The sequence below is a fragment of the Pseudomonas fluorescens genome (assembly GCF_902497995.1).
Lineage (GTDB): Bacteria > Pseudomonadota > Gammaproteobacteria > Pseudomonadales > Pseudomonadaceae > Aquipseudomonas > Aquipseudomonas fluorescens_BK.
Window position 1 is genome coordinate 1 of record NZ_CABVII010000012.1, and the last position, 179,378, is coordinate 179,378.

Annotated in this window: 168 protein-coding genes, 2 tRNA genes and 7 pseudogenes; 64 read left to right on the forward strand and 113 right to left on the reverse strand. The window is 61.2% G+C overall.

Annotated features, from left to right (window positions below; all coding sequences use genetic code 11):
- Window positions 1-193: 193 nt before the first annotated feature.
- The 4 genes from F8N80_RS15270 to F8N80_RS15285 form a co-directional block, all read right to left on the reverse strand.
- Complete coding sequence (locus F8N80_RS15270) at window positions 194-1,120, reverse strand: biotin-dependent carboxyltransferase family protein (protein ID WP_150745856.1); 927 nt, start codon at window positions 1,118-1,120, stop codon at window positions 194-196.
- Window positions 1,117-1,821, reverse strand: a complete 705-nt coding sequence (gene pxpB, locus F8N80_RS15275) for a 5-oxoprolinase subunit PxpB (RefSeq protein WP_150784211.1) — start codon at window positions 1,819-1,821, stop codon at window positions 1,117-1,119. The genes F8N80_RS15270 and pxpB overlap by 4 nt, the downstream gene beginning before the upstream one ends.
- The gene (locus F8N80_RS15280; protein ID WP_150784212.1) at window positions 1,818-2,570 is read right to left on the reverse strand and encodes a 5-oxoprolinase subunit PxpA; all 753 of its coding nucleotides are present in this window, start codon (window positions 2,568-2,570) and stop codon (window positions 1,818-1,820) included. Before F8N80_RS15280 ends, pxpB begins: the two co-directional genes overlap by 4 nt.
- A 76-nt stretch (window positions 2,571-2,646) precedes the next feature.
- Window positions 2,647-3,933 (reverse strand): MFS transporter, encoded by a 1,287-nt coding sequence (locus F8N80_RS15285; RefSeq protein WP_150745859.1) that lies wholly within the window; start codon window positions 3,931-3,933, stop codon window positions 2,647-2,649.
- Window positions 3,934-4,093: 160 nt separating this feature from the next.
- Between F8N80_RS15285 and F8N80_RS15290 the strand changes: the two genes are divergently transcribed.
- Complete coding sequence (locus tag F8N80_RS15290) at window positions 4,094-5,020, forward strand: LysR family transcriptional regulator (protein ID WP_150745860.1); 927 nt, start codon at window positions 4,094-4,096, stop codon at window positions 5,018-5,020.
- A 107-nt stretch (window positions 5,021-5,127) separates the two neighbouring features.
- On the opposite strand, the gene F8N80_RS15295 is transcribed toward F8N80_RS15290, so the two are convergent.
- Genes F8N80_RS15295 through F8N80_RS15305 form a run of 3 tightly spaced genes read right to left on the reverse strand, consistent with a single transcriptional unit; the run spans window position 5,128 to window position 6,989 of the window.
- The gene (locus tag F8N80_RS15295) at window positions 5,128-5,670 is read right to left on the reverse strand and encodes a DUF2937 family protein (protein ID WP_150784213.1); all 543 of its coding nucleotides are present in this window, start codon (window positions 5,668-5,670) and stop codon (window positions 5,128-5,130) included.
- A 12-nt stretch (window positions 5,671-5,682) separates the two neighbouring features.
- The gene (locus F8N80_RS15300; RefSeq protein WP_150745862.1) at window positions 5,683-6,459 is read right to left on the reverse strand and encodes a class II glutamine amidotransferase; all 777 of its coding nucleotides are present in this window, start codon (window positions 6,457-6,459) and stop codon (window positions 5,683-5,685) included.
- A 32-nt stretch (window positions 6,460-6,491) separates the two neighbouring features.
- The gene (locus F8N80_RS15305; protein ID WP_150745863.1) at window positions 6,492-6,989 is read right to left on the reverse strand and encodes an MFS transporter; all 498 of its coding nucleotides are present in this window, start codon (window positions 6,987-6,989) and stop codon (window positions 6,492-6,494) included.
- A 212-nt stretch (window positions 6,990-7,201) separates the two neighbouring features.
- On the opposite strand from F8N80_RS15305, the gene F8N80_RS15315 reads away from it, so the two are divergent.
- Window positions 7,202-9,256 carry a S9 family peptidase gene (locus F8N80_RS15315; protein WP_150784214.1) on the forward strand — a complete coding sequence of 685 codons (2,055 nt, stop codon included), beginning with the start codon at window positions 7,202-7,204 and terminating at the stop codon, window positions 9,254-9,256.
- A gap of 58 nt (window positions 9,257-9,314) precedes the next feature.
- On the opposite strand, the gene F8N80_RS15320 is transcribed toward F8N80_RS15315, so the two are convergent.
- Entirely contained in the window at window positions 9,315-9,605 is a 291-nt protein-coding gene (locus tag F8N80_RS15320) for a hypothetical protein (protein ID WP_150784215.1), read from the reverse strand.
- Between the two features lie 97 nt (window positions 9,606-9,702).
- Here F8N80_RS15320 and F8N80_RS15325 point away from each other — a divergent pair, with 97 nt between their 5' ends.
- From F8N80_RS15325 to F8N80_RS15340, 4 genes are all read left to right on the forward strand, one after another.
- Complete coding sequence (locus F8N80_RS15325; protein ID WP_150784216.1) at window positions 9,703-10,389, forward strand: spermidine synthase; 687 nt, start codon at window positions 9,703-9,705, stop codon at window positions 10,387-10,389.
- 49 nt (window positions 10,390-10,438) lie between these two features.
- Window positions 10,439-10,813 (forward strand): YajD family HNH nuclease, encoded by a 375-nt coding sequence (locus F8N80_RS15330; protein ID WP_150745868.1) that lies wholly within the window; start codon window positions 10,439-10,441, stop codon window positions 10,811-10,813.
- 643 nt (window positions 10,814-11,456) lie between these two features.
- Window positions 11,457-11,927: an RNA methyltransferase gene (locus F8N80_RS15335; RefSeq protein WP_150745869.1), complete on the forward strand. Its 471-nt coding sequence runs from the start codon at window positions 11,457-11,459 to the stop codon at window positions 11,925-11,927.
- A gap of 92 nt (window positions 11,928-12,019) precedes the next feature.
- A complete protein-coding gene (locus F8N80_RS15340; RefSeq protein ID WP_150745870.1) occupies window positions 12,020-12,397 on the forward strand; it encodes a YgaP family membrane protein in 378 nt (125 codons plus the stop codon).
- Window positions 12,398-12,527: 130 nt separating this feature from the next.
- On the opposite strand, the gene F8N80_RS15345 is transcribed toward F8N80_RS15340, so the two are convergent.
- Window positions 12,528-13,757, reverse strand: a complete 1,230-nt coding sequence (locus F8N80_RS15345) for a hypothetical protein (RefSeq protein WP_150745871.1) — start codon at window positions 13,755-13,757, stop codon at window positions 12,528-12,530.
- 20 nt (window positions 13,758-13,777) lie between these two features.
- A complete protein-coding gene (locus F8N80_RS15350; protein ID WP_150745872.1) occupies window positions 13,778-14,227 on the reverse strand; it encodes a YcgN family cysteine cluster protein in 450 nt (149 codons plus the stop codon).
- Window positions 14,228-14,505: 278 nt separating this feature from the next.
- Between F8N80_RS15350 and F8N80_RS15355 the strand changes: the two genes are divergently transcribed.
- On the forward strand, window positions 14,506-15,099 hold the full coding sequence (locus tag F8N80_RS15355) for a nitroreductase family protein (RefSeq protein WP_150784217.1): 594 nt from the start codon (window positions 14,506-14,508) through the stop codon (window positions 15,097-15,099).
- A 125-nt stretch (window positions 15,100-15,224) separates the two neighbouring features.
- On the opposite strand, the gene F8N80_RS15360 is transcribed toward F8N80_RS15355, so the two are convergent.
- From F8N80_RS15360 to F8N80_RS15385, 6 genes and pseudogenes are all read right to left on the reverse strand, one after another.
- A complete protein-coding gene (locus tag F8N80_RS15360; protein ID WP_150745874.1) occupies window positions 15,225-16,157 on the reverse strand; it encodes a D-2-hydroxyacid dehydrogenase in 933 nt (310 codons plus the stop codon).
- Window positions 16,158-16,317: 160 nt separating this feature from the next.
- The gene (locus F8N80_RS15365) at window positions 16,318-16,611 is read right to left on the reverse strand and encodes a YcgL domain-containing protein (RefSeq protein ID WP_150745875.1); all 294 of its coding nucleotides are present in this window, start codon (window positions 16,609-16,611) and stop codon (window positions 16,318-16,320) included.
- Window positions 16,608-17,741 carry a ribonuclease D gene (gene rnd, locus F8N80_RS15370; RefSeq protein WP_150745876.1) on the reverse strand — a complete coding sequence of 378 codons (1,134 nt, stop codon included), beginning with the start codon at window positions 17,739-17,741 and terminating at the stop codon, window positions 16,608-16,610. Before rnd ends, F8N80_RS15365 begins: the two co-directional genes overlap by 4 nt.
- 123 nt (window positions 17,742-17,864) lie before the next feature.
- A pseudogene (locus F8N80_RS32185) lies at window positions 17,865-17,987 on the reverse strand (class I SAM-dependent methyltransferase); the annotation flags it as partial.
- 201 nt (window positions 17,988-18,188) lie between these two features.
- Entirely contained in the window at window positions 18,189-19,838 is a 1,650-nt protein-coding gene (locus tag F8N80_RS15380) for a phosphoethanolamine transferase (protein ID WP_150784219.1), read from the reverse strand.
- Window positions 19,839-20,017: 179 nt separating this feature from the next.
- Window positions 20,018-21,400 (reverse strand): glutamine synthetase family protein, encoded by a 1,383-nt coding sequence (locus F8N80_RS15385; RefSeq protein ID WP_150784220.1) that lies wholly within the window; start codon window positions 21,398-21,400, stop codon window positions 20,018-20,020.
- Window positions 21,401-21,910: 510 nt separating this feature from the next.
- Between F8N80_RS15385 and F8N80_RS15395 the strand changes: the two genes are divergently transcribed.
- Window positions 21,911-23,095 (forward strand): cyanate transporter, encoded by a 1,185-nt coding sequence (locus tag F8N80_RS15395; RefSeq protein WP_150784221.1) that lies wholly within the window; start codon window positions 21,911-21,913, stop codon window positions 23,093-23,095.
- A gap of 218 nt (window positions 23,096-23,313) precedes the next feature.
- Entirely contained in the window at window positions 23,314-24,249 is a 936-nt protein-coding gene (locus F8N80_RS15400; protein ID WP_150784222.1) for a LysR family transcriptional regulator, read from the forward strand.
- A gap of 3 nt (window positions 24,250-24,252) precedes the next feature.
- Here F8N80_RS15400 and F8N80_RS15405 read toward each other — a convergent pair whose 3' ends face one another.
- The 5 genes from F8N80_RS15405 to F8N80_RS15425 all read right to left on the reverse strand — a co-directional run bounded on the left by F8N80_RS15405 (window position 24,253) and on the right by F8N80_RS15425 (window position 26,998).
- Window positions 24,253-24,618, reverse strand: coding sequence for a 5-carboxymethyl-2-hydroxymuconate Delta-isomerase (locus tag F8N80_RS15405; protein ID WP_150745882.1), 366 nt, complete (start codon window positions 24,616-24,618; stop codon window positions 24,253-24,255).
- 56 nt (window positions 24,619-24,674) lie between these two features.
- Window positions 24,675-25,601 (reverse strand): LysR substrate-binding domain-containing protein, encoded by a 927-nt coding sequence (locus F8N80_RS15410; protein WP_150745883.1) that lies wholly within the window; start codon window positions 25,599-25,601, stop codon window positions 24,675-24,677.
- A 123-nt stretch (window positions 25,602-25,724) separates the two neighbouring features.
- Window positions 25,725-26,069, reverse strand: coding sequence for a hypothetical protein (locus F8N80_RS15415; RefSeq protein WP_150745884.1), 345 nt, complete (start codon window positions 26,067-26,069; stop codon window positions 25,725-25,727).
- Between the two features lie 100 nt (window positions 26,070-26,169).
- Window positions 26,170-26,721, reverse strand: a complete 552-nt coding sequence (locus F8N80_RS15420) for a GNAT family N-acetyltransferase (protein WP_150745885.1) — start codon at window positions 26,719-26,721, stop codon at window positions 26,170-26,172.
- The gene (locus tag F8N80_RS15425) at window positions 26,693-26,998 is read right to left on the reverse strand and encodes a type II toxin-antitoxin system TacA family antitoxin (RefSeq protein ID WP_150745886.1); all 306 of its coding nucleotides are present in this window, start codon (window positions 26,996-26,998) and stop codon (window positions 26,693-26,695) included. Before F8N80_RS15425 ends, F8N80_RS15420 begins: the two co-directional genes overlap by 29 nt.
- Before the next feature lie 696 nt (window positions 26,999-27,694).
- On the opposite strand from F8N80_RS15425, the gene F8N80_RS15430 reads away from it, so the two are divergent.
- The 3 genes from F8N80_RS15430 to F8N80_RS15440 all read left to right on the forward strand — a co-directional run bounded on the left by F8N80_RS15430 (window position 27,695) and on the right by F8N80_RS15440 (window position 31,552).
- The gene (locus F8N80_RS15430) at window positions 27,695-29,353 is read left to right on the forward strand and encodes an arylsulfatase (RefSeq protein ID WP_150745887.1); all 1,659 of its coding nucleotides are present in this window, start codon (window positions 27,695-27,697) and stop codon (window positions 29,351-29,353) included.
- Between the two features lie 105 nt (window positions 29,354-29,458).
- Window positions 29,459-30,133, forward strand: a complete 675-nt coding sequence (locus tag F8N80_RS15435) for a DUF3313 domain-containing protein (protein WP_150745888.1) — start codon at window positions 29,459-29,461, stop codon at window positions 30,131-30,133.
- A gap of 150 nt (window positions 30,134-30,283) precedes the next feature.
- Complete coding sequence (locus tag F8N80_RS15440) at window positions 30,284-31,552, forward strand: OmpP1/FadL family transporter (RefSeq protein ID WP_150784223.1); 1,269 nt, start codon at window positions 30,284-30,286, stop codon at window positions 31,550-31,552.
- 111 nt (window positions 31,553-31,663) lie between these two features.
- On the opposite strand, the gene F8N80_RS15445 is transcribed toward F8N80_RS15440, so the two are convergent.
- The 4 genes from F8N80_RS15445 to F8N80_RS15460 all read right to left on the reverse strand — a co-directional run bounded on the left by F8N80_RS15445 (window position 31,664) and on the right by F8N80_RS15460 (window position 33,078).
- Window positions 31,664-31,951, reverse strand: a complete 288-nt coding sequence (locus F8N80_RS15445) for a type II toxin-antitoxin system RelE family toxin (protein WP_150784224.1) — start codon at window positions 31,949-31,951, stop codon at window positions 31,664-31,666.
- 12 nt (window positions 31,952-31,963) lie between these two features.
- Window positions 31,964-32,254: a type II toxin-antitoxin system Phd/YefM family antitoxin gene (locus F8N80_RS15450; RefSeq protein WP_150784225.1), complete on the reverse strand. Its 291-nt coding sequence runs from the start codon at window positions 32,252-32,254 to the stop codon at window positions 31,964-31,966.
- Window positions 32,255-32,494: 240 nt separating this feature from the next.
- Window positions 32,495-32,827 carry a type II toxin-antitoxin system HicB family antitoxin gene (locus tag F8N80_RS15455; RefSeq protein WP_150784226.1) on the reverse strand — a complete coding sequence of 111 codons (333 nt, stop codon included), beginning with the start codon at window positions 32,825-32,827 and terminating at the stop codon, window positions 32,495-32,497.
- Window positions 32,824-33,078 (reverse strand): type II toxin-antitoxin system HicA family toxin, encoded by a 255-nt coding sequence (locus F8N80_RS15460; RefSeq protein WP_150784227.1) that lies wholly within the window; start codon window positions 33,076-33,078, stop codon window positions 32,824-32,826. The genes F8N80_RS15455 and F8N80_RS15460 overlap by 4 nt, the downstream gene beginning before the upstream one ends.
- A 456-nt stretch (window positions 33,079-33,534) precedes the next feature.
- On the opposite strand from F8N80_RS15460, the pseudogene F8N80_RS15465 reads away from it, so the two are divergent.
- A pseudogene (locus F8N80_RS15465) lies at window positions 33,535-33,798 on the forward strand (short-chain dehydrogenase); the annotation flags it as partial.
- Window positions 33,799-33,982: 184 nt separating this feature from the next.
- On the opposite strand, the gene F8N80_RS15470 reads toward F8N80_RS15465, so the two are convergent.
- From F8N80_RS15470 to dapA, 5 genes are all read right to left on the reverse strand, one after another.
- Window positions 33,983-34,072 (reverse strand) — tRNA-Ser (locus tag F8N80_RS15470).
- Window positions 34,073-34,155: 83 nt separating this feature from the next.
- Complete coding sequence (purC, locus tag F8N80_RS15475; RefSeq protein ID WP_150745894.1) at window positions 34,156-34,869, reverse strand: phosphoribosylaminoimidazolesuccinocarboxamide synthase; 714 nt, start codon at window positions 34,867-34,869, stop codon at window positions 34,156-34,158.
- 28 nt (window positions 34,870-34,897) lie between these two features.
- On the reverse strand, window positions 34,898-35,656 hold the full coding sequence (locus F8N80_RS15480; RefSeq protein ID WP_128871998.1) for an MBL fold metallo-hydrolase: 759 nt from the start codon (window positions 35,654-35,656) through the stop codon (window positions 34,898-34,900).
- A gap of 4 nt (window positions 35,657-35,660) precedes the next feature.
- Window positions 35,661-36,779 (reverse strand): outer membrane protein assembly factor BamC, encoded by a 1,119-nt coding sequence (gene bamC / locus F8N80_RS15485; protein WP_150784228.1) that lies wholly within the window; start codon window positions 36,777-36,779, stop codon window positions 35,661-35,663.
- Between the two features lie 17 nt (window positions 36,780-36,796).
- The gene (gene dapA, locus F8N80_RS15490; protein WP_150745896.1) at window positions 36,797-37,675 is read right to left on the reverse strand and encodes a 4-hydroxy-tetrahydrodipicolinate synthase; all 879 of its coding nucleotides are present in this window, start codon (window positions 37,673-37,675) and stop codon (window positions 36,797-36,799) included.
- Window positions 37,676-38,003: 328 nt separating this feature from the next.
- Between dapA and F8N80_RS15500 the strand changes: the two genes are divergently transcribed.
- Together F8N80_RS15500 and F8N80_RS15505 are read left to right on the forward strand one after the other, a co-directional pair.
- Window positions 38,004-38,564, forward strand: coding sequence for a glycine cleavage system protein R (locus F8N80_RS15500; protein WP_046055714.1), 561 nt, complete (start codon window positions 38,004-38,006; stop codon window positions 38,562-38,564).
- A gap of 10 nt (window positions 38,565-38,574) precedes the next feature.
- Entirely contained in the window at window positions 38,575-39,048 is a 474-nt protein-coding gene (locus F8N80_RS15505; RefSeq protein WP_150745897.1) for a peroxiredoxin, read from the forward strand.
- A gap of 164 nt (window positions 39,049-39,212) precedes the next feature.
- On the opposite strand, the gene F8N80_RS15510 is transcribed toward F8N80_RS15505, so the two are convergent.
- Both F8N80_RS15510 and F8N80_RS15515 read right to left on the reverse strand, forming a co-directional pair.
- Window positions 39,213-40,283, reverse strand: a complete 1,071-nt coding sequence (locus F8N80_RS15510; protein WP_150744848.1) for an AI-2E family transporter — start codon at window positions 40,281-40,283, stop codon at window positions 39,213-39,215.
- Between the two features lie 32 nt (window positions 40,284-40,315).
- Window positions 40,316-40,555 (reverse strand): sulfurtransferase TusA family protein, encoded by a 240-nt coding sequence (locus F8N80_RS15515; protein ID WP_028621876.1) that lies wholly within the window; start codon window positions 40,553-40,555, stop codon window positions 40,316-40,318.
- Window positions 40,556-40,653: 98 nt separating this feature from the next.
- Between F8N80_RS15515 and F8N80_RS15520 the strand changes: the two genes are divergently transcribed.
- A complete protein-coding gene (locus F8N80_RS15520) occupies window positions 40,654-42,087 on the forward strand; it encodes a M48 family metalloprotease (RefSeq protein ID WP_150744847.1) in 1,434 nt (477 codons plus the stop codon).
- 218 nt (window positions 42,088-42,305) lie between these two features.
- Here F8N80_RS15520 and F8N80_RS15525 read toward each other — a convergent pair whose 3' ends face one another.
- The 4 genes from F8N80_RS15525 to rpoE form a co-directional block, all read right to left on the reverse strand.
- Window positions 42,306-43,733 carry a DegQ family serine endoprotease gene (locus tag F8N80_RS15525; protein ID WP_150744846.1) on the reverse strand — a complete coding sequence of 476 codons (1,428 nt, stop codon included), beginning with the start codon at window positions 43,731-43,733 and terminating at the stop codon, window positions 42,306-42,308.
- A gap of 209 nt (window positions 43,734-43,942) precedes the next feature.
- A complete protein-coding gene (locus F8N80_RS15530; protein WP_150744845.1) occupies window positions 43,943-44,905 on the reverse strand; it encodes a MucB/RseB C-terminal domain-containing protein in 963 nt (320 codons plus the stop codon).
- 8 nt (window positions 44,906-44,913) lie between these two features.
- Window positions 44,914-45,501, reverse strand: coding sequence for a sigma-E factor negative regulatory protein (locus tag F8N80_RS15535; protein WP_150784229.1), 588 nt, complete (start codon window positions 45,499-45,501; stop codon window positions 44,914-44,916).
- A 31-nt stretch (window positions 45,502-45,532) separates the two neighbouring features.
- Window positions 45,533-46,114, reverse strand: a complete 582-nt coding sequence (gene rpoE / locus F8N80_RS15540; RefSeq protein WP_007944079.1) for an RNA polymerase sigma factor RpoE — start codon at window positions 46,112-46,114, stop codon at window positions 45,533-45,535.
- A gap of 558 nt (window positions 46,115-46,672) precedes the next feature.
- Here rpoE and nadB point away from each other — a divergent pair.
- Window positions 46,673-48,289: an L-aspartate oxidase gene (nadB, locus tag F8N80_RS15545; protein WP_150784230.1), complete on the forward strand. Its 1,617-nt coding sequence runs from the start codon at window positions 46,673-46,675 to the stop codon at window positions 48,287-48,289.
- Here nadB and F8N80_RS15550 read toward each other — a convergent pair.
- Window positions 48,258-48,710 (reverse strand): protein YgfX, encoded by a 453-nt coding sequence (locus F8N80_RS15550; RefSeq protein WP_150744842.1) that lies wholly within the window; start codon window positions 48,708-48,710, stop codon window positions 48,258-48,260. The two genes, nadB and F8N80_RS15550, sit on opposite strands and share 32 nt — an antisense overlap.
- The gene (locus tag F8N80_RS15555; RefSeq protein WP_064679258.1) at window positions 48,694-48,948 is read right to left on the reverse strand and encodes an FAD assembly factor SdhE; all 255 of its coding nucleotides are present in this window, start codon (window positions 48,946-48,948) and stop codon (window positions 48,694-48,696) included. Before F8N80_RS15555 ends, F8N80_RS15550 begins: the two co-directional genes overlap by 17 nt.
- Before the next feature lie 148 nt (window positions 48,949-49,096).
- Here F8N80_RS15555 and ygfZ point away from each other — a divergent pair, with 148 nt between their 5' ends.
- On the forward strand, window positions 49,097-50,038 hold the full coding sequence (ygfZ, locus tag F8N80_RS15560; protein ID WP_150744841.1) for a CAF17-like 4Fe-4S cluster assembly/insertion protein YgfZ: 942 nt from the start codon (window positions 49,097-49,099) through the stop codon (window positions 50,036-50,038).
- A 2-nt stretch (window positions 50,039-50,040) separates the two neighbouring features.
- A pseudogene (locus F8N80_RS31605) lies at window positions 50,041-50,196 on the forward strand (HDOD domain-containing protein); the annotation flags it as partial.
- A 126-nt stretch (window positions 50,197-50,322) separates the two neighbouring features.
- On the opposite strand, the gene F8N80_RS15570 reads toward F8N80_RS31605, so the two are convergent.
- Together F8N80_RS15570 and F8N80_RS15575 are read right to left on the reverse strand one after the other, a co-directional pair.
- Complete coding sequence (locus F8N80_RS15570; RefSeq protein ID WP_150744840.1) at window positions 50,323-51,708, reverse strand: sensor histidine kinase; 1,386 nt, start codon at window positions 51,706-51,708, stop codon at window positions 50,323-50,325.
- Window positions 51,701-52,372, reverse strand: coding sequence for a response regulator (locus F8N80_RS15575; RefSeq protein WP_150744839.1), 672 nt, complete (start codon window positions 52,370-52,372; stop codon window positions 51,701-51,703). The genes F8N80_RS15570 and F8N80_RS15575 overlap by 8 nt, the downstream gene beginning before the upstream one ends.
- A gap of 379 nt (window positions 52,373-52,751) precedes the next feature.
- Between F8N80_RS15575 and F8N80_RS15580 the strand changes: the two genes are divergently transcribed.
- The 4 genes from F8N80_RS15580 to F8N80_RS15595 are packed head-to-tail and all read left to right on the forward strand — an operon-like array spanning window position 52,752 to window position 56,796.
- On the forward strand, window positions 52,752-53,729 hold the full coding sequence (locus tag F8N80_RS15580; RefSeq protein WP_150744838.1) for a Bug family tripartite tricarboxylate transporter substrate binding protein: 978 nt from the start codon (window positions 52,752-52,754) through the stop codon (window positions 53,727-53,729).
- A gap of 59 nt (window positions 53,730-53,788) precedes the next feature.
- Complete coding sequence (locus tag F8N80_RS15585) at window positions 53,789-54,247, forward strand: tripartite tricarboxylate transporter TctB family protein (RefSeq protein ID WP_150744837.1); 459 nt, start codon at window positions 53,789-53,791, stop codon at window positions 54,245-54,247.
- A gap of 1 nt (window position 54,248) precedes the next feature.
- Window positions 54,249-55,763, forward strand: a complete 1,515-nt coding sequence (locus F8N80_RS15590) for a tripartite tricarboxylate transporter permease (RefSeq protein WP_150744836.1) — start codon at window positions 54,249-54,251, stop codon at window positions 55,761-55,763.
- Window positions 55,756-56,796 carry an AbrB family transcriptional regulator gene (locus tag F8N80_RS15595; RefSeq protein ID WP_150744835.1) on the forward strand — a complete coding sequence of 347 codons (1,041 nt, stop codon included), beginning with the start codon at window positions 55,756-55,758 and terminating at the stop codon, window positions 56,794-56,796. Before F8N80_RS15590 ends, F8N80_RS15595 begins: the two co-directional genes overlap by 8 nt.
- 122 nt (window positions 56,797-56,918) lie before the next feature.
- Here the strand turns inward: F8N80_RS15595 and ung are convergent, their stop codons facing one another.
- A complete protein-coding gene (gene ung, locus F8N80_RS15600; protein ID WP_150744834.1) occupies window positions 56,919-57,611 on the reverse strand; it encodes a uracil-DNA glycosylase in 693 nt (230 codons plus the stop codon).
- A 132-nt stretch (window positions 57,612-57,743) separates the two neighbouring features.
- On the opposite strand from ung, the gene F8N80_RS15605 reads away from it, so the two are divergent.
- Entirely contained in the window at window positions 57,744-58,847 is a 1,104-nt protein-coding gene (locus tag F8N80_RS15605; protein ID WP_150744833.1) for an enoyl-CoA hydratase/isomerase family protein, read from the forward strand.
- 156 nt (window positions 58,848-59,003) lie between these two features.
- Here F8N80_RS15605 and F8N80_RS15610 read toward each other — a convergent pair whose 3' ends face one another.
- Entirely contained in the window at window positions 59,004-59,477 is a 474-nt protein-coding gene (locus tag F8N80_RS15610) for a hypothetical protein (protein ID WP_150744832.1), read from the reverse strand.
- Window positions 59,478-59,750: 273 nt separating this feature from the next.
- On the opposite strand from F8N80_RS15610, the pseudogene F8N80_RS31610 reads away from it, so the two are divergent.
- The 7 genes and pseudogenes from F8N80_RS31610 to F8N80_RS15640 all read left to right on the forward strand — a co-directional run.
- Window positions 59,751-59,948: pseudogene (locus tag F8N80_RS31610) on the forward strand (GGDEF domain-containing protein); the annotation flags it as partial.
- Window positions 59,949-59,954: 6 nt separating this feature from the next.
- Window positions 59,955-60,149, forward strand: coding sequence for a cysteine-rich CWC family protein (locus F8N80_RS15620; RefSeq protein ID WP_008153014.1), 195 nt, complete (start codon window positions 59,955-59,957; stop codon window positions 60,147-60,149).
- A 58-nt stretch (window positions 60,150-60,207) separates the two neighbouring features.
- Window positions 60,208-60,897 (forward strand): annotated as a pseudogene (locus F8N80_RS15625) (pseudouridine synthase); the annotation flags it as partial.
- 315 nt (window positions 60,898-61,212) lie between these two features.
- Window positions 61,213-62,097 carry an alpha/beta fold hydrolase gene (locus F8N80_RS15630; protein WP_150744830.1) on the forward strand — a complete coding sequence of 295 codons (885 nt, stop codon included), beginning with the start codon at window positions 61,213-61,215 and terminating at the stop codon, window positions 62,095-62,097.
- A gap of 182 nt (window positions 62,098-62,279) precedes the next feature.
- Window positions 62,280-62,353: transfer RNA gene (locus F8N80_RS15635), tRNA-Gly, on the forward strand.
- 482 nt (window positions 62,354-62,835) lie between these two features.
- Window positions 62,836-63,009, forward strand: coding sequence for a hypothetical protein (locus F8N80_RS31205; protein ID WP_191632934.1), 174 nt, complete (start codon window positions 62,836-62,838; stop codon window positions 63,007-63,009).
- Window positions 63,010-63,024: 15 nt separating this feature from the next.
- Window positions 63,025-63,639, forward strand: coding sequence for an N-acetyltransferase (locus F8N80_RS15640; RefSeq protein WP_150744829.1), 615 nt, complete (start codon window positions 63,025-63,027; stop codon window positions 63,637-63,639).
- Between the two features lie 434 nt (window positions 63,640-64,073).
- Here the strand turns inward: F8N80_RS15640 and F8N80_RS15645 are convergent, their stop codons facing one another.
- Complete coding sequence (locus F8N80_RS15645; RefSeq protein WP_150744828.1) at window positions 64,074-64,253, reverse strand: hypothetical protein; 180 nt, start codon at window positions 64,251-64,253, stop codon at window positions 64,074-64,076.
- Window positions 64,250-64,963 (reverse strand): zeta toxin family protein, encoded by a 714-nt coding sequence (locus F8N80_RS15650; RefSeq protein ID WP_224790699.1) that lies wholly within the window; start codon window positions 64,961-64,963, stop codon window positions 64,250-64,252. Before F8N80_RS15650 ends, F8N80_RS15645 begins: the two co-directional genes overlap by 4 nt.
- Between F8N80_RS15650 and F8N80_RS31615 the strand changes: the two are divergent.
- Window positions 64,931-65,017: pseudogene (locus tag F8N80_RS31615) on the forward strand (short-chain dehydrogenase); the annotation flags it as partial. The gene F8N80_RS15650 and the pseudogene F8N80_RS31615 sit on opposite strands and share 33 nt — an antisense overlap.
- Window positions 65,018-65,098: 81 nt before the next feature.
- Here the strand turns inward: F8N80_RS31615 and F8N80_RS15655 are convergent.
- From F8N80_RS15655 to F8N80_RS15670, 4 genes and pseudogenes are all read right to left on the reverse strand, one after another.
- Window positions 65,099-65,215: pseudogene (locus tag F8N80_RS15655) on the reverse strand (trans-aconitate 2-methyltransferase); the annotation flags it as partial.
- Between the two features lie 167 nt (window positions 65,216-65,382).
- Entirely contained in the window at window positions 65,383-66,534 is a 1,152-nt protein-coding gene (locus F8N80_RS15660) for a hypothetical protein (protein ID WP_224790696.1), read from the reverse strand.
- On the reverse strand, window positions 66,521-67,732 hold the full coding sequence (locus F8N80_RS15665) for an LssY C-terminal domain-containing protein (protein WP_224790697.1): 1,212 nt from the start codon (window positions 67,730-67,732) through the stop codon (window positions 66,521-66,523). The genes F8N80_RS15660 and F8N80_RS15665 overlap by 14 nt, the downstream gene beginning before the upstream one ends.
- A gap of 65 nt (window positions 67,733-67,797) precedes the next feature.
- Window positions 67,798-69,090: an LssY C-terminal domain-containing protein gene (locus F8N80_RS15670; RefSeq protein ID WP_150784231.1), complete on the reverse strand. Its 1,293-nt coding sequence runs from the start codon at window positions 69,088-69,090 to the stop codon at window positions 67,798-67,800.
- 367 nt (window positions 69,091-69,457) lie between these two features.
- Here F8N80_RS15670 and F8N80_RS15675 point away from each other — a divergent pair, with 367 nt between their 5' ends.
- Window positions 69,458-69,766 (forward strand): type II toxin-antitoxin system HigB family toxin, encoded by a 309-nt coding sequence (locus F8N80_RS15675; protein WP_150744825.1) that lies wholly within the window; start codon window positions 69,458-69,460, stop codon window positions 69,764-69,766.
- On the forward strand, window positions 69,766-70,125 hold the full coding sequence (locus tag F8N80_RS15680) for a helix-turn-helix domain-containing protein (RefSeq protein WP_128608582.1): 360 nt from the start codon (window positions 69,766-69,768) through the stop codon (window positions 70,123-70,125). The genes F8N80_RS15675 and F8N80_RS15680 overlap by 1 nt, the downstream gene beginning before the upstream one ends.
- A 456-nt stretch (window positions 70,126-70,581) precedes the next feature.
- Here the strand turns inward: F8N80_RS15680 and F8N80_RS15685 are convergent, their stop codons facing one another.
- Together F8N80_RS15685 and F8N80_RS15695 are read right to left on the reverse strand one after the other, a co-directional pair.
- Window positions 70,582-70,764, reverse strand: coding sequence for a hypothetical protein (locus F8N80_RS15685; RefSeq protein WP_150744824.1), 183 nt, complete (start codon window positions 70,762-70,764; stop codon window positions 70,582-70,584).
- 396 nt (window positions 70,765-71,160) lie between these two features.
- Window positions 71,161-72,726: a carbohydrate porin gene (locus F8N80_RS15695; RefSeq protein ID WP_150784232.1), complete on the reverse strand. Its 1,566-nt coding sequence runs from the start codon at window positions 72,724-72,726 to the stop codon at window positions 71,161-71,163.
- A 167-nt stretch (window positions 72,727-72,893) separates the two neighbouring features.
- On the opposite strand from F8N80_RS15695, the gene F8N80_RS15700 reads away from it, so the two are divergent.
- The 6 genes from F8N80_RS15700 to F8N80_RS15725 all read left to right on the forward strand — a co-directional run bounded on the left by F8N80_RS15700 (window position 72,894) and on the right by F8N80_RS15725 (window position 79,748).
- Window positions 72,894-74,168, forward strand: coding sequence for an ABC transporter substrate-binding protein (locus F8N80_RS15700; protein WP_150744822.1), 1,275 nt, complete (start codon window positions 72,894-72,896; stop codon window positions 74,166-74,168).
- 21 nt (window positions 74,169-74,189) lie between these two features.
- Window positions 74,190-75,152: a carbohydrate ABC transporter permease gene (locus tag F8N80_RS15705; RefSeq protein WP_150744821.1), complete on the forward strand. Its 963-nt coding sequence runs from the start codon at window positions 74,190-74,192 to the stop codon at window positions 75,150-75,152.
- Entirely contained in the window at window positions 75,149-75,991 is an 843-nt protein-coding gene (locus F8N80_RS15710; protein WP_150744820.1) for a carbohydrate ABC transporter permease, read from the forward strand. Before F8N80_RS15705 ends, F8N80_RS15710 begins: the two co-directional genes overlap by 4 nt.
- A 27-nt stretch (window positions 75,992-76,018) precedes the next feature.
- The gene (locus F8N80_RS15715; RefSeq protein ID WP_150744819.1) at window positions 76,019-77,164 is read left to right on the forward strand and encodes an ABC transporter ATP-binding protein; all 1,146 of its coding nucleotides are present in this window, start codon (window positions 76,019-76,021) and stop codon (window positions 77,162-77,164) included.
- Window positions 77,161-78,663, forward strand: a complete 1,503-nt coding sequence (locus tag F8N80_RS15720) for a glycoside hydrolase family 32 protein (protein WP_150784233.1) — start codon at window positions 77,161-77,163, stop codon at window positions 78,661-78,663. Before F8N80_RS15715 ends, F8N80_RS15720 begins: the two co-directional genes overlap by 4 nt.
- A 92-nt stretch (window positions 78,664-78,755) precedes the next feature.
- Window positions 78,756-79,748, forward strand: a complete 993-nt coding sequence (locus F8N80_RS15725) for a LacI family DNA-binding transcriptional regulator (protein ID WP_150744817.1) — start codon at window positions 78,756-78,758, stop codon at window positions 79,746-79,748.
- Window positions 79,749-79,821: 73 nt separating this feature from the next.
- On the opposite strand, the gene F8N80_RS31620 is transcribed toward F8N80_RS15725, so the two are convergent.
- Both F8N80_RS31620 and F8N80_RS15735 read right to left on the reverse strand, forming a co-directional pair.
- Entirely contained in the window at window positions 79,822-79,935 is a 114-nt protein-coding gene (locus tag F8N80_RS31620; RefSeq protein WP_224790698.1) for a hypothetical protein, read from the reverse strand.
- A 29-nt stretch (window positions 79,936-79,964) separates the two neighbouring features.
- Window positions 79,965-80,219: an AbrB/MazE/SpoVT family DNA-binding domain-containing protein gene (locus tag F8N80_RS15735; RefSeq protein WP_150744816.1), complete on the reverse strand. Its 255-nt coding sequence runs from the start codon at window positions 80,217-80,219 to the stop codon at window positions 79,965-79,967.
- A gap of 424 nt (window positions 80,220-80,643) precedes the next feature.
- Between F8N80_RS15735 and F8N80_RS15740 the strand changes: the two genes are divergently transcribed.
- Window positions 80,644-80,913 (forward strand): short-chain dehydrogenase, encoded by a 270-nt coding sequence (locus tag F8N80_RS15740; RefSeq protein ID WP_150744815.1) that lies wholly within the window; start codon window positions 80,644-80,646, stop codon window positions 80,911-80,913.
- A 594-nt stretch (window positions 80,914-81,507) separates the two neighbouring features.
- On the opposite strand, the gene tam is transcribed toward F8N80_RS15740, so the two are convergent.
- Window positions 81,508-82,278: a trans-aconitate 2-methyltransferase gene (tam, locus tag F8N80_RS15750; RefSeq protein WP_150744814.1), complete on the reverse strand. Its 771-nt coding sequence runs from the start codon at window positions 82,276-82,278 to the stop codon at window positions 81,508-81,510.
- A gap of 179 nt (window positions 82,279-82,457) precedes the next feature.
- Entirely contained in the window at window positions 82,458-83,222 is a 765-nt protein-coding gene (gene cysQ, locus F8N80_RS15755; protein ID WP_150744813.1) for a 3'(2'),5'-bisphosphate nucleotidase CysQ, read from the reverse strand.
- 1,040 nt (window positions 83,223-84,262) lie between these two features.
- Here cysQ and cysD point away from each other — a divergent pair.
- From cysD to F8N80_RS15795, 8 genes are all read left to right on the forward strand, one after another.
- Window positions 84,263-85,249, forward strand: coding sequence for a sulfate adenylyltransferase subunit CysD (gene cysD, locus F8N80_RS31625; RefSeq protein ID WP_224790700.1), 987 nt, complete (start codon window positions 84,263-84,265; stop codon window positions 85,247-85,249).
- Complete coding sequence (gene cysN, locus F8N80_RS15765) at window positions 85,249-87,162, forward strand: sulfate adenylyltransferase subunit CysN (protein ID WP_150744811.1); 1,914 nt, start codon at window positions 85,249-85,251, stop codon at window positions 87,160-87,162. Before cysD ends, cysN begins: the two co-directional genes overlap by 1 nt.
- Before the next feature lie 74 nt (window positions 87,163-87,236).
- Window positions 87,237-88,349, forward strand: a complete 1,113-nt coding sequence (locus tag F8N80_RS15770; RefSeq protein WP_150784235.1) for a DUF1214 domain-containing protein — start codon at window positions 87,237-87,239, stop codon at window positions 88,347-88,349.
- Window positions 88,346-89,533 carry a sulfotransferase family protein gene (locus tag F8N80_RS15775; RefSeq protein ID WP_150784236.1) on the forward strand — a complete coding sequence of 396 codons (1,188 nt, stop codon included), beginning with the start codon at window positions 88,346-88,348 and terminating at the stop codon, window positions 89,531-89,533. The genes F8N80_RS15770 and F8N80_RS15775 overlap by 4 nt, the downstream gene beginning before the upstream one ends.
- An 18-nt stretch (window positions 89,534-89,551) precedes the next feature.
- Complete coding sequence (locus F8N80_RS15780) at window positions 89,552-90,268, forward strand: EthD domain-containing protein (protein ID WP_150744808.1); 717 nt, start codon at window positions 89,552-89,554, stop codon at window positions 90,266-90,268.
- Window positions 90,269-90,287: 19 nt separating this feature from the next.
- Window positions 90,288-90,743: a nuclear transport factor 2 family protein gene (locus F8N80_RS15785; protein WP_150784237.1), complete on the forward strand. Its 456-nt coding sequence runs from the start codon at window positions 90,288-90,290 to the stop codon at window positions 90,741-90,743.
- A 20-nt stretch (window positions 90,744-90,763) separates the two neighbouring features.
- Window positions 90,764-91,231 carry an SRPBCC domain-containing protein gene (locus F8N80_RS15790; protein WP_150784238.1) on the forward strand — a complete coding sequence of 156 codons (468 nt, stop codon included), beginning with the start codon at window positions 90,764-90,766 and terminating at the stop codon, window positions 91,229-91,231.
- Window positions 91,232-91,271: 40 nt separating this feature from the next.
- Window positions 91,272-92,063, forward strand: coding sequence for an SDR family oxidoreductase (locus F8N80_RS15795; RefSeq protein ID WP_150784239.1), 792 nt, complete (start codon window positions 91,272-91,274; stop codon window positions 92,061-92,063).
- A 724-nt stretch (window positions 92,064-92,787) separates the two neighbouring features.
- Here the strand turns inward: F8N80_RS15795 and F8N80_RS15800 are convergent.
- The 16 genes from F8N80_RS15800 to F8N80_RS15885 form a co-directional block, all read right to left on the reverse strand.
- Window positions 92,788-93,828 (reverse strand): Rieske 2Fe-2S domain-containing protein, encoded by a 1,041-nt coding sequence (locus tag F8N80_RS15800; RefSeq protein WP_150744804.1) that lies wholly within the window; start codon window positions 93,826-93,828, stop codon window positions 92,788-92,790.
- 181 nt (window positions 93,829-94,009) lie between these two features.
- The gene (locus tag F8N80_RS15805; RefSeq protein WP_150744803.1) at window positions 94,010-95,422 is read right to left on the reverse strand and encodes a DUF1329 domain-containing protein; all 1,413 of its coding nucleotides are present in this window, start codon (window positions 95,420-95,422) and stop codon (window positions 94,010-94,012) included.
- A gap of 111 nt (window positions 95,423-95,533) precedes the next feature.
- A complete protein-coding gene (locus tag F8N80_RS15810) occupies window positions 95,534-96,736 on the reverse strand; it encodes a LuxR C-terminal-related transcriptional regulator (protein WP_150744802.1) in 1,203 nt (400 codons plus the stop codon).
- 91 nt (window positions 96,737-96,827) lie between these two features.
- Window positions 96,828-98,036 (reverse strand): acetyl-CoA C-acyltransferase, encoded by a 1,209-nt coding sequence (locus F8N80_RS15815; protein ID WP_150744801.1) that lies wholly within the window; start codon window positions 98,034-98,036, stop codon window positions 96,828-96,830.
- 7 nt (window positions 98,037-98,043) lie between these two features.
- Window positions 98,044-98,514: a MaoC family dehydratase gene (locus tag F8N80_RS15820; RefSeq protein WP_150784240.1), complete on the reverse strand. Its 471-nt coding sequence runs from the start codon at window positions 98,512-98,514 to the stop codon at window positions 98,044-98,046.
- A gap of 10 nt (window positions 98,515-98,524) precedes the next feature.
- On the reverse strand, window positions 98,525-99,310 hold the full coding sequence (locus F8N80_RS15825) for an SDR family oxidoreductase (RefSeq protein ID WP_150744799.1): 786 nt from the start codon (window positions 99,308-99,310) through the stop codon (window positions 98,525-98,527).
- Between the two features lie 371 nt (window positions 99,311-99,681).
- The gene (locus tag F8N80_RS15840) at window positions 99,682-100,560 is read right to left on the reverse strand and encodes an SDR family oxidoreductase (protein WP_150784241.1); all 879 of its coding nucleotides are present in this window, start codon (window positions 100,558-100,560) and stop codon (window positions 99,682-99,684) included.
- A gap of 62 nt (window positions 100,561-100,622) precedes the next feature.
- Window positions 100,623-101,774 carry an acetyl-CoA C-acetyltransferase gene (locus tag F8N80_RS15845; RefSeq protein ID WP_150784242.1) on the reverse strand — a complete coding sequence of 384 codons (1,152 nt, stop codon included), beginning with the start codon at window positions 101,772-101,774 and terminating at the stop codon, window positions 100,623-100,625.
- A gap of 3 nt (window positions 101,775-101,777) precedes the next feature.
- The gene (locus F8N80_RS15850) at window positions 101,778-102,836 is read right to left on the reverse strand and encodes an acyl-CoA dehydrogenase family protein (RefSeq protein ID WP_150744796.1); all 1,059 of its coding nucleotides are present in this window, start codon (window positions 102,834-102,836) and stop codon (window positions 101,778-101,780) included.
- Between the two features lie 10 nt (window positions 102,837-102,846).
- Complete coding sequence (locus F8N80_RS15855; RefSeq protein ID WP_150784243.1) at window positions 102,847-104,004, reverse strand: acyl-CoA dehydrogenase family protein; 1,158 nt, start codon at window positions 104,002-104,004, stop codon at window positions 102,847-102,849.
- Window positions 104,005-104,013: 9 nt separating this feature from the next.
- Entirely contained in the window at window positions 104,014-104,766 is a 753-nt protein-coding gene (locus F8N80_RS15860; protein ID WP_150744794.1) for an enoyl-CoA hydratase family protein, read from the reverse strand.
- On the reverse strand, window positions 104,763-105,875 hold the full coding sequence (locus F8N80_RS15865) for an NAD(P)H-dependent flavin oxidoreductase (protein ID WP_150784244.1): 1,113 nt from the start codon (window positions 105,873-105,875) through the stop codon (window positions 104,763-104,765). The genes F8N80_RS15860 and F8N80_RS15865 overlap by 4 nt, the downstream gene beginning before the upstream one ends.
- The gene (locus F8N80_RS15870; RefSeq protein ID WP_150744792.1) at window positions 105,872-106,780 is read right to left on the reverse strand and encodes an enoyl-CoA hydratase; all 909 of its coding nucleotides are present in this window, start codon (window positions 106,778-106,780) and stop codon (window positions 105,872-105,874) included. Before F8N80_RS15870 ends, F8N80_RS15865 begins: the two co-directional genes overlap by 4 nt.
- A gap of 16 nt (window positions 106,781-106,796) precedes the next feature.
- Complete coding sequence (locus F8N80_RS15875; RefSeq protein ID WP_150784245.1) at window positions 106,797-107,594, reverse strand: CoA-transferase subunit beta; 798 nt, start codon at window positions 107,592-107,594, stop codon at window positions 106,797-106,799.
- Between the two features lie 12 nt (window positions 107,595-107,606).
- Window positions 107,607-108,482: a CoA transferase subunit A gene (locus tag F8N80_RS15880; protein ID WP_150744849.1), complete on the reverse strand. Its 876-nt coding sequence runs from the start codon at window positions 108,480-108,482 to the stop codon at window positions 107,607-107,609.
- A 13-nt stretch (window positions 108,483-108,495) separates the two neighbouring features.
- On the reverse strand, window positions 108,496-109,386 hold the full coding sequence (locus F8N80_RS15885; protein WP_150784246.1) for a VOC family protein: 891 nt from the start codon (window positions 109,384-109,386) through the stop codon (window positions 108,496-108,498).
- A 790-nt stretch (window positions 109,387-110,176) separates the two neighbouring features.
- Between F8N80_RS15885 and F8N80_RS15900 the strand changes: the two genes are divergently transcribed.
- A complete protein-coding gene (locus F8N80_RS15900) occupies window positions 110,177-111,349 on the forward strand; it encodes an acyl-CoA dehydrogenase family protein (RefSeq protein WP_150784247.1) in 1,173 nt (390 codons plus the stop codon).
- On the forward strand, window positions 111,346-112,539 hold the full coding sequence (locus F8N80_RS15905; protein WP_150744788.1) for an acyl-CoA dehydrogenase family protein: 1,194 nt from the start codon (window positions 111,346-111,348) through the stop codon (window positions 112,537-112,539). Before F8N80_RS15900 ends, F8N80_RS15905 begins: the two co-directional genes overlap by 4 nt.
- 163 nt (window positions 112,540-112,702) lie before the next feature.
- Here F8N80_RS15905 and F8N80_RS15915 read toward each other — a convergent pair whose 3' ends face one another.
- From F8N80_RS15915 to F8N80_RS15925, 3 genes are read right to left on the reverse strand one after another with little or no spacing between them, the layout of a single operon-like run.
- A complete protein-coding gene (locus tag F8N80_RS15915) occupies window positions 112,703-113,338 on the reverse strand; it encodes a nuclear transport factor 2 family protein (protein WP_150744787.1) in 636 nt (211 codons plus the stop codon).
- A complete protein-coding gene (locus tag F8N80_RS15920) occupies window positions 113,338-114,111 on the reverse strand; it encodes an SDR family NAD(P)-dependent oxidoreductase (RefSeq protein WP_150744786.1) in 774 nt (257 codons plus the stop codon). Before F8N80_RS15920 ends, F8N80_RS15915 begins: the two co-directional genes overlap by 1 nt.
- Window positions 114,112-114,125: 14 nt before the next feature.
- A complete protein-coding gene (locus F8N80_RS15925) occupies window positions 114,126-114,860 on the reverse strand; it encodes an SDR family NAD(P)-dependent oxidoreductase (RefSeq protein WP_150744785.1) in 735 nt (244 codons plus the stop codon).
- Between the two features lie 261 nt (window positions 114,861-115,121).
- On the opposite strand from F8N80_RS15925, the gene F8N80_RS15930 reads away from it, so the two are divergent.
- Entirely contained in the window at window positions 115,122-115,955 is an 834-nt protein-coding gene (locus F8N80_RS15930; RefSeq protein WP_150744784.1) for an alpha/beta fold hydrolase, read from the forward strand.
- 244 nt (window positions 115,956-116,199) lie between these two features.
- Here F8N80_RS15930 and F8N80_RS15935 read toward each other — a convergent pair whose 3' ends face one another.
- The 5 genes from F8N80_RS15935 to F8N80_RS15955 form a co-directional block, all read right to left on the reverse strand.
- On the reverse strand, window positions 116,200-117,432 hold the full coding sequence (locus F8N80_RS15935; RefSeq protein ID WP_150744783.1) for an NADH:flavin oxidoreductase: 1,233 nt from the start codon (window positions 117,430-117,432) through the stop codon (window positions 116,200-116,202).
- 73 nt (window positions 117,433-117,505) lie between these two features.
- A complete protein-coding gene (locus F8N80_RS15940) occupies window positions 117,506-119,152 on the reverse strand; it encodes a DUF1302 domain-containing protein (protein ID WP_150784248.1) in 1,647 nt (548 codons plus the stop codon).
- 92 nt (window positions 119,153-119,244) lie between these two features.
- Window positions 119,245-120,861 (reverse strand): FadD3 family acyl-CoA ligase, encoded by a 1,617-nt coding sequence (locus F8N80_RS15945; RefSeq protein ID WP_150744781.1) that lies wholly within the window; start codon window positions 120,859-120,861, stop codon window positions 119,245-119,247.
- A 20-nt stretch (window positions 120,862-120,881) separates the two neighbouring features.
- Window positions 120,882-121,904 carry a ferredoxin--NADP reductase gene (locus F8N80_RS15950; protein ID WP_150744780.1) on the reverse strand — a complete coding sequence of 341 codons (1,023 nt, stop codon included), beginning with the start codon at window positions 121,902-121,904 and terminating at the stop codon, window positions 120,882-120,884.
- Between the two features lie 78 nt (window positions 121,905-121,982).
- Complete coding sequence (locus tag F8N80_RS15955) at window positions 121,983-123,170, reverse strand: acyl-CoA dehydrogenase family protein (protein ID WP_150744779.1); 1,188 nt, start codon at window positions 123,168-123,170, stop codon at window positions 121,983-121,985.
- 1,379 nt (window positions 123,171-124,549) lie between these two features.
- Between F8N80_RS15955 and F8N80_RS15960 the strand changes: the two genes are divergently transcribed.
- From F8N80_RS15960 to dmpG, 4 genes are all read left to right on the forward strand, one after another.
- Window positions 124,550-125,323 (forward strand): glucose 1-dehydrogenase, encoded by a 774-nt coding sequence (locus tag F8N80_RS15960; protein ID WP_150784249.1) that lies wholly within the window; start codon window positions 124,550-124,552, stop codon window positions 125,321-125,323.
- Between the two features lie 75 nt (window positions 125,324-125,398).
- Complete coding sequence (locus tag F8N80_RS15965) at window positions 125,399-126,190, forward strand: fumarylacetoacetate hydrolase family protein (protein ID WP_150744777.1); 792 nt, start codon at window positions 125,399-125,401, stop codon at window positions 126,188-126,190.
- A gap of 47 nt (window positions 126,191-126,237) precedes the next feature.
- Window positions 126,238-127,164, forward strand: coding sequence for an acetaldehyde dehydrogenase (acetylating) (locus F8N80_RS15970; RefSeq protein ID WP_150744776.1), 927 nt, complete (start codon window positions 126,238-126,240; stop codon window positions 127,162-127,164).
- Window positions 127,165-127,174: 10 nt separating this feature from the next.
- Window positions 127,175-128,203, forward strand: a complete 1,029-nt coding sequence (gene dmpG, locus F8N80_RS15975) for a 4-hydroxy-2-oxovalerate aldolase (RefSeq protein ID WP_150784250.1) — start codon at window positions 127,175-127,177, stop codon at window positions 128,201-128,203.
- Window positions 128,204-128,376: 173 nt separating this feature from the next.
- Here the strand turns inward: dmpG and F8N80_RS15980 are convergent, their stop codons facing one another.
- The 11 genes from F8N80_RS15980 to F8N80_RS16035 all read right to left on the reverse strand — a co-directional run bounded on the left by F8N80_RS15980 (window position 128,377) and on the right by F8N80_RS16035 (window position 143,539).
- Window positions 128,377-129,210 carry an SDR family NAD(P)-dependent oxidoreductase gene (locus F8N80_RS15980; RefSeq protein ID WP_150784251.1) on the reverse strand — a complete coding sequence of 278 codons (834 nt, stop codon included), beginning with the start codon at window positions 129,208-129,210 and terminating at the stop codon, window positions 128,377-128,379.
- A gap of 11 nt (window positions 129,211-129,221) precedes the next feature.
- Entirely contained in the window at window positions 129,222-129,989 is a 768-nt protein-coding gene (locus F8N80_RS15985; RefSeq protein WP_150784252.1) for an SDR family oxidoreductase, read from the reverse strand.
- A gap of 401 nt (window positions 129,990-130,390) precedes the next feature.
- Complete coding sequence (locus F8N80_RS15995) at window positions 130,391-131,626, reverse strand: helix-turn-helix transcriptional regulator (RefSeq protein WP_150744772.1); 1,236 nt, start codon at window positions 131,624-131,626, stop codon at window positions 130,391-130,393.
- A 153-nt stretch (window positions 131,627-131,779) separates the two neighbouring features.
- Window positions 131,780-134,203 (reverse strand): efflux RND transporter permease subunit, encoded by a 2,424-nt coding sequence (locus tag F8N80_RS16000; protein WP_150784253.1) that lies wholly within the window; start codon window positions 134,201-134,203, stop codon window positions 131,780-131,782.
- A 14-nt stretch (window positions 134,204-134,217) separates the two neighbouring features.
- On the reverse strand, window positions 134,218-135,204 hold the full coding sequence (locus F8N80_RS16005; RefSeq protein ID WP_150784254.1) for a WD40/YVTN/BNR-like repeat-containing protein: 987 nt from the start codon (window positions 135,202-135,204) through the stop codon (window positions 134,218-134,220).
- Between the two features lie 332 nt (window positions 135,205-135,536).
- On the reverse strand, window positions 135,537-136,487 hold the full coding sequence (locus F8N80_RS16010) for a bifunctional OB-fold nucleic acid binding domain-containing protein/MaoC family dehydratase (RefSeq protein WP_150784255.1): 951 nt from the start codon (window positions 136,485-136,487) through the stop codon (window positions 135,537-135,539).
- Between the two features lie 4 nt (window positions 136,488-136,491).
- Window positions 136,492-137,703 carry a thiolase family protein gene (locus F8N80_RS16015; RefSeq protein WP_150744768.1) on the reverse strand — a complete coding sequence of 404 codons (1,212 nt, stop codon included), beginning with the start codon at window positions 137,701-137,703 and terminating at the stop codon, window positions 136,492-136,494.
- Window positions 137,704-137,796: 93 nt separating this feature from the next.
- Window positions 137,797-139,458, reverse strand: a complete 1,662-nt coding sequence (locus tag F8N80_RS16020; protein ID WP_150744767.1) for a DUF1302 domain-containing protein — start codon at window positions 139,456-139,458, stop codon at window positions 137,797-137,799.
- Window positions 139,459-139,525: 67 nt separating this feature from the next.
- Complete coding sequence (locus F8N80_RS16025) at window positions 139,526-140,611, reverse strand: MBL fold metallo-hydrolase (protein ID WP_150784256.1); 1,086 nt, start codon at window positions 140,609-140,611, stop codon at window positions 139,526-139,528.
- The gene (locus F8N80_RS16030) at window positions 140,604-142,457 is read right to left on the reverse strand and encodes a long-chain-acyl-CoA synthetase (RefSeq protein ID WP_150744765.1); all 1,854 of its coding nucleotides are present in this window, start codon (window positions 142,455-142,457) and stop codon (window positions 140,604-140,606) included. Before F8N80_RS16030 ends, F8N80_RS16025 begins: the two co-directional genes overlap by 8 nt.
- Entirely contained in the window at window positions 142,454-143,539 is a 1,086-nt protein-coding gene (locus F8N80_RS16035) for an alkene reductase (protein ID WP_150744764.1), read from the reverse strand. Before F8N80_RS16035 ends, F8N80_RS16030 begins: the two co-directional genes overlap by 4 nt.
- A gap of 442 nt (window positions 143,540-143,981) precedes the next feature.
- Here F8N80_RS16035 and F8N80_RS16040 point away from each other — a divergent pair, with 442 nt between their 5' ends.
- Both F8N80_RS16040 and F8N80_RS16045 read left to right on the forward strand, forming a co-directional pair.
- Window positions 143,982-145,310 carry a spinster family MFS transporter gene (locus F8N80_RS16040; RefSeq protein WP_150784257.1) on the forward strand — a complete coding sequence of 443 codons (1,329 nt, stop codon included), beginning with the start codon at window positions 143,982-143,984 and terminating at the stop codon, window positions 145,308-145,310.
- 69 nt (window positions 145,311-145,379) lie between these two features.
- Window positions 145,380-145,814, forward strand: coding sequence for a nuclear transport factor 2 family protein (locus F8N80_RS16045; protein WP_150744762.1), 435 nt, complete (start codon window positions 145,380-145,382; stop codon window positions 145,812-145,814).
- A gap of 424 nt (window positions 145,815-146,238) precedes the next feature.
- Here the strand turns inward: F8N80_RS16045 and F8N80_RS16060 are convergent, their stop codons facing one another.
- From F8N80_RS16060 to F8N80_RS16115, 11 genes are all read right to left on the reverse strand, one after another.
- A complete protein-coding gene (locus F8N80_RS16060; protein ID WP_150744761.1) occupies window positions 146,239-146,697 on the reverse strand; it encodes an REP-associated tyrosine transposase in 459 nt (152 codons plus the stop codon).
- 452 nt (window positions 146,698-147,149) lie between these two features.
- A complete protein-coding gene (locus F8N80_RS16070) occupies window positions 147,150-148,532 on the reverse strand; it encodes a DUF1329 domain-containing protein (RefSeq protein ID WP_191632935.1) in 1,383 nt (460 codons plus the stop codon).
- Between the two features lie 92 nt (window positions 148,533-148,624).
- A complete protein-coding gene (locus F8N80_RS16075; RefSeq protein ID WP_150744759.1) occupies window positions 148,625-150,307 on the reverse strand; it encodes a class I adenylate-forming enzyme family protein in 1,683 nt (560 codons plus the stop codon).
- Window positions 150,308-150,460: 153 nt separating this feature from the next.
- Complete coding sequence (locus tag F8N80_RS16080; protein WP_150744758.1) at window positions 150,461-151,603, reverse strand: acyl-CoA dehydrogenase family protein; 1,143 nt, start codon at window positions 151,601-151,603, stop codon at window positions 150,461-150,463.
- A complete protein-coding gene (locus tag F8N80_RS16085) occupies window positions 151,600-152,805 on the reverse strand; it encodes an acyl-CoA dehydrogenase family protein (protein WP_150784258.1) in 1,206 nt (401 codons plus the stop codon). Before F8N80_RS16085 ends, F8N80_RS16080 begins: the two co-directional genes overlap by 4 nt.
- Window positions 152,806-152,870: 65 nt before the next feature.
- Window positions 152,871-154,040, reverse strand: coding sequence for an acyl-CoA dehydrogenase family protein (locus tag F8N80_RS16090; RefSeq protein ID WP_150744756.1), 1,170 nt, complete (start codon window positions 154,038-154,040; stop codon window positions 152,871-152,873).
- A gap of 10 nt (window positions 154,041-154,050) precedes the next feature.
- Window positions 154,051-155,229 (reverse strand): lipid-transfer protein, encoded by a 1,179-nt coding sequence (locus F8N80_RS16095; protein WP_150744755.1) that lies wholly within the window; start codon window positions 155,227-155,229, stop codon window positions 154,051-154,053.
- A 17-nt stretch (window positions 155,230-155,246) separates the two neighbouring features.
- Window positions 155,247-155,666: a MaoC family dehydratase gene (locus F8N80_RS16100; protein WP_150784259.1), complete on the reverse strand. Its 420-nt coding sequence runs from the start codon at window positions 155,664-155,666 to the stop codon at window positions 155,247-155,249.
- On the reverse strand, window positions 155,638-156,771 hold the full coding sequence (locus tag F8N80_RS16105) for an acyl-CoA dehydrogenase family protein (protein ID WP_150784260.1): 1,134 nt from the start codon (window positions 156,769-156,771) through the stop codon (window positions 155,638-155,640). Before F8N80_RS16105 ends, F8N80_RS16100 begins: the two co-directional genes overlap by 29 nt.
- A gap of 12 nt (window positions 156,772-156,783) precedes the next feature.
- Window positions 156,784-157,767 carry a bifunctional MaoC family dehydratase N-terminal/OB-fold nucleic acid binding domain-containing protein gene (locus F8N80_RS16110; RefSeq protein ID WP_150744752.1) on the reverse strand — a complete coding sequence of 328 codons (984 nt, stop codon included), beginning with the start codon at window positions 157,765-157,767 and terminating at the stop codon, window positions 156,784-156,786.
- A 56-nt stretch (window positions 157,768-157,823) separates the two neighbouring features.
- Complete coding sequence (locus tag F8N80_RS16115; RefSeq protein WP_150744751.1) at window positions 157,824-158,609, reverse strand: SDR family oxidoreductase; 786 nt, start codon at window positions 158,607-158,609, stop codon at window positions 157,824-157,826.
- Between the two features lie 141 nt (window positions 158,610-158,750).
- Here F8N80_RS16115 and F8N80_RS16120 point away from each other — a divergent pair, with 141 nt between their 5' ends.
- Window positions 158,751-159,536: an enoyl-CoA hydratase gene (locus F8N80_RS16120; protein ID WP_150744750.1), complete on the forward strand. Its 786-nt coding sequence runs from the start codon at window positions 158,751-158,753 to the stop codon at window positions 159,534-159,536.
- A gap of 111 nt (window positions 159,537-159,647) precedes the next feature.
- On the opposite strand, the gene F8N80_RS16125 is transcribed toward F8N80_RS16120, so the two are convergent.
- From F8N80_RS16125 to F8N80_RS16145, 5 genes are all read right to left on the reverse strand, one after another.
- The gene (locus F8N80_RS16125) at window positions 159,648-159,995 is read right to left on the reverse strand and encodes a DUF6124 family protein (RefSeq protein WP_150784261.1); all 348 of its coding nucleotides are present in this window, start codon (window positions 159,993-159,995) and stop codon (window positions 159,648-159,650) included.
- A 517-nt stretch (window positions 159,996-160,512) separates the two neighbouring features.
- Window positions 160,513-161,295 (reverse strand): SDR family oxidoreductase, encoded by a 783-nt coding sequence (locus tag F8N80_RS16130; protein ID WP_150784262.1) that lies wholly within the window; start codon window positions 161,293-161,295, stop codon window positions 160,513-160,515.
- Window positions 161,292-163,040, reverse strand: a complete 1,749-nt coding sequence (locus F8N80_RS16135) for an FAD-dependent oxidoreductase (protein ID WP_150744747.1) — start codon at window positions 163,038-163,040, stop codon at window positions 161,292-161,294. Before F8N80_RS16135 ends, F8N80_RS16130 begins: the two co-directional genes overlap by 4 nt.
- Before the next feature lie 186 nt (window positions 163,041-163,226).
- Complete coding sequence (locus F8N80_RS16140) at window positions 163,227-164,795, reverse strand: amidase (RefSeq protein WP_440131188.1); 1,569 nt, start codon at window positions 164,793-164,795, stop codon at window positions 163,227-163,229.
- Window positions 164,796-164,929: 134 nt separating this feature from the next.
- Window positions 164,930-166,366, reverse strand: coding sequence for a coniferyl aldehyde dehydrogenase (locus tag F8N80_RS16145; RefSeq protein ID WP_150784263.1), 1,437 nt, complete (start codon window positions 166,364-166,366; stop codon window positions 164,930-164,932).
- A gap of 198 nt (window positions 166,367-166,564) precedes the next feature.
- Here F8N80_RS16145 and F8N80_RS16150 point away from each other — a divergent pair, with 198 nt between their 5' ends.
- The 4 genes from F8N80_RS16150 to F8N80_RS16165 all read left to right on the forward strand — a co-directional run bounded on the left by F8N80_RS16150 (window position 166,565) and on the right by F8N80_RS16165 (window position 170,093).
- The gene (locus F8N80_RS16150; protein WP_150748951.1) at window positions 166,565-167,548 is read left to right on the forward strand and encodes a flavin reductase family protein; all 984 of its coding nucleotides are present in this window, start codon (window positions 166,565-166,567) and stop codon (window positions 167,546-167,548) included.
- On the forward strand, window positions 167,545-168,876 hold the full coding sequence (locus F8N80_RS16155; protein ID WP_150748952.1) for a spinster family MFS transporter: 1,332 nt from the start codon (window positions 167,545-167,547) through the stop codon (window positions 168,874-168,876). Before F8N80_RS16150 ends, F8N80_RS16155 begins: the two co-directional genes overlap by 4 nt.
- A 106-nt stretch (window positions 168,877-168,982) precedes the next feature.
- Window positions 168,983-169,615 (forward strand): TetR/AcrR family transcriptional regulator, encoded by a 633-nt coding sequence (locus tag F8N80_RS16160; protein WP_150784264.1) that lies wholly within the window; start codon window positions 168,983-168,985, stop codon window positions 169,613-169,615.
- A gap of 67 nt (window positions 169,616-169,682) precedes the next feature.
- Complete coding sequence (locus F8N80_RS16165; protein WP_150748954.1) at window positions 169,683-170,093, forward strand: low affinity iron permease family protein; 411 nt, start codon at window positions 169,683-169,685, stop codon at window positions 170,091-170,093.
- A gap of 58 nt (window positions 170,094-170,151) precedes the next feature.
- Here F8N80_RS16165 and F8N80_RS16170 read toward each other — a convergent pair whose 3' ends face one another.
- The 8 genes from F8N80_RS16170 to F8N80_RS16205 form a co-directional block, all read right to left on the reverse strand.
- Window positions 170,152-170,655, reverse strand: coding sequence for a DUF4142 domain-containing protein (locus tag F8N80_RS16170; RefSeq protein ID WP_150748955.1), 504 nt, complete (start codon window positions 170,653-170,655; stop codon window positions 170,152-170,154).
- A 74-nt stretch (window positions 170,656-170,729) separates the two neighbouring features.
- The gene (locus F8N80_RS16175; RefSeq protein WP_082930399.1) at window positions 170,730-170,888 is read right to left on the reverse strand and encodes a KGG domain-containing protein; all 159 of its coding nucleotides are present in this window, start codon (window positions 170,886-170,888) and stop codon (window positions 170,730-170,732) included.
- A gap of 115 nt (window positions 170,889-171,003) precedes the next feature.
- Window positions 171,004-172,353: a sensor domain-containing protein gene (locus F8N80_RS16180; RefSeq protein WP_150784265.1), complete on the reverse strand. Its 1,350-nt coding sequence runs from the start codon at window positions 172,351-172,353 to the stop codon at window positions 171,004-171,006.
- A gap of 85 nt (window positions 172,354-172,438) precedes the next feature.
- Complete coding sequence (locus tag F8N80_RS16185) at window positions 172,439-173,077, reverse strand: LysE family translocator (protein WP_150748957.1); 639 nt, start codon at window positions 173,075-173,077, stop codon at window positions 172,439-172,441.
- Between the two features lie 75 nt (window positions 173,078-173,152).
- Window positions 173,153-174,484 (reverse strand): MFS transporter, encoded by a 1,332-nt coding sequence (locus tag F8N80_RS16190; RefSeq protein ID WP_150784266.1) that lies wholly within the window; start codon window positions 174,482-174,484, stop codon window positions 173,153-173,155.
- Between the two features lie 186 nt (window positions 174,485-174,670).
- Window positions 174,671-175,597 carry a hydroxymethylglutaryl-CoA lyase gene (locus tag F8N80_RS16195; protein WP_150784267.1) on the reverse strand — a complete coding sequence of 309 codons (927 nt, stop codon included), beginning with the start codon at window positions 175,595-175,597 and terminating at the stop codon, window positions 174,671-174,673.
- Window positions 175,594-176,787, reverse strand: a complete 1,194-nt coding sequence (locus tag F8N80_RS16200; protein ID WP_150784268.1) for a CaiB/BaiF CoA transferase family protein — start codon at window positions 176,785-176,787, stop codon at window positions 175,594-175,596. The genes F8N80_RS16195 and F8N80_RS16200 overlap by 4 nt, the downstream gene beginning before the upstream one ends.
- 241 nt (window positions 176,788-177,028) lie before the next feature.
- Window positions 177,029-177,937 carry a LysR family transcriptional regulator gene (locus tag F8N80_RS16205; protein ID WP_150784269.1) on the reverse strand — a complete coding sequence of 303 codons (909 nt, stop codon included), beginning with the start codon at window positions 177,935-177,937 and terminating at the stop codon, window positions 177,029-177,031.
- A gap of 279 nt (window positions 177,938-178,216) precedes the next feature.
- Between F8N80_RS16205 and F8N80_RS16210 the strand changes: the two genes are divergently transcribed.
- Window positions 178,217-179,236, forward strand: coding sequence for a DUF4917 family protein (locus F8N80_RS16210; RefSeq protein ID WP_150784270.1), 1,020 nt, complete (start codon window positions 178,217-178,219; stop codon window positions 179,234-179,236).
- Window positions 179,237-179,378 lie beyond the last annotated feature (142 nt).

Sequence of the window (179,378 nt, forward strand, 5' to 3'; positions counted from 1 at the left end):
CAAGCACTGGTGATACTGGCTCGCAAACTCGCTCGAATCGTATTCGCCCTACTGAAAGGGCAGAGCGAATACCAACCGAAAGCAGGTTGAGGCTTCCCCTCAACCATAGAATCTCCCACAGTTGATCTCCAGCGAACACATTATTTGTGTATGACCAGATTCCAATGTGGGAGCGGGCTTGCTCGCGAAGCTTTTAGCGGGTTATGAATCGTCGCAGATACTCGACCTGCTCCCGATGCGCCACCTCCTGCACCACCGGCTTCAATCTCACGGTTGTCCCGGGCAAACACTGCGCCAGCCGCGCCAACGCCAACGGCGTCAACGCTCCCAACCGCGGATACCCGCCGATGGTCTGCCGATCATTGAGCAACACGATCGGCTGCCCGTCCGGCGGCACCTGGACCGCGCCCAGCGGGATGCCTTCGGAAATCATTGGTTTGCCCTGGTACTCCAACGCCGTTCCCAACAAGCGAATGCCCATGCGATCGGCACGGCTGTCGAGGGTCCAGACGCTGTTGAACGCGTCGAACAGACTCTGCCCGCTGAACTCACCGATCTGCGCGCCGAGCACCAGATCCAGCGGTGCCGCGAGATTAAGGTCCGGTCGCTGATCGGCAGGCAACTCCCGCAGCAGCATCAGCGAGTTCCCCGAATAGCGCAACGACTGCCCCTTTGTCAGCGGGCGCCCCATACCATCGAGACCGCCGAGTTCTTCGCGCACCACTGTCGCCCGGCTACCCAGGACCTCGGGCGCTTCGAATCCCCCCGGCGCCGCCAGATAGGCCCGCGCCCCGCGTAACGGCTGGGTGAATTGCAGTCGTTGACCTTTGTGCAGCCTGAAACTGCGCCACGGCGCCAACACCTCGCCATCGATGTGCGCTCCCAGGTCCGCGCCACCCAAGGCCAGTACGCAATCCTCTTCGGCCAACACGCTGAAACCGCCGAGGGTAATCTCGATCACCGGCGCATCCAGCTGGTTACCCAGCAACCAGTTGGCCCACGACATCGATCGCCAATCCAGTGCTCCGCCCTGGGTCACGCCCAGATGCCGAACGCCGAAACGGCCAGCGTCCTGCAACAGGCACAGCGGGGTACTCGCTTCTATGGATAGACGGCTCATGCCAGTGCCTCCAGTGGCGTGTCGTCACCGCCCAGGTTGATGAACTCGGCATGACCGACGGGTTCAAAGCGTACGGTGTCGCCCGGTTGCATCAGGCTGTAGCCGTCGCGTTCGCGGTCGAATAATTTGGCCGGGGTCCGGCCGATCAGGTTCCAGCCACCGGGCGAAACCACGGGGTAAGCCGCCGTCTGGCGTTCGGCGATGCCGACACTGCCGGCAGCGACCTTTTTGCGCGGAGTGTTCATGCGCGGTGCGGCCAGGGCTTCTTCCACCAGACCCATGAAGGCGAACCCCGGCGCAAAACCCAACGCAAACACCTGATACTCGCGTTCGCTATGGCGGCGGATCACTTCATCTACCGCCAATCCGCTGCGCTGCGACAACAGGCTCAACTCAGGACCGACACTCAAGTCGTACCAGACCGGCAGCACATGACAGTTGCCATGGGTGCGGGCGTTGGGCGACAGATCGATCAAGGCTTCGGCAATCAGCTCCCGAGCCTGGGCCGGACTCAGTGAAGTCAGATCATAATGCACCATCAACGTCGTATAGGACGGCACCAGATCGATCAGATGTCCGGCGAACGCAGCGCGCAGACCTTCGCTGGCCGCGTGTATCCACGGCATGTTCGCTTCGCTGATCGCATCGAACAGACGCACCATCAGACAGTCCAGCGCCACCACTTCCACGCGCGGGTTCATGATGCGTTCTGCTGATCGAGTGCTTCGCGGATACGCCGCACGGCCGCCACCGAACTGGCGTTGTCGCCGTGCACGCAGAGGGTGTTGGCCTGCAAATGCAAGGCGCTGCCGTCGCTGGCGGTGAGATGGCCGCCACGGGCGATGGTCAGTGCCTGTTCAATGATTTTCTCCGGATCGTGATGCACCGCCCCGGGCAGTTGCCGCGAGACCAGCCTGCCCGCGGCGTCGTAGGCACGATCGGCGAAAGCTTCGAACCACAGGGTCACACCGTATTCCTCGCCCAACTGCCGGGCCGCGCTATTGTCGCGAGTGGCCATCAGCATCAGCGGCAGGCTGCGGTCATAGGCAGCCACCGCCTGCAGCACCGCGCGCAATTGCGCCGGGTTGGCCATCATGTCGTTGTACATGGCGCCGTGCGGCTTGACGTAACTCACCCGCCCGCCCTGGGCCCGGCAGATGCCATCGAGGGCGCCGATCTGGTAATGCACAATGTCTTGAAGCTCCTGGGCCGTATAGGCCATGGAACGTCGGCCAAATCCCACCAGGTCCTGATAGGCCGGATGGGCGCCTATCTGTACGCCGTTGCTCAGGGCCAGGCTGACAGTCTTGCGCATGATGCTCGGATCGCCGGCGTGGAAGCCGCAGGCGATGTTGGCGCAATCGATGAAGGGCATGATCTCGGCGTCCAGACCCAGGGTCCAGTTGCCGAAACTCTCGCCGATGTCGCAGTTCAATAGCAGGCGGTTCACGATGAACACTCCTGTAGGTTTTATTCTTTTATCTTCAGGGCATTTGCCCGCAGATGATCAGTTGCCGGGCATCAGGTTATTCGGCTTCGAGTTGCTTGCCGCGGGTTTCCGGCAGACTCAAGGCCGCCAGGATCACCACCCCGTAGGACACTGCCGCAAACGCCCCGATGCCTACGCTCAAAGGCACCTTCTGACTCATCAAGCCGATCAACAGCGGGAACAACGCCGCCAGCGCCCGGCCGATGTTGTAGCAAAAGCCCTGGCCCGAGCCGCGAATCCGCGTCGGAAACAGCTCGGTCAGAAACGCGCCCATGCCGCTGAAAATACCCGAGGCAAAGAAACCCAGGGGAAAGCCCAGCCAGAGCATCACACCGTTACTGACAGGCAGTTGGGTATAGAGCAGCACGATGATGAACGAGCCGACCGCGAACAGGATGAAGTTCTTCTTGCGGCCGAGGATGTCAGTCAAATACGCGCTGATGACATAGCCAACGTAGGAACCGACGATCACCATCGCCAGATAACCGCCCGTACCCAGTACGCTCAAGCCACGTTCATTCTTCAGAAAAGTCGGCAGCCAGGAAGTAATCGCGTAGTAACCGCCCAGCGCACCGGTGGTCAGCACCGAAGCGCGAATCGTGGTGAAGAGGATGCCGGGGGCAAAGATCTCGTAGAACTTCGCCGGGTTGCTCGGCTCCTGCTTCGCCTTGGCTTCACGGTAGATTTCCGGGTCCTTGACCAGGCGGCGGACGAAAATCACGAAAATCGCCGGCACGATGCCGAGGAGAAACAATGCGCGCCAGGCGTCTTCCGGTGGCAATACCGAGAACAGCAGCGCATACAGAATCGCCGTCAGCCCCCAACCCAGTGCCCAGCCCGATTGCACCATGCCCACCGCTTTACCGCGGTCCTTGGCGCGAATCACTTCGCCCATCAATACCGCACCGGCGGTCCATTCACCACCGAAACCGAAACCCATCAAGGTGCGACTGATCAGCAGTTGCTCGTAGTTCTGGGCGAAGCCGCAGAGGAACGTGAAGAAGGCGAACCACAATACGGTCAGTTGCAGGGTGCGCACGCGACCGATGCGATCGGAAAGAATCCCCGCCACCCAGCCGCCGATGGCGGAAGCTATCAGGGTACTGGTGTGAATCAACCCGGCTTCACCGGTGGTGATGCCCCACATGGCAATCAGGGTCGGCACCACGAAGCTGAGCATCTGGGTGTCCATGCCATCCAGGCCATAGCCGATCTTGCAGCTCCAGAAGGTGCGGCGTTCCTGCTGATTGATGTTGCGGTACCAGTCGAAAGGTCCCGGCCGTGGCGTTACCTTGGGGATGTCGAGCGTGTCGGGCGCACTCATGGCAAATCTCCGCGCTAGTTTTTATTGGTATTGTTCTGAGCCCCGACGACGCCTATCGTGGGAACCGGACAACCTGATTCTTTGCGCTTGACCCTGCTGCGTCCAACTAATAAAAACCCGCCCTAGACATAAGAAAAACTTTATCCCACGAGCTGACCCCATGAACCTGAAGTTTCTCGAGACCTTTGTCTGGGTCGCCCGACTCAAGAGTTTTCGCCTGACGGCAGACAAGCTCTTCACCACCCAGGCATCGATTTCCAGCCGAATCGCGGTGCTCGAAGGCGAGCTCGGCGTGAAGCTGTTCCTGCGCGATTCCCGCGGCGTGAGCCTGACGCCCGAAGGCCTGAAAGTGCTCGACTATGCCGAGCAGATGATGGACACCATGCAGGCACTCAAGCAGTCGATCGAGACGCGCTCGAGCAAAGTCGGTCGCGTGCGGGTCGGCGTGATGGACACGGTGATTCACACGTGGCTCAGCCCGTTGGTGGCACAGATGATGGATCACTATCCGCTGGTGGAGATCGAACTGGTGGCCGATACAGCGCTCAACCTCTGCGATCAGCTGCAAAAAGGCTTTCTCGATCTGATCCTGCAAACCGACCTGTTGCGCCAGGAAAGTGTGCGCAGCCTGGAGCTGGCCAGTCACCCGATGGGCTGGATCGTTGCCAGTAATTCGATTTACAACCGCGAGTACTCCGGCATCGTCGACCTGGCTCGGGAGCGGATTATCACTTACTCGAAAAATTCACATCCGCATCAGGACATCTTGAGTCTGATGCAGGCCAACGGCGTCATGGCGCCGCGGCTCAACTGCGTGAACTCGGTGTCGGCGATCACCCGGTTGCTGCGGGATGGCTTCGGTATTGGCGCGTTGCCGCCGGTGTTGGTGGCCGAGGAACTGGCGCGAGGGGAACTGACCTTGCTGGCCATCGAGCAACGGCCGCCGAATTTGCAGGTGGTGGTGTCGTGGCGGACCGGGGTGGAGTGGGTCGAGGAGATTGTGGCGTTGTGTCAGCAGGTATTGGACGGGTATGCGCGCAAGATGGGAGAGGGTTACATCGTATTGAGCAAACCTTCGGTTAGCTAAATCAAAAGATCGCAGCCTGCGACAGCGCCTACATTGAAATGCGTTCCCCTGCAGGAACTGCCGAAGGCTGCAATCTTTTGATCTTGATCTTGATCTTGATCTTTTGCTTACAGCCCCCGCACATCCCGATCCTCGATCGGCCGGCTCTGGCGCAGGCGTTTGCCGCCCAGCACCACCCAGTCGATCAGCCGGAACAGGCATTCAACGCCGAATGACAGCAGCAGCGCGCCGCTCATGCCCCAGATCATCGCTGGCGGCGTCAGCAGGATCTGGTAGCTGTAGCCATTCCAGGTTTCCTTGCGAATTTCCGGATCGGCCGCCAGGACCACTTGCAGGAAGCGGATATACCACGGCCCCTGCATGGCCTGGAACTGTTTATCGAGGGCTTGTCGGCGGGTCAGCAGGGTGTTCAGGCTATCGGCATCGCTGCGAAAGATAGGGTCTTCGCTGGCGCGGTAATGGGCTACCAGCGCCTGCATGTCACCCTTAAAAAACTGATTGGCAGTCCCCTGGAAACCGCTCAAACCGGTCTGCGCTTCGATCAGATGGGCCTCGACCCGTTTCGCGTAATCGCCGATGAACCCCGGCACCTGGACACCGATCAACAGGCCCGCCGCAAACAACACCAGCCGTAGATAACTGAGCAACATGGTTGCGTGTCCTTATTCGGTCTGGCCCTGGCTGACGCATTCGCCGCGCCGCCACAGGCTCCATTGGCCCGGTTCGTAGCGGGTCCAGGTTTCGTTTTCGGTCAAGGGTTCGGTGGCAATCACCGTGACCACGTCGTTGGGCGTGGTTTCGGCCTGGAAGTCGACGATCACATCGACATCCTTCAGGCGCGCCGGGCCAAACGGTGCGCGGCGGGTGATCTGCGCCAGTTTGGTCGAGCAATAGCAGAACAGCCAGTCGCCGTCGCTGAGCAGGCAATTGAACACGCCTTTGCTGCGGTATTCGGCGCACGCGGCCACCAGGTCCGGCAGCAGTTCTTCGACTTCCACGGGTTCCGGGAAGGCGGCACGCACCCGATTGAGCACGTCGCAGAACGCCGCTTCGCTATCGGTATCGCCGACGGGGCGGTAAAAACTGGTGAGGGGTTGAAAGTCCGCCAGTTGGCCGTTGTGGGCGAAACACCAGTTGCGCCCCCACAACTCGCGCACGAACGGATGGGTGTTGGACAGGCAGACCTTGCCGACGTTGGCCTGGCGGATGTGCCCGATCACCACTTCGCTCTTGATCGGATAGCGTTGCACCAGGTTCGCGACTTCCGATTCGCTGCTCGCCGCCGGGTCCTGGAACAATCGCAGGCCTCGGCCCTCATAGAAGGCGATGCCCCAACCGTCGCGGTGCGGACCGGTGCGGCCGCCGCGCTGCATCAGCCCGGTGAAGCTGAACACGATATCGGTCGGGACATTGGCGCTCATGCCCAATAACTCACACATGTTCTGACTCTCGATTTAATGCAGGGGCAAGGTTACAAACGCGGTTCGACCCGCGAACGCTGAGGGTTGCTCGGCACTGGCGGGCGTCCGTAACGATCATCGCCGGCACCGCCGAAAGGCTGATCTTCTTCAGGTGCGTCGGCCCTGGCCGCAGCCTGGGCGGCGGCGGCCTGCGCCTTGCGAGCCTTGGAGCCGCGCTCGATCATGAAACGGATCGCCACGAAGATCAGGTAGATGACGAATGCGAGTATGCCGTACATGAACAGGTCGGAAATCGCCCGCCAGGCGTTGTTGCCGACCTTGAACAATAGATCCAGGGCCGTGATGGCGATGGCCGGGGCGACCTTTTCCTTCACCGGGTCGATGATGGTCGGGCTGAACAGCAGCACGACAACCAGCAGCCGCAGCGGCTCACGCAGCCAGCGCCACATCCAGCGGGTCATGCGCATCCACACTAACAGGCAGCCTAAAGCGGCGAAGGCGTAGAGGCCCCAAGCGATCAGATAGTCGTTCTCGGTCATGGTGTCCATGGCAAGGCAGGCAAAGAGGCGCTTATAGTAACGACTTTTCGCCCGTCAGGCTTGCTCCCTGTAGGAGCGAGGCTTGCCCGCGAAGAACGATAACGCAGTGCGACAGATACACCGCAGCGCTCGGTTCGCCGGCAAGCCTGGCTCCTACAGGGGCTGCAGGGCACCAGACATTGCCCGCAAACCCTATTCCGCACATTGCACGAGAGCCCTTCATGCCCCTATCCGCCAACATTACCAACGCCCCGATCGCCCGCAAGGCCGAAGGCGATGACCCGTATGCCTGGCTCCAGGAGCGCGACACCGACGCGGTGCTCGACTACCTGAAAGCGGAAAACCGTTATCAAGAGGCGCAAACCGCCGATCAGGCCGGGCTGCGCGAAACCCTGTTCGAAGAGATCAAAGGCCGGATTCTCGAAACCGACCTGTCGCTGCCCTCCCCCTGGGGGCCGTACCTGTATTACACGCGCACCACGGCGGGTGACGAATACGCCCGTCACTACCGCTGCCCGCGCCCCGCCGACGACAGCCTGCAGCTCGACGAAAGCCAGGAGCAACTGCTGCTGGACCCGAACGAACTGGCCAAGGGCGGCTTCTTTTCCCTGGGCGCGTTCAGCATCAGCCCGGACCACCAACGCCTGGCCTACAGCATCGACTCCACGGGCGATGAGATTTTCACGCTGTTCGTGAAGGAATTGTCCAATGATCGTGTCAGCGAACTGGAATTCCAGGACTGCGACGGCAGCATGACCTGGGCCAACGACAGCCTGACGCTGTTCTTTGGCGAACTGGACGACACCCACCGCCCGCACAAACTGTACCGCTATCGACTGGATGGCACAGCGGCCGAAGAAGTGTTCCATGAAACGGACGGTCGATTCTTCATGCACTGCTACCGGTCCAGTTCCGAGCAACAATTGCTGCTGTCCGTGGGCAGCAAGACGACCAGCGAAGTCTGGGTGCTCGACGCATTCCAGCCGCAGCAAACCTTTGCCTGCGTAGCGCCGCGGGTGGAAGACCATGAATACGACGTCGACCACGGTGTGCTCGACGGTGTATGGACCTGGTTCATTCGCACCAATCGCGACGGCATCAACTTTGCTCTGTACACGGCCGTCGATACCGGCGTCGCGCCGACCCTGGCGCAATGGCAGAACCTGATTCCCCACAGCGACACCACGATGATTGACGGCATGAGCCTGAACGCCGGGGCCATGACCCTGAGCCTGCGGGTCGGTGGCTTGCCGGTGATCGAAGTCCATCCGCAAGACCTGCCGAGCTACCGTGTGCAACTGCCGGATGCGGCCTACAGCCTTCACGTGCAGAACAGCCTGGAATTCGTCAGCGACAGGATTCGCCTGCGCTACGAAGCGTTGAACCGTCCGGCGCAAATCCGCCAGCTGGGACTGGCCACCGGCGAGCAGAAAGTCCTCAAGCAAACCCCGGTGCTGGGCCCGTTCGATGCCGATGCCTACGTCAGCCAGCGTCTGTGGGCCACCGCACCCGACGGTACGAAAGTGCCGATCAGCCTCGTCGTCAAACGCGAAGCCCTGGGCAAGCCGACACCCCTTTATCTGTACGGCTACGGCGCGTATGGCGAAAGTCTCGACCCATGGTTCTCCCATGCACGCCTGAGTCTGCTGGATCGCGGCGTGGCGTTTGCCATCGCTCACGTGCGTGGCGGCGGTGAATTGGGCGAAGCCTGGTATCGAGCCGGCAAGCAGGAACACAAGCACAACACCTTCAGCGACTTCATCGCCTGCGCCGAGCACTTGATCGACAACGGCTTCACTACACCAAGGCAACTGGCAATCAGCGGCGGTAGCGCCGGTGGATTGCTGATCGGCGCCGTACTCAACATGCGCCCGGAGTTGTTCGGTGCAGCGATTGCCGAAGTGCCGTTCGTCGACGTGCTCAACACCATGCTCGACCCGGATCTGCCGTTGACCGTCACCGAGTACGACGAGTGGGGCAATCCGCAAGAGCCGGACGTCTATGAGCGGATCAAGGCTTACGCGCCGTACGAAAACGTCACCGCGCAGGCCTATCCGGCGACCCTGGTGATTGCCGGCTACAACGACAGTCGCGTGCAGTACTGGGAAGCGGCCAAGTGGGTGGCAAAGTTGCGCGCAACCAAAACCGACACCCATCCCCTGTTGCTCAAGACCGAACTGGGCGCCGGGCACGGCGGGATGAGCGGCCGGTACCAGGGCTTGCGTGACGTAGCACTCGAGTATGCATTTGTTTTTAAAGTCTTGGGCATTGCCTGAGAAAACTGGCCCTGTTGCCCGGTCTCGGGACCAGGGCGGACGGCCAATCGTCCTCGCCTTAACCGCCCGGCGACTTGATCTTCGTGCTGTTCTGCTCAAGCCCCGGCAACGTCTGGTCCTTGGGCGGGTTAGGCATTTCGATCGGCGGCAACAGCGGCGGCCCGCCACTGCCGGGTCCGGTCTTGGGCACGCTGATCGGGGTGATCTGCGGGTAGGGCGTCGGCGTCGCGGTTCCGGGTGAACCGGGCAACGGCCCGGGGCTGGTGGGAGTGGTGAGTTGTTCCTGGGCCTGCACTGCAGTTATCGAGAGCGCGGCCAGGGCAATGACCGTTAGAATGGTGCGCTTCATCAATGGCTCCGTTGGCCTTGTAGTCTTTTTGCAGGCTACTCTCAACCGCCGCTGTTTGCCTGCCCCTGATTGCCGATTTCCCCTCAAGAGTGCCCCAATGAAACGTTTCGTTCTGCTCGACACCACTCCGATTCCTGAAAATGGCGGTGCCTTGTGCCTGTTCGAATACGGTGAGGATTTCGTCATCAAGATCCAGGGGGGCGATGGCGGGCAGTTGATGAACACGCGCATGCACGGTTCCGAAGATGCCTTGGCCGAGATCCCGTGCCGCAAGGTGGCCGGCCGAGCGGATTCGCGGGTGTTGATCGGTGGCCTGGGTATGGGCTTCACCCTCGCCTCGGCCCTCAAGCATTTGGGCAAGACGGCTGAAGTGGTGGTCGCCGAACTGGTGCCCGGCGTCGTGGAATGGAACCGCGGACCGCTGGGCGAGAAAGCCGGGAACCCGCTGCTCGACCCGCGCACGGTGATCCGCATGGAAGACGTGGCCAAAGTGCTGCAAGCCGAGCCACAGGGCTTCGATGCGATCATGCTCGACGTCGACAACGGCCCCGAAGGCCTGACCCAGAAGGCTAACAGTTGGCTTTATTCCGCTGGAGGCCTGAGCGCCTGCGCCAAGGCCCTGCGCCCCAAAGGCGTGCTGGCGGTGTGGTCGGCCAGCGCTGACCGGCAGTTTTCCGACAAGCTGAAAAAAGCCGGCTTCAAGGCCGAAGAAGTGCAAGTCTTCGCCCACGGCAACAAAGGCACCCGCCACACCATCTGGGTTGCCGAGAAGCTCAAGGGCTGAGCTAAACTATGTCCATAACCGTCATCAGTCTTTTTACAAAGGTGAACCCATGAGTTCGTCAACACCTGCGACCAACACGTCGAAGCTGGACCGCATCCTCGCCGACAACCAGCGCGACAAGGAAATGGGTTACCGCGACAAGGCCCTGAAGATGTACCCGCACGTGTGCGGCCGCTGCGCCCGCGAGTTCTCCGGCAAGCGCCTGAGCGAACTGACCGTGCACCACCGCGACCACAACCACGACAACAATCCGCAGGACGGCTCGAACTGGGAATTGTTGTGCCTGTATTGCCACGACAATGAACACTCGCGGTATACCGACCAGCAGTATTTTGACGAAGGCTCGCTGAGTTCGCCGAAGATCGCCAAGGCGACGCATAACCCGTTTGCGGCGTTGGCCGGACTGTTGAAGAAAGACGAATAAAATTCAGCGCCCCGACTGGCCCCTTCGCGAGCAAGCTCGCTCCCACAGTAATTGGCGGTCATCACAAATTTGTATACGCCGCAGAACCCTGGGAGCGAGCTTGCTCGCAATAGCAACAGCCCAAGCCCAAGCCCCACAGTGATTGGCGGTCATCACAAATTTGTATACGCCGCAGAACCCTGTGGGAGCGAGCTTGCTCGCGATAGCAACAGCCCAAGCCCCACAGTAATTGGCGGTCATCACAAATTTGTATACGCCGCAGAACCCTGTGGGAGCGAGCTTGCTCGCAATAGCAACAGCCCAAGCCCCACAGTGATTGGCAGTGATCACAATTTTGTATACGCCGCAGAACCCTGTGGGAGCGGGCTTGCTCGCGATAGCAACAGCCCAAGCCCCACAGTGATTGGCAGTGATCACAATTTTGTATACGCCGCAGAACCCTGTGGGAGCGGGCTTGCTCGCGATAGCAATAGCCCAAGCCCCACACTGATTGGCGGTCATCACAAATTTGTATACGCCGCAGAACCCCGTGGGAGCGAGCTTGCTCGCGAAGAGGTCGGTTCAGTCACCGCAAGTCTCCAAACCGGACACCCCTCCCCCAATCCCCGTATAATCGCGCTTTTTCCCCGAAGGCACCCCGCTCGTGGCAGACAAACGGTACAGCTGCATTGGTTTGTATAACCCCAAATCACCGGAAAACGTCGGTTCGGTGATGCGCGCCGCCGGTTGTTATGGCGCCGCGTCCGTGTTCTACACCGGCAAGCGTTATGAACGTGCCGCGGACTTCGTCACCGACACCAAGCGCGTCCATTACGACATTCCGCTGATCGGTATCGACGACCTGAAGAAAATCCTGCCCCTGGGCTGCGTCCCGGTCGCGGTGGAACTGGTCGAAGGCGCCCGTTCTCTGCCGGAATACACTCACCCGGATCGCGCGCTGTACATCTTCGGCCCGGAAGACGGCTCGCTGGATCAAGCGATTCGCGACTGGTGTGAAGACGTGATCTACATCCCGACCACTGGCTGCATGAACCTGGCGGCCACGGTCAACGTCGTGCTGTACGACCGCATGGCCAAGGGCCTCAACACCCGCTCGGGGCCGAAATTCCGCTGAATCATTGCACATCCGATGGAACAAGCCGCCCGCCTCGGCAGTCAGCTTAATTATCTATTCTTGAAGCAGCCAATCCAGCCAGGAGACAGATCATGAGCGAACTCACACGGGTAGAACGCATCGAGTCCACCCCGTTCCAGACTCATTCCGACCAGAACGTTCAAGGCTGGGAGCGCATCGGCTCCGTGGCCGGTGGCGTGGTGATGGTCAGCAAGGGTCTGCGTCGCGGCGGTGTGTTCGGGTTGATTCAAGTGGCGATCGGCGGCGTGGCGCTGGCTCGCGGGATTACCGGGCACAGTTCGGTCAAGAGCCTGCTGGAAAAAAGCCGCCAGGATATGAATAACGTGCGGGCGAAGATCGAACGGGCCGGGGAAGAGTTGGGGCGGTTGAAGGCGAATGCCGACGCGGCGACCAAGACCGCTACCGTGACGGGTAATGATTCTTTGAAGTCGCCTAAGACCGGGGTTTGATCCGGGATTTAGTAGTGGGGCTTATGGCCTCTTCGCGGGCAAGCCCGCTCCCACAGGGTTCCGCGGTGAACACATAATGTGTGAACACCCGAGATCAACTGTGGGAGCGGGCTTGCTCGCGAAGGCGGTATTACTGAAGCAACTCGGTGTCGAGGACCTTGGAGGACTCGCCAATCACGCTCGCGGCGAGCTGAACAAGTTCCTTGGTATCTACACTTTCCAGACGCATCGCCCCGCGCAGCACGTCATCCAGCGAACGCTTGTTGCGGGTCTTCAGGCGAATCTCGCGATCCAGCTCCTGTAGCAACAACACCGACCTGGACACCTGTGCCGGGCTCACTTGCTCACCGCGCAATGTCGTGACCTTCTGGCTGTCCTTGACCAGCTTTCCGTGCAGACTCTCATAGCGCTCATCACTCATGCCGCCCGCTCGGCGCACCAGTTCGATCGCGTAATACTCGGCAAACCCTTCACTGATCCAGTCACTGCGCTGCCGGTCGTTGATCCGGCCGAACATCTGGGCCAGTTCGCGCACCACCGCGCTGGTGCCGCTTTCGCTGACCAGCGGCAGACGTGTGTTCAGGTAAATCGATTCGCGCCCCGCCAGGCTGCCGCGCCACATCGGGTCATTGGCGCCGACGATCAGCAGCTTGGTGGGATGACGCGGGAACACCGCTTGCACTTGCGGCCAGACAAAGGTCAGCAGCGTCAGCACGTCCATGCGACGCATGCCCTGGCCTTGGGGCGAGGCGACGGTAACTTCGGTTTCTCCCAATCGCGTGCGTCGGCTGCCCAGGTGGCCGGCGAGCATCCAGCCCGTGGGCCGGTCGAACAATCGGGAGACGTTATCGATGCGAAACTTGTTCTTGCCGATCCGCGGCCAGGCGGTTTCGACGCTTTTCCAGCCGCTGGGCAATTCGAATTCAAGGCGTGAAACCAGCTCGATGCCGTCCTGCTGATCAAGTCGGGCGGCCGGCACCAGATCGTCGCCGCGCATCAACGCCCAGGTCGGGGTCATGCGAGTGTCGAAGCTGCCGCTCTTGCGACCGTGGCTGACGCGCACGCGGTAGGTCAGGCTGGCCTTGTCGGTGGCAGGCTGCCAGACACCGCGCACCGGCTTGCCCGGCGTGAGTTGCCATTGGCCGTCGGCCTTGAAGTCGCTGTAGAGGCTGCCATCGCCCAGGTCGAAATCCAGACTGCGTACCGCCGAGCCCTGGGCCAGGGTCAGGCGCACTTCGGCCTGATCGTTTTGCGGCAACAGGCGCACGTGATAATCCAGATCGACCTTCTTCGCGGCCCACACGGACGAGCTCAGGGCCAGCAGTCCGACGGCCAACGCCTGGCGCAATCCCACAGCCATACACACTCCTTGGTGAAACGTTAACCCGCCCGAAAAATCAGATGGTCTTCCCAATCCTCTTCGGCCACGCTGCCTTCGGCGAGCATGCGCCCGGATTGTGAAATTCGTTCGTGGTGCACGGCGTCGCGATCACCGCACACCAAGTGATGCCAGAGCGGCAGGTCCTTGCCCTCGCTGACCAGTCGATAACCGCAAGTCGGTGGCAGCCATTTGAACTCGTCGGCCTTGCCTGGCGTGAGCTGGATGCAGTCCGGCACGAAGTCACGACGGTTGGGGTAATCGATGCACTGGCAGGTTTTCAGGTCCAGCAGCTTGCAGGCAATGCGCGTGTAATAGACCGAGTTATCGTCTTCATCTTCGAGCTTTTGCAGGCAGCACAGGCCACAGCCATCGCACAGCGACTCCCATTCCTCTTGATCGAGTTGATCGAGGGTTTTGCGCATCCAGAACGGTTCGACTTTAGCGGCCATGGTTCAACATCGACATCAGGTGGTGAAAAGGCCGCCAGTCTAGTGCCAAGGCCCTTGCGGGCCAAGCATTGGCGACTGCCGGTCGACAGGGCTTGTCAGTTTTTGCGCCGCCAAGTAGCTTTGCCCGTCGCAAGGGGCCAGACCCGCGTGCCATTAACGCTCGACCGCGTCGCATTCAGGTGAGCTGCCCAGGCACTCGACAAACCTCATCGCTCAGCCCAACTGCGCCCGCAGGTTTCAGACGCCCCTCACTTTCAACCGTAGCAAGGAATCTCTCGATGAGCGCTAATCCACGCGTTGCCGATTATGCCATTCACCCTCAGTTTACCGATCGCTGGTCGCCCCGCGCTTTTACCGGCGAAACCATTCCTGTCGAGACCCTGCTGAGCTTCTTCGAAGCCGCACGCTGGGCGCCATCGGCGTACAACTCGCAACCCTGGCGGTTTCTCTACGCGCGTCGCGACACGCCGAACTGGGAGCGTTACCTGGGTCTGTTGAACGAATTCAACCGCAGCTGGGCGCAACACGCCTCGGCGCTGGTGATCGTCGTCTCGAAAACCACCTTCGTGGCGCCTGGCGCCAGCGAAGAAACCCCGGCCTTGTGGCACACCTTCGATACCGGTTCGGCGTGGGGCCATCTGGCGCTGCAAGCGAGCATCAGTGGCTGGCACACCCACGGCATGGCCGGTTTCGATCAGGAGCTGACCCGCAAGGAGCTGAACATTCCTGAAGGCTACGCGCTGCATGCGGCAGTGGCGATCGGCAAGCTGGGCGACAAGGCGACGCTGGCGGAGTATCTGCAAGCGCGTGAAGAGCCGAGCCCGCGTCGTCCATTGAGCGAATTGGCCGCCGAAGGCGATTTCACCCTCTAAGCCACACCGCAAAACAACTGTGGGAGCGGGCTTGCTCGCGAAAGCGGAGTATCAGTCAACATTTGTATCGACTGACACACCGCCTTCGCGAGCAAGCCCGCTCCCACATTTTTATTGCGGTGTCTTTAATACCCGCGACTGAAATCCACTTCCCCGCGCAACGCTTCACCCGCCTGGTACGCTCGCAAATTCTCGACAAACAACTTCACCATGATCGATGGCGAGGTCGGTGCCGAACTATGCCCGGTCAACAGCAAGCCCCAGGCGGTCCAGAACGGATGACGTTGCGGCAGTGGCTCCTGACGACACACATCGATCACCGCTCCCGCCAGATGCCCTTCCTTCAAGGCTTCCACCAGATCCGCATCGACCACCGCCACACCACGTCCGACGTTGATGAACAAGCCTGTCGGCTTGAACTGCTTGAACAGCGCCGCGTCGTACAGGTCGTGAGTGTTCGGCGTATTGGGCAGCAGATTGATCACGTAATCCACTTCACCGACCAGACGCGGCAAATCGGCCAGCGCACCCACTTCGACAAACGGCGCCTGCTCGCGGGCTTCGCTGGCGATGCCATACACCTGGACGCCAAATGGCAGCAGGAACTGCGCCACGGTCTGGCCGATGTCACCGGTGCCGACGATCAACACTTTGCGCCTTGCCAGGCTATGGCCCTGGCGGCTGTCCCACTTGCGCTCGACCTGGCTGACCAGTCGCGGCAGCACTTCGCGCTCGTGGCCGAGCATATAGGTGAGCACGTATTCGGCCATGACCTGGCCAAAAATCCCCACCGCCCGGGTCAGGCGATAGTGTCGTGGCAAGCCCTCAGCCAACAGCGGCGTAATGCCGGCCCAGGTCGATTGCAGCCATTGCGGTTGGTGGCCCTGGCGCAGCAGGGTCGCCAGCAAATCCGGCTGGCCCAGCCAGATCGGACAATCGGCGGCCTGGCTGGCCAGTTCGGCGGAATCGCCGCTGGTCAGCACTTCCAGGTCGGGCGCTGCCTGACGCAGCAGTTGGGCGTACACAGGGTGGTCGTGTTCAGCAATCAGAACGCGCATGGTTCAAACCTTTCGAAAACAGTGCAGACGACCGCCGATGAAGTAACGCTCCATCGGCGCGGCCATCGCCAAATTCAACTCCAGTGATTCAAGAGAAGACTCTTCACAGGAACTCTTCACAGAAACGCTGAACAGAAGCTCTGAACAGAAGCCCTGCCGATCACATCGGGTCGTTGCGTCGCAGCAATTCTTCCGGCAAATGTTCGATGTATTCGTCCTCGGCGGGCGGCATTTGCAGGTGATAGCCCTGCTTGTCGAGGTTTTCCAGGACCAGGGTGATGTCTTCGCGCGACAGTTTGCGCTCGGGGCTCAGCACCAGGTCGAAGGCGTGATGCGGTTTGCCGAAAGCGGCCATCAGGGTTTCCGGGACGCGTTCCAGTGCATCGCTTTTGAGCACGTAGAGGTACATCTCGTTTTTCTTCAGGCTTCGGTAGATGGAGCAAATACGTTTCATGGCTGTTCTCCGGCGGTGGCCAGGCTGTCCAGCAACGCCTGGCCCATCAATTCGCGGCGCCAGCCACGCAACGAATCAGGCAATTGGTAAGGACCATTGGGGAAACCGCTCTTGAGCAGCGCTTCCAGGGTTTTCTTGCGCAGCATCAATTCCGGCGCGATGTTCAAGCGCTCAGCTTCGGCCTGGCCGATCGCCCGCAGCTGTTTGACCAGCGCGGCGGCCTCCACCGGCAACGGTTCCGGCACGGCGGGCGGCCATTGATCTGGCGACACACTGCCAGAGCGCTTGATCAGATCAAGCAGAAATTCGCCGTCCTGACGCACGGTACGCGGGTGCATGTCTTCGATTTTCGCCAGTGCGCCAAGGTTGTCCGGCTGAGTCCGTGCCAGCGGCCACAAGGAGTGCTCACGGACAATGCGATTGCGCGGCAGATCACGGGCGCGGGCCTCGCGCTCACGCCAGGCGCAGAGCTCACGCAACACGGCGAGTTGGGCGCGGGACAGCTTCCAGGCCAGCTTGGCGTCGCGATAGACCTCGTACGGATCGATTTCGCGACGCAGATTGGCCACCAGCTCGGCGCCGTCTGCCAGGACCCAGGCGTATTTGTCGTCGGAAAGCTTCGGACGCAGCTGTACGAAAACTTCCGCCAGGTGCACGGCATCTTCGGCGGCGTAGCTAATCTGAGTGTCGGAAAGCGGACGTTGCAGCCAGTCGGAACGGGTCTCGCCCTTGGGCAGGTCGATGCCGAGCACTTCCTGCACCAGCCGCGAATACCCCATGGAGAAACCCAGGTTCAGGTAAGCGGCTGCCAGCTGGGTATCGAACAGTGGCGCCGGCAGGCTGCCGGTCAGGCGCAGCAGGACTTCCAGGTCTTCGCTGCAGGCATGCAGGACTTTGACCACGGCCGGGTTTTCCAGCAACGCGACCAGCGGCTGCCAGTTGTCGATGGTCAGCGGGTCAATCAGATAAGCGCGTACGCCATCGCCGATCTGCAACAGGCCAGCGATCGGATAAAAGGTGTCGACCCGCATGAATTCGGTGTCGAGGGCAACGAACGGCAGCTGCTGCCACTCGGCGCAAAACTGACCGAGGCTATCGTTGTCGCGAATCCAGTGAATATCGATGGCCACACGGCTCTCCCTTGAAGAATGGCGCGCAGTATATATCGCCGCAGGCGATTTCCACGCATCCACTGAACAAGAGCTTTAGCGAAAATACACGCCAGTTAGCAAGAATTGTCTGACAAAGGGAGGTTATCTGGTCTTACGCAGCACATAGACCCGCATCCGTGCGCAACCGGGCAGGAAATCCTGATGGCTGAGCAAGCGTAATCCCGCCTGCCTGAATTCGCCTTCAACCTCGGCCTTGCCAGGCAACTGCGGGGGCTGTGCATCCTCCGTCAAACGCCGCCCCAGGCCCCGCGGTCGCGACTGACGGCAGACGCGGGCGTGTTCCTGATCGTAGCGCCGGGTAAACTCCAGCTCGATGGCGGATGGGGACTGCGCAGACATGTGCAATGACTCTTGTAGGAATAGGCCGCAGCTTAGCGGCCGGAGCGTGAAAAAAGGTCGAGGCCTTCATTCTTTGGCCAGCACGCCGTCGATCACCGCACCGCGGCAACCGGCAAACAGATCAAGATCCTGCTGGTAGACCTTGCTGTTGACCTCCAGCAGACCGAGCATCGAATGGAACAGGTTGTCCTGGCTCAAGGGCTTTTCACGGCTCAGTTGCAGGCAATGGGTGTCCACCGAGAACGATTTTTGATAGCTGTCGGAGAACCAGGCGAGCATCGCGACATGTTTTTGTTGTTCCGGCGCCAGCAGGTAAGGCGTGCCATGGAGGAACAGATTGTATTCGCCCAGGGATTCGCCGTGATCCGACAGGTACAGCATCGCGGTATCGACTTTGTCCTGATTACTGCGCAACAGATCGATCAGGGTCGACAGCACGTGGTCGGTGTACACCAGGGTGTTGTCGTAACCGTTGACGATACTTTCGCGACTGCAATCGTTCAGCGCATTGCTTTCGCAGACAGGCGTAAAGCGTTCGTACTCTTTCGGGTAGCGCTTGAAGTATTCCGGACCGTGACTGCCCATCTGATGCAGCACCAGGACCGTGTCCTTATCCAGGGTATCGATGAAGTGCTGCAGGCCCTGCAGGAGAATTTCATCGCGGCATTCACTGTTGGCGCACAGCACCGGGTCCTTCAGGTTGCTGACGTCTTCGAGGGTGACCCGATCGCACGTGCCTTTGCAGCCCGATTGGTTATCGCGCCAGATGACGTCGAGGCCCGCGCGCTTGAGCACATCCAGCAAGCCCTCTTCGTTTTTCGCCGTGCTGGCGTTGTAATCCTTGCGGCCCATGTCGGAGAACATGCACGGCACCGATACGGCTGTTTCCGTACCGCAGGAATGCACATTGGTGAAAGCGATCAGGCCGATCTCTTTATCCAGTTTTGGCGTGGTATCCCGGGCGTAACCGAGGATGCCGAAGTTTTCGGCCCGGGCGCTTTCGCCCACCACCAGTACGGTCAGGGATTTACGGCCGCGGGTTTGCCAGGCCGGGTTTCTCTCGGCGTCCTCACCTACTTTGACAAAAGGTTGCTGTGCGGAGACCACTTGTTCACGCAAGTAGCTGGCCGAGGCGCCTATGTAGTTACTCGGCACCACCATCAAGCGCAGCTCATGGTGATTGCGAAACAATGAAGACAAGCCCTGGTAGTTGATCAACGCCACGCCGCCCATTACGGCGACAGAAGCGATACTCACCAGCACTTTACTTAACAGTTCACGGTGCCAGCGACGATAACCAACCGGTGTCATCCACAACAACCAGGACGGCAGAATGCCCAGCAGCAGAATATAAAGAAGCAACTTTATCGAGAGTAAGTCGCGTACTTCCGTCGCATTGGTCTGTGCAAAGTTACGCAGCATGCCGATGTCGATCAGCACACCATATTGACCCATGAAGTAAGCCACGCCGGCACTGACCATGAAGATCAGCGTCAGCACCGGTTTCATCACGGCCCGGAAAGCCAGCAGGGTCAATACGATGTTGAAGGCGGCGAGGATCATCACCCCGAACGCCATGCGCACGACCATGCCTTTGCCGTCAGACGCGGTGATTGCAAACAGGTGTTGCCAGAGCACAAGATTGAAGGCCGTCAATAAAAAGGCGCTGGCAATCAGTGTCACCCACTCGGGGCGCACGGCTTTAATCTTCCACATGATGATCGGCTGTTCCTGAAAAAAAATACCGCCGGCAAATGTGAAAATTTCATTTACCGCGACAGCACTAAATCTAAGCAGCCAACCATCAATTTTTTGTGAAAAAGAAGCCAACGATTAGTTGGCTTCCTGATTCAGGCTATAACTTTAAACTTATTTGAGAATGGTTCAGGTTCTGTTCAGGCCTGATTCAAATACCAGCGCCAGTCCTGCTCCCCGACTTCACCCATGAACTGTCGGTATTCGGCACGCTTCACTGCCAGGTAAACCCCGAGAAACTCAGCGCCGAACGCCTCCCGCGCCCAGCTCGAACCTTCCAGCGCCCGCAAGGTAGTCAGCCAGTCGGTCGGCAACAGTTGCGTGGCCTGGGCATATCCATTGCCTTCCACCGGTGCGCCAGGGTCGAGTTGTCCGCGAATACCGCGATGGATACCGGCCAGGATTGCCGCCGCCGCCAGGTACGGGTTGGCGTCGGCGCCACAGATGCGATGCTCGATATGCCGCGAGAACGCCGGCCCGCCGGGCACACGCAAACTCACCGTGCGATTGTCCACGCCCCAGGTAGCCGCCAGCGGCGCGTAGCTGTTGGTCTGGAAGCGGCGGTAAGAGTTGGCGTTCGGACAGAACAACAGCAACGAATCGAGCAAAGTGCCGAGCATCCCCCCGACTGCCTGTTTCAGCAGCGGCGTGCCCTCCGGCGCTTCGCTGGCGAACAGGTTATTGCCGTCCTTGTCCGCCAGGCTGACGTGCATGTGCATTCCGGTGCCCGCCAGGTCATCGAAGGGTTTGGCCATGAAGCACGCCGCCATCCCGTGTTTGTGCGCCACGCCCTTGACCAGCCTTTTGTAACGCACCGCTTCGTCCATCGCCTGCAAGGCGTCAGTGCGGTGTTCGAGGGTGATTTCCACCTGCCCCGGCGCGTATTCGGAAATCGCCGTGCGCGCCGGAATGCCCTGGAGTTTGCAGGCGCTGTAGAGGTCGGCCAGGAACGGCTCGATCTGCTCCAGTTCACGCAAGCCGTAGACCTGAGTCGCCCGCGGACGGCCGCCATCGACATCCCGCGTCGGCTGCGGCCGTCCGTTGCTGTCACGCTGCCGGTCCAGCAGGTAGAACTCCAGCTCCGCCGCCATGACCGGGTAATAACCGTCGGCCTGCAAGCCTTCGATGACTTTCGCCAGCAGATGCCGTGGATCGGCAATGGTCGCGGGCATGCCCTCTTTCGGGTGCATGCTGACCTGCACCGCCGCCGTCGGAATCAATCGCCACGGCATGCGCGTCAGACTGCCGCTGATCGGGTAGGCCCGGCAATCGATGTCCCCCACGTCCCAGACCAGCCCGGAGTTTTCCACGTCATCGCCGTTGATGGTCAAGCCGAGAATGGTGCTCGGCAGTGGCCGCCCGCTTTCATATACCGCCAACAACTCATCGCGGTGCAGCAACTTGCCCCGGGGTACGCCGTTGTTGTCGAGGATGAACAGCTCGAACATTTCGATATCCGGGTTCTGTTCGAGAAAGGTCAGGGCTTCTTGCTTGGAGGCGAAGGAGGTCGTGGCACTACTCATGGGAATTCTCTTGTAATCGCGTCAGGCAAACGCACAGGCGTCGCCATTTTGCTCCAGCGCACAGCGCGGGGCCTGTAGGAACAGTCAACGGGAAAGGTGAGAATCCGGTGGGCGCGCGTGACGGCAATGCCACAGCGCCCAGAAGGCGAGTTCGGAAGGGAGTGCGACGGGACAACCGTCCATAAAGAAGACCGCAGTAAACAGATGAGCAGCAGCGTCACACGGGTGGTTGAGTCGTTAAATCAGGATTTGAAGAACTTTGGGTGTGGGTTGGCTAAACAATCAACAAATCAACACAGATCCAATGTGGGAGCGGGCTTGCTCGCGAAAGCGGACTGACAGTCAACATCATCGTTGAATGTGAAATCGCTTTCGCGAGCAAGCCCGCTCCCACAGGGGGCTATGTTCCGACAGAGATATTTAATTTCTAAATACTGCCCCAGACTTTCTGATTTGCCGCCTCCGTGCTCCACACGCCTAATCGGCACCTTGTCACTCAAGGTCCGATTGATGGAAAACGTCCGCGCAACGTCCCGCCCTGCCCTCTGGCTGATGGTGAGCATCATCCTCGTCGCCCTGAACCTGCGCCCCTCCATGGCCGCCGTGGGTCCTTTGCTGTCGGGCATTCGCGGCGACATTGCGCTGAGTTTCAGCCTGGCCTCGTTGCTGACCATGCTGCCAGTGATGGCGATGGGGCTGGCGATGTTCTTCGGCCTCAGGGTCAGCCAACGATTCGGCGAACAGCGCACTGTGGTGCTCTCGTTGCTGATTATCGGCGTGGCTACCGTGTCGCGCCTGTTCCTTGATACGGCGGCCGAACTGATCCTCAGCGCCGTGCTGGCGGGAATCGGTATCGCGCTGATCCAGGCCTTGATGCCAGCGCTGATCAAGTCCCGCTTCAGCGATAACGTTTCCGTGTACATGGGCCTTTACGTCACCTCGATCATGGGTGGCGCTGCCATCGCCGCGTCTTTTGCACCTCTGGTGATGACCCGGACCGCCAGTTGGCGCATGGGCCTGGCAATCTGGGCGGCGCTGGCGCTGGTGGCGTTGCTGTTCTGGTGTGGCCGGCGCGCGGGGATGCCGATGCGGGTGGCGGCGTCACCCTGTAACGAATCCTTTTTTGGTAATTCCCGCGCCTGGTTGCTGGCGATCTTCTTCGGCTTGGGTACTGCGTCCTACACCTGTGTGCTGGCCTGGCTGGCGCCGTACTACGTGGAAAAGGGCTGGAGCGAACAAACCGCCGGGTTGCTGCTGGGCTTCCTGACCGCCATGGAAGTGTTGTCCGGCCTGCTGACACCGGCCATCGCCAACCGCAGCCGCGACCGACGCCTGGTGCTGGTGGTGCTGCTGGCACTGATCATGGCCGGGTTCTGCGGGCTGATTCTCGGCCCGCAACACCTGAGCCTGTTGTGGCCGTGCCTGTTGGGCCTGGGCATCGGCGGGCTGTTTCCGATGAGCCTGATCGTGTCGCTGGATCACCTCGACCACCCCCAGCGTGCCGGCGCACTGACCGCCTTCGTGCAAGGCATCGGCTACCTGATCGCCGGTCTCTCGCCGCTGATGGCCGGGATGATCCGCGATCAACTCGGCAGCTTCGAATGGGCGTGGTGGTCACTGACCGGCGTCATGGCGCTGATGATCCTGATGGTCTTGCGCTTCGATCCACGGCACTACGCCAGACACATCCGCTAATCCGGAACTGGCGATGGTGTCATGCATCGGCACGCTGGCGCCGTTGATGTCCAGCCGCCGCGCAGTGCCTGCCACCGTTCAAGGCTGAAGACTTTTGGCAACCACCGCACAATAATCCGCGAAACTTCCCACAAGGCATTCTCCTGGCACCATCGTTCCGTTATCTTTCGCACACGTTTGCGCATGTTCAGCGCAAGGAACACAGCGAGAGGGAATGGATGCTGAACAGCAATTTGCTTAGAAAGCTCGACATGCAGGACCTCATGGTGTTTGTCGCCGTGTACGAGCAAAGCAGCGTCACCGGTGTATCCGAAGCACTCTGCGTCAGCCAGTCCACCGTGAGTTACTGCCTGAAGAAGTTGCGCACCAGTTTTGAAGACGAGCTGTTCATCAATACCCGCGCGGGTATGCGCCCCACCTACAAAGCCAGCACCATGTACACCCACGTGCTGAAAATCCTCGAAAGCATCAACCTGTGTCACGCCGGCGCCCGGATGTTCGACCCAGCCTTGCAGCCGGTCACGTTCAACATCTGCGCACCGGAGTACTTCGAACAACTGATCTTGCCGCGCCTGCTGAAACGCTTCGATTTCGCCAGCCTGCCGGTAGTGGTCAACATGCACAAGTTCGAAACCGACATCCCGGCCGAAGAACTGCGCGATGGCAGCCTGGACCTGGTGATTTGCTTCGGTCCCGACTTCCATCGTAGCCACAGCGATCTCAAATCCCGGAAATTGCTGGAGGATGATCTCGTCTGTGTCGTTGATAAGCGCGTCACACCAATGGAGCCGCGTCTAAGCCTGCAAGCCTTCGTCGAGCGCCGGCATGTGTTCCCGACACCCTGGACCTCCCACACCAACATGGTCGACGGCTGGCTGGCGCAACAGGCGCAAAAACGGCAGATCGTCGCCCGCGCCAACAGCTACAGCGCGGCACTGAAAATGATCACCGGCACCGACTACATCGTGACCTTGCCCCGGCGCATCCAGCAATTGCTGGCCAGCGAGGCGATTTTCAAGCACTGCGAAGTGCCCAACGGCCTGCCAGGGTTCACCCTCGACATGCAGTGGAGTCAAAGCGCCGATCAGGACAGCGCCAATGCCTGGTTGCGCGAGCAAGTGGCCCAGGCCTGCATCGAGCAGGAAAAGGCCTGAGACTCAGTGACCGATGGCGATCTTGGTGTAGGACTCGCGATCGATATCGAGTATTTCCACGGCCAGCTGGACTTCAACGCCCGCCGGCCACTGACACAGGTCCTGCACCACCGCCAGCAGACTCTCCGACAACTGCTTCTTGATCTGCCCCGAGCGACCACTCAACAACGCCAGCTTCACATACACGAACGCCCGCTCAGTCAATGCAGTACCGACCTTGAACGTCTCGACCTTCAACGCCCGGCTCTTGATGTCGAATTCGGCAGCGAACTGACCGGAAGCCACCAGCGCATTGTTGAGCCGGATCAACGCCACGTCGGCATTCAGCTCAGGCAGGTTGGCGGTGTATTCCATGTGCAGGTGGGGCATGACGGTGCTCCTGAAAGTGGGCAAAGGGTCGTACATATAACACAGCTGCGCCCTGCTCACTCAGGCAGCGGCAACATCGCGCGCTCACTCATGAACGCCTCCAGCCGCGACCGCAACCAGCGCTCGGCCGGATCGGTATCGACATGGCTGAGCCAGACCATCGACAGGTCCAGGGTCGGCGTCTGGAACGGGAAAGGCTCCCTGAACAGCACACCGGACGCGGCCATTGCTTCGGCGGTGTAATCCGGCAGGCTGGCCACCAGGTCAGTCCCGGCGAGCAAGGCCGGCAACGAACTGTATTGTGGTACCGAGAGCACTACATGGCGCGTCCGGCCAATCTCCGCCAGCCACTCATCGGCGTAGCCACTGACATTGGCGGTATGGGACACCAGCACGTGGGGGCGCGCGCAATATTCATCGAGGGTCAGCGGCGTATCGCAAGCATCGGCACGCAACACATTGGCCTGGATATGCCGCAGCAACTTGCGCTTGGCATTGGCCGGCAGACCGCGGGTCTGGCTGATGCCGACGGTGATGTCGCCGGACGCCAGCAAATCCGGAATCCGCCAGTAATCGACATGCTGCACCACGAACACCACCTTCGGCGCCTCCTGGCGCAAGGCACGCAGCAACGGCGGCAGCAGGCCAAACTCGACATCGTCCGACAGCCCGATACGGAAGGTCATGGTGCTGCTGACGGGGTCGAAATCATGGGTCAGGCTCAAGGCCACCGACAACGAATCCAGCGCCGGCGACAGGTGCCGAATGATCTCCTCGGCCCGCGCCGTCGGCTCCATGCGATGGCCGACGCGAATGAACAATGGATCGTTGAACATCGCACGCAGGCGGTTGAGCGCCGAGCTGATGGTCGGCTGACCGAGGAACAACTTCTCCGCCACGCGCGTGACATTGCGTTCGAGCATCAAGGTCTCGAACACCACCATCAGGTTGATATCAGCCTTGCGTAATTCGTTACGATTCATCCACTGATCCCGATCCCTGTATCTGCCGACAGTTTAGGTAGGTGTCGCAATCGACGTCTATGCGGCGAAGTGAATAGGCTGATGCCGTTCGCGTTTAATTTCCGAAAGCGGTCTGATACCGGTTCACTGATTTTTCTGCTGAGTTGAATCCTCAGCGGGCAGGACCGAAGGAGATTCGGGAATCAGCGGCGCATCTTCCTCAGGCGTTGTTTGAGGTTGAGCCACTACCGGAGGGATGACCGGATCAGGGGAAGCCACGAAAAGCCGTGCAATCCATCCGATCAGTGACAAAAGCCCGAAGGTAGCGAAGCCAAAGATCAGCCCGACCACCAAAATGCTCAAGGGGTGAATCTGCTCTGCGTCGGGGCTTTCCAGCATGTAGCGCGAGGCCTGGACAGCGACATACAGGCAGGCCGCAACGGCTGCCATCAGCTTTACAACCAACCAAAGCCTTCGCCATCTGTTCATGCATATCCCCTCATCAGGTGATTTGCTCTGTATTGCATGATAGCTAATGAGCGGGATGCGCCTTGCTGGATCCATCCATAAGGCTTTTCCATGCATCAAGCTACTCGGCCGTATCGACAATCGCCCGCAGAATCGGCTCGATGCTGATGAGCATGGGAACTCCTCCCCTGACATCCGGCCCGCTCAGGGATTGAAATCCCAAGGACTCATAATACGAAATGGCATTCGGCGCCGCCTCCAGATACAAGCCTTTGATAGGCACCTCGTGGTGAACCTTGACCGCCTGAATGAATGAATGCCTCAGGATTTCCTGTCCAATTCCAAGCCCCTGATATCGACGGTCCACGCCAAACATTACCATCCGCACAACGGGCAGCAGAGACGGCAGGTTCGATTTTTTGATGGCTGCTTTCCCTAGCGCCCTGTCAATGTGCCCCAGCGTGAGCGTACCAAAGCCGACGAGTTCGCTTGCCGGGTTGATCGCACCAATCCCCCGGATATTTTCGCTCTTCAAGGCGCGTTTCAAACTGCTTTTGTAGTACTCGTCCATCATGGCAAGCCCACAATCGAAATCTTTCAGATGAAGGTAAGTCTCGAAACGGGCTTGCAAATGGTTGTCGATTTCATAAGCCGGAATCGCTTTTGTCCCCATGCTTCCCTCTCATCAGGTTCAGTAGTCCAGCCGTTGGAGTCGTATCCTGGTTAAGAATCTCCAAGGCTCGGGCATAGGCTTGCTCCGACATTTCGATACGCCGATGTTTTTCCATCACCTCCTCCGCCTTCTCAAAGGCAGACGAAATTATGAAAGAAGTCATATCAAGCCCAGAGATTGCTGCGGCCTTGCGGATGAACTCCTTGGCGAGATCCGTGGTTTTGAGTTCAAGCCGAGCGTTTTTTGGTGCTTTGAGTATTTCGTTGATTTCTAGCATGGGTGTCCCCGTTTTCAGAGAGAATATTTCCCTTACTGGTTTCATTTTGTTGCCCCCTCAGCCCCGGAGCGTGGTTATGGGCTCAGCCTCATTCCGGACCAGAGATTTTCATAGCAATGTACGGATACTAGACGTACGAACAACCAAGAGTCAAACGCCACCCGTACAATAACCGTACGCAACTGCCCTCCCTCCGATTCAGGTCTCGCTCAGTGAGCAAAATAATCGCACCGGGCTGGCCGCGTTCCTCGGCCTGAGCAACTCGCGGCGATTCGGCGCAGCCCATTCTTTTGTCGCGGCGCGGTAATGCGCATACGTAATCGCGCTGACTGCGCTTTGTGTCCGTATTTTTTACACTTTCCAGATAAGAAGTCAGAACCCTTATTCAGGACGAGACACTACTTTACTTTCCGATTAGTTCTTCATATCCACAACTTTTAAAATAACAAACCCTATAGAGCAAAATAATCTACAAAAGAAAAAATTTGTAGGCTGCAACCCGCGCGAATGAAATAACCGTACTACGCTATTGCGGGCACCTTGAGTAGTGAACGGGAGTTCCATTACTGGGTTGGTTGACCTTATCGAACTGTCCGGGAGCAAGGTTTGGGGGATCACTCACCTAGATTCTGGTTTTTGCACACTTGATATTTAAGTAGCGGCAACAGGATCAATGTCCGGCAGAGGAATCCAATCATGAAAAAACTCCCGCATCGCTTCAGGTTCTACGTCGCCTGTTCATTACTGATAGCGCTCAACGGTCTTGCCCAAGCCGCGCAAACGGCAAAACCCAATATTCTGTTTATCGTCTCCGACGATACTGGCTATGGTGACCTGGGACCTTACGGTGGTGGTGTCGGTCGAGGCATGCCAACACCCAGCATTGATGAACTGGCCGCACAAGGTACGACCTTTTATTCCTTTTACGCCCAACCCAGTTGCACGCCCGGTCGGGCAGCCATGCAAACCGGGCGCATTCCGAACCGCAGTGGCATGACCACGGTAGCGTTCCAGGGCCAGGGTGGCGGTTTGCCAGCGGCCGAGTGGACGCTGGCTTCGGTGCTCAAGACCGGCGGCTACGACACGTACTTCACCGGTAAGTGGCATTTGGGCGAAGCCGACTATGCAATGCCCAATGCCCAGGGCTATGACGTGATGAAATACGTCGGCCTGTATCATCTCAATGCCTACACCTACGCTGACCCGGAATGGTTCCCCGACATGGATCCTGAAACGCGGGCGATGTTCACCCAAGTCACCAAGGGAGCACTGTCCGGCAAGGCCGGCGAGAAGCCCGTCGAAGAGTTCAAGATCAACGGTCAGTATGTCGATACACCGGTGGTCAATGGCAAGCCTGGTGTCGTCGGTGTTCCTTACTTCGACAGCTACGTAGAAAAAGCCACCCTGGAGTTTCTCGACACGGCGGCCAAATCGGACAAGCCGTTTTTTATCAATGTCAACTTCATGAAAGTGCATCAACCGAACATGCCGGCACCTGAGTTCGTGCATAAATCGATCTCCAAATCCAAGTATGCCGACTCGGTGGTGGAACTCGACACCCGTATTGGCCGCATCATGGCCAAGCTCAAGGCACTGGGAATGGATAAAAATACCCTGGTGGTTTACACCACCGACAATGGTGCCTGGCAGGACGTATACCCCGACGCCGGCTACACACCCTTCCGGGGTACCAAGGGCACGGTGCGTGAAGGTGGCAACCGGGTGCCGGCGATAATGGTCTGGCCGGAAAAAATCAAACCCAGTATGAAAAACCACGACATTATCGGTGGACTCGATCTGATGGCGACCTTTGCCTCGGTAGCCGGGATCAAACTGCCGGAGAAAGATCGCGAAGGCCAGCCCATCATGTTTGACAGCTATGACATGACCCCGGTACTGCTCGGCACCGGCCCGTCCCCTCGCAAAGAGTGGTTCTACTTCACGGAGAACGAACTGTCGCCCGGTGCTGCCCGCGTCGGTAACTTCAAGGCCGTATTCAACCTGCGGGGCGATGACGGCGCCCACACCGGTGGCCTGGCTGTCGATACCAACCAAGGCTGGAAAGGCGCGAGCAAGTATGTGGCGACCGTGCCGCAGGTCTTCGACTTGTTGCAGGATCCCCAGGAACGCTACGACATTTTCATGAACAACTTCACCGAGCGTACCTGGTCGATGGTTCCCATCAGCATGGCGATCAACAATCTGATGAAAACCTACGCTCAGTACCCGCCACGCAAGATGCAAAGCATGACCTATGACGGGCCGATCGAGTTGTCCAAATACCAGAAATTCCAGTCGATTCGAGAAGAATTGCAGAAGGAAGGCATTCACCTGCCGATGCCAGCCGGCAATTAGTCAACCAGGCAAAAAAGTGGCGGGCTTTTCAGGCGCCGTCACTGTTTACCTGACATTTGCGAGTATCCGCTAACGTTTCAATAACTCACTGCCGGGAGCATCAAAATGAAAACAGTTGGTAAAGGGCTTGTTGGTGCTGTGTTGTGCACCCTGCTGATTGCCGGTTGCACGTCCAAGGTGACGGAGAAAGAACAGTTCTCGGGATTCCTGCCCAACTATGACGGCTTGCAACAAGTGACCTCACCCAGTGGCCATCCAGTGCTTCGTTGGGTGGCCCCGGACTTTAAGCCTTCGGCTTATGACACAGTGGTGTTTGACCGCCTGCAGTTGTATCCGACGCCAAAGCCCAATGAGCGGGTGAATATGCAAACCCTGCAGCAGATCCAGGCGTCTGCCAGCAACAGTGTCAACAGCGTGCTCGCGCAAAAGTACCGAGTGGTGCCCAATATCCAGTCAGTGCCGAGTGGTTCCCGAGCCATGATCATGCGCACGGCGATTACCGGCGTGACGGCGTCCAATGAAGGCATGCGCTGGTATGAAGTGGTGCCGATAGCGGCAGTCGTCGGTGCTACCCAGGCGGCTACGGGCCATCGCACTCAGGATACCGAACTGTATGTCGAAGCGGAATTCGTCGATGCCACCTCCGGCAAGCCGCTGGCCAAAGTCGTGCGCAAGATTTTCGGTACGACCCTGAAAAATGACAGCCAGGAGATCACCGCTAATGATTTCAAGGCAGCGATCAGGGACACGATGCATGACCTGCAGACGTTCCTGAAGTAGGGGGCAGGCAGCTGGTCAGTTTTCGACCGTGAAGACTGGCCAGTTCGCGGTGTAGGAACGCGGGGCAAGTAAAGGGTGTGTCCGGAATTCACCAGGGATGCATGCGTTGATTGTTTGCATTCGAAACCGACCTTTTGCCGAGGTGAATGTATGCCGACCAAAATAACGACCTTGCCCGCTTGCACATTACTCGTCCTGTGTTCTCAGTACGCTTGGGCTGGCGGGATCATGCTGTACGAAATCGGCACCGATAACGTCGGCCTCGCCAACGCCGGTGCCGCCGCCAGGGCTCAAGGCCCTTCGACGATTGCCAGCAATCCGGCAGGCATGAGCTACCTGCCGGGCACGCAGATCACAGGCGGCTTGCAGGTGCTCTACGGCAACCTCGAATTCAATCGCGACGACGACACCAACGTCGTGGGCAGCGGCAGTGGCGCTGCCCTTGACCCGATGCCTGGTGCCAGTTTTTTCATCAGCCATCAACTGGATGATCATTGGAGCGTGGGCTTCGGCAACTACGGCGACTTCGGTCTTGCCGTCAATTACGACAACGACTGGTCCGGGCGCTACTTCGCGCAGAATTCCAGCCTCCTCGGAGTGTCCTTTGTGCCGAGCCTGGCCTACCGTTTCAATGAACAATGGTCGGTGGGCGTAGGCGTGAAAGCGATGTACGGCATGCTGCAAGCCCAGACGGCCATCGACCGCTCACCGTTCGCCCTTACCGACCGCGGCGATGGACAGTACAAGTACAAGGACAACGATTGGGGCTTTGGCGCGAACGTGGGGGTCATCTATGCCCCGCAACCCGGCACGCGCATCGGTCTGACCTATACCAGCAAGGTCGACCTGGAGTTCGAAGACGGCCTGGACGTAAAGGGTAACGGCCCGCTCCTGCAGCGCCTGGACGGCACCAACACCGAACTCGACATGACGGTGCCACAAACCGTCACATTGAGCCTGTTCCAGCAACTCGACCCACGCTGGGCCCTGCTCGCCTCGGTCAACTGGCAGGACTGGTCGGAATTCGGCGAGATCGCGGCCCAGGTCGACACCACGGCGATCGATGCCGTATCTACCACGATCGATGCCCACTACAAAGATACCTGGCACTTGTCGCTTGGCGGACAATTCCAGGCCACCCCGCAGCTGCTGTGGAACTTCGGCGTGGCGTATGACAGCAGCGCGGTGTCCGACGGCAATCGCACCTTTACCGTGCCCATGGCCGAATCCTGGCGACTGGGGACGGGCGCCACCTATGCGCTGAACAAGGACACCGACGTCAACGTCAGCTGGGCCTTGATATGGCTCGGCGATATGCCGGTGGATCAGACCAAATCCCTGTCGGGCAACCGCACTTCGGGCCAGTTCGACAACGCCTGGATACAAACCGTGACTGGAAACATGACCTGGCGGTTCTGAAACCCGCGACTGCTCGAATGAAGTGTCCAGGATCGCTGTCGACATCGTTTGCATCAACCGCGTGATGCAGCGAACGTCTTCACGTTATAGGGCGCACCCTGAACCGCTTTTTTAAACACGACGTTCTGCCGCGTCATAAACCTCTTTATCTCGCCTGGCACCGACCGCGACGATCAGCACCTGGATGGCCTTGCCATCGACACGGTAGACAATTCTCGTGTCTCCTGCCCTGATTCTTCGACATCCCGCCAGGCTGCCTCGCAAAGGCTTACCGCTTTTATCCGGCTCACCCTTCATGATCCGCTCCTCAATCACATCGAGGATGCGATTTGCAGCGGCGGCGCCTAGCTGATCAAGATCGTCTCGGACCTCCGGATGATAACTGACCCCCCAAGCCATCCAGCCTCCTTATCAATCGTTATTGCTGTAGCGCGCACGCATGTCATCATGGGAAACGGCATTGGCTTGATCAAAGCCGATCAGTCGCTCGCGAGCTGTCGCTTCGACCCGCAGGTTCTCAAGCTCGTCCAGCATTTCCTGGTAGGCGTCCACATTGATGATCACCGCAGCAGGCTCGTTATCCTTGAAAATCACGAGACGCTCGGTGGCCCGGCTAGATACCTCTTTGAGCTTCGTACTGAAGTTTCTGACCATGGCCGTAACCGATACAGCCTGATCAGCACGTTCTAATAATGCTGCCATCGTCTTGTCTCCGCACATTCCTACACCGCACATAGTGCGTATTTTTGTACGCATCTTTATGCACAGAGTATTGCGCACAGGCACTCACATTACAAGCACGTACCCTCGGCCGCTCATCGCGCTTGCCCCCCCAGCCCGACCTGTTCGAGCCGACACTCGGACCTGCGCCAGAACAAATTGAGTTGTTCGAGCCAGAGCTGCCGACTTTATTTTTCGGGTGCGCCACCCTATGCCATTTCGTCAGGCATGCGCCTCACGATCAAGAACGTCAGCTACCCACTGATTGATACTTTTGCGAGCCAGCTGAGCTTTTACGGCAACGGTTGCGTGGAGCGCTGGTGCCAAACGCAGACTGAGATTGCCCGAATAAGGTTTCTGCGGCGTGCGGCCAAGCTTGGCACACGTATCCAGATAATCAGTGACAGCCTCTTCAAAGGCCTCTCGAAGCACCCGTACCGACTCGCCATGAAAGCCAACGATATCCTTGATACCTGCGATGTGGCCGACAAACAGACCGTCTTCGTCGCTGTATTCAATTCGGGCGGCATAGCCTTGATAGTTCATTACGTTCATGGGGTGACTCCTGCTTGTTCAAGGAAAGCCCGCGCATCACGAACCTGGTAAGGCTTTGCTTCTTTGTCTGGGTGGGGCCGGTGAAAGGTAGCAACCACACCGTTCAGTTCGAAGCGTACCCGCGACCCATTGCTTTCAATGGTCTTGGCACCAGCTGCGCCAAAAAGCGACTCGATACGCGCCCATTCCAGCGTGGCCGGTGTCGGCCTTGCGAACACCGCTTTGAGAGTACTGTGTTGTTTGCTATTCATGGTATTAAATCATGATACCGAATAGGGGGTAAACAGCCGCGGATCACACCGCCGATGCATAAGAGCCAAGCAGATCTGATTTATTTTCAAAACAGCCGATTTGATTCGTATACGGTAATTTTGTCGATCGCAAACATCTGTCAACCAACGTAGCAAAGTCCTACATCACTCCCGGAAATCCCCTCCCCACCAATTCCTTGCGCAGCCTTCGCCATGCGGCTTATAGTCCGCCCGTCGCCCAAATGGCGACCGGGTTTGGCGACCCGCAGTGGGATGCAAAAGCGTTTGCTTCGTTGCAGGCGTTTTTGCATCTGTAGAGTTGCCATTATGGCAGCTGTGCGCGGGAGACCTTCGGGTCTGCCGGCTTCCACTCCGGTTCGCCAACCTGCGCACAGTTGCCACCCTTTCGTTTGGCGACGTCAGGTTGGTAAACCTATAAAAGAGTGGAGTTTACCCATGAATGACTATATGGCTTTAACCAGCAACGCCGACGACCTTCCTTCTCTGTACGTGAACACCACGCAGCCCCTTCATTCATTGCTTAGCACGGCAAGATATCGAATTGGCGCTGTCACTCAAATTCTGGAAAATCTCGCAATGCGCGGTGATATCACCACTGACTCGGTGATCCTTAGCGACTTCGCACTGCTCTGCAGTATTCCGTTACGCGATGGCTACGATTTGCTGGACGTCATAGCACGACGATTGGATACGGAGCCTTGTCCCTCCAGCGCCCCCAGAGCCTCGCAAACGAGCGCAAATGAATTTACGCCCCCTTATGCAACATAGGCTTCCGGCAGAGAGAGTTAAGCCTTCCTGGCCCTCGTAGAAACGAAGCTATTAACCATAGCGACAGAAACGAAAAAGCCCCGTAACTTTTCAGCTACGGGGCTTTTCTATGTAATGGCGGAGAGATAGGGATTCGAACCCTAGGTACCGGTGAAGGTACAACGGATTTCGAATCCGTCCCATTCGGCCACTCTGGCATCTCTCCAACGGCGCGCATCATAACAACACTTTCGCCGAAAGCGAACCCCCTGAGCGAAATATTTCTGTGCTTTCAGATGCTTGCGTCGATTAAAGCGGTACGCCCAGACGATTGGCGACTTCTTCGTAGGCTTCGATGACGTCACCGAGGCCCTGGCGGAAGCGGTCCTTGTCCATTTTCTTGCCGGTGGCCTTGTCCCACAGGCGGCAGCCGTCCGGGCTGAATTCGTCGCCCAGGACGATGGAGCCGTCGGAGAACACGCCGAATTCGAGTTTGAAGTCGACCAGCAGCAGGCCGGCGTCGTCGAACAGTTTGTTCAGGACTTCGTTGACCTTGAGCGACAGCTCTTTCATGCGAACCAGTTGCTCGGCAGTGCCCCAACCGAAGGCCACGACGTGGGATTCGTTGATGAACGGGTCGCCCTTGGCGTCGTCCTTGAGGAACAGTTCGAAGGTGTAAGGGTTGAGCTTCATGCCTTCTTCGACGCCCAGGCGCTTGACCAGGCTGCCGGCGGCGTAGTTACGCACGACGCATTCGACCGGGATCATGTCGAGTTTTTTCACCAGGCACTCGTTGTCGCCCAGCAGTTTGTCGAATTGGGTCGGTACGCCGGCCGCTTCGAGTTTCTGCATGATGAAGGCGTTGAACTTGTTGTTCACCATGCCTTTGCGGTCGAGCTGCTCGATACGCTTGCCGTCGAACGCCGAGGTGTCGTTGCGAAACAGCAGGATCAAACGGTCAGCGTCGTCGGTCTTGTAAACCGATTTGGCTTTGCCGCGGTAGAGTTCTTCACGTTTTTCCATGATGGGCTCCGCTTGCTAAGTAGGTGGGCTAGGCGATGTGTCGCCAGTCGAGCCCTGAATCTTGATCGGCCAGTTGCAGCCAGTCCGGGTCGCACCCGAGGGTGTCGACAAAACATTGCCGGGCCAGCTGCGGCAGGTTGTTCTTGCTGCTCAGATGGGCCAGGACCAGGTGTTGCAGGCCTTGCCAGCCCAACTCGGACACCAGGAATGCCGCCTGGTGGTTGTTCAAATGTCCCAGTTCACCGCCCACCCGTTGCTTGAGAAAGTACGGGTAGTGACCGCGAGCCAGCATGTCACGGCAATGGTTGGACTCGATCATCAACGCATCGAGGTCCCTATAGCCGTCCAGCACCTTGTTGCAATACGAGCCCAGGTCGGTCAACAGGCCGAAGCGCCGTTCACCGTCACTGAAGACATATTGCGTCGGTTCCTGTGCATCATGGGCCACGGCAATGACACCGATGCTCAGGTTGCCGATCTGCAGTTGCTCGCCGCCAGCCAGAAGGCCAGCCGGTTCAATCGGTTTGCGCATCCCGCGCAGTGTGCCGCGACTGAGGTAGACCGGCAGATTGTAACGCCGAGACAGCAAACCCACGCCATGCACGTGGTCGGCATGTTCATGGGTCACGAGTATCGCGCTCAGTTGCGCCGGGTTTACACCCAGGCGCAACAGGCGTTTTTCGGTTTCCCGCAGGGAGAAACCACAATCCACCAGCACGTACGTGTCAGCGCTGGCTATCAGCGTGCCGTTCCCTTGGCTACCGCTGCCGAGAACGGCAAAACGCATGAGATCAGCCCAGGTTGTCCTGAATTACGCTCAACACTTTGCGCGCCACTTCTGCCGGCGCCACGGTGTTGATGTTTTTCTCGACGGTGACCTGGACGTTTTCGCCAACCTTGCTCAGGCGAACCTGATAACGCTCGGCACGGGCTTCGACGGCTTCCTTGTCTGGCGCGCTGCCAAACAGGCTGCTGAAGAAACCAGGCTTGTCGTCTTTCTTCTCGGCTTTTTCCGCCAGGTTGATGTAGTACAGGCCCAGGCTGCGGTTGATGTCTTCAACCCGCCATTCGCCCTGCTCCAGCGCGCGACCGACGCTTGACCAGGCACGATCCAGGTCCGTACCGACGTTCAGCACCGGGTTGCCGCTGCCGTCTTCGCTCAGGCTGACGCGGCTAGGCGTATCGAAATCACGGGAAGCCAGCATGGAGACCGAACCGCCCTTCTCCGAAACGCGGCTCATGCTCGCGAGCATGTCGTCGACCAGTGCCGCGTCTAGGCCAGTGTTGACCGAACGGTTGGTGAAGGCCACGTCGGCGGTGCTGCCGGCAGGACGTTGGGCGCTGACCACATAGACTTCACTGGTGTTGCGCTGCACGCCTGGCTCGATGCGGACCCGCACGCGGGTTTCGCTGTCGGTGCCGACCCCGGCTGCGCTCAGGCGCTTGGCCATCGCGGCCGACAGTTCGTCGGAATGTTGCCAGGTGGTGGTGAATTCACCGGTTTGCGGGCGCTGTTCATCCAGCCGGAAACCATTGTCCTGGAAAAACTGCACGGCCACTGGCCAGACTTCGGCCGGCGGGCTCTGGGCCACGATCCAGCGCGTATCACCGGTCTTCTGCAGCGAGTAGGCACCGGCAGCGTCGGCTCCAGCGGACAGCGGCTGTGGACGCGGCACGATGTATTCGCCCTTGGCGGTGTCGTCGGCCACGTTGCGCGGGATCGGCAACAGCGGATCCAGACGTTTGGCGGTGGCGACGTCCGGCGGCAATTGCATCGGTGCAGTCTGTTGCGCTTCCAGGTAATCGCTGCCACGGTCACGGAAATAACCTTCCGGGCCCCAGACCCATCCACAGCCACTGGTGCTGGAGATAATCAAGGCAAGTGCGGAAAGTCCGGCCAATCGCTTCATGCGTAGTGCTTCCTCAATTAAACCAGTACGCCGGACTGGCGCATGGCCTGCCGCAGCGGTTCGTGACAGGCAGCGCTGAGCCAGGTGAGCGGCAGACGGATACCGTCCGGCATCAGGCCCATTTCATGCAGCGCCCATTTCACGGGGATAGGGTTGGATTCGATAAACAGGGTTTTATTGAGCGGCATCAGCTTTTCGTGGATCGCGCGGGCCGTGACGGCATCGCCCTTCAAGGCGGCATTGCACATGTCGGCCATGTCGCGCGGCGCAACGTTGGCGGTCACCGAGATATTGCCTTTGCCGCCCAGCAGCATCAGCTCGACGGCGGTGGCGTCGTCGCCGGATATCACCAGGAAGTCCTTGCTGACGCCGTCGATGATGGCTTTGGCACGGGACAGGTCGCCGGTGGCTTCCTTGATGCCGATGATGTTCTTCACGGTCGACAGGCGGATCACGGTGTCGGCCAGCATGTCGCACGCGGTGCGGCCAGGCACGTTATACAGGATCTGCGGGATGTCGACGGCTTCGGCGATGGCCTTGAAGTGCAGGTACAAGCCTTCCTGGGTCGGCTTGTTGTAGTACGGCGTCACCAGCAGGCAAGCGTCGGCACCGGCGATCTTCGCATTGGTGGTCAGCTCGATCGCTTCGCGTGTCGAGTTGGCGCCGGTACCGGCGATCACCGGAATGCGCCCTGCAACCTGCTTGACCACGTAACGAATCACTTCGATGTGCTCGTTCACGTCGAGGGTGGCCGATTCACCTGTAGTGCCGACCGCCACGATGGCGTGGGTGCCGTTTTGCAGGTGAAAGTCCACCAGTTTGCTCAGGCTGTCCCAGTCCAGACGACCTTGTGCATCCATGGGTGTGACCAGTGCCACCATACTGCCCGCAATCATGCAACCGCTCCTGCCGGAAAAAGAGAGCGGTAATGGTACTGGCGCCAAGATGCTTGTACAAGCGAAGTACTGCGCTGCTGCCATTCCCCTTGGCGCTGCTTTTCGCTACCCTTCAGACTTTGATCGGTACTGATAAGCTCGCAAGCCGGGTTCCAGCCTCCATTTTCGGCATCACAAGCCCCGATCCAGCGTTGCCATCCTTCGCTCTCGCCACTCTTGAGCAGGTTGCAACCCTCCGGTTCGGGTTTTCTGAATTCGCATCCGCAGGCTCGTCCCCGGCAAAAATGCCCATAAAAGTATCGACCGCTCATCGCTTTAGGAATGCTGCATGTCCACCCCCACAGTTCGCGAACAATTCCTTGTCATCAGTGCCCTCGGCGCCAACCCCATGGAGCTGACTAACGTCCTGTGCCGCGCCAGCCATGAAAACCGCTGCGCCGTGGTTACCTCTCGCCTGACCCGTCATGGCGAGTGCAGTGCGTTGATCCTCGAGATCTCCGGCAGCTGGGATGCCCTGGCGCGCCTCGAAGGCAGCCTGTCGAGCCTCGCCAAGAAGCACGCCTTCACCGTCAATGTGGTGCGCAGTGCGGCGCTGGAGAATCGCCCCCAGGCCCTGCCGTACGTCGCTTATGTCAGCTCGGCCTACCGCTCGGACATCATCAACGAGCTGTGCCAGTTCTTCATGGACCACAACGTCGAGCTGGAAAACCTGACCTGCGACACCTATCAGGCGCCCCAGACCGGCGGCACCATGCTCAATGCCACATTTACCGTGACCTTGCCGGCCGGCGTGCAGATCAGCTGGCTGCGCGATCAGTTCCTGGATTTCGCCGATGCGCTGAACCTGGACGCCCTGATCGAACCTTGGCGCCCACAAAACCCAATGTAAGGAAGCTTTCATGGCCGTTGCCATCGACCAACCGGTTGCCGATTTCGAAGCGCCCGCCACCAATGGGCAGACCATCAGCCTGGCAAACCTGAAAGGCAAGCAAGTCGTTATCTACTTCTATCCGAAGGACAGCACGCCTGGCTGCACCACCCAGGGTCAGGGTTTTCGCGATCAGCTCGACGCCTTTAAAGCGGCCAATACCGAAGTCTTCGGCGTGTCCCGCGACAGCCTGAAGTCCCACGAGAACTTCAAGGCCAAGCAGGCGTTTACCTTTGAGCTGATCAGCGACAAGGAAGAAGCGCTGTGTCAGCTGTTTGATGTGATCAAGTTGAAGAAGCTGTATGGCAAGGAATACATGGGGGTTGATCGCAGCACGTTCCTGATTGATAAGGATGGCGTGCTGCGTCAGGAATGGCGGGGGGTGAAGGTGCCGGGGCATGTGGGTGCGGTGTTGGCGGCTGCGCAGGCGTTGAACGAGGCCTGATTATTTGGCGTCCTTTCGGACGCCTTCGCGGGCAAGTCGGATCGCCGCACCGCTCGCTCCTACAGGTATTGTGTCGATCGCGAGATCTGGCACGACACAAATACTGTAGGAGCGAGCGGTGCGGCGATCCGACTTGCCCGCGAAGAGGCCCTCAAGGCCGACGCTTAAAGCAGCGGCGCCACCACCGGCTCTTTGCGCGGCCAGGCATCCAGCACTGCCTTGAACAGCGTCGCCAGGGGAATCGCAAAGAATACCCCCCAAAACCCCCACAACCCGCCAAACAACAGCACCGCACAGATGATGGCCACCGGGTGCAGGTTGACCGCTTCCGAGAACAACAGCGGCACCAGCACATTGCCGTCCAGGACCTGGATGATGCCGTAGACCGCCATCAAATAGATGAACTGATCGCTCCAGCCCCACTGGAACAGCGCGATCAGCAGCACCGGCACGGTCACCACCACCGCTCCGACATAGGGCACCACCACCGACACCCCCACCAGCAGCGCCAGCAGCGCCGCATAGTTGAGCCCCAGCACCACGAAACCGATATAGGTGGCGCCGCCGCAAATGAAGATCTCGATGACCTTGCCGCGAATGTAGTTGGCGATCTGCCGGTTCATCTCGTGGGCAACGCGGGTGATCAGCGCCCGCTCGCGAGGCAGATAGCCGCGCACCCACTGGCCGATCATTTCCCGGTCCTTGAGAAAGAAAAACACCAGGATCGGTACCAGCACCAGATAGATCATGATGTTCACCAGCAGCGGCAAGCTCGACAGCGAGAACGTCAGCGCCCACTGGCCGAAATTACCGATCTCGCCCCGCGCCACTTCGATGGCCCGCAGCACCTGCTCATCGGACACCAGATGCGGGTAACGCTCGGGCAGCAGCAATAACAGTGACTGCCACTTGGCGAGCATGCCGGGCAATTCGTTGAACAAGGTGATCAGTTGATGCCAGAGCAACGGCACCACCACCACGATGAACACCAGCAGCAGCCCCATGAATAACGCAAAGACCAGCCCCACCGCCGCGCCACCCGGCATGCGCAGGCGTTCGAGCGTCACCACCAGGCCCTGCATCAGATACGCCAGCACCATCCCGGCAAGCACCGGCGCGAGCATGCCACCGAGCGTCAGTACGGCGGTAAACGCCAGAAACAGCAGCACGGCAAGCACCACGGCTTCTTCGTCGGAAAAATAGCGCTGAATCCAGTCGCGTAACACCTTGAACATCAATAATCCCTTAGAAACGAACGCAGCAGGTTTCAGGCTTTTTTCAACCAGTAGCGGTAAACGCCCGCCTCATCTTCTTCACGCAGCAGCGTATGACCGGCCAATCGGGCAAAGGTGCGAAAGTCGCGCTGCGAGCCCGCATCAGTGGCGATCACCTTGAGCACTGCGCCGCTGGCCATGCGATTGAGTTCCAGTTTGGCCTTGAGTAACGGCAGCGGGCAATTGAGGCCGCTGGCGTCGAGTTCGGCGTCGTGGGCTACAGCATCGGTCATTGCATCACTCCGGGTCAGGTGGTCGAGGGGCTTAGAATATCTGGTCCCAAGCGTGGTGTCCGGCTACAGTAAGGTCTTTGTCGACAAAGGCTTTGTGCATGACTTTTTTGCGCCCTACCCTGCTGACGCTCGCTTGCCTGCTCGCCTCACCGGGCTTCGCCGACGACCTGCCGTCACTCGGCGACGCCAGTTCTGCCATTGTCTCGCCGCAACAGGAACACCAATTGGGCCGGGCCTGGCTGGCGATGTTGCGCAGCCAGGTTTCCCAGCTCAACGACCCACAGCTCAAGGACTACGTCGAATCCAGCGTCTACCGGCTGGTGGAGACCAGCCAGCTCAATGACCGGCGCCTGGAGTTCATCCTGATCAACAGCCCGCAGCTCAACGCCTTCGCGGCACCGGGCGGAATCGTCGGGGTCAATGGCGGTTTGTTCCTCAATGCCCAGACCGAAGGCGAATATGCCTCGGTACTGGCTCACGAATTGGCTCACTTGTCGCAACGTCACTTTGCCCGTGGCGTCGAAGCCCAACAGCGCATGCAGGTACCGATGATGGCCGCACTGCTGGCCGGGATCGTGATTGCCGCGGCCGGTGCCGGCGACGCGGGGATCGCCGCCATTGCCGGTACGCAGGCAGCGGCGATTCAGGAACAGCGGCGCTTCTCGCGTCAGAATGAACAGGAAGCCGACCGAATCGGCATTCTCAATCTGGTAAAGGCCGGTTACGACCCGCGCTCGATGCCGACCATGTTCGAGCGTTTGTCGCGCCAATACCGCTTCGACGCCAAGCCACCGGAATTCCTGCTGACTCACCCGGTGACCGAATCGCGGATCGCCGACACCCGCAACCGTGCCGAACAAGCCAAGCCGGGCGGTATCGAAGACACCATGCGCTATCAACTGATTCGTGCTCGGGTTCAGCTGATTTATGAAGAAACCCCGGGCCTGGGCGCCAAGCGCTTCCGCGCCCAGCTGGATGAAAACCCGAAGAACGATGTCGCGCGCTACGGCCTGGCGATCGCCCAGATCAAGGGCGGCCAGCTGAACGAAGCTCGTGAGAACCTGGCGTCGTTGCTGGCCAAGTCGCCGAACGAGATCATCTACAACCTGGCTCAGGTCGATCTGGATATCACCAACAATCGGCTGGCCGATGCTCAGTCCCGGGTGGACCGGATGCTGACTCAGTATCCGGGCAACTATCCGCTGAACTCAGTGCGTGTCGACCTGCTGCTCAAGCAAAACCGTGCGCCCGAAGCGGAAAAAGCCCTGGAGAATCTGCTCAAGAGTCGTCCGGACGATCCGGACGTCTGGTACATGGTGGCCGAGACTCGGGGCCTGTCGGGCAACATCATCGGCCTGCATCAGGCCCGTGCCGAGTACTTCGCCCTGGTCGGCGATTACCGCCAGGCCATTCAGCAACTGGACTTCGCCAAGCGCAAGGCCGGCACCAACTTCCCGCTGTCGTCGCGGATCGACGCGCGGCAACGGGAGCTGATGGAACAGGAGCGCATGATCAAGGACATGATGGGCTGACGCCTTTTGCGAACGCATAAAAAACCGCCCTTTCGAGGCGGTTTTTTTGTAGGAGCAGCCGGTCGACGCTCGATTGATCCGGGCGGCGTTCCGACGATGGACGTCAACGATAACGCGTTCTTTCTGAATGAACGCGTCGCCCTTGAGACCATCGTCGGAACGCCGCCCGGAGCAAGCTCGCTCCTACATTCCTACATTCCTACATTCCGACAGCCGGATTATTCAGCCAGCTTGAAGGTGATGAAGCTGGCGCGCCCCTGACGCAGAACCCGCATCGACACCGAGCGGTTCTTCGGCAGCGCCTTGGCGATATCGGTGAACTCCTTGCTGGAACCAATCGCCTGATTGTTCAGGTGAGTGATCACATCGCCAGGCTGCAAGCCGATCAGGGCAGCAGGACCGTCCTGGACTTCCTTGATGACCACGCCGCCTTTGAGGTCGTAGGCTTTCTTCTGTTCCTCGGTCAGCTCGGCCACGGAAACACCCAGGCGATTGCTGCTACGCTCGACACTGGATTTTGGCAGGGCGTCCAGCTCCTTGCCTTCTTCAGGAATAGCGCCAACCGTCAGTGCGACGTTCTTGCGCTTGCCTTCGCGGATCACTTCCAGATCAGCTTTCGAGCCGGCCTTCAGCGCGCCGACCAGGTGCGGCAGATCGGCGGACATGACGATCGGTTGGCCGTTCATGCTCAGGATCACGTCGCCGACTTGCAGACCACCCTTGGCAGCCGGGCCGTCATCCTGGATCTGAGCCACCAGCGCACCGGCAGGCTTTTCAAGACCAAACGACTCGGCCAGGTCCTTGTTCACTTCCTGGATGACCACGCCTAACCAGCCACGGCTGACCTTGCCGCCGCTTTTCAGCTGGTTGGAAACGTCCATGGCCACGTCGATCGGAATCGCGAACGACACGCCCATGAAGCCGCCGGAACGGGTGTAGATCTGCGAGTTGATCCCCACCACCTCGCCCGCCAGGTTGAACAGCGGACCACCGGAGTTACCCGGATTGATCGGCACGTCGGTCTGGATGAACGGCACATAGTTTTCGTTCGGCAAACTGCGACCGATGGCGCTGACGATGCCCTGGGTCACGGTGTGGTCGAAACCGAACGGCGAGCCGATCGCCACCACCCATTGGCCAGCCTTCAGATCCTGGGATTTGCCGAGCCTCAGGACCGGCAGGTCCTTGCCTTCGATTTTCAGCAGGGCCACGTCGGAACGCGGATCGGTGCCGACCAGCTTGGCTTTCAATTCGCTGCGGTCAGCCAGGCGGACGAGGATTTCGTCGGCATCGGCAATCACATGGTTGTTGGTCAGGATGTAGCCGTCAGGCGAGATGATGAAACCCGACCCCAGGGACTGGGCTTCACGCTGACGATCACCCCGTGGCGTACGCGGTTGTGGCGGCATGCCGCGCTCGAAGAACTCGCGCAGCATCGGCGGCAAGCCCTCGAGGTCGGGCATCTGCTCGTTCACTTTACGGTCCGGCAGTTTCTGCGTGGTACTGATGTTCACGACCGCCGGCGAGGCTTGCTCGACCAGCTGCGTAAAATCAGGCAGTTCGACCGCTTGCGCAGGAATAGCCTGACCAAGCACCAGTACGGTGGCAACCACGGAGAGATAAGACTTCAAACTGAGTATCGACATACAGCTCCCATTACGACGAGCAGGGTTAAGCGATATGGAGCAAGGAACACCGGTCACGACAGGCCGGCATTTTTGTTCCGGGAACAACAGACAAGGCCAGAGCCGAGATGCCCTGACCTATAAAAAATTTTCGGGATATTTGCAAATGAAAATGCTCAGCAAACATTTCGACGTCTCGCCGACGAGGTGATAATGGCCGAAAAATCAGCTCACTGCTTGCTGGATGCAGCGCTTTCGTTACGCATGGACAGCGCAATGCGTTCAGCGGTGCCAGCAGGAATTTCACCGACCACGGTGACCATCATTTCGCCCTGAGGGGTATTCAAGCGCCGGGATACAGCAACGGTCGGGCCCAACTGAACGCGAGTATCGATGACGGCTGCGCCATTCAAGGGCTCGAGGAATACCGAGAAACGGGCCAGACCATCGTCAAACATCAGACTGTTGACCTGGATTTTGGTCTGCGGATCCTTGCGTGCGGTACTGCTGGTCAGCTCGAAACCGGGTGGCAACCAGTCCGAATGCCAGGCTTGGGCAACCTTGGCTGCAGAAGCCTTGTCGCTATCAAGGGCAATAGCCTTGCAGTCGTCGCCCGGCTGCAAGTCTCTGTCCGCCGGCATGTCGGTGGTATTGAGCTGCGTGAACTGGAATCGCTCCAGCAACTGCCCTTTTTCATTGACCAGCAATGACTTGAGAGGCAGGCCGGTTTCTTTATCCAGATGCAGTTCAAACCCATAGCGATGCTGATCGCGAGGCGTCAGGGAAATGATCACTGCCGAACGCCCGGCCACACGCGACTTGCCAATGACGGCAAGGTCATACCAATTCTTGAGCTTTTGAGGATCGAGTGCACGAGCAGCGGAACTCGGGGCATCCCCGAGTCCTGCAATCAGGGTGCCGCTGACGCATTGAGTATGCCCATCAATGCGCACGACTTCCTGGGCCGAGCCGTCGAGCTGGAGCAAACGCTCGCGGACCTTGCCATCCTGGACGCTGTGCCAGATGTTATGGGTAGAAAAGCTACCGTTACGCTCGTAGACGAAAGTACCGTGAAAGCTTTGCTGTTGCTCGGCCTGGCCCAGACGGGTCAACCAGTCCTGGGCTTCATCGGCATGGGCTGGAACAACGAACCAGCCAGCGAGCAGAAGCGTAAGTAGAGGTATGGAGCGCATGGTCCTCCTTAACGGTTTTCCAGACTTGCTGCACGAGCGTATGGCAACGCGCTCTCAGTACCTTTCAGTGCGGCCTGTTGAGCATGTTGGCGCAAGTAGCCTGGCAAACGCTGATCGTGCCAGCCTGGCTGACCTTGCAATACGCCGTTGGCCATGGGGCCGGTGGCATCCGAACTCTCATTATAGCCTGCCAAAACAGCTGGACCCTTGACCTGAGGAGCAACCAGACCCTGCGCAGTGGATTGCTGGGCCAGTTCGACTCCGGCGATCTCGTCCTGGTTGAACAGACGAACACCTGCCAATACCGCAACGGTGACCGACGCAGCGACTGCCAGACGACCCAGGCTGCGCCATGGACCACGGGAAGCTTTTGCCGGTACGGCTTCGTCAGCCAACGCAGCGGAAACTGCCGCGGCAATGTCCAGGCGTGGAAGCAGCAGATCCTTGTGCATCACTGCCCGAGCGATTTGATAACGAGCCCAGGTTTCACGGGTTTCAACATCGTCAAAGGCATTCAATACCCGACGCAATTCCAGTTCGTCCGCTTCGTTATCCATCACTGCGGACAGCGATTCCTGCAGGGCTTCACGACTCATGGCGTTCCTCTCTTGGCTGTCGCCGCTGTCTTCAGTTTTCCTGCAACAACGGCTGCAGGGCTTTATCGATGGCTTCCCGAGCGCGGAAAATCCGGGAGCGCACGGTACCCACCGGACATTGCATGACGGCCGCAATGTCCTCGTAACTCAGACCATCGAATTCACGTAAAGTTAAGGCTGTACGTAAATCTTCTGGAAGTTGCTGGATGGTTCGATGGACAGTGCCTTCAATCTCATCGCGCAGCAGTGCACGTTCTGGCGACTCGAGGTCCTTGAGGCCATGATCGCCATCGTAGAACTCTGCATCCTCGGAACTGACATCGCTATCAGGCGGCCGGCGGCCGCGTGAAACCAGATAGTTTTTCGCCGTGTTAATGGCGATGCGGTAAAGCCACGTATAAAACGCGCTGTCTCCGCGAAAATTTCCAAGCGCACGGTACGCCTTGATAAAGGCTTCCTGTGCCACATCCTGGGCTTCATGGGTGTCGTGCACGAATCGCACGATCAACCCGAGAATTTTGTGCTGATATTTCAGCACTAGCAGATCGAAAGCTCGCTTGTCGCCGCGCTGAACGCGTTCGACCAGCTGCTGATCCTCTTCCTGGGTTAGCATGAACACTCCTCGATAAGCTCGGAGGAGGCTTGCACGACCAAACGACCAGACTTGCAAACATAGACTCGGGCTTTTCGCAAAAGTTCTCCCCCTCCAGGCAAGTTTCCTGCGGGCTCTGATCTGGCACGCACGAAAAGCGCAGCGCGAGTTGACCCGGCTGCGCGAATAATCTTGTCATCGGTTTCGCCGGTGAGGATCAAACCACGATCCAGCACTGAAGCCGACACTGTCCCTTGATTCAGGCAACCGTCTATTGATCTTGGGCCTTTGGCAAAAGTTCCAAATATTTATAGCCGTACCGAGCCGACATTGTGCAACCGTAAGCGGGAAAAGAGTGTTAAATCCACGATACAGTGATCGTGTCGCCGAACCGGAGGAGAAATCATCCGACGAAGCGTCCCCTCTTTCCCGTCACAGTAGTTTCACAATGCCATACAGGCTCGGCTATTGTGCCGCTCCCCCCCTCTATATACTAGTGGGCTGTCTGGCTGTCTTGACTCGCCGATCCAGGCGTCATGCGCCAACCCCGACCCAGGTCGCTTTGAGCGGAATCCTGAAATGAGCCAACAGTTTCAACATGATGTTCTGGTAATTGGCAGCGGCGCTGCCGGCTTGAGCCTTGCGCTGACCTTGCCCGATCATTTGCGCATTGCCGTACTGAGCAAAGGCAACCTCGCCAATGGCTCGACTTTCTGGGCCCAGGGCGGTGTCGCGGCCGTCCTGGATGACACCGACACCGTTGAATCCCACGTCGATGACACGCTCAATGCCGGCGGCGGCCTGTGTCACGAAGACGCCGTGCGCTTTACCGTCGAGCACAGTAAAGAAGCCATTCAATGGCTGATCGACCATGGCGTGCCGTTCACCCGCGATGAACAGGCAAGCGCCGAGGACGGTGGATTCGAGTTCCACCTGACCCGAGAAGGGGGGCACAGTCATCGGCGCATCATTCATGCCGCCGATGCCACGGGCGCCGCGATCTTCAGGACCCTGCTCGACAAAGCCAGGCAAAGACCGAACATCGAACTGCTGGAGCAGCGGGTCGCGATCGACCTGATCACCGAAAAACGCCTGGGCCTCGAGGGCGACCGCTGCCTCGGCGCCTACGTGCTCAATCGTGGCACCGGAGAAGTCGACACCTACGGCGCGCGCTTTGTGATCCTCGCGTCCGGCGGCGCCGCCAAGGTCTACCTCTATACCAGCAACCCTGACGGTGCCTGTGGTGACGGCATCGCCATGGCCTGGCGTTCCGGCTGCCGGGTGGCCAATCTGGAATTCAACCAGTTCCACCCCACCTGCCTCTATCACCCGCAAGCCAAGAGTTTCCTGGTCACCGAAGCCCTGCGCGGCGAGGGTGCGCACCTGAAGCTGCCCAACGGCCAACGCTTCATGCAGCGCTTCGACCCTCGGGCCGAACTGGCACCCCGGGACATCGTCGCCAGGGCCATCGACCATGAGATGAAGCGCCTGGGTGTCGATTGCGTTTATCTGGACATCAGCCATAAACCCGAAGCCTTCATCAAGACTCATTTCCCGACGGTGTACGAGCGCTGCCTCGAGTTTTCCATCGATATCACCAAGCAACCGATCCCGGTGGTTCCGGCGGCGCACTACACCTGCGGCGGCGTGATGGTCGATCAGCACGGCCGCACCGACGTGCCGGGCCTGTACGCCATTGGCGAAACCAGTTTCACCGGCCTGCACGGGGCCAACCGCATGGCCAGCAACTCGTTGCTGGAGTGTTTCGTTTACGCGCGCTCGGCGGCGGCGGACATTCTTGAGCAGTTGCCCCAGGTGTCGATTCCTGTCGCCCTGCCCGTCTGGGATGCGAGCCAGGTCACCGATTCGGACGAAGACGTGATCATTGCGCACAACTGGGATGAACTGCGGCGCTTCATGTGGGACTACGTCGGTATCGTGCGCACCAACAAGCGCCTGCAACGGGCTCAGCACCGCGTGCGTCTGTTGCTGGACGAAATCGACGAGTTCTACAGCAATTACAAGGTCAGTCGCGACCTGATCGAGTTGCGTAACCTGGCCCAGGTGGCCGAGCTGATGATCCAGTCAGCCATGGCGCGCAAGGAAAGTCGCGGCCTGCATTACACCCTCGACTACCCGAACATGCTGCCCGATGCCCTGGACACTATTCTGGTGCCGCCCACCTACGCCGACTGAACTTGAGCCGGACCCGCAGGCGTCGGTGCAGATCCGCCGCCTGCGAATCCCGGGGCACACAGATCGATCGGTCATGCCGCTCACCCCGCAGACGAAAACGCAGCACCACGATCAAGGGCAGCGCCAGGCTGTCCGGTCGCAGTTGCACCGGTTGCCAGCCCGCCGCCTGGTTCCACAACTGCCAGCCATCCCCATCGCGACGCAAGCCGCGAAACGCCCGGGGATGCGTCAGCAGAACCTGCCGCGGCAACACCCACACGCCATGAGCCAAGCACAGCGAAACGCCGAGCAGGCTGGCCCAGACCGGTATCGACAGCAGAAACAACGAACCCAGCGCGAACAGCTGGGCCAACAGATACACCGCCAGCAGCTGCCGTGAGGCATGCCAGCGGCATTCGAATGATTTACTTGGGCTGGACACGATCCAGGATCATGCGCACCATGCGCTGCAACTCCGGATCTTCCGATTCGGCGCGTTCCATGAACCAGCCGAACATGTCCTGGTCTTCGCATTCGAGCAGCCTGACGTAGCAGGCGCGGTCAACTTCGTTGAGGTGCGGATAAACCTCTTTCACGAACGGCACCAGCAACACGTCAAGTTCAAGCATGCCGCGACGGCTGTGCCAGTAGAGGCGATTCAGTTCAACAGCTTCGACCATGGAGCGCTCCTCAAATAGGCGGCAAGTATACAGCCCCATGCTCCGTCGAACACTCGGCTTTGGTCGGGCAACAGGGTCTTTTGTGAACTACCCATTTCATGGGCGCCCCCTTATGATGTCCCCCAGACTTTTTATCCTGCGATGACCCATGGCCGACTCTGCTTTTTTCTGCACCCTGTCTCACGAAGGCGTTCTCGCGGTCCGCGGCGCGGATGCCGGTAAATTCCTGCAAGGCCAATTGACCTGCAACCTCGATTACCTGGGCGACACCCGGGCCAGCCTTGGCGCGCGCTGCACGCAAAAAGGCCGGATGCAGTCGAGTTTCCGCATCCTGCTCGAAGGTGACGGCGTCCTGCTGGCCATGGCCAGCGAATTGCTGGAGCCGCAACTGGCGGACCTGAAAAAGTACGCGGTGTTTTCCAAATCAAAACTGACCGACGAAAGCGCCGCCTGGGTGCGCTTCGGCATCGCGCATGGCGATGCAGCATTGATCAGCCTCGGCCTTGGGCTGCCGGCAGAAACCGACAGTGTCGTGCGCAATGACGGCCTGATCGCCATCCGCGTTTCCCCTGATCGCGCCGAACTCTGGGCGGGCGCCGATCAAGCGGACGCCCTCAAGGGCAAACTGTCCGCCCTGCTGGCCGAAGGCGATCTGAATCAATGGCTGCTGGGCCAGGTCCGCGCAGGGATCGGCCAGGTCATGCCGGGCACCCGTGAACTGTTCATCCCGCAGATGCTCAACCTGCAAGCCGTCGGTGGTGTGAGTTTCAAGAAAGGTTGCTATACCGGCCAGGAAATCGTCGCGCGGATGCAGTACCTGGGCAAACTCAAGCGCCGCTTGTATCGCCTGCACCTGGAAGCTGGCGAATTGCCGGAACCCGGTACACCACTGTTTTCGCCGACCCATGGCAGCGCTATCGGCGAAGTGGTGCTTGCCGCCCGCGCCGGGCAAAACATCGAACTCCTGGCCGTGCTGCAAGCCGAAGCAGCAGAAGGTGGCGATATTCATCTGGGCGCGCTCGAAGGGCCAGCCTTGCACCTGCTCGACCTGCCTTATCAACTGGATCGCGATCGCGAAATCCAGCGTTGAATGTGCAGGTGGCCTGCCTGTACTGCTACAAGGGGACCGACCACCCGTTAGCCCGGATCGATGTGTTCAGCGTGCCGGCATTAAAGAAGCTGGGAATTGATCTGGAGAACGAGGTGCAGTGCAGGGCGCTGGAAGAATCGCGGCCGATGTTTTACTGATCAAGACCGCGTCGCGCCCTTCGCGAGCAAGCCCGCTCCCACATTTGACCGAGTTGTTCCTAGAGAAATGCGATCGAATGTGGGAGCGGGCTTGCTCGCGAAGGGGCCAGCCCCCACACCACAAAATTACCCCGCAATAAAGCTCACCCGCACCTTCAACCCCGCCTGCTCGCCATCGTGCAGGCTGATCTGCGCCAGGTGTGCGCGGCAGATTTCACCGACAATCGCCAGGCCCAACCCAGACCCGGCCACCTGCTGATTGCGTCGATAGAAACGCTCGAACACTCGATCACGCTCTTCAAGCGGGATCCCGGGGCCATCGTCCTCGACCTCCAGCACTGCCGGCGCGGTGACCCGCAGAATCACATTGCCGCCCGGCGGCGTGTGAGCCAGCGCGTTATCCACCAGATTGCTCAGCAATTCATTCAACAGCGTCGGTTCACCGCGCAGCCACACCGGTTCATCCGCTTCCAGCGCCAGTGCCACACCACGCTTGTGCGCCAGTGGCGCCATCGCCATGCCGAGTTCACGCGCCAGCTGACTGAGGTCCAGCAACTGTGCACCGCCCTCGGCGATCGCCCGCGCGCCATTCTCCACCCGGGCCAGGGACAGCAGCTGATTCGCCAGATGGGTCAGGCGATCCGTGCCCTGGGCGGCCGTTTCCAGGGTGCTGCGCCAGGTCTGCGGTTCGGTCGAGCGCAGGCCCAGTTCGAGCCGAGCCTTGAGCGCCGCCAGTGGCGTACGCAGTTCATGGGCCGCATCGGCAATGAACTGCGCCTGCCGCTCGAACTGTCCGCGCAGGCGTTCGGTGAAGTGGTTGAGCGCACGCACCAGCGGCCACAACTCATGTTGCACTTCCACCAACGGCAACGGCCGCAAATCATCGGGCTGGCGCTCTTCCACCGCCGTGCGCAAGCGTTCCAGCGGGCGCAGTGCTGCGCTGACCGCGAACCACACCATCAACAACGCACCGATCGCCAGCATGCCCAGACGCAGCAAGGTGTCCGCCGCCAGGCTGCGCGCCATGCTGACCCGCGCCTCATCGGTTTCCGCGACGCGGATTTCCGCCATGCCGTTCATGTTCGGCTCGCTTACGGGCTTGAGCAGGCTGACCACCCGTACGTTCTGCCCCTGGTATTTAGCGTTGTAGAAGCGTGCCAGTGCCGGGTAGTCATCCGTGCGCGGTGTACCCGGCGGCGGTGGCGGCAGGTTTTCGTAGCCCGAAATCAGCTTCTGGTTGATGTCGTTGACCAGGTAGAAAATCCGCCCCGCGCTGTCGTAGGCAAAGGTATCGAGGGCCACGTACGGCACATCGGCGCTGAGGCTGCCATCACGCTGGGACACCCCGGCGGCGATGGTCCTGGCCGAGGCCAGCAACGTCCGGTCATAGGCGGTGTCGGCGGCTTCGCGACCGTTCCAGTACGCACTCAAGCCACTGGCCAGCATCAACACCACCAGCAACAGTGCGAGGTTCCACAGCAACCGCCAGCGCAGGCTGCTGGGCTTATGCATCGCGGCTTTCCAGCAAGTAGCCGAGGCCGCGGAAGGTGACGATGGCAACCGGGTGCCCGTCGAGTTTCTTGCGCAGGCGGTGAACGTAGATCTCGATGGCGTCGGGGCTGGCTTCTTCGTCCAGGCCGAACACCTGGGCGGCCAGTTGCTCTTTGCTCATCACCCGGCCGGGACGGGCGATCAGGGCTTCGAGCACGGCCTGCTCGCGGGAGGTCAGCGTCAGCAGTTCATCGCCGAGGGTAAAGCGCCGGGTGTCCAGATCGTAAGCCAGCACGCCACAGGTCTGCTGACGTTCGCCACCCAGCACACTGCGGCGCAGCAAGGCTTTGACCCGGGCTTCGAGTTCGGTGAGTTCGAAAGGTTTGGCCAGGTAGTCATCGGCGCCGAGGTTCAGGCCATGGACCCGATCCTTGACATCGCTGCGGGCCGTCAGCATCAGCACCGGCAGGTTCTTGCCCCGGGCCCGCAGGCGCGCCAGCACTTCAAAACCGTCCATGCGCGGCAGGCCGACGTCGAGGATAGCCATGGCGTATTCCTCGCTGCTCAAGGCCAGGTCGGCCGCCACGCCGTCGTGCAGCACGTCCACGGTCAGGCCGGTGCTCTTGAGCGCCTGGGCGACACTTTCAGCGAGCTGCAGATGGTCTTCGACGAGCAGAACACGCATGGATATTTACCTCATTCAGGGATGTTCGACGCCATTCTCTGGCGCGGAGTTTACAGCCGCATCCGCCACTGTGAAGCCCGAAAACCGTGATAGTCCGCTGAAAGGTTAGCGAAAGGTTCGACCGTTAGAGTCGGCCCACGGATGGTTTCGACAGGCCATCGAACCGTGCTTTGAAATGTAGCTCCCGAAAAACGCCTCGATGCGTTTTCGCCAATAAGAACAATAACGAGGTACTGCACCATGCTGTCCTTACAGCTCCAGGCTCGCCCTCCCCTCCCTCTCCCATCGTTTACGCTCGCCAGCGCCGCACCCGGCTGCACGCCGCAACACCGCCGCATCTGAAACATCCCCAAAAATAACAACTCCCGTGGAGACAAAAATGAATCGATCACTGCGCCGTTTCGCTCTCGCCGCCAGCTGTGTGCTGTTTGCCGGCCAACTGATGGCCGAGCCCAAGCGCCCGGAATGCATCGCCCCGGCCTCGCCGGGCGGCGGTTTCGACCTGACCTGCAAACTGGTGCAAAGCGCGCTGGTGAACCAGAAACTGCTGAGCAAACCCATGCGCGTGACCTACATGCCCGGCGGTGTCGGTGCAGTGGCGTACAACGCCGTGGTGGCGCAGCGTCCGGCCGACGCCGGCACGCTGGTCGCCTGGTCCAGCGGTTCGCTGCTGAACCTGGCCCAGGGCAAATTCGGTCGCTTCGATGAAAACGCCGTGCGTTGGCTGGCGGCGGTCGGCACCAGCTATGGCGCCATCGCGGTGAAAAAAGATTCGCCTTACAAAAACCTCGACGATCTGGTCAAGGCGCTGAAGAAAGATCCGAGTTCCGTGGTCATCGGTTCCGGCGGCACCGTCGGCAGCCAGGACTGGATGCAGACCGCCCTGATCGCCAAGGCCGCCGGGATCAACCCGCGGGACTTGCGTTATGTCGCCCTCGAAGGCGGCGGTGAAATCGCCACCGCGCTGCTCGGCGGCCACATCCAGGTCGGCAGCACCGATATCTCCGACTCCATGCCGCATATCCTGAGCGGCGACATGCGCCTGCTGGCGGTGTTCTCCGAGAAGCGTCTGGACGAGCCGGAAATGAAGGACATTCCGACCGCCAAAGAGCAAGGCTACGACATCGTCTGGCCAGTGGTCCGCGGTTTCTACCTCGGGCCGAAGGTCAGCGACGAAGACTACGCCTGGTGGAAAGACTCCTTCGACAAACTGCTGGCGTCCGACGAGTTCGCCAAGCTGCGCGATCAGCGCGAGCTCTTCCCGTTCGCCATGACCGGCCCGGAGCTGGACACCTACGTGAAGAAGCAGGTAGCGGACTACAAAGTGCTGGCCAAAGAGTTCGGCCTGATCCAGTGATCGCCTCTGTCTAGCGGCTGCCGCTCCGTATACCCGGGGCTGCGGCACAGGAGTTTTTCATGCTCTTACAACGCATTTTCGCTGCGGTGCTGTTGCTGGCCTGTCTCGGCCTGGCACTGATGGCGTGGCCGTATCAAGCGGCTTTTTCCTACGAACCGGTGGGACCACGGGCCTTTCCGCTGCTGATGCTCGGCCTGATGGGCCTTGGCCTGCTCTATATGCTGTTTCGCCCGACGCCGATCGTGCACAGCGACGATGACCCCAGGCTCGACCGCGAAACCCTGAACAAGATCGGCCTCTGCGTCGTTCTGCTGCTGATCTTCGCCGGCCTGTTCGAGCCGCTGGGCTTCATCCTCAGCAGCATCCTGATCGGCATTCCGATGGCGCGCCTGTACGGCGGTCGCTGGGGGCCGAGCATCATCGTGACTACGCTGATGAGCATTGGTCTCTACCTGCTGTTCGACAAGTTGATGGACGTGCCGCTGCCCCTGGGCCTGCTCGACGTACTGGAGAACTGATATGGATACTTTCAGCTATTTGGGCCAGGGTTTCGGCGTCGCACTGAGCCCGTACAACCTGGTGACCGCGCTCTGCGGCACCCTGATCGGCACCGTCGTTGGCCTGCTGCCGGGGCTGGGCCCGATCAACGGCGTGGCGTTGTTGATCCCGATCGCCTTTGCCCTGGGCCTGCCACCGGAGTCGGCGCTGATCCTGCTGGCGGCGGTGTACCTGGGTTGCGAATACGGCGGCCGGATCAGCTCGATCCTGCTCAACATCCCGGGCGAAGCCTCCACCGTGATGACCACCCTCGACGGCTACCCGATGGCCCGCAAAGGCCTGGCCGGGGTGGCGTTGTCGCTGTCGGCCTGGAGCTCGTTCATCGGAGCCTTCATCGCCACCTGCGGCATGGTGCTGTTCGCCCCGCTGCTGGCGAAATGGGCGATTGCCTTCGGGCCGGCGGAATACTTCGTGCTGATGGTGTTTGCGATTGTCTGCCTGGGCGGCATGGCCGGTGATCGACCGTTGAAGACCTTTATCGCGGCGCTGATCGGTCTGTTTCTGTCGACGGTCGGGATCGATGCCAACAGCGGCGTGTACCGTTTCACCGGGGACAACATCCACCTGACTGACGGCATTCAGTTCGTGGTGCTGGTACTGGGCCTGTTCTCCATCAGCGAAATCCTGCTGCTGCTGGAAAAAACCCATCGCGGCCAGGAAGCGGTGAAAGCCACCGGGCGGATGATGTTCAACTTCAAGGAAGCGTCTTCGGTGTTCGTGGTGAACATCCGATGCGGTCTGTTGGGTTTCATCATGGGCGTGCTGCCGGGTGCTGGCGCAACATTGGCCAGTGCCGTGGCCTACATGACCGAGAAACGAATCGCTGGCGCCAAGGGCACGTTCGGCCAGGGCGACATGCGCGGCCTCGCGGCACCGGAAACCGCCATCGGCGCTTCGGCGTGCGGCGCCCTGGTACCGATGCTGACCCTCGGCGTCCCAGGTTCGGGCACCACGGCGGTGATGATCGGCGCGCTGTCGCTGTACAACATCACCCCCGGCCCTCTGCTGTTCCAACAGCAACCGGACATTGTCTGGGGCCTGATCGCTTCGTTGTTCGTCGCCAACATCATGCTGGTGATCCTCAACATCCCGATGATCCGCATTTTCACCCGCATCCTCGCCGTGCCGAACTGGGCGCTGGTGCCGGTCATCGCCATCATCACCGGGATCGGCGTCTATGCGGTGCATGCCACCACCTTCGACCTGTTCCTGATGATCGGCATCGGCATCTTCGGCTACATCCTGCGCAAGCTGGACTTCCCGTTATCCCCGGTGTTGCTGGGCTTCATCCTCGGCGGCCTGATGGAACAGAACCTGCGGCGCGCCCTGTCGATTTCCAACGGTGCGCTGGAAATCCTCTGGTCGAGCCCGATCACCTTCGGGGTCTGGGTACTGACCGCGTTGATGCTGTTGATGCCGCTGCTGCGGATCTGGCGCAAACGTTCGGTCGCCCGGCGCGCCATCGCCGATGTCTGATCGAACGCCGTTCAAAGCCTGGTGGGGGACCCCGCTGGTGGGTCTGCTGGGCGGTTACCTCGCCAGCCAGATCGGCTGGCCGCTGCCGTGGATGGTCGGCTCGTTGCTGGCGATCATCCTGGTGCGCTGCCTGACCCCCTGGCAATTGGCGGAAATCCCTGGCGGGCGCAAGGTCGGCCAGTGGATCGTCGGCATCGGTATCGGCCTGCACTTCACCCCGGTGGTGATGGAACAGGTGCTGAGTCACTTCGGCTTGATCTTCTTCGGCGCGTTGGTCACCAGCCTGTCGGCCGTGGTCGGGGTCTGGTTGATGCGGCGCACCGGCGAAGATCGCGCCACGGCGTTCTTTTCCAGCATGCCCGGTGGTTCCGGGGAGATGGTCAACCTCGGCGCGCGCAATGGCGCGGTGCTCAGTCGGGTGGCGGCGGGGCAAAGTCTGCGGGTGCTGGTGGTGGTGCTGTGCGTGCCGGCGGCCTTCAAGTATTTGCTCGGCGAGGGTGCACCGGTGTTCCATCCGAGCGCCGTCGACTGGCGCTGGCTGGCCCTTCTATTCCCGGCAGGCGCGTTGGCTGCGTGGCTGTGGGAGCGTCTTCGTCAACCCAACCCGTGGCTGTTCGGGCCGTTGCTGGTGAGTGCGGCGGTGAGCATTGGTTGGGATCTGCACATCGGCTTGCCCGACGGCGGCAGCCAGATCGGCCAATGGCTGATCGGCAGCGGATTGGGCTGTCACTTCAACCGGCAGTTTTTCCGTCGCGCGCCGTCGTTCATGGGCCGGACCCTGATCGGGACGGTGCTGACCATGTTGATCGCCACATTGGCGGCGCTGGGCTTGAGTGCGCTGACCCACCTGGACCTGCGCTCGCTGACCCTGGGCATGATGCCCGGCGGGATCGCGGAGATGAGCCTCACCGCGGAAACCCTGCAGCTGTCGGTGCCGTTGGTGACGGCAATGCAGGTGATGCGGTTGTTGTTTGTGTTGTTTCTGGCGGAGCCGTTGTTCAAGTATTGGGACCGTCGGCCGGATTCTGTCTGATAGACCGAGGTGGCCCCTTCGCGGGCAAGCCCGCTCCCACATTTTGTCCGCGTTCTCGCTGTGGAATGCGGTCAAAATGTGGGAGCGGGCTTGCTCGCGAAGGGGCCCTTATTGGCAACGCGTCAAACCGGCGGCAACCGCCACTCGATCGGCGTCTCGCCATTCTGTTCCAGAAACTTGTTGGTCCGGCTGAAGTGCCCGCACCCAAGGAAGCCGCGATAGGCGGACAACGGCGACGGATGCACCGACGTCAGCACCAAATGCTTGGTGGCATCGATCAGTTTCTGCTTGCTCTGGGCATGGGCGCCCCACAGCAGGAACACCAAATGCGGCTGGTGCTCGCTGACCACCTCGATAATCCGATCGGTAAAATGCTGCCAGCCCTTGCCCGCATGGGCGTTGGCGGTGGCGCGTTCCACGGTCATGGTGGTGTTGATCATCAGCACGCCCTGGTCGGCCCAGCTTTGCAGGTAGCCGTGGCTCGGAATATCGATGTTCAGGTCGCGTTTCAACTCTTTATAGATGTTCACCAGCGACGGCGGCGCCGGCACGCCCGGTTGTACCGAGAAACACAGGCCGTGGGCCTGGCCCGGGCCGTGGTACGGGTCCTGGCCGAGAATGACCACCTTGACCTTGTCCAGTGGCGTCGAGTTGAGCGCATTGAAAATCATCGGGCCCGGCGGATAGATCTCCTTGCCCGCCGCGCGCTCCTGTTGCAGGAAGTTGCGCAACTCTGCCATGTAGGGCTGGTCGAATTCGGCACGCAGTGCCTCCTTCCAGCTCGGTTCGAGTTTGATACGGTCGTCAGCAGTCATGGTTACATCCGGCAAAAACAATGGAGCGAACCCTAGGAAAGCCGACCATGCTTGTCAATTGATCTGACGCACATCCGGCACTTTCCTGAACAGCGATCATACTGAACGCTCAAATTTCCGATCGAGGTCACGATGAATCTGCACTTCGAAGAACTCACCGGCACCGACGGCGCACGCATCGGCGTGGCCAGCCTGGATGCCGAACAGACCCTCAACGCCCTGTCCCTGCCGATGATAAACGCCCTGCGCGATCAACTGGACGCTTGGGCCAAGGAACCGCAAATCGTCTGTGTGCTGTTGCGTGGCAAGGGCACCAAGGCTTTTTGCGCCGGTGGCGAGGTCCGCAGCCTGGTGGAAGCCTGTCGCGCTCACCCGGGTGAAGTACCGCCCTTGGCTGCGCATTTCTTTGCGGCGGAATATCACCTGGACTACATGCTGCACACCTACCCGAAACCGCTGATCTGCTGGGGGCATGGCTACGTGCTTGGCGGCGGCATGGGGCTGTTGCAAGGCGCGGGTATCCGGATTGTCACGCCGAGCAGCCGTCTGGCGATGCCTGAGATCAGTATCGGCCTGTACCCGGATGTCGGCGCGAGTTGGTTTCTGTCGCGGCTGCCCGGCAAGCTCGGTTTGTTTCTCGGCCTGACCGGCGCCCATATGAACGGTCGAGATGCGATCGATCTGGACCTGGCCGACCGTTTCCTGCTCGATGAACAGCAGGAACAGCTGATCGAAGGCTTGTTGCAGTTGAATTGGCAGGAACAGACGGCGATGCAACTCAACAGTCTGCTCAAGGCCTTGCAGCAGGAGGCGGTCGCGCAGATGCCCGAAGCCCAATGGCTGCCGCGACGGCAGCAGATCGACGAACTGTTGGATGTCAGTAACGTGGGCTGCGCCTGGAAAGCCATCAGCTTGCAGCGCGATCACACGGATCTGCTGCTCAGTCGTGCGGCTAAAACCATGAGTGAGGGCTCGCCACTGACCGCTCATCTGGTGTGGGAGCAGATCACCCGCGCCCGGCACATGTCCCTGGCTCAAGTATTTCAGATGGAATACACCATGAGCCTCAACTGTTGCCGTCATCCGGAGTTCAGCGAGGGTGTGCGGGCGCGGCTGATCGACAAGGATCAAAAACCGCACTGGCACTGGCCGGACATCAACAACGTGCCCGATGCGGTAGTCGATGCCCATTTCCACAAGGCCTGGGAAGGTCGGCACCCCTTGGCAGACCTGTAGGAATGCCAAACAAATGTGGGAGCGGCGGTGCGGCGATCCGACTTGCTCGCGAAGAGGGAGTGTCAGTCGACATTACTGCTGCTTGACACACCGCCTTCGTCGGAACGCCGCCCGGAGCAAGCCCGCTCCCACAAGAATTGCATTTAACTGACTGTTTTAACGGTGGCCGCCTCGGTCACCGTGTTCGCCGCGGCCGTTGTGGTCGCCTCGGCCGCCACGGTTGTCGCGCCCGCCATGGCCACGATAGTCGCCGTCCCGACCGCCGCCGTTACGGCCGTCCCAACCGCCACGGCTGTGCCCATCCCAGCTGCGACTCTGATGGGCGCGGTAGTCGGCTCGCGGCGCCGACCGGTAGTAACGCGGTGCTGGCTGATAAACCCGCGGCTGGTGGTAATACCGCGGCGTTGGCTGGTAATACCGTGCAGGCGGCGAATAATACCTGCGCGGCGCCGTGTAATAACCGCCATTGGAGTAGTAGGGCCCGCCACCGGAATAATACGGCGCAGGGGATGTGTAGACCTCGGACCGGTAGTAGCTGGCTCCTCCATCGGAATAGGGCACGCATGCACCAAGAGACAATCCCAATACAGCAATCAGCAGCATTTGACGGAGCTTCTTTCGACAGAGCATGGCGGCCTCCTGGACCGCGAGTGAGCCACACCAGCGACGCTGGCGAGCGACAGTCAATTATTCGGTGACTGTCGAAAGATCAGACATCGATTTCGAAATCTGGTGCGTTTATGAAACACATTGAAACAAGTCGCCGATGAAAGTTTTTTCATCATTCACCCGCTGATCAATGGTGCCAGCGGTGATATCCACCCCGGTAATAGTGCGGGCCATGGCCGCCGAAGTACCAATAGCGATAGCCGCCGTAGAGGCGCGGGTCGTAATAACCGGGTGCGTAGTCACGTCGAAGAACAGCGTTATGCCTACCACGGTAAGCAACTGCGGCTGACGGTGAGCATCGGGCTGACCACCCTGCAAGCGGATGACACCTTGCACACACTACTGTCGCGGGCCGATCAAGCGATGTATCGTGCCAAGCATTCCGGTCGCAACCGCATCTGCATGGAAATGTCTCACTCCAGTTATGCATAGTCCTACATGAACAAGCCAGATTTCTGCCCGGCCTGCGGCGCCTCCAACGACTGCACCCTGGCCGACCCTCGAACCGCCGATCGGGCCTGCTGGTGCTATGGCGTCAGCATCGACCCGGCGGTACTCGAAGCGCTGCCGCCGGAACTGCGCGACAAGTCCTGCCTGTGCCCCCGCTGCGCTCAGGTCGAGGCGCAGTTATAAGCAACCGCGCGGCCAATCACGTAAGATGCGCGGCCCATTTCCCCACCGATTTCCTGCCATGCGCGTCGACCGTTTCCTCAGCAACCTGCCCCGCTTCAACCGTCGGCAAGTGCGCCTGTTGCTGGTGGAAAAGCGCGTCCGGATCGACGGAAAAATCGTCAGCGACACGCACGCCGAGGTCTCGGAGTTCAGCCGCGTAGAGATCGATGACGACGTACTGCAAGTCGGCAAGTCCGCACGCTACTTCATGCTGCACAAGCCAGCCGGCTGCGTCAGCGCCACCCGCGATCCACAACACCCGACCGTACTCGACCTGATCCATGAACCGGACAAGCACGAGCTGCACATCGCCGGGCGCCTGGATTACAACACCACCGGCCTGATGCTGATCACCAACGACGGCAGCTGGTCGCGACGCCTGACCCAACCACAGACCAAACTGCCCAAGGTCTATTACGTCGAGACCGAGCAGGACATCGGTCCCGAATACGCGATCACCTTCACCGAAGGCCTGTACTTCGCATTCGAAGACCTCACCACCCAACCCGCCGACCTGGTCGTGCTCGGGCCGAAATCGGCACGTCTGAGCATCGTCGAAGGCCGTTATCACCAGGTGAAGCGGATGTTCGGCCACTTCGACAACAAAGTGTTGCGCCTGCACCGCGAACGCATGGGGCCGCTGGCGCTCGACGATGCGCTAAAACCGGGCGAGTACCGCGCGTTGCGCACCGAAGAGATCCATTTGATCCAAGCGCACGACCGCTCAGCAGAAGCTGTCGAACAATTTGCGAATGATACTTGCGCGATGACGTGACCCCTGCTTGAATCAGGACGTCGGCCAAAATGTGACCGACGAGTCATAACATACTTCTAAGAAACTTTTTGCCGGCAGAGAACCCTCAGGTTCCGCTTTCCCCCGGCAAACTGCCCGCCAATAACAATACCCGTCGACCGGACCGCATTGGATCGACATGGGCTCCAAAATTCCAGGCGTGTGCCTACCTGTCACAAAGCTCGTGCAATCTCAGTTGCGCGCATACCCGCTTGCTTGGAGTCTTATGACATGAGGCCAGAAATCGCTGTGCTGGATATACAGGGTCAGTTTCGGGTTTACACGGAGTTCTATCGCGCGGACGCCGCAGAGAAGACCATTATCCTGGTCAACGGCTCACTGGCCACGACTGCGTCGTTTGCACAAACCGTGAAAAACCTGCACCCGCAGTTCAATGTGGTCTGCTACGACCAGCCCTACGCGGGCAAGTCAAAAGCCCACAACCTGCATGAGCAATCGCTGACCAAGGAAATCGAAGGACAGATCCTCCTGGAGCTGATCGATCACTTCGCCGCCGAACACGTGCTGTCGTTTTCCTGGGGTGGCGCTGCGACCCTGGTCGCCCTGGCCCAACAGCCACGGCGCATCGAAAAAGCCGTGATCAGCTCGTTCTCCCCGGAGATCAACTCGCACATGCTCGATTACCTCGAGCGCGGGATCGATTACCTCGGCAGCCGGGACGGCGACCGGGTCGGCAACCTGGTGAACAGCACCATCGGCAAACACCTGCCGACCCTGTTCAAGCGCTTCAACTATCGGCACGTCAGCAGCCTGGCCGAGCATGAATACGGGCAGATGCACTTCCACATCAGCGACCTGCTGCACAGCGATCGCCAGTGCTTTTTCAAGGCTGCGCAGAAAATCAACGTGCCGGTGCTGTTCATGAACGGCGAATGGGACGAATACACCGCCACCGATGGCGCCCGGTTATTCGCCAACCATGTGCAGGACGCCACCTTCAGCACCCTGCAGGCCACCGGCCACTTTCTCGACATGGAGCACAAATCCGCCTGCCGAGACAGCCGCAACGCACTGCTGGGCTTCCTGAAACCGGCGCCACAGGCCAGCCGACCGCGGTACCACTACGTCCAGGACCAACATGCACTGGCCATCTGAAACAGCGTCATCGCGAGCAGGCTTCGCCCTACACCGTTAAACGCATCCCTGTGGGAGCGAGGCTTGCCCGCGAACGACCGTCATGCGGTCCCTGTTTTTGATTTATTCGATGCTAAATGCAACGCGCACAAAGAAAAACTTCAAATCCATGCGCACATCTGGTACAAAGTCAGCCGCTCTGAGCGGGTGTCGTATAATGGCATTACTCCAGCTTCCCAAGCTGATAACGAGGGTTCGATTCCCTTCACCCGCTCCACTATTTTCAATGCCTCCAGCGGTGCATGTACATGACTGCAATCAGTTGGGGGACGTTTTTGGGGACGTTTGCATAAAAGCGCGAATCCCTTGAAACACCATCTGAAGCACCCTCCCCTCCGCAGCAAAGTAAATTTTTCAGGTTGCCCCGCAAATCGACCGCCCTCAGGCTGCCAATAAAGCCTCGCGCAGCAGGATCTGTAAGTATTTGTTCGCCTCGAAATCGGCGCAACAAGCCCAGCGGGGGCCCGCTCCAAAGATGGGCAACCGTTTAGCCCGCATCGCTCCAAATAGGTGAGCACCGCCTTAGTGAATTCCGCATACGTTGCACACGTTTCGAAACTCACTACGATTGACATAGTGTTTGTTGGTGTTCAAAAATGATCACCGAAGCGTTTTAACGCATCCGCCCGACGTTCGTCCGGCGAAGGAATCGGCAGTGCCGACCAGTAGCAGCGCGTACCAGCTGCGAGGGAAATGCCCATGGCAATCAAAAGCGACACCTTTAGCCGCGTTGAATTGAGCGATTCAGACGCAGTTCGCTTCGTGCAGCATATGCGCGACGACAAACCCAACGCCAAAGCGAAAGCCTCGTACGCACGTGGTCGCGCCATTTTGAGCCAAGTAGTGAATAGCCAAGCCGCTCGCGCTCGCTGAAAAAAGTGAGCGCCAATGCAGCCTGGTGTTGATTACTTCATAGAAAAGCTTGACCCTCACCACCAATCGAACAAATTCTCCTTGGGCCCAGATCCTGATCTGCGGCCCTTGAAGTCGTTCATCCAAGACAACGCCTTGGATTACCAGGTCGCGAACGTCGCAGTCACCTATGTTGCTGTGCTACCACCGGCAGAACAGGGGACTAGACCACGAGTGATTGGTTACATCACCCTGACCTGCAGCGAGATCGATCTCGGTGGCACCTACGCCATTGACGACTGCGAGCACGCAAATCGCTACCCATCGATGCCAGCCCTTAAGGTGGCACGATTGGCCCGTCACGCGGGTTATGCTGGCTTCCGGATCGGTGAAACGTTAATGGATGTAGCGATAGCCGTAGCTGTCGACAACATCGCTCAATTCGTCGGCTGCAGGTTTTTGGTCACAGACTCCAAAGCCAATTCAGTTCCTTTTTATGAAAAGGTCGGTTTGACGTTGCTGGACACCGAGGAAAATCGGGCGCGACGAGAGCCGGTGATGTTCCTCGACCTCAACAAGCTGGTTGAAGACGAGGTTGCTGAGCCTGAAGAGGAAGAATTAGTAGCAAACGCCGAACTCGAAATCGTCTAACTCAAAGGCCGGCTTAATCCGAGTTCGAATGCAGGTCTATGCCACAGAATTTCATCACGGCTGAAGTCTGTTAGCGTTTTTTTCGCAAATCACGGATTTAGTATCAAATTTCATCCAGCATTAGAATTTTCACACCTACGAAAATTATCGTTTTCGCATAAGATCGGTGTTCTGTTAGCGTTTTTCTTGCTCCAGTAAAGGATTCCGTCAATGCAAGTCGGTTTCAAGACCACAAAAACCGCTCCATTGTTACCGGTTTTTTTTGGGCGGGATTTGGTTGGTCGAGCCTCAGAGTTATCTGGCAGAGCTCAGTCCAGTCCTGAACGGACGTGCATTTTAGCCAGGAGGGGACGACCTGGAAAAATAAGTACATCCCTCTTGCACACAAAAGCCCAGCGTTGAGCTGGGCTTTAAATTGGCGTTGTGGCGAAAGATCAGGCCGTCGGAGCTGCGGCCCGTGCGGCTTTGATAGCCTCTGCTTTCTGCACGACATCACGTTGAGAGGCATTAGCCTTGCTGATTACGCCCATCAAGATCTCTCGCCTGGTCTCGGCAGGGGTGTTGGAGAAAAACTCAGTCAATGCGCTGGTTTTCTCGACCTTTGCTGTACTCATTGATTTCCTGCCTCTGTTAACAGCTCAACGAGCTGAACCTGATCATAGGTCTGCGGGATCAGAGCGTCAATCGTATCGCCACTGGCGTCGAGCTCTACCCATTGGCTGCCGCCATCAAAGTTTTTGATCAGCAGATCAATATGGATTTGGTTATCGTACAAACGCTTGAGTTCAATGACATTCCTTCGCGCTGCGACGAACTGTCTGGCGAACTCCTGCAACGGAATATTCCTGCCCTCGGTGAGCTCCCTGGCCTGAACAAACTGCCAAGCGAGTTCCGGCCGCTGGTAAACGTACATAATCTGAGCGTTCCTGCGGCTTCCCAAGACCCGATCAATATTCCGCTTTGCGACATCAAAATTGGCCATTGTTCCGTCCAGAATGAACGACAGGCGTTTTTCAAATGCCCGATCCAGAACCTTTTCCAGAATCTTGGTAACCGCGCGCTGAAACAAGTACGAGTTACCTCCCACATAGCCGGGGATCAGGCTTCTAAAATCGTCAGGATCAATACGCAGCACGCGCTTCGCTTGAAGGCTCAAGTTCCTCTCGTCCAAATCCTCAGCAATGGCTTTGGATACTTCCGTCTTGCCAGCCCCGGGCGAGCCTGCCATGAACACCGTAAATGGTTTCTCCTCGCTGAAGTACACTGCGATATCTGCGATCTGCCGGGCCACTTCGCATTGCTTTGCTGCATTCCCTTGCGCGATGGCTGCGATGTGCTGGATGTCGTTGCGCGACGTATGGATGCGCAACCGGCATGACGTCATCAAGCGACGATTGATGCGATAAACCTCCAATAAAAAGGGCAGATGACCATCAGCGTCTCCTGTCCTTTTTTTGCATCAGCGAGTCGAGATGGTAAACAGCCGCGGGAACGGCAGCAGCACTGAACCACCGTCCAACGCCGGATAAACCCGCTGAATTGCCACCTGGTACTGCTTGAGGTACTGCGCCCGTTGATAAATAAATCCGTCACCTTTTGCGGTCACCTTTTGCGAACGTTTCGCATAAAATCGACGTTTTGTTAGCGTTTTTCTACAAGGTGCTCTCGAGCTCCTGCCCTGCCCGCGCTCTTGGCGACGCGAAGATCCTGACGCTTCCAGCTGCCGATACGTGCGGGAGCGGATCAGCGCGAAGATGCCGCCAGATCCTCTTCGACGAAGCGCAGCATCGCCTCCACCAGCGCCTCGCGCGGGTAGGCATTCTGTGTCACCAATAGTGAAGCGATGGTCGAATGCGTTCGGGCGATCGGCACTGCCAGTGCCCAATGATCGGCGTTGATATAGCCCATCAGGGTGCTGCCAGGTACAACCTGATCGTAGAAGATCACTTGGCTGTCGTTGCGGGCATCGATGCGCGCCAGCTTGTTGTAACTCGATTTCAACGCGAACGAGATGTGATCCGGCTGCGGGAAGGTAACGAGCGAATAGTAGTTCAGTTCGGACGGCAGCCGGTTCTGCGCCAGCCAGCTCTTGCGCGTTGCGGGTCGAAGGCTGTTGATCGCGCCACCGTCGCCCGAATCGCAGGTCGCACCGGGAAAGTGCCGCAACAGGTCCGCCTGGTACTGCTCGGCATCGTTGGCCAGCGCCGAGCCGCCGACCGAGCCGGCTGCGCTGATCACTGCCGCCACGCGGCCGCGGATTTCCGGGTAAGCGACCATCGCCTCGAGAATGTCGGGCGCACCCTTCGAATAGCCGATCAGGACGAGGCGCGACGGTCCGGCGTCGGCTGGCATCGCCATGATCGCGTCGCGTATTTGCCGAGCGTTGTTTGCGGAACTCGATAAGGCGTCGACCTTGATCTGCACCAGGTCAAATCCGAACTGGCGGAGATGAATCGCTACGCTGCCGGGCGCTTGCAGCCATTGCTCGAAGCATTCGTAGCCGACGCCGGCCACCACAGCGCCGATCAGATGGCGTTTCGATTGACCGAGATCGACGGGTTTGCCGGTGCCACCAGGTTCGCTACCGACGCGGGTCAGTGCCTCCTCGCAAGGGCGGCTATCGGGCAGCTCGCTTCCTCGCGTGTCGAGGATCGAGCAAAAAATCTCGCGAAAGCGCGCCCGCTGGTCCTTCACGCCAGCCTGCGACGCAGGGACCAGCACCAGCGGCGGTGTGTCCGTCGAGTAGGCAATCAGCGGCGCGGGTGTGCAGGCGGTGAGCGCATGGCAGCCAGCGATCATCAGCCATGCCATGCCAGCGCTGCACAACGATGTGTGGGTACCGCACAAACGGCCAGCCGAGTCATCCGGCCTGCCGAACAGGTCACTTGCGGGCATCGTCGACCTCCTTTCGCGCAGGCGAGTCGCGCCGGTCCAGATACGGTTCCCAATCGAGCAGCTCCACCTCCGACAGGCTGAGCGGCCGCGTCGCAAAGAACATGACCGCACGCAGACCGTCGCTGAAGTAATGGGCGCCGCTGAACGTCGTTCGCGATTGTGCCAGGGACGCGGGACCGACGCCGGTGACGAACCCGAGCTTGTCCAGACCGGCCGAATACATCATGTCCTGGATCAGGAGATTTCTCGCCTCATCGACATCCTCATGCAAGACGAGGTTTTGCGAATCGCGCGGTGCAAAGCGTCCGCCGGTCGGTCTTGCGACCTGCGCGAGATAGACCGAGTGACCTTCGAAGCGCATTGGCGTGTTCCACACACGCACCCAAGTCGCCGGCGCTCCGGCTTGCGATTGCTTGCGAACCACGGCATCGGGCATGCGGCCGAACACACGTTCGGCCGCATCCGCGGGGTGCGCGGCACGCCGGTAGCCGCGACGCACAAATGCGGCGGCGATATCGGCAAACTCGCCGACGAGAATCGCATTGATCGGATCGCCCTGCGCCCTGCCGTTCGCGTCAGCGGCGCAGCAGGGAAGGCGCTCCAACGCGGAACGCAACGCGGCCAGATCATCATAGTCCTTGATCTCGGAACCCTGATGCTGGAACAAGCCTTCGGCAAACCATTTTTCCCCAGCGTCGTCCGGCACCTGCAAGAAGAGGGAGAACGGGATCAGCGTCTTTCTCTGCAGCAGATCGATATTCAGCAGCCGCGTAACGCGCTCCGGGTTGATGAACAGCACGCCCGCTTTCGTTTCGCCTGGCAGGACGGGATTCTTGAACCCCAGTTGGTCCAAGTGTTCATTGATGCGCGCGTTCGCTGCCGGGGCGAATATCCCGTGCATGGACCAGGCGACTTCGAGTGGCGAGAAATAGTCGGGATCGGTTCCCGGTCGCAGCAAAAAGAGCGGATCGGCAGTCCGGTTCTGGACTTCGACCCACACGGGCTGCACGCGTGTCTTGTCCAACTCCACACCCAGCATGCGCCGCCTGTCTTCGGCACTGAGCACGGCGGCGCTGACGCGCACCTCGTGCCTGGTGGCCGTCTGCGCACGTTCACGCAACCCGGAAGTACTGAAATCGGCAGGTGCCTGCCAGGTCGTACAAGCAACGGCGAGCGCAAGAATCGCTGCACAACTCATGGTGCACAAGCAGCGCATTGCACACCGCAGAGTCCCCCTGGCGCGTAGCGCCGACGGCAAGCGGCTCATGGCTTGACCCGCCCCGGTGATTGTCCGCCATTCTCGTAGATGCCCTTCGATAGAAAGAACTCGATTTGCGCCAGGGAGGTGTGCAGGTGATCGAATACCATGACACAGCGCAGCCCGTCCGTGTAGTAAGGATCGGTCGTCAGGTTCTCGCGCGGTGCGCTCTTGGGCGCGGCCCCCACACCCTTCACAAATCCGAACTTGGCCAGCGTCACCGAATACGCCATATCCTGTGTCAGCGCACTCCTCGCTTCGTCGACATCCGGGTCGATCTTGTGCGTCGTCAGCGTCGCAGAATGCACGGTCAACCGGCTGCCGATATCACGGCTGATCTGTCCGACCCACACCTTCTTGCCGTGATATTGCATCGGACTCAGCCACAGCCTCAGGTGATTGCGCTGGTGGACGTTGTCACGCGCCTTTTGCAAGGCAAGGTCCTGAGCTCGCCCGAACAGATAGAGATCGCTCACCGGCGCATAGGGATAGCGCTCGCCGGCAAGCGCCGAATTAACCATTTTCATGATCGACCCCGACCACTTTTCCTCGGTTCCACGCCAGCCGCGACGCGCGAATGCGGGGAAGGCATCATCGAGGCCGCCGACGATCACCAGGTTCAGCGGATCGCCGTTCCTGGAACCCTCCTCGTTGGTGACGCAGCACGGCAGCGCCTCCAGCGCCGCCTGGAAACTGGCGTCATCGGTGTAGTTCACAATGTCTTCGGGCGGATAGATGCCCTGCCTGAACACTTCGCTGATGTGGTAATCGGTGCGCAGGCCCGGCACGACGGCCAGTACAGAGAAATGCCTCGACCGTCCGTCTGCCACCAGATCGAGGTTAACGAACTTGAACCCCTCGTCGAGATTGGTCAATACGAAGCCCGAAGTTGTCGCGCCAGGTGCGACAGGGTTGCGGAAGGCCAGCCGACGAAAGTGCCGGTCGAGCGCCGTCCGCTCGTCCTGCGAGGCACCCGAGAAAAATGCTTCGGCCGCCTCGGATGCGGGGAAGAAATTTGGATCGAGGCCCGGCGAAAGCAGATAGTAGGCGCGGTCTTCCCGATTTTTGACTTCGATCCAGACTGGCTGTATCGATGTATTCGCCAGAGGCGCGCCGTAGACCACCTCGCTTTCTGTGGCCGACAGTACGGCGGTCGACACGCGCAAGCCGCCATCGCTGCGCGTCACGGCGCGGCTCTTGTAGTCAAGGCTCGTCGTTGGCTGAGGCTGGGAGGCGCAGCCGGCGAGCGCGGCTGCGATGACCATTGCTGCGAGCGCGTGTCTCACCATGCGATGCATCGCGTAACCTCATCAACTGAGCTTTACCACTCTTCGTTGCCCTGCCTGGGTGATCCGTGGCTACTGCGAACATCAGTTTCTACGTCGCAGCCTTTCATTATGAACCGCCCCGGGAATTGCGCAGGTTTTTTGTATCCGTAGAGGGGATCATGTCGTTCCGGATTTGATTGCGCAGGCTGGATCGCCATATGACTTGTGGCCTGGTGTCCGCGGTCGACGACGCCGACTTCCTCCATACGTTTTTCTTCCCCCAGTAAAGGATTTCGTCAATGCAAGTCGGGTTCAGGACCCTCGCGAACCGTTACAGCATTGCGGTTGCATCTCTCCAAAGCGAAGACTATCATCTCCCAAAACGGGAGGATGTGCGGTGCGCGTGATTGCAAAAGGAACCTTGCGGGAATTCTGGGAAAGCAACTTGGCTTACTCTGACGCGCAAACACCGCTTGTTGAATGGTATCGACACATGGAAAAGGCCATCTATCGCACGCCACAAGAGGTCAAGGCGGAGCTGAGAACGGCAAGCATCCTCAAGGGTGGCAGGGTTGTATTCAACATCGGCATCGGCGGCAATAAATACCGAGTGATTTTGGCAATCGACTATCAGCGGCAGCTCGGCTTCATACGATTCGTCGGCACCCACGTCCAGTATGATCAGATCAACGCGGAGACCGTGTGATGAACATTAAACCTATTCGCAGCCAAGAAGACCTGACCGCTGCATTTGCTCGCGTTGAACAGCTGTGGGGAGCAGAAATCGGTTCGCCTGAAGGCGATGAACTGGAAATTCTGGCACTGCTCATCGAAAAATACGAAGACGAGCATTACCCGATGCCGCCCTCCGATCCGATTGAGGCCATTAAATTTCGAATGGATCAGCAAGGCCTTACCCCTCGTGATCTGGAACCCTTCATCGGCACGAGCGGACGCGTATCCGAAGTGCTGAACCGCAAGCGCAAATTGAGCCTGTCGATGATCAAGCGTCTGCACGACGGGTTGCGAATTCCTTATGAGAGTTTGCTTGCGGGTGTTGCCTGACACTCAGAAGAGCATGAAGTGGTGCTAGCAAAAAAACCGGTCATTAGTGACTAATGTCAGTCAGTTAAGCTGCAGAACCTGTGGGAGCGGGCTTGCTCGCGAAAGCGGTGGATCAGGCGACATCAATGTTGACTGTGCCGCCGTCTTCGCGAGCAAGCCCGCTCCCACAGGGATTTCGCTTAACTGACTGGCATTAGTCATTAGTGACCGGTTTTTTATGGGCGTGATTTGATGAAACGTTGTTTCCTTCTCTTGGGAAGCAAGTCAACGCATGTCAATTTTAAGTGCCGGTTGGCCATTATTCGAGGGGCCCGATCGAGGCCTATTTTCAATAAGGCAACGCCCTACGATTGCCGATAAGCGTCAGTTGGAGGGAGGCAGTCAGGGAACGCACAGCGATGAAATTTGATTTAGCATCTGCGAAGCACGAAAAAAAGTATCTGAGCCGACAGATAATTAAAGGTGCTTTGCAACAAAAGCGACGGCGACAAACAGGGTCAGCGCGAACGCAGCACCTATGCTGAACGGCAACAACGTAGCGCGGATTGTGGTCGGGGCCGGGCGTCTCATCTCTTCAGCTAATGCCTCTACCTCACGATGTAATTGCTCAATGCTTGCTTTACTACGATGTGCGGACATGTCTCTTTCTCCTCCGAGGTCGCGGGCCATGTTGAGTCCCGGCCTCGGCAGTCTCCGAAGCCGGCAAATCTGTTGGACGTCAATCGCTTATCATCAATCGTGCAGTCCGTTCTGCGAGCACTATTTCCTATCTACTCATCTATGGATAGCGGGTGACTCCTGCCTAGTTTGTAGGCAAACTCCGAGAGTTGCGTATGAAAGAGTGCCTGGACGCGGGCCAGCACATCGTCGATCACCCCATCGGGAACTGACTCAACGCGCTTCGCGCCCCAGGCCTCAAGGTCAACGGTACGGATCTGGTTACACAGACAGGCTGCATTGCGTTCCAGGCGGCAAGGTCTGCTGGCTCTGGCGCAGACGTGTGCTGAAGGTGTGTTGGCCGCGCGCGTTCAACTATTAAAACCAGGTTTCCATTTGTATACCGTATTGCCATACACCGCCGGCATTGAAGTCCGACTTGCCGAAGGAGTCTACGGAACTGTATCTGTCCAGATCCGAAGACCAATTCATGAAGCTTGCGAACACACGCAGTTCGGGACGTGTGAGCAGATCTCCAACGTCAGGCTTGAATGTCGGGGCGACCGTGAATTTCCAGAAGTTACCGTCGACCGCATTACGTTGTAGATAGCCCTTGGGGTCGAGGTCCATGGTTTGCCAGCTCATCTCGTAGGCCATCTCGAAATTGCTGTTGATTTTATTGGCCAAACGCATATTCAGGGTCATCCAGCGGTAGTTGTCACCGTTGACGTATCTATCCTTGCTTTGTTCAGCCAGCAAGCTGGGGCCGATGCGCCATCCAGGCGCGATGGGGGTCTCGCCGTAAAGTGCTAATCGCAGAGCGCGGGCATCGTCGATGAGTTCGCCATCCGAGCCGATGTTCTTGACCTCGGCTCCCAGCCCTTGCCCATAGAGCAGCGCCGTCTTGAAGAAGCCTTCCCTGCCGAAAAAGTCTTTCTGGTGATTGGCCAGCATGCTGTGCAAGCCAGAATCCGCAGGCGTCAGACCCGCTTCATTGGTGCGGGTGCCGATGTCGTTTTTCTTTGAGCCAATGCCATTGAACATCCACTGCCACTGACCACTGTCGAAGAACTGGTTGGAGGTCAGGATGTAGCTTTCCACATCGGCATTGATGCCGCCCTCACTAAAGTCCCCGTAGTTACGCCCGATCAAGGAGTAGTTCGAGCGCCAGTTCTTGTTCATCTGCACATCGTAGATTCCACCCCCGGTGCCAGCCAGATAGACGACATCCGAGTCCAGCCAGTGGATATCGAAATTGTCCCTATCGAATCGCTTGCCCGCCCACAGGGTGGAATTTTCGAACACGGAGTTGCCCTTAAAGGCGGCGAGATGATCGAGCTCGGTAAATACCTGACGCACGTTCAGGTTGCTCTCGTCGGCCGTCCAGTCATTGGAGCTCTCCACACCGTCGGCGATGGACACCGTGAATTTGGAACGGGTGCCGTTCTGCGCATGGATTTCTTTCGAGAGATCTATGCGCATGTAGGTGTCGTCTTCGTTACCGAGGCGCCCGACGGCCCCCCCGACTGAACCGGCAGGGGTTGCGTAAGGGCCGCCACGACCACCACCCAGCTCATCATTCATCAGCAATCCGGAACGCGCGTAGCCCTTGAAGCTGAAGCCGTCAGTCAGGTGTCCGCTGCTGCCCTGTTTTTCCATGCTTTGCTGACGGGCTTCGAGTTTTGCCAGCCGGGTGTCCAAGCCAGGCGTCGCAATGGCTGTGGCAGTGGACGCAGCAGGCTGTAATGTGGGAGTGGCGAGTTTGATCTGCTGCAATTCCCTGGCGAGTGCCTGGGTTTGCTGTTCGGCTACGGCTGCACGCTTTTCCGCTGCGCTGGCACGGGCTTCGAACGCGGCCATGCGTTCTTCCAGAGTCGCGGCCTGAGCGGTCGCCACCGAGGTGCCGAGCACGCCTGCGAGTAGCCAGCTTGATGCTTTCTGCATGTGGATTTCCTGTTTTGTTTTTATTGTGTTGTTCCCGCGACCGGCCATTTTTCGTGAGTTGCGAATTGTCGCAATGGACGAAAAAAAGGATGCCTCATCGCAAATACGCTGCTACATTTGGCGATGTTAACGTTAACTTTTCTAAAAACAAAAATAAAGAGGGCTTTATGAAACAGCTAAAATCTCTCCTTCCAGCAGCACTGCTCACCCTCTGTGCCGGGCTTCCATCCCTCTCGAGCGCAGCCGAATTGACGATCTCGTGCGGTGCGGTGGGTGCGGAGCTACAACTCTGCAAGGAGGCTGTCGAGGCGTGGTCGAAACAGACCGGCCACAACGTCGAGGTGGTTTCCACGCCTAACTCGGCGACCGAGAGGTTGTCGTTCTACCAACAGATCCTCAGTGCGCAATCCACTGACATCGACATCATTCAAATCGATATGGTGTGGCCGGGGATGCTGGCCAAACACCTGATGGATCTGCGCGAGGTGCTTCCCGCAAATGCTACCCAAGGCTACTTCCAGGCACAGGTCGATAACGCCACGGTGAACGGACGGCTGGTGACGATGCCGTGGTTCACCGACTCAGGCCTGCTGTATTACCGCAAGGACTTGCTCGAGAAGTACGACAAGCAAGTTCCCCAGACCTGGGAGGAAATGACCGTTACCGCCAGGGATGTTCAGCAAGCCGAGCGCAACGCCGGGAACCCCAATGCGTGGGGTTACATCTTTCAGGGGCGCGCCTACGAGGGCCTGACGTGCAATGCGCTGGAGTGGATCAGCAGCCAACCGGAAGGCGGGCTGGTCAATCCACGAGGAGACATCGTGGTCAACAGCCAGGCCTCAAGAACAGCGTTGACCCTGGCGAAAAGCTGGGTGGGAGACATCTCCCCCCGTGGCGTACTCAATTACACCGAGGAAGAAGGACGTGGCGTATTCCAGTCGGGAAATGCGCTGTTCATGCGTAACTGGCCGTATGTCTGGGCCCTGGTGCAAAGCCAGGACAGTGCCGTAAAAGACAAGGTCGGGGTCGCTCCCCTGCCCCGTGGCGGCGAGACCGGCACCCATGCCTCCACCCTCGGTGGCTGGGGCCTGGCGGTGTCGCGTTACAGCGCCCATCCAAAACTTGCCGCAGAGCTGGTGAGCTACCTGACCAGTGCCCAACAGCAAAAACATCGTGCTCTGACTGCCGCCTACAACCCGGTGATCGAGTCGCTGTATCAAGATCCCGAGCTGCTCGCGGCAATGCCTTATTACAGTCAGCTCCACAGCATTCTCAACGACGGGGTCATGCGCCCCGCCTCAATAACCGCCGATCGCTATCCAAGGGTCTCCAATGCGTTCTTCGATCGAGTGCATGGCGTGCTGGCGGGCGAGTTGCCTGTCGATCAGGCGCTGGCCGAACTGGAAAGCGAACTCACGCGCATTAAACGCCGGAACTGGTAAGCCACAAGGAAGGAAATCACCATGTCTGTCTCTACTACCCATGCCCCCAGTGACGAGCTGCTGCTCGCCAGGGAAACGCCTGTACAGCGTCGCCGAGTACGCGCCGCCTGGCTGTTTTTGACGCCGATGTTGCTGTGTCTGGCCCTGGTGGCGGCCTGGCCGCTACTGCGCACATTCTGGTTCAGCCTGACCGATGCCAACCTGTCAGACACCAGTGGCGGATCTTTCGTAGGCTTGAGCAATTATCTGTTCCACAACGGTTCCAGCTGGTCCGGCATCCTGGTCGATCCACAATGGTGGAACGCTGTGCGCAACACCCTGCATTTCACCGTGGTATCGGTGGGCCTGGAAGTCGTACTGGGACTGCTGGTGGCGTTGCTGTTGAACATCAACTTCACCGGCCGTTCCCTGGTGCGTGCGTTGATTCTGATTCCCTGGGCGATTCCGACCATTGTCTCGGCGAAGATCTGGTCATGGATGCTTAACGACCAGTTCGGCATCATCAATCACATGATGCTGAGCGTCGGCCTGATTGACGCGCCCCTGGCCTGGACGGCAGATGCGGATCTGTCGATGTGGGCGGTGATCATCGTCGACGTCTGGAAGACCGTACCTTTTGTCACGCTACTGATGCTGGCTGCCTTGCAGATGTTGCCGAGCGATTGCTACGAAGCCGCCAGGGTCGATGGCATTCATCCGCTGAAAGTGTTCTGGCGTGTCACGCTTCCACTGCTGATGCCTGCATTGTTGGTGGCGGCGATCTTCCGCATCCTCGATTCCCTGCGGGTATTCGACGTCATCTATGTCCTGACCTCGAACTCTTCGAGCACCATGAGCATGTCGGTCTATGCCCGCCAGCACCTGGTGGAGTTCCAGGACGTTGGCTATGGCAGCGCGGCCTCGACCCTGCTGTTTCTGGTGGTTGCGGTGATCGCCATGCTTTATCTCTACCTCGGACGTCGTCAACTGGAGGTCCGGTCATGAGCCTGCGCCTACTGAAAAAATCGCTATTGCGCCTAGGGTTCTGGTGTCTGATCGGGGTGTTGCTGCTGTATGCGGTCTTCCCTTTCTACTACGCCATCGTGACTTCGCTGAAGCCGTCCAGCGCCTTGTTCGAGGTGAGCTACTGGATCAATAACCCCGACTTCTCCAATTACGCGGCGGTACTCCACCAAGCCTCATTCCTGCGGGCTATCGGTAACTCGCTGGTGGTTGCGCTTTGCGTGGTGACTTTGGCGCTGTTCCTCAGTGTGACTGCCGCCTATGCCTTGGGCAGGGTGAAGTTCCGTGGGCGTGGCACGGTGTTGATGATGGTGCTGGGCGTGTCGATGTTTCCCCAGGTCGCTGTGCTGTCGGGGCTGTTCGAAGTGATCCGCGCCCTGGGCCTGTACAACACGTCTTTGGCGTTGATCCTGAGCTACACGATTTTCACCCTGCCCTTCACCGTCTGGGTGCTGACCACGTTCATGGGGCAACTGCCCCATGAACTGGAAGAAGCGGCAATCATGGATGGCGCGTCGCCTTGGGTCACGCTGACCCGGGTGCTGTTGCCGCTGCTCTGGCCCGCACTGGTCACCACTGGCTTGTTGGCCTTTATCGCCGCGTGGAACGAGTTCCTGTTTGCCCTGACCTTCACCCTCACCGACACCCAACGCACAGTGCCGGTCGCCATCGCCTTGATTTCCGGCGGGAGCCCCCATGAGCTGCCTTGGGGGCTGTTGATGGCCGCATCGGTGGTGGTCACCGTCCCACTGGTGATTCTGGTGCTGATCTTCCAGCGCCGAATCGTTTCCGGTCTCACTGCCGGCGCGTTAAAGGGTTGATGCCCGACAACTACAAGGAACAGCATCGTGATCAAGTTGAAACTGGACAACGTGAACAAACAATTGGGCGGCATGCGGATTCTTCGCGACGTCAACCTGGAGATCGCTGCGGGTGAATTCGTGGTGTTCGTTGGCCCTTCGGGCTGCGGAAAATCGACTCTGCTGCGACTGATCGCCGGACTGGATTCGATCTGCACCGGCGACCTGCTGATTGACGGGCGAAGGGTCAACGACCTGGAGCCGCGCGAGCGTGGCGTCGGCATGGTGTTTCAGTCTTATGCGCTGTACCCGCACATGAGCGTCTACGACAACATCAGCTTTGGTCTCAAACTGGCCAAGACTGAAAAGACCAGCCTGCGCGAGCGCGTGCTGAAAACTGCGCAAATCCTGCAGTTGGACAAACTGCTGCAACGCAAGCCAAAGGAACTGTCCGGAGGGCAGCGTCAGCGTGTGGCAATGGGCAGAGCCATGGCGCGGGAACCGGACATTTTGTTGTTCGATGAGCCGCTTTCCAACCTGGATGCGTCCTTGCGGGTGCAGATGCGCAACGAAATTGCCCGGCTGCACGCCCGACTGGGCTCGACCATGATCTACGTCACCCACGATCAGGTTGAAGCAATGACCCTGGCCGACAAAATTGTCGTGCTCAATGGTGGTCGCGTAGAACAGTTCGGCTCACCGCGCGAACTCTATGAACGTCCGGCCAGTCGCTTTGTCGCCGGTTTTCTCGGTTCGCCCAGGATGAATTTTCTGCCGGCACACCTGCAGGCCCCAGGCGAAACCAGCCTGGTCGATACCCTCGTATGGGGTATCACATCCCTGCCCTTCGACAGCTCGAACCTGGCAGCGGGTACGCAGTTGAGCCTGGGGATTCGCCCGGAGCACATGTCGCTCAAGGCGGCGCAGGGAACCGCCGGCGTCGTCGTGACCGCGGTCGAATACCTGGGCAGCGAAACCTATGTGCACCTCGAGACAGGTCAGGCCGAGCCACTGATCTGTCGTTGCGAGGTCAGCGCCGGATGGCAGGCAGGCGATCGGGTCGAGCTACAGCTGGACATCGACAACCTGCATCTGTTCGACCCCGACGGCATGGCCTTGAAGCGCCACCCACAAGCCACTGAGATCCTGCCGGATGGCGTCTCTCTGCGCTCGGCACGAGTAAGCGCCCAATGACTGTGTATTTGAATCCTGTGAACGACCCAATGTCTTGCGCCCATGACCTTGCGCAGCTTGCGCTGAGTGATGGTCTGTCTCGCGTCATCGATGATTATCGGCCCGGTTATCATCTTGCCCCTCCAGCGGGCTGGATGAACGACCCTAACGGGGTGGTGTATTTTCGTGGCGAATACCACGTGTTCTATCAACACCATCCCTTCGAAGCGAAATGGGGCCCGATGTATTGGGGGCACGCCAAGAGTGCCGATCTGGTTCATTGGCAGCACCTGCCCATTGCGCTGGCACCCGGCGATGACTTCGACCGTGACGGTTGTTTTTCCGGTAGCGCGGTGGTGTGTGGAGATACCCTGGCACTGATCTACACCGGACACACCTGGTTGGGGGACGTGGGTGACGAACGTTTGATCCGTCAAGTCCAGTGCCTGGCCACCAGTATCGACGGCATCCGGTTCGTCAAGCATGGCGCCGTCATCGAGACCGCGCCGCAAGACACGATCATGCACTTTCGCGACCCCAAGGTGTGGAAGGAGGATGACTGTTGGTACCTGATTGCCGGCGCACGTTTGGGCGATGTGCCGCTGCTCCCGCTGTACCGTTCCACGGATTTGCACGCCTGGGAGTTCCTCGACTATGTGTCCAGCGGCAGCTCGGGCGATGGCTATATGTGGGAGTGCCCGGATCTGTTCCGACTGAACGGACGCGATGTGCTGCTCTACTCCCCCCAGGGAATGCAACCCGAGGGTTACGAACGGCTCAACAAGTACCAGACCGGTTATCGAGTGGGCCGACTCGACAGCGAATGGCAATTCACCGGCGGGCCTTTTATCGAGCTGGATAACGGCCACGATTTCTATGCCGCGCAAACGCTCCTGGCCGCCGATGGCCGGCGCCTTGTGTGGGCGTGGCTCGACATGTGGGAAAGCCCGATGCCGAGCCAGGCCCATCACTGGTGCGGCATGCTCGGTTTGCCGCGCGAACTTGAACTGTGCGCCGATCGCCTTTGCGTGTATCCGGCACGGGAGCTAACCGCTCTGCGCAAGGCGCCATTGCCGAGCACGCCTTGGTGGGAAGAGTCGGGAACCCGGTGGGTGCCGGAAGTGAATGGCGACATGCTCGAAATTCATGTGCATCTGGATTTGCGCGACTGCACCGACGGCCACCTGGGAATCGCCTTGCGCTGCAGCGACGATGGCCAGGAAGAAACCCTGCTCTACTACGATGCATCGCTCCAGCGCCTGGTGCTTGACCGCAGTCGCTCGGGTGCGCAAGTCACCGGTCAGCGCAGCGTGTCGATCGACTCGACACAGGAGCGGCTGGAACTGCGCGTGTTTCTCGATCGCTCGTCCATCGAGGTGTTCGACGAAAACGGGCGCTTCAGCCTCAGCAGTCGCCTCTATCCGCGGCCCGACAGTCTGGGCGTGAAGCTGTTTGCCAACGGGAGTGGCGGGAGTGTCTCGATTCCCAAGGCATGGCCTCTCGGCTCTGGATGGCTATGAGCGGCGGATGGCTATGAGCAGCGTCATTCGAGTCGCGAAAAGCCCGGGCCCTGTGTCATGATTCTGCGTCAACCTGACCGGCCTTGCCCCGCATGACTTCAGTGAAAGACGTTGCACAGCTGGCCGGCGTGTCCCTGATGACGGTTTCTCGAGCGCTCAACAATCCGGAAAAACTGAGCCCCGAAACCCTTCAGCGGGTGCGTCGCGCCATTGACGAACTGCAATTCGTACCGAGCCTGTCGGCGCGCAAGATGCGCGGCGACAACCTCCAGTCGCGCACCATCGGTGTGTTCGCGCTGGATACCGCGACCACACCGTTCGCGGTCGAGTTGCTGCTGTCCATCGAACAGACCGCGCAGCAAGCCGGCTGGAATGTATTTATCCTTAACCTGTTGAGCAACCCGCCCACCGACCAGAACATCGACCTGATGTTGTCGCACCGTCCCGACGGGTTGATCTTCAGCGCCATGGGTTTTCGCCAGGTGAGCATTCCCGAGCGCTTGAAGAGCAAACCCCTGGTACTCGCCAATTGCCTGGCGGCTGACAGTCGCCTGGTAAGTTATGTGCCAGACGACGAAACGGGGCAGTATCGAGCCGTACATCACGCGTTGAGCCAGGGCTATCGGCGGCCTCTGTGCATCAATCTGCCAAAACAGAGTCTGGCCTGGGACCTGCGACAAAAAGGCCTGCAGCGTGCCTGTCAGGCATTCGCACTGGCGCCTGACGCGCTCCTGCAATACGACCTTTCCGATCATGACGCCTATGGTGAAACCGCCGCCATCCTCGACCGGCACATCATTGAGGGTCGCCCCCAGTTCGATGTTCTGATCTGTGGCAACGACCGCATTGCCTTTTGTGCCTATCAGCTGTTGTTGGGCCGTGGCCTGAAAATTCCCGACGATGTCGCCGTGCTCGGCTATGACAACATGATCGGTATTGCCGAGCTGTTCATCCCGCCGCTGACCACGGTGCAACTGCCGTACTACGAGATCGGTCGCAAGGCTGCCCGGCACCTGATCGAGACCCTCGACGTATCGGGAGCCCAGCCAGTCGATTGTCCATTGGTGGTCAGGGCATCGCTATAAGATTTAGAACATCCCTCTTGCACACAAAAACCCAGCGTTGAGCTGGGCTTTAATTTGGCGTTGTAGCGAGGGATCAGGCCGTCGGAGCTGGGCCATATGCGTTGTAGGCCGCCGGCGTGAGAATCAGTGCTGGCCGGAAATCATCTTGCTGCTCACGACCGGCGGTTGGATTAAGGTTCAGTCGCACAATGTCGGCCCGGTTGAATTTGGCTCTCTTTACGCTTCGCGACCTACAGGCTGCATTGCATTCCAGGCGGCAAGGTCTGCTGGCTCTGGCGCAGACAAATCACATTGCGCCATCAGATCGGCCAATCGGTAATGTCGCTTGGTTTTCGCAGGCTTGAGCGTCATCGCTTCGGCAGACACATCGAGCGTCAGCAAATCCCCACTGACCAAGCTCATCTGCTTGAGCAAGGTAGACGGCAGACGGATCGCTGCGCTATTGCCCCCCTGCTGAAATTTCACTTCCATATTCCCCTCCAAAACGACGAGCCGTAACTCAGCCCATGCATTGCCGGGCTCAAGATTACAACATAGCTGCGGCCAGGCTGGATTAGGAACGGCGTCAATTCTCAAAAAAAGCAATGTCCTACACGATTCTGGGAATTGTCCGTACACTTGCGCATTGCTGTGTTTTTACCATGAAGCCTATAGTCAACCCGCGCCAAAAATGGCGTATCGGGTTTGGCGACTCGATGCCATGGTACAGAAGCCTCCGAGTATTTCTCGGAGCGCTTTTGAACGCATTTGGCTGCCTCTTTTTGGTGGCTGTGCGTGGGAGACCTTAGGGTCTGCCGGTTTTACCATGGTCCGGTTCGCCAACCCGCGTACAGCTACCACCCTATTGTTTGGCGACGATGAGTGGTAGGTCTTCCTATCTACATGGTGATCACTCATGAAAGAATATATGGCTTTAACCAGCAACGCTGACGACCTTCCCTCGCTGTATGTAAACACCACACAACCGCTGCATTCACTGCTCAGCACCGCCCGTTACAGAATTGGTGCGGTGACACAGGTCCTGGAAAACCTCGCGATGCGCGGCGACATCACCACGGATTCGGTGATACTCAGTGACTTCGCATTGCTTTGCTGCATTCCCTTGCGCGATGGCTGCGATGTGCTGGATGTCGTTGCGCGACGTATGGATGCGCAACCGGCATGACGTCATCAAGCGACGATTGATGCGATAAAACCACCAATAAAAAGGGCAGATGACCATCAGCGTCACCTGTCCTTTTTTTGCATCAGCGAGTCGAGATGGTAAACAGCCGCGGGAATGGCAGCAGCACTGAATAATCGCCGTATGAGCTGAAGGTTGCACCTATATCAACAGTCTTACCCGCCGGTTCCAGGTGCTGCATTTGGGCTATAGCATGGGCCGAATCCGACTTGCCCGCGAACCAGGCGCCGCGGTGTACCTGTCATACCGCGTTATCGTTCTTCGCCTGTAGGAGCGAGGCTTGCCCGCGAACCAGGCGCCGCGGTGTACCTGTTATACCGCGTTATCGTTCTTCGCCTGTAGGAGCGAGGCTTGCCCGCGAACCAGGCGCCGCGGTGTACCTGTCATACCGCGTTATCGTTCTTCGCCGGCAAGCCTGGCTCCTACAGCGAACCAGACGCTGCGGTGTACCTGTTATACCGCGTTATCGTTCTTCGCCTGTAGGAGCGAGGCTTGCCCGCGAACCAGGCGCCGCGGTGTATCTGTAATACCGCGTTATCGTTCTTCGCCGGCAAGCCTGGCTCCTACAGGGGGCGGTCAGCGGGTGGCGACGATGAACAACCGCGGGAACGGCAGCAGCACCGAGCCATCGTCCAACGGCGGATAAGCCCGCTCGATCGCTGCCTGATACTGCTTGAGGTACTGCGCCCGCTCCGCTTCATCCAGCGGTGCGAGAAACGGCCGCAATCCACTGCCCTTGAACCACTCGACCACGTCAAACGCACCGCCCGCGAGCGGGTGGTGGTAAGTGGTGCGCCACACATCGACCCGGGAACAGTGGGGTCGCAGCATCGAATAGTAGCTGCTGGCACTTTCCATTGCCGTTCGCTGCCCGGCGACGCCCGCCAGCTTGCCAACCCAGGGGCCATCGGCTGCGACTTCGCGCATCAAGCGGTGGGAGGGTTCGTTGAGGTTGTCCGGCATCTGGATCGCCAGGCTGCCACCGGGCGCCAGTTTGTTCGCCAGTGCCGGCAACAGGTTCGCGTGATCAGGCAGCCATTGCAGCACTGCGTTGGCAAAGATCACATCGAACGGGCCGCGCTCGGTCCAGGTATCGATGTCAGCGGTATCGAATTGCACCTGCGGCAAACGCTTGCGGGCGGCTTCGATCATGTCGGTCGAACTGTCCAGCCCTCGCACCGAGGCGTTGGCGAAGCGCGCCACCAGCAACTCGGTCGAGTTCCCGGGGCCGCAACCGATGTCGATGGCCGAGCGCACCTCCGTACCGGGTATGGCAGCCAGCAGGTCACGGGCCGGGCGTGTGCGTTCATCTTCAAAAGCGACGTATTGTTTGGCGGACCAACTCATTACATTCTCCTGTCGGTGCGTTTCTGCAAAGCGGACCGATAAGATACCGCGCCCCTGTCGATCTGACCTCCATGAAGAGGTATGGGTCGACTACAGAGTCCATGGTGTTCTCCCTGAAAACAGAGGGCCTGCTTCTTTCTGGAAGCAGGCCCCGAGCGCAAGCGGGTATTGGCCGGGATCTATAGTCCGCGAGCGTAGAAGTGAGGGTTGTCCAGACCGGGCTTGCCATAACGCAGCACATCGCCGGCCAGGGTACAGACCTGTCCACCGGCGGCGAGCAGCACCGCATGCCCCGCGGCAATGTCCCACTCCATGGTGCGTCCCAGGCGCGGATAAAGGTCGGCCTCGCCGGCAGCCACCAGGCAAATCTTCAGCGATGAGCCCGCGCTTTTCAGTGAGCGCACCTTGCGCCCGTCGAGGAATGTATCCAGCGCCTCGGCATCGCCATGGGAGCGGCTGGCGACCACGTCCAGGCCCTCTTCCGACACGACCCGGCAGTGGATGGCCTGGCGTTGCCCAGCCTGTTCGATGAAGGCGCCACAACCACGGGCACCGGCGAACAGGCGTTCCAGCGCAGGCGCCAAAACCACCCCCAGTACCGGTTCACCGTTATCGATCAGGGCGATATTGACGGTGAACTCGCCGTTGCGATTGATGAACTCCTTGGTGCCGTCAAGCGGGTCCACCAGCCAGAAACACTGGCCCACCTCGGGCACCTGGCCGGCAGCGGCGGCCTCTTCCGAAATCACCGGAATCTGCGGTGTGCGCGCTGCCAAGGCCTGCAGAATCAAGGTCTCGGCGCGTTCATCAGCCTCGGTCACCGGAGAGGTATCGACCTTCCCGCGCACCTCGAAATCCGAGCGGTACACCTCCAGCACCCGTTCGCCCGCTGCGCGAGCAATACCGATGACGTCTTCGAGCAGAACAGCCATTGACTCGTTCATGGGATTTCTCCTGTTTTTATTCTTCACATGGTCCGTATGGCCTATGCGCCATTTTCCGGATCGGGGAACAGTACAGACATCCACCACACCGCCAATCAGCAAATGGATGTTTAACAGGAGTTCCTGTGCCCCACGGCAATCGATTATCCGTTCCTCAGATCAACAGGCTGCGCCTGCGCGCCGTGCAGTTACGCATTGCCGGCAGTACGCTCAAGGCCATCAGCCAGGACACAGGACTCTCTTCGCCGACCATCATCGCCGCGTACAAGGCCTGGCAAGCCGGCGGCTGGAATGCCGTGCCAGTGCGCGACCGCGGGCGCAAGCAAGGCGAAGGCCGCAGCCTCTCGGCAGAGCAGGAGAAGAACATCTACCTGCTGCTGGTCAGCACACTGCCGGAACGGCATGAGTTGCCGTTCCTGCTCTGGCAGCTGGAGGCCATGCAGGCACTGGTCAAGCGCTTGCACAACATCGATTTGCCAGAGCGCACCGCTGCCCATTATCTGCAACGCTGGCAGCTCAATGCCGAGCGCCAGGCCAAGCGCTTTGCCAATGCTTCGCTGGCGATACAACGCTGGTACCGCAGTACCTACCGGCACATCCTCGATCAGGCTCGCGCGCAGAACGGCGAAATCTACTGGATCGACGATTACGGCGCACGCAACGACCAGGGCAAGTTCAGTCACGGCTTGCTGCGTGCGGTCAGCAATCGCGGCAAGGTGCTCTGGCTGCCATACGAAGACAGGTTGCGCGCGCCCCATCTGGAAGCGTTCTTCGACCGCCTGCAACGCTGCGCCGAACGCAAGGTGTTCGCACTGCTGTCGGGCATGCACTGGCAACGCGCCGCCACCTTCATCACCTGGGCCGGCGAGCGCGCCGACCGACTGCAGCTATTTCACCTGCCCGAAGCCAGCGCAATGCTCAGCGGCGCCCGCGAGATGGCGACCCACATCTGCCAACAGGCCGCGCGCAGTGCGATGGACACCCCGATGGATGCCGCCTCCGCCCTGCCCCGCAACCCCATGCTGCAGATGTTGCGCCTGATGTTAAAACATCAAGTCGCGCATAAGTCCGAATCGCCGCAGTTGTACGTTGATAAGCGACAACAACAAAAAGCGAAGGAAAAATCTATGACGCTTACCCACTTACAACGACTGGAAGCCGAAAGCATCCAGGCAATGCGCGAGGTTGTCGCCGAATCCGACAACCCGGTCATGCTCTACTCCGTCGGCAAGGACAGCGCGGTCATGCTGCACCTGGCGATGAAGGCCTTCTACCCGGCCAAGCCGCCCTTCCCCTTGCTGCATGTCGACACCACCTGGAAGTTCCAGGAGATGTATCGCTTCCGCGATCAGATGGTGGCCAAACTGAACGTGGACCTGCTGACCCACACCAACCCCGAAGGCATTGAAATGGGCATCAGCCCGTTCAAGCACGGCTCGCAAATCCACACCGACATCATGAAGACCGAAGGTCTGAAGCAGGCGCTGGATCACTACGGCTTCGACGCAGCCTTCGGTGGCGCACGCCGCGACGAAGAGAAATCCCGGGCCAAGGAACGGATTTTCTCCTTCCGCTCCGACCAGCACCGCTGGGACCCGAAGAACCAGCGCCCGGAGCTCTGGCACCTGTACAACACGCGTAAACACAAGGGTGAGTCGATCCGCGTGTTCCCCCTCTCGAACTGGACCGAGCTGGACATCTGGCAGTACATCCACCTGGAAAACATCCCGATCGTACCGCTGTACTTCGCCGCGCCCCGCCCGGTGGTCGAGCGCGACGGGATGCTGATCATGGTCGATGACGAACGCATGCCGCTCAACCCGGGTGAAGTGCCGATGATTCGCAACGTGCGCTTCCGTACCCTGGGCTGCTACCCGCTCACCGGTGCCGTCGAGTCCGATGCCGACACCCTGCCCAAGATCATTCAGGAAATGCTGCTGACCCGCACATCCGAGCGTCAGGGGCGAATGATCGACCACGACTCGTCCGCTTCGATGGAGAAGAAAAAACAAGAGGGGTATTTCTAATGGCACACGTATCTGACCTGATTGCCGAGGATATCGAGCAATACCTCAAGGCCCACGAGCACAAGAGCCTGCTGCGCTTCATTACTTGCGGCAGTGTCGACGATGGCAAGAGCACCCTGATCGGGCGCCTGCTCTACGATTCGAAAATGCTCTTCGAAGACCAGATGGAAGCGCTGGAGGCCGACTCGAAAAAAGACGGCACCCAGGGTGGCGAACTGGACTTCGCCCTGTTGGTGGATGGCCTGGCCGCCGAGCGCGAACAAGGCATCACCATCGACGTGGCCTACCGTTTTTTCTCCACTGACCGGCGCAAATTCATCGTGGCCGACACCCCCGGCCATGAGCAGTACACCCGTAACATGGTGACCGGCGCCTCCACGGCCGATGTGGCCGTGGTGATGATCGATGCCCGACGCGGCGTGCTGACTCAGTCCAGGCGCCACAGTTATCTGGCGTCGCTGATCGGCATTCGCAAGGTGGTACTGGCCGTCAACAAGATGGACCTGATGGACTACTCGGAGAAAGTCTTCAACGCCATCGTCGATGACTACCGCGCCTTCGCCAAGCAGATCGATCTGCAGGATGTCACCGCGATCCCGATGTCTGCGCTGCGGGGTGAGAACATCACCGAACAGAGCGAGCACATGCCGTGGTACCGCGGTACCACGCTGATGGGCTACCTGGAAACCGTCGAGATCGACGAGGCGCGCCAGCAGAAACTGTCGTTCCGTATGCCGGTGCAGTGGGTGAACCGCCCCAACCTCGATTTCCGTGGTTTCACCGGCACCATCGCCAGCGGTGTGATTCATCCCGGTGACCGTGTACGTGTGTTGCCGGGCGGACAAGAGAGCCGTATCTCGCGCATCGTCACCCTCGATGGTGACTTGCAGCAAGCCGTGGCCGGACAGTCCATCACCCTGACCCTGAGCGACGAAGTCGATTGCAGTCGCGGCGATGTGCTGTCCACCGCAGAAGACCCGACCAGCGTGGCCGACCAGTTCCAGGTCAGCCTGATCTGGATGCACGAGCAGGCCATGCTCCCCGGTCGTCCCTACCTGATGAAAATCGGCGGCAAGACCCTGTCCGTGACCTTGTCGGTGCCCAAGTACAAGGTCAACGTCAACACCATGGAGCACTTGGCGGCCAAAGAGCTGGCGCTGAACGAGATCGGCGTGTGCAACCTCTTTACCAGCCAGCCGATCGCCTTCGATGCCTACAAGGACAACCGTGAGACCGGCAGTTTTATCCTCATCGACCGTCTGAGCAACGCCACCGTCGGTGCGGGCCTGATCGAGTACTCCCTGCGCCGCTCGCAGAACATCCACATGCAGCACGTGGATGTGAACAAGAAAGCGCGCGCCGAACAGATGGGCCAACAGCCGGTGCTGCTGTGGTTCACCGGTTTGTCGGGGGCTGGTAAATCGGCCATCGCCAACCTGCTCGAGACCCGACTGTACGCCCGCGGCCGGCACACCTACTTGCTCGACGGCGACAACGTGCGCCACGGCCTGAACCGCGACCTGGGCTTCACCGATGCCGACCGTGTGGAAAACATCCGCCGGGTGGCCGAGGTGTCCAAGTTGTTCGTCGATGCCGGGATGATTGTGTTGACGGCCTTCATCTCGCCGTTCCGTTCCGAGCGCGAGATGGCGCGCGAGCTGCTGCAGGAAGGCGAGTTCATCGAGATCTTCGTCGACACGCCGCTGGCCGTGGCCGAGGAACGTGATCCCAAGGGCCTGTACAAGAAAGTCCGCCGTGGCGAACTGAAAAACTTCACAGGCATCGACTCGCCTTACGAAGTGCCGAACAAGCCGGACATCCATATCGAGACCAGCAAGCTGACACCGGAGGGCGCCGTGGATCGCATCATCGCGGTGCTGGTTGAGCGCGGCATCATCGGTAAAGAGTTCTAGTCCCATCACCCGACACGGAGCGCCTCTGCGGGGGCGCTCACGGTGCGGGCTTGCCTAATCAAGAGAGTCTAACAATGACAATCAGCTCTATTGACGAACAACAACTGCTGAATGGCCAGACCTGGGCCACGTTTTGCGATCACCTCAAACGCTGCGGCGAGCAGATTCTGCGCCCCGAAGCGCCAGCCGATGCAGCCACCCGCGCCGAAGGTTTCCGCTACCTCACGCGCCTGCTGCGCATCGGCCTGGAGATGCACATCGAGTTTGCCGACCCGGCCTTTCCCAGCTTCTTCAAGACCTCCCACGAGACCGCGAAGATCGGTGCCGACAACCCGGACAACCTCTACGAATACTCGCGCCTGGACGGCACGCTGGATTACCGCATCAAAGGCCAGCGCGGCAGCGTCGCCTACCTGAGCTTCGGGACCCAGAAAGGCGGTTACGAAACCGACGGCACCCTGATCCAGACCGGCTTCATCGATGCCAGCCAATTACAGGTCGATGCCCAGGGCAACTTCGAAATCATCCTCAGCCGCGAGCCGAAACCGGGCAACTGGCTGAAAATGGAAGACGCCACCAACGCCCTGATCGTGCGCCAGACGTTTCTTGACCGTCGGATCGAAGAGCCGGCCAAGCTGGACATCGAGCGCATCGGCACCGATTCCAAACCCCAGGCCCTCGACCCGGCGACTTTCCAGCAAGGCCTGGCGCGGGTGTCCAGCTTCGTGGAGAACACCGCCAGGTTGTTCGCCGACTGGAGCCAAAGCTACCTGCCTCACAGCAATCAACTGCCACCGGCCAACCAGGCCCTGTGCCAGTCAGTGGGCGGCGACCCGAACATTTTCTACTACCACTCGCACTGGGCGCTGGCCGCTGACGAAGCGTTGGTCATCCACATCGACAAAGTGCCGGAGTGCGACTTCTGGAACTTGCAGATCAACAACTACTGGATGGAGTCGCTGGACTACCGCTACCACCAGATCTGCTTCAACAAACACCAGGCCCACTACGACGACAACGGCGGCGTGACCCTGGTCCTCAGCGAGCTGGACCCAGGGGTGAGCAACTGGCTGCAAACCGCCGGCGTACGCCAAGGCACGTTATGCCTGCGCTGGGTCGGTGCCCAGGAGCAATGCCACCCCACCACCCAGGTCGTAAAAGTATCTGCAGTCGCGGAGGCCCTATGAACGCGCACACTCTGATAGAAGATTTGACCGTCGACAGGCTGTTGGCCAGCGCCATCGCGCGCACCAACGGCCTGAGCAATTTCGGCGATGACAATTACCGCGAGTCCTTGCAGGCACTGCTCGATGCCCTGGCGACCGAAGCCGAGCTGTCGCAGAGCGGCCAGTATTTGCTGCAGGAAAGACTGGTGGGGCAACTGGTCAATCGCCTGGTGATGGAGGACTACCTTGTCCGCTATCCGCAAATCACCCAGATCCAGATCGACGACCCGCTGGTCATCCTGGGCCTGCCACGCACTGGCACTACCATGTTGCAGCGCACCCTGGCGGTTGACCCGCGTTTCTACTCGGCCGCCTGGTGGGAGACCCGCTTCCCGGCACCGCTGGCAGACGAAACCCTGGCCGTGCCGGCCAAACGCATCGCCCAGGCCAAGGCCGAGGTCGAGCTGATGGCCCAGGTCATCCCGCAGATCCTCGCCATCCACCCACTGGATGCCATGCTCTGCGACGAAGAGTTCATGCTCATGGAACACTCGTTCATGTGCGCCATGGACGCCTACGTCAACGTGCCCAGCTATACCCGCTGGCTGGATCGGCAAGATCAGCGGCCGGTCTACACCCAGCTGAAAAAAATGCTGCAGTTCCTGCAATGGCAGAAACAACAGCGAGGTGAGCCGGCTGGCCAGCGCTGGTTGCTCAAAGCCCCCCAACACCTGCACACCCTGCACCTGTTGCTGGATGTTTTCCCTGAAGCGCAGGTCATTCTGACCCACCGCGAACCGGCCCAGACCATCCCTTCAATGGCCAGCATGGCCCACACCCTGTGGCAGATGTACAGCGACAACCCGGACCCGAAAGCCGCTGGCGAGCAGTGGAACAGCCGCATGGCGCGAGGCATCCGCCACACCATGCAGGTCCGCGACCAGCACGCTGCCGAGCGCTTCCTCGATATCAACTTCGCCGACACCGTGAACCAGCCGATGGAAGTACTGGAAAGGGTCTACGCCTTCGCCAATCTGCCGTTCACCGACAAGGCCCGCGCCGACGCGCAGGGTTGGCTGTCGCAAAACAGCCGGGAAAAACGTGCCAGCCACGACTACAGCCTGGAGCGCTTCGGTTTGAACGAGGCACAGATGACCCGGGACTACAGCGAATATCGCGCCCGTCATTTGAGCGTCAACCACTAAACCCAGGCTGGAGGATTCATGGAAAAACTCATGTTGACCCTGTGGAAACCGCCACAGCAAAGCGTCGAGCAATGGCGCCAGGCATTGCTCGACCTGAGCGACGACCTGGTCAGCGCCGGCGCGCACACCCTGCGCGTCATGGTGGTTGATGAGGGCGTGGCCGCCGCGTCTGCACAGCGCATCACCAACAGCGCCGTCCCCCTGGACGGATTGCTCTCGTTGTGGCTGGACAGTGCCTCGCAATGGCCTTCGATCAAGGCGCTCGTGACTCCCTTGACCAGCCGCCTGGAGGCTTATCTGGTGCTGGAGTCCGAACCCTACCCCGAGGAGCGCAAGGCGCGCGTCGCCCAGTACCGGGTACCGGTTGGCGAACGCACACCCGGCATGAATCAGGTGGCGCTGCTGCACAAGCCAGACCGGATGAGCTACGAGCATTGGTACGACACCTGGCGCAACGGCCACGGGCCTAATGCCTACCCTCTGCAGTCGATCTTCGGCTACCGGCAGAACACCGTGGTACGTGCGCTCACCTACGCTGCGCCGGTGCTGCACGCGATCGTCGAAGAAAACTTCCCGCCCGAGGCCATCGGCAATCCGCAAGGATTCTTCGCTGCCCTGGGCGACCCGGACAAATGCGCGCAGCGCCAGCAGGCCATGTACGAATCGACCAGCAAGTTCATCGACTTCCAGAAGCTCGACTGCATCCTCACCAGCGAGTACCAGCTCAGTGCCTGAGTACACAAGGAGGCTTCACATGTTGGATCTAGAAGCAATCGAGCTGATCAAGCAGCTCAAGGCGCGTTACTTCCGTGCCATCGACACCTGCAAAATCGAGATGCTGCAGGGCATGCTCACCGAAGACGTCGCCCTGTCGTTCAAGAGCCCTGCCTACGAGTTCCACGTCAACGGCCTGGGCGATGCGCTGGAGTTCTACCGCACCTCGTTCACCAAGACCCGCCTGGCCACCCACAACGGTCACACCCCGGAAATCGAAGTCGATGGAAACCAGGCCACGGCACTCTGGTACCTGAGCTACGTGTTCATCAACCTCGAGGACAACACCCATATGCATGGCAGCGCGATCTATCAGGATCGCTACGTCAAGCGCGACGAGCGCTGGATGATCGCCGAGACGGGCTACGAAACCCTGCTCGAGACGATCCAGCCCTTGAGCGAACAGCTGCAAATCACCTCCAGACCCATCAACTGAATGCACAACAGGAGACCGTCATGGCCAGAGCCGAAAACATAGTGACCTCCCACACGGTGGACATTAACGCCCCCGCGCGGGTGGTCTGGGAAGTGCTCATTGATCTGGACAATTACCACCAGTGGAACAGCTTCTGTCCGAGCATTCAGTGCGGCCTGCAGATCGGCGACGAGGTGCATATGCAGGTACTTACCCCCGATACCGGCGAAACCGTTCCGGTCTTCGAATACCTCGTGGCCTGCGACCCCGAGCAGCTGTTGTCCTGGGAGCAGCGCCCCGTCCCGGAAAACATGGACGCCGCCCGCCGCGATCAATACATCGAGGCCATCGATGCCAACCGCTGCAGCTATTTCACCACTGATATTTTCCTGGGCCTGAACCAGGACACGATCATGCGTGAACACGGTGCCTGGGTAAAAATCGGCTTCGACCAGATGGCCCTGGATCTGAAACGACGTGCCGAAGCACTGCACGCCAGCCGCACCTGAACGCCCCATTCCCTACCAAAACAATAAGAAGGTAATTGCCATGTTGCTCAAAGATAAAGTCGTCATCATTTCCGGTATCGGCCCTGGCCTGGGCATCAAGCTGGCCGTGCGTGCCGCGGAGTACCAGGCGAAGGCAGTGGTGTTGGCCACCCGCACCCCCGCCAAGCTGGATCAGGCTGAACAGGCCATTCGCGAGGCCGGCTACAGCACACCGGTCCTGAAAGTCCCCACCGACATCGCCCAGGCCGAACAGTGCCAGACGCTCGCCGACCTGACGATCGAGCACTTCGGCCAGATCGACGTATTGATCAACTCTGCCTACGCCCATGGCGCCTGGGGCAGTTCCTCCGAGTCGTCAATGGACGACTGGCGCAAGGCGATGGATGTCAACCTGTTTGGCACCATGCACATGACCCAGGCCGTGCTGCCGCAGATGAAGAAACAGAAGTCGGGCAGTATCGTCATGATCAACACCATGGCCACCCGCACCCCCAACCAACTGGAATCCGGCTATGCCGTCTCCAAGGGCGCATTGAAAACCGCCGTGCAGTACCTGGCCCAGGATCTCGGCCCGTTCGGCATCCGCGTCAACTCCGCCTTCATGGGCTGGATGTGGGGTGCGCCGGTGATCGGCTACTTCGAGAGCGAAGCCAAGCGCCTGGGCGTCCCGATGGAGTCGCTGGTCGACCAGGTCGCCCAGCAGATTGCGTTGCGCAAAATCCCCGAAGACAACGACTGCGCAATGGCCGCCCTGTACCTGGCCAGCGATTACGCCAAAGTGATTACCGGCGCGCAACTGGATGTCAACGGCGGTCACTTCCTGCCCTGCTGAACCCTTCAAGGCGACAGGGATGTCGCCTCCTTCGGATGACGTCATCGTTCTTCGCCCGTAGGAGCCAGGCTTGCCGGCGAACCAGGCGCCGCGGTGTATCTGTTATACCGCGTCATCGTTCTTCGCCGGCAAGCCTGGCTCCTACAGGCGAACCAGACGCTGCGGTGTATCTGTTGTACCGCGTTATCGTTCTTCGCCCGTAGGAGCGAGGCTTGCCCGCGAACCAGACGCCGCGGTCTGTCTGATACACCGCGTTATCGTTCTTCGCCCGTAGGAGCGAGGCTTGCCCGCGAACCAGACGCCGCGGTCTGTCTGATACACCGCGCCATCGTTCTTCGCCGGCAAGCCTGGCTCCTACAGCAAAAAATGCACACCACAAAGCCTTGTCAGCCTTGTGGTGTGCATTGTTCGACGCACGCAGCCCCTAGCGGAAATTCGGCCAGCTCGGAACGCTCTGGCTGATGGCGACACAGCCTGAGTATTGCTTGCAGGCTTTGACACTGGGCGATTCCGCTGGCTGGGAGACCTGCACGGTCACCACCAGGAGGAACAGAATCAACGAACAAACGTAATAGGCAAGAAGGCTTTTTATTTTCATTGTCAGTGCTCTCGTGACCGTTAAGTCGGACCTGGCTCATTGCAAAAACTCAGGAGTTATACCCCCTTTCGAGCCTCCCCCACAATCGACAAACGATCGCTTGTCGCTCGCAGGGGGCACTACTCTTCAGCGCTCGTCGACCGTGATGATTTCACGGCGTTCAGCCATGCTCGCGGGCACTTTATCCTCATCGGTAAAGAATTGCTGGTACCACTCGCGCAGCTGGTAGACCGGGCCGTCGTTTTCCGCCAGCACCGGGTTGTCGATACGGATTTTATGCTTCCAGATCTCCACGTCCTGATAGAACGAGGTCCGATTACCCATGACGTACGCTTTGGCCACTTCAATGTTCTGCTCTTCGCTCCAGCCGGGCACACGCTTGACCATGCAGCCGAAACGCAAGTCGAAGCTGTTGGCCGTCACGGGCACATGGCTGTTGAGCAAAATGGCGTGGATCCGCACATCGCCGAACATCGAGCTGATGTGAGTGAAGTGCGTCGCCGGGCCATAGTAGGCTGACGGTGCGATCAGATCGCCGCCCAGGCGCTCGGAATCACCGTGGAAGATCTGGTGGCCGATGTGCCCTTCGAAGACATTGGCGAAGTACTTGGTCGGCGTGCCGTGCACCGGGCCGAAGTGCATGGCGTCCACCAGGTTATCGACCAACTCCCGTGGGTTGGTTTCGATCAGCATGGTGTCGATGTTCCAGTCGTGAATCCAGTCCGGGTCGTCCGTCTCGGGCAGGTGCGGAATGATCACGCCCTCTTTCGGCGGACGGCCTTCAGGGTTGTTCCAGACGAACAGCAGGTTGTTTTCCTCACAGGTCAACCAGCTGCGGGTCTTGGCCTTCGGTGGAATGCGCTTGCAATAAGGAATCTCGACGCATTTACCGCTGGTGTTGTATTTCCAGTGGTGGAACGGGCACACCACCGTGTCGTTTTCGATGGTGCCTTTGGACAGGTCGGCCCCCATGTGCGGGCAATGGGCGTCGAGGATGCTGATAGCACCCTTGCTGTCGGCAAACGCCACCAGGCGGGTGCCAAAGATATTCAAGGTATGCAACTGGCCATCGCGGTAATCCTCCGCCACGCCCAGACAGTGCCAGCCACGGGCGTAACGGTGAGTACGCTGGGCGTTTTCGATGCTGATTTCAGCGAGTTTCGTCATTGTTATTGTTCCTCGATTGGAAACTTTGGGGAGCAATACCCCCAAGAAAAACAGGGTGAACCCATAGCGGATATCATTGAGCGCCCCAGCAAGGGATTCATCCCTCACTTGGACTAGGTCAAACGAGATCCGCTCTCAAGGGGTTCACCTGTCAGCCTCTGCCATCGCGAATCCGCGTCGGCTATTGGCCAAACCGACGGGCGGCTTCCGGACCGAAATCCCGCGGACTGAAGCCCGGCTTGTTCAACTGATAGCCGTTGCGCTGTTCGTTGATCAGGTTGAACGCCAGGTAACTGCCGGCATTGAGGTCGTAGTACAGCCCCACGCCTGCTTGCGGCCGCTGGCTTTCGTAGCCATAGAAGTAGTTGAGCATCGAGGTGCGCCACAGCTCGCCACGGTTGTCGTAATTGTCGGCGAGCATCGGGAACCAGGTGTCTTCGTCGATGTACAACTTGCGTTTGCCGTACAGATGGCGGTAACCCGGCTTGAGGGTGCCTTCCAGCTCCCACACCCGATGGCGCTCAAAGCGCATGGCATCCGGGTTGATGTGTCCAGGGGTCAGCAGATCGGCGTACTTGAGGTTGGCCGCGTGCAGGCGATAGGTGTTGTAGGGAATGAACATCTCGCGCTTGCCGACGATCTTCCAGTCATAGCGCTGCCCCGAACCGTTGAACAGGCGTACCTCGTCCACGGTGATCGAGCCACCGCTGCCCGGGAACGACATGTCGAAGCCATACCCCGGCGACTGCCGCACACGGCGGGTGCCCGGATCGTAACGCCAGGCCTGGCGAGGCTCGGTCTTGTCGTTCCAGAACTCGGTGCCGGTATTGATCTCGCCCTTGTCCCGTTGTGGCAGCAGGGTTTCGTTGAGGTAGAACGTCGAGTTGCCAACGGTCTCGCCGAGTTTGCCCGGCTCCAGCGACGGCGCCAGGTTGCGCGAATGCACGCGGCCCCAGTTGATGTTGCCGTCCTTGAGTACGTAGGCGTTGTCGGAGATGTATTCCTCGGTCCAGGCGCGCAAGGAAAAGGTCGAGGCGTTCTTCAACAGTTCCAGACCGCTGCGCGGTACCGGAAAGGCGGTGCCGCCGGTTTTGCCCACCACCCCTTCACCGTCGTCCACCAGGCGCGCGATGCTGGCGTTCTCGCGGGTGGCTTTGCACACGGCGTCGTCGAAACGGAAATCGCGGTGCGTGGGATAGATCGGCATCTTGTACGTAGCCGGGTACTGCTTGAACAAGGCTTTCTGACCATCGGACAGGTAGTCGCTGTATTGCGCCAGGTTGGCCGCGGTAATCACGAACAGCGGTTTTTCTTGCGGGTAAGGATCGACCGGATGGTTGCCAGTCCCTTTGAAGTCCACGTGCGGCGGCACGCCCAGCCACTTGCCGCTGAACGCCGGGATGCTGCCATCGGCATTGGCGCTCTTGTCGGCACCGATGCAAGTCAAATCCTTGCCCAGGCGCTCCACATCTTCCGGTGCGGCGTTGGCCGTACCGATTGCACTGCATCCCAATAACAACCCCAACACCCAGGTGGGAGTGGCGTTGGCAGCCCGCGAGACAAGACAACTGGAGGCCAGGTTACTGCCGGTCATTTTTATTCTCCTTGGTTACCGATAGCGGTCGCCCAGTATCGGCAGCCCCAGGATCGAGCAGCATCGTCCGCACGGACTAACGCGTTTTTCCACGCACCGGCAAACGCCAGGCTACAGCCTGCCATTCTCCGGTAGCTGCGGTTTGGCCAACGCCACGACACTGTTGAGCATGATCCGCACAAGCTCGGTCTGGCGCCGCACACCGGTCTTGGAAAAGATCGAACGCAGGTGCGCACGGGCGGTATTGCGGCGGATATTCAGCGCCTCCGAGGCCTCCTCCAGCGACAGGCCGTTAGCCAACTCCAGAGCCAGCAAGGTTTCCGCGGGTGTCAGGTTGTACAGCTGCGAGGTCACCACGTTGCTCACCAGCGACTTGCTGACGGCGTCACGCACATACACCACGACGGTCGGTTTGCCCTTGCCCTCGACCAGCTCCTGCGTCGGAATCAGCTCAACCACCACGCCCAGGCTGACTTTCCCGGAGGGTCGAGAAATCGACATGGCCTCGGCCCCCTGTAATCCGGCGCCGCCCTGCTTCGCCCGTTGAAAGGCGTTGCGCACCAGGCGCGACAGTTCACGATTGTCACTCGGATAAGTCGCCTCTAACCGGCCGCCGACGACTTTCAGGCCGTCCTGGCTGTCGAGAATCTCTCGGGCCACCGGGTTCAGTTGCACCACACTGCCGTTTTCATCGAGAACGATGGTCGCCACCGCCATACGGCTGATGGTTTGCGAGTACAGGCTGCCCAACGACTCGCTGCGATCCAGCAGCGAATGCATGTGCAGGGCGCGGCGAAAATGCGGCAAGAGCATGGCGCACATGGCTCGTTCGACGTGGGAAAAGCGCGCCTGCTCCCGTGGCCGGTTGATCCGAAAGCGCACCGTACTGCCATCCGGCAGGCGGATATCGGCGCCGAGCATCTGATGGCAGTCATGTGGCTGGCAAAACAACAGGTAAAAAGAAGAGCTGACCCATTCGGCCTCGCTCATCAACTCATCAACGGTGAACACCGTGTCGGTGGGCAGGCTGTCGAAGAGCGTGGACTTGGCGTAATAGGCGTAATGGTTGATGCCGCCCTCCCCCAGTTCGACGTCCCCGGCGACCATCATCGGCGACAGCAGCGGCTCATCCTGCACGCGAAGAATCAAGGTCACGAAATTGGCCTTGAACAGCGTCCGGATCTGGCGCAACGAATCGCCCATGCAGCGGATATTGATGGCCGAATCGTACAGGTTGCCGATGAGCCGTTCGTATTCGGCCAGCTCCAGTCCCATTTCCGCCAGGACCTGCGCATTCGGCACGCGAGTTTGCATAACCACTCCCCAGCAGCGGGCCCGGACTGCAGGGCCCGCATCAATTTAATGGTAATGGGTGTTATTGGCGCTCAACGCTCCTTGGCCGGCCTTACGGCAGCTCGAACAACCCGGCGGCGCCCATGCCGCCGCCAATGCACATGGCGACCACTACATAACGGGCGCCGCGACGACGACCTTCCAGCAGTGCGTGACCGACCATGCGTGCGCCGGACATGCCGAACGGGTGGCCGATGGCAATCGCGCCGCCGTTGACGTTCAGGCGCTCCGCCGGGATTTGCAGTGCATCGCGGCAATGCAGGACCTGGCAGGCAAAGGCTTCGTTGATTTCCCACAGGCCGATATCCGACACGCTCAGGCCGAAGCGCTTGAGCAATTTCGGCACCGCCACCACCGGGCCAATGCCCATTTCCTCCGGCGCGCAGCCACCCACGGCAATGCCTCGGTAGATGCCCAACGGTGTCAGCCCCCGACGCTTGGCTTCAGCGCGGCTCATCAGCAGGCTGGCCGAGGCGCCATCCGAGAACTGCGAAGCATTGCCAGCGGTAATGAATTCACCCTGCTCGATCCATTTACCGTCCTTCCACACCGGTTTCAGCGAAGCCAGGTCTTCCAGGCGCGTGTTCGGTCGATTGCATTCGTCGTGCTCGACCAACACACGTTGATGGCCGCTGGGCTGACCTCCTGCATCGAAGCACAACTTGTCGACACTCAAGCCGACGATTTCATCGTCGAACAAGCCGTCACGTTGGGCAGCGGCGGTGCGCAGTTGGCTCTGCAGGGAATACTCGTCCTGGGCTGCGCGGCTGATGCCATAACGGCGCGAGACAATTTCGGCGGTTTCCAGCATCGGGATATAGGCGCTGGGCATTGCTTGCAGCGCGGCTTCGGACTGGGCGCGATAGGTGTTTTTGTGCTTGGTCTGGGTCAGTGACAGCGACTCCACGCCACCGCCAATGGCGATGTTCATCTCGCCGGTCATGATGCCTTTGGCGGCTACGCCGATGCTCATCAGGCCCGAGGCGCACATGCGGTCCAGGGCCATGCCCGGCACGGTGTCCGGCAAGCCACCGGTGTAGGCGCAGAGGCGGCCGATGTTGTAGGCCTGGGTGCCCTGCTGCACCGCTGCGCCCATGATCACATCTTCTACGTCACCCGGTTCGATGCCGGCGCGTTCGACCACCGCACGCACTACATGTCCGCCCAACACCGGGGCTTCCGTATCGTTGAACGACCCGCGGAACGACTTGGCGAGCGCGGTCCGCGCAGTGGCAACGATGACAACTTCATTCAGGTCCATGACAGGCTCACTCGGTAATAGGGTTGAAGGTGTAACGGCTGATGGTGTCGATCACGCAGCCGGGCCGCGCCTGGCCCTCGACTTCCACGGTCACGCGCACCACCAGTTGCACGGCGTCCGCCAGCTGCTCGGCGCGCACGATGCTGGCGCTGCCGCGCACTCGCGATCCCACCTTGACCGACGCCGGGAAGCGCACGCGGTCGCTGCCGTAATTGACCCCCATCGCCATGTTGTCGAGGGTGAGCAATTGCGGCAGGAACAGGTTGACGAGCGACTGGGTCAGGTAGCCGTGGGCGATACAGACGCCAAACGGTCCGCTGGCGGCGCGGACCGGGTCGACATGAATCCACTGGTGATCACCCGTGGCTTCGGCGAACAGATCGATGCGCTGTTGGCTGATGGTCAGCCACTCGGTGCAACCCAGGTCCAGGCCCTCGGCCTCGAGCAACGCCTGGGCACTGCTGAAAACATGACTCATGGCCCACTCCTCAGGCTTGTTGGGAACTGACGGACAGCACTTCGCCAACCATGTAGGAGGCGTAGTCGCTGGCCAGGAACATCATCACGTTGGCGACTTCCCAGACTTCGGCGGCACGGCCGAATGCCTCGCGCCCGGCGAGGCTGGCGAGCAGCTCTTCACTGGAGGCCTTCTTGAGAAAATCATGCAGGGCAATCGAGGGTGAAACCGCGTTGATGCGCACGCCATACTCGGCCGCTTCGAGCGCGCTGCAACGTGTCAAGGCCATTACCCCGGCCTTGGCCGCGGCATAATGCGCCTGCTCCTTCTGAGCGCGCCAACCGAGGACCGAGGCATTATTGACGATGGCCCCGGCGCCACGGCGCTGCATGTGTGGCAGCATCGCGCGGGTCATGCGGAACGTGCCGGTCAGGGTCACATCCAGCACTCGCTGCCATTCTTCGTCGCTCATCTCGACCACGAGTTTCTGGCCACCGAGGCCGGCGTTGTTGATCAACACATCGACACCGCCCAGCAACTCTTCCGCGCTCGCCACCAAGGCCTGGACTTCGTCTTCGATGGTGACATTGCACAGCTGGCCGTAAATGGCCTGCAGGCCGGTTTCGGCCTTGAGACGCTCCACGGCTTCTTCGAGGCGGCGCGGGTGCACGTCGGAAATCATCAGTGCCCGGCAGCCCTCCTCGGCGCTGCGCCGGGCGGCCGAGTAACCGATACCGGCACCTGCGGCGGCGGTAATCAGCACGGATTTTCCAGCCAGTAATTGATGGCCCGGGACATAAGGGGGAGCTTGTTTCACAGCGTTTACCTCCGAAGAAATCAATACGCTGTAGTTGTACGGAGGGCGCTGCGCGGCCGCATCGTCAAAATAGGGTAGAAAGGCCCCGCAGCACCCGATTCCTGTAGGAGCGAGGCTTGCCCGCGAAGAACGATAACGCGGTGCAACAGATACACCGCGGCGCCTGGTTCGCCGGCAAGCCTGGCTCCTACAGGCGAAGAACGATGACGCGGTACAGCAGATACACCGCGGCGCCTGGTTCGCCTGTAGGAGCGAGGCTTGCCCGCGAAGAACGATAACGCGGTGCAACAGATACACCGCGGCGCCTGGTTCGCCGGCAAGCCTGGCTCCTACAGGCGAAGAACGATGACGCGGTATAGCAGGCAGGCCTTTCAGCTGCCCCAGACCTGTTGCGCAGCAGGGGCTTCGGCGAGGATCGCATCGATGGCGGCGCCGATTTCCTCGACCTGCCAAAGCGCACCTTTGTCGCGGGTGACCCCGGTGCGCCAGCCGTCTCCAAGGGAAATACGGCCGCCCTGGCTTTCGAAAATCTGGCCGCTGACGTGGGCCGATTCGGCGCTGCCCAACCACACCACCAACGGCGTAACGTTTTCCGGCGCCCAGGCGTCGAAACTGCCGTCCTCGGGCTTCTTCACCACATCGGGCATGGCGCTTTCGGTCATCGAGGTGCGCGCCGCCGGGGCCAAAGCGTTGGCGGTGATGCCGTAGCGCGCCAGCTCTGCCGCTTGCACCAGGGTCAGCGCGGCAATCCCGCCCTTGGCCGCCGAATAGTTGGACTGCCCCACCGAGCCTTGCAGGCCCGCGCCGGAACTGGTGTTGATGATGCGTGCGTCGACCGGAGTACCGGCCTTGGCCAGATCGCGCCAACGCCGCCCCAACAGGTTCGCCAGGCAATAATGGCCCTTGAGGTGAACGCGCATGACCATGTCCCAGTCCTCTTCACTGAGGCTGATGAACATGCGGTCGCGCAAGACCCCGGCATTGTTGACCAGCACGTGCACCTCACCGAACGCCGCCACTGCGGCTTCGACGATGCGCCCGGCGGTGGCCAGGGTGGTGATGTCGTCACTGTTGGCGATGGCCTGGCCACCGTTGGCGCGGATCTCGCCCGCTACATCTTGCGCCGCGTCGGCGCGAATATCGTTGATCACCACGTTGGCGCCCGCTGCCGCGAACGCCAGCGCATAGGCGCGACCGAGCCCGCCGCCGGCCCCGGTGATGATCACGGTGCGGCCTGAACAAATAGCCATGCTTGACTCCTTATCACTGCGTGACCGCACGCCCGACGGACGGCGGTACGGATGGGAAAAACCTAGAGGCGTTCGATGATCGTGACGTTGGCCTGGCCGCCGCCTTCGCACATGGTTTGCAGGCCATAACGGCCACCGCTGCATTCCAGCTCGTTCAACAGCGTGGTCATCAGCCGGGCTCCCGTGGCGCCGAGCGGGTGACCCAGGGCAATGGCGCCACCGTTGACGTTGGTGCGCGCCGGGTCGTAGTCCAGTTCCCTGGTCCAGGCCATGACCACCGAGGCAAAGGCTTCGTTGATCTCTACCCGGTCGATATCGCTCATGCGCAGGCCGGTTTTTTCCAGGGCTCGGCGTGTCGCGGCGATTGGGGCAGTCAGGTGCCAGATCGGATCATCGCCCAGCACCGTGAGGTGATGGATGCGCGCCCGTGGCGTCAGGTCGTAGCGCTTGAGCGCCGCCTCCGACACCACCAGCAACGCCGCCGAAGCATCGCAGGTCTGGCTCGAAACGGCTGCGGTGATCGAGGGGAATTGCGGGTCCACCGGCAGCAGCTCGGCCATTTTTGCCAGGCTGGTCAGGCGCGGCGTTTCATCCGCACGCAGGCCGTTGCACGCAACGATTTCCCGAGCGAAACGCCCGCTCTCGATGGCGGCCAGGGCGCGGCTATGGCTTTGCAGGGCAAACGCCTCCATCTGTTCACGGGTGATGCCCCAATGATCGGCGATGCGCTGGGCGGCGTAGAACTGGTTGACCGGTTGATTACCGAAACGTGCGCGCCAGCCTTCGCTACCGGAAAACGGATCGGTAAAACCCAGCGGTTGCCCGGCGAGCATGGCCGAGGAAATCGGAATCCGGGTCATGGTTTGCACCCCGCCCACGGCGATCACATCCTGGGTGCCACTCATCACCGCCTGCGCCGCGAAATGCAGCGCCTGTTGCGACGACCCGCACTGGCGATCGATCGTGGTACCGGGCACATTCAGTGGCAACCCGGCGGCGAGCCAACTGGTACGGGCGATATCACCGGCCTGGGAGCCGATGGTGTCGACGCAACCGAAAATCACGTCGTCATAGTCTTCGCCCGGAATGGCGTTGCGCTCCACCAATGCCTTGAGCACCTGGGCGCCCAGGTCAATGGCGTGGACCTCGCTCAAGGCGCCTTTGCGCTTGCCGGTCGGGCTGCGCAGTGCATCAACAATATAGGCCTCTGGCATGACTCACTCCTCGAAAGTATGGCCCGGGCCCAGGCGGGCACCGTCGGCGAACAGGTAGTCGCTGACACGGGTTTTATGAAAGCCGCGATCACCCCAGGACGCATCGAGCGCCCAGGCACGTTTCATGAACATCTGCAGATCGACTTCCCAGGTGTAACCCATCGCGCCATGCACCTGAATGCCCTTGCGTGCGGCGATCCAGCTGGCCTCGCAGCAGGCCAGGCGGGCCTGGGAAACCCATACGCTGGCGTTGCTGTCACCTTGGGCCAGGCCGTGGGCAGCGCGGTACAGCACCGGTTTGGCCTGTTCGATCTGGCGGGCGACATCGGCCAGGTGATGCTTGACTGCCTGGAAGCTGCCAATGGGCTTGCCGAACTGCTTGCGCTGCGCGACGTAGTCCACCGACAAATCGAGCATGCGTTGCGCCAGCCCGAGCAGTTGCCCGGCCACCGACAAAGCGCCACGGTCGAGCAGTCGAGTCTGCAGGGCACGGCCCAGAACGCCGCTGGCCACGCAGGTGGCCGGTGTCGGGTTCCAGGTCACCCGACCCAGGCGCCGCGACGCATCGATGCTCAGTTGTTGCTGCACATCCACCTGCGAACGCGGCACCACATGAATGTCGTCGCCATCGATGAGGATCAACACCTCTGCCAGTTGCGCATCGCTGACCAGCGGGTTGACGGGATGGCTGATGGCAAGGCGCAAGGTGCCTTCGGCGATGCGTGGCAGCAGGCTGCTGCGTGCCGGGTGATCGGTCGCCAGGCTGGCGAGCAAGCCGGTGGCGACATACGCGGTGTCAGCCAGGGAATCGGGAATTGCGTAGTACCCCAGTTCCTGGGTCATCAGCGCCCAGGCCACATCGTCCATGCCCAGGCCACCCTCGGCTTCGGGGACCGACAAGGCGGTCAGGCCCTGAGCGGCGATCTTGTGACGCAGGTCCGGTGAGCGACCGACATCGGTCTCCCAGATTTCCCGGAGCATCTCCGGGGCGGCTTCAGTCATCAGGAAACGACTGATGGCTTCGCGAAACGTCAGCTGGTCATCGGTAAAAGTGAAGTCCATGGCCCGTTCCTTATTTCGGCAAGCCGAGCATCCGCTCGGCAATGATGTTGCGCTGGATTTCGTTGGTCCCGGCGTAGATCGGCCCGGACTGGGCGAACAGGAAACCCTCCAGCCAGCCAGCTGCATCGGCATCGACAGCAGGCAGCAGCTCGGCGCGGGCACCGAGAATGCGCATGGCGGTTTCGTGCATCTTCAGGTCCAGCTCCGACCAGATGATCTTGTTGATGCTCGACTCGGCACCGATCTGCTCGCCCCGGCTGAGACGCCCGACCGTGTGGTAGGCCGACAGGGCATAGGCTTCGGCGCCCATCCAGGTTTCCAGCACCGCGTCACGCAGGCCCGGATCGCGGTCGGCGCTGTCGCGGTTGGCCTTGTACAGTTGCACCAACTTGCGCGCGGTGTACTGGAAACGCGCCGGCGAGCGCAGCAGCAACCCGCGTTCAAAACCGGCGGTGGCCATTGCCACATGCCAGCCCTGCCCTTCGGCACCGATGCGGTTGGCCACCGGCACACGGACGTCGTCGAAAAACACTTCGGCAAAGGCGTCCTTGCCATTGAGTGCCTTGATCGGACGGATGCTCACTCCCGGCGCATTCAGCGGCACCATCACGAACGACAAGCCGTGGTGGCGCGAGGAGCCCGGTTCGCTGCGGAACAGGCCAAACAGCCAGTCGGCGAAGGTCGCTCGGGTCGACCAGGTTTTCTGGCCGTTGATCACGTAATGATCGCCGTCGAGCGTGGCCTTGCTGGTGATCGCCGCCATGTCCGAACCGGCATTCGGTTCCGACCAGCCTTGTGCCCACATGTCCAGGCTGGCGGCCATGCGCGGCAGGAAGCGCTGTTTCTGTTCCGAGGTGCCGAATTCCATCAGTGTCGGCCCCAGCAACAGCTGGCCGTTCTGGTTGACGCGCATCGGCGCCCCGGCACCGTAGTACTCTTCTTCGAAGATCAGCCACTCGATCAAATCGCAACCACGACCGCCCAGTTCGGCGGGCCACATCACCATCGACCAGCGGCTGTCGAACAGCTTCGCTTCCCAGGCGCGGTGCTGTTCAAAGCCTTCGCGGGTGTCATAGCTGGCCAGCGGCTCACGTGGAAGGTTGGCCGCCAGCCAGGCCCGTATTTCGGCGCGGAAGGCGTTTTGCTTGGGTGTATAAGTCAGGTCCATGGCGTTCTCTCAGAACTTGGCGTCGCGTTTTTCGACGAAGGCCCGGCGCGTTTCCGCGGAGTCCGGGCTGCTGTAGGCCTGCATGGTGAAGCCCTGCTCCCAGCGGTATTTGTCTTCCAGGTTGCCGTCTTCGATTCCGTTCAACGCTTCTTTTGCGATGCGGATCATGCCCGGGCTCTTCTCGGCGATTTTCGCCGCGATACCCAGGGCGGTTTCGCGCAGTTGGTCCTTGCTGACGATGCGCTCGATAAAGCCGTATTGCAGGGCTTCGGGAGCACTAATGCTGTCGCCGGTAAAGAACAGGTAACGGACTTTTTGTACCGGGAACAGACGCTGCAAGTGCGCACCGCCACCCATGGCGCCACGGTCGACTTCCGGCAACGCGAAGGTCGCGCAGTCGGAGGCGACGACGATGTCCGCCGCCCCGGTAATGCCGATGCCGCCGCCCAGGACAAAACCATGGACCGCGACAATCACCGGCACCGGGTTACGGTGCACCGCCTTGAAAGTGGCGTAGTTACCGGCGTTGACCTCGACGATCCGCTCTGGATACTTGTCCAGCTCCTTGATGTCGACGCCGGCGCAAAAGCCCCGGCCTTCGGCGCGGATCACGATCACCCGCACGTCGGGGTTGGCCCCAAGGGCTTCGATCTGCCGCGCCAGGGCTTGCCATTCCTGGCTGTCGAGGGCGTTGACCGGTGGTTTGGCGATCACCAGTTCAGCGATCCCCTGGTTGAGTTGTGTCGTAAATGCCTGGTTCACAGGGGTTCTCCAATACTGGCGGGACGGTTCGAGGGGAGGGTCTGGCTACGGGCCAGGAGTGCGTCCAGGCATTGCTGGGCCTCGCTGGCGATGCCTTCGATGACTTCACGACAACTGAGCAACTCGCCGATGGCCGCCGCGACCTGGCCGCTGGGCAGAATGCCCTCGTCCGGGGCGCCATCGACCATCGAGCGCTGCAACAGCACCGGCTGGTTGGCGGCCATCACCACTTGCGACAGCTGCGACGGGTCTTCACGCAACGCACGGATAAAGACTGAAGCCATGTGCCCCAGGCTCATGCCGGTCTGCTGCTTCCACTGCCAGGCGCTGCCCAGGGCGATGCGCAGGCGGCCAAGCGGACCGGCCTTCTCCAGATGATTGACAAAACGGTTTTCGATCATGCGGTGGCGCATGCCATCCACCGCCGTGGTCACGCGCACCTGCTGCGGATCGTTGACCTTCAGGTAGCGCTCCAGCGTCGCGACCGGGGTCGGCGATTCGCGGGTCATCAGGAACCGCGTGCCCATGGCGATGCCGGCGCCACCGGCGGCCAGCACCGAGGCCAGGCCACGGCCGGTGGCGAATCCGCCGGCCGCAATCACCGGTACCTTCACCGCCGCCAGCACCTGGGGCAGCAGGATCGAGCTGGGCACGCCGCCGGTATGGCCGCCGCCCTCGCCGCCCTGAATGGTGATCAGGTCGGCGCCCAGTTCCACAGCCTTCAACGCATGCTTGAGTGCGCCCACGGTGGGAATGCACAGCACCTTGGCCGCCTTGAAACGTGCGATGGTCTGTTTGTCCGGGCCGCGTCCGTAGCTCACGGCACGCAGGCGGTACTGGATCGCCAGGTCAACGCACTGCGCGGCGTTGTCCTGGAACATATGGAAGTTGAGCCCGAAGTTGCTGCCACCGGTGGCGTCGATCACCTTGCGGATTTCGCCTTCCAGCTCATCGGCCGCGATGGTCGCCCCGGCCAGGAAACCGAAGCCCCCGGCCTGGGTAGTGGCGATCACCAGGTTGGCGTCGGCCACCCACCCCATGGCGGTTTGCACAATCGGGTAGCGGCAACCGAGGGCCTCGGTCAGTGGCGTCTCCAGCCAGCGGTTCATTGGCTCTTGTCCTCTGCCTGCTTGTTGGCCCGGGCCATGCCCTTGGCGTCGAAGCCGCCCAGTTTGTCGCCGGACAACAACTCGTTATGGGCATGGGCGAAATGGTGCCAGGCGAACACCGCATCCATCGCCGTGCGCTTGCCTTGCAGGTCCTCGACGTGGTTGATCGCCTGTTTGGTCAGGGCCAGGCCCATGCGCGGCTGGCGGGCGATGCCGGCGGCCAGGGCATAGGTGGCCTGCTCCAGCTCCTCGCGGGGCACCATGCGGTTGACCATGCCCACTTGCCAGGCACGGGTGGCGCTCATGCGGTCACCGGTGAATAGAAATTCCTTGGCGATACGCGGGTTCATTTCATAGGGGTGGGCAAAATACTCCACCCCCGGAATGCCCATGCGCACCACCGGATCCTGGAAGAACGCGTCGTCGCTGGCGACGATCAGATCGCAGACCCAGGCCAGCATCAGCCCACCCGCAATGCACGCACCCTGGACCATGGCGATGGTCGGTTTGGGCAGCTCGCGCCAGCGCCGGCACATGCCCAGATAGACCTCCTGCTCGCGGGCATAGAGTTGCTCGCCCCCGGGCTTGTTGGTGTGGTCCCACCACAGGTGCGCACGCTCGAACGGCTTGTCGATATCACGTCCCGGCGTGCCGATATCGTGGCCTGCCGAAAAATGCTTGCCGTTGCCCCGCAGGACGATGACCTTGACGTTGTCGTCGTTCACCGCCTGGCGAAAGGCGGCGTCCAGGGCGTAGGTCATCTGCGAGTTTTGCGCGTTGTTGAAGGTCGGCCGGTTCAGCGTCAACGTGGCAATACCCTCGGCCACGCTGTACAGCACCGGTGTGTCTGTTTCGTAGACGGCTTTGTCCTCGCGGACGACGAATTCACTCTCGCTGCTGTGCATGTTCACTGTCCTCGCCTCAGGCCGTACGAATGCCGGGCGGGTTGCCCTTGATCGCTGTGGCGCGGTAATCGTGGGGATCGAGTCGTCGGATCAGGGCCAACTGCTCTTGGGTTGGGTGCACGGTCTCGTGCAACTGCGCCGACTTGAGCAACGGGAAGCCGGTGTTGTCCTGGACCTGTTCGAAACTCACCCCGGGGTGCAACGAGCGCACCTGCACCGCACGCTCCGGGCCATTGAAATCGAGGACGCACAGGTCGCTGACCACGCAATGGATGTCCATCAAGTCGCGGCGCGCACCTTCGGGCCAGCGTTCGGCCTTGAAGCCGACACCGGAGACCATGTCCACTTCGCCGCTGACGAACACCCGGTTGTTATGGCTGGGCACGAAGAACGAGTTGAGGTGGTTGATACTGTTGCCCGGCAGGCCGCGCACGCCAAGAATCGCAGTCCTGGGCTTTTGATAATCGCCGACGCAAGACAGGTTGGTCTGGCCCCAACGGTCGATCTGGGTCGGCCCGATCATCGCGTGGCGGCGTCCGCCCCACACGCATTCGAACACCCGCTCGAACGACATGTAGCCGGAGTAACGCGGCACGTAGTCGCCACGCGGGCCTAGCGGGATCGGCTCTTCGACCAGGAACGCTTCGCTGTCGGTCATCAACAGTTCAGGGCTGTGGGTCAGTTTGGCCAGGCTGGCACCCAGGCGCGGGATCACGCCAAGGCCCGAGGCAATCACTTCACCATTGCCGCGCCAGGCTTCGGAGGCGGCGACGATCATCAGTTCAGCGAGGGTAAAATCACAGGTTGCAGACATAGTCGCTAATCCTCAGAACACGGGAAGGGGCAAGGCGCCCATGGAGTCGGCACCGCCGTTCTGTGCCTGATAGGCCTGCTCGCCACCGGCGATGTAGGTCTGCACATAGTCCTGCCAGCCGTTTTCCGCCTGGCTGCTGGCGACATAGCCCTTGAGGTGCTTCATGTCCCAGCCGTAGTCGGGGGCGCAGAGCGTCGGGTGCGCGCCGAGGGGCGCATGCACCACGCCTTTCACCAGGTAACGCTCGAAGGTGTTGAAACGGGCCATGTCGGCGCTCAGCTCCAGACGATCTTCCAGGCGTTCACACGAGACAAAGCACTGGTCGGCGGCACGGGCGAACAGGTGATCGAAATACGGGTCCGGCCCGGTCACCAGGCAGTTGCCCAGGCGGTCGGCGACGTTGACGTGCAGGAACGCAACGTCGAGGTTGAGCGCCGGCATCGCCAGCAGCACCTCGCCATCGGCATAGGGCGACTGGATGGTCTTGAGTTCCGGGTTCAGGCGCGTCACATCGGTGGCCAGGCCGCAACGGGTCGGCAGGAACGGCAGGCGCATGCCGGCGGCGCGCAGGCCCCACTGGAACATGCCTTCGTCCAGTTCCATCAATTCCAGTTCGCCCGCTTCGCGAGCCTTGCGGTAGTAGGGTTCCAGCGGAATGGCATCGAGGGTGGCGAAGCCGAACACCAGCTTCTTGACCTTGCCGGCGGCGCACAGCATGCCCACTTCCGGACCGCCGTAGGCGACCACGGTCAGGTCCTTGACCGGTGAACGGAGGATCTCGCGCACGATGGCCATCGGCTTGCGCCGCGGGCCCCAGCCGCCGAAACCGATGGTCATGCCATCGCGTAATTGAGCGACCGCATCGGCCGCTGTCAGTTGTTTGTTCATCATGACAATTTCCTTAGCGTTGGCCGACCGAAAAGTCGTGCCCCCAAATGCTCACGCGGGTGAACTCGAACGCCGAATGCTCGGCCCAGTCGACTTGCAGCCCGCCAAAGCCGTATTCGATATCGAAACCGGACGGCGTCTTCATGTAGAAGCTGGTCATGCGGTCGTTGAGGTGCTGGCCGAGGGTCGCCGAGAGGCTCACGTCATGGGCCAGCAGACGGTCATGGCCACGCCCCACTTCAGTCATCGAATCCACCTCGACCATCACGTGCACGCAACCTGACGGCACCGGGTACTCGGCCAGTGCCAGGCTGTGGTGACGAGCGTTCTGGCAATGCAGGAAGTGAATGCGGATCGGCGCCACCGACGGGTCGGGACGGAAGTTGAAAATGTCCGACAGCTCGAAGCCCAGCACGTCCTTGGCGAATGCCAGGGTGGCGTCGAAGTTCGGCGCCGGCAGCACGGTGTGGCCCAGGCCCATGTCGCCGGTGATGAAACGCGGCACACCCTGAGGCGAAACAAACGGCAGGCAATCGGAGCGATGGCCCCAGCTCAGTTCATGGCAGTTGCCCGACGGGTCGGTAAGCTTGACCAGCGCCTGCACGCCGCGCTGGTCGATCTCGGCGGCAGTGCCCGGCTGCCATTCGATACCGGCAGCGCTCAGGTGCTCAAGGGCGGCCTTGAACGCCGTCTCGTTGGCCAGCTCCCAGCCGGAGGCCAGGTAACGCGCCTCGCTGCCTTCGACGATCAGCATGCGAAACGGGCGTTCGTCCATTTTCACGTACAAGCCACCGCCCGGCGCCGGGTGCACTTGCATGCCCAGCACGTCTTCGGCGTAACGCTGCCAATGGCTGAGGTTTTCGATCTGCGAGACGAAATAGCTCAAACCGCGAATGTCGATCATGCCTGGGTCCTCGTTGGCTGGATGGGCTTCGTGGCGAGCATTGTGCAAAGCGCCGCCCGCCCCTTCATCGTCCGTTGAGACTAAGCACGGTGTGGCTCTTTGTAGGAGCCAGGCTTGCCGGCGAAGAACGATGACGCGGTGCAACAGCTACACCGCAGCGCTTGGTTCGCCGGCAAGCCTGGCTCCTACAGGCGAAGAACGATGACGCGGTATGACAGAGACACCGCGGCGCCCGGTTCGCCTGTAGGAGCGAGGCTTGCCCGCGAAGAACGATAACGCGGTGCAACAGGTACACCGCAGCGCTGGTTCGCCGGCAAGCCTGGCTCCTACAGGCGAAGAACGATGACGCGGTATGACAGAGACACCGCGGCGCCCGGTTCGCCTGTAGGAGCGAGGCTTGCCCGCGAAGAACGATAACGCGGTGCAACAGGTACACCGCGGCGCTTGGTTCGCCTGTAGGAGCGAGGCTTGCCCGCGAAGAACGATAACGCGGTGCAACAGGTACACCGCAGCGCTTGGTTCGCCTGTAGGAGCGAGGCTTGCCCGCGAAGAACGGTAACGCGGTGCAACAGGTACACCGCAGCGCTTGGTTCGCCGGCAAGCCTGGCTCCTACAGGCGAAGAACGGTAACGCGGTGCAACAGATACACCGCGGCGCTTGGTTCGCCGGCAAGCCTGGCTCCTACAGGCGAAGAACGAAGACGCGATCTCCCTAGTCCGTTTTAATGATTCGAACACCGCCCCCACAGCTCCAGACTGGCGCATCCATCCGCTTTACAGAGACAGCCCCCATGGAGTTCGCTTTTACCGAAGAACACCTGATGATTCGCGACAGCGCCGAGCGCTTTCTCGCCCAGGCCAGCGACTCGCATGCCGTGCGCGCCGCCATGAACCACCCGGACGCGCATGACCCCGAGGTCTGGCAGCGGATCGGCCAGGAACTGTACTGGCCGGCGCTGATGGTGCCCGAGCGCTTTGGCGGCATGGGCCTGGGGTTTGTCGAACTGGCGATCCTGCTGGAACAAAGCGGTCGCTACCTGCTCGGTTCACCGCTGTTCGCCACGGCATGCCTGGCCACCCCGGCCCTGTTGCTGGGGCACAACGAGGCCGTGCAGGAACACTGGCTGGGGGCGATTGCCGCCGGTGAAACCCGCGCCACACTTGCCTTCGCCAGTGTGGCCGGGCTGGAGGCTTGCAGTGTGCAAACCGTGGCCGAACCGCGCCCGGGAGGCTGGACGCTTGACGGCGAGTACGCCCAAGTCATCGACGGTGCCTCGGCCGACCTGCTGATCGTCGCCGCCCGTGCCCCCGGTTCCGAGGGCGAACAAGGCATCAGCCTGTTCGTCTTGCCGGGCAATACGCCGGGCGTGATGCGCAACCCCCTGGCAACGCTGGACCAGACCCGTCGCCTGGCACGCATTGAACTGCGTCAGGTGCCGGTCAGCGAGGCGCAACGACTGTGTGGCCCCGAGCACGGCTGGGCGGTGCTGCGTGACACCCTGTTGATCGCGGCCATTGGCCTTGCCGCCGAGCAGACTGGCGGCGCGCAACAGGCCCTGGACCTGACCCTGGCGTACATTGCCGAACGCCGCCAGTTCAAACGCACCATTGCCAGTTTCCAGGCGATCAAGCACCGCTGCGCCGACATGATGCTGCAAGTCGAATGCGCCCGATCAGCGGCCTACTACGCCGCCTGCGTCGCCCAGGAACGCCTGGACCCGAACGGCGATTGCGCGGTGGTCCAGGAGCTTGAACAGGCCGCCGCCACCGCGAAGATCCATGCCAGCGAGGCGTTTTTCCACTGCGCCGCCGAGTCGATCCAACTGCATGGCGGCGTCGGTTTCACCTGGGAATACGATCCACACCTGTACTTCAAACGTGCCCGCGCCGGCGAGCAGCTATTGGGCAGCCCGGCATTGCACCGCGAGCGCCTGGCCGCACATCTATTGGGAGAACAACCATGAAAATCGGTTTCAGTCGTGCAGACGAAGTGTTCCGCGAAGACATCGCCCAATGGATGACCGAGCACCTGAGCGGCGAATTTGCGCCCTTGCGCTTTCGCGGCGGACCGGGGGATGAGCACAGCTTTCCTGAAGAGCGCAAAGCCTGGGAGCGCACGCTGGCCGCAGGTGCCTGGATCGGCGTCGGCTGGGCCAAAGAACACGGCGGACGGGGACTGTCCATCAGCCAGCAGGTCATCTTCCATGAGGAATATGCCCGCGCCGGTGGCCCCGGGCGCATGGGCCACATCGGCGAAGGCCTGGTCGGCCCGACACTCGCCGCCTTTGGTACCCCGGCCCAGCAGCAGCGCCTGTTGCCCGGCATCCTCGATGGAAGCCAGTTCTGGTGCCAGGGCTACTCGGAACCGGGCGCAGGTTCGGACCTGGCCAACGTCCAGACCCGGGCGAAACTGGATGCCACGGGTGAGCATTGGCTGATCAGCGGGCAGAAGGTCTGGACCTCCCTGGCCCACGAGGCCGACTGGTGTTTCGTGCTGGCGCGCACCGAGCCGGGCAGCCAAGGGCATCACGGTTTGTCGTTCCTGCTGGTGCCGATGGCCCAGGACACCATCCGCGTGCAACCGATCCAGCAACTGACCGGCACCAGTGAGTTCAACGAGGTGTTCTTCGACCAGACCCTTACCCATGCCGACAACCTGATCGGCCAACCGGGCGACGGCTGGAAGATTGCCATGGCGCTGCTGGGTTTCGAGCGTGGCGTGTCCACGCTGGGCCAGCAGATGCAGTTCCACAACGAACTCGATGAAATCATCCGCATCGCCCGCGCCAACGGCGCCGCACGCGACCCATTGCTGCGCCAGCGCATCGCCCAGGCCTGGGCCGGGCTCAAGGTGTTGCGCTACAACTCCCTGCGCATGCTCTCGGGCCCGCAAGACGGCAACCTGGGGCGCGAAGCGATGATCTACAAGCTGGCCTGGTCCACCTGGCACAGCGACCTGGGCAAACTGGCCATGGACGTGCTGGGCGACGCCGGAGAAATCCTCGACGCCGCGCCCTACCAGCTCAGCCGCCTGCAGTCACTGTTCCTGTTCACCCGCTCCGACACCATCTACGGCGGCAGCAACGAAATCCAGCGCAACGTCATTGCCGAGCGGGCGCTGGGCATGCCTCGGGAACCACGGGTGAACGGGTGATCTGAACACAACAAAAATCCCCTGTGGGAGCGGGCTTGCTCGCGAAGGCGTCAGTACAGTCAATATTGATGTTGACTGTACTGACGCCTTCGCGAGCAAGCCCGCTCCCACATTGGTTTGATGTTGCACCTGAGGCGGCAATCCTGCACCGGCCGCCCTGTTTTCAGCGCACGCGAATCTTCGGGTCGCCCGCCCCGCGGCGCAGGGTCTTGAGGAAGCCTTCCAGCGGCGCTGGTTCGGCGATCTGCGGCAAGGCGTCTTTATCCGGACGTTGTGCCCAAAACGCATCCCAGGACGGGAACAGCTCGTGGAAGGTACCGGCGTACGGCTCGCGCCCTGGCCAGCGCATTTTCAGGCCGCCGATCGGTGGCTTGTTCAAGTCGGTCGCGTACCAGTAGCACGGCAAGCGACGACGGAAGCACCAGCGTCCGTCGATCCGCTCGTAGTCGTCCCAGTACAGCATCTGCATGATCACCCACTCCGGCCCGGTCTCATGCTCATTCTTCGAATAGACCACGCCTGTGGCGTGATCGGCATCGCTGAACTCGATGATGTGTTGCCCCAGGTGATGGGAGGTGCCATGGAACTGCTTGCGCATGGTTTCGTCCAGCCACGCCTTGAGGTGCGCGCGACCGCTCTTGTCGCGGCCCACGCGCACGTCCGGGGCGAAGCAGTTGGCCATGGCATCCATGTCCCGCATGTCCAGGGCCAGGGCGTACTTGCCGGCCAGTTGGCGGATCGCGTCCAGCGACTCCAGTCGGTCGATGCGCTCGAGCAATACGTTCGTGTCCTGGTTCATCATTCGAGCACCACGTACAGGTCCGAGCCGCGCCCGCCGTCCACCGCCAGGCTGGCGCCGGTGACATAGGAAGCCTCGTCGCTGGCCAGGAACAGAATGGCGTTGGCCAATTCCACCGGCAGGCCGACCCGTTTCATCGGGATCACTTTTTCAGTGTTGGTGCGGGCCTTGGCGTCGCCGAGCATGCCGGCGGTGGCCGGGGTGTCGACCACGCCGGGAATGATCACGTTGCAGCGGACATTGTGCGGTGCGCCTTCGCTGGCCGCCGCCCGGCTGAAGTTGATCACCGCCGCCTTGGCCGCCGAGTAACCGGCCATCCACGCCGTGCCGAACAGGCCGCAGATCGACGCGATGTTGACGATCGAACCGCCACCCTGCGCTTTCATCAACTGCATCGCGGTGCGGGTGCCCCAGAAGGTGCCGTCCACGGTGGTGGTGAAGTTGGCGTGCCAGTCGGCGGTGGTCATCGTGTCGATGCCGCCCCAGGTATAGGCCATCGCATTGTTGACCAGAATGTCCAGGCGCCCGTGACGTTGCGCGGTGGCTTGCAGCGCGCCGACGTAGGCCTGTTCATCGCTGACATCGGCCACGGCAATTTCGGCCTGCCCGCCCAGGGCCTGGATTTTTTCCTGCACGCCTTGCAGTGGCTCGATGCGTCGCCCGCACAGCACCACCGTGGCGCCCTCTTCGGCGAATCGCAGGGCGGTGGCTTCACCGATGCCGGAACCGGCGCCGGTGACGAAGGCGATTTTTCCTTGTAAACGCTTGCTCATGGGTGACTCCCTGATCAGATAAAGGCCATGCCGCCGTTGACGGCGATGTTCTGCCCGGTCATGAAACTGGCGTCTTCGCTAGCCAGGAACACGGCGACTTTGGCGATCTCGTCGGTCTCGCACAGGCGACCCAAAGGTACGTTTTTCAGCAGGGTCAGCATGTAGTCGTCAGGGATGCCGGCCATCATCGGCGTGTTGGTCGGTCCCGGCACCAGGGTGTTGACGCGTATGCCGCTGGCCGCCAGTTCACGGGCGATCGAGCGGGTCAGGCCCATCACCCCGGCTTTCGAGGCGCAGTAGTGGCTAGGTCCTTCGCCGTTCAGCGCGGCGGTGCTGGAGAGGTTGATGATCGCGCCCTTGCGGCCACCCTTGATCATCAGCCTGGCGCCTTCACGGCAGCACAGGAACGTGCCGCCCAGGTTCACGCCGATCACTCGCGCCCAGCTCTCGTCCGAGGTGTCGAGGAAGCTGTCCAGCCCGCCCACGCCAGCGTTGTTGACCAGGATGTCGAGGCCGCCGAAGTGCTGCTCGGCCTGGCCCATGGCGTCGGCCACGGAGGCGCCGTCACCGACGTTGCAGGCCAGGGCCAATACCTGGTCGCCCAGGTCTGCCAGGCTCTCGGCCAGGGCCGCCTGATTCAGATCGACTGCCACCACCTTGGCGCCTTCGGCGACAAAACCACGCACGATGGCCTGGCCCATGCCTTGCCCTGCGCCGGTCACAAAGGCGACTTTATTGAGTAACTTCATCAGCAATCTCCGAATGTGCAAATACGCTGCAGCCCGCTGCCCTTGCAGTGGAGCCGTCACCTGCATGATTAGCGGCAAGTGCCTTGGCACACATCGTCCGATGGGACTATCGCCGCGTGGTCTGAACGGACGATGTGAATAACGCCGCCAGGGCCGAGCATTCGCAGGGTGCGCACCACGCCAGGCGCTGTGTTCCCCTTCAATTCGCTGCATCGCCTGGCGCGGCTGTGCTTCATGAATCCGCAGACAATGGAGAACCCCATGAACCAACCCGTAGACCTGCCCCTGCCCGTCGGCCATTACGCGACCCTGCCCAACGGCCTGCGCCTGCACTATCTGGATGAGGGCGCAGGCCCCGTCGTGCTGTGGCTGCACGGCAGCGGGCCGGGCGCCAGTGGCTTCAGCAACTTCAAGGGTAACTACCCGCAGCTCGTCGCCGCGGGCTATCGCAACCTCGTGCTCGACCTCCCGGGTTTTGGCCGCTCGGACAAACCCGAAGACGTGCAGTACAACCTGGATTTCTTCGTCGACTGCGTGGCGGCACTCCTGGAGGCCGTCGGTGTGCGGCGTTGCACGCTGCTGGGTAACTCGCTGGGCGGCGCGATCGCCCTGGGTCTGGCCCTGCGTCTGCCGCAGCTGCCCCAGAGCCTGATCCTGCTGGCACCGGGCGGTGTCGAGGAGCGGGAAACCTACTTCCAGATGGAAGGCATCGTGCGCATGGTCAGCCTGTTCAACGCAGGCCCCATCGGCATGGAGGAGATGCGCAGCATGATGCGCCTGCAGCTGTTCGATGACTCGATCCTGCCGGAAAGCCTGCTGCAGGAACGCGTGGCGGTGGCGGTGACCCAGCCGAAGAATCTGTTCAGCACGATGATGGTGCCGAACATGGAAGCGCGCCTGGGTGAGATCCAGTGCCCGATCCTTGGCTTCTGGGGCACCAACGATCTCTTCAACCCGATCAGTGGCGCCCAACGCATCATCGACGGTGCGCCGAATGCCCGGTTCATCGTGCTCAACCGTTGCGGGCATTGGGTCCAGGTGGAACACCGCGAGCTGTTCAACCGCAGCTGCATCGACTTCCTGCAGAACGGCTGATCCGGGCGACGCGGTGTATCTGCTGCACCGCGTTATCGTTGTTTGTCTGACTGTCACACCGTGTCATCATTTTCGCCTGTAGGAGCGAGCGGTGCGGCGATCCGACTTGCCCGCGAACCAATCGCTGCGGTGTATCTGTCACACCGCGTTATCGTTCTTCGCCGGCAAGCCTGGCTCCTACAGGGAGCCGGGCGCCACGGTGTATCTGTCACACCGCGGCGCCCGGTTCGCGGGCAGGGGTTGCCTAGCGATCTGCCGCCTGCTGGCTGTTCAACACGGCATCGCCGGGCTGGCCCAGCACGCAGGAGGTGCCGCCGGGGGTGTACATCATCGCCACGCAGCGGTTGCAGGCGGTGCAGATCGAGTCGCGGCTGGCGCCACTGGCGAGTTTGTCTACGTAGTCATTCTCGGCCAGCAACACCCGGCCCATGGCGACCAGGTCGAAACCCTCGGCCATGATCTTTTCGATGCTCGCCAGGCTCTTGGCGCCGCCCAGATAAGCCAGTGGCATTTTCACCGCCGCACGCACCTTGCGCGCATGTTCCAGCAAATACAGCTCACGGAATTCCACCGTCGGCTCTTTGCGGCGCTGGATGGCCATGGCCAGGGCGATGATCTTGTTCTTCTGTTGCACGCGGTTTTCCTTGGGGAAGGAAGAGCCGAACATGGTGGTGATCGACTCGGCGTTCATCCCGGCGCTGAGCACCAGCAGGTGCGCACCCTCCTCTTCCAGCATGCGGGCGATCTGCGCCCCGTCTTCGGCACTGTTACCGGCGCGCACGCCTTCAGTGACGCTGTATTTGCAGATCACTGCCATGTCCTTGCCGACCGCCTCCAGCACCGCACGCAGCACCCGGCGCGGAAAGCGCAGACGGTTTTCCAGGCTGCCGCCGTACTGGTCGCGGCGCTTGTTGTACATCGGCGAAATAAACTGGCTGAGCAGGTAGCCGTGACCCATGTGGATTTCCACGGCATCGAAACCCGCCTGGCGTGCCAGGCGTGCGCCTTGCGCAAACTCGCGCACCACTTGCTGCATGTCCGCTTCGTTCATCGCCTGCTTGAGGAACATGCCACTCATCAGGCCGATCTTGTTGAAGCCGCCGCTGGCTGACAGCGGACGTTTGGTCGAGCGTTCGCGAATGAAGGTAAAGCAGCCGCCGTGGGTGATCTGCGCGCTGGCCAGGCCACCGGCCTGGTGCACGCCGTCGGTCAGGGCCTTGAAGTGCGGCAGGCTGGATTGGGTGAAGGTCAACTGGTTGGGCAAGGTGCGGCCATCGCTGCTCACCGCGCAATAGGCCACGGTGGTCATGGCGGTGCCGCCAGCGACCAGGGCCGAGTGCAGCTTCACCAGTTGTTTGGATGGCACGCCCTGGGCACTCATGCCCTCGTTGGTGGCGGACTTGATAAACCGGTTTTTCAGGGTCAGTGGGCCGATCGCGATAGGGCTGAACGGTGATGGGGTCGGACGAGGGTTCATGACAGGCCTCTCTTTGTTGTTATCAGGCTACAAATGAAGGCTGCGTCGCCATCTCGCGACGCAGCCATGATCATCAGAAGGTGTACTTGGCGTTGAGGGACAGGTAATCGCGGTCAGCCAGCAGTCGGCCCTGGGCGACATCCGGTGAGCTCAGGTAGGCGACATAGGTCATGCCGATCTGGAAGTTGCCCAGGTACTTGAAATCGCCACCCACGGTCAGGCGCTTTTCGTCACGGCCCAGGCCCTGATAGGCGCTGCCGTCGACGTTCTGCGTCCACACCACTTTGGTGCTCAGGTCCAGTCCCGTGGCGATGGACGGGTAATCCATGTAGGCGCCAATGCCCAGCAGGGTCGAACCGCGGGTCTGGGTCTTCGACTCGAACGTGTCGAAGGTGCCGTCCACGCCGGCCCCGCCGCCAGTGATCGTCAGGCTGTCCACCCCATCGATGTGTTGATGCACCACTTCACCCATGAAGGTGGTCTGATGGGCGAGCAGGCTTGGGCCCAGGATGTACATGGCGTTGAGGTTGCCTTGCCAGATCTGCCCGGTGGTCGGCGCGCCGTTGTTCAGGTAGACCGAGGCGCCATCGCGGTAGCTCAGGTCACCGGCGTACTGCACCGAGTCGCCGACCTTGGAGGTGAAACTGATGCCCGTCAGCTTGACGTCTTCGAAGTAGCCCAGGCGATAGGACGGCGCGGTGCCGTCATGACCGATGCCCTTGAGCGACGAGTATTGGGTGGTGCCGGTGAAGTCGAAGAACATCGAGCCGATGCGCTCGTTATAGCGGTAATGGAACAGCCCCACTTCGGTGTTCTCGGTGATCCGGTAGCGTGCGCCAAGCCCCCATTGGCCGCTGTCGCTGGCATCTTTTTCACCGGCATAACCGACTGCCAGGCCGTTGGGCAGGCGGTCGACCGCACCGCTGCCCAGGCGATAGAACTCGGCGCCGGGACCGAACGTATCGCTGCCGAAGTAGTCGCCCACAGGGTTGAGCTGGGTCTTTTCCCACTCGTACTGGTAGTAGCCCACCAGCGCCAGGTTTTCATTCAGCGACCACGATCCGGACACCTGCCCCACCGGCAGGTACGAGTCCTTGGCCTCGGTACCCGGCACGTTGAACTTGGTGGCGTCCACCGGGGCCTGGCCCTGGCTGATGTTCGGCCAGAACAGGCTCTCGCCCCAGGCCACCAGGTGCCGCCCGGCCTTGAGCGACAGGTACTGGGTTTCGCCGACATCGAAGTTGCCATACACGTACGCGTCGAGCAGGCGCGCCATGCTGCCACTGAGCCTGCGGGTTTCGTCGCTGAAGCCATCGTTGTGGCCGACCTTGTTCACCGTCTGCGGCGAGTCGTTGGCGTTTTTCTGGTTGTAGACATCGTCGTAGAACTGACTGCCGCGCAGCACCGCACCGAGGTTGTCGTGCTTGAGCTGCAATTCGCCGAACAGGCTCAGGCGATTGTTGATCAACGAGCCGCGCTTGAAGTTGCGCGTGCCGTCGTCGTTGTTCGGGTCGTTGAGGTATTGACTGGCCTGCTTGGCGGTACGCATGGAGGCGGTGTAGTTGACCGTCAGCGACGAATCCAGGGTAGTGTTTTCCCCCAGTTCGATGGTCGGTGCGGCGCCGGCTGTGGCACTGGCGATGGTGATGGCCGTTGCCAACAGGCAGCGGCTACCGGTCAGGTTCCCCGAATGGCGCGCGACAGTGTTTCGCGTAAACATGCTCCTCTCCTTTTGTTGTTTTTTCTTGTGTCGCCACAGCATGAAAAAAGCCGGAACCGCGCACATCGTCCGTTTGGTGAGATGGCTGTGCGTCATGCCTGAACGCTGTTGGCCACCACCGCCCGCAATTCGTTCTTGGCCACCTTGCTCGACGGGTTGAGTGGCAAGGCGCTGAAGAAACGCACCTGGCGCGGCACCTTGTAATTGGCCATTTGCTCACGGCTCCAGGCGATCAGTTGCGCCTCGTCAAGTGCTTCACCGTCGCGCAGCACCACGCAGGCACATCCGACCTCGCCCATGCGTTCATCGGCGATGCCGATTACCGCCACCTGGGCAATTGCCGGGTGCCTGATCAGCGCTGCTTCGATTTCCGCCGGGTAGCAGTTGAAACCGCCGACGATGAACATGTCCTTCAGGCGGTCGGTGATGATCAGGTTGCCCGCCTCGTCCAGGCGCCCGACATCGCCGGTGTGCAGCCAGCCTTCGGCATCGATCGCTTCGCGGGTCGCTTCGGGGTTCTGGAAATAGCCCTGCATGATGTGAAAGCCACGCAGGCAGATCTCACCGGTAAGCCCGGCGTCCAGCGCCTGGTTGTCCGGGTCGCGGATGCTCACTTCGGTGCCGGCGATCGGCCGTCCGCTGGTGCCGGCGATGACCTGCGCCGAGTCCTGGGGATCGCAGATGGTCGCCAGCCCGCCGCACTCGGTCAGGCCGTAGGCGGTGGTCACCACGGCAAATCCCAACTCGTTGCGCATGCGCTCGATCAGGCTCGGCGGGATGCTCGCCGAACCGGTCACCGCGATGCGCAGGCTCGACAGGTCGGTCTGCTTGAGCCGCGGATGGGCCAGCAGCGAGAGGTACAGGGTCGGCGCGCCGGGCAGTATGCTGATGCGCTCACGGGCGATGCGCTGGAACACTTGTTCGGCGTCGAACACCGCGTGGGGCAGGATGGTCGCCCCGCCGATCAGGCAGGTCAGCCAACCGGCCTTGTAGCCAAAGGCATGGAAGAACGGGTTGACGATCAGGTAGCGGTCGCCCGGCACCAGGCCGATGACCTTGACGTATTCGGTGAAGGCCCGCAGGTTCTGCCCATGGCCGCTCATCACACCCTTGGGTTTGCCAGTGGTGCCGGAGGTGAACAGCAGGTCGCACATGGCTTCGGGGCCGACGGCCAATGCACGCTGTGTGGCGCTGTCGGCATCGATGGTCGCCGCGCCATGCAGAAATTGGGCAAGGGTCAGGTCCGACGACAGCCCAGGCGTGTCACCTTCGAAAACCACCAGGTGTTCGAGGCTCGCCGGCCGATGGGGCGCGAGCAGTGCCGGGTAGTCGACGTCGAGAAAACGCTGCTGGATAAACAACAACCGGCAGCCGCTGCGCTCCAGTACATCGGCGGCCTCAAGGCCCTTCATGCGGGTATTGATCGGCACCAGCACCGCACCGGCGCATTGAATGCCCAGCGCCGCGAAGATCCAGTCACCGCTGTTCGGCGCCCAGACACCGACCCGGTCGCCGGCCTGAATGCCCAGCGCCATCAAGCCCCGGGCAAAGCCCATGACCCGTTCTGGCAGCTCGGCGTAATCAATGCACTGTCCGTTGTCTTCGATGGCCGTGCGGCCGGCAAAACGTTCGGCGCTTTGGAACACCAACCGGGCAACGGTGGTGGGCACTTCGCTTAGCGGTGGGGATAGCTTCAGGCTCTGGTTCATCGTAGGCTCGGTGATCTGCATCATTCGGGAAAACGGATACGCAAGTGGGCGCTGGTTGGCACAGCCTGGCAGGCAAGGATCCAGCCTTCGGCCAGTTCACCGCTGTCCAGCGCATCGTTGTGCAGCAGTTCGATGTCGCCACTTTCCAACGTGCACATGCACGAGGCGCAGCCACCCACTCGGCAGGCGCTGGGTGGATTCAGGCCGGCACGCTCCATCGCTGCCAACACGGTTTCGCCGCTGTCGCAGGCCAGATTGTGTTCCTCGCCATCCAGGCGCACCGATAACTGCGCAGCCATCGCCGCTTCACTGCTGGCCGCCAGCGGCAATTCGCCTTCGCCGGGCAGCGAGACAAAGCGTTCGACATGGACCCGGCCGCCGGGCAGGCCCAGGCTTTTCAGCGCGCTGACCGCTGCGTCCATGAACGGCCCTGGGCCACAGATAAAGGCCCGGGCGTCGATAAACGGGCGCGCCAGCTCAGCCAATTGCTCGACGCTCGGAATGCCCTGCACCGAATCGAGCCAGTGGACAATCTGCAGACGTTGCGGATGCGCGCTGGCCAGGGCCCTGAGTTCGTCGCGAAAGATCACCGAGGCTTCATCGCGGTTGGCGTAGATCAACAGAATCCTGCCGTGGCCGGCCAATAGCGCCGAACGCAGGATTGAAAGCACCGGCGTCACGCCGCTGCCCCCGCCGAACAGCAGCAGGTCGTCGTCCAGACTGCGCGGCACAAACACCCCGGCAGGCGGCAGCACCTCCAGGGTTTGACCGGCCTGCAACTCGCCGCAGAGCCAGTTCGAGGCCCGGCCGTCACGCACGCGCTTGACCGTCACCCGCAGCGGTTCGCCCAGCAACGGCGTGCTCGACAACGAATAACAGCGCGGCAACCAGCCGTCCTCGAAAGGCACTCGCAAGGTCAGGAACTGGCCGGGTTGATAACGAAAGTGTTCGCTCAAATGCTCCGGCACGTCGAACACCAGGGAACGCGCATCGGCGGTTTCCTCGATCACTCGCGCCACGCGCAGGGCAAGATAATTGTTCATAGCTCAGGTACTCATGACCACCTGCCCGCGCATCACGGGCAGGTGTAAACCCAGGGGTATCGAAACGGCACCATGGCCTCAGACGTAGGGGTCCGGGTTGGGCAGGCCCAGCATCACCGCGCCGTAGCTGCGCCCGTAGGCCAGGTAGTTGTTGGCGATGTGCCCGCGCGCCTGATGCAGGTCGCGGAACAGCCGCGCCACCGGGTTGGTGTTGTACAAGCCAGAGGCGGCCATGCTGCGCAGCAGGTCGTCGACCCGTTCGGCGCAGATATTGGTCACGTAGGCTGACTGGTAGCGGTACAGCAGGCGAGTCTCGGTGTCCGGGTATTCGCCGGCACGGGCCAGGCTCATCAGGTGCTCGTAGTTGCGCTCCAGCACCAGGCGCAGGCTGTCGACGGTGATCATCGCTTCGGCAATTGCGGTTTGCGCCACCGGATCGTCAGCGGTACGGGCGCCGTGCTTGCCGATGTGCTTGGCGGCGTTGTCGCGGAACTCGTTGATCGCGCCTTGCAGGGCGCCGATGGCCGAGGTCGAGACCGCGCGCGAGAACACCTGGGCGAAAGGAATCGCGTAGATCGGGTTGGTATTGACCAGGCGCCCGGGCGTCGCTTCGAGGGTCCAGTTATTGGTGCGTTGCACGCGATGGGACGGGACGAACACATCCTCGACCACGATGTCATGACTGCCGGTGCCGCGCAGGCCCAGCACATCCCAGTTACGCTCGATCTGATACTCGCGACGCGGCAGCAGGAAGGTGCCGTGCTCGGCGGCCAGTTCGCCATCGGGAGGCAGGATGCCACCCAAAAACACCCATTGGCAGTGCTCGCTGCCGCTGGAGAAACCCCAGCGCCCGCTGATCCGGTAACCGCCCTCCACCACCGTGACCTTGGCCGCCGGCATATAAGTCGAGCTGATCAAGGTGCTGTGGTCATCGGCCCAGACTTCACGCTGTGCTTCGATCGGATAACGTGCCAGCTGCCAGGGGTGAACCCCCATCACGCCGTAGATCCAGGCGGTGGACATGCAACCCTCGGCGAGGATGGTCTGGATTTCGAAGAAGGTTCGCGGGTCCACTTCATAACCACCGAACTCCTTTGGCTGCAAGGCCCGCAGCAAACCGGCGGCCTGCAACTCGACGATGCTCTCCACCGGCACCTTCTGATCCTTGTCGGCCTGCGCCGTGCGCGCCTTGAGTGCCGGCACCAGGCTGCGTGCACGTTCCAGCAGATCACGTTCGTCCTGGGTCTTTTCTCGCATGCTGTGCATCACTCAATTCTCCCGATCTCACTGCGCCACTGCGCGAGTTGTGGTGGATCATCGGGTCGAGCGAGCAATCATTCATCGTCAAAGCGGACTAGGGGGTGCCCGGTTCGCCTGTAGGAGCGAGGCTTGCCCGCGAAGAACGATAACGCGGTGCATCAGGTACACCGCAGCGCCTGGTTCGCCTGTAGGAGCGAGGCTTGCCCGCGAAGAACGATAACGCGGTGCAACAGATAAACCGCGGTGCCCGGTTCGCCGGCAAGCCTGGCTCCTACGGGCGAAGAACGATAACGCGGTGCAACAGATAAACCGCGGTGCCCGGTTCGCCGGCAAGCCTGGCTCCTACAGGCGAAGAACGATAACGCGGTGCATCAGGTACACCGCAGCGCCTGGTTCGCCGGCAAGCCTGGCTCCTACGGGCGAAGAACGATAACGCGGTGCAACAGGTACACCGCAGCGCCTGGTTCGCCGGCAAGCCTGGCTCCTACGGGCGAAGAACGATAACGCGGTGCAACAGGTACACCGCAGCGCCTGGTTCGCCGGCAAGCCTGGCTCCTACGGGCGAAGAACGATAACGCGGTGCAACAGGTACACCGCAGCGCCTGGTTCGCCGGCAAGCCTGGCTCCTACGGGCGAAGAACGATAACGCGGTGCAACAGGTACACCGCAGCGCCTGGTTCGCCGGCAAGCCTGGCTCCTACGGGCGAAGAACGATAACGCGGTGCAACAGATAAACCGCGGTGCCTGGTTCGCCTGTAGGAGCGAGGCTTGCCCGCGAAGAACGATAACGCGGTGCAACAGATAAACCGCGGTGCCCGGTTCGCCGGCAAGCCTGGCTCCTACGGGCGAAGAACGATAACGCGGTGCAACAGATAAACCGCGGTGCCCGGTTCGCCGGCAAGCCTGGCTCCTACAGGCGAAGAACGATAACGCGGTGCATCAGGTACACCGCAGCGCCTGGTTCGCCGGCAAGCCTGGCTCCTACGGGCGAAGAACGATAACGCGGTGCAACAGGTACACCGCAGCGCCTGGTTCGCCGGCAAGCCTGGCTCCTACGGGCGAAGAACGATAACGCGGTGCAACAGATAAACCGCGGTGCCTGGTTCGCCTGTAGGAGCGAGGCTTGCCCGCGAAGAACGATAACGCGGTGCAACAGATAAACCGCGGTGCCCGGTTCGCCGGCAAGCCTGGCTCCTACGGGCGAAGAACGATAACGCGGTGCAACAGGTACACCGCAGCGCCTGGTTCGCCGGCAAGCCTGGCTCCTACGGGCGTAGAACGATGACGCGGTATCACCGCGGCGCTAGTCCATTGAGACGATGCTGGCGGCAGCCGTGGCGGCGATATTAAATCCATCGACAATCGACCCCACGGAGCAAGGGCCCATGAGTATTTTGCAGCGTTTCCAGATGCACGGCAGCGTCGCCATCGTCACCGGCAGCGGCCGGGGTATCGGTCGGGCGATTGCCCTGGCGTATGCCGAAGCCGGCGCCGATGTAGTGTGCTCGGCACGTTCGCTGGAAGAAGTAGAGGCCGTGGCCGAAGAAGTTCGCGGCCTGGGCCGGCGCGCCCTGGCCTTCGCCTGTGACGTCAACGATGCCGAGCAACGCCAGGCACTGGTGCGCCACAGCGTTGAGCAAATGGGCCGCATCACGCATCTGGTCAACAACGTCGGCGGCGGCGGGCCCAACGACCCGCTGGCCATGACACCGGAGCAGTTCGCCCAGGTGCTGAACTTCAACGTCGCCACCAGCTACGCCTTCTGCCAGTTGTGCGTGCCCCTGATGCGCGAGGCCGGTGGCGGCAACATCATCAATATCAGCTCGGTGGCGGCGCGCTATGCCCAGCGCCATTTCAGCGCCTACGGCACGGCCAAGGCCGCCCTCAGCCATCTGACCCGCTTGCTGGCCCAGGACTTCGCGCCGCAGATCCGGGTCAACGCCGTCGCCCCCGGCCCCACCCTGACCGAAGCGCTGAACGGCGTGATGCCCGCCGCCATGCGCGAAGTCATGGAAGCCAACACCCCGCTCAAATGCCTGGGCACCCCGCAAGACATCGCCGCTGCCGCGCTGTACCTGGCCAGCCCCGCTTCGGCCTGGGTGACCGGCAAGATCATTGATGTCGATGGCGGTGCCGACTCGTCGGTCTGGCCCGGCTGACCAACTCCTTTGGGCCTGCCCCTGATGACATTGGGGCAGGCCTTTTTTTCTTTCCATTCATCTGGAGCCCTCACCATGGACACCCATTTGATCAACGCGCTCGGTGACGAGCTGTTCAACGCCCTGCGCAGTCGCCAGACGCTGGCCCCCCTGACCCGTCGTTATCCGCAGATCACCCTGGAGCAGGCCTACCGGATTTCCCTGCACTTCCTGCAACGCCGCGAAGCCCTCGGCGAGCGAGTGATCGGCAAGAAAATCGGGGTTACCAGCCGCGCCGTGCAGGAGATGCTCGATGTCCACCAACCGGACTTCGGGTTCCTCACCGACGCCATGCAGGTCGAGGATGGCAGCGATGTCAGCCTGGCCCGCCATAACCTGATCCAGCCACGGGCCGAAGGTGAAATCGCCTTTATCCTCGGCGAGGACTTGCAGGGCCCGGGCATCAGTGCCGAGGACGTGCTGGCCGCCAGCCAATGGGTCGTGCCGTGCTTCGAGATCGTCGATTCGCGGATCGACGACTGGCAGATCCGCATCCAGGACACCGTGGCCGACAACGCTTCGTGTGGCGTGTTCGCCCTCGGTACCCAGCGCATCGACCCGCGTTCACTGGACCTGGCCGCCGTGCACATGCAACTGCTGAAAAACGGCGAACCGGCAGGCTCGGGCCTGGGCTCGGCGGTGCAAGGCCATCCCTGTGCGGCCGTGGCCTGGCTGGCCAATACCCTGGGCGAGCTGGGCATCCCGTTCCGCCGTGGCGAGATCATTCTTTCCGGTGCCCTGGCGCCGCTGGTGCCCGTGGTCGCCGGCGACCGCATCAGCCTGTCCATGAGCGGGCTGGGCGAAACCAGCCTGCGCTTTGTCCCTTGACCACTCTTCACTTCACTTCTCTCTCCCCCCCCAAGGAGCCAAAGAACATGAGCAAAAAGATCAAATGCGCGCTGATCGGGCCGGGCAACATCGGCACCGACCTGCTGTACAAACTGATGCGCAGCGAGGTGCTGGAACCGGTATGGATGGTGGGCATCGACGCCACCTCCGAAGGTCTGGCACGGGCTCGCGAGCTGGGCCTGAAAACCACCGCCGATGGCGTTGACGGCCTGCTGCCCCATGTCCTCGAAGACCAGATCCAGATCGCCTTCGACGCCACCTCGGCCTACGTGCACGCGCAGAACTCGCGCAAGCTCAATGCCCTGGGCGTGTTGATGATCGACCTGACCCCGGCGGCCATCGGCCCGTATTGCGTGCCGCCCGTCAACCTCAAGGCGCAACTGGGCCTGGGCGTGATGAACGTCAACATGGTCACCTGCGGCGGCCAGGCCACCATTCCACTGGTGGCGGCGGTGTCCAGTGTGCAGCCGGTGGAATACGCCGAAATCATTGCCACCGCCGCTTCCAAATCGGTCGGCCCCGGCACCCGGAAAAACATCGACGAATTCACCCGCACCACCGCCAGCGCAGTGGAAAAGGTCGGCGGCGCGAAGAAGGGCAAGGCGATCATCATCATCAACCCCGCCGAGCCGCCGCTGATCATGCGCGACACCGTGCATTGCCTGACCGCCAGCGAACCCGACCAGCCGGCGATCACCGCCGCCATCTTGGCCATGATCGAGCAAGTGCAGCGCTACGTACCCGGCTACAAGCTGGTCAACGGCCCGGTGTTCGACGGCAACCGGGTGTCGATCTTCATGGAAGTCGAAGGCCTGGGCGACTACTTGCCCAAGTACGCCGGCAACCTCGACATCATGACCGCCGCCGCGGCGCGCACCGCCGAGATGTTCGCCGAGGAAATCCTCAAGGGTGAGCTGGTGCTGCAAGCCACCGCCCAAACCGCCCACGCATAAGGAGCCGACCATGGATCTTCGCGGCAAAAGCATCACCGTTCACGACATGTGCCTGCGCGACGGCATGCACCCCAAGCGTCACCAGATCAGCCTGCAGCAGATGAAAGACATCGCCTGCGGCCTCGACGCGGCCGGCGTGCCGATGATCGAAGTCACCCACGGCGACGGCCTGGGCGGCAGCTCGGTGAACTATGGCTTCCCGGCACACACCGACGAGGAGTACCTGTCGGCGGTGATCCCGCTGATGAAAAAGGCCAAGGTCTCGGCCCTGCTGTTGCCGGGCATCGGCACCGTCGATCACCTGACAATGGCCCATGAACTGGGGGTCAACACCATTCGCGTGGCCACCCATTGCACCGAGGCCGATGTCAGCGAACAGCACATTTCCCACGCCCGTGGCCTGGGCATGGACACCGTCGGTTTCCTGATGATGGCCCACATGAACAGTTCCGAAGGCCTGGTCAAGCAAGGCTTGCTGATGGAAAGCTATGGCGCCAACTGCATCTACCTGACCGACTCGGCGGGCTACCTGCTGCCCCACGACGTCAGCGCCCGCGTGGCGGCAATGCGCGCGGCCCTCAAGCCGGAAACCGAGATCGGCTTTCATGGCCATCACAATCTGTCGATGGGCGTGTCCAACTCCATCGCCGCGATTGCCGCCGGGGCCAACCGTATCGACGCCGCCTGCGCGGGCCTCGGTGCCGGTGCCGGCAACACGCCGATGGAAGTGCTGGTGGCGGTGTGCGACCGCATGGGCATCGAGACCGGTGTCAGCGTGTTCGGCATCCAGGACGTGGCCGAGGATCTGGTGGTGCCGATCATGGACTTCCCGATCCGCAGCGACCGCGATGCATTGACCATGGGCTATGCCGGGGTCTATGGCTCGTTCCTGTTGTTCGCCAAGCGCGCCGAGAAGAAATATGGCGTGTCGGCCCGGGAAATTCTCGTTGAAATGGGCCGTCGCGGTATGGTCGGCGGCCAGGAAGACATGATCGAAGACACCGCCATGACCCTGGCCCGTCAGCGGCGCCAGGCGTAAAGATCCCGTCGCTAGTTCCGACGCATTCGCGGGCAAGCCCGCTCCCACAGGTCCCGTGTCGTACACAGATTTTGTGTACGACACGGAACCTGTGGGAGCGGGCTTGCCCGCGAAGAGGCCATGCCAGTCACCATCTATGGCGACTGACCCACCGTTTTCGCGAGCAAGTTCCGTCAACGCCAGTCGGCAACGATCCCATGCTCCAACGCAAACGGCTGCGCGGCGATGGTCCGGCGTTGAAACCCTGGTGCCTGTTCGGCGGTGGCCAGCCACAGCATCACTGCCGCCGGTACATGGGGCGGAGCACTGCCGGCGCGCAAGGCGATCAGGCCTTTGTCGCCGATGGTGGCCTTGAGCGCTTCGGTGGTGACTACGCCCGGGTTGAGGGTATAGGCGCGCACGCCGGCCTCGCCCAGTTCCGTGGTCAGCACCCCGGACAGTCGCGACACCGCCGCCTTGCCCGCGCCGTAGGCATAACCCCACCCCCCCTTGCCCGCCGCCACCGGTGGGTCGCTTTCGCCAGCGCCGGAGGTGACATTGATCACCACCCCGCCACCGCGCGTCACCATGTGTTCGGCCACCGCCCGAGTCAATAGAAAGGGGGTGAGGATGTAGCCCTGGAACATCCGCTCCAGGGTCTTGGCTTGCAGGTCCATGAACCCGGCGTTGAGGTCACTGCCCTGGTAGATCGCGTTGTTGATCAGCACGTCGATGCGCCCGTATTCGGCCAGCACCGCCTCGCAGGCAGCCAGGGCCGAGGCGCTGTCGAGCAGGTCCATCGGCACCACGAGTACCCGGCAACCGAGTTCGCGTAACGCCTCGGCGGTGCCGTTGAGGCTGCCGGCCAGCGGCGCCCCGGCGGCGTCGCGCAGGGCATGTTCATGTTGTTCACCCTCGTTGAGGGTGCGGGCGCTGATAGCCAGATCGAAACCGGCGCGGGCGAACGCCAGCGCCGCCTCGCGGCCGATACCACGGCTGGCGCCGGTGATGAATGCCACCTTGTTCATATAAACTCCTTTTAGAAGCGCGAGGCGCGGACCATGGCGTCCATACCGCCATCGACGAACACCACGGTGCCATGGACAAACGACGCTTGTGGCGATTGCAGAAAGGCTACCATTGCGGCGATCTCATCAGGGCGCCCGGAGCGGCCCAGAGGCGCGACGAAATCGCGGGTCGCCTGGCCAAAACGCGCATCGTCCAACGAGGCCTGGTGCAAGGGAGTTTCTACCGCACCCGGCGCCACCACGTTCAAACGCAAGCCCAGCTTGCCCCAGCTCACGGCCAGGCTGCGGACATGGTGGCTGATGGCGTATTTGGAGGCGGCATAGGCGACGTGAGGCTGGCCGTGGGTGTTGGCCAACTCCATCGCCTGGTCTTCATCGCCTGCGAGCATCGCGTCAATCATCGGCTGGCCGTCGGCCCCCGAATGCGTCGCCGCCACCGAGCCGATCACCAGCGCCGCCGGTTGCTGGCCCCTGGCCAACGCCCCTTGCAGGCCATCGAGCAACTGGCTGACGCCAAAATAATTGACCGCCGGGATCAGGCTGCAAGTCGGCGCCGTGACACCGACCCCGGCGCAGCAGATCAGCCCGTCGAGGACCCCGCCACTGAGTTCAAGCACTTGCGTGATGGCCGCGTCACGCCCCTGTGGGGTGGACAGGTCCGCGACCACTTCGGCGTTGCTGCGATCGATACCGATGACCTGGTGCCCGGCGGCGCGCATGGCCGCGGATACCGCGGCGCCGATTCCCGAGGCACTGCCGGTGATGGCTGTAATAGGCATTGTGGTTCTCCGTGATTGGTCCGCCCAGTATCGACAGGGCAATCACGCGCCGGCATCGTCTGTGCGGACTACGTGTAGGAGCGAGCGGGCGGCGTTCCGACTTGCCCGCGAACCAGACGCCGCGGTGTATCTGTTGCACCGCGTTATCGTTCTTCGCCTGTAGGAGCGAGGCTTGCCCGCGAACCAGACGCCGCGGTGTATCTGTTGCACCGCGTTATCGTTCTTCGCCTGTAGGAGCGAGGCTTGCCCGCGAACCAGACGCCGCGGTATATCTGTTGCACCGCGTTATCGTTCTTCGCCGGCAAGCCTGGCTCCTACAGGCGAACCAGACGCCGCGGTGTATCTGTCATACCGCGTTATCGTTCTTCGCCGGCAAGCCTGGCTCCTACAGCGAACCGGACTCAGGCCTGGCGATAGACAGGCACGGCCAGTTGCAGCGGCGGAACCTTGATTTTCTCGGCCGCTTTCAACGCGAGCTTGGGTTTGCCCAAGGCCACCACGCTGTTGAGCATGATGCGCACCAGCTCGGTCTGGCGTCGCACACCGGTCTTGGAGAAGATCGAGCGCAAGTGCGCCCGCGCGGTGTTACGCCGGATATTCAAGACCTCGGCAGCTTCCTCCAGGGACAAGCCGTTGGCCAGTTCCATGGCCAGGGCGGTTTCGGCCTTGGTCAGGTTGAACAGCTGCTTGGTCACCACTTCACTGGCCAGGGATTTGCTCGACGCATCGCGGATGTACACCAGCGCCGCCGGCTGGCCCTTCTCTTCGGCCCAGTCCAGGGACGGAATCGATTCGACCACCACACCGAGGTTGACCAGCCCTGAAGGCCGTGTCACCGACATGGCCTCGGCGCTTTTCGGGGCATCCGGGCTGAACGCGCCGCGAATCAAGCGTTGCAGTTCACGATTGTCGCTGGGGTACGTTGCCTCCAGGTGCCCGCCCACCAGTTTCAGGCCGTCGGAACGGGCCAGGATTTCCTGGGCCACCGGATTGATCTGCAATACGCTGCCGCTCTCGTCGAGCACCAGGGTCGCCACCGATAACCGGCTGATGGCCTGGGAGTACAGCCCGCTCAGCGATTCGCTGCGGTCCAGCAGGTTATGCAACTGCGAGGCACGACGCAGGTGTGGCAGGAAACTGGCGCACAGCGCCCGCTCGTTGGCAGAGAAGTTGGGGGCCCGTTTGGGGCGGGTGACGCGAAAGCGCAGTTTGCCGCCGTCCGGGGTGGAAATGTCCGCGCACATCACGTGATACACATCGTTGGGACCGCAGAATGCCTTGAAGTAGCCGCAGTTTTCCCACTCAGTCGGGCTCATGATGTCATCGACGGTGAACACCTTGTCCAGTGGCTGGTTGGCGAACGGCGTATTGGCCTGCGGGTAGGTCATGTAGCAGATGTCGCCGGCGCCTTCGAGATCGCCGACAAGGATCATCAGGCCCGTATCGGGTTGGTCCGGCACCCGCAGGATCAAGGTGACGAAATTGGCATCGTAGAGTTTGAGAAAGCTTCTGAGGGCGTGGGCCATCAGTTTCGGATCGAGGGCGCCTTCGTAGATTTCGCCCACCAACTCGTTGTAGCGCGTGAGGTCCAGGCCAAGGCTCGCCAGGGCGTCAGCGGTCAAGACACCATTTTGCATAGTCTTCTCCTCGCTCGGGTAAGGACGGTGCCCTCCCTTGTTATTTTTATAATTTTGGCTATTGGCCTGCGGCCCCCCTGCGACAGGGGAGCGCGCCTCAGTGTCCCTGTCGCCTGCGTACTCCACAATAGGCCCGACAGGTTTATTTTTTCGCTATTGAGAATCACGCGCAGCCGGGCTGTTTTTCAGCTGGAACCGACCTTGTGGTGCCGCGTGCCGGGGTGCCCGTACGCTGACCAACGGTCGCCCGCGATTGAACCAGGCGGCCAGCGCCGGCAAGAGGAAAATCGCCCCCAGCACGTTGACCAGGAACATGAACGACAGCAACACCCCCATGTCAGCCTGGAACTTCAGCGGCGCGAAGGCCCAGGTGCAGACGCCAATGGACATGGTCACGGCTGTGAATACCGCCGCGGTGCCGCGTTGGCACATGGCCTCGTAGAACGCCTCACGCAGATTGGATCCGCGTAGCATTTCATGCTGGATGCGCTCGTACAGATAAATGCCGTAGTCGACGCCCACGCCCACCCCCAACGCCATCACCGGCAAGGTGGCGACCTTCAGGCCGATCCCGAGCAGGGTCATGAGGGCGTTGCACAGAATCGCGACGATCGCCAGTGGCACCAGAATGCACAGCACCGCGCGGATCGACAGGAAGGTCAGCCAGCAAAACAGCGCCACTGAACCGAACAGCGCCCCCAGCATGATGATTTCGGCACGCTTGACCGCCTCGTTGGAGGCCGCCATCACCCCGACATTGCCACCGGCCAGAAGGAATTCGACTTGCGGCGAACTGACCTCGGCAATGATCCGCCGGGCTTCAGTGATCGTATGGCTGACCGTGCTGCCTTCGTGGTCGGCCAGGAACACCAGGATCTGCATCTGTTGGCAGCCGTCGGTGACCAGTCCGTCATCCGGCACATAGGCCCGCGCACCCTGACTCAGGCCACGGGGCGATCCCGGAATCGCCGCCCAGCGTGGATTGCCTTCGTTATTGCCGGCGATCACCCGCTTGCCCATGTCCGCCACACTCTGGATCGACTGCACGCCAGAAACCGTGCGCATGCGGAAATCGAAGGCTTCCACCGCACGCATCACGGTGGGCGACAGGCAGCCTTCTTCGACGCCCTTGACCTGGACGAACACCGACATCACATCGAGCCCGATGGAATAGCTGTTGATGATCTTGTCGTTGTCCTGGTTATAGCGAGAATCGGCCCGCAGCTCCGGCGCACCCGCACCGATATCGCCCACCGCCAGGTCGCGAGCCTTGTAGGCCCCGGCCGCCAGCAGCAACAGACTGATGGCGAATACCCCGAGGGCCGGGCCCGGTTCGGCCAGCGCCGACAGGCGCCACCACAGGAGGTGCCTGCCCGCAGGACGGGATTGCGCCCGACGCAACAGCGCAGGTTCCAGGTGCAGGTAGGAAATGATGATGGGCAGCATCAGTTTGTTGGTGATGATCATCAGCATCACGCCGATGCAGGCCGTCACCCCCAGTTCGTGGACGATGGGAATGTCGATCAGCATGATCACCCCGAAGCCCAGGGCGTTCATCAGCAAGGCCAGGGACCCGGGGATGAAAATCTTGCAGAACGCCGAACGCGCCGCTTCCCTGGAACTGCTGCCGGCCAGCACATCCTGCTTCCAGGCGTTGGTCATCTGCACCGCATGGGACACGCCGATGGAGAAGATCAGGAACGGCACCAGGATCGACATCGGATCGATGCCCATGCCCAACAGCGGCAACAGGCCCAGCAGCCAGACCACCGGCAGCAACGCCACCGACAGCGCCACCACGGTCAGGCGCAGGGAGCGCGAATACAGCCACAGCAGCAAGCCGGTGATTATGAAGGCCACGATAAAGAAGCCGATCACCGTGTTCAGCCCTTCGACCACATCGCCCACCAGTTTGGCGAAGCCGACGATGTTGATCTCGATATCGGGACTGTTGTACTTGGCGCGGATTTCTTCCAGGCGCTTGGCGATGTCGACATAGGACACCGGCTGGCCGGTCTTGGGGTCGGTGTCCTGCAGGTCGGCGCGGACCATGGCTGACCTCAGGTCATTGGCCACCAGCCGGCCTACTTGCCCGGAGGCCGCCGTGTTGCTGCGCACCTGTGCCAGGTCCTCGGGGGTGCCGCTAAAGCGCGGTGGCACCACCACGTCACCAAAAAAACCTTCCTCGGTAATTTCGATGTAGCGCACGTTGGCGGTAAACAGCGACGTCACGCTGGGGCGGCTGACCCCGGAAATGAAAAACACGTCGTCGGTGACTTTGCGCAGGGTGTCGAGGTACTCGGTGTTATAGATATCACCCTCGCCTTTCCAGCGCACGCTGACCAGAAGGCGGTTGGCACCGGTGAAGTAGCGGCTGAACTCGAGAAAGTTGACCATGTAGGGATGGGTCACCGGGATCTGTTTATTGAACCCCGGATCCAGTTGCGTGTGGGTGGCGCTGTAGCCCAGGCCCAGCGTCACCAGGACGAACAGCAACAGCAGTCCCTTGCGCCAGGCCATCAGGTGGTCGGCACACGTTTCGACGCAGCGCGTCACCCAGTGTTTACCTTGATTCATTGCCTGCCTCTCATTCACTGGGTGGCCTGTTTGGCCACTAGGGCAGCAACGCTGCCACCTGATCCCTGCAATACTCCGCGCTCGCCACCCACCAGCAGGCGCGAGCCAACCATCGTCGCCGAGGTCAACGTACCGAGCCCGGCCAGGCGTTCGACACCCACCAGCGCGCCCTGTGCATCCAGACGTACCACCGAGCTGCCGGCACCGACGATCACCAGCCCCGAGTGATCGGGGAGCACCACATGGCCGTACAACGGCAGCTGGTTGCCCAGGTTGATCTGGGTCCAGCTATCGCCGAAGTCGTGGCTGACGAATACATGCCCGCGCATGCCGTAGGTCACCCAGTTATCCGCGCTCAGGCGCACGATGCCGAACAGCGAGCCGCTGTAGAACGCCGGCAAGGTCTGCCAGTGCTGGCCGGCGTCGGCCGTGCGCAGCACCAGGCCCTGTTCGCCCACCAGCATGCGCCGGCCATCGTCGCCACCGGCCATGCTGTTCAGGTGCGCGCTGTCGATGTCCAGGGACTGCGGCGTCCAGGTCTGCCCGGCATCGACGGATTGATAGAACTTGCCGAAGCTGCCGAACGCCATGATGCTGTCGCCGCCGCCGGTCCAGATCCCCAGCAGCGGTTCGCCCAGGTCGCTGTCGTAGCGCATTTCCTGCCAATTGCTGCCTGAGTCCAGGGAGCGCAGGATCCAGCCGTCATGCCCGACGGCCAGCAAGCGTTTGTCGTCCAGCGCCACCACGGCAGTCAGGGTGGCATTACGTTGCGTGGCAACGCTGGCTGGCTGCCAACTGACGCCCTGATCATCACTGAGCAGGATGCTGCCCCGCTCGCCCACGGCGACCACGCGCGAGCCAAGATTGAGCAGGCCATTGACCTGCACCCGGTCCGGGCGTGTGGCCAACAGTTCCGCTTGCGGTGGGGATTTGGGGGAAAAGGTGTAGCCGATGGTCAAGGCGACCACCAGGCAAACCGCATAGCCGATCACAGAGCGCATGAGCAACGCTCCTGTTCGGGGTACGCGTGCATAGGGCAAGTCATAGGGCCGATCCTCTTGTTCTTGTCAGGCGCCAGGGCATGCGAGGCAATCGAGATGGGTTGCCTCTGAGGGCATAGTCGGGGCAAGGCTTGGGTGACACATCGTCCAAATGGCTTATGCAATGGCGCAAATGGCACAGGACGGGGGATGTGTGGTGTTCCGGATATAGGTGTGCGACACAACCCCCTGTAGGAGCCAGGCTTGCCGGCGAAGAACGATAACGCGGTGCAACAGGTACACCGCGTTATCGTTCTTCGCCGGCAAGCCTGGCTCCTACAGGGGCGGGGGGATCAGGCGATGTACAGGATCACCAGGTCGTTGATCACCGACGGCCGGTCCTGGCCCACCACATGGGTGGTCAGTTCCAGGGTCATCTGGGTGCCACGGGCCGACAGCTCGACTTTTTTCACCCGCGCCCGCGAATGGATGCGCGAGCCGGCCGGCACAGGCGCCGGGAAGCGCAGGCGATCGGAGCCGTAGTTGATCTGGGTGGTGTAGCCGCTGACCTCGAAGCCCAGCGCCATTTTCATCCGCGACTGCAGCACCTGGACCAGCGCGCCGTGGGCGATGGTGCCGCCGAACGGACTTTGCAGGCGCGCCCGCTCCGGATCGGTATGGATCCAGTAATCGTCGCCCGACAACAGGGCAAAGGCGTCGATCAGTGCCTGGTCGACCACCACCACGTTGCTCCAGTCGCTGTACTGCTCGCTGACCAGGGCCTGCAAGGCCGGCCCATCGTTGAGGTCGATCTGCCGGACGGGCGGTTGCTGGGACGCAACAGGTGCCGGTTCGCTGTCCTGTGCGGGCAGCGACTCAAGGCTCGCCGCATCCTTGTCCACCCCGGTGAAGCGCAGCAGGCGGTTGCCCTTGGCGTCGACTTCGGCGAACACCGGCTGCAAGGGCATACCGATGCGGATTTCGTCTTCCTCAAGGCCTACCAGGTTGGTGTTGATGCGCACCCCTTGGGCCAACTCGACCACCGCCAGTTTCTGCGGCATCTCATCAAGAAAGTCGGGCAAGGTGGCAATGCGCGTCACGGTGTAGCTGTACAGCGTCGCGGTGCCGTCGACTTCGCGCCAGGCCAGGTCATGTTCCAGGCACACCGTGCAATGCCGGCGCGGGTAGAAGTTCCAGTGCGCACAGGCGTTGCATTGCTGGATCAACAGGCGGCGAGCCTTCAGGCCCTCCCAGAACGGTGCGGAGATCTGCGTTGGCACCGGCATCGGTTTATTGTTGGACATGTGCTTATGCTCCCTGAAGTATCAATGCGCCCTGCTCGCTCATCACGCCGCCGGTACCGGAGACGTAGACGCTGTCGCAGCGCCCCAGTTGGCGCTCACCGGCAGTGCCGGCGATCTGCGTCACCGCCTCGATCACCTGGCTCATGCCACCGGCCGAGGCCGACTGGCCGAAACTGAGTTGCCCGCCATGGGTGTTCATCGGGAAATCGCCACGCCAGGTCAGGTCGTGTTCGCGCACGAACGCCATGCCCTCGCCCTTGCCACAGAAACCGGCATCTTCCAGGGTCAGCAAGGTGGTGATGGTGTAGCAGTCGTAGATCTGCGCCGCATCGACGTCCTTGGGCTTGAGCCCGGCCATGGCAAAGGCCCGTTGGGAAGCCGGACCAATCGGCGTGTTCAGCATGTCCTCGGCATAGGACGGCGACTTGAACGCCAGGTGTTCGCCAAACCCGGTAATGAACGCCGGACGCTTGCGGGCCCGCGCCGCCACTTCCTTGTTGGTGATGATCATCGCGGCGCCACCGGCCACCGGCATGACGATTTCCAGGACGTGCAGCGGGTCGGCGACCATTCTGCTGGCCAGTACCTGTTCGATGGTCAACGGCTGGCCGTAGAACATCGCTTGCGGATTGGCCAGGGCGTTGGTGCGCTGGTCGACCGCGATCTTGGCCATCGCCCGCTGGTCGTAGTCGTACTGTGCGGCGTAACGCTGGGCGATCATCGCGTAGCCGGTGTTCTGGCCCATGTGCCCGTAAGGCAGGTCGAACTCGGCTTCGGGCGCGCCGAATGCCGTGCTGTGTCCACCGAAACGCATGGACCGGGCCATCCAGCCGGCGTCCTCGTCAGGGCCCAACGGCGCCATGCGTGCCGGGATGACACACAGCACGGCCTGGCACAGCCCCAGTTCGATGGCCGCGGCGGCGCGCCAGACCATGCCCACCGACGTGCAGCCGCCCAGGTCGACCACTTCGGCGAAGTTCAGGCGCAGTCCCAGGTACTCGGCGGCCATCGCCGGGACGAACACCGAGGCTTCGTGAAAATGCGGACCGTTGATCACCAGCCCGTCGAGGTCCGAGGCCTTGAGCCCGGCATCGCGCAGGGCCTGGGCCGCCAGGTCGGCGACTTGCTCAAGGTGAAACATCTTGGGCGCGGTCGAATACTTCTCCGGCTTGTACTGTGCGGTGCCAACAATGGCCGCATGCCCTTTGAGTCCCATAGTGCCTCCATGCCGAAGCGTTACGCTGCGGCCATTTCCAGATTGTGTTGTAGGTACGGGCGCACCAGAGTGACCCGGACTTTGAGTGGTCGATCAGAAGGTGTATTTCATCGAGAACGTGGCGTAGTCGCGGTCGGCGAACGGACGATGGACCGGGTCCGCGTCACCCAGGTAGCTGATGTACCTCAAGCCGAGTTCCAGATTGCCCAGGTACTTGAACGTAGTGCCCATACTCAGGCGTCGGTCACCTTGCACGCCGGAGATGCTGCCGGCCATGGGCGTTGAGCCGCTGAAGACGTTGGAGAAACTGAAGGGGACTTCCAGATCCCAGCCTTGGAAAACGCCCGGATAACTGAACGATGCGCCCAGGGTGTAGGCGCTGGAAGACTTGGTGCGAAAGCCCGCGGCTGTGCTGTAGGTATAGTCATCGGAAGACGCCACTAGAGGTGCCAGGGAGGGCAGCAGGTTCACGCCTTGCAGGTTGGGCGCCGCCGAAGTGGATTCGACGCTGTCGACCTGCACACGGATGATTTCGGCAGTCAGGGCGGTCTGGCTGGCCCAGGGACGGTCCCCCAGGATACGGATCGCCGACAGCTGCATTTGCTGGCCCTTGCCCTTGGACGGCACCGCGCCAAGGCCGGTATTGACCATCACTGGCGCACCGTCGCGGTACGACCATTCGGCGCCGACCTGGGTGTCGCCGATCTTGGTCGAGGCGCTGATGCCGGTCAGCTTGATGTCTTCGAAGTACTTGATCCGGTAACCATTGCTGACGAAGGCGTTGAGGCCACCGCCCACCGGCAGCGGGTCGTAGCCCACCAGAGCGGTGGCCGGGTTCTTGTCGTGGTAGTTGACGTGGAACAACGACAGCTCGATGGCCGGTACCGGGCGGTAGCGCACCTGCACGCCCCACTGGCCGCTATCGCGCGGTTCGTCGGTGCCGCGGTAAGCGATCTTCTGGCCGTTGGCGTAGATGAACTCGCGACCGGGGCCGACCACGTCACTGCTCGACAGGTAGCTGCCGACTGGCGGTAGTTCGGTGCCCTTCCATTCGTATTGCACGTAGGCACCGAAGGTCAGCTGGGGGTTCAGTCGGAACGAGCCGGAGAACTGACCCACCGGCAACAATATTTCCTTGACTTCAACACCCGGCTGGGACGCTTTTACCGCGTCGGACGGGTTCTGTACGCCGTTCACACCCGGGTAGAACAAACTTTCGCCCCAGGATTCGATGTGCCGCCCGGCCTTGACGTCGAGCATGGTGTCGTTGTCAAAGCGCCAGCCGCTGAACACATACGCATCCAGTATTTTGCTACGACCGCCGCTGTAGTAGCGGGTATCGCTGGTGAACTCGTCGTTGCTGCCGCTTTTGTTCACGGTGGCGGGCGAATCGTTATCGTTCTCGCGATGGTAGACGTCGTCGTAGAAGGTACTGCCGCGCACCACGGCGCCGTAGTTATCCTTGCGCAGGATCATTTCTCCCAGCGCGCCCACGCGGTTGGTGGTCAGGCTGCCACTATCGAAGTTGCGGTTGGCGTCGTCGGCGTTGACCGTCAGCAAGCGATCGCTCTGGCTGCCGGTGCGCACACCAATGCCGTAACTGGTAGTCACCGACCAGTCGATGGTCGCGCCGTTGTCGAACTCGAACGTATCACCAGCCCACACCGGTGTGGACACCAGCGCAATGGCCGCCGCCAGGCTGGTGACCTGAAACGCGCTCGAACCCATGACCTTAGAATTATTTTTGTTGATCACACTGATTCTCCTCAATGACAACCGGTTGGCTGCCTGGAATGTTCAACACTGCTGCCGTGCCGTCCGCTCAAAACACGTTGAGCGGTGTAACCGCGCACGCTCCCCTTACAGCACGCCGGTAGCGATAGCGCCCCCGGTCCTCTTCAAGCTCCAGCGACCCTTCGGCCACCAGGTAGTTGGCATGGGCCAACGTTTCGCCCAGCGCCATCAGTTCGTCGAAACGACCTGACAGCTTGGGAAACAACACGGCCATCAGCTCGAGCACGGTGCGCGGCTCGTCACAGTTGGCCAGCATCAGCGCCAGATGCCCGCGGTGATGGGCCTCCAGCTGATCCAGGCGTTGATGCAAATTGAAGAACGGCCGCTCATGCGCCGGCAGCACCAGCACGCTGTCGGGCACGCTGCGCAGATGCTCGATGGAATCGAGCCAGTCGCGCAGCGGGTTGGCCAACGGCTCCGTGGCATGCACGCCAACGGTGGAGGTGATGCGCGGCAGCACCTGGTCGCCGGAGATCAGCAAGCCGTCATCCGCGGCATACAGACAGGCATGTTCCGGCGAGTGGCCGCGCCCGATGACCACCTGCCAGGTGCGGCCACCGATATTCAGGAGGCTGCCCTCGCGCAAACGGCGGTAATGGTTCAGTGGCGCAGGCAGAAAATGGGCGTTGCTCATCACCGCGAACATCTCGCTGCTTTGCTCATCGGCCACGCCGGCCTTACGGTAGAAGTCGAGAAAGTCCCAGCCCGGCGGTTGATCGGCGGGAAACCTGACGTGCAACGACTGGAACTCGCTGGCGGTCATGTACACCGGGCAGTGAAAACGCTCGCTGAGCCAGGCGGCCACCCCGGCATGGTCGGAGTGAAAGTGGGTGCAGACCACCGCCAGCAGCGGCAAGCCAGCACACACCTCGCTCAGCACCCGGTCCCAGACTTCACGGGTTTGCGCGGTGTTCATGCCGGTGTCCACCACCACCCAGCCATCGGTGTGACGCAGCAGATAGAGGTTGATGTGGTCCAGGCGAAACGGCAGCGGCATGCGCAGCCACCACACACCCGGCGCCACTTCGCGCACTGCTCCCGACTCAGGTGCTTGCGGCCAGGGGTAACGCAGGCCGCCGCGCAGTTCGTGACCGTTGGCGTCGAGATCAGCCATGGTCGACCACCGCGAAAGGCGTCAGACCGGCCCGCGTCAGGGCCTCTACCGAATAAGGCACATAGGTGCGGGCTTGCTCGTCGCGGATGAACAGCGGATCGTTGCAACGGGTTGGGCAGTAGCCCTGGCGCTGCAGATCCACCTTGCGCAGCTTGAAGCTGGCCGTCAGGTCTGCCGACTGGGTGACCCGTACGAACACCGGGGCCGCATAGCGCGGCAGGCGCGCTTCGGTGAGGGCGTACAGGGCGGCCGGATCAAACGCCTGGCCCGCCTGCATCAGCACGGCGGCCATGCCGGCGCGGCCTTCATGGACCGGCACCTGGACGCCATAGATGTTGATCAATTCCAGGCCCGACAGATCGCCCAGGGCGTCCGCCACTTCCAGCGTCGAAACGTTCTCGCTCTTCCAGCGATAGGTATCGCCGATGCGGTCGACGAAGTAGCAGTAACCGTCGGCATCCTCGCGCAGCAAGTCGCCGGAACTCCAGTAGGCATCGCCCTCGCGAAACACATTGCGGCGGATTTTGCTCTCGGTGGCCTCGCTTGAGGTGTAGCCCTCGAAACGTCCGCCACCGATCTCAGGGTGATCGACGATAAAGCCCATCGCCTCGCCAATCTCGCCCACTTTGCAGACTTGGTAGTAACCGTTTTCGTCCCGTGGGTGGCAGTCGTTTTCGATGTCGTACCGCACCAGCCGCAGGTTGGTTTTGTTCCAGTCCGGCACCCGGCCGCAGGAACCGAAATAGTTGTCGACGTTGATCACCGTGGTATTGGCCTCGGTGGCGCCCCAACCCTCGAACACCTGGATCGGACCAAAGCGCTCCAGCCAGCGCTGCCAGGAATCCGGCGACAGCCCGGCACCGAGCATGCAGCGCAGGCTGTGCTCGCGCTCACCCTCTTGCACCGGCTGATTGAGCAGGTAGCGGCAGATCTCACCGATGTACTGGAAGATGCTGATCTGGTGACGCGCGACGTCTTTCCAGAACTCTCGCACGCTGAACTTGCGGCGCACCACGATGGCGGCACCCACCCGCAGCGCGGTGGAGGTCACCGACGTGGCAGCGGCGCCGTGGTACAGCGGCAGGCAGCAATAGAACACATCCTCGCAAGTGGCTTGCAGGGTGGTTTCCATCACGTCGCCCGAGGACATCCAGCGCATGTGGCTGTAGCGCGCCGCCTTGGGCAAGCCGGTGGTGCCCGAGGTGAAGATCAGAAGGGTCGGAGCTTGCGCTTCGATGTGCGCGCGGATATCGCGGGGAAACGGCGTGCGCGGGGCTTTCTCCAGGCGCGCATCGAAATGCCCGTCGACACCCTTGGGCAGCGGTCCGGTCCAGGGATTTTCCGCGTCGCGTATCAGCCAGCATGGCAAGTCCGGAAAGCCTTCGGTGGCCTGCACATTGGCCAGGCATTCTTCGCCGATCACCAACGCCTTGGCTTCGGTGGTTTGCAACGCATGCAGCAACGGGCGGCCGCTGACCTGGGTATTGATGAACGCCACCACCACCCCGAGCTTGACCAGGCCGAACCAGGTGCAGAAAAACGCCGGGCGGTTTTCCATGGCCAGGGCACAGACATCGCCGGCGCGCAGGCCATTGGCGTAGAAAGTGTGGGCCATCTGATTGGCCCGCGCATCGACCTCAAAGTAGCTCAGGGTCTGCTCGCCGTAGATCAGGAACGGGCGTTCGCCCTGTTCATGTGCCTGATGTTCCAGGCGGTCGGCCAGGGTGTAGAGGTCGCCCGGCTTGATCTTCCCGGCAGCGGCAGCGCGCTGGTCGAGCAGCGCCTGTGTCTGCTCCCGCGGTACCGGGTGGGTCGGCAGGACGTTGGGCAAGTCGTTCAGGTTCATTGTGCCACCTCCTGGGCAATGGCTTGATAGGCGGGGTAATCCGAGTAGCCGATCGAACCCGGCGTATACAGCGTCTTGCGATCGAAGCGATTCAGTGGCAGGCCACGCTTGAGGCGCTCCACCAGATCGGGGTTGGCAATAAAGTGACGGGCAAACGACACGGCAGCCCCCTCGCCCGACGCGAGAGCGGCACTGGCCGAAGGACCGTCGAAACCATCGTTGAGAATCAAGGCATGGGGGCTGTGTTGACGCGCCAGGGCGAAGGCATTGAGGTCTGCCAGTGGCGAGCGCATGATGTGCAGATAAGCCAGGCCCAACGGCGCTACGGCTTCACACAAGGCGGCCGCCGTGGCAGCCGGATCCTGGTCGTCGATGTCGTTGTAGGGGTTACCGGGACACAGGCGAAAGCCGACGCGTCCGGCGCCGATCGCGCCGGCCATGGCCTCGATCACTTCCTTGGCGAAACGCACCCGGCCGGTCACATCGCCGCCGTAGGCATCGTTGCGCTGATTGCTGCCAGAGGCCATGAATTGCATCGGCAGATAACCGCTGGTGCAGTGCAGCTCGACACCGTCGAAGCCTGCCAGGCGCGCATTCAATGCGGCTTGGCGATAGTCTTCGATCGCCTCGTCGATACCCTGAAGGGTCAGCGCCTGTGGCTCGTCGGTATCGACCAGGCCCGCGGCGTCACTGAACACCTGGGTCCGCGCACGCAGGGCCGAAGGTGCCACCGTCGCAGCGCCTGCCGGTTTGTTGTGCTGGCTGGCGGCGCGGCCGACGTGCATCAGTTGCAGGACGATGCAGCCGCCCTCGGCATGCACGGCCTCGGTGACCCGCCGCCAGCCGGCGATCTGCTCGCTGCTGTAGATCGCCGGGGTGCGGCAATAGCCCAGGCCGCTGGCGGACGGGGCGGTGCCCTCGGCCACGATCAACCCGGCACTGGCACGCTGACGGTAGTACTCGACCATCTCGCTACCGGGTACTGCATCGGCAAGGGCGCGGCTGCGGGTCATGGGCGCCATGACAATGCGGTTGGCCAATTGAAGCTCGCCCAGGGTGACCGGCTCGAACAAGACGCTCATTTCAATTCCTCAGCTTCTTTGTTTTCAGGCTGTCGCAGGGCTTGCCACAGCTTGGGCAAGTGCTGACATACCAGCGGATATGAGCTGAATGATTGACTGTGGGCGCGAGCGAAACATCGTCCGACAAGACTAGGTTCGCTATCGACAGGACGATCCCGGCACCGCATCGTTTGTACGCACGTAGGAGCCAGGCTTGCCGGCGAATGTCACGCCGCGGTGCATCTGAAACACCGCGTCATCGTTCTTGGTCGGCAAGCCTGGCTCCTACGGCGAAGCAGGCGCCGCGGTGCATCTGAAACACCGCGTCATCGTTCTTCGCCGGCAAGCCTGGCTCCTACAGGAGACCAGCCGGGGACGAAAAAGATGGTCTGAACGGACGATGAAAAAAAACCGCGACCAGCCGAGCATCGCGTCAACCAGAACAAGACCGGGAGCACCCGCAGTGAACCAATCCCCCCCCGTGACATGGCGAACGCACTACGCGCTGTTCGTGCTCGCCAGCATCTACGTGTTCAACTACATCGACCGCCAGTTGATGGCGATTCTGATCGAGCCGGTGAAGCTCGAATTCGGCATTTCCGATACCGGCATCGGTCTGCTGTCGGGGGTGACCTTCGCGGTCTTCTATACGGTGTTCGGCTTCCCGCTGGGCCGCCTGTCGGACCGCATCGGACGCAAGCCGGTGATCGCCTTCAGCTGCATCGCCTGGAGCCTGATGACCATGCTCTGCGGCATGGCCGGCAACTTTTTGACCCTGGTGCTGGCGCGAGTCGGCGTGGCCGTTGGTGAGGCCGGCGGCACGGCGCCGTCGGTGGCCATGGTCTCGGATTTGTACCCGGCGAACCGCCGCTCCACTGCCCTGTCGGTGCTGATGCTCGGTTCCAGCCTGGGGGCGATAGTAGGGTTGGGCCTGGGCGGCTGGATTGCCCAGCACCACGGCTGGCGCTACGCCTTCTTGCTGATCGGCGCGCCCGGCATCTTCCTTGGTCTGCTTCTGCTGCTGACCGTGCGGGCGCCCAAGCGCGCAGTGCCGCTGAGCAACGTCGCGGCGCAACAGGATGGCTGGCTCAACACCCTGGTCGAGCTGTTTCGCATGCCCTCGTTCCTGTGCCTGGTACTCACCGGCGGCTCGGCGGCGATTGCCGGCTACGCCATCGGCACCTGGAGCCCGAGCTTCCTGATCCGTTCCCACGGCCTCAACCTGCAAGAGGCCGGATTCCTGGTGGGCGTAGTGGGCGGCATCGGGTCGACTATCGGCACCCTGGTCTGCGGCATGCTCACCGACCGCATGGCACGGCGTGATGTCGGCTGGCAAATCGGTGTGCCGTTGCTGGGTACGCTGATCAGCATTCCCTTCGCTCTGGCGTACTTCCTCTGGCCCCAGGGCACGGCGTTCCATATCGGCAGCATCGCCGTGCCGCAAGCGTTCCTGTTCTACAGCGCCTTCGGCTTCTTCGGGGTGTGGTGGGCAACGCCGTGCCTGAGCGCCATTACCCACCTGTTCCCGTCCACGCGACTGGCCCAGGCCACGGCGATTTTCGTCATGTCCATGACCCTGCTGGGCGTCGGTGTCGGGCCGCTGTTTGTAGGCATGCTCAGCGATTTTTTCGTGCCGACCCTGGGCAGTGAATCCCTGCGCTATGCCCTGGCTTCGTCGGTGTCAATGCTGGTGCTGGCCAGCGTGTTCCTGACCCTGGCGCTGCCACGTTACCGCCAACACATGAAGAGCCCCGCCCCGCGGTCCGCACCGAACCAGGCCGTGACTGCCTGACCCTCCTCCCCATACCACCGCGCCGCTGGAAACCTGTCAGGTTCCAGCGGCTTTTTTATGAGGATCACCATGAGTACCAGCGCCGTACAGATCAGCAACCTGCTCTACCGTTACGCCGAATGCCTGGACAGCGGCCAACTGGTCGAGGCCGCCGAGCTGTTTCGTCATGCCCGCATCAAGGTGCAAAGCCAGGGCGACTTCCTTGATCACGCAGCCATGCTGGGAATCTGGCAACGGCGAATCAAGCTCTACTCCTGCGGCACGCCCCGCACCAAACACGTGATCAGCAACCCCATCATCGACATCGACGAAGCCTCGGGAACCGCGACGGTTCGCTCCTGCTACACCGTCCTGCAGGCCACCGATACCCTGCCTTTGCAACCTATCGCCGCCGGGCGCTACTTTGATGAATTCGAGCGTGTCGGCTCGGTTTGGCGGTTCAGCTTTCGTGATTATTCGCACCTGGAGATGATCGGGGACTTGAAGGGGCATTTGTTGATGTAGGAGCGAGGCTTGCCCGCGAAGAACGATAACGCAGTGCATCAGGTACACCGCGGCGCCTGGTTCGCCGGCAAGCCTGGCTCCTACAAGCGAAGAACGATAACGCAGTGCATCAGGTACACCGCGGCGCCTGGTTCGCCTGTAGGAGCGAGGCTTGCCCGCGAAGAACGATAACGCAGTGCATCAGGTACACCGCGGCGCCTGGTTCGCCGGCAAGCCTGGCTCCTACAGGCGAAGAACGATAACGCAGTGCATCAGGTACACCGCAGCGCCTGGTTCGCCGGCAAGCCTGGCTCCTACAAGCGAAGAACGATAACGCAGTGCATCAGGTACACCGCAGCGCCTGGTTCGCCGGCAAGCCTGGCTCCTACAGGCGAAGAACGATAACGCGGTGCAATAAATGCACCGCAGCGCCCGGTTCGCGGGGTCATAACCACACGGCATCCCACAACGGATAGTCGCCAATTTTTTCGACCAACCCCGCCCGCAACGGATTGGCGACGATATAGCGGGCCACGGCCTGCAGGTCTTCCTCCCTGCGGATGGCCCGGTCATGAAAACCATGCTGCCAGAGGGATCCATCACGCCCGATCGAGCGATTCAACGCGAACGTAATGCGAGATTTTGTCCTCGCCATCACGTAAGTGAGCGTGCTGTCCTTCAGCTCGATCAGCCAATGAAGATGATCCGGCATGACAACCCAGGCCAGGGAAAGGGCAAGCTCTTCTTGCTGAGCTTTTCTCAACGCTTCAACCACGAGGCGACCCTGTTCAAAGTCTGTGAATACGGGGTCCCGGTTCTGAACGACAGTGGTGACCAGATAGACCTGACCCGGCGCTGAATAGCGACCAGTGCGCAGTCGATGTGCATGGCGAATGCCTGGCATGGGTAATCCTCCTTGATCATGGCTCCATCACCTCAGGCTAGCCACCTGGAGAAAGATCGACGGTGAACTGTTGTTCCCGATATGTCTGTCGATATCTGCTCGCTTTCATTGATGGCACAGGTACACCGTGAGGTCCGGTGTAGGAGCGAGGCTTGCCCGCGAAGAACGATAACGTGGTGCAGCAGGTACACCGCAGCGCCTGGTTCGCCGGCAAGCCTGGCTCCTACAGGTGAAGAACGATAACGCGGTGCAACAGATGCACCGCAGCGCCTGGTTCGCCGGCAAGCCTGGCTCCTACAGGTGAAGAACGATAACGCGGTGCAACAGATGCACCGCAGCGTCCGGTTCGCCGGCAAGCCTGGCTCCTACAGGTGATCACAAATGTCAGCGCCATAACCACAAAGCCCCACCGGAAACCGGCAGGGCTTTGTACAGCGGGTGTTACCGGATAATTACCGCCCTATCGCACGCGCCGCATCCGCGGTGTACTGGTCCGGGGTGAATTTGCCTTCGTTGAGGATCGGCCCTTTCTTCGCTTCGTTGGTCATGCCGTAGCCGGTGTACTGGCCAGAGTTCAGGTCCATGAAGAACTGCGAACCAGCCTGCCAGCTGCTCATGTCGGGGTGGTAGTAGTAGTTGATCATGGCGTGTTTCCACAGCTGCCCACGGGCATCATAGTTATCGGCCATGACCGAGTGCCAGGTGTCCTCGTCGATGAACAGCACGCGTTTGCCATAGACATGGCGATAGCCTTCCTTCAAATCGGCCTCCAGGACCCACACCCGACGTAACTCATACCGCATGAAGTCCGGGTTGGGATGGTTGGGCGTCAGGATGTCGGCGTACTTCACGGTCCCGGTGTTGGGCTTGAATGCGTTGGCCGGGCTGTAGATTTCGCGCTTGCCGATGAGTTTCCAGGTGAAGCGCTCCGGTGAGCCGTTATACAAGCGGTCCTCGTCGACGGTCATGGTCCCGTTGGTGCCGATCATCGGCTGATCGAAACCGTAGCCTGGCAGCTGCCTGACGCGGCGCGTCGACGGGCTGTAGGACCAGGCCTGACGCGTACCGGTGCCGAAGTTGTAGGGTTCATGGGCAATGCTGAGGTTACCGTTGTCGCGAGCCGGTTTCAGGGTCATGTTGTTGCTGAAGGACGCAATCACATCGTTGTCCCTTGAGTCAACGGTCGGTGAGTTGGTCGGCGCCAGGTTACGCGCGTAGGCACGCCCCCAGCCAATGCTGCCGTTGGGCAGGACCGAGGCCAGGTCGGAGGTTTTTTCCTCGGTGTAGGCACGGGCCGGCAATTGGTGATTCCACAGCAATTCCATGCCGTTTTTGGGGATCGGGAACGGCACCTGGCCTATCCCGGTGAAACCTGCACCGTCGTTGACCAGCTTGGCGTTCAGCGCATTGTCCATCACGCGGCGGCAAACGTAATCGGGGTAACGGAAATCCCGGTGGCCTGGGTAGATGTTCATCTTGTAGGTGGTCGGGTACTTCTTCAGCAGGGTCTTCTGCCCTTCCGTCAGGTGCGACTCGTACTGGCTCATGTTCTGCGCAGTGATCACCAGGATCGGCTTCTCCGCCGCATAGGGATCAACCGGCTGGTCACCGGAGAACTTCACATGATTCCAGCCCGGTACTTCACCCAGGTATTTGCCGGTGAATGGCGGAATGGTGCCCGCGGCGTTACCGGCTTGCTCGGCGCCGACACAGGTCAGCTCCTTGCCCAGTTTGGCGGCTTCCTGAGGTGTCACCGCGGCGTGCGCAGCACCCATCAGCCCACTATTGGCTGTGACTGCGACCGCAAGCATGAGACCTGTTCTTGTTATTTTCATGTAATGCCTCCTTCGCTGATAAGGCTTTGTGGTGTGGACCCATTGTTCGTGTTCTGCCGGCCCCGACATCGTCCGGAAAGACTAAGGCGGCGTTACGCGCCCAACTTTTCTTGCAGCTGTGCCTTGAGCACCTTGCCGGTGGCATTGCGTGGCAAGGGTTCGAGTGCTCGATAGACCTGCGTCGGCACCTTGTAGGCGGCCAGGCGCTCGGCGATGAATGCACAGACTTGCGCCTCCTGGGGCAGCGTCGATGCCTGGCCATGCACGGCCAGCCCCACCGTCTCACCCAGCAACGGGTCGGCGATGGCGAATGCCGCTGCCTCCAGAACGCCGGGCATATCGAGGATGCAGGTTTCGATTTCAGCGGCGGAAATCTTCTCGCCACCACGGTTGATCAACTCCTTGACCCGGCCGGTGATGCTGAGGAAGCCCTCGTCGTCGAGGTGGCCGATATCGCCGGTGTCGAGCCAACCGTCGCGCAGGCTTTGCGCAGTGGCCTCGGGCAGGTTCCAGTAGGCGCTCATCAAGGTCGGCGAACGCAGCCAGATCACCCCGCGGGTGCCCGCCAGCTGCGGCTGGTCAGGGCTGTCACCGATGCGAATATCGACGATCGGCAGCGCCCAACCCGCCGTCGCCGGTTTGTACACAAACTGATCGCCACCAATCGCCGCACCGATGCCGTTGCTTTCGGTCAGGCCATAGCCGGCGCCGCCAATGGCGTCGGGCTTGAGCTTGAGCATGTCGTCGAGCACCCCGGCGGACGAAGCTCCGCCGCCCAGCCCAAGGCCGAACAGGCTGGCAGTGTGCTCACTGCCGAAGCGCGGCGAGGCGAGCAGTTGCTGCATCATCACCGGCGCCCCGTTGAACTGGGTGCAGCGCTCATCGCGAATCAGATCGATGGCGCGTTCGACATCCCACTTGTACATCAGCATCAAGCGCCGACCGCCGCGCAATGCCGACAGGAACTGCGCATGCAAGCCGCTGACATGGAACAGCGGAACAGCCGCCAGCGTGGTTGGCGCGAAGCCGCTGTTGATCACCACGCCGATGCGTTCGGGTGAACTCATGGCGCAAAACGCGCCCTGGAAATCCAGCGCGGTCAGCGCCTGGCAGATCGCCCGGTGGCTGGACAATGCGCCCTTGGCGCGACTGGTGGTGCCGGAGGTGTAAAGGATCAGTGCTGGCGCGTCGGGGTCGATTTCCAGCGCAGGCAACGGTAATGCCGGCGCGCTGATCAAGTCTTCGAAACGCAGGCAGTACTCGGGCAACGTTTCTTCCTGGACTCCGACGACAATCGTGGCCCGCTGCTCACGGGCCAGATCTTCGCGCAGGGTATTGAGGCGCGCTTCGTCGCACAGCAGCAGGCGCGAACCGCTGTCTTGCAGCGCGTACTGCAACTCGTCGCGCAGGCCCCAACTGTTGAGCGGCACACACACCGCACCACAGCGCAGGATCGCGGCGAAGGCCACCAGCCACGCCGGCTGGTTGCGCATGGCAATCGCCACCCGCTCGCCCGGTTGCAGGCCAAAACGGGCGACCATCTGCCCGGCGAGGCGGTCAACCTGATCGTAGAACTGATTGAAGGTCAGGCGTTGCGACTGCCAGACCAGGAACTCACGGTCGCCGTGGACACGACCGGCGTCGAGCACCTGCAGCAGGTCGTGTGCAGCGTGACGGAAGTAGCGGGGCGCGCCGTCATCCGGCGCCACCACTTCAAAGGGCGCACCGGGGGCGATCAATTGTCGCCACGCGGTTTGCCAGCGTTCAATGCTCATCTGTGTTTTCTCCAGTACAGCGAAAAACCTGTGGGAGCGGCCAGCACATTCAATATCTTCATGGCCTGACACTCCGCCTTCGCGAGCAAGCCCGCTCCCACAGGGGGTTGTGTCGTACTCATGGACCGGGGGCGGCTCCGCTCCCACAGGGGTTTACGCGTGGGCCGAATAGCGTTCGCAATGGAAATCCCGGTCACCCAGGCAGCTCTGTGCAACGCGGACGCGCTTGAGGTACAGGCCGACATCCAGTTCGTCGGTGACGCCAATGCCGCCATGCATCTGCACCGCCTCGTTGGCGACCTTGATCGCCGTGTCGCCGGCCTTCCATTTCGCCAGGCTGACCAATCGAGCGCGTGCCCCGGCATCGTGGCTGGCGTCATCCAGGGTCGCCAGCGCGGCCATCAGGGCGCTGCGGCTCAGCGCCAGGTCGATGTACATCTGTGCGGCGCGATGCTGCAGGACCTGGAAGGTGCCAATCGGCGTGTCGAACTGCACGCGGGTCTTGAGGTACTCCAGGGTGGTTTCGAACAATTGCTCGGCCATCCCCAACAGCTCCGCGGCCAGGCAAGTGCGGCCCCGGTCCAGCGCGGTTTCCAGCGCGGTCCAGCCCTCGCCCAGGGTGCCCAGCAGCGCGTCGCTGCCCAATTGCACCTGGTCCAGCTGCAGGCGTGCGCTGTTGCGCGAATCGATCAGCGGCAAGGCACTGACGGTCAAACCCTGCGTATCGGCGGGCACCAGGAACAGGCTGATGCCTTGCGTGTCACCCGGCTGCCCGGATGTGCGTGCAGCCACCACATAGGCATCGGCACCGAAGCCGTCGACCACCCAGAACTTGTCGCCATGCAAGCGATAGCCCTGCCCCTCGGCCTTCGCCTCAAGGGCAGTGCGACTCGGATCGTGGCGCGAGCGTTCGTCCACGGCCAGGGCCAGGCGCTGTTCGCCGCCGATCACCGCTTGCAACCAGTGCGTCTGTTGCGCCGAATTGCCCGCCAGATGCAACAGCGAACCGCCGAGCACCACGCTGGATAACAGCGGCGAGGCCGACAGGTTGCGGCCCATGGATTCGAAGATCGGGCCCAGGCCCTTGCAGCCGAAATCCAGGCCGCCGAAGTCTTCCGGGAACGGAATCGCACTCCAGCCCAGCTCGACCGCGTCCCGCCACAGCGGCGCATCGAAACCCAGGTCCACCGCGTCATCGCGCAGTCGACGCTGGGCGCTGACCGGGCTGCGAGCAGCGAGAAAGTCCCGCGCGCTGTCAGCCAGCAAACGCTGTTCATCGCTATAACGCAGGCTCATGGGGTGACTCCTTTTTTAGCGTCGGGCAAGCCCAGTACGCGCTTGGCGATGACATTGAGTTGGATCTCCGAGGCACCGCCGGAAATGGTCAGCGCATAGCTGTTCAACCAGGAACGGGTGATCGCCAGTTGCTGCTCGCTGAACGCCGCGTTCTCCCAGCCGAAGGCATGCCCGGCCATGGCATCGAGCAGCACTTCGAACTTGTCGCGCTCCTGTTCGGTGTGCACCAGCTTCATGATCGACATCAGGCCGCCGATGTCATCACCGGCCCGCGCCTCTTCACCCATGCGCTGCACAGTCAGGTTGTAGGCATGTTCGTTCATCGCACAGGCCGTGGCCCGGGCCTGCAATGCGTGTTCACTCATGGTCTGTGGCGCCGGTACGTATTCACGCATCAAGGCCAGCAGGTCGAAGTGCGACGGCAGGCTGAACTCGCCGAACTTCGACATCGCCTTGCGCTCGTGCTGCAGCAGGTACTTGGCCAGGTTCCAGCCGCCGTTCAACGGCCCGATCAACTGGCTCTTGGGCACTTTCACGGAGTCGAAGAACACCTGGCAGAACGCCGATTTTCCGCTGATCAGATCGATCGGCTGTGGCGTGACGCCAGGGCTGCGCATGTCCAGCACGATCAGGCTGATGCCCTCGTGTTTCGGCGCGCTGAAGTCGGTGCGCACCAGGGCATACATCCAGTCGGATTTATCGCCGTAGGAGGTCCAGATCTTGCTGCCGTCCACCACGAAGTGGTCACCGGCATCACGGGCGGCCATCTTCAGGCTGGCCAGGTCGGAACCGGCGTTCGGCTCGGAAAAGCCCTGGCACCAGCGCACTTCACCGCGGGCGATCGGTGGCAACAGATCGCGTTTCTGCTCCTCGCTGCCGAACGCCAGCAACACCGGCCCGAGCATCCAGATGCCCAGGTTGATTTGCGGCGGCCGGCATTTGATCCGGCGCATTTCGCTTTCCAGCACCGCCAGTTGTTCGTCGCTCAGGCCCGCGCCGCCATACTCCTCTGGCCACTCTGGGCAGAACCAGCGCTTGTCACGCATGCGTTCGAACCACAGGCGCGCGTCTTCACAGGGAAATTGCGGATTCTGACTGCCCCACACCACATCGCCTTCAGCCATGCCGGTGCGCATCGACAGCGGGCAGTTGGCCTCCAGCCAGGCACGGGTGTCCTGCCGAAATTGCTCGATAGTGCTCATGGAAGTCCCCTTCGACTCGCCCCGGATTCGGGGCGAGTACGGTTTTTGTTTTTGATGGACGAGCGTCAGCGTTGGGTGCGCGGCATGCCGAGGCCAAACTGGGCGATCAGCTCGCGCTGGATTTCATTGGTGCCGCCGCCAAAGGTCAGGGTCGGTGCAGAGCGCAATTCAAACTCCAGTTCGCCCTGCAGCAGCGTTGCCGCCGAGCCGCTGCGCATCGAACCATTGGCCCCGACGATCGCCGCCAGCTTGCGCAGGATCTCGATGGCCGACTCCGAGCCGAACACCTTGGTGGTCGAACTCAGCGCCACGTTCATGCGTTCGTGCTCCAGGTCGGCGGCGATGCGCATGTTGATCAGGCGCATCGCTTCCAGTCGCGCATAACACTCGGCCAACGAGCTGCGCACCCAGGCTTTGTCCATCGCCCGACGGCCCTGCTCATCGCGGGCTCGCGCCCACAGGTAAACCCGGCGAAACAGCGCCACCACCTTGTCCGACCAGGTGCCCAGGCCGAGGCGTTCGTGGTTCAGTTGCGAAGTGATCAGCTTCCAGCCACCGTGCAACTCGCCCACCAACATCTCGTTGGGCACCCGCACGTTGTCGTAGTAGGTGGCCGTGGTCGGAATGCTGGTGGTGGGTATCAGGGTGTGGGAGAAGCCCGGCGTCGTGGTGTCGACGATCAGCAGCGAAATGCCTTTGTGCCGCGCCTGGGTCGGATCGGTACGGGCCGCCAGCCAGACGAAGTCGGCGGACTCGGCACCCGAGGTCCACAGCTTGTTGCCATTGACCACAAAGCCCTGGTCGTCCTGGCGGGCGCTGGTTTTCAGCACGGCCAGATCGCTGCCGGCGTCAGGTTCGGAATAACCGATGGAGAACATGATGTCGCCCGCGGCGATCCCTGGCAGAAAACGCTCTTTCTGCAGCTCGCTGCCATGGGCCATCAAGGCCGGGCCGACGGTGCTGATGGTCACGAACGGCAGCGGTGCCCCGGCAATGTTGGCTTCTTCGAAGAAGATCAACTGTTCGGTGGCGGCGTAACCCTGGCCGCCATGGGCCTTGGGCCAGCCGACTGCCAGCCAGCCATCGCGCCCCATCTGGCGGATGGTCTGGCGAAACAGCTCGCCGCCTTCCTTGCCGCGCAACTGGTCGCGCAGGTCCGGGGTCATCAGGGCCTGGAAATAGTCCCGCACCTTGTGGCGCAGGGCATGTTGTTCGGGAGTGAGGTCGACGAACATGGGCTGCTCCTTAAGCTGCGCCGAGAATCAGGCCGCTGGTGGGTACGCCGGTGCCGGCGGTGACCAGCACGTTCTGCACATCCGCCACCTGGTTGACCGCCGTGCCACGCACCTGGCGCACCGCTTCGGCGATGCCGTTCATGCCGTGGATATAGGCTTCGCCCAGTTGCCCGCCGTGGGTGTTGATCGGCAGTTTGCCGCCACGGGCGTGGTGCCCGGCGCGGATGAATTCCTTGGCTTCGCCGCGTTTGGCGAAACCGAACTCTTCCAGCTGCGGCAACACGAACGGGGTGAAGTGGTCGTAGATCACCGCCGTCTGGAAAGACTCCGGGCCCAGGCCCGACTGGCGATACAGCTCGCGGGCGACCACGCCCATTTCCGGCAGCCCGGTAATGTCGTCGCGGTAGAACGAGGTCATGCTCTGCTGGCCATGGCTGATGCCTTGGGAACCGGCCTTGATGGTCACCGGTTTCTGGCGCAGGTCACGGGCGCGCTCGGCCGAGGTGATGACCATCGCCACGGCGCCATCGGATTCCTGGCAGCAGTCGAGCAAGTGCAGCGGTTCGCAGATCCAGCGCGAGGCCTGGTGTTCTTCCAGGGTGATCGGCTTACCGTGGAAAAACGCCTGGGGGTTGGTGGCGGCAAAATCCCGCGCCGCCACTGCGATCCGGCCAAAGTCTTCGCTGGTGGCGCCATAGGTGTGCATGTAGCGCTGGGCAAACATGCCGACCCAGGCCGCCGGCGTATGGAAGCCGTGGGGCATGTACCAGCCGTAGTTGACGTTGTCGAAGGTCGGCGCCGAAGCGAAGCCGTAGTCGCCGGTACCGAAGCGATACCAGGAACGCTCGTTCATGGCGCGATACACCACCACCACTTTTGCCATCCCGGTCGCCACGGCCATGGCCGCGTGCATGACCGGCCCGCAAGCCGCGCCGCCACCGTGGGGGACTTGCGAGAAAAACTTCACGTCCTTGCAACCGAGCAGACGGGCAATTTCGTATTCCGGGACCTTGTCCACGGAATAGGAACTGAAACCCTCGACCTCGCTCGGGTCGATGCCGGCGTCCTTGAGGGCACTCAAGGTGGCCTCCAGGGCCAGGCGCAATTCGGTGCGTCCGGAGTTCTTGGAAAATTCGGTCGCGCCTAGACCAACGATCGCGGCACGCCCGGAAATCGATGAATCAGTCATCTGTGTCTCTCCGGCTGTCAGGGCAGGACCAGCGCGACCGTGCCGGTCACGTGGTTGCCCATGGAATTTTTGCCGCTCAAGGTGATTTCCACCGAGCGGGTGTGCGCATCGACGCCGGTGACGCTGCCACTGAAGGTCATGCTGTCGCCGGGATAGTTCGGTGCGCCGAGCTTGATTTTCAGCGCGGTGAATTGCGCCAGCGGCCCGGCCCACTGCTCGATGAACCGCTGCACCAACCCGTTGGTGGTGAGGATGTTCATGAACACGTGGGGCGAACCCAAGGCACGGGCCGCCTCCGCGTCGTGGTGACCGGGGAAGTAATCACGGGTGGCAATCGCGCCGCCGTTGATCAGGGTCACCGTGATGGGCACGGCAAGCTCCGGCAGTACTTCGCCGGGGCGCACGTCTTCAAAGCGCTTGGTGTTCTTCGAGGTCATATTTCCATCCCAGCTTGTCGTTATCGTTGAGCCAGTCGCCCAGGCGTTCCAGGTTTGCCGCCGAACCGCCCAGGGCAAGGCAGAGGCCACGGCTCCAGTAGAGAAAACGGTGGATCGGGTACGTCAGGTCGACGCCGATGCCGCCATGCACGTGTTGTGCGACATGGCCGATGCGATGCCCCGCTTCACAGGCCATCCACGCGGTGGCCAGGGCTTCGCTGGGGGCCGGCAAACCGGCATCGATGCGGTAGGCCAGTTGCCACAGCACCGTGCGCAAGGCTTCGACGGCGATATGGGTGTCGGCCATGCTCATCTGCACCGCCTGGAAGCTGCCGATGCTGCGCTCGAACTGCCGGCGCTCGCTGACGTAGGCCACGGTGCGGCGGATCTGCTCTTCGCTGACCCCCAGTTGCAGGGCAGCCAGCGCCGCCATGCTGCGCAGTTCCAGCCAGGCGACGGCCTCGGCAGGCAACAGCGCCCCGGCGCTCAGGGTCAAGCCCTCGATGTGCAGGTCGGCCACCGCTTCGCCGTGGGTCAACACCGCCGACACCCGTTGTAATTCAGGCGCTGACAGGTCCAACAGCAGCAAGCGCGGTTGGCCATCGGCCTCCACCAGCACCAGCGCGGCCCGGGCTTGATCGCCCATGGAAAGGGCCGCCACCCGGCCGTTGATCACCCAGCCTTCAGCGCAAGGACGTGCTTGCAGCTCGATGCCCAGTGCGCTGCTCAAGGCATTGACGGACAGGCTCAACAGCGCCTCGCCGGACGCCGCTTTGGCGATCCATCCCGCACTGTCGCTGGAATCGAAACGGGCCAGGGTCGCGGCCGCCAGTTGATGGCGCCACAACGGCACCTGGGCCAGGGCCTTGCCCTGGGCCTGCAACACCAGCATCAGCTCGGTCATGCCCAGGCCGCTGCCGCCGTGTTCTTCGGGGATGGCCAAAGCCTGCAGCCCGGTCTCGATGCACAGCTTCCACAGCGGCGCCATCATCGGCTCGCCGCTGGTGTCCCATTGGCGCATGTAGTCGTCATGGCAATGGTCGACAAACAGGCTGTCGGCCATTTGCGCAATGGCGCGCTGGTCTTCACTTAATTCGAAATCCATGGTGAATGGCTCCTATGCGTCTACCGGCCGGAACAAAGGCAGAGTCAACTGGTCATCGAAGGTCTGGAACTCGACCTGCAAGCGCTGGCCGATCTGCAGTTGCTCGCGTTCGATACCGACCAGGCCTGCGATCAGGCGCACGCCCTCCTCCAGCTCGATCAGGCCGATCGGATTGGGGTAATCGAACGGCGCGACTTCGGGGTAGTGCATCACCACGAACGAATACAAGGTGGCGCGGCCGCTGGCCTGCAGGGTGTCCCAGTCGAAGCTGTGGCACTGGATGCACACCGGTGCCGGTGGATGGCGCAGGGTTTGGCACGCGGTGCAGCGCTGGATCAGCAACTGGCCCTTCTCGCAGCCTTCCCAGAAGAACCGCGTGTCGTCGCTGATGCCCGGCAGCGGGCGCTTGGGCTTGGCCGGTGCCGCCTCAACCTTGGCAGGTGCCTGGGCATTGGCCGCGCGGAACTTGAACACGCGAAACAGCAACTGGCCCACTGGCTCGTCGCCGCCGGGCTCTTTTGCTCCAGGCTTTTCGACGAAATGGCTCATCACCAGGGTGACAAAGAAACCGGTGCCCAGGGCGGTGGTTTTCTCATCGCTGACCGAATCCAGGCGCGTGGTGTAGTAGAGCTTTTCCCCCAGGCGCACCGGGCGGTCGAAGCTCAGCTCGGAGTTCACCGCCACGGTGGAGGCATAGCCGTAGGCTTCCATTTCCTTGAGCACCTCGTAAGGGTTCTCGTCGGTGGAGCCAGGCGGATAGTTGTTGGCGTGCAGGCCCTCCATGGTCCACACCTGCAACATCGCAGGCGGAGCGATCAGGCCCTCATGGACGGTGCCCAAGGCAAAGCCCGCGTCGGTGTATAGCGGGTTGTCCACGCCCATGACTTCGCACCACTGGCGAATCATCGGGGCATTGACCTCGTCCCAGGCATACACGCGGCCGTACTGGCGCCCCACCAGGGCGCGCACATTGGATAGCAATTGTGGATCAGCCAAAGTCGTCTCCTTCACATTGAAGGCGGCCACCGAACCCGGTCGCCGCAATAGGTCGATCAGGTGGGCAGAACCTGCGCAGCACCGAGAAATGCCGGGCGTTCACCACCGCCATGCAGCAAAAGGTTGCAACCGCTGGCGTAACTGGCCAGCGGTGATGCGATGTACAGGCAGGCGTTGGCGATGTCTTCGGCCACCGCCATGCGCGCGGCCGGAATGCCGGCCGCGACGGCGGCGATACCGGCCTCGGAGCCGTAGTGCAGATGCGACTGCTCGGTCTGCACCAGCCCCGGGCTGACCGTGACCACCCGCACCTTGGGCCCCCACTCCACCGCCAGCGATTGCACCAGCGCCAGCACCCCGGCCTTGGCCGCGCCGTAGGCGGCGGTGCCTGGCGAGGAACGCAGCGCACTGATACTGCCGATAAAGACGATGCAACCGCCCTGCGCCTGTGCCTGCATCAGCCGGTTGGCGTGCTGGGCGACGTTGAGCGGCGCGATCAGATTCAGACCGATGATGCTTTCATGAAACCTGGGCGAGGCCGTGGCCGCGTCGGCGGAAGGGCTGCCGCCGGCGTTGTTGATCACCACGTCGAGGCGCCCGAAGTCGCGCTCGATGGTGGCGAACAGGCGTTGCAGGGAATCGTGGTCACGCACATCGGCGGCGATGAAGGTCGCGCGCTTGCCACCCTGGGTCGGCACCTGTTCAGGCTCGCGCCGGGCACAGACGATCACCCGTGCGTTCGCGGCCAGGAACCCCAGCGCGATACCGGCGCCGATGCCCTTGGTGCCACCGGTGACCAGCACCACCTTGCCGCTGTAATCAAGACCCGAATGCAGCTCCATCATGTGCTCCTTTTCTACTGACAAGGGTCACTCTAGGGGCGAACCGCAGGCCAAACTACGTCTGAACGGACGATGAAAATTCAACCTCGTGAACAGGACACTGGCAGCCATTCACACGTTGTCAGATCTTCGAGAATGCTCATGTCCGACTCATCCGCTGCACCGGTTCTGCTCGAACGCCCACTGCCCGGCGTGGCCCTGCTGCGACTCAATCGTCCCCAGGCGACCAACGCCTTGAGCCTGGAATTGCAGGCGCTGCTGTCACGTTTTTTCAGTGAGTTGGCGATCGACCCCGAGGTGCGTTGCATCGTGCTGACGGGGGGAGACAAGGTGTTCGCTGCCGGTGGCGACATCAACAGCATGGCCGGGGTCGGCGCCATCGATATCTACAAGCGCCACACCGAGCGGGTCTGGGGGCCGATCCAGCACTGCCCGAAACCGGTGATCGCGGCCGTCTGCGGTTACGCGTACGGCGGTGGTTGCGAGCTGGCGATGCACGCCGACCTGATCGTCGCCGGGCGCAGTGCACGCTTCTGCCAACCGGAAATCCGCATCGGCATCATGCCCGGCATCGGTGGCACCCAGCGGCTGGTGCGGGCCGTGGGCAAGGTCAAGGCGATGCGCATGGCGCTCACCGGGCAGCCCATCAGCGCCGAGGAGGCCTGGGTTGCCGGGTTGGTCAGCGACCTGGTGGACGATGACCAGGTGCAGGCCCACGCCCTGGAGCTGGCGCGCGTCATCGCAGCGATGCCGGCCCTGGCCGCCGAGCAGATCAAGGAAGTGATTCTGGCAGGCATGGACGCGCCACTGGAAGCCGGCCTGGCGCTCGAGCGCAAGGCCAATGCATTGTTGTTCGCCTCACGGGATCAGAAGGAAGGCATGCAGGCGTTTATCGACAAACGCCCGGCGCAGTTTGAGGGGTATTAACATCTCCCGAACGAAAACGTTGATCCCCGTAGGAGCCAGGCTTGCCGGCGAAGGCGTATTTGAAATCGCCTTCGCCGGCAAGCCTGGCTCCTACGGGGATCTTTTGATCTCCTATTCAGCCCGATCAATCCGATCCAACGCCCGGTTCACCGCCAGCTCACCCAGCATGATGACCTGGGCAATCCCCAACAGGGCGTTGCGACTCGTCCCTTCCATATGATCCGCCAGATCCAGCGTCATGACATTGGCCGAAGCCAGCGACTCACAGGCGTGGGCCAGCAGGGTTTCGGTATCGAGTTCCGGGTTGACGATGAACATGGTGCAAAGCTTGCGCGGAGTGGCCTGGATGTCGGCGGCAGAGGGAATGCGTTCGGATGGTGGGTGGGAATTGTTTGAGTCGATGATTTCTGAGGGCGTTGCCGGATCGGTGTCCGGCGGGTTTGGTGTCGGCTTGATCATGAATGCTTCCCTTAATTAGCTGGGCCGCACCATCTCGCTACTACACGAAAGGGTGGCAGCTGTGCGCAAGTTAGTAGACCGGCAAGGGAAAGCAAAAACCGGCGCGCCCGAGGACGCCATGCGCACAGCTACCATCAAGTGCAGGCGGATACCTGACTGATGATGCTCATGCGACCGCTTTAACCTTGGCCGGGCTACTAAACCCGATCACTGACCATCAGTGACGCGAATCAAGTTACCGAGTAGCCCCTGGGCGCACAAGCCGGCGGATTCTGGCGTAACCGTAGGCAACGACGCAAGGTGCCGTGGCCTTCGGGAAGTGACGTGAGGGCTTTCTTACAAACACTCGGAAGCGTCCTACGCATCCATCAGAAACGCCCTATTTCCACCTCGACCGACTTCGTAAAAGCTTGCGAGCCTTGGCACGCTGCGGTCTGTCTGTGTGACCGCGTTATCGTTCTTCGCGGGCAAGCCTCGCTCCTACGGGCGTGTGTGGGTGTATGTGGAAGAGAGGCCGCTAGATACTCATCACCATCTGCCCACTATCGATGCGCAACTCGACGCCATTGATCGCCCGGGCTTCATCGCTGGCCAGGAATAGCACGCTGGCCGCCACGTCCTCGGGCCGGCACATGCGGTTCATCGGGTCGCTGTCGATGGTCATGCGGTCCGGGTCGACGCCTTCGGGGAGGCTGCCACGGGTCATGTCGGTGAGCACGCCATCCGGGTGCAGGGTGTTGCAGCGGATGCGGTACTTGCGCCGCCGGCAAAGCACCGCCACCGAACGCGACAATGCCGCCACCGCCCCTTTGGAGGCACTGTAGGCCAGGTAATCGTCACGCCCGGCCAGGGCCGCGATGGACGACAGGTTGATGATCGAACCACCGCTGTCCTTCATCAATGCGATGCCTTCGCGACAGCCCAGAAACACACTGTCGGCATTCACCCGCATCACCTTTTGCCACTCCTGCAGACTGGTTTCTTCAATCGAGCCAGCGATCAGGATGCCGGCATTGTTGACCAGGATATCCAGACGACCGTAGCGCTCGCGCACATGGTCGATGACCTGGCGCCACGCGTCTTCACTGCTGACGTCGTGGCGGATAAAGGCTGCAGCCGGCCCGATTTCAGCCGCCAGGGCCTGGCCTGCCTCGACGTCCAGGTCGCTGATCAATACCTGGGCCCCTTCGGCCGCCAGCATCCGCACGCTGGCAGCACCGATCCCCTTGGCGCCGCCGGTGACCAGTGCGACCTTGCCATGAACCCGGCCGTTCTTGTTGTTTTGATTGAACGTCATCATGTCATCTCATGTGCGTGGGTCGTTTGGGATTGCTGGCCGTGCTGGCGGGCCAGGTGGTTGGCAGCGATATAAGCAAAGGTCATCGCCGGACCCAGCGTACCGCCCGCGCCCGGATAGCTGGTGCCCATCACCGACGCCGAACAGTTGCCGATCGCGTACAGGCCGGCGATGGGAGCGCCGTCCTCGCGGACCACCTGCGCATGTTCGTTGGTCAACAGGCCGCCCTTGGTGCCGATGTCTCCGGCATCCAGGCGCATCGCGTAATACGGACCCTTGCGCAGTGGTGCCAGGCACGGGTTGGGCTTGATGTTGCTGTCGCCGTAGTAACGGTCGAACACGTTGCCGCCGCGCCCGAAGTCCGGATCCTTACCCGTGCGCGCATAGTCGTTGACCTTCACCACGGTGGCTTCGAGACCGGCGGCATCGACGCCGATCTGTTTGGCCAGCCCGGCCAGGGAGTCATCCTTCCAGTACAGGTTGTTCAACCATTCCTTGCGCAAGCGGCTGTCAGGCATGATCTGGGCCGGCATCAACGGTCCCATCGCGTAGTTGAAACGGAAATGCCCATCGAAAATCACCCAGGCCGGCACCGACTTGCCGCCTGTGAGCCCGTTGTCGCGGTACATGGCATCGACGAACTCCAGATACGGCGCGGCCTCGTTGACGAAGCGCCGACCCAGGCTGTTGACCACGATGGCGCCAGGGAACGCGCGCTCGGCAAAGATCCCCCGGGGCTTTTCCTCGCCCGGTACGGCGATGGTCGGCGCCCACCAGGCCCAATCCATCAATGCGGTGGCCGCGCCCTGAGCCAGCCCGGCCTCCAGCGCAGCACCGGTGTTGTTCCCCGGAGGGGTCGCACTCCAGGCCATGCGGGTCGGTTGCGGCAGGTATTTTTCACGCAACGCCTGGTTCTGTTCAAAACCACCGGACGCCAGGATCACCCCGTGGCGCGCGTGCAGTTGCACCTCGGCGCCGTCACGCCGTACGGTAACGCCGCTGACCCGCCCGTCTTTGGTGAGCAAGCCAGAAAAATCGGTGTTGAGCCACAGCGGCACGTTGCGATCCATCAGCGAGCGCCGCAGCGATGCCACCAGCGAGCTGCCCAGGGACGCTCGGCGGTCGATCTTGCTTTTGCGGCGCCATTTGAAATCGAGTTTGTAACGCAGCATCAGGCCCAGGATCAGCAGGCGCCAGCCAAAACCACGTGCCATGACCTTATGTGCATCGCGGGCGGTCCAGGCGATGCAGCCCATGAGCAAGGTCGACGGCGAAGGCTTGCGCAAGTTGGCCAGTTCGTCACCCAACAGGCTGGTATCGAAGAACTCCGGATCCAGGGTCCTGCCGCCGGGCAGCGCGCCCGGCAGGTGCGGGTAATAGTCGGGGTATTTGGCGGCGACCGCGTAGCGCACCCGACTGGTCCGGGCAAGCTCTTCGATCATCTTCGGCGCGTTGTCCAGATAGGTGCGCAGCCGGGTTTCATCGACATGTTCGCCCGCCGCCGCCTGCAGATAACGCAAGGCTGTTTCGTAAGTGTCGTTGCCGTTCAGCTGGGCGAAATAGTGGTTGTTGGGGATCCAGATACCGCCGCCGGAAATCGCCGAGGTGCCGCCGTACTTGTCGCTTTTTTCCACGATCAGCACACGAAAACCCTGGTCGGCGAGGAACACCGCCGACGTCATTGCACCTGCGCCCGAACCAACGACAATCACATCGTAGTGGGTCTGAGACTGAACTTGAGCCGTCATTGTTGTTATGCCATTAGCTGAGGTCAGAAATAACCGCCGACGACGCTGCGCGAATGCTGGCGGAGTGCAGCCCATGATCGGGGCTGCACGGGCCGGGCTCATCGTCAAAGCGGACTAGAAACCCGGCCCGGTGCCGGTTGCCCATAAAAGCTGGAACAACCGGTCGAAAGGGCCAGGCAAGCGCTGTCAGAGGACCGCGCGCCTGGCGGCCCAGGGACGATCCTGCTCCAGTTGACTGGCCAGGCGCAGCAGCCCGTCTTCGCCACCCAGGCGGGCGGTGAACATCATGCCCACCGGCATTGCGCTGTCGCTTTGGCCCAGCGGCAGAGAGATGGCCGGTTGGCCGCTGACGTTGGCCAACACGGTGAAACCGGCGCTGCCCATGGCGTGATGGGCATAGCTGTCCCACGGCTGATCCAGCGTCAGCAGGCCCAGTTGCGGCGTCAGGTTGGCGGTGACCGGCGACAGGATCACGTCGAAGCGTTCGAACGGCTGCTCCATGGTGGCGCCGATGCTTTCGAACGACTGGCGGGCGCGGTACAGGTCTTCACCGGTGGTGGTCTGGGCGCGTCCCAGGTTGACCAGGGTGATTTTCTCCAGGTCCTGCGCCGTGGCGGCCCGTCCCAACACCTGCTCGCGGTCGTGAATCGCGGTGCGCAAGGCGGTGCCGATCACCGCGCCATGAGCACCGAACAGTTGGCGCGGATCGATGTTCAGCGTCAGTTCTTCGACTTCATGCCCCAGTCCCAGCAACTGCTTGATGGTCTGCTCCAGAGTGGCGGCAATCGCCGGCTCCAACGCCGCGCCGGTCAATGACTGGCGAACCACGGCGACGCGCAACTTGCCCGGCTCGCGCTGCAATTCTTCGACATATGACCGTTGCAGCGGCGGGATCCAGTAGACGCTGCCCGCTTCATGGCCCTGGCCGGCATCGAGAAACAGCGCGGTATCGCGCACTGTGCGCGAGACCACATTGCCGACGCTGGCACCAAACCAGCCTTCGAAATGCGCCGGCCCGCTCGGTGTGCGATAGCGGCTGGGCTTGAGGCCCACCAGGCCGCAATACGAGGCGGGAATGCGGATCGAGCCGCCACCGTCGGTGGCATGGGCCACGGGCACGATCCCGGCCGCCACGGCCGCCGCCGCGCCGCCTGAGGAACCACCGGCGCTCATGGCCAGGTTCCACGGGTTACGCGTCTGCCCCCAGAGCAACGATTCGGTGGTGGTGGTCAAGCCGAACTCGGGGCACGTCGTCTTGCCAAAAGGCACTGCCCCAGCCTGCTCGTAGCGGGTGATCAAGGTGCTGGTCCGGGGCGCTGGCGGGGCGTCCTTGAACAGCCGGCAACCGTTGCTGGTCACGGTGCCTTGCAAGTAGGTATTGAGGTCTTTGATCAACACTGGCACGCCGGCCAGCGTCCCTTGGGTTTCGGTGCCGGCGGAGCGGCGCCCGGACAACAGCGTGCGGGCGTAGGCCTCGTGCAGCATGTTCACCGCCTTGACCCGGGGATTGACCGCGTCGCAGCGGGCGAGCGCCGCCGCCAGCAGGTCTTCGGCACGCAGTTCGCCGCTGCGGATCGCCTCGCTCATGGCCCAGGCATCCAGCCCCTGGTAATCACTGGCCGACAGACCCGCTGCACGGGCATCGGCAAAGCGCCCCAGGAGCCCGACGCCCGCAGCCAGGACGCCAGCCTTGAGCACGCTGCGTCGCGGCCAGGTTGCCGGCGCGTTGGACACGGTGGTTGTCGAGGCAGTCATCGGTTGGTGTTCGTTGGTTTGCATGGTGATCGTCGCGCCCTGTCGATTATTGTCATGAGGGTCATTGAACGGCTTTATGTTCCAGCGCTTGCCCCCGCCGGCCTTGATCCCGGCCAGATGCGCCCCGCTCTCGGTCAGTCGGCCGTCACGCTGGCCAGCATGGCTGCGAGGTAGTGTTCGCCATACGGCGGCAAGAGCCCCCATTCACGACGCGGGTCATGCTCCGGGGCCTTGAACACCGTGCGCTGGTGACTGAACTCGAGAAATCCTTCATGGCCGTGGTAATGGCCCATGCCCGAGGCGCCGACACCGCCGAACGGCGCATCGTGCATCGCCGCGTGCATCATCACATCGTTGACGGTCACCCCGCCGGACACGGTGTGCTCCAGCACGTAACGCTGCTCTTCGGGGTCTTTGCCGAAGTAATACAGCGCCAGCGGGCGTGGACGACCATTGATATCGTCAATGACCTGCTTGAGGTCTTCATAGGTGAGCACGACCATGGCCGGGCCGAAGATTTCTTCGTGCATGATCACACTGTCTGGCGCCGGGTCGACCACCACGCGCAGGGGCCGGCGCCGGTCCCGGGCATTCAGCGCCAGGGGTTCGGGCAGGCACTCGATGCGTGCGCCGCGGGCCTGGGCATCCAGTACGTAACCTTCGACGCGATCCAGGTGCCGCTGGTTGACCACCGCCACCACATCCGGGTTACCGGTCACTGATGGGTTGAGTTCGCTGTAGGAATCGCGCAGTGCATCAAGGAAGGGTTCAAGCAGCGCCTTGGGCACATACACCAGATCCGGATTGATGCAGATCTGCCCGCCATTGCAGGCCTTCCCCACGGCGATACTGAACGCGGTTTTCTTGAGGTCGGCGCTACGGGTGACGATGACCGGCGACTTGCCGCCCAGCTCAAGCGTCACCGGCACCAGATTCTGTGCAGCGTTGCGCATGACCAGCCGCCCCGTCGCGGTACTGCCGGTGTACACCAGGTGGTCAAACGGCTGGGCGCTGAAGGCTTCGGCCAACTCCACGTCGCCGGTGACGACGGCGATCTCCAGCGGATCGAGGTATTCAGCGCACAGCTGCGACACCAACCCGGCCGTCCGTGGCACCACGTCCGACGGTTTGAGGATGGCCCGGTTGCCCGCCGCCAGTACCGAGGCCAAGGGGCTGAACAGGGTAAATAAAGGCGCGTTCCAGGTACCGAGAATGCCCACCGTGCCCTTGGGTTGGTGCATCACCCACGCCTTGGCGCCGAGCTGATCATAAGGCGCGAAAGGCGCACGCGGATCATCCTGCATCCAGTCATGCAGATGGTCCCGCGCATATTTGAGCGATGCGAGGGCGCCCAACACGTCATTCATCAAAGAGAAGCCGGCAGGACGGCCACCGAAATCCAGATCGATCGCCTCGGTCAACGCGCCATGGTGGCGGACCAATAGATCGATCACTTGCTGGAGTCGACGTCGGCGAGTGTCAGCGCTCACCGCACCGGCGCTGGCGAATGCGCTTTTTTGCCGGGATAACAGGCTGGCAAGCCCTTGGACGGATGATGTGACTGAACTCATACGTGGCCCCTTGCTGGTACTGGCCCCATGGCCGGGAAGCGCCCGATGCACTTGCCGCTACCCTAGCCGTGCACCCCTTGCCACGCCTCGTCCGATCGGACGAGGATCGAGCAAATCTGTTAGTCCGTTGAGACGATGTTGAACCGCGTATTGCGACCAATACTGGCCCTACGAAAATCCCACCCCATGAGGCCAGTCATGGCAACGCAAAACGTCAGTTTCGATCCCCAGGCTTTTCGTGCCGCGCTCGGCACCTTTACCACCGGGGTCACCATCATCACCACCCACACCGAAGACGGCTCACCCGTGGGGATCACCGCCAACAGCTTCAACTCGGTGTCGCTCAATCCGCCGCTGGTGCTCTGGAGCCTGTCCAAGCAGGCCCGCAGCTTGCCGGTCTTCACCAGCGGCAAACACTGGAACGTCCACGTGTTGTCCACCGAACAGGAAACCCTGTCGGGACGTTTCGCCACCCAGGGCGAGGACAAGTTTTCTGAAATCCAGTTGGACAATGGCGTCAGCGAGGCGCCGCTGCTGCAAGACTGCACGGCACGTTTCCAATGCCGCACCGCGTTCCAGTACGAAGGCGGCGACCACGTGATTTTTGTCGGTGAAGTCCTCGCCTTCGATCACAGCGACCGTGCGCCGCTGGCGTTCCAGAGCGGCCAGTATGCCCTGGCGACCCGCAAGCCGCGCAGTGAGCTGCGTCTGGCCACCACGCCGCCGCCCCCTGAGTGCAGTTATACCGAGGACTTGCTCGGCTATCTGTTGGGGCGCGGCCATTATCAGGTGCTCAATACGCTGCGCCAGATGCTGAGTAATCAGCAACTGGACGAATTTGCGTTTTTTATCCTGTCGATTCTGTGCATCCGCGACAACCTGAGCCTGGAGGAAATCAATACCTTCGTGGCTTACACCGGCCGCGAAGTCACCTTGGCGAGCATGCGTTTTCTCGAACACCAGCGCCTGGTGGCGATCGAGGGCTCGGCCGAGTCGCTGCGTTTTGTCCTCACGGCCCAGGGCCGCGAGGTTTCACTGCATCAACTGGCGCTGGCCAAGGCCGTGGAAGAGGACCTCTCGGCCAAGCTCGGGCCCGCCGATGCACAAGCCTTGAAGGTCTTGCTCAAGCGCCTGATTGTCGTCAGTGACCCCGGCTTACCGGATCTGTGGGCCCCGCGATGACCGCCCGCGAAGCGGCGTTACCGGCGGCCAGGGTCGGCTGGGGCAGCCACGGCTTACTGTTGCTGCTGGCCATGGTGTTTGCCGACAACTTCGTCGGGCGACAAATACTCGCGGTGATGATCGAACCGATCAAATCCGAGTTCGGGGTCAGCGATACCGCCATCGGCTTGATCTCGGGTTTGGCGTTCGCGGCCGTCTATGCACTCATGGCCCTGCCGGCGGGGCGGCTGGTGGACCGCATGCCGCGGACCCGCCTGCTGGCCATGTCGTGCCTGCTCTGGGCCGTGGCGACAATGGCTTGCGGGCTGGCCGGCAGCTTCCTGGCGCTGGGCATTGCGCGGATGCTGGTGGCGATCAGTGAATCGCCGACGACCTCGGCCTCGCTGTCGTTGATCGCTGACCTGTATCCACCCCAACGGCGCTCATTCGCCATCAGTTGTTTTACCGCGGCGCCGACGTTTTCCTCGATCATCGGTTTGAGTATCGGGGCCTGGGTGGTGGAACACTATGGCTGGCGCAGTGCATTTATTGCCATTGGCGTGCCAGCCCTGGTGTTTTGCGCCATCCTGAGCTTTGTCGTGCGCGACCCGCAGCGTGGCCGTTGGGACCTCACGCCACACACTCAGGCGCAGCCTGCGCTGCTGGGCATGGGCACTGAAGCCCGCAAGCTCTGGGCCTTGCCGGCCTACCGTTGCCTGATCCTCGCGGGCGGTCTGGTCACGCTCAGCTCCTATGCCATCGCCATGTGGAACACCAGCTTCCTGGTGCGCTCCCACGGTTTGTCACTGCAACACGCCGGGCTGCTGGTCGGGGTGATCTGCGGTATCTCGGCCGGGATCGGTGGCCTCTTCAGTGGTTGGTTAAGTGACCGCCTGTGCCGCCGCCATCCACACTGGCAGGTTTCCATTCCAGTGTTGGGCCACCTGGCGGCCATCGCCGCGCTGATCCCTTATCTGCTCTGGTCCGATGCCCTGCTGGTGCGCTTGGGCGATGTACCGATTCCGGCTGCAATGCTCTGGTGCGCGCTCTATTCCTTCTTTGCCGTGTGGTGGGTCGCCCCGTCCTACAACCTCGTCACCCAACTGGTGCCGGCGGGTCGGCGCGGTACCGCCATGGCCCTGCAAACCATCGTCAGTACCCTGCTCGGGGTCGGCGTCGGGCCTCTGATCACCGGTTTGTTCAGCGATATGTTGCTGCCGCTGTTTGGCCAGGAGTCGCTGCGGTATGCGCTGCTGCTGGTAGTGAGCCTGCCAGTGATTGGCGCGGTGCTGTTGCTGATGCGCACCGCGAACCATGCTTCCAGAACGGGCTATCGCCATGCGGGATAAGTCTCGCGGCGCGAGCCTGAATACCCCGCCATGTGGACATGAATGAACCTGTATCCATCACGAAGCGTATTGGCCACGCTCTCATTTGCCCAGTTGACGAATTCACATGCTAACTACCATCGTATCAGCCAATCCAGTACACCGCGCCCGCGATCGACTGCTTGACGCAGCGGTCGAACTTTTCGCCACACGCGGCTTTCAGGCCATCGGCTTGCGAGATCTGGCGAGCCACCTGGGACTGCAGGCCGGATCGTTATACCATCACATCGAAAATAAACAGTCCTTGCTGTTCGAACTCATTGAGTCCGCCTTATCCGACTTATTGCTGGACACGACGCGTCGAATGAAAGGAGCGCGCAGCCCTTGCAAACGTCTACAGTTATTTATTCAAGCCTTCGTCGCCTTTAACTGTAATGAAAAACACAAATTAGCTCTGATCACCCGTGAATTTGTGAATCTTAACGAAGAACAAAAGCAGCAGATCATGCAGCTAAAGAATAAATACTCATCTCTTTTAAGCGCAGTCATAGCTGATGAGTACAGTGAGAAAGGCAAGCCCGGTGGCGACATCTGCCCGGCCACCAATGCAGTCATTGTGATTTTATTTGGGCAGTCGCAGTGGTACAACACCGAGATAACCGAACCGCAACTGACAGAAGCACTCACAAGCCTTGTGAAGTGCATTATCGCCTCTAGCAACAAGATCAAAGCACCGGCAACTCTACAACGCACGTTTTAAGGTAAGCGAATTTTCATCATGCCCGCGCTGTCACACGATCAGGCGCATCCTCATAAGGAACACGGCAATGAAATTCGCAAAAATCTCGCAGAAACTCGCGCTGTGGGCCGGGAGTCCCAAGACCTTCATGGGCGCGTTGATACTGATTGGTCTGTGGGGTCTGAGTGGACCGATTTTTGATTACAACGATACCTGGCAACTGATCATCAACACCTCGACCACCATCATCACCTTCCTCATGGTGTTCCTGATCCAGAACACGCAGAACCGCGATACCGATATTCTGCATCTGAAGATCGATGAATTGCTGCGAGTCAACAAGGAGGCGCGAAACGCGATGCTGGGGCTCGAATTGCTGGATCTCAAGCAATTGGAAGCCTTGCGCAAACACTATCGCGCCATGGGTGAAAATGAAGTGTTCGAACTCGAAGGTCTCGTCTCCAGGGGCAAGCACAAGCAGAAATGGGACGAGTGCTGAGCCAAAAAACGGCGCCTGACCTGAGTCACGCGCCGTTTACGTTTAACCCTGCCAACCCCTAGCGACTGGCTTGCAGCGCCCTGGCCATCTGCAGATGGTTTTGCAGTTTGGGCAGGGTTTCTTCAGCGAAGGCTTTGATCTGCGGCACGTCGCTCGTCTGCGCGGCCTGCTGCAACTGCTCGATGGCTTCCTGGGTGGTTTTCACCTGACTGGCCGCGTAGGCCTGGTCGAAGCTTGCGTCAGCTTTCACTTGCGGCATCAGAGCCTTGGCCTTGTCGACCACTTCTTCGCGCGGGGCCACTGGCAAATCCAGTTGCTTGGCGATTTTCGCCAGATGCTGGTTGGCGGTGGTGCGGTCGTTGATGACGACGATGGTGTAATCCTTGACCTCTTTGGACTCGGACAATTGGTGCGCCAGGCGACTGGCTTCGATGTCGGCCATGCCTTTGGCCGAGGCATCATTGATGAATTCGGCGGGAGACTGGGCAAAGGCACTGCTGGCACACAGGCCCAGTAACGTGACAAAACCGGCATTGCGTAATCGGGTGGCCATCCAGCTCATGGTCGCGCCCTCCTTCTCGAAAAATTCAAGCGGGAGCTTTCGCCCCCGCCTCTCAATCAAAACCACCTCACCGACTATTTCGATTTCTGACCGCCTTTGCGGCCCATATCGGGTTTCGCAGGGTCTTTTTCGACAGTCGTAGTGGTAGTTTTCCCACCCTTGCGACCGGCTTCAGACGCCTTCGTTCGATCGTTGGCGAAATTTCCCGAGTTCGAGTTTCTTGAGTTAGGCATGATTCTCTACCTCTTGGTGATGATCGCGACGAGCAAAAGCCCGCATAGAATCTGAATTTCGATCAGCGCAAAGGTTTAGAAAACATGGGATCGCCGCGACGAACGGTGGCGGGTTTCATTCATCGAGTTGCAGGTGGCGCTGGCGTTTGGCGCTGTACATCGCTTGATCGGCATGCCTGAACAACTGACTTTCTTCGGTGCCGTGTTCAGGATAGTGCGCGACGCCGATGCTCGGCTGGATAGTCACACTGTGTCCGTCCAGACGCAAAGGCTGGGCCAGGACCTGACGGATTTTCCCCGCCACGCTATCGGCGTCTTTCGCGGCGTGGATGCTGTGCAGCAACACGACAAACTCATCACCGCCGATGCGCGCCACCGTGTCGGTTTCGCGCACGCAGTGCTTGAGCCGATTGGCGACCGCTTGCAGCAACATATCGCCCACCGCGTGGCCGTGGGTGTCGTTGACCTCCTTGAAGCGGTCGAGATCGATGTACAGCAATGCCATATGGCCGCACTCTGTCCGGGCCAGTGTCAATGAAGCTTTGAGTCGCTCACGGAGCAACTCGCGATTGGGCAACTGGGTGAGTTGGTCGTACTGGGCCATGCGCTGCAGCCGGGCATGCAATTGCTTGCGTTCGATAGCCGTCGCGACTTGGGCGCAAACGTACTGCAGCAGCTCCTTATCCTGCTCGGTGTAGCGCTCGCCACCGGGCACGCTTTTGACGATCAGCGCACCGATGGTGCCGTTTTGTGAACTCAACGGCACGCCCAGCCAACAGATCGATTGCTGGTTGGCGACCAGCGCCTCATACCCTTCAGGTACAGTGTCCAGGTCCGGGCTCAGCAGGATCGGCTCGCCGCTGCGAATGACCTCGGCGCACAGACGCCCGGTGATCGTTCCGGGCTGTTCGGGTTGCAGCTCATGGTCGTCGACGTGATAAGGAAAATTCAGCTGCCCGCAATGTTCGTCATACAAAGCGACGGAGAAATTCAGCGCCGGCAGCCATTCGCCGATGAGCAAATGGATGCGTTGGAACAGCGCCAGCAAATCTTCCGTGGCGTGGGCGGCTTCGCAAATCGCGTACAGCGCCGCTTGCCGGGCCTCGGCCTGTTTGCGCTCGGTAATGTCACGGGCCACGGCGATGCGCAGTTGGTCGACCTCCGACCAGCGGGCCGACCAGAGGATGTGCACCACCCGGCCATCCTTGTGCAGGTAGCGATTCTCAAAGTTGAGCTTGGGTTCGCCCCCCATGATTTCCCGAGCGGCGTCGAGGGTGCGCTGGCGATCGGCGGGATGCACCAGATCGATCATCGGCTGGCCGATCAACTCGTCGGGGGTGTAGCCTAAAATGCGCTCGCAGGCCGCGCTGACAAATACGAAGCGACCTTGTTTATCGACCGCACAGACAGCATCCAGCAAGAGATCGAGGTAGCTCGCCTGGGGCGCTGAATTTCTGGTTGCCATGGTGCGTTGGGCGCTTCCCGACAATGCAGCAATAAAGAACCATCCCTGACCGATCAGTGCCACTGACGCGTCCGTGCTATCAGCCTCACGCCTTGTTCGGCACCAGCCCCGGCAATGCATGCACCAGGGCGTTGATGGCGAAACCGATGAACATCACCCCGCACAAGCGGGTGATCGCCAGTTCATGCCGTTGATACAGGCTGCGCACCTGCCGCGCACCGACGATGCCTATGAGGATAGCGTAGGCCATGAGGCCGCCGACGAAGCTCAGGACAATCAACCACGGCAACATTGACCAATGCAGCAGTTCTGCGCGGCTTGAGAGCAGCGCGGTAAACGTCGCGACCGCCACCGGATAAGCCTTCGGATTGGTCAGGCCAAACACAATGCCGTGCCAGAACGGTTGCCGCGCCGGGCCCTGAGGCGCTTCGACACTGGCGCGCCGAGCGCGAACCGCGCGCAGACCGAGCCAGAACAGATAGAGCCCGCTGAGCACGCCCAACACATCGAAGGCGGTACTGCCGATTTCCCGCGCACCGACAATCGCGATCAACGCGGTGCTGCACCAGACCACATCCCCCAGCAAATGCCCGCATAGAAACCCCGCCCCGGCCCGCCGGCCATGCGCCGCACCGATGCCGAACACTGCCAGCACCCCGGGCCCCGGCGTGATGCCGTAGATAAAGCCCGAGGCGAGAACGGCCATTAGAAGCGATGGAGTCATTGGAAGTCCTTGTTGAGCCTGGGTGAATGCACGCCAGTCTATCTCAGGTCCCCGGGGCGGTGGTGCCGCTTGTTGTCAGTACTTGTCGAGCGTGCGCAGCTTCTGCGGCAACCCCCACAACAGCAGCGCGACGGCGATCAGCGCGCAGACGCCGATGACGTACAGGGCCGGGGTGGTGCTGCCGGTCAGGTCCTTGATCCGTCCGACCATGACCGGGCTGACGATGCCGCCAAACTGACCGAGGGTGTTGATGACCGCGATCCCGCCCGCAGCCCCTGCACCGGCGCCGGCCAGCAGTTTCGGCGGCAGGGTCCAGAAGCTCGGGATGGAGGCGATGATGCCGGCACCGAGCAAGCCCAGCGCGACAATCAGGAAGGTCGTGTGGTTGGCAAAGATCCCCGCACAGAAGAACCCTACTGCGCCCACCGCGACCAGACCGGCGACGAACTTGCGTCGCTCGCCCGTCGAGTCGGACAACCGCCCGATCACCACCATGCTGATGGCGCCGCAGATATAAGGGATGGCGGTCAGCAAACCGATCATCACCGGACTCTCGGTGCCAGCACTGCGGATCAGTTGCGGGGCCCAGAAATTCAAGCCGTAGGACGCCACCTGGATCAGGAAGTAGATCAGCCCCAGCGTCAGGAAACCCGGGATCCGCAGCGCGGCGAGCAACGAGCCGCCCGTCTTGTGCGGCTCATGGTGCGCGATGCGGCTGGCCAACAGGGACTTCTCCGACGGCGTCAGCCAATGGGCATCTTCGATGCGGTCCTTGAGCAGCGTCAGCACCAGCAAACCGAGGCCGATGCAAGGCACGCCGCCGAGCAGAAACAGCCAGTGCCAGCCGCGCATATCCATAAAGCCGTCGAGGTGTTGCAGCACCAGTCCGGAGAACGGTGCGCCCACCAGGCCGGCAAATGCCGACGACAGGAACAGCATCGAAGTGATGCGCCCGCGATAGTGCTGCGGGAACCACAGCGTCAGGTAATACAGCACACCCGGCGCGAAACCGGCTTCCATCGCCCCGATCACGAAGCGCAGCGCATAGAACTGCCATTCGCTGTTGACGAAGACCATGGCCGCGGTGGCCAGGCCCCAGGACATCATGATCCGGGCGATCCAGCGGCGGGCGCCGACCTTGTAGAGCATCATGTTGCTCGGCACTTCGAAAATCACGTAGCCCACCACGAACAACCCGGCGCCGAGGCCGTAGGCGGTGTCGCTCAGGCTGAGGTCGGTCTGTAGCTGGAACTTGGCGAAGCTGATGTTGATGCGATCGAAAAAAGCGAACAGGTAGCAGACCATGATCAGTGGCATCAGGCGCCAGGCGACCTTGCTGACCAGGGCTTTTTCTTCGTCGTGGCTAACGGACGGGCTCGCGCCCGCCTCCAGTACATTGAGGCTCATGGTGGTTCTCCAGGCGGACTTTCCGTGGGTGTCCGATTGTTTTTGTTGTCTGGTTTAGGTTCGTTATGCGCTTTTCTGTAGGAGCGAGGCTTGCCCGCGAAGGCGGTGTGTCAGTAGCCATTGATGTTGAATGGGAGGCCGTCTTCGCGGGCAAGCCTCGCTCCTACAGGGGTTATTTGGTGTGGCTCAGGACGGAGTCGGGTGCAAATCACAATTGCGTCCGGCCTTGGCCAGCTGGCCAGGCACTTCATGGCCCAGCAGCGCCGGCAACCCTCGGGACAACTTCAGCAACAGCGGCAGATCGATGCCGGTATGAATGCCGATTTCATCGCACAGGTTCACCAGGTCTTCGGTGCAGATATTGCCCGAGGCTCCCGGTGCAAACGGGCAACCACCGAGACCACCCAATGCCGCGTCGAAACGTCGGGCACCGGCCTCATAGGCCGCCAGCACGTTGCACAGGCCGAGGCCGCGGGTGTTGTGGAAATGCAAGGTCAGGTCCGCTGGCGAAACCCGCTGCAATACCCGTCGCACCAGCCGATCGACCTGCCGCGGATTGGCCATGCCGGTGGTGTCGGCCAGGGTAATGCCCTGGATGCCGAGTTCCTGATAGGCGTCGACGATCTGCAGCACGCGGTCCTCATCGATCCTGCCTTCGAACGGGCAACCGAAGGTGGTGGCGATGCTGCCATTGAGCCGCACCCTCGTGCCGCCCACGTAGTGCACGATCTCGCCGAACGCAGCCAAGGAGGCTTCGCAACGCATGCGCATGTTTGCCAGGTTGTGAGTCTGGCTGGCGGACATCACCAGGTTCAGCTCGTCGGCCCTGGCCGCCAGCGCCCGTTGCGCGCCTTTGAGGTTGGGGATCAAGGCGACGTAGATCACCCCCGGTTGCCGGGCAATACCCTTGAACACCTGCTCACCATCGCGCAGCGCCGGGATTGCCTTGGGCGAGACGAACGAACCCGCCTCGATGCGGCTGAAACCGGCCAGCGACAGCTGATCGACCAGCGCAATCTTGTCGACGGTTTCGACCCAGGTCGGCTCGATTTGCAAGCCGTCGCGTGGGGAGACTTCCTGAACGATCAGGCTCTCGGAAAAATCAGTGATCATTGCACCACCCCTTCAGTTTTCAGCCGCTCGATATCCGAGGCCGTCAGGCCCAGCCCCGCGAGAATGCCATCGGTGTGCTGGCCCAGACTCGGTCCGGACCAGTTCACGCCGCCGGGGGTTTCCGACATTTTCGGCACGATACCCGGCATCTTCACCCTGGTACCGCCAGGCAGCTCGGCACTGAGCAGCATGTCCCGCGCCTGATAATGCGGGTCGGCGACGATGTCGGCCACCGAGTAGATGCGCCCGGCCGGAACCTCAGCGGCTTCCAGGGCCGACAGGACTTCGTCGATCGGCAGGCTGCTGGTCCAGTGGGTGATGGCGGCGTCGAGCAGATTGCTTTTGGCGGCACGACCGTCGTTATGGGCGAACTCCGGCGTTTCGGCCAGGTCATTACGACCGATGACGAGCATCAGGCGCTTGTAGATCGGGTCGCTGTTGCCGGCGATCACCACATAGGCGCCATCGGCCGTCAGATAGGTGTTGGAGGGCGCGATGCCCGGCAAGGCTCCGCCGCTGCGTTCACGCACATGGCCAAGCATGTCGTATTCCGGCACCAGGCTTTCCATGACGTTGAACACGCTTTCGGCCAGGGACACATCGACCACTTGTCCGCCGCCCTGCCCGGTCTTGACCCGCAGCAGCGACATCAAGGCCCCGATCACCGCGTGCAGCGACGCCAGGGAATCGCCGAGGCTGACACCGACCCGGGCCGGTGGCGAACCGGGGGTGCCGGTGGTGTAGCGAATCCCGCCCATGGCCTCGCCGATCGCACCGAACCCCGGACGATCGCGGTACGGGCCGGTCTGGCCGTAACCGGAAATCCGCACCAGGGTCAGGTTGGGATTGAGGGCATGCAACACATCCCAACCCAGGCCGAGTTTTTCCAGGGCACCGGGGCGCAGGTTTTCGATCAGCACGTCGGCACTGGTCGCCAGTTGCTTGACCAGGTCGATGCCTTCGGGGGATTTCAGATTCAGCGCCAGGGATTTCTTGTTGCGCGATTGCAGGTACCACCACAACGAGGTGCCTTCGTGCAGCTTGCGCCATTTGCGCAGGGGGTCGCCCTGGCCCATGGCTTCGATCTTGATCACTTCGGCGCCGAACTCGGCGAGCATGCGGGCGGCGAACGGCGCGGCGATCAGCGTGCCGATCTCGATCACCTTGATGGCACTTAAGGGGGCAGTCATCGCGGGGTACCTCTATGTTGTTCTTGGAATATGAGCCAAGGCTAGAGGACCGGGGGGTGATCAATCCAACCCTCAATCGGCAAGGGGCGTTCGTGAAACGCGAACGCTGCGCAAGATTACCGCGACCTCTGGTCAGTCTTCGCGGGCAAGCCTCGCTCCTACAGTTGATCGGCGGCGTACATAGATCCCTTGTAGGAGCGAGGCTTGCCCGCGAAGAAGCCGGCCCATTCACAGAGAATTGTCAGACCACCCCACGCAACTGCTCAAACAACATCCGGCTCACCGGCGACAATCCCGCTTCATCGCGCACCACCAGAATCAACGCCCGATCCGACCAGTCGTCCGTCAACGGCACCGCGTGCAATCCCAACGCCCGGCCAAACAATTCGTAAGCCTTGTGCGGCAGAATGCCAATGCCCATATTGGCCTGCACCATCCGACACATGGCATCGAAACCGGGCACATGAATCCGCAGCCGCAGCACTTTGCCGGCCTTGCGCGCCGCGGCATGGGTGCGCATGTTGATCGAACTGGCGGCGTGCAGGCCGACGTAGTCGCTGTCCAGGGTGTCGGCAAAAGCCAGGGCCGAGCGGCTCGCCAACGGATGATCGGGCAGCATCAGCACCACCAGCTTGTCCTGTCGATACAGCACGCTGTGCAGACCTTTGACGTCGCTGTCACTGGAGCAGATCCCCAGGTCGGCCACTCCATCGAGCACCCCCTGGATCACCCCGGCGCTGGGGCGTTCCTCAAGGTCGGTCTTGACCTGGGGATGGCGCTCGGAAAAGTCTCGCAGGTCTTCCGGCAAAAACTGGATGATCGCCGAGAGATTGGCCAACATCCGCACATAGCCGCGAATGCCATGGCTATGTTCGCCCAGCTCAAGCCCCATTTTCTCGACGTTGAACAGCATCTTCCGCGCATGATGCAACAGGGTTTCGCCGGCCGGCGTCAGGGTCATGCCCTTGGCCTGGCGCACGAACAGGCCGATGCCCAGCGCCTCCTCCAGTTCCATCAACCGCTTGCTGGCCGCCGACACCGCAATCGCCTCGCGGTTTGCGGCACGGGTCAACGTACCTTCTTCGTGGACGGCGACGAACAGCTGGAGAGTGATCAGGTCGAGACGGCGGATCAGGCTTTTTTGCAGCATGGAGGGCTCGATGACTTCGGTTCGACTGAATCGGCAATATAGCCTACCACCCGCGACAGCCGCGTTGACCTTCGTCGCGTGGGGGTGAAGCCCCCAGTGCCTTGGCGATGTATTCGACGTTGCCAGTCTCAAACGCATCCACCATGAAGACGGCGATTGCAAAGCTGATGACAGCTGGCGCAGGACTGGTGCTGGTTGGCAGCGCGGCAATGTGGCGCAAGTCCGGGTCGTGATAAAGTCGCCGCCCATCAGACCTTTTGCTTTGAGACGCCGACTGCAATGACCGATTTCCAGGATGTCGATGCCCAGCTTGAAGACTGGAACGCCTTGCGCGCCACCGCCTCGTTCAGCGGCCTGCTGGTGGGCAATGGTGCCAGCCGCGCAGTGTGGGATGACTTCGGTTATGACTCGCTGTTTGAAAACGCCCGCACCGTCGAAGAAAAACCCATGAGCCAGTCCGAGCTGAGCGTGTTCGACGCGATGCAGACGCGCAGCTTCGAGCAGGTGCTCAGCGCGCTGAAAACCACCAGCCGGGTCAACAAGGCCCTCGCCGTCAGCTCCGCCGCACCGCGCAATCGCTACTACGCGATCAAGGAAGCGCTGATCAACACTGTGCATGCGGTGCATATTCCGTGGCGGTTGGTGGTGCCTTCGACTCTGGCGACGATCAGTCAGGAACTGGGCAGCTATCGGACGGTGTTCACCACCAACTACGACTTGCTCAACTACTGGGCGATCCAGCACCAGCCTGATGCAATCACGGACCTGTTCCAGGGTGCCGAGCCAAGCTTCGACCTGAGCGTCACGGCCACCGATAAAACCCGGCTGCTGTACCTGCACGGGGGCCTGCATCTGGTGCGCAACCAGGACGGCACGGCGCGCAAGCTGAAGTCGACCGAGGGTACCTTGCTCGGCAGTTTCGCCATCAACAACACGATCAAGACCCTCGACGACGTGCCGCTGTTCGTCAACGAAGGGCCGGCTCAGGACAAGCTCAAGACCATCCGCAGTTCGGATTATCTGTCGTTCTGCTATGAACAGTTGCTGGGGCATGGCGGTGGGTTGTGCATCTTCGGTCATGCCTTGGGCGAGCAGGACAGCCACATCATCCATGCGTTGCGCCAGGCGAAACCGACGGTGGTGGCGATCTCGATCAATCCACGCAGCAAGGCGTTCATCCAGCATCAGAAGCGGCATTACGCGAAGGTGTTCGAGGGGACGGGGGTTGAGTTGCGGTTTTTTGATTCGAAGAGCCATGCGCTCGGTAGCCCGAAGCTCACAGTCCCGGTCGAGGTCTAGCTGCGACGCGGCTGCCCCTGTAATTGGATGGACTCGCCCACGCCGAGGCGTCAATGCGCCACGGTGGCAGTCTAAACAGCCAACGACAGCGAGGGCGAGTCCATGAAAAAGCATACTTCGATTGATCAATCATTGTCTTCTG

Excerpts from the sequence above, each read along its gene's own strand:
- F8N80_RS15970 (WP_150744776.1), top strand. The coding sequence starts at position 126,238 with ATGAGCAAAAAGATCAAATGCGCGCTGATCGGGCCGGGCAACATCGGC.
- F8N80_RS15345 (WP_150745871.1), bottom strand. The coding sequence starts at position 13,757 with ATGGCTGTGGGATTGCGCCAGGCGTTGGCCGTCGGACTGCTGGCCCTG.
- F8N80_RS16175 (WP_082930399.1), bottom strand. The coding sequence starts at position 170,888 with ATGCCTAACTCAAGAAACTCGAACTCGGGAAATTTCGCCAACGATCGA.
- F8N80_RS15945 (WP_150744781.1), bottom strand. The coding sequence starts at position 120,861 with ATGAACCAGAGCCTGAAGCTATCCCCACCGCTAAGCGAAGTGCCCACC.
- F8N80_RS15505 (WP_150745897.1), top strand. The coding sequence starts at position 38,575 with ATGGCCGTTGCCATCGACCAACCGGTTGCCGATTTCGAAGCGCCCGCC.
- cysD (WP_224790700.1), top strand. The coding sequence starts at position 84,263 with ATGTTAAAACATCAAGTCGCGCATAAGTCCGAATCGCCGCAGTTGTAC.
- F8N80_RS15630 (WP_150744830.1), top strand. The coding sequence starts at position 61,213 with ATGAGGCCAGAAATCGCTGTGCTGGATATACAGGGTCAGTTTCGGGTT.
- F8N80_RS15415 (WP_150745884.1), bottom strand. The coding sequence starts at position 26,069 with ATGAACAGATGGCGAAGGCTTTGGTTGGTTGTAAAGCTGATGGCAGCC.
- F8N80_RS15905 (WP_150744788.1), top strand. The coding sequence starts at position 111,346 with ATGAAAATCGGTTTCAGTCGTGCAGACGAAGTGTTCCGCGAAGACATC.
- F8N80_RS15590 (WP_150744836.1), top strand. The coding sequence starts at position 54,249 with ATGGATACTTTCAGCTATTTGGGCCAGGGTTTCGGCGTCGCACTGAGC.
- F8N80_RS16005 (WP_150784254.1), bottom strand. The coding sequence starts at position 135,204 with ATGCGCTCTGTGATCGGCTATGCGGTTTGCCTGGTGGTCGCCTTGACC.
- F8N80_RS16025 (WP_150784256.1), bottom strand. The coding sequence starts at position 140,611 with ATGGCTGATCTCGACGCCAACGGTCACGAACTGCGCGGCGGCCTGCGT.
- F8N80_RS16185 (WP_150748957.1), bottom strand. The coding sequence starts at position 173,077 with ATGACTCCATCGCTTCTAATGGCCGTTCTCGCCTCGGGCTTTATCTAC.
- F8N80_RS15645 (WP_150744828.1), bottom strand. The coding sequence starts at position 64,253 with ATGAGTACAGCAAAGGTCGAGAAAACCAGCGCATTGACTGAGTTTTTC.
- F8N80_RS16125 (WP_150784261.1), bottom strand. The coding sequence starts at position 159,995 with ATGATCAAGCCGACACCAAACCCGCCGGACACCGATCCGGCAACGCCC.
- F8N80_RS15685 (WP_150744824.1), bottom strand. The coding sequence starts at position 70,764 with ATGTCCGCACATCGTAGTAAAGCAAGCATTGAGCAATTACATCGTGAG.
- F8N80_RS15980 (WP_150784251.1), bottom strand. The coding sequence starts at position 129,210 with ATGAACAAGGTGGCATTCATCACCGGCGCCAGCCGTGGTATCGGCCGC.
- purC (WP_150745894.1), bottom strand. The coding sequence starts at position 34,869 with ATGGAAAAACGTGAAGAACTCTACCGCGGCAAAGCCAAATCGGTTTAC.
- F8N80_RS16155 (WP_150748952.1), top strand. The coding sequence starts at position 167,545 with ATGACCGCCCGCGAAGCGGCGTTACCGGCGGCCAGGGTCGGCTGGGGC.
- cysN (WP_150744811.1), top strand. The coding sequence starts at position 85,249 with ATGGCACACGTATCTGACCTGATTGCCGAGGATATCGAGCAATACCTC.
- F8N80_RS15430 (WP_150745887.1), top strand. The coding sequence starts at position 27,695 with ATGAAAAAACTCCCGCATCGCTTCAGGTTCTACGTCGCCTGTTCATTA.
- F8N80_RS15420 (WP_150745885.1), bottom strand. The coding sequence starts at position 26,721 with ATGGGGACAAAAGCGATTCCGGCTTATGAAATCGACAACCATTTGCAA.
- F8N80_RS15520 (WP_150744847.1), top strand. The coding sequence starts at position 40,654 with ATGACTTTTTTGCGCCCTACCCTGCTGACGCTCGCTTGCCTGCTCGCC.
- F8N80_RS15610 (WP_150744832.1), bottom strand. The coding sequence starts at position 59,477 with ATGCTCTGTCGAAAGAAGCTCCGTCAAATGCTGCTGATTGCTGTATTG.
- F8N80_RS15435 (WP_150745888.1), top strand. The coding sequence starts at position 29,459 with ATGAAAACAGTTGGTAAAGGGCTTGTTGGTGCTGTGTTGTGCACCCTG.
- F8N80_RS15640 (WP_150744829.1), top strand. The coding sequence starts at position 63,025 with ATGCAGCCTGGTGTTGATTACTTCATAGAAAAGCTTGACCCTCACCAC.
- F8N80_RS15445 (WP_150784224.1), bottom strand. The coding sequence starts at position 31,951 with ATGGCTTGGGGGGTCAGTTATCATCCGGAGGTCCGAGACGATCTTGAT.
- F8N80_RS15720 (WP_150784233.1), top strand. The coding sequence starts at position 77,161 with ATGACTGTGTATTTGAATCCTGTGAACGACCCAATGTCTTGCGCCCAT.
- F8N80_RS16165 (WP_150748954.1), top strand. The coding sequence starts at position 169,683 with ATGAAATTCGCAAAAATCTCGCAGAAACTCGCGCTGTGGGCCGGGAGT.
- F8N80_RS15585 (WP_150744837.1), top strand. The coding sequence starts at position 53,789 with ATGCTCTTACAACGCATTTTCGCTGCGGTGCTGTTGCTGGCCTGTCTC.
- F8N80_RS15325 (WP_150784216.1), top strand. The coding sequence starts at position 9,703 with ATGAAACGTTTCGTTCTGCTCGACACCACTCCGATTCCTGAAAATGGC.
- F8N80_RS15955 (WP_150744779.1), bottom strand. The coding sequence starts at position 123,170 with ATGCACAGCATGCGAGAAAAGACCCAGGACGAACGTGATCTGCTGGAA.
- F8N80_RS16210 (WP_150784270.1), top strand. The coding sequence starts at position 178,217 with ATGACCGATTTCCAGGATGTCGATGCCCAGCTTGAAGACTGGAACGCC.
- F8N80_RS15510 (WP_150744848.1), bottom strand. The coding sequence starts at position 40,283 with ATGTTCAAGGTGTTACGCGACTGGATTCAGCGCTATTTTTCCGACGAA.
- F8N80_RS15330 (WP_150745868.1), top strand. The coding sequence starts at position 10,439 with ATGAGTTCGTCAACACCTGCGACCAACACGTCGAAGCTGGACCGCATC.
- F8N80_RS15930 (WP_150744784.1), top strand. The coding sequence starts at position 115,122 with ATGAACCAACCCGTAGACCTGCCCCTGCCCGTCGGCCATTACGCGACC.
- F8N80_RS15365 (WP_150745875.1), bottom strand. The coding sequence starts at position 16,611 with ATGAAACGTATTTGCTCCATCTACCGAAGCCTGAAGAAAAACGAGATG.
- F8N80_RS15695 (WP_150784232.1), bottom strand. The coding sequence starts at position 72,726 with ATGCAGAAAGCATCAAGCTGGCTACTCGCAGGCGTGCTCGGCACCTCG.
- F8N80_RS16000 (WP_150784253.1), bottom strand. The coding sequence starts at position 134,203 with ATGAATCAAGGTAAACACTGGGTGACGCGCTGCGTCGAAACGTGTGCC.
- rpoE (WP_007944079.1), bottom strand. The coding sequence starts at position 46,114 with ATGCTAACCCAGGAAGAGGATCAGCAGCTGGTCGAACGCGTTCAGCGC.
- F8N80_RS16130 (WP_150784262.1), bottom strand. The coding sequence starts at position 161,295 with ATGATGACGTTCAATCAAAACAACAAGAACGGCCGGGTTCATGGCAAG.
- F8N80_RS15660 (WP_224790696.1), bottom strand. The coding sequence starts at position 66,534 with ATGCCCGCAAGTGACCTGTTCGGCAGGCCGGATGACTCGGCTGGCCGT.
- F8N80_RS15920 (WP_150744786.1), bottom strand. The coding sequence starts at position 114,111 with ATGAGCAAGCGTTTACAAGGAAAAATCGCCTTCGTCACCGGCGCCGGT.
- F8N80_RS15460 (WP_150784227.1), bottom strand. The coding sequence starts at position 33,078 with ATGAATAGCAAACAACACAGTACTCTCAAAGCGGTGTTCGCAAGGCCG.
- F8N80_RS15440 (WP_150784223.1), top strand. The coding sequence starts at position 30,284 with ATGCCGACCAAAATAACGACCTTGCCCGCTTGCACATTACTCGTCCTG.
- F8N80_RS16095 (WP_150744755.1), bottom strand. The coding sequence starts at position 155,229 with ATGACTGATTCATCGATTTCCGGGCGTGCCGCGATCGTTGGTCTAGGC.
- F8N80_RS15295 (WP_150784213.1), bottom strand. The coding sequence starts at position 5,670 with ATGTTGCTCAGTTATCTACGGCTGGTGTTGTTTGCGGCGGGCCTGTTG.
- F8N80_RS15290 (WP_150745860.1), top strand. The coding sequence starts at position 4,094 with ATGAACCTGAAGTTTCTCGAGACCTTTGTCTGGGTCGCCCGACTCAAG.
- F8N80_RS15605 (WP_150744833.1), top strand. The coding sequence starts at position 57,744 with ATGAATCTGCACTTCGAAGAACTCACCGGCACCGACGGCGCACGCATC.
- F8N80_RS15865 (WP_150784244.1), bottom strand. The coding sequence starts at position 105,875 with ATGAACCGCTGGCTGGAGACGCCACTGACCGAGGCCCTCGGTTGCCGC.
- F8N80_RS15705 (WP_150744821.1), top strand. The coding sequence starts at position 74,190 with ATGTCTGTCTCTACTACCCATGCCCCCAGTGACGAGCTGCTGCTCGCC.
- F8N80_RS16200 (WP_150784268.1), bottom strand. The coding sequence starts at position 176,787 with ATGACTGCCCCCTTAAGTGCCATCAAGGTGATCGAGATCGGCACGCTG.
- F8N80_RS15410 (WP_150745883.1), bottom strand. The coding sequence starts at position 25,601 with ATGAATCGTAACGAATTACGCAAGGCTGATATCAACCTGATGGTGGTG.
- F8N80_RS15270 (WP_150745856.1), bottom strand. The coding sequence starts at position 1,120 with ATGAGCCGTCTATCCATAGAAGCGAGTACCCCGCTGTGCCTGTTGCAG.
- F8N80_RS16205 (WP_150784269.1), bottom strand. The coding sequence starts at position 177,937 with ATGCTGCAAAAAAGCCTGATCCGCCGTCTCGACCTGATCACTCTCCAG.
- dmpG (WP_150784250.1), top strand. The coding sequence starts at position 127,175 with ATGGATCTTCGCGGCAAAAGCATCACCGTTCACGACATGTGCCTGCGC.
- ung (WP_150744834.1), bottom strand. The coding sequence starts at position 57,611 with ATGACTGCTGACGACCGTATCAAACTCGAACCGAGCTGGAAGGAGGCA.
- F8N80_RS15925 (WP_150744785.1), bottom strand. The coding sequence starts at position 114,860 with ATGAAGTTACTCAATAAAGTCGCCTTTGTGACCGGCGCAGGGCAAGGC.
- F8N80_RS15915 (WP_150744787.1), bottom strand. The coding sequence starts at position 113,338 with ATGAACCAGGACACGAACGTATTGCTCGAGCGCATCGACCGACTGGAG.
- F8N80_RS15575 (WP_150744839.1), bottom strand. The coding sequence starts at position 52,372 with ATGCGTGTTCTGCTCGTCGAAGACCATCTGCAGCTCGCTGAAAGTGTC.
- F8N80_RS15850 (WP_150744796.1), bottom strand. The coding sequence starts at position 102,836 with ATGGACTTCACTTTTACCGATGACCAGCTGACGTTTCGCGAAGCCATC.
- dapA (WP_150745896.1), bottom strand. The coding sequence starts at position 37,675 with ATGATTGCGGGCAGTATGGTGGCACTGGTCACACCCATGGATGCACAA.
- F8N80_RS15900 (WP_150784247.1), top strand. The coding sequence starts at position 110,177 with ATGGAGTTCGCTTTTACCGAAGAACACCTGATGATTCGCGACAGCGCC.
- F8N80_RS15350 (WP_150745872.1), bottom strand. The coding sequence starts at position 14,227 with ATGGCCGCTAAAGTCGAACCGTTCTGGATGCGCAAAACCCTCGATCAA.
- F8N80_RS15855 (WP_150784243.1), bottom strand. The coding sequence starts at position 104,004 with ATGGACCTGACTTATACACCCAAGCAAAACGCCTTCCGCGCCGAAATA.
- F8N80_RS16140 (WP_440131188.1), bottom strand. The coding sequence starts at position 164,795 with ATGACTGCCTCGACAACCACCGTGTCCAACGCGCCGGCAACCTGGCCG.
- F8N80_RS15840 (WP_150784241.1), bottom strand. The coding sequence starts at position 100,560 with ATGGCTATTTGTTCAGGCCGCACCGTGATCATCACCGGGGCCGGCGGC.
- F8N80_RS15815 (WP_150744801.1), bottom strand. The coding sequence starts at position 98,036 with ATGGACCTGAATGAAGTTGTCATCGTTGCCACTGCGCGGACCGCGCTC.
- F8N80_RS16135 (WP_150744747.1), bottom strand. The coding sequence starts at position 163,040 with ATGACGGCTCAAGTTCAGTCTCAGACCCACTACGATGTGATTGTCGTT.
- F8N80_RS15885 (WP_150784246.1), bottom strand. The coding sequence starts at position 109,386 with ATGATCGACATTCGCGGTTTGAGCTATTTCGTCTCGCAGATCGAAAAC.
- F8N80_RS15315 (WP_150784214.1), top strand. The coding sequence starts at position 7,202 with ATGCCCCTATCCGCCAACATTACCAACGCCCCGATCGCCCGCAAGGCC.
- F8N80_RS15530 (WP_150744845.1), bottom strand. The coding sequence starts at position 44,905 with ATGCGCTCCATACCTCTACTTACGCTTCTGCTCGCTGGCTGGTTCGTT.
- F8N80_RS15300 (WP_150745862.1), bottom strand. The coding sequence starts at position 6,459 with ATGTGTGAGTTATTGGGCATGAGCGCCAATGTCCCGACCGATATCGTG.
- F8N80_RS15670 (WP_150784231.1), bottom strand. The coding sequence starts at position 69,090 with ATGCATCGCATGGTGAGACACGCGCTCGCAGCAATGGTCATCGCAGCC.
- F8N80_RS15620 (WP_008153014.1), top strand. The coding sequence starts at position 59,955 with ATGAACAAGCCAGATTTCTGCCCGGCCTGCGGCGCCTCCAACGACTGC.
- F8N80_RS15880 (WP_150744849.1), bottom strand. The coding sequence starts at position 108,482 with ATGAACAAACAACTGACAGCGGCCGATGCGGTCGCTCAATTACGCGAT.
- F8N80_RS16080 (WP_150744758.1), bottom strand. The coding sequence starts at position 151,603 with ATGAGCCTGCGTTATAGCGATGAACAGCGTTTGCTGGCTGACAGCGCG.
- F8N80_RS15595 (WP_150744835.1), top strand. The coding sequence starts at position 55,756 with ATGTCTGATCGAACGCCGTTCAAAGCCTGGTGGGGGACCCCGCTGGTG.
- F8N80_RS16035 (WP_150744764.1), bottom strand. The coding sequence starts at position 143,539 with ATGAGCGTCTTGTTCGAGCCGGTCACCCTGGGCGAGCTTCAATTGGCC.
- F8N80_RS16030 (WP_150744765.1), bottom strand. The coding sequence starts at position 142,457 with ATGAACCTGAACGACTTGCCCAACGTCCTGCCGACCCACCCGGTACCG.
- F8N80_RS16100 (WP_150784259.1), bottom strand. The coding sequence starts at position 155,666 with ATGACCTCGAAGAACACCAAGCGCTTTGAAGACGTGCGCCCCGGCGAA.
- F8N80_RS15395 (WP_150784221.1), top strand. The coding sequence starts at position 21,911 with ATGGAAAACGTCCGCGCAACGTCCCGCCCTGCCCTCTGGCTGATGGTG.
- F8N80_RS15355 (WP_150784217.1), top strand. The coding sequence starts at position 14,506 with ATGAGCGCTAATCCACGCGTTGCCGATTATGCCATTCACCCTCAGTTT.
- F8N80_RS16085 (WP_150784258.1), bottom strand. The coding sequence starts at position 152,805 with ATGAGCACTATCGAGCAATTTCGGCAGGACACCCGTGCCTGGCTGGAG.
- F8N80_RS16010 (WP_150784255.1), bottom strand. The coding sequence starts at position 136,487 with ATGTCCAACAATAAACCGATGCCGGTGCCAACGCAGATCTCCGCACCG.
- F8N80_RS15525 (WP_150744846.1), bottom strand. The coding sequence starts at position 43,733 with ATGTCGATACTCAGTTTGAAGTCTTATCTCTCCGTGGTTGCCACCGTA.
- F8N80_RS15500 (WP_046055714.1), top strand. The coding sequence starts at position 38,004 with ATGTCCACCCCCACAGTTCGCGAACAATTCCTTGTCATCAGTGCCCTC.
- F8N80_RS15400 (WP_150784222.1), top strand. The coding sequence starts at position 23,314 with ATGCTGAACAGCAATTTGCTTAGAAAGCTCGACATGCAGGACCTCATG.
- F8N80_RS15455 (WP_150784226.1), bottom strand. The coding sequence starts at position 32,827 with ATGAACGTAATGAACTATCAAGGCTATGCCGCCCGAATTGAATACAGC.
- F8N80_RS15480 (WP_128871998.1), bottom strand. The coding sequence starts at position 35,656 with ATGCGTTTTGCCGTTCTCGGCAGCGGTAGCCAAGGGAACGGCACGCTG.
- F8N80_RS15555 (WP_064679258.1), bottom strand. The coding sequence starts at position 48,948 with ATGGTCGAAGCTGTTGAACTGAATCGCCTCTACTGGCACAGCCGTCGC.
- F8N80_RS15780 (WP_150744808.1), top strand. The coding sequence starts at position 89,552 with ATGGAAAAACTCATGTTGACCCTGTGGAAACCGCCACAGCAAAGCGTC.
- F8N80_RS15570 (WP_150744840.1), bottom strand. The coding sequence starts at position 51,708 with ATGCATAAGCCCAGCAGCCTGCGCTGGCGGTTGCTGTGGAACCTCGCA.
- pxpB (WP_150784211.1), bottom strand. The coding sequence starts at position 1,821 with ATGAACCCGCGCGTGGAAGTGGTGGCGCTGGACTGTCTGATGGTGCGT.
- F8N80_RS15940 (WP_150784248.1), bottom strand. The coding sequence starts at position 119,152 with ATGTTTACGCGAAACACTGTCGCGCGCCATTCGGGGAACCTGACCGGT.
- F8N80_RS16180 (WP_150784265.1), bottom strand. The coding sequence starts at position 172,353 with ATGGCAACCAGAAATTCAGCGCCCCAGGCGAGCTACCTCGATCTCTTG.
- F8N80_RS15770 (WP_150784235.1), top strand. The coding sequence starts at position 87,237 with ATGACAATCAGCTCTATTGACGAACAACAACTGCTGAATGGCCAGACC.
- F8N80_RS15810 (WP_150744802.1), bottom strand. The coding sequence starts at position 96,736 with ATGCAAACTCGCGTGCCGAATGCGCAGGTCCTGGCGGAAATGGGACTG.
- bamC (WP_150784228.1), bottom strand. The coding sequence starts at position 36,779 with ATGAAGCGATTGGCCGGACTTTCCGCACTTGCCTTGATTATCTCCAGC.
- F8N80_RS16105 (WP_150784260.1), bottom strand. The coding sequence starts at position 156,771 with ATGGATTTCGAATTAAGTGAAGACCAGCGCGCCATTGCGCAAATGGCC.
- F8N80_RS15700 (WP_150744822.1), top strand. The coding sequence starts at position 72,894 with ATGAAACAGCTAAAATCTCTCCTTCCAGCAGCACTGCTCACCCTCTGT.
- F8N80_RS15385 (WP_150784220.1), bottom strand. The coding sequence starts at position 21,400 with ATGAGTAGTGCCACGACCTCCTTCGCCTCCAAGCAAGAAGCCCTGACC.
- F8N80_RS31205 (WP_191632934.1), top strand. The coding sequence starts at position 62,836 with ATGGCAATCAAAAGCGACACCTTTAGCCGCGTTGAATTGAGCGATTCA.
- F8N80_RS15800 (WP_150744804.1), bottom strand. The coding sequence starts at position 93,828 with ATGACGAAACTCGCTGAAATCAGCATCGAAAACGCCCAGCGTACTCAC.
- F8N80_RS16045 (WP_150744762.1), top strand. The coding sequence starts at position 145,380 with ATGAGTACCAGCGCCGTACAGATCAGCAACCTGCTCTACCGTTACGCC.
- F8N80_RS15285 (WP_150745859.1), bottom strand. The coding sequence starts at position 3,933 with ATGAGTGCGCCCGACACGCTCGACATCCCCAAGGTAACGCCACGGCCG.
- F8N80_RS15425 (WP_150745886.1), bottom strand. The coding sequence starts at position 26,998 with ATGCTAGAAATCAACGAAATACTCAAAGCACCAAAAAACGCTCGGCTT.
- F8N80_RS15515 (WP_028621876.1), bottom strand. The coding sequence starts at position 40,555 with ATGACCGATGCTGTAGCCCACGACGCCGAACTCGACGCCAGCGGCCTC.
- F8N80_RS16170 (WP_150748955.1), bottom strand. The coding sequence starts at position 170,655 with ATGAGCTGGATGGCCACCCGATTACGCAATGCCGGTTTTGTCACGTTA.
- F8N80_RS15320 (WP_150784215.1), bottom strand. The coding sequence starts at position 9,605 with ATGAAGCGCACCATTCTAACGGTCATTGCCCTGGCCGCGCTCTCGATA.
- F8N80_RS15785 (WP_150784237.1), top strand. The coding sequence starts at position 90,288 with ATGTTGGATCTAGAAGCAATCGAGCTGATCAAGCAGCTCAAGGCGCGT.
- F8N80_RS16190 (WP_150784266.1), bottom strand. The coding sequence starts at position 174,484 with ATGAGCCTCAATGTACTGGAGGCGGGCGCGAGCCCGTCCGTTAGCCAC.
- F8N80_RS15665 (WP_224790697.1), bottom strand. The coding sequence starts at position 67,732 with ATGAGTTGTGCAGCGATTCTTGCGCTCGCCGTTGCTTGTACGACCTGG.
- F8N80_RS15535 (WP_150784229.1), bottom strand. The coding sequence starts at position 45,501 with ATGAGTCGTGAAGCCCTGCAGGAATCGCTGTCCGCAGTGATGGATAAC.
- F8N80_RS15805 (WP_150744803.1), bottom strand. The coding sequence starts at position 95,422 with ATGACCGGCAGTAACCTGGCCTCCAGTTGTCTTGTCTCGCGGGCTGCC.
- F8N80_RS15360 (WP_150745874.1), bottom strand. The coding sequence starts at position 16,157 with ATGCGCGTTCTGATTGCTGAACACGACCACCCTGTGTACGCCCAACTG.
- F8N80_RS15995 (WP_150744772.1), bottom strand. The coding sequence starts at position 131,626 with ATGCAAAATGGTGTCTTGACCGCTGACGCCCTGGCGAGCCTTGGCCTG.
- nadB (WP_150784230.1), top strand. The coding sequence starts at position 46,673 with ATGAGCCAACAGTTTCAACATGATGTTCTGGTAATTGGCAGCGGCGCT.
- F8N80_RS16075 (WP_150744759.1), bottom strand. The coding sequence starts at position 150,307 with ATGAGCATTGAACGCTGGCAAACCGCGTGGCGACAATTGATCGCCCCC.
- F8N80_RS15985 (WP_150784252.1), bottom strand. The coding sequence starts at position 129,989 with ATGCCTATTACAGCCATCACCGGCAGTGCCTCGGGAATCGGCGCCGCG.
- F8N80_RS16115 (WP_150744751.1), bottom strand. The coding sequence starts at position 158,609 with ATGGAGCTGCATTCGGGTCTTGATTACAGCGGCAAGGTGGTGCTGGTC.
- F8N80_RS15450 (WP_150784225.1), bottom strand. The coding sequence starts at position 32,254 with ATGGCAGCATTATTAGAACGTGCTGATCAGGCTGTATCGGTTACGGCC.
- F8N80_RS15795 (WP_150784239.1), top strand. The coding sequence starts at position 91,272 with ATGTTGCTCAAAGATAAAGTCGTCATCATTTCCGGTATCGGCCCTGGC.
- F8N80_RS16195 (WP_150784267.1), bottom strand. The coding sequence starts at position 175,597 with ATGATCACTGATTTTTCCGAGAGCCTGATCGTTCAGGAAGTCTCCCCA.
- F8N80_RS15710 (WP_150744820.1), top strand. The coding sequence starts at position 75,149 with ATGAGCCTGCGCCTACTGAAAAAATCGCTATTGCGCCTAGGGTTCTGG.
- F8N80_RS15305 (WP_150745863.1), bottom strand. The coding sequence starts at position 6,989 with ATGGACACCATGACCGAGAACGACTATCTGATCGCTTGGGGCCTCTAC.
- F8N80_RS16090 (WP_150744756.1), bottom strand. The coding sequence starts at position 154,040 with ATGTTCGTCGACCTCACTCCCGAACAACATGCCCTGCGCCACAAGGTG.
- F8N80_RS15820 (WP_150784240.1), bottom strand. The coding sequence starts at position 98,514 with ATGAGTCATGTTTTCAGCAGTGCCCAGGCGTTGCTCGAGGCCGAGGGC.
- cysQ (WP_150744813.1), bottom strand. The coding sequence starts at position 83,222 with ATGAACGAGTCAATGGCTGTTCTGCTCGAAGACGTCATCGGTATTGCT.
- F8N80_RS16160 (WP_150784264.1), top strand. The coding sequence starts at position 168,983 with ATGCTAACTACCATCGTATCAGCCAATCCAGTACACCGCGCCCGCGAT.
- F8N80_RS15735 (WP_150744816.1), bottom strand. The coding sequence starts at position 80,219 with ATGGAAGTGAAATTTCAGCAGGGGGGCAATAGCGCAGCGATCCGTCTG.
- ygfZ (WP_150744841.1), top strand. The coding sequence starts at position 49,097 with ATGGCCGACTCTGCTTTTTTCTGCACCCTGTCTCACGAAGGCGTTCTC.
- F8N80_RS15790 (WP_150784238.1), top strand. The coding sequence starts at position 90,764 with ATGGCCAGAGCCGAAAACATAGTGACCTCCCACACGGTGGACATTAAC.
- F8N80_RS16070 (WP_191632935.1), bottom strand. The coding sequence starts at position 148,532 with ATGAAAATAACAAGAACAGGTCTCATGCTTGCGGTCGCAGTCACAGCC.
- F8N80_RS15380 (WP_150784219.1), bottom strand. The coding sequence starts at position 19,838 with ATGTGGAAGATTAAAGCCGTGCGCCCCGAGTGGGTGACACTGATTGCC.
- F8N80_RS15875 (WP_150784245.1), bottom strand. The coding sequence starts at position 107,594 with ATGTCTGCAACCTGTGATTTTACCCTCGCTGAACTGATGATCGTCGCC.
- F8N80_RS15845 (WP_150784242.1), bottom strand. The coding sequence starts at position 101,774 with ATGCCAGAGGCCTATATTGTTGATGCACTGCGCAGCCCGACCGGCAAG.
- F8N80_RS15965 (WP_150744777.1), top strand. The coding sequence starts at position 125,399 with ATGGACACCCATTTGATCAACGCGCTCGGTGACGAGCTGTTCAACGCC.
- F8N80_RS15775 (WP_150784236.1), top strand. The coding sequence starts at position 88,346 with ATGAACGCGCACACTCTGATAGAAGATTTGACCGTCGACAGGCTGTTG.
- F8N80_RS15950 (WP_150744780.1), bottom strand. The coding sequence starts at position 121,904 with ATGAACAATTATCTTGCCCTGCGCGTGGCGCGAGTGATCGAGGAAACC.
- F8N80_RS15960 (WP_150784249.1), top strand. The coding sequence starts at position 124,550 with ATGAGTATTTTGCAGCGTTTCCAGATGCACGGCAGCGTCGCCATCGTC.
- F8N80_RS15725 (WP_150744817.1), top strand. The coding sequence starts at position 78,756 with ATGACTTCAGTGAAAGACGTTGCACAGCTGGCCGGCGTGTCCCTGATG.
- F8N80_RS15580 (WP_150744838.1), top strand. The coding sequence starts at position 52,752 with ATGAATCGATCACTGCGCCGTTTCGCTCTCGCCGCCAGCTGTGTGCTG.
- F8N80_RS16150 (WP_150748951.1), top strand. The coding sequence starts at position 166,565 with ATGGCAACGCAAAACGTCAGTTTCGATCCCCAGGCTTTTCGTGCCGCG.
- F8N80_RS15935 (WP_150744783.1), bottom strand. The coding sequence starts at position 117,432 with ATGAACCCTCGTCCGACCCCATCACCGTTCAGCCCTATCGCGATCGGC.
- F8N80_RS15680 (WP_128608582.1), top strand. The coding sequence starts at position 69,766 with ATGAACATTAAACCTATTCGCAGCCAAGAAGACCTGACCGCTGCATTT.
- F8N80_RS16120 (WP_150744750.1), top strand. The coding sequence starts at position 158,751 with ATGTCCGACTCATCCGCTGCACCGGTTCTGCTCGAACGCCCACTGCCC.
- F8N80_RS15340 (WP_150745870.1), top strand. The coding sequence starts at position 12,020 with ATGAGCGAACTCACACGGGTAGAACGCATCGAGTCCACCCCGTTCCAG.
- F8N80_RS16145 (WP_150784263.1), bottom strand. The coding sequence starts at position 166,366 with ATGAGTTCAGTCACATCATCCGTCCAAGGGCTTGCCAGCCTGTTATCC.
- F8N80_RS16015 (WP_150744768.1), bottom strand. The coding sequence starts at position 137,703 with ATGGGACTCAAAGGGCATGCGGCCATTGTTGGCACCGCACAGTACAAG.
- F8N80_RS15405 (WP_150745882.1), bottom strand. The coding sequence starts at position 24,618 with ATGCCCCACCTGCACATGGAATACACCGCCAACCTGCCTGAGCTGAAT.
- F8N80_RS16060 (WP_150744761.1), bottom strand. The coding sequence starts at position 146,697 with ATGCCAGGCATTCGCCATGCACATCGACTGCGCACTGGTCGCTATTCA.
- F8N80_RS15870 (WP_150744792.1), bottom strand. The coding sequence starts at position 106,780 with ATGCACAGCAGCGAGAGTGAATTCGTCGTCCGCGAGGACAAAGCCGTC.
- tam (WP_150744814.1), bottom strand. The coding sequence starts at position 82,278 with ATGAGTTGGTCCGCCAAACAATACGTCGCTTTTGAAGATGAACGCACA.
- F8N80_RS15740 (WP_150744815.1), top strand. The coding sequence starts at position 80,644 with ATGAAAGAATATATGGCTTTAACCAGCAACGCTGACGACCTTCCCTCG.